The following is a 225,994-nucleotide window of genomic DNA, read 5'->3' on the forward strand; positions in this document are numbered from 1 at the left end:
GCTTGCTATATGAGGGCCGCACGCTCCAAGGCGCTCGCCCCAAACTGGCCGACTTTTGCTCCGCCACAATGGCCGAATTTTACTCCGCCGTTGACAGAAATGATATCAATCAACCCGATCGGCAGGTGCAGAGAGTAGCTTAAATTACGCCAGATCCTGTCCAACAGATAGGGAGTAGCTCAGAGATTGAGCCCGACAGCAACCGGTCAATCAATCAGTAGTTTTTATACCCCCTACAACGGTTCGAGTCCCTTCACCCGCACCATCTCAACTTATTGATAATCATACATAATTCGCGCGCTTCAGCGCCTGCGTTTTGATGTCTGTCTTGGCTGTGAACCATGCGCCGCGCCCGAAGGGTGTTCGGGCGCGGCGGGGCTGCGTGGGTTACGCGGCGGCTTTCAGCGCTTTGTCGGCCTTGTCGGCGACGGGCTCAGCGGCGGATTTGGCCGTTGATGCGGCCTCTGTTGGCGCGTTCGATTTCAGCAGGGCCGACAGGTAGGATTTGCTGGCCTGCTGGGGCGAGCTGCTGACCGGCGCGATCGAGTCGATCAGGCTGCGGGCCTGTGCGGCTTCGATCCGGGCTTCGGCTGCGGCGCGGGCTTGCGCCTCGCTCATGCCGCTGTCTTCGGCCTCCGAGGTGGCAACCGGGGTTGGGGCGACGGGGGCCGGAGCCTCCGCCGCGGGGGCTTGCGCTTTCTGCGCAGGGGCGGCGGCCTGAGACGACTGCGCAGGGGCAGTTTCAGCGGTGGGCTGCGTCTCTTGCGCGGCCGGCTGGTCGTCTTTGGCTTTGGCGGTGTTCTTTTCGGTGTTACCGGTCTCGGACTTATCTTTCTGTTTCTCGGCCCCTTTGGGCTGAGACTGCTGGCTGCCGCCAGAGAAAAGTGAACTTACTAACATAGATGTGCCTTTTCAGTTGGTTACCTACATGACTGAAGCACCTGCCTGACCGGTGTGGCGAAAAAATGGTCCAATTAAGGTTAATGCAAAGCTGAAATACCCGCGCAGATAGTATGCTGCGCGGGTGGGTGTGGTCTGATCACTCCTCGGGCGGACGCAGAGCGATAACATGGATGCCATCGCCGCCCTTGAACTCCTCGTTCTTGCGCATGAATTTGATCTCGCCGCTGGTGGTGATCTGGGCGAGCAACCGCGCCTCGGGGCTTTCGGCGCGCCAGTCTTCCAGCGTGAACTCCTCGGACAGACGCGTGCTGCGGAAGCGCCAGCCTTGGGCGATCAGATCACGCAGTTCCGCATGGGTCGCCTCTAGGCCCAAGGGCCGACCGCCAAGGGTGCGGGGCAGTTGGTGGCGGCTGCTTTCGGATTTCTCGCGCATCACCTGAAACACATTCTCGCGGCCGAATTCCGGTGCCAGGTCGGTGGTGACCAGCGTGTTGTAAGCGTCGTTATCCGTGGCAGCGATCAGCGTGGCATAGCTGACGAGTTCCACGCGCTGCTCTGCCGCCTCTGACAGAATATCGCCCGAGAATGTATCGATCCCCGCCGCACGCGCCTTGCGCAGGCGGATGAAGTTGGGGTCGGTCATCAGTACCGGAATCTTCGCTTTCTTCAGCACTTCGGCCAACTGCGTTGTCCAGTCCGAGCCGCCGATGATCACCACGCCGGGCGTGTCCGCACCGGTCAGCCCCAAAAGCCGTGCAAGGGGGGCGAGGGTGAAGCCGTTGACCACCACGGTTACCGCCACAAGCGCAAAGGCAAGCGGTGCGATCAGGGCCGCGTCCTCGAACCCGAGGCTGAGCAGGCGTTCGCCAAACAGACCCGCGACCGCGACCAGCACGACGCCGCGCGGTCCGGTCAGGGCCACCAGTAGTTTTTCGCGGAACGGGATGCCCGACCCGACGAGCGAGATAAACACCGTCACAGGCCGTGCGACCAGCACGACCACAGCGACAAAGGCCGCCGCGCGCCAGTCAAGGTTGCCAAGCGCCTCGACATCCAGCCCTGCGGCCAGCAGGATGAACACGCCCGACACCAGCAGCACGGTGGCATGTTCCTTGAAGCGGCGCATTTCCTCGTAGCTGGGCAGTTTGGAGTTCGCAATCACGATCCCCATGATGGTCACCGCCAGCAGCCCGCTTTCATGCAGCACGGCATCGGACGCGGCAAAGACCCCCAGCAGCAGGGCAAAGAGCACGGGCACCTTCATATACTCGGGCACCCAGCCGCGTTTGAAGGCGCGCGATAGGCCGATCCCCGCAGCGACACCGGCGGCAGTGGCGACGGCGGCACCGATAAACAGCTCCAGCATCGCCTCGGACGCTGTTGTGGCGGTGTTCAGGGCGATGACGACCTCGAAGGCCAGCACAGCGGCCAAGGCGCCAATGGGGTCGTTCAGGATCGCCTCCCATTGCAGCAGGGTGGCAGGGCGGCGCGACAGCCGCGCGGTGCGCAGCAGCGGCGCGATGACCGTGGGGCCGGTCACGATCATGATCCCGCCAAAGACGGCAGAACTGGACCAGCTGAGCCCCGCCACATAATGCAGCGACAGCGCCGACATCAGCCAGCCAAGGGGCGCGCCGATATAGACCAGCCGCCGGACACCGCCGACCGCGTCCTGCAGCGTGTGAAAGTTCAGCGACAGACCGCCCTCGAACAGGATAATCGCCACGGCGATAGAGATCATCGGCCCCATCAACGGCCCGATATCCCGTGCGGGGTCGAAGATGCCCAGAACCGGCCCGATCAGGATGCCGGCCACCAGCATCAGCACGATGGCGGGCATGCGCAGCCGCCATGCGATCCATTGAGACCCCACCCCGATCGCGCCGACCAATGCGATCGCAGTTACAGGATTTAGCGCGCCGAGTGTTTCTGTTGCCACAATGTGAACCCTTTATAATCAAAGCGATGACGTAACGCGGACCATCCCGCTGACAATGGCCGGTGTGAAATTTTAGGGGGTTTCCCTGTGGCAAGCCAGCGATCTGTCGTGCTGAACGACAAAAGGCCCCGACGTCAGGAGCCTTTTGCGCGAAGGTATGGGGCAGGGCGCGTGGCCCCGCGAGGTCAATCGTCGACGCGGCTGTCGGCCAGCGTGCTAAAGGCGAGGTTCTTGAAGATCAGCCGCAGCGGCCCCCGATTGGCAGGTGACTGGATCATCAGCAGCGCGATCATATCTTCGGCAGGGTCCGCGTGATAGCCGGTGCCCGCGGCACCTCCCCAGTTGTATTCACCGGCGGAGCCCATTGACGGGGCGTTGCCGGTTTCAAGTCGCACAGCGTACCCCAGACCAAAGCCGTAGCCGGGGCCGGGCAGGTAGTATTTGCCGGGTTTGATGCCCTCAAGGTGGTTCGAGGTCATCAGCTGCACCGACTTAGGCGACAGCAGCCGTGTGCCGTTCAACTCTCCGCCATTCAGCATCATCTGCGCGAATTTGGCATAGTCATGCACCGTGGACATCAGCCCGCCGCCGCCCGACTGGTTCGGCTTGCGCACGCGCGGGTCAAAAACATCGCGGCTGCCCAGTTTGGCCTGATCGGCGAAGGGTTCGGCGATCCGCGGGAAATCCGCAGCGTCATCGATGTAGAAGGCCGTATCCTCCATCCCCAGCGGGTCGAAAATACGCGCCTTCATGAATTCTTCAAGCGTCTGGCCTGACGCGACCTCTACCACCGCGCCCAGAACATCCGTCGCGCGGGAGTATTCCCATGTGGTGCCGGGGTCATGCTCCAACGGCAGGGACGCCAGCAGATTGGCCTGTTCGATTGCCGTGTTCTCGGGCGAGGCGACCCCGGCCGCGATATAGGCCTCGCGCGCGGGACCGGCTCCGAAGAAGCCATAGGTCAGCCCCGAGGTATGGCGCATCAGGTCGCGCACCGTCATCACGCCTTTGGCGGGGCGAGTCACGGGCTTGCCCTCGGCGTCTTTCTCACCGGTGACCACGGTCAGGGTTTTATAGGCGGGCAGATAGGTTGAAACGGGCGCGTTGAGCAGCAGTTTGCCTTCTTCGACCAGCATCATTGCGGCGACGGATGTGATGGGTTTGGTCATGGAGTAGATGCGGAACAGCGTGTCTTCGGTCATCGGCTCCCCGTCGGGGGTGCGTTTGCCCATGGTGGACAGATGCGCGATCTGACCGTCGCGGATCAGCATCAGCACGGCCCCCGGCGTCATCCCCTTGTCGACCAGCGCGCCAAAGGTGGCATCCATCCGCGCCAGCCGGTCAGGGTCGAACCCCAAAGCGGTCGCATCGCCGCGGGGCAGCTCTTGGGCCCATGCGGGGGTTAGGGTGGCAAAGGCGGTGCCAAGGGCCAGCGCCCCGGCGACCAGACCTGATCTGAAATGTTTCATTATATCTCCTCCCGGTTGTTGTGATCCGGTGGGACCACGACCCGAGGTTAGGAGCGTGTACGCTGCTGTGGCAACCGGCCTGACGGCTGTCAGGGCGGCGGCGCGGCTTTGTGACGTAGGGTAACTTGTGCCGCAATGCAGCGTACGCGGGGGCGGGGCGAAGGGTTTTTCGGCCTAGGCAGGAAAGACCGTAGGCGCGTCGCCCTCTGCCCATTGCGGGTATTTATCCATCACGGCGGTAAAGGCCTGCGCGGTCAGGAACCGGTCCAACCACGCCTGCAGGCGCGGCCAGGGCTGCGCGTCGAACCAGGGTTTGTCGATGAAGGCGAACTGCCGCACGAAGGGGGCAATCGCCATGTCGGCAAGGCTGGGGGTGTCGAAAATATAGGTGCGAATTTGCGCGTCCAGCGCCGCCAGATGGGCGGCGGCTTTGGCCCGCTCTGCCTCCGGATCGGCGTCGGGGTAGCGGGTGGCGTATTTCGTGCGGTCCAGCGCCTGTTTGAACGGCCCGTCGCAGCGGTTGATCCAGTCCCATCCCGCGTCAGGCATGTTCAGCAGCCCTTCGGGATCGTGTCGGCGCAGAGCCCAGATCATGATGTCGAGGCTTTCGTCAATGACCTCGCCCCTATCCAGCGCCAGACAGGGCACCGTCCCACTAGGCGAGGTCGCCAGAAAGGCGGCGGGCTTGTCGCGCAGCACGACCTCGCGCAGCTGCACCTGCTGGCGGGCCGACCGAAGCGCCAGCCGCGCGCGCATGGCATAGGGGCAGCGCCGAAAGGAATAGAGCACGGGCATCATGGCAGCACGCTGAGCCAGAGCCACGCGGTCAGCACCGACCCCACCGTCGCCACCAGCACCGAACTTGCCGCGACCCGCCGCGCGCGGCCATACATATTGGCGAAGATATAGGCGTTGAACCCCGGTGCCATCGCTGCCGTCAGCACGCCCGAGCGGAACAGATCCTGCGGCAGGCCAAAGCCGCTGCCCATGAACCAGACAATCGCGGGATGGACGATCAGTGCCAAAAGGCAGACCATGGCGATGGTCTTGCTGTCGCCCTCGGGGCGGTACTGGATCAACACGCCGCCCAAGGCGAACAAGGCCGCGGGCAGGGCAGCGCGTACGATCAGCGACAGCGCGTCGTCGATCACACCGGGGATCGCCAGCCCGCTAAAGTTTACGGCAAAGCCCGCGAGGATGCCCAGAACCAGCGGATTGTGGAACATCGCCCGCGCCACATTGCGCGCAAAGGCCGGACCGGATTGGCCCCGGTTGCGCACGAACTCCATCACCGTGATCCCCAGCCCGTAGCAAAACGGCGAGTGGATGGCGATGATCGCAAAGTTCCCGATCAGCGCCTCGGGCCCATAGGCGCGTTCGGTGATCGGCAGCCCCAGCAGGACCGAGTTGGAAAAGAGACTGCAGAACCCGATGGCCACACAGTCTTCCCAGTCGCGTTTGAACAGGATGCGCGCGCCGAACAGACCCAGCGTGAAGCAGACGGCCGCGCCGGTGTAGAAGCTGAACAGCAGTCGCGGGTCGAAAGAGGCCGAGAGATCCAGATGCGCGATCGATTGGAACAGCAGGCAGGGGATCGCGAAGCTTTGCGCGAACCGCATGACCCCGTCGATGCCCGAGACCGGAAAATACCCTCGCCAGACAGAGACATAGCCAAAGCCGATGACAAGGAAGACGGGCAGGATGACTTCGAGAAGCGTTTGCACGAGAGATATGGCCTTGGGTGCGGGTGGCGCTGTCGGAGTGGGGGTTTCACACCCCCACGCCCCCGTGGAGTTTATAGGGCAAAATGAAGTCCGGACCCCGCGGGCGGGGGCTAGACCGGAAAGCTCAGGGTCATGCCATCAAAGGCGGGTTCGATATGGTCGGGGGTTTCCGCGGCCAGCGTGTCATAGTCGAGGTCGTTGTGCATATTGGTCAGCACAGCGGTTTGCGGTGCCATCTGGTCGATCCAGCCCAAGGTCTGGGCCAGATGGCTGTGGGTCGGATGCGGGTCACGGCGCAGCGCGTCGACAATCCAGCAGCGCAGGCCCTTGAGGTGGGGCCAGATGTCATCGGGGATCTGCGCCACATCGGGCAGATAGGCGACATCATTGACGCGGAAGCCAAGCGCATCCATTCCGCCGTGGTTCACCAGAAAGGGCGTGAAGCAGAGCGTGCCACCGGGCCCGTCGATCGTCACGTCGCCGTCAATATGGTTCATCTCGAGGATGGGCGGGTAGGACGATCCGGGGGGCTGGATGAAGACGTAGCCGAAACGGTCCAGCAGCGCCTCCCGCGTGGGCGTGTCGGCCCAGACCGGCAGACGTTGGCGCATGTTGATCACAATCATCCGCAGGTCATCCAGCCCGTGCACATGATCGGCGTGGGAGTGGGTATAAAGCACCGCGTCCAGCCGTCCGACGCCCGCATCCAGCAGTTGGCTGCGCATATCGGGGGAGGTGTCGATCAGCACCGATGTCGTGCCCACATCCGTGATCCGCTCTACCAGGATGGAGCATCTGCGTCTTGCGTTCTTGGGGTTGGCCGGATCGCAGGCCCCCCAGTGCCCGCCAAGACGCGGCACCCCGCCGGACGAGCCGCAGCCCAGGATGGTGATCTTCATCTCGGCCATCAGGCGGCGTCCTGATATTGGGCGGCCTTGGTAAACAGCCGGTCGAAATTCGCCTGCGTCTGCGCGGCAAAGCTGGCATAATCGATGCCGAAGGTTTCGGCTCCACGCCGCGCCGTATGGGCGGTAAAGGCCGGTTCGTTGCGTTTGCCGCGATGGGGCGGCGGGGCCAGATAGGGGCTGTCGGTTTCGACCAATATCCGGTCCAGGGGGGCGTCGGCAAAGATGTCGCGCAGGTCCTGGGATTTGGGGAAGGCGGTGATGCCCGACATCGACAGGTAGAACCCCAGATCCAGCGCCGCACGGCCAAGCGCCTGCGTCGAGGAGAAGCAGTGCATCACGCAAGGGTAGGCCCCGTTGGCATGTTCCTCTCTGAGGATACGGGCCATATCGTCATCGGCGTCGCGGGCGTGGATGATCAGGGGCAGGCCGCTGTCACGGGAGGCGGCGATATGGGTGCGCAGGCTGGCTTGCTGCGCCTCGGCGCTGTCGGCAGTGTAGTGGTAATCCAGCCCCGTTTCGCCGATGCCCACCATCTTGGGGTGTTTGGTCAGCGCCATAAGATCGTCATAGCTGGCCATCGGCTCTGTCGCGACGCTCATCGGGTGGGTGCCGGCGGCATAGAAGACCGGGGCATGCGCCTCGGCAATGGCACGCACGGCGGGTTCGTTCTTGAGCTTGGTGCAGATGGTGACCATACGTGTCACCCCTGCGGCTTGGGCGCGGGCGATCACATCGGGCAGTTCACCGTCGAAATCGGGAAAGTCCAGGTGGCAGTGACTGTCGGTGATCGGGTGAATGTCGCGGGTGCTGTCTGTCATGCCTGGGGTCCTGCCTGTTCGTCTTGCGTGGGCTATCGCGGTGCGGCGTCGCCCATCTTGAACAGGGTATCTAGGACCAGTGCGGCAGGGTCAAGGTTGACTGCCATCCCGTGGCGCGCGCGGGTGCCGATGTCTTGCGCGGTCTCGGCCCAGACCCGTCCTTGGGCGGGAGTAGGCGACAGACGGGTCAGCACTGCGGCCTCGTTCTGGGCGGCGGCGGTTTCGGGTGGGCGGCCAAGGGCACCGGTGCGGGCCAATCGCAGCATCAGCAGATCCACCAGCGTGAACAGCAGCGACAGTTTTTCTTCGGCCCCGCGGGCGGCGGCGGCCTCTGCCAGTTTGAGCGCGCGGGCGCGGTCCAGCCGCGGCATCGTATCTAGAAGGGCGACCAGTTCGCCATACATCGCGAGCCCGCCCATCAGCGACAGGGACAGCGCGCCGCCGACAGACCCGCCGGAAAGCGCCGCGAGCGCTGCGGGATCGCCCTGAATATCCACCTCGGACTGGCCGAGCGCCTGCGCCATATCATCCGGCGTCAGGGTGCCAAGCCGCAGGGTCCGGCAGCGCGAGCGGATGGTGGGCAGCAGGCCGGAGGGGCGGTGGCTGATCAGCAGCATGATTGCGCGGGCGGGCGGCTCTTCCAGCATCTTGAGCAGCGCGTTCGCGGCATTGGGGTTCATCAGGTCGGCGTCGTCGACGATCACGACACGGCGCCCGCCGTCGGCAGCGGACATCTGGAAAAACCCGTTCAGCTTGCGGATGTCATCCACGACGATCTGCTTGCGCAGCCGTTTGGTTTTCTCGTCAACAGAGCGCGTGATCGCCTTCAGCGCACCTTCGCCCCCGGCCGCAATGCGGCGGGCGACGGGGTGGTCGGGATCGATATCAAGGCTGGTGGGGGTGGGGGGGGCGAACATGCCGCCGTCCTCCGCATCGGGGGTGGCCAGCAGGAACCGCGCAATACGCCACGCCAAGGTGGCCTTGCCCACCCCACGCGGGCCGGTCAGCAGCCAGCCGTGGTGCAGCTTGCCCGAGTTGAAAGCATCGAGGAAGGCGGCCTCTGCCGCCGACTGGCCGAAAAGCTGCGGCGTGTCGCGCGGGTGGCGCGCGCCGTCGATACGGTCGGGCTGGGGGGCGTCATCACTCATGTCAGGTGGTCTAGCAGATTGCGACGGCAGGAAAAGGGGTCAGCGCGCATCAAGACGCGGGCGCACCTGCGCAATCACATCCGCCGCGACCGCATCGATGGATTGAGCGCCGTTGATGGTGACGAAACGGTCGGGGAATTCAGCGGCAAGCGACAGGAAGCCGGCGCGCATGGCGACCTGCAGGCTTTCGCCGAAATCCTCGAACCGTTCCTCGACCGTGTTGCGCGACAAGGCCCGGCTGAGCCCTTCGCCGGGGTCCATATCGATCAGCACAGTCACATCGGGCTCGACGCCGATCATCAGGCTGTGCAGCTGGTCCACGGCACCGCGCAGGTCACCACGGCTGAGCCCCTGATACATCCGGGTGGAATCGGCAAAGCGGTCGCAGATCACGATCTTGCCCGCCTCGAGCGCAGGCAGGATCGTGCGTTCCAGGTGATCACGACGGGCGGCGGTGAACAGCAGGATCTCGGTTCGGGCGGACCAACGGTCGGGATCGCCCTGCAAGACCAATGCGCGAATTTCCTCGGCCCCGGGGGAGCCGCCGGGCTCGCGGGTCAGCACGACCTGATGCCCGTCGGCCTCAAGTCGGTCTTTCAGTAATTTGGTCTGGGTCGATTTGCCCGAGCCGTCGATGCCTTCGAAGCTGATGAACAGGCCCTTGGCCGCGGTGCTCACGAAGCGGCCTCTGGCCCTTCGTTCAACCGGGTCAGCAGATGGCGGGCGGCGGCTTCAAGTTTGACCATGAACCCCCCTGCGGCAACGCTGTCGCGGGCAACCAGCGGGGCACGTACCTCTGGCAGGTCACCGCGGGTCAGCACCAGTTCGCCGATGTTCTGGCCCTTGGTGATGGGCGCGCGCAGCGGGCCGGTATATACCACCTCGGCCGAGACATCGCTGCCGCCGGACACAGGCACCAGCACCGACAGATCGCTTTCCAGTTCAAGGCCAACGGCACCCTGCGCCCCAAGCGCCACGGGGGCTTCGGCAATCATGGTGCCGGCTTTGCCCATGGACCGTTGCGAGAATTGGCGGAAGGCCCAGTTCACAATCGATTCCGATTCCTGCGCGCGGGCCGCGGCGCTTTCGAGACCGGACAGAACAAACACAACGCGGCGGTCGCCCTGTTTGGCAGAGCCGACAAGCCCGTAGCCTGCTTCTTCGGTGTGGCCGGTTTTCAGCCCGTCCGCGCCGATGCCAAGCCCCAGCAGCGGGTTGCGGTTGGTCTTGTTTTGCGGTGCGCGCCCGTCAAACAGGAATTCGCGCTGCGAGAACATTGGGTAGTACTGCGGGTAATCCTCGATCAGGCGGGTGGCCAGCAGCCCCAGATCGCGCAGCGACATGCGGTGACCGGCAGCAGGCCAGCCGTTGGAGTTCGCGAAGGTCGAGTTGGTCATGCCCATCTGCTGCGCCCGCTGGGTCATCAGGCGGGCAAAACCGGCCTCTGACCCATCGGGGCTCAGCGCTTCGGCGATCACGGCGCAGGCGTCATTGCCAGACAGCACGATGATGCCGCGCAGCAGGTCTTCGACCTTTACGCGGTCGGTGGTGTCCAGAAACATGGTCGATCCGCCGTAGGACATGGCGTGCTGTGACACGGGCAGTTCCTCTGTCAGGTCCAGCCCGCCATTGCTTTTGCCCCGCTCGATTGCCTCGAACGCCATATACAGCGTCATCAGTTTCGACATGGAGGCCGGCGGCAGCGGTTCATCCGCGTTCTTGGTCAGCAGCACGGTGCCGGTGGTCTGGTCGACCACATAGGCCGCGCGGGCCTGTGTCTCGAACGCCTGCGCGGGCAGGGCCAACAGAAGGGTGGCAATCGTGGCTGCAAAAATACGGATCATGGCAGTTTCCTTTGGCGGTGGGTCAGTTCGACACGGCGTAGGCGTCAGAGAACCCTTCGGTCTTGATGGATTTCAGCAAATTGGTCAGTTCGGATTTCGTAGCCGCCGGGCCGACCACCACGCGCCAGAACGGCTTGTCGTTGATCTCGCTCCGTTTGACGGTGGGCAACATGCCCGCGCTGCGCATCTGGTTGGCCGCGCGTTCGGCATTTGCCTCTACGCTGAAAATGCCGATCTGGACAAAGGGCTTTGCCAGCGAAGACGCAGGTTTGGGTGCCGCGGGTTTCGGGGCCGTAGGGGCAGCGGGTTTGGCCGCAGCGGGGGCTGCATCAATCGCGGCACCAGCCGTGACAGCGACCGGATCAAGCGTGGTTTCTGTCACTTCCGACGGGGTTTCGATCGTGCCTTCGGGGGCTGCGTCGGGGGCAGGGGTGTCGTCGACCTCCTGACGGCGCAGGGCAGTGACGTTCAATGGCGCAGGGGCACCGGCCAGAATACCAAGGGCCGCCGCCGCATCCGAAGACATCTGCAGCTTGGGCCCGGGCAGATCGCGTTCACGGCGGAACAACGCGCCGATGACGAATTTGCCATTGGCCTCGTTGCGGATGATCACCCGTTCGGGATCTGTGACATCGGGATGCGCGACCCAGACGCCGCCAAGGCTGGGGCGTCCGTCCCAAAGCCCCTGATCACTGACCGAAAAAACCTCGGGCGCTTCGACGTCACGCTCCACCAGCTTGGTCGAGCTGGATGGTGCCGCAGCAGAGCCTTTCTGACCGCCGGTCAGATTACCGACCGCATCGCAGCCCGCCAAAGTCGTCATCATCAGCAAAACCCCTACCGTGCACCGCAGCGGCCGGTTGCCAGAAAAAGGGTGTAGCCTGAGGCTGTTCATGTCCGTCGTCCTTGCCTGCTGGCGCGGCGTTGTCCGCCGCCGCCTGATCGCGCCGTCAATACGGCATGTTTGATGCCCCATTGCCGGGGTCTTTGCGCTACACTAACGCGGGTACAGGGGTTTTGGAAAGGCTGACAGGACGGCATCGGCAAATTTCCCCACCCGGCCGGAACCCGCCCAACACGGGCTGCCGCTGTCTTGCGTTACGGTGCCACAGTGCGCGTCATTTCCAGGTTTGCAGAATCGCTGACACCCCTCTATGCGGTGCTTGCTGCGGAGGAGTGGCAGAGTGGTCGAATGCACTGGTCTTGAAAACCAGCGTGCGTGAGAGCGTACCGTGGGTTCGAATCCCACCTCCTCCGCCAATATCCCACCTTTCCATCACGTCTCTCCCCAATTCCGCGCCTGTCGTGGAACCGTCACCTTTGCGTTACGCGGCTGTTACCAGAATCGCGCATCAGGGGCCGTCTTTAACGGAGAGCCCTTATGAAACACCCTATTTTTCCCCTTGCCCTGTCCCTTCTTGCCGTCCCCGCTGTCGCGCAAGAGACGTTTGATGCCACGCTTGCGGGCCATGCCTACCTGCCTGCGCTGAGCCTTGTCGCGCCGCCTGCGGATGCGCCGAAGGATGCGTGGATCAGTGGTAAATTCACTGGTGGCGCGCGCAATGGTGTGCCGATGTCGGTGCCGGGCGATACGGGCGGGCTGCATGGCAAACGGCTGACGGGGCTGAACCTGCCCTTCATTGGCCAGCCGTTGCAGGGGTTTTCCGGTTTCGCGATGAACCGTGCCGAGGACGGGTCGGTCTATGTGCTGACGGACAACGGCTTTGGCTCCAAGGCGAACAGCCCCGATACGCTGTTGTTCTTCAGCCGGATGGACGCTGATTTCGACACAGGCGAGGTCGAGATCAAGGAAACCGTTTTTCTGCATGATCCCGATTTCAAAGTGCCCTTCCGCATTTCCTATGGCGGGACAGACAGCCGCTATCTGACCGGCGCGGATTTCGATCTGGAGAGCATCCAGCGCGTCGGCGACAGCATCTGGATCGGCGAGGAGTTCGGCCCCTATCTGATCGAGGCCACATTGGACGGGCGGATCAAGGGCGTCTATCCGACGATGGTGGATGGTGTTCAACTGAAAGGGCCGGACACGCCCGGTATCTCGGCCACATCGGTGAAGGGGACGGATTGGACCGTGCCACGCTCGGGCGGGTACGAGGGCATGGCGCTGCAGCCTGAAACGGGTTTGCTGTGGGCCATGCTCGAGAAACCTCTGCTGGCTGCGAGCGGCGAGAACGAAGGTGATTTCCTGCGCGTCATGGCCTTTGACCCCGAGGCACGCGACTGGACGGGCGAGGGCTTCAAGTTCAAGCTGGCCGAAGGGGCCACGGCGATCGGTGACTTCAACTTTATCGACGAGACCCGCGCGCTGGTGATCGAGCGTGACAATGGCGAGGGCGAGCCTTCGTTGAAATGCGCCGGTGACCCGCAGGCAGATTGTTTCCCGAACCCCGCGATGGTCAAACATGTGGTGCTGATCGATACCGCCGATGTGGATGCCGAGGGCTATGTGCGCCGCATCGGCCAGATCGACCTGATGAACATCGCCGACCCTGAGGGTAAGGCCCGCATCGAAACCGATGGCGGCGAGGCAGGGCGGTTCAGCCTGCCGTTCTTCACCATCGAGGACGTGATGCGGGTGGACGAGACGCACATCATGGTCGCCGTGGACAACAACCTGCCGTTCTCATCCGGGCGCAAGCTGGATGCCGCTGCAGATAACGAAGTGGTGCTGCTGAGCGTGCCCGAACTGCTGGCCGCGCAGTAACCTGACGCGCCCCTTCGGCAAAGGATGCCGAGGGGGCGTTTCACACCCTAGACACACCCCAGGCCCCGCCATTGCCCGCGCATCCCCAACCTTTGGGAGGATGCCGGTTGATGTGCGGGGCTTTGCCGTGTCAGAAAAAGCGAACGCCCGCCTGATGGTATCGCCGTTCCCTGACCCCCGCGCCTTGGGTTAGGGCACAGGGGTGGTACGGTGGGCCTTGGTAAAAGGATCTCCCCCATGACGTTTCAGATCGGCATTGGCCCGAATAATCGCAAATCCGCCTATTTCGATGCGACCGTCGCAGACGGCGTGGCTTGTTTCTCGGTCTATAATCACATGTTCATACCAGCGCATTACGGCGACCCCGAGGGGGAATATGACGCGCTGATGAACGGTGTGGCTATGTGGGATGTCGCGGCGCAACGGCAGGTCGAACTGTCGGGACCGGATGCGGCGCGGCTGATCCAGTATCTGACCACGCGCGATATGTCGAAAACCCGGATCGGGCAGGGACGCTATGTGCCCATGTGCGACCATCGGGGGCGGCTTATCAACGACCCCGTGCTGCTCATGCTGGCGCAGGATCGCTATTGGCTGTCGATTGCGGACAGTGACATCGCCCTATGGGCCAGCGCCATCGCGGCAGAGCGCGGGTGGGACGTGACCGTGGCCGAGCCAGACGTATCCCCGCTGGCGGTTCAGGGCCCCAAGGCCGAGGCGGTGATCACCGCGTTGTTCGGCGACTGGGTGCGCGATCTGAGGTATTTCGGCTTCAAGCAAACGCAGTTGGGGGATATCCCGCTGGTGCTGGCGCGGTCGGGCTGGTCGAAACAGGGCGGCTTCGAGATGTATCTCCAGGACAGCAGCCGCGGGGGCGAGCTGTGGGCGATGGTAAAGGCCGCAGGCGCGCCCTTTGGTATCCGCCCCGGTGCGCCCAATGACGTTGAACGGATCGAAAGCGGGCTGGTGTCCTATGGGGCGGATGGTCGTCTTCAGACCAACCCCAGCACACCGTATGACATCGGCCTGGGCAAGCTGGTCGATCTTGAGACCCCCGAGGATTTTATCGGCAAAGAGGCGCTGCGCCGTATTGCGGATGAAGGAGCGCAACGGGAAAGGTCAGGCTTTGTCATCGCGGGTGCGCCACTGACGGCGGCGGGACATTCGATTCCCGTGCTGGACGACAAAGGCCAGCCGCGCGGTGTGCTTAGCGACTACGTCTATTCCAAACGTTTCAAGGCCAATATCGGCGTCGGGATGATCGCATCGGATGCAAAGCAAGCGTCGCTCCACGTCGTCATCGGGGACGAGGCCCGCAACGTAACCCTGCGCAGCCTGCCATTTGACAGCTGACCTTAGGCGGTGATCCCGCCGCTATGGCAGGATGACCCGCACGCCGGGAATTTCCTGAATGCGCGCAACGTCTTCGTCGTAAACCTCGGTCATCTCTTCGACCAGCTCTTCGGTCCAGCTGGGCATGTCCAGCTCTTCCTCAAGCGCGTCGTCGATCACGTATTTGTCCAGAAACGCCGCGATCACACGCGGGTGCTCTGCCGTTGTCATCTCGGGATGGGAGGCCAGATAGGATTTGAACCGTTTCATGCCTTCGGGGCGCATGATCGTTTCCAGCAGGTCGAATTCCCCGTCCAGTGGCGCCATCGCGGGCAGGCCCGCCATCTCGCGCATGATCTGCCCCCAGATCAGGGGGGCGTCTTCGTTGCACCATACGGTCACGGGAATCTCGGGCGCAGAATCACGTAGCAGCGCCAGCGTGTCGGACCAGCGCACATCCAGAGGATCCTTGTCGCCCCAGAACTGCGGCGGAGATTTATCGGCCGACACATCATACAGCACCGGCAGCAGGGTCGCGGGATTGCGAATGCCCATGAAAATCTGCAGTTCATCCTCGGGGAAAAGCTGCGCCATGCGCATCATCCGCACAGGGGCGGCGGGATAAAGCATCCCTTCAACAACCGCCGTTGCAGGGGTGCGAAAGAAGTTCGCGTCGGAAAAGATCACCCGATCCGCGTCAGAATCTCCCATGACCGCGTCCAGCAAGACATCCCGCGCCCCATCCGAGGCGGATGTTTTATACATCGCATTCAACGTATCGCGAAACAGACCACGATAGGTTGCGGGGCTCGGCACATGCGTGCCCGCCTGCGTCAAAAGATCGTGGTTCGACTGGAGGCTTTTCAGCAGCCTGTCTTCTTCGGTGTAATGGGCACCTGTGTGCAAAATCAACTGCATGAACGTCTTCTCACCCTTACTGATACCGGCTTTCCAATAGCCTTTCCTGCGACTTGTGTAAAACTGCAAAAAATTGACATTTCCCCTCTTGCACGGCCCGCAGCAATCTCTTAAACGCTCCCTCAGTGCCCCTATAGCTCAGCTGGTAGAGCAACTGATTTGTAATCAGTAGGTCCGCGGTTCGAGTCCGTGTGGGGGCACCACTTTTTCCCTGATTTCAATACATTGACAGCTTTAGGCGTCGCCGCATCCGCGATGTTTTTCCCACTTTTGTGCGCGCCTCACTGCTTGGTGCGGGGTAGGGGGATGATGTTTGATTTTCGTTTCATCCGCGCAAACTCCACCTGTGCGGCGTCTTTGCAGGTGGGGCAGATGGAATAGCTTTTGGCGAAGTTATCCGCATCTGGCGGGGTGCGCAGATCGATCCATTTGTCGCCGATCTGGAATGCGCAGCAGACCGAACATCGCGTGGTATCGTAGTATTCCTCGAAGGCGCTGACCGTAGGGTGAGGGGGGCTGGTGATCGCATGGACAAGCATACTGCCGATGGTCAGGCTATCGTCGGGGGAGGGCCAGATCGTCAGTCGGTACAACCGCCGCACATCCGGCCCGTCACAGCGGTAAAGGATACTGAACAGTTGCTGTTCGATCCGGCAGGCCTGAAACACGCCGAACAGATAGGTACGCGTGTTGGCCCCTTCGACGAAATCCCAAATCTCCCGCCCCAGCACATGGGTGGAGGTCGCCCCCGGCGCGTCATTCTCTATGGCGAAGGCGTCCCATTCGGACCCGACAGAGATGATCCGATTCTTGTTGTCCACGACATAGCTGTTTGTTTTGAGGTCCAATGAAAATGCCCTTGGAAAAAATTTCAGGTCATAAACAAGATCATCGTTACGCTAGGGCATCATAAGCGCGAAACCGGCGCTTGCCCAAATATTTATCGTTAGAATTTAAAGTACCGCGCCCCTCTGCGCTTCAAGCCGTCTTCTGGATATCGGTCGCGCCGGTGCAGGGCAGCGTCAGGCTAAAGGTGCTACCGACGCCCAGTTTGCTTTCCAGTGACAGCGATCCGCCGTGGAGCTCTGCCAGCTGCTCGGAGATGGCCAGCCCCAGCCCCAAACCGCCGTTTTGCCGTGTCATGGACCCGTCAACCTGTTGGAAACGCTGGAACACGCGGCTGGCGTCCTCCTCTGCGATGCCGTTGCCGGTGTCGGTGACGCTGAACACGATCTCGTCGGTGGAATGTAGCATCGACAGGTGGATTTTGCCTTCGCTGGTGAATTTGATCGCATTTGTAATCAGATTGTACAGGATTTGTTTGACGCGCACCTTATCCGCTACGGTGGCAGCAGGGCCGTCGCCGGCATAGGTGAGGGTCAGCCCTTTTGCCTCTGCTGCGGGTTGCAGTTCTTGGGTGACGGTCCGGGCGATCTCGTCCAGCTGGGTTGGGGCCATGTCCAGCTCTAGCTGGCCGCGGGACACTTTGGTCCAGTCCAGCAGATCTTCGACAAGGCGGATCATATGCTGCGATGATTCCGCGATTCCGGCACCCTGATCGGTGATGAACTTCTGATACTCTATCGCGGCGGCAGCCGATTTCGGACAGCCGCTGCCATCGGCGGTCAGCGCCGACATCAACCGCTGCGCCTGAGGCATCTTATCACTGTGCCGCATGAATGATGAGCGGCCAAAGATCACGGTCAGCGGGGTGCGCAGCTCGTGCGAAACGTTGTTCAGGAACTCGGTCTTCTCGCGGTCGGCGGCTTCAGCGGCTTCTTGCGCGCGCTTCTCGGCGGTCACATCCGTCCAGATGCCGACGGTATAGCCGTGGGGGGTCTTTGCCTCTGTCACCTTGAGCCAATTGTCGTTGCCGATGTCTTGCAAGAACGCCTGACCCGGATTGCGGAAACGTTGCAGCCGCTCCCGTACCCAGGCCTGTTTGCTTTTCGATCCGCTGAGGCTTTCGGTCCGGTTGGCCCAGTTGACCACAAGCTCTCCCATGGTGACACCGGGGACGATCAGATCGGCGATCTGGGGGTGATAGTCGCGGTACTTCTGGTTCACCACCATCACCCGTTCCTTGTCGTCAAACGCGATAAAGCCTTCGTCGATCGCGTCGATGGCCTCGGCCAGCAGGGCGTGGGCGTTGGTCTGGTTCAACGCCAACCGGCGGAACGCCAGCAGCACGCCCAGCAGGAATATGGCGGAAATGAGGGCGAAACCCACCAGATTCCGGCTTTGTGGTGAATAAGCCGGCCATCCGGCGGCGGGGCGCACGGCGGCTTCCCATGTGGTGCCCAGAACGTTGAACGTGGTCACGACGGGCTTGTCTTTCAGCGCGCTCAACCGGTGATCGGGCAGGGCCTCTACCAGTCCAGAGGCTTTGAGCGGGTGCAGCTCGAAACTATATTGCGCGGGGTCCGAGAAATCATGTTGCGGGGCTTGCAGCAGACCTTCCTGATCCATCACGACAGAGATGACGCCCCAGAATTGATCGGTGTTCAGCTCGGCGTTCGGCAGGAACACAGGGTAGTGCATGATATAGCCGGTGCCGCCCTGCACAAGGTTTACGCGGTCATCCACCACAGGCGCGCGGGTGCGGTAAGCTTGGGCCACACTCGCCATCTGGGCGGGCAGTTGCCAGTATTTGACACCGATCGTCTCGCGGTTATCCGTTTGTGGGAAACTGTGTGTAATCGACAGGTTAGGGGCCAAAGCGACAGCAATCACGTCGGGGTTGTGTCGCTGCAGGTCGCTCACGGTGCGCGCGATCTGGCGCTCGTCGATCTCACCCGCCACGGCAAGCGTATTCTCGATGTTCTTGGCCACCAGCACGGCTTCGAAGAAACGCAGCTGAATCTGGTCGGCCACCGAATGCAGGGCCTGCTCCACCTCAAGGCGCAGCGCGGCGAGGTGATTGTCGCGGTCGAGCTTCACAATAGAATAGGCAATCCCGCCGATACTTGCGAGCAGGACAATCGTCAAAACGACGAATACCTTAGAGGCTAAATACCCCGTGAACTTGTTGAGCAAAGTGCCACCCTCTTCCGTCCAGGTAGGCCGCCGCACGACTTTCTGTCGTTGCTGGTTTGCCTGCCTTTGTCCCCTTTATTGACTGCATCATTGTTTATCGAACGGACAAAATACGGGCGCAATCGAGGCATTTTGTAGACTTTTGCGCAAAGCGGTCATGCCGGTTACTGTCAGGCGTTTTCGGGGGTGATCACGGGGGTGCGATGCTGTCGAAGCGCTAGGGCAAGCCCGTCCTTGGGGGCTGCATCGGTGATCAGATGGCCCAGATGCTCAAGCGGGGTAACCTGCGTCAGGTGACGTTTGCCGAACTTGCTGGCGTCGATCAGGAAATGCGCGGCGCGGCTTTGGTCCAGCATGGCGCGTTTCACCTCGGCAAAGCCTGCGATGGCCTCGCTCACGCCGGTTTCATCCAGCGCGGAGGCCCCAAGAAAACACGCGTCGACATTGAAACCACGCAGAAAGTCGCAGGTGGCAGTGCCGGTCAGCGCGGCCTCTGCATTCATATAGTCGCCGGGGGTCATGATCACCCGCACCCTGTCGGAGGCCCCCAAGATCATCGCGACCTGCAGGCTGTTGGTTAATACCGTCGCCGTCACGCCGGAAAGGGTCAGCGCCCGCGCGAATTCCATCATCGTGGCGCCTGCGTCGATCATCAGGGTTTGCCCGTCTGTCACCCGTTTTGCGGCAAGCTGCGCCATCTGGCGACGTTCGTCCACATGTTCGCGCTGGCGTTCATCCAGCACGCTTTGCGCCCCCGGCGCGCGGGGGGAGGCCCCGCCGTAGGATTTCTGCAAAAGCCCCTGCGCGCTGAGCTCGGCAATATCGCGGCGGACGGTTTCGGTGGTCACATCAAAGCTGGCCGCAAGGTCCGAAACCCGCACATGCGGGGCAAGGCGCAGTTCCAGCAATATTTGCGCATGGCGCTCTGCTTTGCGTAGGTTTCGGCGTTCCGTTCCGGTATCCATTCTGCGGTTCCTTTCGGCGGTCGGGGCGATGCAACCGACCGTCAATATTTGGCACTTGCCAAATTACTAGGCGGAAAATGTTGCGAATCGAAAGCTTCAATGCTCGTATCGCGTAATTAATCGTGCAGCACACTCTGCGCGGGTATTCTCGGGGAGGAGAAACAAGATGATCAAACGCAGCTTTATCACGGCAGGCCTGATGGCCGCTTTTGCCATGACCGGCACCACCGCACTGGCCGAAGAATGCGCCGAGCGCGGCGCGCTGGACGCGATGTTCTGTGACGCCAACGGCGATCTGGTGGCCGACGCGCCCACGGACGAAAGCATGCTCAAAGACCCGTCGACGCTGGTCTTTGCCTATACACCGGTCGAAGATCCCGCGATCTACGAAGACATCTGGACGCCCTTCATTGACCACCTGTCCGAGGTGACGGGCAAGAAGGTGCAGTTCTTTGCTGTGCAATCCAACTCTGCCGAGGTAGAGGCGATGCGCTCGGGCCGTCTGCATATCGCGGGCTTCTCGACCGGCCCCACACCCTTTGCCGTGAACCTTGCGGGCGTTGAACCCTTCGCGATCATGGGTTCCGAAGACGGGCAATTCGGCTACAAGCTGCAGGTCTACACCCAAGCCGACAGCGATATCAAAGAGATGGCCGACCTTGCTGGCAAACGCGTCGCGCATACATCGCCCACGTCGAACTCCGGCAATCAGGCACCGCGCGCGCTGTTCCCTGATCTGGGCGTCGTGCCGGATCAGGACTACGAAGTGACGTACTCGGGCAGCCACGACCAATCCATGCTGGGTGTGGTTGCGGGCGACTATGATGCGGCACCGGTTGCGTCTGAAGTGGTGGACCGCATGGCGGAACGCGGGCTTTATGATCCTGCCGAGGTGCGCATTGTCTGGGAAAGCGATCCGTTCCCCACGACATCCTATGGCGTGGCCCACGACCTGACGCCCGAGCTGAAGGACAAGATCAAGGAAGCCTTCTTTAGCTACGATTTCACCGGCACCGCATTGGGCGAAGAGTTTTCGGGCGTGAGCAAATTCGTCCCGATCACCTATAAAGACCAATGGGCCGTCATTCGCCAGATCCAGTCTGCCAACGGTGTTGAGTACACGCCACAAGGCCTTGCTGCTGAATGATTTTCCCGTCGAGGCCGGTCCCAATGGGCCGGCCTCACGCATAAGGTATCCTACATGTTGAAAATTACTGACCTCGTCAAACGCTACGGCTCTGGCGATCCGGTCCTCAAGAATCTTGACCTCACCATCGAGGGCGAAAGCGTCGTGTCGATCATCGGGTCTTCCGGTGCGGGCAAAAGCACGTTGCTGCGTTGCATCAACCGTTTGGTTGAACCCACCTCCGGCACGATCGAGCTGAACGGCACCGACCTGACCCGCCTGCGGGGCAAGAACCTGCGGGCCGCACGGCGCAAGATCGGGATGGTGTTTCAGGGGTTCAACCTCGTGGATCGTCTCACCGTGATGGAGAACGTCCAGTCGGGCCGTCTGGGGTATATTTCAACATGGTCCGCCATCACGCGGCGCTATCCCAAGCAAGACATCCGCCGCGCTTACGAGTTGATGGAACGGGTCGGCATCGCCCATTACGCCGACACTCGCGCCGATCAGCTGTCGGGCGGTGAACGTCAGCGTGTCGGCGTGGTCCGCGCCCTGATGCAAGAGCCCGATATCCTGCTGGCGGATGAACCCACCGCATCGCTTGACCCCAAGACATCGGAACAGATCATGGGCCTGCTGCGCGACCTGTCGCGCGAGCTCAAGCTGCCGGTGCTGATCAACATCCACAATGTGAACGAGGCCAAGGAATACACCGACCGCATCGTCGGCATGCGCTATGGCCGGATCATCTTTGACGACAAGCCCGATATGCTGGACCCCTCCGCGATGGAGGCGATCTATGCGGGCAGCCCCCATGCCGACCGCAGCGGCGGGCCGGATGACAAGGCAGCCGCATCATGACCGCGCCGCGCGACACTTGGGTCAAGCCGCCATTTATTGCCAATCCCGTGCTGCGGTGGGCCGTGTATTTGGGCGTTATCGCCTATTTCGGTTGGGTCGGGCTGACCATGCCCATCGACTGGGACCGCGTCGCCGAAGGTATCGGCCGCGCGGGCAAGATCTTTGGCGGGGCCTTCCCCCCGAGCTTTGAACGCAGCGGGCTGTTGATTGACGGCTTTCTCGAAAGCCTCAAGATCGCGGTGCTGGCCACGGCGCTTGGCGTGCTTCTGTCAATCCCCATCGCCTTTATGTCCGCGCGCAATGTGGCCCCCAAGCCGGTGTTCTATCTGGGCCGCGCCATTATCATCATCGCGCGCAGCTTCCATCCGGTCATTGTCGCGATCCTCTTCGTCAAGGCCGTTGGCTTCGGGCCGTTCGCCGGTGTGCTGACCCTGACCGTCTATTCCATCGGCTTTGTCGCCAAGATGCTGGCCGAGCGGATCGAGGAGATCGACTTTGGGCAGGTCGAGGCTATGCGCGCCGCCGGTGCGCCGTATTTCTCGACGCTGTCTTACGCGATCTTCCCGCAGATCATGCCGCGCCAGATCGGTCTGACCATCTACCAGCTTGATTCCAACCTGCGGGCCTCTGCCGTGGTGGGGATTGTGGGGGCTGGGGGCATCGGTGCGACGCTCGCCAATGCCTTCGGCCGCTATGACTATGATTTTGCCCTTGCCATCACCATCGTCATCGTCGGGGTGATCCTTTTCTCCGAGGCCGTCAGCGGCGTCATCCGAAAGCGTATCCAATGACCTCACTTTCTACGCAGTTCGGGCGCGACGACTGGTCCCGCTTTACGTTCAAGCAACGTATGACGCGCTATGCCATCTTTCTGGGCTGTGCACTGGCCATCGCCTGGGCGCTCACCTCGATTGAAGTGATCTGGCCGTGGGTCTGGGGCGCCCCTGAACAGATCGCCGATCTGTTTGGCCGGATGTACCCGCCGGACCCCAGTAATCTGGAGACCATCCTCAAGGTGCTGTGGGACACGGTGAACATCGCGACATTCGCCACCACCTTCGCGGTGCTGCTGTCGCTGCCGGTCGCCTATATCTCGGCGCAGAACACCACACCCAACCGAGTGACCCTGTGGCTCGGGCGGCTGATCCTTGTGACCTCGCGGTCGGTGAACACGATCATCTGGGCGCTGCTGTTTGTGGCGATCTTCGGACCGGGGGTGGTGGCCGGTATCGTGGCGATCATGTTCCGCTCTATCGGGTTCATCGGTAAACTGCTGGGCGAGGCAATCGAGGAGATCGACACACGCTCCGTCGAAGCGCTTGAGGCGACGGGCGCGTCGCGCTTCAAGGTGATCGTCTATGCGATCGTGCCGCAGGTCATGCCGACCTTCTGGGCGGTGGCCATTCTGCGGTGGGATATCAACCTGCGCGAATCCACCGTGCTGGGTCTGGTGGGCGCAGGCGGCATCGGGATCATCCTGCAAGGTGCCATCGACACGTTCAACTGGCCCGAGGTGGCGACCATCCTGCTGGCGATCATCGCGCTGGTGGTGGTGGGGGAAGTCATCTCTGCCTATCTGCGCCGCCGTATCCTGTGACCCAGAGCATCGGCGTCGACCCGCAAAGCGCCTTCGCGCGCTATCTGCAAATTGCCGACCGTCTGCCGCGCACTGCTGCGGGCGGTCTGGCGGAAACGGGCGTGTTCATCGACCTTGCGGCGCGCTTCGATCTGATCCTGTTTGACGCCTATGGCGTACTGAACGTCGGCGAAACCGCGATCCCCGGCGCGACCGATACCATCGCGGCGCTGCGCGCGGCGGGCAAGGCGGTTGGCGTGGTGTCAAACTCCGCCGCCTATCCCAAGGCGCATATGATGGCGCGCTACGCTCGTCTGGGGTTCGATTTCTCCGCCCCCGAGGTCACCACCAGCCGCGAGGCGCTGACCGCGCATATCGCGGGGCTGCCGCCGTGCCGATGGGGCGTGATGATCAACCCCGCCGTCGATCTGGGGGAACTGGCGACGCTGAACACGACTGTGCTGGGGGATGACGCCGAAAGCTACGATGCGCAGGACGGGTTCTTGCTGGTGGGCGCAGACGGCTGGACCGACCGTCGGCAGACATTGCTGGAGGCGTCGCTGAAACGCGCGCCCCGTCCGGTGCTGGTGGGCAACCCCGATCTGGTGGCACCGCGTGAAACGGGCCTCTCGCGGGAACCGGGCTGGTTTGCGCACCGGCTGGCCGATCGCACCGGTGTGAGGCCTGTGTTTCTGGGCAAGCCGTTCGGGCAGGTCTTTGACATCGCCCTCGGCCGGTTCAATCGCGCCCTGCGTCCCGAACGGGTGCTGATGGTCGGCGATACGCTGCATACCGATATTCTGGGCGGTGCGCAGGCGGGCTTTGCCACGGCGCTGGTCACGGGCTATGGCTCGCTCACGGGGCTGGATGTGACGGATGCCATCGCGCAGGCCGGTCTGTCGCCCGATTTCATCGTCCCCAACATCTGACGCCCGCGCATCGGCGGATCGGCGGATGATGACCCCTTGCGCGATATCACGGTTTATTTTGTGGCCCCCACAGGCTACCACCGAACCCGAGGCTATCAGAACAAGGGCAAGAAAAATGCGCAAAGCAGTGACCGCCGCCGTATCGGCAATCGTGATCGCGACCACCTTGGGGGCCACCCCCGCCACCGCAGGATCGTTGGGCCGTTTCGAGGTAACGGGCGTGGGTGAGGATGACATGCTCAAGATGCGGGCAGGGCCGGGGACAGGGTTCATCGTGTTGCTTGGCCTGCCCAACGGCACCATTTTGCAGGTGCACGATTGTCAGCAAACCGGCGGCACGCGCTGGTGCGACGTCTCGCTTGATCAGGCCCGCCGCGTGCGCGGTCACGTGTCTTGGGCCTATCTGCGCAAGCTTCGGTAACGTGGGCGGCGCAGGGGCTACCTTTGCGGTTTGTCGCTGGCGCGTGCATTCCTGAATAGTTGATTGTTAAAGTCAGGATTGCGCCTTGTCGTGATCTTTGCTAGGCACGGCGCAATTGCGCTGTGCCAAAAGGGCTGTTTGCCCGCTGCGCCGCGCCAGAGCCAAAGGTGCCCATAGCGCCTTAGCCAAAAATCTCATCGTTTCATCCCACGGTCAGGAGGTCCCATGTCCCGTTTCCGTACCGCTATTCTGTCGCTGCCCTTTGTGATCGCAGCCCCGCTGGTCGCCGCGCAAGAGACCGATATCAAGGATCAAATCTCGGTCGAGCTGAACGCGGCAGAGACCACAGAAGATGCGTGCAAGCTGACCTTCATGATCACCAATGGCTTGGAAACACCGGTCGACAAGATCATCTACGAGGCGGTGCTGTTTGACACCGAAGGGCAGGTGGACCGGCTGACGCTGTTTGATTTCGGCACCCTGCCACCGGCCCGCCCGCGCGTGCGCCAGTTCGTCGTGCCGCAAACCACCTGCGAAGGCCTGGGCCGCATCCTGTTCAACGGGGCCAACGCCTGCGAGACCGGCGGTAGCGCCAGCGGCGTCTGTGACACCGGCCTGCTGCCCACATCGCGCACGTCAATCGAGGTTCTGGGCTGATGGATATGTTCTCTGCATTGATCGCGTCGTTTCGCCAGATCGCCGAGACCGGCGGGCCGGTTGTTGTTGTCCTGATGGGCGTCGCCGTGCTGACGTTGGCGGTGGCGATCTATAAGGTCTGGCAGTTCTGGCGCTCGGCCGTGGGGCGGCACAAGGCGCTGACCGAAGCGGTAGAGGCATGGGACCGGGGCGACAGACCCGTCGCCCGCGAGGCTTTGGGCCGGTCGAAAAGCTACCTCGCCCCCGTGATCAAGCTGGCGATGGTGTCGAACGGCAAGGGCAGCGGCGCAGGCGTAGAGCGTTTGCAAGCCGAGGCAGAGACGCGTTTTGCCAAGCTCGAAACCGGTTTCCGCCTGCTCGATTCCGTGGCGCAGCTGGCCCCCTTGTTGGGCTTGTTCGGTACGGTTCTGGGCATGATCGAGGCGTTCCGGTCGCTGCAAGCCGCCGGATCGCAGGTCGATCCGTCGGTCCTTGCGGGCGGTATCTGGGTGGCGCTGCTGACAACGGCTGTTGGTCTGGTGGTGGCGATGCCCACGGCACTGATCCTCAGCTGGCTGGAACAGCGGATGGAGGCAGAGCGGGTGATCGCGGATAAGGCGATCCTGACGGTGCTGAACCCGTCCAACGACATGCCAGCCCCTGCCGCCGCCACGACATCGCCGACACCAGAAATGGTCGCCGCGCATGGCTAGGCCGCGCACGCGCAGACGGCGGCTGTCGATGACCTCCCTGATTGATGTCATCTTTCTGCTGCTGCTGTTCTTTATGCTGACCTCGACGTTCTCGAAGTTCTCCGAGGTGCCGCTGGCCGCTGCCGGTTCGGGCGCGGTCGCGCAGGCCAGCGATGCCAAGCCGGTGTTCTTGCAGCTTGGCCCCGATACCCTGCGTCTGAATGGCGACGAAATCGCATTGGACGCGCTGGCCGGATCATCCTTGGCCGAGGCCGAGAAGGGCACCGTGCTGCTGGTCTCGCTCGGGGCGGATGTGGACGCGCAGCGGTTAACGGATGTGCTGGTCAAACTGCGCGAGATGCCTGCCTTGCAGGTGTCGGTATTGGGGGGCTGACAGATGCGCCGATTTGCCAAATCCAAACCGCAGCGTGAGCCGACCATCGCGTTGATCAATATCGTCTTTCTGATGCTCGTCTTCTTCATGGTCGCGGGCACGCTGGCGCAGCCGCTGGACCCCGATCTGAAGCTGGTCGAGACCCGCGCGCTTGAGGGGCAGGCCCCGCCGGACGCTTTGGTGATCTACCCCGACGGGCGGTTGACTTACCAAGGCGCGGCGCAGCCAGATGCCGCGTCCTATGTCGCCAGCCTGTCCGACGAAGACCGCGAGATCATACGCCTTGTGCCGGATCGCGCCTTGCCTGCCGAGACGCTGGTCACGCTGACCCGCGACTTGCGCGCGGCGGGGGCGCAAAAGGTGATGCTCGTCACGCAAAGGGCACTGCAATGATATCGCATTCTCCTACAGCCAAAGGGATCTCTTTCGCCTTGGCGGTCGGGATCGTCGCGGGGGCGGTCACCATCGGACTGCCGCAAGAAGAGATCGCGATCGAAGGGGGCGGTGCGCCTGTCGAGGCGATGATGGGCAGCAGTTTCGAGGATATGGCCGTCGGCACGCTCACGCCGGAACCGGCAGAACCGGCAGAGACGCCCGTGGCCGAGGCCCCCACCGCCGCAGAACCCCTGCGCCCCACCACAGCAGAACAAACCCCGCCCGAGCAGGCCGAGCCGGTTACCCCGCCGGAGCAGGCGCAGCCCGTGACCCCGCCCGATGTGGCAGCGGTGACGCCTGCGGCCCCCGCAGCACCCGCCGCCTTGGCACCTACACCGCTGGCCGTGCCCCCCTCCGAGAGCGCGCAAGTCGCACCGCCGCCCGAAACCCTGCAGGCGCAAGACCCCGATAGCGACGCCCCCGTCCTGTCGCGCCGCCCCATGCGCAAGAACCCTGAAACCGCTGCCAAGATCGCCGAGGCACGCGCCAAGCAAGAGCAGGCGGAGCGTGAACGCCGTCAGGCAGAGCAGCAAGCCGCCGCACGTGGCAATGCGCAGCGCAATGCGACCAAAGGGTCTTCGTCGGGCCAAAGCACATCGGCCAAATCCACGAGCACCGGCAAACGCCAAGCCGCGGCATCGGCGCAAGGCAATGCCGCCGCCAGCAACTACCCCGGTCAGGTCATGCGCCGCATCTCGCGGGCGGGCAAGCCGCGGGTCCGGACCACGGGCACCGCGACGATCGCTTTTGCCATCGCCAGCAATGGCGGGTTGGCTTCTGTGTCAGTCGCACGGGGGTCCGGCTCTGCCGCGCTGGACCGGGCGGCGGTATCGGTGATCCGTAAGGCCGCCCCTTTCCCGCGTCCCCCCGCTGGCGCGCGGCGGCAGTATTCTATCAAGATCAAAGGGCAATAGGAGGGGCGTTCAGCCCCCTGCGCTTTGCTTGAAGTGCAGCCGTCGCGGCGGCATCAGCCCTTATATACTGGCCGTTTCCGCCGGATTGGCACCCTGCAAGCTGTTGTTTCCCATGGCAAAAAAGACCGGAAATTTTTCTTGGTTACCACCAGTATAACGTAAACACGCCTCAAATCTGCCGTTTTCTCCGCCGATTAACTGTCCGGTAATCAACAGGTAGAGTGCGCCGACATGTTCAAAGTAGCCCATACGATCCATCATGATCACGACCTTGGTCTCGTGCTTCTGGCCGGGCTGCTTTGCGCCTTTGGCTGCTGGGTGGTGTCGCGTTTGTATCAGCACGCCTTGGGGCGCCCGCGCAGACAGGCGCTGATCTGGTACTTCCTCACGGCGATCACGGCGGGCGTTGCGGTCTGGTGTACGCATTTTATCGCAATCCTCGCGTATCAGCCTTCGGCACCGGTAACCTTTAACCTACAACTGACCTTTGTCTCGCTATTGATCGCGATTGCAGGGTCGACTGTGGGCATCATGGTGGCGGGCATGTTCCGGTCGCTCGCGAGCACGATCATCGGCGGTACGATCTTTGGCGTTGCGGTATCGGCGATGCATTACACCGGCATGGTGGCCTACCGCGTTGAAGGCGTGGTGACATGGGACCGTGGCTACCTCATCGGGTCTGTTATTCTGGCGGTGGTCCTGTCGACTGCCGCGCTGTATCTGGGCAGCCGCAGCGCACGGTGGAGCGGGCTGCAAATGACGGGCGTCCTGACGCTGGCCATCATCGGGCTGCATTTCACCGGCATGGCCGCGTTCAGCGTGGACTGCATCGGGCTGAAACCCGGCTATACCAACCCCGAAGAATACAAGCTGCTGGCACTGGTGATCGCGGGCACGGCGACGACAATCACCCTTGGCGGCCTGTTCACCTATTTCATCGAAAACCGGACCCGCATGGAAAGCATCGAGGAGTTGCGCAAGGCCCGCGACGCTGCCGAAGGGGCGAGCCGCGCGAAATCCGAATTCATGAGCGTTCTCAGCCACGAACTGCGCACGCCGCTGACCATCGTGATCGGCTATGCGGGCTTCCTGACCAAGCTCAAGACCACGACCACGGCCAAACTGTCGCCAGGTGAGCCGATCACCGAAAAACACTATAATATCATCGGGGATCAGGCAGAGCTTTACGGCCAGCGCGTCAAATTCGCGGGCAACCACCTGCTGACGATCATCAACGATATTCTCGACTATACCAGCATCGAGCTGAACGACATCAAACTGGCCAAGACGACATTCCCCACACGGGCGCTGCTGGCGCAGGTCGAGGACCAGTTTCAGGGCATGGCGCAGGGCAAGGATGTGACCCTGCATATCCCCGACGGCAGCCTTGACGTGATCGCCGACCGTGGCCGCTGCTTGCAGATCCTGATCAATCTGGTGGGCAATGCGCTCAAGTTTTCCAAGGGCAAGGATATCTTCCTGCGGGCCGAAGTGGACGGCGGCGGCTTCCGCTTCGAGGTCGAAGACAATGGTGTCGGGATGGAACAGAAGGATCTGGAATCGATCTTCCAGGCCTTTACCCAGATCGAAAGCGCCGACAACCGGTCAGAAGGCGGTACAGGGCTCGGGCTGGCGATCTGCAAGAAGCTGGCGCTGGCGCATGGGGGCGATATCTCGGTCTCCAGCACGGTGGGCAAGGGCACCAAATTCTCGGTCTTCTTCCCGCATAGTCTGGTGAGCACCGGCCGCCCGTCGCAGTCTTTCGCGGCAGCCGCCTGATCGAAGCAGGGACACACCCCGAAACAGCAAGGGCCGCAGCGTGATGCTGCGGCCCTTGCTGTATGTGCAGATCAGCGCCTAGCGTTTCAGCAACGGGGCCACGCCAGACGACAGCACGAACAGCACCGCCGCGACGCTGACGATGCTGGGCCCCGTCGGCGTGTCGAGCGTGAAGGACGCGGCCAGCCCGCCCAAGGCGGCGATCATCCCGATGATGCAGGCCGTCATGGCCATGACTTCGGGCGTGCGGGCAAAGGGGCGGGCGGCGGCGGCGGGGATGATCAGCATCGCCGCGATCAGCAGCGCGCCGACCACCTTGATCGCGACCGCGACCGTCACTGCCAGCGCCAGCGTCAAAATCAGCTGTTCACGGCGCGGATTGACCCCGCTGGCCGTCGCCAGATCGGGGTTCAGCGTGGACGACAGCAATGCCTGCCAGCGCCAGACCAGCAGCGCGATCGACAGGACGGCCCCGCTCCAGATGATCGCAAGGTCGGTCTTGGTCACGGCCAGGATCTCTCCGAACAGATAGGCGCTGAGGTCGACACGCTGGTTCGGCAGCAGCGACACCGCCACAAGGCCGATGGCCAGCGCCCCGTGGGCCAGCACCCCCAGCAGCGTATCCGTGCCGAGGCTGCGCCCGTTCAGCGCCGTCACAATCAGCGCCATCGACAGGGCCACCAACAGCACCCCCGCGAAAATCGGCAGCTCGAACGCCAAGGCCAGCGCGACCCCCAGCAACGCCGCGTGCGAGGTCGCATCCCCGAAATAGGCCATGCGCCGCCAGACGACGAAACAGCCCAAAGGCGCGGCCGCAAAGGCCACACCGATACCGGCAAGCCCGGCACGTATCAAAAAGTCATCAAGCATCTTGGTCCCCGTGGGCGTGGTTGCAGCCGGCACCATGGGTATGGCCCTGCGCATGGTCGTGGGTGTGGTCGTGGGTATGGCTAGGATCATGTGCATGATCATGCGAGTGCGAATGTTCGTGCCGGTAAAGCGCCAGCGCCCCTTGGGTGCCAGTGCCGAACAACGCGCGGTATTCCGGCGCATCGGCGACGATCTCGGGGGTGCCTTCGCAGCAGACATGACCGTTCAGGCACAGCACCCGATCCGAAGCCGCCATCACCACATGCAGATCATGGCTGACCATCAAGACGGCGCAGCCCATGTCGCGGCGGACCTCTTCGATCTGGCGGTAAAACGCGGCAGAACCGGGTTGATCCAGCCCCTGCGTCGCCTCGTCGAGGATCAGGATATGGGGTTTGTTCAGCAGGGCCCGTGCCAGCAACACGCGCTGGAACTGGCCGCCCGACAGGTCGGTCATCTGCTTTTTCGCCAGATCCGTGACCCCCGTCTGTAGCAGCGCCTGCGCGATGGTCTCGCGGGGCTGGCGGCGGGGCAGGTTCAAAAAGCCATGCACCGTCAACGGCAGCGTCGCGTCGATCTGCAGCTTCTGCGGGACATAGCCGATGCGCAGATCCGCGGCACGGGTGATCGTGCCCGACGCCGGTTTCAGCGCGCCGATCAACGCCCGCAGCAAGCTCGACTTGCCCGACCCGTTGGGGCCGACGATGGTCACGATCTCACCGCGCTCCACGGCGATATCGACATCGCGCAGCACCGTTTGCCCGCCAATGCGCAGTGTCAGGTTCCGGGTGGCGATCAGGCTCATGCGGTGGCTCCGTCCTGACAGGAGGGGCAGAGGCCCTGCGCCTCGATCACCGTGCGTTCAATCTGGAACCCCGCCGCGCGGGCCGCATCGCCCAAGCGCCCTTGGGTCAGCGTCGTGTCGCTTTCGGCGACCGATTGGCAGCTGCGGCAGATCAGGAAGGCCGGCGTGTGATCGGCACCGACGTGGCTGCAGGCGATATAGGCGTTCAACGCCTCGATCCGGTGGGCAAGCCCCGCTTTCACCAGAAAGTCCAGCGCGCGATAGGCGACGGGCGGCTGCGCCCCGAGCCCTTCGGCAGAGAGATGCCCCAGAATATCATAGGCCCCCAAGGCGCGGTGTTCGGCCAGCAGCAGTTCCAGCACGCGGCGACGTATCGGTGTCAGCCGAAGGTCCGAGGCCGCGCAACGCGCCTCTGCGGCGGCCATTGCGTCGTCGACGCAGGCCCCGTGATCATGCGTTTCAAATCCAATGGTCGACATATTTCGCCTCCGTAGCAGGGTTCGGTGTTGATATGTTATAACGTGTGATCCATCAAGGTTATAGTATAACATTATTTGGAGCCCGCCAATGCGCCGCCTGCTTTGCACAACCCTTCTTTTCTCTGCCGGTCTGGCCCATGCAGAGGTGCCCCGTGTCGCCACCGATATCGCGCCGGTACATTCGTTGGTTTCTATGGTCATGCAGGGTGCAGGCAGCCCCGATCTGATCATCCCGCCCGGCGCGTCGCCCCACAGCTATGCCATGCGCCCCAGCGAGGCGCGCGCTGTGGCCAAGGCCGATCTGGTGGTCTGGGTCGGTCCGTCGCTGGCTCCGTGGCTTGAAGAGCCGATGAGCAGTCTGGCGCAGGGGGCCGAACGTCTGACCTTGCAAGACGTAGAGGGTATCCGCCTGCTGACCAACCGCAGCGGCGTTGCGTTCGAAGCCCATGATCACGGGGATCATGAAGGGCACGATGACCACGACGGTCATGATGATCACGCGGGGCACGAGGATCATGGGGATCACGAAGGGCACGACCATGCCGAGCACGACGATCACGGCGACCACGAAGGCCATGATGACCACAAAGGTCACGATGACCACGACCATGACGACCACGACCATGACGCACATGAAGAGGCAGACGCTCACGAAGGACACAATCATGCACCCGGCGCGCTGGACCCGCATATCTGGCTAGATCCGCAGAACGCAGTCGTCTGGCTGGATGCCATCGCTGCAAGCTTGTCCGCGCAAGACCCTGAAAACGCAGCGCTTTACGCAGATAACGCTGCGCAGGCCCAAGCGCAGCTGGTAGATCTTCAAGCCGGTATCCAGGCCGAGCTGACGCCGCTTCGGGGGCAGAAGTTTGTCGTCTTTCACGACGCCTATCACTATTTCGAAGCCCGCTTTGATGTCGAGGCAAGTGCTGCGATCTCTCTTAGCGATGGGGCCGCCCCCAGTGCCGCGCGTCTGGCAGAGGTGCGCGATGTGGTGAAGGACACGCAGGCCGCCTGCGTCTTTACGGAGCCCCAGTTCAACGCCGGTCTGATTGAGGCACTCCAAGACGGCACGGCGCTGAAATCCGCCTCGCTTGATCCGATTGGCGCCGCACTTGAGCCGGGGGTGGACATGTACCCCGCTTTGCTGCGCGATCTGGCCGCAGCTTTTACCAGTTGTCTGGCAGAATAAGCCCCGCTTTGGGCGTCACAGCGACGCCCAAAGTTGAAACAGCAGCCCCGAGGCAAACGACCCTGTCAGTGCGATCCCGATATACAGCGCGAAGACAGGGCGTTTGACCAAGGCCCAGACGGCGATGGCCGCGGGCAGGGAGGTCACCCCGCCCGCGACCAGAAACGACAGACCCGCACCGGGGGCCATGCCCTGTCCAATCAGCCCGCCCACCAGCGGCAGCGCGGCATAGCCGTTCAGATAGGCCGGCACCCCCACCAAGGTCGCGATCCCGATCGGGGCCAGCCCGCTGCCGCCAAGGGCGCGGGTCACCGTCTCTGCGGGAATCCACGCCAGCATGAGGCTTTCAAGCAGGAAGGCCAGCGTCAGCCATTTGATCAGGAAGATCGTGGTCTTGGCGGCCTCGCGCAGGAATTTGGCGGATCGCGTCTTGTCGTGCCAGAAGGCCCAGACCACTGGGTGCGATGCGCGCACCTTCGACGCGCCGCAGCCGCCATTGCCCACGCCGTCGCGCAGCGGGTCGGTCAAGCCACCCGCGCGGGACAGCAGATGCACGATGATCCCGCCAAATACCCCGAGCCCGACGGCCGCGATGGTCTTGGCCACCGCGAACTCCACCCCCAGAACGCCGGTGGTCAGCACGAACATCGACGGGTCCATGACGGGCGAGGCCAGCCAGAAGGCCATGACGGCGGACAGGGGCACCCCCATCGCCAGCAGCGCCGCGATCAAGGGGATCACTCCGCATGAACAAAAGGGAGACACCCCGCCGGCGAGTGCCGCGATGGCGATCATCACGGCGGGTGATCCGGTAAAGGCCCGCGCGATCAGCCCGTCGGCCCCCGTGGCACCGGCATAGGCCGCAACCGCGATGGACAGGATCAGAAACGGCGCGACATCCTGCAGGTTGGTCGCGGTAAATTGCACGCTGGTCACGGCAAGCGGCGCATCAAGGGCTGCGACAGCGGCCAGCACCGCGATACAGACCAGCCACACGCGTTCTTGCGTCCAGATGTGATGGGCCAGCGACCTGAGCGGGCTGCGCGCGGGGTGGGGCAGGTCGGTCATGCGGCGGTCTCCTTCAAAAGCGAAACGCCGGTGCAGCATTCCGAGGTGAGAAACGAAAGCGTCGCCCGCATCACGTCGAAATCGACGCGGTTGACGATGTTGCGCCCGTCGCGGCGCTGGATGATCAACCCCGCATCGACCAATGCCCCAAGGTGATGGGCCAGGGTGGAGGGGGCCGCATTGAGATGGGCACCGATCTCTCCCACGGTCAGCGCGTCTTCACCGGCGCGGACAAGCAGGCGAAAGATCGCGAGGCGGGTATCATGGCCAAGGGCGGCGAGGGCGCGGGCAGTTGTTTGATGTTCTGTCATAGCACCAAATAAAACTATAAAACTAGTTTTGTAAAGATGATTCGCATTTGCCGGAGCGACAAAGAAATTGCGCCCAAGGGGGGGAACCCTTGGGCGCAGCGATTTTGAAATGAATTTGGTTGGAATAGGGTCGGGGCGTCAGACGGCGATCTTGCCGCCGCCCTGTTTGGTGACCACAACCACCGCAGGGCGCGGGGGCATCTTGGGGTCAAAATCGGGCCAGCGGGTGGCGGGATCTTCAAAGGTGCTTTCACGCTCGAACCCGGGGATGTTCTTGGTCCCGTCCGTGCCGGGGTGTTGCACGGCGACAAACAGCGTCTCGCCGTCGTCGGTAAAGTAGGGGCCGCACATCTCTCCGCCGACGGGGCAGCGGAAGAACAGCTTGGACGTGCCGCGCGCCTCGCCTTCGGTTTCGACCGCATACAGCCCGTCAGATTTGCCCGTCTTGGCCCAGTTGCTGCCCTGATCCGTGCTGACCCACAGGCGGCCATCGGCGTCGATAGCGCAGTTGTCGGGGCTGCCGAACCACCCGTTTTCAGAGGTTTCGGGGTTCCATTGTGCGCCCACGTCCGACACCGACGGATCGCCGCATTTCACAAGGATCGACCAGCGCCCCTGCGTTGCCGCGTGGTTGCCGCCGTCTTCCTTGATCTCGATGATGTGGCCAAAGCTGCTGTCGGCACGCGGGTTGGCGGCGTTCACCTCATCCTCTGTGCGTTTTGTGTTGTTTGTCAGCATGATATAGGCCGTGCCGTCACCACGGGGCTGCGCGTCTTCGGGGCGGTCCATCGGGGTCGCGCCCAACAGATCGGCCGCGATCCGCGTGTCGATCATCACGTCGCCTTGGTCATTGAAGCCGTTTTCAGCCGTCAGCGGGCCTGTGCCGTGGGTCAGCGGCAGCCAGGTCACCGTGCCATCTTCGTCAAAGCGCGCGACATAAAGCGTGCCGTCGCTCAGCAGTTTGGCGTTGGCCGCCCGGTCGTCCGAGACCTTGCCCCCCGAGACGTATTTATACTGGTAATCAAAGCGGTTGTCGTCGCCCATATAGATCACCAGACGCCCGTCACTGCTGACCGTGGTTTCCGCACCTTCGTGGCGGAAGCGGCCCAAAGCGGTGTGTTTGACGGGGGTAGAGGTCGGGTCCATCGGGTCCACCTCGACCACCCAGCCGAATTTATTGGGGGCGAGGGGTTCTTTATCGATGTTGAAACGGTCGTATTGCGCGCCCCAGGCGTACCACATGCCCGGCACGCCATAGCGTTTGTAGGACGCGGCTTCGGGGTGGTCATCGGCGATCACGGGTTTGCCGTCAGCGTCCAGTTGGTCGCTCCAGAAATAGCCGTGGAAGTTCTCCTCGGCCATGAGCCACGTCCCCCAAGGGGTCAGCCCGCCGGCGCAGTTGTTCAGCGTGCCGATCACATTCACCCCGTCGGGGTCGTCGTCGGTCTTCATCCGCGCATGGCCCGCGGCGGGGCCGTCGATGGTCATCGCGGTGTCCAGCGGGGTGATGCGGCGGTTCATCTTGCCGTCGCGCACCACCTGCCAGACCCCGGCGTCGTCCTTGGCGATCTCGACCACCGAACCACCGTGGGCGGCCATTTCAATGTCGATCAGCGCGGGCGTCATGCCGGAAAACTGCGCGCGGTCCTGACGGCCAAGCCCGGGGAACATCACCTCTTCGTTGGTGTATTCGTGGTTCACACAAAGCAACCCGCGGCTGCCCTCATCATTCAGCGGGACAAAGCCCACGTAGTCATTGTTATAACCGAACTGCTTGAGCTGCGCCGCCGCGGTCTGGTTCATCACGTCGAATTCGGGCGCGTCGGCGGTGATCGGATCACCCCACCGCAGCAGCACATTGGCGTCATAGCCATCGGCCACATGATGGGTCTCGTCATTGCCCCATGCCAGTTCGTCAAAGACATAGCGGCTGTCGGCGGTGGCGGCACTTGCTTGACGCGGCGCGACCATCGCCGAGGTGCCGAACAATGCGGTTGTCGCCGTGACCCCCAGCATGCCGCGCAAGATGTCGCGGCGTCCGTAGCGCGCGTTGATCACATCGCCGATGGTGCGCTGCAGATTGGGGTTGGTGGGGATGTCGTCGAAGGCTTCGAAGGCTTCGGCCTTGTTGCCGATTTCGGGATCATCGAGGATTTGGCGACGTGTCATGGCTATTCCTTTATTGTGTCGGGCAGTGCGTTTGGCATTGCGTTTGGCGAGGTGACTCGCGGTTGCGCCTTGTGTCGTCGCGATGTGCTACAAATGTGTTCCGCTTTCATGACAGTTCTGTGACAGGGCGCGCGGCGGTGGGCTGTGTTGCGCGCCACCCTAGCGCAGGAACCGGCAGGATGTGGGCGAAAATCGGCTGCCGGTATCCGCAGCACAGATCAGCGGGGCAGGGCGGTGGCGCAGGGCCAAATCCAAAGCCAAGGGGATGATCGGTCCTGCCCCCCTTGAACCCCCTAGGTGGCGCGATTAATCTTAAGCCAAGGTTTCGCGGGTATGGTCCGGCGAACGGCAATATCAGGCAGGCTTTATGAACGATCCACATGATACATATATGAACACGCTGGTCCCTATGGTGGTTGAACAAACCAGCCGGGGCGAACGTGCGTACGACATCTTCTCGCGTCTGCTGAAAGAGCGGATCATTTTCCTCAACGGGCCTGTGCATGACGGCATGTCGTCGCTGATCGTGGCGCAGCTTCTGCACCTCGAGGCAGAGAACCCCTCCAAGGAAATTTCCATGTATATCAACAGCCCCGGCGGCGTTGTGACCTCTGGCCTGTCGATCTACGACACCATGCAGTACATCAAACCGAAGGTGTCCACGCTGGTCATCGGGCAGGCGGCATCCATGGGGTCGCTGTTGCTGCAAGCGGGCGAAAAGGGCATGCGATTCTCGCTGCCCAACAGCCGCGTTATGGTCCACCAGCCCTCCGGCGGGTATCAGGGTCAGGCGACGGACATCATGATTCACGCGCAGGAAACGCAAAAGCTGAAAACGCGCCTGAACGAGATCTATGTCAAACACACCGGCCAGCCGCTGGAAAAAGTCGAAGCAGCGCTTGAGCGTGACAACTTCATGTCGCCCGAAGAAGCCAAAGACTGGGGCCTGATCGACGAGATCGTCGAGAACCGCGGCAAGATGGATGATCCTGATGCGCCAAAAGATGGCGACAAAAAAGGCAAGTAAATAAGGCGTGCGTGGCCCGTTATTTTGCGATTGTGGACCACGCACCGCTGGCCTAAGCTGGCACCGAGCAAAAAAATATATAGATGGCTGCCCTATGGCGGACACGATCAAACGACAGACCTGAAAGGGTTGAAATGGCTAATACTTCGAGCGGCGACAGCAAGAACACACTTTATTGCAGCTTTTGTGGCAAAAGTCAGCATGAGGTGCGCAAGCTGATTGCAGGTCCGACTGTCTTCATTTGTGACGAATGTGTCGAACTTTGCATGGATATCATCCGCGAGGAAACCAAAGCCTCGGGGCTGAAAGCCACCGATGGTGTGCCGACCCCGAAAGACATCTGTGATGTTCTGGACGATTACGTGATCGGGCAGGCGATGGCCAAACGGGTGCTGTCGGTTGCCGTGCACAACCACTATAAACGTCTGAACCACGCCCAGAAGGGTGGGGACATCGAACTGGCGAAATCCAACATCCTGCTGATCGGCCCCACCGGTTGCGGTAAGACGCTGCTGGCGCAAACGCTGGCGCGTATTCTGGATGTGCCCTTTACCATGGCCGATGCGACGACACTGACCGAAGCGGGCTATGTCGGGGAAGATGTTGAAAACATTATCCTCAAGCTGTTGCAGGCGTCCGAATACAATGTCGAGCGCGCACAGCGCGGCATCGTCTATATCGACGAAGTTGATAAAATCACGCGCAAATCCGAAAACCCCAGCATCACCCGTGATGTGAGCGGCGAAGGCGTGCAGCAAGCCTTGCTGAAACTGATGGAAGGCACCGTGGCCTCTGTCCCTCCACAGGGCGGGCGCAAGCATCCGCAGCAGGAATTCCTGCAGGTGGATACCACGAACATCCTGTTCATCTGCGGCGGTGCTTTCGCCGGTCTGGACCGGATCATTGCCGCGCGCGGTAAAGGGTCCGCCATGGGCTTTGGTGCCGATGTGCGCGATCAGGATGCCCGCGGCATTGGCGAGATTTTCACCGACCTTGAACCGGAAGATCTGCTGAAGTTCGGCCTGATCCCTGAATTCGTGGGCCGTCTGCCGGTTCTGGCGACGCTCGAGGATCTGGACGAGGACGCGCTGGTCACCATCCTGACCGAACCGAAAAACGCATTGGTCAAACAGTACCAGCGCTTGTTCGAGATCGAGGATACACAGCTGACCTTTACCGATGACGCGCTGTTGGCGATCGCGAAACGCGCCATCGAACGCAAAACCGGTGCCCGTGGTCTGCGCTCTATCCTCGAAGACATCTTGCTGAACACGATGTTCGATCTGCCCGGCATGGACAGCGTCACCGAGGTGGTCGTGAACGAAGAGGCGGTGACCTCTGACGCGGCACCGCTGATGATCCACGCCGACGCCGAGAAAGAGCCTGCAACCGCCGGCTAGGCATCGCATGCATGTTATCTGATCAAGGCGCGCCAGCGATGGTGCGCCTTTTTCGTATCTGGCAGGGGGCCGCCGCTTTGTCGCTTGACCTTAGCAAGGGCAGGCGCTTTGACAGGGGCAGGCATGACAGACAAGAGGCGCATCATGACAAGACGTATTTTTTCCGGCGGTGAGTTCGAAGCCAAGATCGGCTACTGCCGCGCCGTTGTGGCGGGGGGCTTTGTCCATGTGGCGGGCACCGTGGGGCAGGGCGATACCGTGACCGACCAGTGCCGCGCCGCCCTTGCGACCATCGAAGGCGCCCTGCGCGAGGCAGGCTGCACCATGGCGGATGTGGTACGCGTGAACTATTATCTGCCCGACCGCGCAGAGTTCGAACCCTGCTGGCCGATCCTGTCCGAGGTCTTTGGCGACGCACCACCCGCCGCGACAATGATCGAATGCGGGCTGATCGACGACAAATACCGCATCGAAATCGAAGTCACCGCCTGCCTACCCGGCTGAAAACCGCGGCTATGTGCCCCGAAGCCCGCTAGACCTTTGCGCGGCCTTGGTGCATATATCCATCAAAGCTTCAGGAGACCTCTATGGGCATTCTCAACTCTCTTTTGCGCGGCGTGACATGGTGGAACGGCCAGACGCTGAACACGCAACTGTTCACATGGCGCAAGGGCATCAAGGTCGGCGAAGACGCCGAGGGCAATGTGTACTACCGCAACGCGGACAGCAGCAAACGCTGGGTGATCTTCAACGGCGAGATCGAGGCGACGCGCGTCAACGCGGATTGGCACGGCTGGCTGCACCATTCGTGGGATGAAACCCCCGAGGCGCGTCCGCTGGCGCATAAGACCTGGGAAAAGCCCCACCAAGAGAACCTGACCGGCACCGCCCTGGCCTATGCGCCCGCCGGATCGATCCGCCGCGAGAAGCCTGCGGACCGCGGTGACTACGAGGCGTGGCAGCCCGAATAAACGCCACACGCGCGCCCCGTGATCGGGCGCGCGCTGCTGCGCTGCCCGGCTCTGCTGGCGACGCCCTTTGACGTTCAAGGAACCCATGTGATGCGCAAGATATTGATGATGCTCGCCATAATGGCCGCACCGGTGCAGGCACAGCAGGTCGCCAGCGCTGAAGGCGGTATTTTGCGCGCGCTCGACAAGGTATCGGGTGTGTCGCGTGACGTTGAAATGCGCCGTGGCGAAACCGCGCGCGTGGGCAATCTGAATGTGACGATGAACGAATGTCGCTATCCGTCGGGCAACCCTGCGGGCGACGCCTATGCCGAGCTCGAGATCGTCGAGACGGGCGACGAGAACCGGCTTTTTGCAGGCTGGATGATCGCCTCTGCCCCCGCGTTGTCGGCGCTGGAGCATCCGCGCTATGACATCTGGGTCATCCGCTGCACCACCTCTTGAGCGCTGGCCGCAGCGGGCGCTGTGAAGTCTGCGGTTTTCATCAACGCCATCTCTAGCCGTGCGTGATAAGCCGCGCGGGTGATCTCTTGCGCGCCAAGGGACGCCAGATGCGGGGTCAGGAACTGCGTGTCAAACAGGGTGAACCCGCCGCGGTTCAGCCGGTCTACCAGACAGGCCAGCGCGATCTTGGACGCGTTGTCGCGCCTTGAGAACATGCTTTCTCCAAAGAACGCACGCCCCAGCGTGACGCCATAGACCCCGCCCACCAGCATGTCATCCTCCCAGACCTCAAGGGCGTGGGCATGACCAAGCCTATGTAGCTGGGCATAAAGGCTGAAAATCTCGGCGTTGATCCAAGTGTCGGCGCGGTCGGCGCAGCCGGTGACAACGTCGTTGAACGCGGTGTTGGTGGTGATGGTAAAGCGCGTGCGCCGCATCGCGCGCGCCAGTGACCGCGAGATATGGAACCCGTCGAGGGGAAAGACACCCCGACGCCGCGGATCGACCCAGAAAATCTCTGGGTCGTCGCGGTGTTCGGCCATGGGGAAAATCCCGATGGAATAGCCGTGTAATAACAGCTCGGGCGTGAGGTCAGGCATTGCCCAGGTTGGTTTCAAGCCAATGCTCTAGCCAGTGGATGTTATAGTCCCCTGTCAGCACGTCCTGTTCGTCCAGCAGCGCATGGAACAGCGGCACCGTGGTGTCGACCCCATCCACGATCAGCTCGCCCAAGGCGCGACGCAGACGCGCCAGCGCTTCGGGACGGTCGCGCCCGTGGACGATCAGCTTGCCGATCAGGCTGTCGTAATAGGGCGGGATTTTATAGCCGTCATACAGCGCGCTATCCATCCGCACACCAAGCCCGCCGGGGGCGTGATACTGCGTGATCTTGCCCGGGCAGGGCGAGAAGTTCGGCAGTTTCTCGGCGTTGATCCGGACCTCGATCGCGTGGCCGTTGATCTGCAGGTCTTCTTGGGTAAAGGACATATCCATACCAGCAGCAACACGGATTTGTTCCCGCACCAGATCGACCCCGAAGATGCCTTCGGTCACAGGGTGTTCCACCTGCAAACGCGTGTTCATCTCGATGAAATAGAATTCGCCGTTTTCATAAAGGAATTCGATGGTGCCGGCACCGATGTAGTTGATGTTGGCCATCGCATCGGCACAGACCTTACCGATCCGCGCGCGTTCTTCGGCGGTGATCGACGGGCCGGGGGCCTCTTCGAAAACCTTCTGGTGACGGCGTTGCAGCGAACAGTCACGCTCGCCCAGGTGGACAGCACGGCCCTTGCCGTCGCCAAAGACCTGAATCTCGATGTGGCGGGGCGTGGTCAGATACTTCTCGATATAGACTTCGTCGTTGCCGAAGTTCGATTTACCCTCGGCGCGGGCGGTCATGAAGGCACGTTCCATTTCAGCGGCGGATTGCGCCACTTTCATGCCCTTGCCACCCCCACCGGCGGTCGCCTTGATGATCACCGGATAGCCGATTTCCTCGCCGATACGCTTGGCGTCGGCCAATGTGGGCACGCCGCCGTCAGAACCGGGAACGCAAGGCACGCCAAGCTCTTTCATGGTGTCCTTGGCGGTGATCTTGTCGCCCATGATGCGGATGTGTTCCGCTGTGGGGCCGATAAAGGTCAGGTCGTGGTCTTCGACGATCTGCACAAAGCCCGCGTTTTCCGACAAGAAACCGTATCCGGGGTGGATCGCTTCGGCACCGGTGATCTCGCAGGCGGCGATGATCGACGGGATCGACAGATAGGATTGCTGCGAAGAGGGCGGGCCGATGCAGACAGATTCGTCTGCCATGCGCACATGCATCGCATCGCTGTCAGCCGTCGAATGGACGGCGACAGACCCGATGCCCATCTCGCGGGCCGCACGGATCACGCGCAACGCGATCTCGCCGCGGTTTGCGACTAGGATTTTTTTGAACATGGGTTTCGCCTTATTCCAGGATCACCAAAGGCGCGCCGAATTCAACGGCGGCGCCGTCTTCTACCAGGATCCGCTTGACCGTGCCCGAGCGTGGCGCAGGAATGTGGTTCATGGTTTTCATCGCTTCGACGATCAACAGCGTGTCGCCTTCGGAAACGCTTGTCCCGACAGAGATAAACGCGGGCGCGCCGGGTTCGGCTTGCATATAGACAGTGCCCACCATCGGAGAGACGACTGCGCCGGGGTGATCCGCCGGGTCGCTGTTGTCTGCGGCAGGGGCTGCTGCCGCTGCTGGGGCCGCGGGGGCGGGGGCTGCATATTGTGCAGGGGCCGACTGCGCCTGTTGCGGCGCGACGATTTGTTGTGGGGGTTTACGGCTGACGCGCACATTCAGGCTGTCATCCTCGGCGTAATCCCGCTTGACCTGCAATTCGGTCAGATCGTTTTCATTCAGCAACTCGGCGAGCGCCTGGATAAAAGCCACATCGGCGTCATGGGTGTTTTTTGTCATATTTTCCTCAGCCAGTCTAAGTCGATCGGGCGCTGCCTGTGCCCTTGAATTGCTGCCTTATAGGGCATGGGCGCAGCCATGAAAAGCAAGCAGTTGCCTAACGTAAGCTTGGCCGCGCAAAGCGCGGGATCGGGCAGCGGATCGGGGCGAGGGATATGGGGGATGTGACAGGGGGACGCGGGCGCGGGAAAATGCCGGTGTGAAACATATGTTTCGTCTAGTTTTCCCGCGCGCGTCGAGGCTTGGCCGTCAGATTGCCAGATATTCGGCACGCAGTTCGGCGTTGTTCAGCACCTCTTCGGCGGTGCCGTCAAACACCACGCCGCCGGTATCAAGGATCACCGCACGATCCGCGAGTTTAAGCGCACGCACCGCGTTTTGTTCGACGAGAATGGTGGTGATGCCTTGGGATTTGATCAGCGACAGGGTCTTTTCGATCTCGTCCACGATGACGGGGGCAAGCCCTTCATAGGGTTCATCCAGCAGCAGCACCTTGATGTCACGGGCCAGCGCGCGGGCAATCGCCAGCATCTGTTGCTCGCCGCCCGATAGGGTCACGCCCTCTTGCTTGCGGCGTTCCTTGAGGCGGGGGAATAATTCGTAGATGCGGTCAAGCGACCAGCCGATGGGCGGGGCGATCTGCGCCAGTTGCAGGTTTTCCTCGACCGTGAGACCCGCGATGATGCGGCGGTCTTCGGGGACCAGCGCCAGACCGTTTGCGGCGGCCTCGTGGCTGGCCATCTTGTGTAGTGGCTGGTGGTCAAGCCAGACCTCCCCTTTGCGCAATTCGGGGTCGCCGATCTGCGCGATGGCCCGCAGGGTAGAGGTTTTCCCCGCCCCGTTGCGGCCCAGAAGCGCCAGGATCTCGCCTTCGTGCACGTTAAAACTGACGCCCTGCACGATGTAGCTTTCGCCGTAATAGGCGTGGATGTCCCAGACCGAAAGATAGGCGGGGGCGGTGGCGGCGTGGTTGGCGCTGTTCGAGAAATCGGGTTTCGTGTTCATAGTCTTGTCCTTGCAAAGCCTCTGGTGCGGTGCGACGCGGGATGGGCGGAGCCCCCGCGCGTCAGGCGGCGTCCTGGGATTCGCCCAAATACGCCTCGCGCACCTTGGGGTGGCCTTTGATGTTGTCAGGGGTGTCTTCGACCAGCGGGGTGCCTTGCGCCAACACGGTGATCCGTTCCGCCAGCGAGAACACCACATGCATGTCGTGTTCGATGATGGCGATGGTGATGTCGCGTTCGTCCTTGATCTGCTTCAGCAGGTCGATGGTATTGTTGGTATCGGCCCGCGCCATGCCCGCTGTGGGTTCATCCAGCAGCAGCAGGCGCGGATCTTGCGACAGGCACATCGCGATTTCCAACCGACGTTTGTCGCCGCGCGACATAGAGGCCGCGTGCATATGTCGCTTGTCGGCGAGCTTCATCTCGACCAGCATCTCCTCGGCTTTTTCGATCACGTCACGCTGGCTCGACATGGCGGTGAGCGCGTTCATCTGGAACGCCCCGTCACGTTTGGCAAAACAGGGGATCATCATGTTCTCCTGCACGCTGAGATCACCAAAGATCTCGGGCGTCTGGAAAACGCGGGAAATCCCCATCTGGTTGATCTCGTAGGGTTTGCGCCCCAGCACCGACTGCCCGTCGAACATGACCGATCCGGTATCGGGGATCAGCTTGCCCACCAGACAGTTCAGCAGCGTGGATTTACCCGCCCCGTTCGGCCCGATGATCGCATGGACCGAGTTTTCCGCGACGCTGAGGTTCACGTCACTCAGCGCTTGCAACCCGCCGAAACGTTTGCCGACATTTTTGACTTCGAGAATGGCCATCTGTTCAGCTCCTTCTTATTCGGCTGGGGGTGTGTTGCGTTGTGCGGCGGCGTCTGCCTCGACCGATCCGGCGTTCCGGTCCTTGCGGCGGAACACGCGACCGATACGTTGACCGCCTTCGACCAGACCACCGGGCAGGAAGATCACGACCAGCATGAACAGCAGGCCCAGCGTCAGGTGCCAGCCCTTGCCCACAAAGGGGTGGATCAACATGATCAGCGTGTCTTCCAGCCCGTCGGGCATAAAGGCGAACCAACCGTGCAGCACGTTATCGTTGATCTTGGAAAAGATGTTTTCAAAGTACTTGATAAAGCCCGCGCCCAGAACCGGCCCCAGAAGGGTGCCCGCACCCCCAAGGATGGTCATCAGAACAACCTCGCCCGAGGCGGTCCACTGCATCCGTTCAGCACCGGCAAGCGGGTCCATCGCGGCCAGCAGGCCACCGGCCAGACCGGCATACATGCCAGAGATGACAAAGGCCGCCAGCGTGTAGGGTTTGGTGTTCAGGCCGGTGTAGTTCATCCGTTGCTGGTTCGATTTCACCGCCCGCAGCATCATGCCGAAAGGCGACCGGAAGACGCGGATCGAGATATAGAACGCCAGCAGCATGATCACGGCACACAGGTAATACCCGACCGAGAAGGTGAAGGACCACGCCCCGAAATCCAGCGTCGTCGCCGCATTCATTTGCGCCCCGAACAGATTGGGGTAGCTGGGTGCATTCGCGCCATCAAGGATACGCGGATCGCTCAGCGCGATTTGCAGGCCGGTTTCCCCGTTGGTGATCGGCGTCAGCACCGAATAGGCAAGGTTGAACGACATCTGCGCGAAGGCCAGCGTCAGGATCGAAAAGTAGATCCCCGACCGGCGCAGCGAGACAAAGCCGATCACGACAGAGAAAAGCCCCGCCACGATCACCGACAAAAGGATCGCGGGGATCACGTTCATCGACAAAAGCTTCATCATCCACACGGCAGAGTAGGAACCGACCCCCAGAAAGGCCGCGTGACCAAAAGAGAGGTATCCGGTCAACCCGAACAGAATGTTGAAACCGATGGCAAAGATGCCAAAGATCACAAAGCGTTGCATCAGGTCAGGGTAGCCCGCGTTGAACTGCGCCAGCCCTGATCCGGCGGGGAAGGGGTTGAGGATGATAGGGGCTGCCATGGTCAGGAATGCCACCACCAACAGCAGGAGAAAGTCTTTTTTCGTGAGTGAGTGCATGGGTTATTCCTCCATCACGCCTTTGCGGCCCATCAGGCCACGGGGGCGTGTCAGCAAGATGAGTATCGCGACAACGTAAATGATGATCTGGTCAATGCCGGGCAGGATGTTCTTGACCTCGTTCATAGAGGCAAAGCTTTCCAGAATACCCAGCAAGAACCCCGCCAGAACGGCACCAGGCAGCGACCCCATGCCGCCGACCACGACGACCACAAAGCTCAGCACCAGAAAATCCATACCCATATGATAGTTGGGCGAATTGATCGGCGCGTACATGACACCGGCCAGACCGGCGACAGCGGCGGCGATGCCGAACATGATGGTGAAACGTTTGTCGATGTTGATGCCCAGCAGACCGACGGTCTCGCGGTCGGCCATACCGGCGCGCACGACCATCCCGAAGGTGGTGAACTGCAAGAAGGCAAAAACGCCGCCGATGATCACGGCCGAGAAAGCAAAATAGATCAGGCGCCAGTAGGGGTAGATGATCGCATTGGGATCAAAGCCCAGCATCACGCCAAAGTCGAACGACCCGCGAAACGCCTCCGGGGCGGAGGTGGGGATCGGGTTCGCGCCGTAGAAATACTTGATCACCTCTTGCAGCACGATCGCCAGACCGAAGGTCACGAGGATCTGGTCGGCATGGGGGCGCTTGTAGAAATGTTTGATCAACCCGCGCTCCATGACAAAGCCGATGGCCAGCATGATCGGCACGGCAAAGAGGATCGACAGGGGAACGGACCAATCCAGCATCCAAGCACCGGCGGTCTCTCCGAACCAGTCCTTGATATAGAGAATGTCCTCGTATTTCGGCTTGCCCAGAAAATCGACGCCGGAGGGTTCCGATGCCTTATGGCTGAGCGTGAAAATCTTGCTTAGCGTGACGGCGCAGAAGGCACCGATCATGAACAGCGCCCCATGGGCAAAGTTCACGACACCCAGCGTGCCGAAAATCAACGTCAGACCAAGCGCGATGAGCGCATAGGCTGAACCTTTGTCCAACCCGTTAAGAAGTTGCAAAAGAATGGCGTCCATCGCGGTGCCCTCGAATTTTTAAGAAGTGAAAGGCGGAAAAGCCCGCCGGCAAGGTAAGGCAGGGGTCGCCCCCTGCCTTAGACTTGGTTTACGCGCCGGGGTTGCAGTCGCCCAACTCGCCGCCCGCAAACATCGGGTGGTCAGGTGCATAGGTGACCTGATCGGCTGGGGTGACTTCGACGATTTCCACGAGATCGAATTCATTCTCGGGGTTCTCTTTGCCGCGCACGACCACAACGTCCTTAAAGCACTGGTGGTCATCGGCGCGGTACAGCGTCGGGCCGTTGCCCAGACCGTCGAATTCGAACCCGGCAAGGGCTTCGCCGACGGCGCAGGGGTTGAACGACCCGGCACGGGCCACCGCATCCGCGTACAGCAGCGTCTGCGCATAGCAGGTCTGAGCCGCCTGGCTGGGGGGGAAGCCGTATTTTTCGCCGAAGGACTGAACGAAAGCGTTGGTGCCTTTGTAGCGGTCGCCCATCTGGTTCTCGAGCTTCCAGTCCCAGTTCTGCGAGCCGACGATACCGGTGATATTCTCACCCGCACCACGGGCCATCAGCTCTGAATAGAGCGGCACGACGATCTCGAAGTTCTTGCCGTTCACCTGCTTTTCACGCAGGCCGAACTGCACGGCGTTGGTCAGCGAGTTGACCATGTTTCCGCCGTAGTGGTTGAGCACCAGAACATCCGCACCGGAGTTCAGGACAGGGGCGATATAGGACGAGAAATCGGTCGCGGCGAGCGGCGTGCGCACGTCGTTGATGGTTTCCCAACCCATGGCTTCGGTCGCGGCCTGAATGGATTCCTGCTGCGTCCAGCCCCATGTGTAGTCGGCTGTCAGGCTGTAGACCTTGCGATCATCGCCATAGAGATTTTTCAGCACCGGTGCCAAAGCCGCAGCGGACATATAGGCGTTAAAGAAGTGACGGAAGCCATTGGCTTTCTTGTCTTTACCCGTGGTGTCGTTCGAATGGGTCAGACCCGCCATAAAGATCACGCCGGCCTCTTGGCACAGGCCCTGCACAGCAACCGCCACGCCCGAGCTTGAGCCGCCCGAGATCATGATCGCGCCGTCTTTCTGGATCATCGACTGCGCCGATGCGCGGGCCGCGTCCGATTTGGTCTGCGTGTCGCCGGTCACGAACTGGACTTTCTTGCCCATGATCCCGTTACCTTCCAGCGCCTTCGAGCTGAAGGTGTTCAGCATACCGCCGTCGCCCTGACCGTTCAGGTGCTCGACCGCCAGCTCGAACGCGCGCAGCTCATCTGCGCCTTCGTCCGCATAGGGGCCCGATTGGGGTACGTTAAAGCCAAGCGTCACCGTGTTGCCCGTTGGCGCGTTGGTAAAGCCGGAATGCGCGGCCGCGCTTAGATACGTCGGCAGCGCCAGACCGGCCCCGGCAGCAGCGCCGGTTTTGATCACGCCACGACGCGTCAAGTTAGAAAATGACATGTATTTCCTCCCAAATGTTGAAATCACGGCCCGATTATTTTTCCGGGTCCATGATGCACAGAGGTGCAAATATGATATGAGAGGAAAACTGAAAACCGATCAACAAGCCCCTTGATAAAAACAACTATTCTGTAAATATATTCGCACGGGTTGTGAGGGAGTTGTAAATTTAATGATATTGCAGCGCAGAAAGCCGTTGATAACGCGATATAATTCGCGCGGGGGTGCCGCGTGACCCGCGATGCGCTGACCGGCAGCCGTATCCGTGAACGTCGGGTGATGGCGGGGCAGAAACAGGCGGATCTTGCCAAGCGGATCGGCATCTCGGCCAGCTATCTGAATCTTATCGAACACAACCGTCGCAGAATCGGCGGGAAGCTGCTGCTTAACATCGCGGCTGCCCTTGGGGTGGAGCCGACGGCCTTGACCGAAGGGGCGGAGGCTGCGCTGATCGCCACCCTGCGCGAGGCGGCGGATGATGCGCGGCTCAGCGGGCCGGAGGCGACCCGCGCCGATGAATTTGCCGGGCGGTTCCCGGGCTGGGCCGATGTGCTGGCCAACGCACAGCGCCGGATCGCCACGTTGGAGCGTACGGTCGAAACCCTGACCGACCGGCTGGCCCATGACCCGCATCTGGCGGCCTCTATGCACGAACTGCTGACGACCGCTGCCGCGATCCGGTCCACCGCGTCGATTTTGGCCGATACCAAAACGCTTGAACCCGAATGGCGCGACCGGTTTCACATCAACATCGATCAGGACAGCCGTCGCCTTGCCGATAGCGCGCAGGCGCTTGTGGGCTATCTTGAGGCCGACCCCGAAATCACCCCCGCCGCCGATTCCCCGCAAGAGGAGGTAGAGGCGTTTCTGGCCGCGCATCGCTATCGTTTTGCCACGCTCGAGGTCACCGAAGGGGATGCGGATGCCATCGACAAGCTGATCCAGACCGCCCCCGAACTGCAAAGCGTGGCCGCGCATCACATCGCGCGCGATGTGTTGCAGCAGATCGCCATCGACGCCGAAGCCCTGCCGATCACGCGGCTGACACAGGCGCTTGACCGGCTTGGACCCGACCCCGTCGCGCTTGGTGCAGAGCTGCGCCAGCCCGTGGCCCGCGTCTTGCGGCGCATGGCAACGGTGCCGGAACTGGGGGCAGGGCTGGTGATCTGCGACCGGTCGGGCACGTTGATCTTTCGCAAATCCATCGACGGTTTCGTTGTGCCGCGCTTTGGGGCCTGTTGCCCGCTCTGGCCGCTGTTCGCTGTTCTGGGCAGCCCGGGCATGGTACAGAAACAACGGGTTGCGCAATTGGGGCGGGGCCATTCCGCCTTTGACTGCTTTGCCACCTGCGAAACGCAGAATGTGCGCGATTACAACGCGGTACCCTTGCTTCATTCGGTGATGTTGATCCTGCCCGCGGGGCCGGACAGCGCGCCCGCGCTTGATGTTGGGGCCACCTGTCGCGTCTGCCCGCGCGCGGCCTGTCCGGCGCGGCGCGAACCGTCGATCCTGAATGACGGGGTATAGCGCGGGGCAACAGGCTTTTGACAGGGCAGGGTTTTCCGTGCATCTTGCCGCTCGGCCTACCGAGATCGCGGCACAAGCGACCAGGGCCACAGGGAGGGATTTTGCCAATGGGCAAGCATGTGGTGCTCGTGGAAGACGAGACGAACATCGCCGAGGCGATACGATTTTTACTCGGCCGTGAGGGCTGGCGCGTCGAAACGCTGGCCAATGGCGCGACAGCCGTGGAGGTGATCCGCAACGCCAGCCCCGATCTGGTGATGCTGGATGTGATGCTGCCGGGCAAAAGCGGTTTCGAAATCCTGAAGGAACTGCGTGCGGATGCGGCGCTGGCCGATCTGCCGATCCTGATGTTGACCGCCCGTGGCCAGACCCGCGACCGCGAAATCGCACTAGAGGCCGGGGTCAGCCGGTTTATGACCAAACCGTTTTCCAACGCCGATATGCTGGCAGCCGTGCGCGATCTGACCGCCGCAGGCACCGCAAAAGCATGAGCAAGCCCCCCGGCTCGCCGCTGTTTCTGGAACGGCGCAGCTACCGGTTTCGCCGCATGATGGATGCCGTCCGGCTGCTACCCTTGCTGGTGCTGGCCTTCTGGATGGTGCCGCTGCTCTGGCCCGTGCAGGATGCCCCCGTGGGCGCGGCCGTGCCCATGTCGCACGCGCTGCGCTATGTCTTTGGCGTCTGGCTGGCGGGAATCGTCTTGTGCTTTCTGCTTTGGCGGCGCACGGCGCGGCAGATTGCTCAGGAAGCGCAAGACTGATGGTGTCGCTGAACCAGTTGGTCGCGGTCTGTCTGCTGTATGTGGTCGGGCTCTTTGCCGTGGCCTTCGCGGCAGAGCGTGCGGCGGCACGGGGGCGGGGCGACTGGCTGTTGCGCTCTCCGCTGGTCTATACGCTGTCGCTTTCGATCTATTGCACCGCCTGGACCTTTTACGGCGCCGTTGGCTATGCCGCGCGGTCGGGGTTGGAGTTTGTGACGATCTACCTTGGCCCGTCGCTGGTGATGATCGGCTGGTGGTGGGTGCTGCGGCGGTTGGTGCGCATCGGGCGGTCGCATCGGGTGACCTCTGTCGCGGATCTGATTTCCTCGCGCTACGGCAAATCGAACCTGCTGGCGATCTTGGTCACCATCATGGCGGTGATCGGGGTGACGCCCTATATCGCGCTGCAACTTCAATCGGTTACCCTGTCCCTGTCGATCTTTGCCAGCGCCGAGCCGGGGGTGACACCGGGCAGCGATCCGCTGAATTCCGCACAGGCCGCCTTTTGGGTCGCGGTGGGGCTGGCGCTATTCACCGTGCTCTTCGGCACCCGCAATCTCAACGTGAACGAACGCCACCACGGCGTGGTCATCGCCATCGCTGTCGAGGCGGTGGTCAAGCTGCTGGCCCTGCTGGCCGTCGGCGTTTTCGTGGTCTGGGGGCTGGCGGGCGGCGTCGATCAGGCGCTGGCGCAGATCGACCGATCGGCCCTTGGTCAATGGCAGGTCGAGGGCGGCCGTTGGGCCGCGCTGACGCTGCTGGCTGCTGCCGCCTTCATCTGCCTGCCGCGGATGTTTCAGGTGCTGGTGGTGGAGAATGACGACGAACGTCACCTGCAAACCGCCAGCTGGGCCTTCCCGCTGTATCTCATGCTGATGAGCCTGTTTGTCGTGCCGATTGCCGTGGTCGGGCTGGACCTGCTGCCCGAAGGGTCGAACCCCGATCTGTTCGTGCTGAGCCTGCCGCTCAGCCAAGGGCAGAACAGCCTTGCGATGTTTGCCTTTCTGGGGGGCTTTTCCTCGGCCACGTCGATGGTGATCGTGGCGACGCTGGCGCTGTCGACAATGGTGAGCAACCATATCGTCATGCCGATCTGGCTGACCTACGGGCAGAACACGGTGCAGCAATCGGGCGACGTGCGTCATGTGGTGATCCTGTCGCGTCGGCTGTCGATCCTGCTGATCATCTCGCTGGGGTATTTCTATTACCGGCTGTCGGGCGGCGGCGGTGCGTTGGCGGCGATCGGGACGATCTCTTTCGGGGGGGTCGCGCAGTTCCTGCCGGTGTTGTTGGGCGGTATCTTCTGGCGCGGGGCCACGCGCACGGGGGCCGTCTGCGGGCTAAGCGTGGGCTTCGCGATCTGGGTCTATACGATGCTCTTGCCCAGCTTTGGCGCAGGCGCGGCGCTGTCGGTCGCGACCTTTCAGGACGGGCTGTTCGGCATGACCTGGCTGCGCCCCGAAGCCTTGTTTGGAATCAACGGCTTGGACCCCACTGTTCACGCAGTGATCTGGAGCCTTTCGCTCAATGCGCTGGTCTTTGTCGCCGTGTCCCTGTTCAGCTTTCCGGCCCCTGTCGAGCGGCTGCAAGGCGCGCAATTTGTCAATATCTTCGACCATTCCACCGCCGCCCGCGGGTGGAGCGCGTCCGTCGCGGCCAGCGAGGATCTGATGATCATGGCGCAGCGGATTTTGGGCCCCGCCGAGGCGCAGGGATTTTTCCGCGCGCAAGCCCAGTTGCAGGAAAAATCGGATGGTTTGCCAGAGCCCACGCCGCGTTTTGTTCAGGCGCTGGAGCGTGAATTGGCGGCCTCGGTCGGGGCGGCGACGGCCCATGCGATGGTGTCGCAGCTGGTCGGCGGTGCTTCTGTCTCGGTGCAGGATCTGCTGGCGGTGGCGGACGAATCGGCGCAGATGCTGGAGTATTCAAGCCAGCTTGAAATCAAATCGCGCGAGCTGACCGATACCGCCGCGAAGCTGCGCCGCGCCAATGACAAGCTGACGCAACTGTCGCATCAGAAAGACAGTTTTCTGAGCCAGATCAGCCATGAACTGCGCACGCCCATGACCTCTATCCGGTCGTTCTCCGAGATTCTGCGCGACGCCCAAGGGCTCGGGCCCGAGGAAAAGACGCGCTATGCCTCGATCATCCACTCCGAAACCATCCGGCTGACGCGGTTGCTGGACGATCTGCTGGACCTGTCTGTGCTGGAAAACGGCGAGGTGTCGTTGAACCGTCAGCGCGGGTCGCTGCGCGATGTGCTGGATCAGGCCGTGACCACAGCGCGCGCCGCCAATACCCGCGCGATCACCATCGACCGCGATCTGCCGGGCGAGGAGGTGATGCTGGAGACGGATCTGGACCGGCTCGTGCAGGTTTTCATCAACCTTATCACAAATGCGCAGAAGTATTGTGTTGCCGACGACCCGCAGCTGTCGATCCGCGCCCACCAGCAGGGGCCCCGCATCATTGTGGACCTGATCGACAATGGCGCGGGGATCGATGCTGCCTCGCAGGAATTGATTTTCGAAAAGTTTAGCCGTTTGCCCGGGCAGGGCGGCGAAGGGGCCGGTCTGGGACTGGCGATATGCCGCGAGATTATCAAACGTTTGCAGGGGGATATCTCGTATCTTACCGAGGTGTCGGGCACCGGTTTTCGGGTTGAACTGCCGTTGGCGCAGAACGGGGCCTAGGGCGATTTTTTCTGTTCTCTAAAGGGAATCGTAACCTCTCTGCGTCATTTCATAGGGGTGAAATGGCAGTGATGGAGGCGTGCGATGGTGTAAGGGATGTGAGTTTCGTCAAATGATGCCGGGGACATCAGTCGCAGGGTGACAGCGCCGTCTTGGCGCTATCCGTTGGTATGGCTTCGGCAACGGCGCGGCTGGCCTGATCCTTGGCGGATCGACCCGTGGCGCGTTGACCGGTGGCGCGTTGACCCGTGGCGCGATGATCCGTGGCGCGTTGCGGTTACGCGTAGGGGGCGCTGAGCACGCCGCGCATGTGGCTTAGGTCGTAGCCACCGGCCCGTGCGGCCTCAATCAGCGCGTCTGCCGGTTGTTCGCCTGCCTGACCCAAGGCCCAAGCGATGGTCGACCGTGTGCCCGAGGCGCAATAGGCCAGAACAACCTCGTCCTGCGCCACGCCGATCTCGCGGTTACGGGCAATGACATCAGGGGTCATCGTTTGGTGCGTTAGCTCTTGCACCGCAAAGCGCAGGCCAGCCGCCTCTGCCGCGGCCTGGATGGCGGCATGCTGGTGGCTGGGGGGCACTTCCGCGTCGGGACGGTTGCACAGGATCAAGGTAACGCCAGCCTCTTTGATCGCCTCCATATCGGAGGGGTCGATCTGAGGGGCAGCAAAGAAGCGGGGGGTGATTTGACGAATATCCATAGTTTGACTTATCCAGCCGCCCGCGTTGTGTCTAGTATCCGCCGCGCTTTGGGGGCGATCATCATACCCGCCAGCATGGTGATCAGAAAAATCAGGCCCCCCAAGCCGCCAAACCCAAGCGACGCCAGCGCAGGCCCCGGGCACAGCCCGACCAGCCCCCAGCCCGCGCCAAAGAGCACGGCGCCCACGATCAGCTTGCGGTCCAGCCGCGGGTCGGGGCGATCGGGGAAGTCACCGCCCACCACGGGCCGCCGCCCACGGGTGAACGCCCAAGCGACTGCCATCGGCAAAATGGCCCCGCCCATGACAAAGGCGAGCGTCGGATCCCACTCCCCGAAGAAATCCAGAAACCCCTGGACCTTTTGGGTATCGGTCATGCCCGACAGATATAGCCCGGTGCCAAACAAGGCCCCGGCGAGGGCGGCAAGCATATTGCGCATCTCAGACCCCTCCGACCAGGGCGCGCAGGGCAACAACCATCAGCGCGCCTGCCGCGATATAAACGAGCGTGGCAACGATACCGCGTGGGCTCAGCCGCGAAATGCCGCAGACCCCGTGACCCGAGGTGCAGCCATTGCCGATGCGCGTGCCCAGCCCGACCAGAAGACCGGCCGCACCGACCAGCCACAGGTTCTCTGTCAGGTTGGTGGTCGCAGGGACGGGGGCAAAGAATGCGATCACCGCAGGAAAGATGATCAGCGCCGCCAGAAAGCTGCCGCGTTCGGCCCAAGCGCCGCGCGCCGATCCGTCCACCAGCCCGCCAATAATGCCGCTGGCTCCCATGATGCGGCCGTTCCCCAACAGGTAGACCGCAGCGCCGCTGCCAATCATCAGCCCGCCAATCAGGCCCCAAATCCAATCTGCTTCAATCATATGCTATATCGCCCTTTCGTACCGCCGTAAGCGGCGGGTGTCGGGAAAACATATAATGAATGCTGAATGTGTGGCAAGCCGCAAGCGCGAGGTTGACGCTGTGTCGGTCTCTGGGCGTTTGTTATTTATAAAGACAGGGGCGGAAAGTGGCCGTCACCTGCCTTAGCCGAGGATGATACCGACCACGACCATCATCAGCCCGATCACCGACAGCAGCAATGCGCCAAGGTTCATCGGCAGCACTTTTTGCAGGACGATCCGCATCTCTTCTTCGGGCAGGGCGGCGCGTTTGGCACGGGCCACGCGCAGGATACACCAGACAAGCCCGACCAACCCTACAAAGGAGATCGCCGCGCCCGCCCAGATCAGGACGTCAAAGATTGAAAGAGATGCATTTTCCATAGGCCGCGAGCTATCCGAATTCCGCCCAATGGGCAAGAGTGGCTTGCGGCAGCGCAGGCACGCGGGTAGTCAATGCGCTGACCCATTCAAGACATAGGACGCCCCAGATGAGCGACAGTGCCACCAATCCCGAATCCCAAGACGCCATCGGTGATGCCACATATCGCGTGACCGCGAATGAGCTGCGCCAGTTCGTAGAGCGGATCGAACGGCTGGATGCCGAGAAGAAAGACCTCGCCGAACAGCAAAAAGAGGTCATGGCCGAAGCGAAATCCCGCGGTTACGACACAAAGGTGCTGCGCAAGATAATCGCTCTGCGCAAGCGCGAAGCCGATGATATCGCCGAAGAAGAAGCCGTGCTTGAGATGTACAAAGAAGCGCTTGGTATGTCCTGAGCCGGATGCGGTGCCTCGGGGGCTGATTATGCGCCCACTGGACGCCGCGCGAGACGTTAAATGCCATCGGTACGCGGGGGCAGGGGGCAATTCGCCCCGTCCCACGGGACCCCGCCGCCAAATCCGCTTGCGCCCAAGCGCAGGCCCCAATAGAAGAGCGGAAATTTTTCCGCCCGCGCCCCGCAATGCGCGGCCTTACCCTATGGAGCAAACATGCAGGTCAACGAGACGCTGAACGAAGGTCTGAAACGCGGCTATGCCATCACTGTGACAGCAGCTGAGCTGGAGGCCAAGGTCAACGAAAAGCTGGCCGAAGCGCAGCCCGAAGTCGAGATGAAGGGTTTCCGCAAAGGTAAAGTCCCAATGGCGCTGCTGAAAAAGCAGTTCGGCCAAAAGGTTATGGGCGAAGCAATGCAGGAAAGCATTGATGGCGCCATGCAAGAGCATTTTGAAAAGTCCGGCGATCGCCCTGCGATGCAGCCCGACGTCAAAATGGCGAATGAAGACTGGAAAGAAGGCGACGACGTCGAGGTCACCATGACCTACGAAGCACTGCCCGATATCCCAGAAGTAGACCTGTCGTCCATCACGCTGGAAAAAATGGTTGTCAAAGCCGATGACGCCGCCGTTGAAGAAGCGCTGGCCAACCTGGCAGAGACCGCACAGGACTTTGAAGCCCGCGAAGAGGGTGCCAAGGCAGAAGACGGCGACCAGATCACATTCGATTTCCTCGGCAAAGTAGACGGCGAAGCCTTTGAAGGCGGCGCGGCGGAAGATTACCCGCTGGTCCTGGGCTCCAACTCCTTCATCCCCGGTTTCGAAGAGCAGCTGGTCGGTGTTGTAGCAGGCGACGAGAAAGACGTAACGGTTTCCTTCCCGGAAGATTACCAAGCGCCTCACCTCGCCGGCAAAGAAGCCGTGTTCGAGTGCAAGGTTAAAGAAGTGAAAAAGCCTGTTGCCGCGAAAGTGGACGACGAGCTGGCCAAGAAATTCGGTGCCGAAGATCTGGCTGCGCTGAAATCCCAGATCGCAGAGCGTCTGGAAGCGGAATATGCCGGTGCGTCGCGCGCTGTCATGAAACGCGGTCTGCTGGACGAGCTGGACAAGCTGGTCAGCTTTGACCTGCCGCCGTCGCTGGTCGAAGCCGAAGCAGGCCAGATCGCGCACCAGCTGTGGCACGAAGACAACCCTGACGTTCAGGGCCATGACCACCCGGAAATCGAAACCACAGACGAGCACAAGAAGCTCGCCGAGCGCCGCGTGCGTCTTGGCCTGCTGCTGGCCGAGCTGGGTCAGAAAGCCGAAGTTCAGGTCACCGACGCGGAAATGACGCAAGCGATCATGAACCAGGCACGTCAGTACCCCGGTCAGGAACGTCAGTTCTTTGAATTCGTTCAGCAAAACCAGCAGATGCAACAGCAGATGCGCGCTCCTTTGTTCGAAGACAAAGTCGTTGATCACGTGTTTGAACAGGCGACATTGAACGAGAAAGAAGTGTCGAAAGAAGACCTGCAGAAAGCCGTGGAAGAGCTGGAAGACGAATAAGTCTTTCCCCTTTTTCGGTATCACAAAGATCAAAGCCGTCCCGTTCGGGGCGGCTTTTTTCGTTAGACGGCTGGGGAGTTATCCGTTTTAGTGCAGCAAAATGCGGCAGTTCCGGTCAAGGGGAGGGTGGTAGACACATGTCAGATCAAGCCAGCAACAGGGCGCGCCGCGCCGCGAGAGCAAAGACACCCTTGACCGAGGAGGAGCGCAAAGCCCGCCGGCGTGCAAAGCGGAACCTGCGTCAGGCCGAGGCGATGGGTTTTCTCAAGGGGGTGACGGCGATGCTGAAGCCTGGCGATCTGGCGATGGACTGCGGGGCCAATGTGGGTGTCGTGACCCGTTTGTTGGCCGACACAGGCGCCGAGGTGATCAGCTATGAACCCGACCCTTATGCGTTTGAACAGCTCTCAGCGGCTGTGAAAGACCGCGCGAACGTGCGTCTTGTCAACGCGGCGGTTGGGGTTAGCTCGGGCACTGTGCGGCTGATGCGGGCTGCGAACTTTGACGACAATATGAAGGGGGCATCGGTCAAAAGCACAATCGTCGACGGCGGGCGTACGATTGACGCAGACAATTATGTCGATGTCGCATTGCTCAATTTTCTGGAAATCATCAGGGCTGAAATCGATAAACGCGGCGAGATCGCTTTTGTGAAGATGGACATCGAAGGCGCGGAGCTTGATCTGCTTGAGGCGATGGATGCAGCGGATTTGATCAAGGGGATCAGGTGCTTGGTCGTGGAAACCCATGAGCGCAAGTTCGCGGATCTCAGACCGAGGTTCCGCGCGCTGCGCGAAACCTTTGCGGCGAAATACCCTGCGCGACAGGTGAACCTCGACTGGATCTGAGAGACGCACGCCTGCGCCTATGGGGCAGCGCGGCGCGCCTTAGGGGGGCTCAGCCTTTGCGCAGGCCGGTTTCAACCAGCATACCGCGCCGTTTGGCCTCGTAGTAATAGCCGCGGGCGTACCATTTGATTGCGGTGGCGTGATCGCCATCAGACAGCAGCCAAGCGCCGCGCAGGTATTTGACGCCGTATTTCAAGTTTACATCAGGATCGAGAAGATCGCCGGCATCGCCGCGAAACCCCATGCCGCGTGCGGTGGCGGGCAGGATTTGCAGCAGGCCGAAGTAGGGCCCATTGCGGGCCTCCGGACGGTGGGTGCTTTCACGGATGGCAAGACGGTGGACCAACGGGCGGGGCACGTCGTAGTGGTCGGCCCATTTGTTGATCAGTCCGCGTAGCTCGGGCGTCTCGTTGGGATAGAGCGGCAGCTTGCGGGGCGCGGGGGCGGGCTCTGGCGCGGTACTGGCGCAGGCAGAGAGGGCAGGTGTGCAAAGCAACATCTGGCAAAGGGAACGACGTGTGAGGGCGATCATGCGGGTGACTCGCATCGTTGACGGGAGCCAAATGCTTACAACGCCGGGGGCACCGCGCAACAAGGGCAGCGCCGGATGGGCAGAGGGTCGCTTAGCACAGGGCGGCATATTGCCGATCGCGCAATGAAAAACGCCGCCGCTGAGAGGTCAGCGGCGGCGTTTCATTTGGAATCAGATCGGAAGGCTTAGGCTTGCGCTTCGTCTTCGTCTGTTTTCTCGACAGCTTCTGCCAGATCGTCGTCGTCGGATGCGGCGGAGCCGATATCGTCGAACAGTTCAGAGATCTCGAATTCGGCTGCAGCTTCTTCTTCTGCGGCCAGTTCCTGGATCGACTTGCCTGCGGCCTGAAGCTCGGCCTCTTCAGGGGAACGTGCAACGTTCAGCTGAATTGTGGCTTCGACTTCGGGGTGCAGGATGACGGTGACGTCATGCAGGCCCAGGTCTTTGATCGGGCTGCCCAGAACGATCTGTTTGCGGTCGATGGTGAAGCCTTCGGCTGTGGCAACGTCTGCCGCGTCACGGGTCGTAACCGAACCGTAAAGCGCACCCGAATCGGAGGCGGAGCGGATGACGATGAACTGCTGACCGTTAAGCTTGTCAGCCAGTGCTTCGGCTTCTTTTTTGGTCTCGAGGTTTTGTGCCTCAAGCTGGGCTTTCTGACCTTCAAAGGCTTCGATGTTGGCTTTGGAAGCCGACAGCGCTTTGCCTTGGGGCAGCAGGAAGTTGCGTGCGTAGCCGGGCTTTACGTCCACGACTTCGCCCATTTGGCCCAGTTTGGCCACACGTTCCAGAAGGATAACTTGCATGTGCTTTCTCCTTACTTAACGGCGTAGGGCAGCAGGGCGAGGAAGCGGGCGCGTTTGATGGCACGGGCCAATTCACGCTGCTTTTTCGCGGAGACTGCGGTGATGCGGGAAGGAACGATTTTGCCGCGCTCAGAGATGTAGCGCTGCAGAAGACGTGTGTCTTTGTAATCGATTGCCGGTGCGTTGTCGCCCGAGAAGGGGCAGACCTTACGACGGCGGAAAAATGGTTTAGCGGCCATGGTTTATGTCCTTTATTGCAAGCTGATGATCAACGACGTTCGCGGCGTTCGCCACGCTCGGGGCGCTCGTCACGTTTCTGCATCTGAACCGATGGCAGCTCTTTGTGCTCATCAACTTTGATGGTCAGAACGCGCATCACGTCATCATGCAAACGCATCAGGCGTTCCATTTCCTGTACGGCGGTCGCTGGTGCGTCCGAACGCAGGAAGGCATAGTGGCCCTTGCGGTTTTTGTTGATCTTGTAGGCCATCGTTTTGACGCCCCAGTATTCGCTGTCGACGAGCTTGCCGTCGTTGTCAGCCAAAACTGTGCCAAAATGTTCGATAAGGCCTTCTGCTTGCGTGTTGGACAAGTCCTGACGCGCAATCATAACATGCTCATAAAGCGGCATGTGCACTCCTATTTATATCAAGGCGCATTTCATAGGCAGGGCATTTGCGTTTTGCGGCCCCACCACGAGAGTCTGCGCGGTTCAAAAGATGATGCAAAACGAAGGGCCGATATACACGGTTTTGCAGGCAGGGCAAGGGTGCGTTGGCGCTATGGCACGGGCGTCTATCAATTTGGGGCGGGTGATCCTTTGAAAAGTACCACTTCGATCACGGTCGCGCCTCTTTTTCGTCATGAACCCATACGAGAACTGAAGGGGAGATCACACGGTTAAGCAAGGTTTATCAGAGCAATGGGCGCAGTTACGAATTTCTCGGCGGATAGTCTTCAGTTTTCGGCACAGGCCGGAATGGTAGATGGCTCTCGGGCGGTGGTGCGCAGCGTCCAGCGGTTGCTGGGGGCGGCCTTGGTGCTGGCGGCGTCGGGGTTGTGGCTGACGCCGGGGTCGAACTTTGGGTCAGATGTGATGCTGTTCAAGGTCGGGCTGTCGGCGGTGTCTGTGATGTTGGGGGCAAGCCTGATGCTCTCGGGGCAAAAGCCCGCGCTGCCCGAGATCCAGATCGACACGCTGCGGCGCGAGCTGCGTCTGGTGCGTCCGCGCACGGTGGGGGCGCAACGGGTGCTGCAACGCTGCAGTTTTGGCGATCTGGGACGGGTGGAGCGTGTTGGCCGCAACTTTCACTTCTGGGACGGGCGCGGCAATTTCATCGTTGATGTCCATATTGCAGAGCGCCGCGTGGTCGATAACCTGACCTTTAGCCTGCGCGACTCGGGTCAGGCGATCTGATCGCAGCTTGATCGATATGTGCGTGTTTAGCGCATGTCCGACGCGCGACTGTTCGCCAATGCGCATTAACTGTTGAACGCTGCTGGGTTGCTGAAACGCTGAAATGCTTCATGTATGGTGCAGACAAACGCCAACAGGAGTATTCCAATGACCATGAAGTCTGTCCTTCTTGCCACCGCCCTGACACTGGGTGCCACCTCTGCTTTCGCTGCCGAAAAATATGTGCTGGACGCAAGCCACAGCCAGATCGTCTTCACCTATAACCACCTTGGGTTCTCGACCACCACGTCGATGTTCAGCGGTTTTGACGGTGAAATCATGCTGGACGAGGCAGAGCCCGCGAACTCCTCTGTGTCCGTATCTTTCCCGGTCAAAGACATGATCACCGGCTGGGAGCCTCGCACCGAACACTTCATGACCGCTGATTTCTTTGGCGCTGAAGACGGCGACATGGTGACGTTTGAATCGACCGGTATCGAGGTCACAGGCGAAAAGACCGCGCTGATCACCGGCGATCTGACCATGAACGACGTGACCAAATCCGTTGTACTGGATGCCAAGCTGAACCAGATGGGCGAGCATCCGATGGCCAAGAAGCCTTGGGCCGGTTTCGACGCGACGACCACGGTCACACGCACCGATTTCAACCTTGGTCAGTTCGCGCCTTTCGTCAGCGACGAAGTGCAAGTGAACATCTCTATCGAAGCGATGAAGGCTGAATAAGCTTTCCACTGTTTATTAAGAAACGAAAACGCCGGGGCAGAACCCCGGCGTTTTTGCATTTGTGGGGGGCGGGATTACTGCCCGCGTGTGGCGGTGAGGTCGATATTCACCGTGACGCTAAAGGCCAGCGAGCTTTCATCCGTCACGGTGTCCCCGATGCCGAAGTTGCGGCGGTCCAGCGTGGTGGAGCCTGTCATCCGGGCAGTGTCGCCCTGCAATGTCAGGGTGAAAGGCAGGTCGACAGGCATCGTCTGATCCTTGATCGTCAGGCTGCCCGCCGCGACATAGCCGTCGGCGGTGGCATTGATATCGGCCTGAAAAGTCGCGGTGGGGAAGGCCTCGCTGTTGAAGAAATCGGCCCCCATCGCCTGATCCGTCACCGACCCGAGGCTCAGCGACGGGATCGCGACCGTGGTCGTCACGTCGCCCGCTTTGCCGGATTGTACGGTGTCGTCAAATGTGATCGCGGATGTCCAATCGGCAAAGCTGCCAGCCACGACGGACCCGAACTGCGTGACCTCTATCGCGATGGTCCCATCCTGCACCTGCCAGTCAGAGGCGACATCCTCTAGCGCGGCAGTTTCGGTCGGGGCGGGTTGTTCGGTTCGCTGGCCCAAGCCAAGGCCCAGCCCCAGCCCGACGGCAATCGCGGCGACCCAGACCACAGTGGCGGTGATCACCGGCGCGGCAGAGTGGTGCTGCGCAGGCAGCGGGCCGACGACGGCTTCGCCCGGCAACATCCGCCGCAGGGTCGAATCGCGGTCCACAACGTGGTGCTTCACCGCGCCGGCGATATGCAGGATCAACGCGCCGATCAGCAGTTTGCCCGAGATGACGTGCAGCGCGCCGAAGGCGTGTTCTACTGTTGTGTTCTTGGGGATAAACGGCAGCGACTGCCCCAGTGGCCACCAGATCGGCGCGAAGCCAGAGGCGGCGGCGTGGTTGATCCAGCCGGCCAGCGGGACGATCACCAGCGACCCGTAGAGCACCCAATGCACCGTTTCCGCCAGCCAGCTTTCAAGACGGTGATCCGCGTTCAGCAGCCCCGGTTTGGGTTGGGTAAAGGCCCAGACGATGCGGGCAAGGGCGACAAAGAAGACCGTTACGCCCAGTGTTTTGTGCAGCGAGAAGAGCCACGCTTTGCGGGTCAGCGCCGCTTGCGTATCGTGGGGCAGATCGCTGGCATAAAGGCCAAGGGCGATCAGGGTAAGGATCAGCAGGGCGGTGAGCCAGTGAAAGAACTTGGTCACCCCGCCGTAGCGGATTGAGGTATTGGTTAAGGCCATCTGGGTGCTCCGTCGCGAAATGGGGTGGTTTCTCCATACTGCAACGGGGCTTGGGGACCAATGCGGATCAGCGCACAGTCGCCGTGCAGGCTTGTTTGACGGCCACCCACGCGCTAAAGCGCTGGAAACGCAAATTCGGGGGACTTTATGACCATTGCATTCGTATATCCGGGCCAAGGCGCGCAAACCATCGGTATGGGCCGCGATCTGGCCGACGCCTATCCGGCGGCAAAGGCCGTGTTTGACGAGGTGGACGAAGCCTTGGGCGAAAAGCTGTCGCAGTTGATCTGGGAAGGCGATGCGGAGGAGCTGACGCTGACACAGAACGCGCAGCCTGCGCTGATGGCGACCTCGATGGCGGCGATGGCGGCGTTGAAGGCCGAAGGCGTTACCGTCGATAAGGCGGCCTATGTCGCGGGTCATTCGCTGGGTGAATATGCGGCCCTGTGCGCGGCGGGGACATTCTCGCTTGCCGATACGGCGCGGTTGCTGCGCATCCGTGGGCGCGCGATGCAGGCGGCTGTGCCCGTGGGGCAGGGCGCTATGGCCGCCCTTCTGGGGCTGAGCTTTGAGCAGGCCGAGGCCGTCGCCGCAGAGGCCGCACAGGGCGAGGTCTGTCAGGTCGCCAACCAGAACGATCCGGCGCAGAATGTCGTTTCGGGCAGCAAGGCTGCCGTGGAACGCGCGATTGATCTGGCGAAAGCGGCTGGCGCCAAGCGTGCGCTGCTTTTGCCTGTCTCTGCTCCGTTCCACTGTGCCCTGATGGCCCCCGCCGCAGAAGAGATGGCCGGTGCGTTGGCGGATGTGGCAATGAACGCCCCCGCCGTGCCTGTGGTGGCGAATGTGGTCGCCGAGGCGGTCACCGATCCCGAACAGATCCGCAAGCTGCTGATCGAACAGGTCACCGGTCAGGTGCGCTGGATGTCGTCGGTTGAATGGATGGGCGCGCAGGGCGTGACCGAGGTCTGGGAAATCGGCGCGGGCAAGGCGCTGTCCGGCATGATCCGCCGCATCAACAAGGAAATCACCTGCGTGAACATCGGCACCGCTGCCGATGCCGCTGCCGTGAAAACGGCCTGAGACAGGCTGCGAAAGGAATTACATATGTTTGATCTTACTGGAAAAAATGCGCTGGTCACCGGGGCTTCGGGTGGTATCGGCGCGGAAATCGCGCGCAGCCTGCATGCCCGTGGCGCGACCGTGGGCCTGTCCGGCACCCGCACCGAACCTCTTGAGGCGCTGGCCGCCGAACTGGGCGAGCGCGCCCATGTGCTGCCCTGTAACCTGAGCGATATGGAGGCCGTTGACGCGCTGCCCAAACAGGCGGCCGAAGCGATGGGATCGGTTGATATTCTGGTCAATAACGCCGGCATCACCCGCGACAACCTGTTCATGCGCATGTCGGATGATGAATGGAATTCGGTCCTGAACGTCAACCTGACCGCGACGTTCAAGCTGTGCAAAGGCGTGATGCGCGGGATGATGAAGGCGCGTTGGGGCCGGATCGTGAATATCTCGAGCGTGGTCGGGGCCACCGGTAATCCCGGTCAGGCGAATTATGCCGCGTCCAAGGCCGGTATGGTGGGCATGTCCAAATCACTTGCCTATGAGGTTGCCAGCCGCGGGATCACCGTGAACGCGGTCGCCCCCGGTTTCATTACCACGGCAATGACGGACAAGCTGACCGACGACCAAAAGGCGGGAATCATGGGGCAAATCCCTGCGGGCCGTATGGGCGAAGCATCCGAAATCGCGTCGGCTGTTGTCTATCTGGCAAGTGCGGAAGCCGCCTATGTTACCGGAACCACCTTGCATGTGAACGGCGGCATGGCCATGTTGTGACCCTGCGCTGCAAAGCGTTTGCCAAATCTGCGTCTTGTGCTAAATGGGGCGCAGAATCCATCATAGGGAGGCTTGATTGCCCCCCTTACCTTGTGACAACAAGGGCCATAGCCGCCCCTCGGGGCACGATCCATACGGACCACATAAGGTTCTGACGGAAACAGAAGAGGGCAGGGTTGCCCGAATGAATGAGGACTGAATATGAGCGACGTCGCAGACCGCGTAAAGAAGATCGTTGTAGAGCACCTGGGTGTTGAAGAAGACAAAGTTGTTGAGAACGCATCGTTCATCGACGATCTTGGCGCAGACAGCCTCGACACTGTTGAGCTGGTTATGGCGTTCGAAGAAGAGTTCGGCATCGAGATCCCCGATGACGCAGCCGAGAACATCCAGACCTTCGGCGACGCGGTCAAGTTCATCAAAGAAGCGTCCTAAGACGTTTTCGCCAGCCGCAGCCCCATAGGCGTCGCGGCGGCACGAGATTTAGAGAACGGCGTTCTTCCTAGCGGAAGGGCGCCGTTTTTGCTTGGGGGGACCGCACGTCACTTGTCTTGCGCGGGCTCCGGCGTGACACTGACGGTGACAGAAATTCAAGCGTGAAGGTAATTCACCACATGTCGCGATCAGTACCGACCATCAATACCGCCCGTCTCACCCTGCGCGCCATGCGGGCCGAAGACTTCCCCCGTTATGCTGACATCTGGGCGACGCCCGCCGTGGTGACCCATATTACCGGCAAGCCCAAACCCAAGGCCGAAAGCTGGGATGCGTTTCTGCGCAATGCGGGCCATTGGCAGATTGTCGGGTTTGGTCAATGGGCGATCCAGTCGCGCGGCACCCGCGAGATGGAAGGTCAGGTCGGGTTTTTCTTTGGTTCCCGCGGGTTTGGCGACGATTTCGATCCCTTTCCCGAGGCCGGTTGGGTACTGGCCCCCGAAGCGCAGGGCACGGGGCTGGGGCTGGAAGCCGCGCGCGCGGCGCATGACTGGTTCGACCGCGTGGTGACGGGGCGCACGGTGTGCATGATCGCCGTGGCGAATGCATCGTCGCTGCGTCTGGCCGAGACCTTGGGATATACCGCGCTGCGCGACATAGAGCTTGACGGCGACAAGATACGTCTGATGACGCGCAAAGGCCCGCCGGTCTGACCGTGGCTTGGGCGCTTCGCGTCTTGAAATTTACGGTCTCGGCAAGGTATAGCCGGTCAACGCAAAGAAACACCAAGGGGCTTGGATATGCGCAGAGTAGTAGTGACAGGTTTGGGATTGGTAACTCCGTTGGCCGATGGCGTGGAGGCCAGCTGGTCCAGAATTTTGGATGGTCAGTCCGGGGCGGGCAAGATCACGGGCTTCGATCCCAGCAAGCTGGTCACTCAATACGCCTGCGAAGTGCCGCTTGGCGACGGTACGGATGGTACCTTTAACGGCGACAAGTATATGGAGCCGAAAGAACAGCGCAAAGTGGATACCTTTATCCTGTTCGGCATGGCCGCAGCACAGCAAGCGGTCGAGGATTCCGGCTGGATGCCCACGGACCGCGAAGATCTGGAACGCACCGGCGTCTTGATCGGGTCGGGCATCGGGGGGCTGAACTCTATCGCGAACACGGCCGTGATGATGCACGAGAAAGGCCCGCGCCGCGTGAGCCCGTTCTTTGTGCCCGGCGCGCTGATCAACCTGATCTCGGGTCAGGTATCGATTCGCTATGGATTCCGCGGCCCGAACCATTCGGTTGTGACCGCCTGTTCCACCGGTGCCCATGCGATCGGCGATGCAAGCCGTCTGATCCAGCATGGCGACGCGGATGTGATGATTGCCGGCGGGGCCGAGGCCGCGATTTGCGAGATCGGCATGGCGGGCTTCAACGCCTGTAAAGCGCTGTCCACCAAGCGGGGCGATGACCCCACCAAGGCAAGCCGCCCCTATGACGCGGATCGTGACGGTTTCGTCATGGGCGAGGGCGCGGGTATTGTCGTGCTGGAAGAATACGAACACGCCAAGGCGCGTGGGGCCAAGATCTATGCCGAGGTGCTGGGTTATGGTCTGTCGGGCGATGCCTATCACATCACCGCCCCTGCCGAGGATGGCGACGGGGCCGAACGGTCCATGCGCAACGCCCTGCGTGGTGCCGGGCTGGAGCCAAAAGACATCGACTATATCAACGCGCATGGCACATCGACCATGGCTGATGTGATCGAACTGGGCGCGGTCGAGCGGATGCTGGGCGACGCGGTTGAGACGGTCACCATGTCGTCGACGAAATCCGCGACCGGTCACCTGTTGGGGGCTGCTGGCGCGATCGAGGCGATCTTCTCTATCCTCGCGATCCGCGATCAGGTGGCCCCACCGACCATCAACCTCGACAATCCTGCGGTTGAAACCAAGATCGATCTGGCTCCGAACAAGAAGGTCGAGCGCAAGATTGATGTCGCGCTGAGCAACTCTTTCGGCTTTGGTGGCACCAACGCGAGCGTGATCTTCGGGAAAGCATCCTAATGTGGCGTCATATCGCGTCTAACGCTGTTACGTTTCTGATTTTAGGCTTGTTTTTGTTAGGCGGGATCATCCTGTGGGGGCGGGGGCAGTATGATGCCCCCGGTCCGCTGTCGCAGGCGATCTGCCTGCAGGTGGAGCGCGGGTCGAACATGCGTGCCGTGGGCGATGATCTTGCTACGCAAGAGGCCGTAAGCTCGGCTGCGATCTTCCGTCTTGGGGCGGAGTATGAGGAAAAGACCCGCGACCTGAAGGCGGGGAGCTTTCTGATCCAGCCCGAAGCCTCGATGAAAGAGATCGTGGACACGGTGACACGCGGCGGGGCAAGCACCTGCGGTACCGAAGTTGTCTACCGCATCGGTGTGAACCGCATCAGCACACAGGTGCGTGAGCTGGACCCCGTAACAAGCCGTTTCGTCGAGCGTGCCGAATTCACCCCCGGTGAGGATGAGGTGCCAGAGGTCTATACCCAGACCAAGGCGAAGGCCGACACGCGGTTCCGCATCGCGATGGCAGAGGGCGTGACAAGCTGGCAGGTGGCCGAGGCGTTGAAAGCCATTGACCTGCTGTCAGGCGAGATCGCGGCGGTGCCTGCGGAGGGATCCTTGGCCCCCGACAGCTATGAGGTGTCCGAAGGGGACGACCGCGCCGAAATCCTGACACGTATGGCCGCGGCACAAGAACAGCGTTTGGCCGAAGCCTGGGAGGCTCGCGATCCGGGGCTGCCCGTCGAGACGCCTGAGGAGCTGTTGATCCTTGCCTCTATCGTCGAGAAGGAAACCGGCGTACCGGAAGAGCGCGAACAGGTGGCGAGCGTTTTCGTCAACCGGTTGAATCAGGGCATGCGTCTGCAGACGGACCCGACCGTGATCTACGGGATCACCAACGGGCAGGGCGTCTTGGGGCGTGGTCTGCGCCGCAGCGAGCTGCGCAAGGAGACTCCGTTCAACACCTACGTCATCGACGCGTTGCCACCGACGCCGATTGCGAACCCCGGACGTGCGAGCCTGATGGCTGCGGCACAACCGGCCAGCGAGGACTATGTTTTCTTTGTTGCCGATGGCACCGGCGGTCACGCTTTTGCCGAGACATTGGAAGAGCATAACGCCAATGTCGCACGCTGGCGCAAGATCGAGGCGGAGCGTGGCGCGGAAGCGGCGGGCAATGCGTCGACGGGCGGAAACTAAGCTTCAGAGCGGGCGCGGATTTGGGTTTAAGTTAGGAATTTGTTAACCATCGTAAGGGCTTGGAAGGTTTCGGTAACCTTGTTTTCCTTGACTTTGCGTCCGCTCTGACATAGAAATACGTCCATGCTAGAAGACATGGGCAAACGGCCCCGGATTAAGTTCCGGTGGCCGTTTTTTCGTGTCTGCTCGGGTTGGAGGTCCAAAACGAGAGGTAAGAGCAAGATGACGATGAATACCCCGGAACAGGAAATTGCTGCCAGTGAAGAGCAGCTTCAGGCGTTGCAGGTCGCGATCCGCGATTTGCGCCGCGAGATAGAGAGCCTGCGAGAACAGGCCCGATCCGGGGAGGAAGTAAACGAAACAGCAGCGTCGAAGGCATTGGGTAAGGCCAGTGGCATGGTGGCGACTTGCGTCAAGGTGGAGACCTATCTGAATGAGTGCAGAAACAGACAAGCGGGCATTGCCCGAGGGGGATACACGCTGGACATGGAAAGGGCGCGGGCTGACATCGGGTGCAAGCTGGATCGGCTCCGCCGATGTTGCGGTGCAAGACCGGTTCCTGAATGATCTGGAGGAGGGAGAGCTTTTGGCTCTCCCTTTTTTGTTCGAGTTCTGGGCCATGCCGCATCAACTGCCCCCTGAAGGCGACTGGCGGTCCTGGGTGATCATGGGCGGGCGCGGTGCGGGCAAGACGCGCGCGGGGGCGGAATGGGTGCGCGCGCAGGTCGAAGGGTCGCGGCCCTTGGATGCGGGGCGCTGTCGCCGCGTGGCGCTGGTGGGAGAGACGATCGAGCAGGTGCGCGAGGTGATGATCTTTGGCGATAGCGGGATATTGGCGTGCTCGCCCGCGGATCGGCGACCGGATTGGGAGGCGACGCGCAAGCGGTTGGTCTGGCCAAACGGGGCGGTGGCGACGGTGCATACGGCGCATGACCCAGAGGGGCTGCGCGGGCCGCAGTTTGACGCGGCCTGGGTGGACGAGCTGGCCAAGTGGAAGAAGGCCGAAGAGACGTGGGACCAGTTGCAGTTCGCTTTGCGGTTGGGGGAGGATCCGCGGGCCTGTGTGACCACGACTCCGCGCAATGTCGGCGTGTTGAAAAACCTGCTGGCGTCGCCGTCGACCGTGACCACCCATGCCCCGACAGAGGCGAATGCCGCGAACCTTGCGGGCTCTTTCCTGGAGGAGGTGCGGGCGCGCTATCGCGGGACGCGATTGGGCCGACAGGAACTGGACGGTGTGTTGCTGGCCGATGCCGAAGGGGCGCTGTGGACGTCCGAGCGGATCGAGGCGGGGCGGGTGCGGGATGTGCCGCTGCTGGACCGGATCGTCGTGGGGCTGGACCCTGCCACCACCGCCGGCGCGGGAGCGGATGAATGCGGGATCGTGGTGGTGGGCGCGCAGACCCAAGGCCCGCCGCAGGATTGGCGCGCCGTGGTGCTGGCCGATTGTACGGTGCAAGGGGCGACCCCGTCGGGATGGGCACGCGCGGCGATCAGCGCGATGGAGCAGTACGGCGCAGACCGGTTGGTCGCCGAGGTTAACCAAGGTGGGCAAATGGTGGCGGAAGTCTTGCGTCAGGTCGACCCATTGGTGCCGGTCAAATCGGTTCATGCCAGCCGTGGCAAGGTGGCGCGGGCGGAGCCTGTGGCGGCACTTTATGAGCAGGGGCGCGTGGGGCATGTGGTGGGGTTGGACGCGCTGGAGGACCAGATGTGCCGGATGACAGCGCGGGGCTATGAGGGCGGCGGATCGCCGGACCGCGTCGATGCGCTGGTCTGGGCGCTGCATGAGCTGATGATCGAGCCTGCGGCACAGTGGCGGATGCCCGGGGTGCGTGGATTGTGAGCGCGTTGCGGAGGAGAACGGCCCTTCGGGGAGAGTTTAACGGGCAAAATGAAGCGCTGTTGCCGGCGGGGCGTTCGCTCTGGTCGGGCGGCGTTAAGGGGTTGGTGAGATCTTCATGGGGCGGTCAATGAGCAGGGAGAGCAGCGGTATGGTTTTTGATTTTCTCAAACGGGGGGCGGTTGAGGTGGTTGCGGAGAAGAAAGCCTCTGCCACGGGGCCTGTCGTTGCGGTTCAGACCAGCGGGCGCGTGGCCTGGAGCCCGCGCGATGTGGTCAGCCTGACGCGCAGCGGGTTCTGCGGCAACCCTGTGGGATTTCGGTCGGTGAAGCTGATTGCGGAGGCCGCGGCGGCCTTGCCGCTGGTGTTGCAGGATGCCGCGCAACGGTTCGAGGCGCATCCGCTGCTGGATCTGGTGGCACGGCCCAATGGGGCGCAGGGGCGTGCGGAGCTGCTGGAGGCGCTTTATGCGCAGCTGCTGTTGACGGGCAACGGCTATATCGAGGCGGTTGGCGCGGGGCCTGTGCCGGTGGAGCTGCATGTCTTGCGCTCGGATCGCATGTCGGTGGTGCCGGGGGCGGATGGCTGGCCGGTGGCCTATGAATATGCCGTCGGCGGGCGCAAGCATCGGTTTGACGTGGCCGGGGATACGGCCGCGATCTGTCATATCAAGAATTTCCACCCACAGGATGACCACTATGGGTTCAGCCCGTTGCAGGCGGCAGCGATGGCCTTGGATGTGCATGGCGCGGCCTCGCGCTGGAGCAAGGCCTTGCTGGACAATGCGGCGCGGCCATCGGGGGCGATTGTGTATCGCGGTGCGGAGGGGCAGGGCAAGCTGAGCGACGATCAATATGACCGTCTTGTGACCGAAATGGAGAGCCATCATCAAGGCGCGCGCAATGCGGGGCGGCCGATGCTGCTGGAAGGCGGGTTGGATTGGAAGCCGATGGGGTTTTCGCCCTCGGACATGGAGTTTCACCGCACCAAGGAGGCGGCGGCGCGGGAAGTCGCGCTGGCCTTTGGGGTGCCGCCGATGCTGCTGGGGATCGCGGGGGATGCGACCTATGCCAATTACCAGGAGGCGCATCAGGCGTTCTACCGGCTGACGGTCCTGCCTTTGGCCACGCGGGTTGCCGTGGCGCTTGGCGCATGGCTGGCGGGGTTCACGCATGAGGCAGTGACGTTGAAGCCCGATCTGGATCAGGTGCCCGCCCTGGCGCAGGAGCGTGACGCGCAATGGGCGCGGGTGGCGGGCGCGGATTTCCTGACGCAGGCGGAAAAGCGGTCCTTGTTGGGGCTGCCAGCGGTGGCGGCGGATGGTTGAGGAGATGGGATATGACCGGTTTGAATGTGCGCCGGGGTTGCGGTTGCAGGCGCATGAGAGAGTGAGTGCGATCCACCACGAGAATCTTTTGCAGCGGCTCGACCGGCTGGAGGAGATGATGGAGCGGCTGGAGCGGCGGTTGTGGTTGACCGTCTATGGTGTGGTCGCGGTGATTTTGGCGCAGGCGGTACAGTCGTTTCTGGTGGTCGCGCCGTAGCAATTTGAACGCAAGGGAGGGTGTCATGGAAGATGGCATGCGCTTCGGCCTCGGGTCGGAGAACGGGAGAGGTTTGCCCCATATGGGCGCTGGGTTGGAGCATAAGTTCGCGCGTTTCGACGAGGGGCTTGTGGTGGAGGGCGGCACCGAGATCAGCGGCTATGCCAGCCTGTTCGGGCGGGTCGATCAGGGCGGTGATCTGGTGGCACGGGGGGCCTATGGCGCGTCGCTGGCGGCGGCGGAGGCCGCGGGGCGTCGGATCAAGATGCTGTGGCAGCATGATCCGGCACAGCCGATCGGCGTGTGGGACGAGCTGCGCGAGGACGCGCGGGGGCTTTGGGTCAAGGGGCGGCTGCTGGACAGTGTGGCGCGGGGACGCGAGGCGGCGGCCTTGGTCGAGGCCGGGGCGATTGATGGCCTTAGCATCGGCTATCGCACGCAGCGCGCGGCCAAGAATGACGCGGGCCAACGGGTGCTGCAGACCCTGGACCTGTGGGAGGTGTCGCTGGTGACCTTTCCCATGCTCCCCACGGCGCGGATCGCGGCCAAGGGGGATTTTATCGCCATCGGAGACGTCTTGCGCGGCATGGCTGGTGTCTTTGACGAGGCGCGGCGGAATTTGAAACGGAACGGAGGGTAAGCGGATGGAACGACTTGATGATGACATGGGCACCGAGCCCCGAGGCGCGGTCGAGGAGATGCGCCGCGCTGTGGGTGGATTTGTGCAGGATTTCAAAGGGTTTCAGGACGAGATGACGACCAAGTTGCAACAAACAGAAGAGCGAATGACTATGTTGGATCGAAAGATGACTTTGCCGGCGCGCACACCATTGGCGGGGGCTGTAGAGACGGGCGCGCCGCATCAGAAGGCGCTGCATGCCTATATCCGCAACGGCGACGACGACGGGTTGCGCGGGCTTGAGCTGGAGAGCAAGGCGCTGTCGGCGGCGGTGAATTCGGATGGTGGCTATCTGGTGGACCCGCAGACCTCGGATCGGGTGAAGTCGGTGTTGAACGCAACGGCCTCTATCCGGGCGATTGCGTCGGTGGTGCAGGTCGAGGCGACCTCTTACGACGTGCTGGTGGATCATGCGGATGTGGGTGCCGGTTGGGCGACCGAAACGGGGGCCGTGTCCGAGACCGACACGCCGCAGATCGACCGGATCACCATCCCGCTGCATGAGCTGAGCGCGCTGCCCAAAGCCTCGCAGCGGTTGCTGGATGATAGTGCCTTTGACATCGAAGCGTGGTTGGCGGGGCGGATCGCCGACAAATTCTCGCGGGCCGAGGCCGCGGCCTTTATCCACGGGGACGGGATCGACAAGCCCAAGGGGTTTCTGGCCCATGCCACGGTCGACAATGTGATCTGGGAGTGGGGTAATCTGGGCTATGTGCCCACCGGCGTCGCAGGCGAGATCACGGCGGATGCGGTGGTTGATCTGGTCTATGCGCTTGGGGCGCAGTACCGCGCGCAGGCCAGTTTTGTGATGAGCTCGAAGACCGCGGGCATTGTGCGCAAGCTCAAGGATCTGGACGGGCGGTTCCTGTGGTCTGACGGGATGACGCAGGGCCAGCCCGCGCGGCTGATGGGCTATCCGGTGCTGGTGGCCGAGGATATGCCCGATGTGGCGGCGGATTCATTCTCGGTCGCCTTTGGGGACTTTGCCGCCGGTTACACCGTAGCAGAGCGGCCCGACCTGCGGATCCTGCGCGATCCCTTCAGCGCCAAGCCGCATGTGCTGTTCTATGCGACCAAACGGGTGGGCGGCGACGTGAGCGACTTTGCCGCGATCAAGCTGCTGAAATTCGGCACCGCCTAAGGCGCGGGGTCGAACAGGGGGCTGGCGGTGGCTGGCCCCATCCCCCGGGCGCGCCGTAATGCGCCGGGTGCATTGCCTAGCTGCTGCCTCCGACCGAGCGATGCAGCCGGGGTGCGCGTCCGGGGGGCTTTGGCGGGCTAGATTTGGAGCGATGAGATGTTGATCGAAGAGACAGGGGTGGCGGAGGCCGATCTGCCGCTGGAGCCGTTCAAGGCGCATTTGCGGATGGGTAGCGGTTTTGGCACCGAAACCGTACAAGAGCCCGTTTTGGCGAGCTTTTTGCGTGCCGCCATTGCCGCGATTGAGGCGCGCACAGGTAAGGCGCTGATCTCGCGGTTGTTTACCATGACCGTGCAAGAGTGGGCGGACCCGCAGGCGCAGGCTTTGCCCGTGGGGCCGGTCCGGCAGATCGTGCGTGTCACCGTGGTGGCGCGGGATGCGATGGAGACGGTGATCGAGCCGCAGCGCTATTGGCTGGTACGCGATATGCAGGCACCGTTGTTGAAACCATCAGGGGCGATGCTGCCGTTCATTCCGCCGCAAGGGTCCGTGCAGGTCGTGTTCGAGGCGGGGCTTGGTGAAAGCTGGGGCGCTGTGCCCGCGGATTTGCAGCAGGCCGTGCTGATGCTGGCGGCGCATTACTATGAATACCGCCACGAGACCCGCCTTGGGGACGGCTGCATGCCCTTTGGGGTGAGCAGCCTGATCGAGCGCTACCGCCCGCTGCGGATCGGCTTGGGGGCACGCGCATGAGCCGGCTGTCGTTGAGCCGCCGCTTGGTGTTGGAGGCGCAGGTGCCTCAGCCTGATGGCGCGGGCGGAGTGAGCCGGAGCTGGGTGCGTGTGGGGGATCTCTGGGCGGATGTTACGGCGCGGCGGGGCCGGCGTTTGGGGCGTGGCGGCATTGCGGTGAGCCGCGGGGTTTATGTGGTGACGGTACGCGGTGCGCCAGTGGGCGATCCCGCGCGCCCCTTGCCGCAGCAGCGCTTTCGCGAGGGCACACGGGTTTATCAGATCCAGTCGGTGGCCGAGCAGGACGCACAGGGGCGGTATCTGGCCTGCCTGACCCATGAGGAGGTGGCGGTATGAGCTATGGCATGGGGTGTGCACTGCAACAGGCGGTCTTTGGCGTGTTGAGCACGGATCAGGAGATCACGGCGCTGGTGGGGGATGCGGTTTTTGATGCGGCTCCTGCCGGGGAGGTGCCAGCGCTGTATGTGCAGTTGGGGTCCGAAGCGGTGCACGATGCCTCTGACGGGACGGGCGGCGGGGCGGAGCATCGGTTCACGGTTCTTGTCGTCACGCATTATGCGGGGTTCGCCCCTGCGAAACAGGTGGCCGCTGCGGTGAGTGATGCGCTGGTCGGTGGGCAGTTTGGCCTGAGCCGCGGGCGGCTGGTGAGCCTGCGGTTCGAGCGGGCCATCGCGCGACAGGTCGCGGCGGATGCGCGCCGCCAGATAGAGATGCGGTTCAGGGCGCGGGTTCAGGACGGCTGAGCCGAGGTTTCAGGAAATTAACAGGAGAGTGGATATGGCTGTTCAAGCGGGCAAAGATCTTTTGGTCAAGGTGGACATGACGAGCGATGGTCAGTTCGAAACGATCGCGGGGCTGCGGGCCACGCGGGTGAGCTTTAACGCGGAGCCGGTTGAGGTGACCTCGCTTGACAGTGAGGGGGGCTGGCGGGAGCTGCTGGCGGGCGCGGGCGTGCGATCTGCCGCGATCAGCGGGTCGGGGGTGTTTCGCGATGCGGGCACCGATGAACGCGCACGGCAGTTGTTTTTTGACGGGCTGACGCCGGATTTTCAGATCGTGATCCCCAGCTTCGGCATTATCGAGGGGCCGTTCCAGGTGGCGGCCATTGAATATGGCGGGTCGCTGAATGGCGAGGCGACCTATGAGCTGAGCCTGCAATCCGCGGGGCAGCTGAGCTTTACCGCGGATACGACAGACGCACCCGAGGGCGGGGTCTGATCATGGTGAACCGGTGGCGAGGGGATGTGGCGCTGGTGGTGAATGGTCAGCGACGCGTGGCACGGCTTACTCTGGGGGCTTTGGCCGAGCTGGAGGACGCGCTGGAGGAGCCGTCGCTGGTGGCTTTGGTCGAGCGGTTCGAGGGGCATCGGTTCAGCAGTCGGGATGTGCTGTTGCTGCTGGCCGCGGGGCTGCGTGCAGGGGGGACTGAGGTAAGTGCCGAGACGCTCGCGCAGGCCGAGATCGAGGGTGGGCCGGTGGCAGCCTCTCAGGCCGCCGCAGAGCTTTTGGCGCGTGCCTTTGTCGTGCCGGTATGAGCGTGCCGCCCAAGAGGACCACGACAGAGACCGCGCCGGGTATGGACTGGGCCGCGCTACTGCGGGCGGGGCTGAGGGGGTTGACGCTGACGCCCGACGCATTCTGGGCGCTCACGCCGGCAGAGCTGCAACTGATGCTGGGGAGCGAGGCGGGGCGGGCTCCGCTGTTGGGGGAGGGATTGGCGGCCTTGATGGCGGCTTATCCCGATAGGCAGAGAGAGGAAGACTGATGGCACAGGATGATACATTCGAGGGGCTAGAGGATGGCGCAGAGCGGCTGAATGAGACGCTTGGCGCGACGGCCACGCTGGTGGCCGGTTTCGATGCCGAACTGCGCCGTATGCGCAGCGCATTGGCCGCGACAGGCAAAGATGTCGCGACGTTGGAGAAGGGGCTGAGCCGTGGATTACGCAGGGCCTTTGATGGTGTCGCGTTTGACGGGATGAAACTGTCGGATGCCCTGTCCACCGTGGCGCGGTCGATGGTGAACACGACCTACAACGCGGCGATGAAGCCGGTGTCCGATCACGTCGGCGGGCTGATCAGTCAAGGTGTGGGATCACTGGTGCAGGGAATACTCCCCTTTGCCGATGGGGCACCGTTCTCTCAGGGACGTGTGATGCCTTTTGCCCAAGGGGGGATTGTCAGCACCGCCACAGGCTTTGGCATGCGCGGGGGCATGGGGCTGATGGGCGAGGCTGGACCGGAGGCGATCATGCCCTTGGCACGGGGGCCGGACGGTAAGCTGGGTGTCAAAGGGGGCGCGAGCGGCGGGACGACCGTGGTCATGAACATCACCACCCCTGATGTGCGGGGGTTCCAACGTAGCCAAAGCCAGATCGCCACTCAGATGAGCCGCGCGCTGAACGCTGGCAACCGTAACCGCTAGGGGAGCAAGCCGATGAATTTTCACGATGTCAGATTTCCACCTAGCCTGAGCTTTGGATCCCTCGGAGGGCCGCAACGCCGTACCGATGTGGTGACGCTCGCCAACGGGTATGAGGAGCGCAACACCCCCTGGGCCCATTCACGCCGTGTGTATGATGCGGGGCTGGGGATGCGCTCTATCGACGATGTCCAAGCGCTCACGGGGTTCTTCGAGGCACGTATGGGGCAGATGTACGGGTTTCGCTGGAAGGATTGGGCGGATTTCAAGTCCTGCGCCTCTTCGGTGGGGGTCACGTTCGAGGATCAGAGCCTTGGCTTCGGGGATGGTGTGCGGACGGACTATCAACTGGTCAAGACCTATAGCTCGGGCGGGCATAGCTACGTCAGGCCGATCACCAAGCCGGTTGCCGGAACCGTGCGCGTGGGGATAGAGCAGGACGCCCTGCAAGAGGGGAGCGATTATGAGGTTGATCTGAGCACGGGCATCATCCGTTTCGCCCATGCGCCGGACCCCGAGATGCAGGTGTTGGCGGGGTTCGAATTCGATGTGCCTGTCCGCTTTGACACGGATCGCATTCTGGTCAGCGTTGCCAGCTTTCAGGCGGGGCAGGTGCCGGATGTGCCTGTGATCGAGGTGCGGGTATGAACGGGGCGGGCAAGGACGCGGTGTTGGCGCATGCGCGCACTGGGCTGACGACGCTGTGCACGGCCTGGGCAATCCGGCGGCGGGACGGGGTGACGCTGGCGTTTACCGACCATGATCAGCCGCTCGGCTTCGACGGGTTGGCGTTTCGTGCGGATAGCGGGCTGAGTGCGCGGGCCTTGGCGCAGAGCACGGGTTTGTCGGTGGATAACACAGAGGCGCTGGGCGCGCTGAGCGATGACGCGATCCGCGAGGACGAGATCGAGCAGGGGCGCTTTGACGGGGCGGAGGTGTGCTGCTGGCGGGTGAACTGGGCCGATGTGACCGCCCGCTGCATGATCTTTCGCGGCACGATTGGCGAGATGCAGCGCGCGGGCGGTGCCTTTCGCGCAGAACTGCGCGGGCTGACCGAGACGTTGAACCGGCCCTTGGGACGGGTGTTTCAGAAGCCCTGCACCGCGGTGCTGGGGGATGCGGCCTGCGGGTTTGATCTGGCGACGGCGGGCTATGCCGTGACACTCGCCGCGCAGAAGCACGAAGACGGGCGGGTGTTCCGTTGGGAGGGGATCAACGGGTTTGACGACGCATGGTTCGCGCGGGGGCGGCTTGAGGTGCTGGACGGCCCTGCGGCGGGGCTTTGGGGTGTGATCAAACACGACCGGGTGCTGGAGGGGGGGCGCGAGGTCGAGCTGTGGGAGCCGATCCGCGGTACAATCACCGTCGGGCAACGGCTGAGACTGGTGGCAGGCTGCGACAAACGCCACACCACCTGTCGGCTGAAGTTCAACAACCTGCTGAACTTTCAGGGCTTTCCTGATGTGCCGAGCGCGGATTGGATGATGGCGGTGCCGAAATCCTCGGGTAGCAATACGGGCGGGTCGCTGAGATGAGCGCGCGCGGGACCGCCGTGGTGGCTGCGGCGCGGGGATGGATCGGTACGCCCTACGTGCATCAGGCGGCGCGCAAGGGGGCGGGCTGTGACTGCCTTGGCCTGTTGCGCGGTATCTGGCGCGAGGTGGTGGGGGAGGAGCCCGAGACGATCCCTTCCTATTCAATGGACTGGTCAGAACCACAGGGGGACGAGCAGCTTTGGCGCGCCGCACTGCGTTACCTCTCGCCCAAAGTCCTGATCGATGAGGCCCCCGGTGACGTGCTGTTGTTCCGGATGCGCAGCGGGGCGGTGGCGAAACATCTGGGCGTGGCGGCAGAGGTCGGCGCGCAGGCGAGCTTTATCCACGGCTACAGCGGGCATGGGGTGACGGAAAGCCCGCTGAGCCTGCCGTGGCGCAGGCGCATTGTGGCGCGTTTTGAATTCCCGGCGGAGGCGATCTGATGGCGACGATACTTCTTTCAACCGCAGGTGCGGCGATTGGCGGCTCTGTCGGGGGCACATTGGCGGGCTTGTCTTCGGTCGCCATTGGGCGTGCCGTGGGGGCGACCCTTGGCCGTGTGATCGACCAGCGGCTGCTGGGGCAAGGGGCGCAGGCGGTCGAGACCGGCAAGGTCGATCGCTTTCGTCTGACCCAGGCGGGCGAGGGCGCGGCGATTGCGCAGGTCTATGGCCGGATGCGTGTCGGGGGACAGGTGATCTGGGCCTCGGACTTCGCCGAGACGACGACGGGCGGCGGCGGTGGCAAGGGCGCGCCCTCGACCCCGCAGACGACGGAATACAGCTATAGCGTCAGCCTCGCCATCGCCCTGTGCGAAGGGGAGATCACCAGCATTGGCCGGATCTGGGCGGATGGGGAGGAAATCTCGGCCCACGCGCTGAATATGGCGGTCTATCGCGGGACGCGCGATCAACTGCCCGACCCGACGATTGCCGCGATCGAGGGGGCGGACGCGGTGCCGGCCTATCGTGGCACGGCCTATGTGGTGATGGAGAACCTCGGGCTGGGGCCCTTTGGCAACCGCGTGCCGCAGTTTTCCTTCGAGGTGCTGCGCGCAGAGGAACCGGATGCGCCTGCCGCCGACATCAGTGTGACCCATGGGGTCCAAGGTGTCGCGCTGATTCCCGGCACAGGGGAATACGCGTTAGCGACGACTCCGGTGCATTATACCGACGGGCAGGGTGGCCGGTGGAGCGCCAATGTCTCTACCCCCGACGGGCGCAGTGATTTCGCCGCCGCGCTGGAGGATGCCACGCAGGACCTGCCGCAGCTGGCTGCCGCGTCGCTGGTCGTCTCGTGGTTTGGCGATGATCTGCGGTGCGGCGAATGCCGCCTGCGCCCCAAGGTGGAAAGCGCAGAGGTCGAGGGCGAAAACATGCCGTGGCAGGTGGCCGGTCTGACCCGCGGCACCGCCGAGGTGATCGCCCGCGAGGACGACCGTCCGGTCTATGGTGGCACCCCCGCAGATGCCGCGGTGATCGAGGCGATCCATGCCATTCAGGCGGCGGGCAAGGCGGTGATGTTCTACCCGTTCATCCTGATGGACCAGCTTGATGGGAATACCTTGCCCGATCCCTATAGCGATGCGGGCACCCAGCCCAAGCTGCCTTGGCGGGGGCGGATCACACTGGCGAAAGCGCCGGGTCGGGCTGGCAGCTCTGACGGGACGCTGAGCGCGCATAATGAGGTAGCGGCGTTCTTCGGCACGGTCACGGCGGCGGATTTTACCATTGCGGGCGGGCAGGTCATTTATACCGGCCCGCAGGAATGGTCGATGTCGCGGTTCATCCTGCATTATGCCGCCCTGTGCAAAGCCGCAGGCGGGGTAGAGGCCTTTTGCATCGGCACCGAGATGCGCGGGCTGACGCAGATCCGCGGGGCGGGGAACAGCTTTGTCGCGGTGCAGGCGTTTCGCGCGCTGGCCGCAGACGCGCGGCTGCTTTTGGGCGCGGCCACCAAGATCAGCTATGCCGCGGATTGGTCCGAATATTTCGGCTATCACCCGCAGGATGGCAGCGGTGATGTGTTCTTTCACCTTGATCCGCTGTGGGCCGACGACACTATCGATTTCATCGGCATCGACAATTATATGCCGCTGTCCGATTGGCGCGACGGGGCGGATCATCTGGACGCGCAGCATAGCGACAGCATCTATGCGCTCGACTATCTGGCGGGTAATGTTGCGGGGGGCGAAGGGTTTGACTGGTGTTACCATTCGCCCGAGGCGCGCGCGGCGCAACGCCGTACGCCGATCACCGATGGCGCCCATGGGGAGCCTTGGGTTTACCGTTACAAGGATCTGCGCGGCTGGTGGGAGAACCTGCACCACAATCGTATCGGCGGTGTGCGCGCAGCAGAGCCGACGGGCTGGCAGCCCGGGGCCAAACCCATCTGGTTCACAGAATACGGCTGCGCGGCGGTGGACAAGGGGACCAACCAGCCGAACAAGTTTCTTGACCTCAAAAGCTCTGAAAGCAGTTTGCCGCGCTATTCATCGCGCGCGCGGGATGAGTTGATGCAAATGCAATATCTGCGTGCCGTGGCGGATCATTGGCGGGATCCGGCGCATAATCCGATCTCGGCGGCCTATGGCGGGCCGATGGTGGATATGACCCGCGCCTTTGTTTGGGCATGGGACACGCGGCCCTATCCTTTCTTTCCCAATAATCGCGCGCTGTGGAGCGATGGTCGAAATTACGCCCGTGGGCATTGGCTGAATGGCCGCAGTGCGGCGCTGCCGTTGTCAGAGCTCGTGGCGGCGATTTGCCGTCGTGCTGGCGTTAGCGATTTCGATACCTCTGGGCTGTATGGCTATGTCCGCGGCTATGTGGTGGACGAGGTGGCCGATGCGCGCGCGGCGTTGCAGCCGTTGATGCTGCGCTATGGCTTTGATGCGGTGGAACGCGACGGGGTGTTGCGTTTCATCATGCGGGACGGATTGGACGCCGTGCCGCTGAACAGAGAGACGTTGGCTGTTTCGGGTGATCTGGAGGCACCGGTTGAACAGTCCCGTGAGGCAGAGGCGGAGCTTTCGGGGCGTCTGCGTTTGCGGTTTGTGCAGGCGGATGGGGATTACGAGGTGGTCGCGGAAGAGGCGATCTTGCCTGACGACGCGACCCATGCCGTGGCGATGTCAGAGTTCAATATGGCGCTCACCCGGGCGGAGGGGCACCAGACAGCTGAACGCTGGCTGACAGAGGCGCGTGTGGCACGCGAAGGGGTGCGTCTGGCGTTGCCGCCGTCGATGATGGATGTCGGCGCGGGTGATGTGATTGCCTTGCCGCCAGACGATGGCGAGGGGGAGGCGCTGTACCGCGTGGATCGGGTCGAGATGGGGGAGATGTCCTTGATCGACGCCGTGCGGATTGAGCCCGAAGTCTATGAGCCTGCGCCCTTCGATGACGAATTGGTCGCGTTGAAACCCTTTGTCGCGCCCGTACCGGTGAACGCGCTGTTTCTGGACCTGCCGCTGCTGCGCGGTGACGAGGTACCCCATGCGCCGCATATTGCGGCCAGCGCACGGCAATGGCCGGGCAATGTCGCGGTCTATGCCTCTGGCGGGGAAACGAATTTCAGGTTGAACACTCTAATGCCCCTGCGCGCGACAATGGGGGTCACGCAAAACGACATGGCCCATGCGTGCCCCGGTGTGGTGGATCGCGGGCAGGCGCTGCAGGTCACGCTGACCAGCGGCGTGTTAGAGAGGGTTGATGAGGCCGATCTGCTGGGCGGGGCCAATCTGGCGGCGATCGGCGACGGCTCTGCCGACCGCTGGGAGGTGTTCCAGTTCGCGCGGGCCGAGCTGATCGCCCCGCAAACCTATCTTCTGCGCGACCGGCTCCGCGGGCAAGCGGGGTCGGATGGGGTGATGCCGGATGTCTGGCCGGCGGGATCGCAGTTTGTGCTGCTCGACTCTGTCCCTCGCCAGATCGCGCTGAGCCCGAACCTGTTGCGGATCGCGCAGACCTATCGCATCGGGCCTGCGGGTCGTCCGCTGAACGACCCAAGCTACGTTCAAAAAAACGAGAGCTTTGACGGCAACGGGCTGCGCCCCTATCGGCCCTGCCACCTGCGAATAGAAGAAGAGGCGGGGGCGTTGCGGTTTGGCTGGATACGCCGGACGCGGATCAATGGCGACGGGTGGACGGAGTTCGATGTGCCGCTGGCCGAAGAAAGCGAGCAATATCAGCTGCGTATCCTGCAAAACGGTGTTGTCCTGCGCGAAGAGATCGTGGACCGCGCAAGCTGGACCTATACCACCCAAATGCGCGCAGATGACGGGGCGGCGGGGCCTGCGTTGATCAGTGTTGCGCAGGTTTCTGCGCTATACGGGGCGGGGCCCGCGCTGTTTGGCGAGATCAATTTGTGATAAACTGCGCGTGTAAACCCTTGGCTTTGCGTTTGGCACTTGGGCGGAACCTGCTATATCGTGGGGACAAAGAAGGATGGTCTTATGGCAAATGCACGCACGAATATCGCCACGGTGGATCCGGTTTGGGATCAGATCCATACGGAAGCACAGAATGCTGTCCGCGATGAGCCGCTGATTGGCGGTTTTGTCCACGCCACGATTCTGCACCATAAATCCATCGAGAAAGCGCTATCCTACCGTATCGCGGCGAAGCTGGCCTCGAATGAAATGTCGATGATGGTGGTCCATGAGATGGTGGAGGAGGCCTTTGCCAGTGATCCCGACCTGATCAAGGCGGCACGTGCCGATCTGGTGGCGATTTACGAGCGTGACCCCGCCTGCCACCGGCTGTTGCAACCGATCCTGTATTTCAAAGGCTATCAGGCCGTGCAGGCCTACCGTGTGGGTCATCACCTGTGGAAACAAGGTAAACGGGATCTGGCCTATTTCGTGCAGATGCGCGTGAGCGAGATTTTTGGCGTCGATATCCACCCCGCCGCGACGATCGGCAAGGGAATCATGATCGACCACGCCCATTCCGTCGTGATTGGCGAAACCGCGGTCGTGGGCGACAACGTGTCGATGCTGCACTCGGTCACTTTGGGCGGGACGGGCAAGGAAGAGCAGGACCGTCACCCGAAAATTGGCAACGGCGTGCTGATCGGCGCGGGGGCGAAAGTGTTGGGTAATATCTCTATCGGGCATTGCTCGCGCATTGCGGCGGGGTCTGTCGTGCTGGAATCCGTGCCGCCCTGCAAGACCGTCGCGGGCATTCCTGCGCGGGTCGTGGGTGAGGCGGGTTGCGATCAGCCATCGGTCCTCATGGATCACATGCTGGGGCCGCAGGGCGATATTAATATGTAATGCTAGGGGATTGAGGGCGCGCGCCTTCGTCGAGATGTGAAAAGGCCGGACCCGTCATTGGGGCCGGCCTTTTTTTTGTGAGGCCGGGGGCTGTCTGCCCACGGACCCCCGAGGATTTGGATCCATTTGGAAGAGGGGTTACGCCAGCATCATCATGGGGTTTTCGAGATTGTCCTTGATGGCGCTGAGCAGCTGAGCGCCCAAGGCACCGTCGATGACGCGGTGATCGACAGAGAGGGTGACGGACATGACCGTGGCGACGGCGAGTTCCCCGTCCTTGCCGACGATGGGTTTCTTGACCCCTGCGCCGACGGCCAAAATCGCGCCATGGGGTGGGTTAATGACCGCATCGAAGTTGTCGATCCCGAACATGCCGAGGTTCGAGATGGCGAAGCTGCCGCCCTGATATTCATGCGGCGCAAGCTTGCGGTCGCGTGCACGGGTGGCGAGGTCTTTCATCTCTGCCGAGAGGGTCGAGAGCGATTTCATCTCGGCGTCTTTCAGCACTGGCGTGAACAGGCCGCCCTCGATGGCCACGGCGACGGCCACATCCGAGGGCTTGAGCTTGAGGATGCGGTCACCGGCCCAGACGGCATTGGCGTCAGACACGGTTTGCAGCGCCAGCGCGCAGGCTTTGATGATGAAGTCATTGACCGACAGCTTCACGTCGCGGGCTTCGAGTTGTTTGTTCAGCTCACCACGGAACTTCAGCAGCGCGTCGAGCTCGATGTCGCGGCGCAGGTAGAAATGCGGGATCGACTGTTTGGCTTCGGTCAGGCGCGCGGCGATGGTCTTGCGCATGCCGTTGAGGGAGATTTCCTCGAACGCGCGGCCTTCGTAGATTTTCATCACGGCGTCGGCGGAAGGGCCCGCAGCAGGGGCCGCCATGGCTGCGGGGGCGCTGGCGGTTTGCGTGCTTTCGGCCGGTTTGGCTTTGGCACCACCGGCGGAGGCTGCCTCCACATCTGCTTTGATGATGCGACCATGCGGGCCAGAGCCGGAGAGTTCGGTCAGGTCCACGCCTTTGTCTGCCGCGATGCGACGGGCCAGCGGTGTTACAAACAGCCGTTTTCCGTCACTGCCCTTGGGCGCGGCGGGGGCGGATTTGCCTGTGTCGTTGGCGTCGCTTTCGCCGCGGCCGTAGCCTTTTTCAGGGGCCGCGTCCTGGTCGGGGGCATCTTCCTTGGCGCTGTCCTTGGCGGCCGGGGCAGGGGCGCTGTCAATGTCTGACGCCTCTTCGCCCTCTTCCAGCAGCACGGCGATGGGGGTGTTCACCTTGACGCCTTCGCTGCCGTCACCGATCAGGATCTTGCCGATGGTGCCTTCGTCGACGGCTTCGAATTCCATCGTCGCCTTGTCGGTTTCAATCTCGCACAGGATATCACCGGAGGAGACGCTATCCCCTTCGGAAACAAGCCATTTCGCCAGCGTGCCTTCTTCCATCGTGGGGCTGAGGGCGGGCATGAGGATTTCTATGGGCATGTGGACCGCTCCTTACTTGTAGGTGACTTTTTTGACCGCCGCGATGACCTCGTCCGTGGTGACAAGCGCCAGTTTTTCGAGGTTTGCGGCATAGGGCATGGGCACATCTTTGCCGGTGCAGTTGATCACCGGCGCGTCCAGATAGTCAAAGGCTTCCTGCATGATCACGCTTGAGATGTAGTTCCCGACGGAGCCTTGCGGCCAGCCCTCTTCGACGGTGACGAGGCGGTTGGTCTTCATCACCGACTTGATGATGCTGGCGGTGTCCATCGGACGCAGGGTGCGCAGGTCGATGACTTCGGCGTCGATGCCTTCTTCGGCCAGCTTTTCAGCGGCTTCCAGCGCATAGGTCATGCCGATGCCAAAGCTGACAATCGTGACATCCGTGCCCTCGCGCCAGATGCGGGCCTTGCCGAAGGGGACGGTATAATCCTCGACATCGGGCACATCGAAGGATTTGCCGTACATGATTTCATTTTCAAGGAAAACGACGGGGTTGGGGTCGCGGATCGCGGTTTTCATCAAACCTTTGGCATCGGAGGCAGAATAGGGCATGACCACCTTGAGGCCGGGGATCTGCATGTACCACGCGGCGTAATCCTGGCTGTGCTGCGCGCCGACGCGGGCAGCGGCCCCGTTTGGTCCGCGGAAGACCATCGGTGCGCCCATCTGCCCACCGGACATATAGAGCGTTTTCGCGGCGGAGTTCAGGATGTGGTCGATCGCCTGCATGGCAAAGTTCCAGGTCATGAATTCGACGATGGGGCGCAGCCCGCCAAAGGCGGCACCCACACCGATACCGGCAAACCCGTGTTCGGTAATCGGCGTGTCGATGATCCGCTTGGCCCCGAATTCGTCCAGCAAGCCTTGGGAAATTTTATAGGCACCTTCGTATTCGGCGACTTCCTCGCCCATCAGGAACACATCTTCGTCGCGGCGCATTTCTTCGGCCATGGCGTCGCGCAGGGCCTCGCGTACAGTCTGCTGTTTCAGCTTGGTACCTTCGGGCCAGTCGGGGGTGGTGTCCGTTTCCGGTGCTTTCGGGGCCTCGGCGTCGGGCTTGGCGGCGGCGGGCGCCTTGTCGGATTTGGCGTGGTCGCTATCGTCGGCCTTGGCCTGTGTCGCCGGTGCGGCGCTGGAGGCGCTGTCGATGTCAGAGGCGTCTTCGCCTTCTTCCAGCAGCACGGCAATGGGGGTGTTGACCTTGACGCCTTCGGTGCCGGCGTCGATCAGGATCTTGCCGATGGTACCTTCGTCGACGGCTTCGAATTCCATCGTGGCCTTGTCGGTTTCGATCTCGGCCATGATGTCACCCGAGGATACGGTGTCGCCCTCTTTGACCAGCCATTTGGCAAGCGTGCCTTCTTCCATTGTGGGGCTCAGTGCGGGCATGAGAATTTCGATTGCCATGGTTCAAGCCTCCTGTGGGACTTCGGTTGCGTAGATATCTGTCCAAAGCTCTTCCGCCGCGGGTTCGGGGCTTTCTTTGGCAAACTCCGCGCTTGCGTTAACGATTTCCTTAATCTCTTTGTCGATCGCTTTCAGATCGTCCTCGCTGGCGTGTTTATGTTCCAGCAGAATGTTGCGCACCTGTTCGATGGGGTCGCGTTCGTCGCGCATTTTCTGCACTTCTTCGCGGGTCCGGTATTTGGCCGGGTCCGACATCGAATGCCCGCGGTAGCGGTATGTCTTGATTTCCAGAATATAGGGGCCGTCGCCCGAGCGGCAGTGTTTCACCGCGCGTTCGCCCGCGTCCTTGACCGCCAGCACATCCATGCCATCCACCGCTTCGCCGGGGATGCCGAAAGCCTTGCCGCGTTCCCAGATTTCAGCGCTGGAGGTAGAGCGCTGCTGCGAGGTGCCCATGGCGTATTGGTTGTTCTCGATGATGAAAATCACCGGCAGTTTCCACAGGGCGGCCATGTTGAACGTCTCGTAGACCTGACCCTGGTTCGCGGCACCGTCCCCGAAATAGGTAAAGGTAACGTTGTCGTTGCCCTTATACTTGTCCGCAAAGGCGATGCCCGCGCCAAGGGGCACGTTCGCGCCCACGATACCGTGGCCGCCGTAGAATTTCTTTTCCTTAGAGAACATATGCATGGACCCGCCCTTGCCGCGGGAATAGCCGCCTTCGCGGCCGGTGAGTTCGGCCATCACCCCGTCGGGGTTCATGCCGCAGGCCAGCATATGCCCGTGGTCGCGGTAGGTGGTGATGCGGCTGTCGCCGTCCTTGGTCGTGGCTTCAAGCCCGACAACCACCGCTTCTTGTCCGATATACAGGTGGCAAAAACCACCGATCAAACCCATGCCGTAAAGCTGGCCCGCTTTTTCCTCGAACCGCCGGATCAGCAGCATATCGCGGTAATAGGCCTTGAGCTCTTCAGCGCTGGCGTTTGTCTTTTTCGTCGGTTTCTGGGCAGCCATGGGGCAATTCCTCCGTAGTTTGTCCCGCGCACGCGCAAAATAGTTTAGCGTTAAACTATCTCTTATCGGATTCGAGCAATGATGGCGAGAGGCATTTACAAGTCACGCAATACCCTGCTGGCGGGGCGTGAATTTTTTATGACGCTGCGGGGGATTATGCCGGATGATGCGCGGGTATCAGCGGATCACGATTTCGTCGGCGCGGATCATCCCCAGCACCTTGCGGGTCTGTTCGTCCAGCAGGTCGAGATCAAGATATTCGTCAGACAGACGATGGGTCAGGTTCTCCATCCGCGCCACATCGATCTGCACCTGTGCAAGCTGTACCCGCAGATCCTGCGCTTCGGCCACAATCTCGGCGCGGCGGAACAGGCCGTAGTTCCCCTGAATCGCCGCAAAGGCGAAATAGAGGCTCAGCGCGAAGGCGATCGCGAAAAACAAGAGAGTGCCAAAAGCGGGTTTGCTGCTGCGGTTCATGTATCTGCCTTTAATCGTCTCTTAGTGGACGTTCCCCCAGTATGACACAGGTGATTCGCGAAGGGAATCCCCCGTCTTCCGATTGGCAAGAAAATGTTCATATTTTTAGGGGGTTGGGCAAGGATGTCGCATATCTTTCCCGCCAGTCGCATCGCTGTGCCACGACTGGCGGGGGATAAGGTCAGGCGTCCAGGGCGGCGACGCCGGGGAGGGTCTTGCCTTCCATCCATTCAAGGAAGGCCCCGCCCGCGGTGGAGATATAGGTGAAATCCTCCGCCGCACCTGCCTGGTTCAACGCGGCCACGGTGTCGCCACCGCCCGCCACCGAGATCAGCGCGCCGTTGCGTGTCAGCGCAGCCGCTGCCTTGGCCGCGGCAACGGTTGCGGTGTCGAAGGGGGTGATCTCGAACGCGCCCATGGGGCCGTTCCAGATCAGGGTTTTCAGGCCGTCAAACGCGTCTTTGACCAGTTCAACCGTCTTTGGGCCTGCGTCCAGTACCATCTGGTCCGCAGCCAGCACGGTATCGGCCCCAAGGGCTGCGACCTCATGCGCGGCATGGGCGGCGAATTCCCGCGCGACAAGCCCATCTACGGGCAGCAAAACGCGGCAGCCGGCCTTTTCGGCCTGTGCCAGAATATCCTTGGCGGTGTCGTAAAAATCGGGCTCAGACAGGGACTTGCCCAGATCAGCGCCCTGCGCGCCCAGAAACGTATTGGCCATGCCGCCCCCGATCACCAACAGATCCAGCCGGTTCACGAGGTTTTCCAACAGCTCGATCTTGGTCGATACTTTGGCACCGCCCACCACCGCGCCCACGGGGCGTTTCGGAGTGGCCAGCGCGGCCTCAAGCGCCGAAAGTTCGGCCTGCATCAAACGACCCGCACAAGAGGGCAAGAGCCGCGCGACCCCTTCGGTCGACGCATGGGCGCGGTGCGCGGCAGAGAAGGCATCGTTGCAATAGATATCGCCCAAACCGGCCAGACGTTTGGCAAAATCGGGGTCGTTCTCGGTCTCGCCCGGATAGAAACGGATGTTCTCAAGCAGCAATACATCGGCGGCGTTGATCTCTTCGGTGCCCGCCTCGGCGGCCTCGAGCGTTTCGGCCAGCACGACTTTGCGGCCCAAGGCATCCTCCAGCGCGGGGAGGACGACACGCAGGCTCAGATCCTGCACGCGTTTGCCCTTGGGGCGGCCAAAATGCGCCAGCAACACAGGGGTGCCACCTTGTTCCAGAATGTCGCGCAGGGTGGGGATGATCCGCTGGATGCGGGTGTCGTCCGTTACCTTGCCGTTTTCAACCGGCACGTTGATATCCACGCGCACCAGAACCCGCTTGCCGCGCAGGTCCATGTCATCCAATGCTTTCCAGCCCATCTTGTCCCTCGTGTAAAACCACAATTCCCGTCGTGTTTTGCCGTTATTGCCGTCAGGGTCAATGGACCCGCTTGGCAATTGCGCTTGCACGTCCTAGGTAATTGCCAACGAAATTCTTAAAGGAGACCGGCATGGCCGAGATCAAAGACCCCGAAAACACGATCCTGATGGAACTGAAGGGCGGCACTGTCACCATCCAGCTGTTGCCTGATGTGGCCCCCAAACATGTAGAGCGTATGAAAGAACTGGCCCGCGCCGGTAAATACGACAACGTGGCCTTTCACCGCGTGATCGAAGGGTTCATGGCGCAGACAGGCGACGTGGCCAACGGCAACATGGAAGACAATTTCAACCTGCGCGCCGCGGGGACCGGTGGGTCTGACATGCCGAACCTGCCAGCCGAATTCTCCAAAGTGCCACACGCCCGTGGCAGCATCGGTGCCGCGCGTTCCGCCAACCCCGATAGCGCAAACAGCCAGTTCTTCATCAACTTCAAAGACAACGACTTCCTGAACGGTCAGTACACCGTTTACGGTCAGGTCATCTCGGGGATGGAGCATGTCGACGCGATTACCCGTGGCGAGCCGCCAGCGAACCCTGATCGCATGATCAGCGTCAAGGTTGCCGCTGATGCGTAATCTGATTGCAGCAGGCGTTGCTTCTGCCGTGATGGCAGGGGCGGCTTTCGCGGATGGTCTGGCGATCACCGTGGATGGCGAAGCGCAAGGCACCATCAAGATCGATCTGGCCGAAGACGTGGCCCCCGCGCATGTGGCTCGGCTGAAAGAGCTGGCCGAAGCAGGGGCATACGATGGCGTGGTGTTTCACCGCGTGATCGACGGTTTCATGGCGCAAACCGGTGACGTCGAATTTGGCAAGGCCGGTGGGGACACAGGCCGCGCGGGCATGGGCGGTTCCGACCTGCCTGACCTGCCTGCCGAATTCTCGGACATCCCCTTTGACCGCGGTGTCGTCGGGATGGCTCGCAGCCAAAGCCCGGATTCCGCGAACTCGCAGTTCTTTATCATGTTTGACCAGGGGCACTTCCTGAACGGGCAATACACCGTTGTGGGCAAAGTGACCGAAGGGCTGGACGTGCTGGACGCGATCAAGCGCGGGACCGGCGGCAACGGCGCTGTCACCGGCACACCCGACCGTATGGTCGAGGTCAAGGTGACCAAATAATCATCGCGTAGGGCAGGGGCGCTTGCGCCTTTGCCCCGCTTTGGTCGCGCAGCACTTCGCAGCCGACGATTTTGATATCTCAACGAAAAAGGGCGTCGCAACAGTGCGACGCCCTTTCACATTCATCACCCTTGTCCGATCAGGACGCGGGGTTCGGCTTTTGCGCAGGGGCGGATTTCGCGCCGGGGTTCAGCGGGTCGTCCTGACGCTGAACGGAGCCTTCGAAATGCGCACCGGATTCGATGGCGATGGTCTTGTGGATGATGTCGCCTTCGACGCGGGCGGTCGATGTCAGGCGGACTTTCAGACCGCGCACGCGGCCCACAATACGACCGTTGATCACAACGTCATCGGCGATCACTTCGCCTTTGATGGTCGCGGTTTCGCCGATGGTCAGCAGGTGGGCGCGAATGTCGCCTTCCACGGTGCCTTCAACCTGGATGTCGCCGGTTGTTTTCAGGTTGCCGGTGATGTGCAGATCGGAGGACAGCACGGAGGCAGGTGGTTTTGCCTTGGGCGCGCTGGCCTTGAATTCGCTTTGCTTGGGCGCGGCCGGTGCAGAGGATGACGGTGCAGCGGTGCTGGACGTGTCTGCGTCGGACTTAGGAGCGGGATCATTGATTTTGCTTTTAGAAAACATCGTTTGCAGCCTTGATAAAGATCATTGGATTTACAGCCTTGCCACCGACACGGACTTCGTAATGCAGGTGGACGCCAGTAGACCGTCCTGATGTTCCCATATCACCTATCCGCTGTCCGCGCGATACCCTTTGGCCGACTTTTACGCGCAATTTAGACATGTGTGCGTAACGTGTCTCGACCCCGAATTCATGTTGGATTTTAACCAGTCGCCCGTAGCCAGAGCTCCAGCCCGCGTGGGTCACAACCCCTTCGGCGGTGGAGTGGATGGGCGTGCCCATACCGGCGGCGAAATCTGTCCCGCTGTGCATCCGGCGGCCCCCCGTCTTGGGATCGCGGCGGTAGCCGAACGGGCTGCTGAAGCGGAAGGAGGATTTCAGAGGGTTCGCAAAGGGCGCTTTTTGCGCGGCAATGCGGTACATGTTCAGCTTGTCCATCTGGCCAAGCAGACGGTTGGCACGCAGGGTGTCGGGGGAAGGAGCCTCCCCCCGTGTGGAAAAGCTTAACGGCATCAGCGGGCCACCCTGACCGGAATAACCGCGGCGCACGGTGGCCAGCATCCGGTCGGTCGGCATGCCCGCGCTGCGGAACATTTTATCAAGCGGCGCAACAGAGACGGTCATCGCCTCTTCAAGCTGGCGGAAAATCGCGTCGTTCTGTTCGCGCATCAAGGCCAGCTTCTGGTTCAGTTCATCCGCCTGGATTAGCGCGTCTTGCGCATCAATCACCACCTGATCGCGTTCGGCGGCGGTACGCTCAAGCGCCTCTGCCAGCAGGGAAATCGGGGCGGAGGATCCGTTGGCGGCGCGTGTCGCTTTCCCTTCACCGGCGGCGGCCCCTTCCAGTTCGGCGACCTGGGTGCGCGCAGCTTCGCGGTCTTTCATCGTGTCGCGCAGGGTGCTTTGAATGACTTCGATGCCGGTCTCAAGCTCGCGGCGGCGCGTCTCGGATTGCAGCAGCTCGGACTGCATGACCGAAATCTGCTTCAGCGCGGCGTTAAACCGTTCCTGCGCGGCGACGGCCTCTTCCGCGCGCCCATTGCGCTGCGCTGAAAGATCGCTCAACCGCGCCTGATAGGTGCGTTGGTCGCGTTTTGCTTGTTCGCGAAAATTGCCCGACCCGATGCTGTCCATCAGGATCACGGCGGTGGCGACGATCGACCAGGCCACAAACAGTGACGCCCCGGTGAAAACGAAAAGCTGGGTAACGGGGCGCAGGCGGATAAAGCGTGTGTCGGTATCGGATTTCAGAAAAACGCGGCGTTCGGGAAAAAACCGTTCAAGCGCCGAATGAATTTTGATTGCAAACCTTGTCCGCACGCGTGGTATCCTTGTTCCGTCCCTGTCACAGCACGCAAGGCCCCCACCGCGCGCTGATTGTCACCCGCCGTGCTTAGCCAGTGGGGGTCCGTCGGGCAACCCTTCAGACTTTCCCACCGGCGGTTAATGAAAGTTTAACGACAAATTTGGCAATAAATCGCCGATTCAACGGTTTGGAGGGCGAATATTTTAAACACTCTCGGTCAACGGCCAGTAAAAATCCGGTGGAATCCCGGCCTCTGCCCGCTTCTCTTCGTTGAACGGGGGCTTGAGAACACCGTGGAAATAGGTGCGCACCAGATCGTGGAACGCCTCTTTCGGGTCAAGCTCGTGACGCCCGCACAAGAAGTGAAACCACTTTGACCCATAGGCCACATGCGAGACCTCTTCGGCGTAAATCACCTCAAGCGCGTCGACGGCCTGCGTGGCTTTGGCACTTTTGAACACCTGAATCATATTGGGCGTCACATCCAGCCCGCGCGCCTCAAGCACCATAGGCACAACGGCGAGACGCCCCATGAAATCATCCACCGTATCCTCGGCTGCGCGCCACATACCGGCATGGGCGGGCAAGGCCCCGTAGTGGCTGCCCAAAGCTTCAAGGCAATCGCACATCAGATTGAAATGTTTGGATTCATCGTCGGCGGCGCTGACCCAATCATCGTAAAATCCCATGGGCATTTTGATATCGGTAAAGCGCGCGATAATGTCCCAGTGCAGATCAACCGCGTTCAATTCGATATGGGCCACGGCGTGCAGCAAGGCGATGCGCCCTTCAGGCGATCCGGGCTTGCGGTGGGGCACATCGCGGGGCGACAAGAGTTCTGGCTTGTCGGGGCGGGCCGGGCGCAACGGCGGGTTGGACGTGCCGATTTCCGGTGCCTCGCCTGCGGCGCGGGCAGCCCGCCACTCGGCCGCGTACTTGTGAGAAAGCGCGGTTTTCTCACGGCCATCCGCAGTGCGCAGCACGTTTTCCGCCATTTGGGCCAGCGCGATCATAGGGCGCGCACCGCGTCCAGTACCTCTTCCACGTGACCGGCGACTTTCACCTTGCGCCAGATGCGGGCGATATTGCCGCTCGCATCGATCAGATAGGTGGCGCGTTCGATCCCCATGGACTTTTTGCCGTACATATTCTTTTCGACCCAGACGCCATAGGCTTCGGTCACGGCCCCATCGATATCAGCCAGCAGGGGGACCGTCAGGGCATGTTTGGCCGCAAAACGGTCGTGTTTTGCCATCGTGTCACGGGATACGCCAAAAACCACGGCACCGGCGTCGGCAAATGCTTCAAGATGTTCGGAGAAGCCTACGGCCTCCTTGGTGCAGCCCGGCGTGTCGTCACGGGGGTAGAAATACAAAACCACAGCCTTGCCCCGCAGATCGGAGAGCGAAATTTCGCCACCCCCCGTCACAGGAAGCGTAAAGTCTGGTGCAGGTTGGGAAATCTCTGGCATGGGTCACTTTCTTATGTATTGGAAGCCGTTGTCTGCACTGTCATACTAGTCGGGCTTGGCGAAACTTAAACCCCAAGCCGCCCTAAAAACCGGACGCCCATGCCCAACACCAGCGCAGCCCCCCGTACCCCCAAGCGGAGACGACTTTGGCAAGCCACCAAATGGTCGCTGCTGGTTATTTCGCTGATTGTTGCCACCATCGCAGGGGCTGCCATCTATATGATCCGCAGCCCCATTGTCGTGCCGGAATGGCTTGAGACGCGCATCGAAGAGCGGTTTGCCAAAGATATGCCGCTTGCGCGGATCGGCTTTGGAGAGATGGTGCTGATCGTGGACGAAGGGTGGCGGCCGCGCGTTCGGCTGCGCGACGTGAATATCACCAACCCCCAAGGGGTTAGCTTTGCCGCCTTCCGTGAAGTGCGGGCCAGTTTTTCCATTCAGGGCCTGCTGGCGGGCGATGTGCAGCCGCGCGATATTGCGATGTCCGGGGTTGTGGCCAACCTGCGGCGCGACAAGGATGGCCGCGTCGCGCTGAGCGCGGCGAGCGGGACTGCCCCGGCAGAGCGGCGGGCGGCCACGATGCCGCAGTTGATCGGCCAGCTTGATACGGTGTTCGAGACGAAGGCGCTGTCGCGGCTGCGGTCGATAGAGCTGCGCGCCCTGACCTTGCGCTACACCGATCTGCAGTCCGGCAGGATGTGGACGGTGGATGGCGGGCGGCTGTTGCTGGACCGTGAAGGCGATAACCTGCGGATGACGGCCGAGCTCGCCGTTTTGGGTGGCGGGGCGGATGCGGCCACGCTTTCTGCCAACTACAGCAGCAAAATCGGCGATACCGCGTCGCAGTTCGGCGTGAATTTCGATGGCGTGAGCGCGGGTGACATCGCGGTGCAGAACCCGGCTTTCGCTTGGTTGAAAGTGCTGCGCGCGTCTATCTCCGGTTCGGTGCGCAGCAGCCTTGACGAGGACGGCACCTTCGAGCCGCTGAACGCGACTCTGCAAATCGGGGCCGGGGTGGTTCAGCCTAATGAACGTGCTACGCCGATCCCCTTTGACGGGGCCCGCAGCTATTTCAGCTATGACCCAGATCAGCGTCTGCTGCGTTTTGACGAGCTTTCGGTCGAAAGCAAATGGGTGTCGGGCCGGATCGAGGGGGCCGCAAGTCTGGGTATTGATGACAGCGGTAAACTGGGCGAGCTGGTCGCACAGGTCCGTCTGCGCGACCTGGTGGCTGACCCTGCCGATATTTATGACACCCCTGTGTCGATTGAGGGTGCCGACCTGGATGCCAAAATCACTTTCAACCCGTTTCACATGTCCGTCGGCCGTATGGATATCGTCGACGGGGGGACGACGTTGAACCTGTCGGGGGATTTGCGGGCGGGGCCGCAGGGGTGGCAAGTTGCGCTGGATGCGGGGTTGAACGCGTTGAAACCAGCGCGCCTGCTTGAGCTTTGGCCAGAAAACGTCAAACCAAAGACCCGCAAGTGGGTGGACGAAAATATCTACGCCGGCGCGTTGAGCGACGTTGACCTTGCCTTTCGCTTGAAGCCAGGCGAGGCACCGCAAGCATACCTCGACTTTGATTTTCAGGGTGCCGAGGTTCGATTTTTGCGCACCATGCCGAATATCACCGACGGCAGCGGTCATGCGAGCCTTTCGCGCAATCGCTTTGTTGTCAGCGTGGATACCGGGGTGATCACACCGCCCAACGAGACGCCTGTGTCGGTGAACGGCTCTTCGTTCATCATGCCGGATGTCACGGTCAAGGACGGCCCTCCCGGCATCGTTCGGTTGCGCGCCGATGCGGACATCACATCGGTCCTGGCGCTGTTGAACCGGCCCCCGTTGCAGGCGATGGACAAGGCGAACCTGCCGGTTGACGTCGTCGATGCACGGGCCCAGTTGGCGGGCACTTTGTCCTTTCCGATGAAAAAAGGCTCTGACCCGAAGCTGACGATCTTCGACATCAACGGAACGCTGGCGGAATTCCAAAGCGACCGTCTGGTCAAAGATCGCGCGCTGCGTGCCGACCAGCTGACATTGAACGCGTCCAATAGCGGCCTGACGATCAAGGGCGAGGGCGAGCTGGACGGCGTTCCCTTTGACGGCGAATGGTCCCAACCCTTCGGCAAGCCGGGTGCTGCGAGCAGTGTCAGGGCGGATATTGCGCTGAACGCCAAAACGCTCGAGACTTTCAAGATCGCGTTGCCCCCTGATACGATCGCAGGTGAAGGGCGGGCGTGGTTCGCGATGGATCTGGTCAAAGGTCAACCCCCTGATTTTTCCGTCACATCGGATCTGCGGGGTTTGCGCATCACCGTTCCACAGATCGGCTGGACCAAAGCGCGATCCCAGACGGGCACGTTGGAAATATCGGGGCGGCTTGGGCCGGTTCCAGACGTCGATACCTTGAAAATCAGCGCCGCGGGGTTGTCGGCGCACGGAGATGTCACATTGCACCCAAGTGGTGCGTTGGACAGATTGCAATTTCACCGATTGCAGGTCGGGAACTGGCTGGATGTGCCTGTGGATCTGATCGGGCAGGGGGCAGGTCGCCCGGTGCAGCTGGTGGTTAAAGGCGGGCGTCTTGATTTGCGCACGGCGGAGCTCGGAAAAAGCAAGCCCAGCGGGGTCGCGAGCCCGCCGATGTTGTTGTCGCTGGATCGATTGCAAGTCACGGATAAAATTGCCCTGACAGGAATGCAGGGCGAATTTAACGTCGCGCGTGGCCTTGATGGACGGTTCACGGCAGCCTTGAACGGGGGCGCGCCGGTTTCTGGTCGCGTCGTACCCAAGGATGGCCGTAGCGCGGTGCAATTGACGGCAACCGATGCTGGTGGCGTTTTGAGGTCTGCCAACATTGCACAACAAGTCCACGGCGGCGCGCTTTCGTTGACCCTGGTACCCGCCGGATCGGGCGGTGCTTTCGACGGTCATGCAGAGATTAAAGACGTTCGTATCAAGGACGCCCCGACGATTGCAGCGCTGGTGAACGCAGTTTCCGTGGTCGGGCTGATCAACGAGTTGAACGGGGACGGGATATATTTTGACACGGTCGAAGCTGATTTTCGCCTGTCTTCCAATCGCGTCAACCTGACCCAAGCCAGCGCGACGGGGGCGTCGCTTGGGATTTCTATGGATGGGGTTTTTGCCACTGACACCGGCCAGATGGCGCTGCAGGGTGTGATCTCTCCTGTATATATGTTGAACGGAATAGCCAGTTTTCTGACCCGCAAGGGCGAGGGGCTTTTGGGTTTCAACTACTCTATCGGCGGGACGGTGCAGAGCCCGTCTGTCTCGGTGAACCCGCTGTCGGGGTTTGTGCCCGGTGCGATGCGGGATATTTTTCGCAGCGCCCCACGCACGACGCCCGCTCAGGATGGGGGGGCTGCCACCCCCGCGCCGCAAAAACCTGTTGCTCAACGCTTTGAGGGGCGCTAACGGGCGCGTATGAAACTCAGTGACTTCGATTTTGAACTGCCCGAGCGTTTGATCGCGACGCGCCCTGCGGTCCCCCGTACGTCGGCTAAGATGCTCGTTGCGCAGGGGGATCATATGACTGACACGACTGTCGCCAATATGAGCGATTGGTTGCGTCCCGGGGATCGGCTGGTGCTGAATGACACAAGGGTCATTCCGGCGCGGTTGTCGGGGCTTCGCCACCGGAACAGCGTACAGGGGCCGGTACAGGCGCGTATCGAAGTAACCTTGCTGGAGCCACGGGGCGATGCGGATTGGACTGCACTGATCAAGCCGTTGAAAAAGCTCAAGATTGACGAGACTGTCGTCTTCAGCGCCGATCTTTCTGCCCGTTTGGTTGGCGTCGAGGATGGCCAGGGTCGACTGCGGTTCAACTGCAGCGGCGACGATTTTGACGCCGCGCTGAATGATGCCGGTGCGATGCCATTGCCGCCCTATATTGCGGGCAAGCGTCCGGCAGACGCGCAGGACATGACGGATTACCAAACCGTTTTTGCCAAGAATGCGGGCGCAGTGGCCGCGCCTACGGCGTCGCTCCACTTTGATCAGTTGCTGCTGGATCAGCTCGCCGAGATGGGGGTGCGCTTTAGCCACGTCACCTTGCATGTGGGCGCGGGGACGTTTCTGCCCGTGAAGGTCGATGACATTGCTGACCATAAAATGCACAGCGAGTGGGGGCAGGTGAGCGCGCAGGCTGCTGCCGAAATCTCCGCCACCAAGGCTGCTGGCGGGCGGGTCATACCCGTTGGGACCACTGCCTTGCGGCTGGTCGAGACCGCTGCGCGGTCCGGGAATATCCAACCCTGGGAAGGGGATACCGATATTTTCATTACCCCTGGTTTTGAATTCAATGTCGCAGACGCGTTGATGACGAATTTCCATCTTCCGAAGTCGACCCTTATGATGCTGGTTTCGGCATTGATGGGGCAGAAAACTATACAAAAGATTTACAATCACGCGATTGAATCGAATTATCGGTTTTTCTCCTATGGCGATGCGTCGCTGCTCTTTCCAAAGACGCAAATAAACGTCTGAATGTCGTTCGGGGGGGTGACACCTCTAGGGATCGCCGTCAGGGAGGGGGCTGATCGCGTTAAAGGATTCGTAAGATGTTTCAGGTACTGAGCAGCGCATGGGCGCTTTTGTTGGGCATGTGTTTGCTGATGGTGGGCAACGGCATGCAAGGTACGCTCTTGGGGATTCGCGGCGGGATCGAGGCATTTTCGACCTTCGAAATGTCGATCGTGATGTCGGCATATTTCGTGGGCTTTTTGGGCGGCTCGCGTATGGCACCGGGTATGATCCGGCGCGTCGGTCACGTGCGGGTCTTTGCGGCGCTGGCGTCGATGATCTCGGCTGTCATGATTCTGTATCCGACCTTCCCGAACGTCGCTGTCTGGTCGGTGGGCCGCGTGTTGATCGGCTTTTGTTTTTCTGCGGTTTACGTGACGGCGGAAAGCTGGCTCAACAACGCTGCGACGAACGAAAACCGGGGGCAGGCGCTGTCATTGTATATGATCGTGCAAACCTTTGGCATCGTTATTGCGCAAGCGCTTTTGCTCACCGCGGACCCTTCAGGCTTTGTCCTGTTCGTTATTCCGTCGGTGCTGGTCAGCGTGGCGGTGACGCCAATTTTGCTGTCCATCAGCCCGACGCCCGCGTTTGACACCACCAAACCGATGAGCTTGCGCGAACTGGCCGGCTTCTCGCCCTTGGGGTGTGTGGGTATGTTCCTGTTGGGCGGGGTCTTTTCGGCGCAGTTCGGGATGGCCTCGGTTTACGGTGCCGAAGCCGGGCTGACCGTGGCGCAAATTTCGATCTTCGTTGCGACGTTTTTTGTGGGTTCGGTGGTTTTGCAATATCCAATCGGCTGGGTTTCGGACCGGATGGACCGTCGTCTTTTGATCGTTATCACGTCCATCATTGGGGGTATCGGGTCTGTCATCGGTATGCTGCTGGGGCATAACTTTAGCGTGTTGTTGCTGACCGCATTTGTCGTAGGTGGCATGTCTAACCCATTGTATTCGCTTCTTATTGCGCACACGAACGACTTCCTCGAGCCCGAGGATATGGCCGCGGCCTCCGGCGGCATGATCTTTATTAACGGGTTGGGCGCTATTCTGGGTCCGGTGATCACCGGCTGGATGATGGGCACCGCGCTTGGGCCGGGCGGGTTCTACCTGTTCACGGCGGTTCTGTTCTTTGCTTTGGCGGTCTATGCGTCCTACCGCGCGACGGTACGTCCGGCCATTCCTGCGGATGAAACGGGTAACTACATCCCGATTTACCCCGCTGCGACGACCGTCGCGGTCGAATTGGCGCAGGAATACGCGATCGAGAGCGAACAAACCGCGGAAGCGGAGCCGACCTAGACGTTTTGCTAATTCGTTACATCTTGTGTCTAATGAAATTAGAAAAGTTTGATCTTTTCTGTGGTCAAAGGAGGCAAGGCTATGAAAACGCCTGAGGACGTACGTCGGTTCTGGCTGGAGGAAACTGGGCCTGCGGGATGGTATGCGGTGGATGATGACCTCGATTCCGCGATCCGGTCACAGTTTCTGGACACCTGGTCGCTCATCGGGACCCATCGGTTGGACCATTGGCTGACCGATGCGAAAGGCACTTTGGCCTATCTCATTCTAGCGGATCAGTTTCCGCGCAATATGTTTCGCGGGCAGGGGAAGGCGTTTTCGACCGATCTGCGGGCCTTGCGGGCGGCTCAAACCGCTGTGCGCACCGAATGGGATAGGCTCATTGCGCCGCCTGAACGGCAATTTTTTTACCTTCCGTTCATGCATTCAGAAAGTCTGACCGATCAGGATCACTGCGTTCGGCTGGTCTGTGACCGTATGCCCGAGGCCGAGGAGACGCTGCGGCATGCGCGCGCGCATCGAAAGGTGATCCGGCAATTCGGCAGATTTCCGTATCGCAACAACGCCTTGGGTCGGCGAAGCACCGCCGCTGAAACCGAATATCTTGACGACGGGGGGTATGCCTATACGCTGCGGACACTCACGTAAGTGCGGGTCAGGCAGTTTGATCCTAGATCGGAATTCTCCGAGTTGCTGACGCTCGCGAGATAGTTTACCACTAAACTAAATTACAATACGTGCTGCGAGGTTGCATAATGGCTGCGAAATCCTTTGATCTGATCGTGATTGGTGCGGGGCCGGGGGGCTATGTTGCGGCCATCCGGGGCGCGCAACTGGGGCTTTCGGTCGCCATTGTAGAGCGTGAGCATCTAGGCGGCATTTGTCTTAACTGGGGCTGTATCCCGACGAAAGCGCTTTTGCGGTCGTCGGAAGTATTCCACCTGATGCAGCGCGCAAGCGAGTTTGGCCTGAAGGCAGACAATATCGGCTATGATCTGGAGGCAGTTGTCAAACGGTCGCGCAAAGTTGCGGGGCAGCTGTCCGGCGGTATCGGGCATTTGATGAAAAAGAACAAAGTCTCGGTCTTCATGGGCGCGGCGACATTAGCAGGCAAAGGTAAAGTGTCGGTTAAGTCGAAAGACGGGGAAGAGACGCTGACCGCCAAGAATATCGTACTGGCGACCGGTGCGCGGGCACGCAACCTGCCTGGGCTGGAAGCAGACGGAAAACGCGTGTGGATGTACAAGGATGCCTTGCAGCCGCCCCATATGCCGAAAAAGCTGCTGGTGATCGGGTCTGGCGCGATCGGTATCGAATTCGCAAGCTTTTACAATACCTTGGGCGCAGACACGACTGTTGTCGAGGTGATGGATCGAATCCTTCCCGTCGAGGATGAAGAGATCAGCAAATTCGCGAAAAAGCAGTTCGAAAAACAGGGCATGAAGATCATGCAGAAGGCCGTTGTCAAACAACTGGACCGCGCTGATGACAAGGTGACTGCGCATATCGAAACGGGCGGCAAGGTGACCAAGCATGAGTTTGACACGGTGATCTCCGCCGTGGGTATCGTTGGCAATGTCGAGGATCTTGGGCTGGAGGATCTAGGCGTGAAAATTGATCGGACCCATGTCGTGACCGATGAATATTGCCGGACCGGCGTCGAGGGGCTGTATGCCATCGGTGACATCGCCGGTGCCCCTTGGTTGGCGCATAAAGCCTCGCACGAAGGGGTGATGGTCGCCGAACTGATCGCGGGTCAACACGCGCACCCGGTCAAACCGGAATCCATCGCCGGCTGCACCTATTGTCACCCGCAGGTCGCGTCCGTCGGGTATACCGAAGCCAAGGCGAAAGAGCTTGGCTTTGACGTTAAGGTGGGTCGCTTCCCCTTCATCGGGAATGGCAAGGCGATTGCCCTTGGCGAGCCCGAGGGGATGATCAAAACCGTCTTTGACGCTAAAACAGGCGAATTGCTTGGCGCGCATATGGTGGGTGCCGAGGTGACCGAGCTGATCCAGGGCTATGTCGTGGGGCGTCAGCTTGAGACCACCGAAGAAGACCTGATGAACACCGTCTTCCCGCACCCGACCTTGTCAGAAATGATGCATGAATCCGTGCTGGATGCTTACGGACGCGTTATCCATATGTAGCCTTTGCCCGCGCATAGCGGGGTCCTGATCTTTGCAACGCCCGGTGACATATTCAATGTTGCCGGGCGTTTGCCGTCGTAATGGTAGCCCAAAATGCGTCGCGACAATGGCGTTCCCCTTGTGTTCTTATTTTTTCGTTGGAGAATCCGTAGCACGCACCTATGTACTAAGCGTTAACGGGGGTCCGATATGGCTGAGCTAAAGAACATCGAAGTGCGCGGCGCGCGCGAACACAATCTAAAGAACATCGACGTGGACATTCCGCGCGATAAGCTGGTTGTGATTACCGGGCTTTCCGGGTCGGGTAAATCGAGCCTCGCGTTCGACACGATCTATGCCGAAGGGCAGCGACGCTATGTGGAATCGCTCAGCGCCTATGCGCGGCAATTCCTTGATATGATGCAGAAACCCGATGTGGATCACATCAGCGGCCTGTCGCCAGCGATTTCGATTGAACAGAAGACCACGTCGAAAAACCCCCGCTCTACCGTGGGGACGGTTACCGAGATTTATGACTATATGCGCCTGCTTTTTGCGCGCGTCGGCACGCCCTATTCCCCCGCGACTGGCAAGCCGATCGAGGCGCAGCAGGTGCAGGATATGGTTGATCGCGTGATGACCATGCCCGAAGGCACACGCGCCTACCTGTTGGCCCCGATCATTCGGGACCGGAAGGGCGAGTACCGCAAAGAGTTCCTTGAGCTGCGTAAGCAGGGCTTTCAGCGGGTAAAAGTGAACGGCGACTTCTACGAATTGGACGAGCCGCCCACGCTGGACAAGAAGTTCCGCCATGACATCGACGTGGTTGTCGACCGTATCGTGGTCCGCGAGGGGCTAGAGACGCGCTTGGCGGATTCCCTGCGCACAGCGCTTGATCTGGCCGATGGGATCGCCGTGCTGGAAACCGCCCCGACCGAGGGCGAGCCCGAGCGCCATACCTTCAGCGAAAAATTCGCCTGTCCTGTCAGCGGCTTCACGATCCCCGAGATCGAGCCGCGTCTGTTTTCATTCAACGCTCCTTTCGGTGCCTGTCCGTCCTGTGATGGTCTGGGCAAAGAGTTGTTTTTTGATGAACGCCTTGTGGTGCCCGATCAGAACCTCAAGGTCTATGACGGTGCGCTGGCCCCGTGGCGCAAGGGTAAGTCCCCGTATTTCAAGCAAACGATTGAAGCCATCGCAAAACACTATCAATTTAGTGAAAATACGCGATGGAAAGACCTGCCCGAGAAGGTGCAGCAGGTGTTCCTGTATGGCTCCGGCAAGGAAGAGATCAAGTTCCGCTATGACGAAGGCGGCCGTGTGTACGAGGTCAGCCGCGTGTTCGAAGGGGTGATCCCCAATATGGAGCGCCGCTACCGCGAGACGGATAGCAACTGGATCCGCGAAGAATTCGAACGTTACCAGAACAACCGCCCCTGTGGCACTTGCAACGGCTACCGCCTGCGGCCCGAAGCGCTTGCTGTCAAGATCGGCCCGTCGGATGGCGATAGCGATACGCTGCTGCATGCCGGACAAGTCGTTGAAATGTCGATCCGCGAAGCTTTTGACTGGTGCACCAAAGTGCCCGATTATCTGACCGTTCAGAAGAACGAAATTGCGCGCGCGATCCTCAAGGAAATTCGCGAACGTCTGGGATTCCTCAACAATGTCGGGTTGGAATATCTGACGCTGGCCCGCTCTAGCGGGACGCTCAGCGGGGGGGAAAGCCAACGTATTCGGCTTGCGTCGCAGATCGGGTCAGGGCTGACAGGGGTGCTTTACGTGCTTGACGAACCATCGATCGGGTTGCACCAGCGCGACAATGACCGCTTGCTCCAGACGCTGAAAAACCTGCGGGATCAGGGCAATACGGTGATCGTCGTTGAACACGACGAAGAGGCGATCCGCGAGGCGGATTATGTGTTTGATATCGGGCCGGGGGCCGGTGTGCACGGCGGGCAGGTGGTCAGCCACGGGACATCGCAAGAGGTCGCCAATGATCCGAATTCGCTGACAGGCCAATACCTTACCGGCAAACGCGAGATCGCGGTGCCCGCCAAACGGCGCAAGGGCAACAAAAAGAAAATCCGCGTGGTCAAGGCGACGGGGAACAACCTCCAGAATGTCACGGTCGACTATCCTTTGGGCAAATTCGTCTGCGTGACGGGTGTGTCAGGCGGTGGCAAATCGACCCTGACGATCGAGACCTTGTTCAAGACCGCGTCGATGAACCTGAACGGGGCGCGCCAGACGCCTGCGCCGTGCGAGACCATCAAGGGGTTGGAGCATCTGGACAAGGTGATCGACATTGACCAGCGCGCCATCGGGCGCACGCCGCGGTCGAACCCGGCGACCTATACCGGTGCCTTCACCCCGATCCGCGACTGGTTCGCCGGTCTGCCCGAAGCCAAGGCGCGCGGGTACAAGCCCGGACGTTTCAGCTTTAACGTCAAGGGCGGACGCTGCGAGGCCTGTCAGGGCGACGGTGTGATCAAGATCGAGATGCACTTCCTGCCGGATGTCTATGTCGAATGTGAAACCTGCAAAGGCCAGCGCTATAACCGCGAAACGCTTGAGGTGAAGTTCAAGGGCAAGTCCATCGCTGACGTGCTGGATATGACTGTCGAGGACGCGCAGAGCTTCTTCCAGGCGGTCCCCAGCATCCGGGAAAAAATGGATGCGCTGATGCGTGTGGGCCTGGGCTACATCAAGGTGGGTCAGCAGGCGACAACGCTTTCTGGCGGGGAGGCGCAGCGCGTCAAACTGTCGAAAGAGCTCAGCAAACGCTCTACGGGGCGGACGCTGTATATCCTGGATGAACCGACCACGGGTCTGCACTTTGAAGACGTGCGCAAACTGCTAGAGGTGCTGCACGAACTGGTGGATCAGGGCAATACTGTGGTCGTCATTGAACACAACCTCGATGTCATCAAGACCGCGGACCATATCATCGACATTGGACCAGAAGGCGGCGATGGCGGCGGGCAGGTGGTCGCGACCGGCACGCCTGAACAGGTTGCCGAGGTCGAGGGAAGCTATACCGGCCATTATCTCAAGCCGATGCTCGCCCCGCGTAAGGTTGCTGCCAAATAGCATTGCCAACACTGCGGTAGACATAAAAATGCCCCGTCCTACTTAGGCGGGGCATTTTTCATGAAATCTTAGGGTTTCGCGGCGCAGTTTAGTTTAGAAGGCGCGATGCCAGACCGATCAGCGCCAGAACATCATTGGTTTGCGGGTCCACGGCATAGACATAGCCGTCGTCCTGAACATAGCGGTTATAGCGGGTCAGCCCATGCCGGTGGGGCTGTTCGATCACGACGTAGCGGGTCAGCTTGTCGCCTTTGGCGTGGCGGTGCTTGTCATGCCCTTTGGCAAGATGACGCCCGTTGTCGCTGTGCTGCTTCTCGTGTTTCTTGATCGCCTTTTTGTATTCTTTAACAGCTTTTTTGTGCTGCTTTTGATGCTTTTTGTCATCGTGCTTATCATGCTTGGCCAAGATCACCTGTGGTGCCGCGACATCGTAATGCCCCGACGCGCCATAGGAGGCAGAGGCCGCCTGTACGGCTGGGCTGAAGGCCAGCACGGCGAAGGCGCTTGCGGCGAGGGTAAGGGTTTTCATGCTCGTTCTCCGTTACAGTGTCGATACAGTAACAAACGAACGGCGCGCGGGTTTCCGTCGCTGGGACGAGACGGCGGGAACCCGCTTGCTTTTCCCTGTCAGCCGTTGCGGCCGCGGGTTTCGAAACGGGGCAGCATGGCAGAGAAATCCTTGCCGTTTCCGTCTTCGTTCTCGACGAATTGCGTATAGAGCGCGCGGGCCAGCTCTCCCATCGGGGTGTCTGCATCTGCCATCTCTGCTGCCTGCTGCGACAGCCCAAGATCCTTGAGCATCAGCTCCGCCGCGAAGCCCGGTGTGTAGCCATTGTCTGCGGGCGAGGTGGGGCCAACACCGGGGGCAGGGCAATAGGCGTTCATCGACCAGCTGTAGCCCGATGAGGTGCTGACCACGTCGAACATCTTCTGCCGGTCCAGCCCCAGTTTATCGGCCAGCGCAAATGCCTCGCAGGTGGCGATCATGGTGACGCCGAGGATCATGTTGTTGCAAATCTTCGCCGCTTGCCCCGCACCGGCATCGCCGCAATGCACCGCCTTTTGCCCCATGATGTCGAACAGGGGCTTGGCCTTGGCAAAGGCTTGCGTCGACCCGCCGGCCATAAAGGTCAGCGTGCCGCCAGATGCCCCGCCGATACCGCCAGACACGGGGGCGTCAACGGCCATTATGCCTGCATCTTCAGCAGCTTGCGCGGTGTTCTTCGCGCTTTCCACATCTACGGTGGAACAGTCGATGAACAGCGTGCCCTGCGCCATATGTGGGATCGCCTGCGCCGCCACTTGCCGCAGGATCGACCCGTTGGGCAGCATTGTGATCACCGCGTCCATGCCCGCCACGGCGGCTTCAAGGCTGTCTGCAACGCGCACGCCCTCTGCCGTGGTGCCCGCCACGTCAAAGCCCGCCACGTCGTGGCCTGCTTTGGCCAGGTTGGTCGCCATAGGCGCGCCCATGTTGCCCAGTCCGATAAATCCGATCTTCATGCTCATGTGGTTCTCTCCAGTGTCAGGGCGTCCTCGGCCAGCGGGCGCAGCATCTTCGCTGTCGCGGCAAGGGGGACGTTCATATCGGCATATTGCCAGTTGGGGCTGCGGTCCTTGTCGATGATCGCCGCGCGGATCCCTTCAAGGAAGTCGCCATGCTCCATCGCGCGGAAGGTAAAGCGGTATTCCATATCCAACGCCTTCTCGATGCTCAGCGAGGGGCCGCGCAGACGGTGGATGATCTCGACCGTGCAGGCCATCGCCAACGGGCTGCTGCGCTGCATCTTCTTGAGCGTGTCTGCGGCAAATTCGCTGTCGGAGGCGCGCAGGGCGTTGAGGATATCCGCCAGCGTTTCGCCGCCAAAGAAGCTGTCGATCTCGGCCGCCTGCGCCTCGAGCGCTGACGCGGGCGGCGTGGTGCTTGCGGTTTCCAGAATGGCCACATCGCCTGAATTCTCAAGCGCGGCGATTACGTCGGGCCAGTTTAGCTCTGCGATGTAAGTGTCTGCGAAGCCGGCATAAATCGCATCTTCACCCTTCATCCGTGACGCGGTTGTGCCCAGATATTCGCCCACCCGACCGGGGGCCAGCGCCAGCATCAGGCTGCCGCCGACATCGGGCACCAGACCGATGCCACATTCCGGCATCGCGATCTGGCTGCTTTCCCCCACCACGCGGTGCGAGCCGTGACAGCCGATGCCAACACCGCCGCCCATGGTGAACCCCTGCAAGAAGGAGACGACGGGCTTGGTATAGGCGAAGATCTTGGCGTTCAGCCGGTATTCATCCGCCCAGAACTTGCGCCCGTAGGCGTAGTTGCCCTTGGTGCCTGTGGCGTAAAGTTCGGCGATGTCACCGCCCGAGCAAAAGGCACGATCCCCTTCGGCGTCAATGATGATCAGATCGACCTTCGGGTCATGCTGCCAAGCGTCAAAGGCGTCTTCGATGGCCAGACACATGTCATAGGTCATGGCGTTCAGCGCTTGGGGGCGGGTGAGGGTGATCCGTCCGGCGCGCCCTGAAATACGGATGGAGATATCGGTCATCGGTTCTTCAGCATATCCCGCGCCACGATGACGCGCATGATTTCATTGGTGCCTTCAAGGATCTGGTGGACGCGCAGGTCACGCACCAGCTTTTCGATACCGTAATCCGCCAGATAGCCATAGCCGCCGTGCAGTTGCAGACATTGATCGACGACCTTGCTGCCTGCCTCTGTCACGAACTTCTTGGCCATGGCGCAGAACTTGGTGGCATCCGGCGCGCCCGTGTCCAGCTTCCATGCGGCTTGGCGCAGGAAGACGCGGGCGGCTTGCAGTTCGATCTCCATCTCGGCTAGGCGGAATTGCAGACCCTGAAACTGGTCGATGGGTTTGCCGAATGCTTTACGCTCGCCCATATAGGTGAGCGTGGCGTTCAGCGCGGTCTGTGCAGCACCCAAGGAACAGGCGGCGATGTTCAAACGGCCGCCATCCAGCCCCATCATCGCATATTTGAAACCTTTTCCCTCTTCACCCACCAGATTTCCGGCAGGAATGTTGCAATCGTCAAACTGCACTTGGGACGTGGGTTGGCTGCGCCAGCCCATTTTATCCTCTAGCCCGCCAAAGGAAAGCCCCGCGGTCCCGTCTTCGACATAGACGGTGGACACGCCCGCGGCCCCATCATCCGAGGTGCGCACCATCGCGACATAGGCGTCTGAATAGCCGCCGCCCGAGATGAACGCCTTGGTACCGTTCAAAGTATAGCCTTCGTTCGTGCGGGTGCATTTCGTCTTGAGCGCCGCCGCGTCAGAGCCCGATCCGGGCTCCGTCAGGCAATAGCTGAGCACGGTGTTCATGCTCAGGATGTCGGGCATGATCCGCGACTTGAGGTCGTCACTGGCAAAGCTGTCCAGCATCTTGGCGCACATGTTATGGATCGACAGAAAGGCCGCGACCGACGGGCAAGCCATGCTGAGCGCTTCGAACACCAGCGTCGCATCAAGCCGCGTCAGGCCGGATCCGCCTGCATCCTCGGACACGTAAAGCCCGCCAAAGCCCAGCTCTGCAATCTTGGGCCAAAGGTCTTTGGGGATTGTTTCGTCTTTCTCCCACTTCTGGGCGAAAGGGGCGATATGTTCCTGGCCAAAGCCATAGGCCATGTCGAAAATCGCGGTTTGCTCTTCTGAAAGTGCGAAATCCATAAACGGTGATCCCTCCCAAGACCGATCGAATTGAACGTGTGTTTAATTGTAAGCATGCACGTGGGCGTCGTGCAAGCACCCTCCGGCGGGGGAGCCGCCGAAGGGCGAGGATGGGGCTTATTCCATCGGCTTGAAGTTGAACTCGCCGCCTTCTTTGATGCCCGAGGGCCAGCGCGAGGTCACGGTTTTGGTGCGTGTGTAGAACTTGAACGCATCCGGCCCGTGCTGATTCAGGTCGCCAAAGACCGATTTTTTCCAGCCGCCAAAGGTGTGATAGGCAAGCGGCACGGGGATCGGCACGTTGATCCCGATCATGCCGACGTTGACGCGCGCCGCAAAGTCACGCGCCGCGTCGCCGTCACGGGTAAAGATCGCGGTGCCGTTGCCCATTTCGTGATCCATCGCAAGACCAAGCGCCTCTTCATAGGTTTTGGCGCGGACGGTAGACAGAACCGGCCCGAAGATCTCGTGCTTGTAGATGTCCATATCGGGGGTGACGTTGTCAAAGAGGTGCGGGCCGACAAAGAAGCCTTCCTCGTAGCCTTGCAGCTTAAAGTCGCGCCCATCGACAACCAGCGTGGCCCCCTGATCGACGCCAGTTTGTACCAGCCGTTCGATGTTTGCCTTCGCGGCTGCGGTGACCACGGGGCCGTAATCGACATCATTGCCCGAAGTATAGGGCCCGACTTTCAGCTTCTCGATGCGCGGCACCAGCTTTTCGATCAAACGGTCGGCGGTTTCCTCGCCCACAGGCACAGCGACCGAGATCGCCATGCAGCGTTCGCCCGCCGCGCCATAGCCCGCGCCGATCAGCGCGTCCGCGGCCTGGTCCAGATCGGCGTCCGGCATGATGATCATGTGGTTCTTGGCACCGCCAAAGCATTGAACGCGTTTGCCATTCGCGCAGCCCGTGCCGTAGATATATTCGGCGATGGGGGTTGAGCCGACAAAGCCCACCGATTGAATGACAGGGTGATGCAGGATCGCGTCAACCGCTTCCTTGTCGCCATTGACGACCTGAATGATACCTTTGGGCAGGCCCGCTTCTTCCAGCAGTTCGGCCAGCATCAGGGGTACGGATGGATCACGCTCGGATGGTTTGAGGATGAAGGCGTTGCCGCAGACGATGGCGGGGGCGAACATCCACATGGGGATCATGGCGGGGAAGTTGAACGGCGTGACGCCTGCGGACACGCCAAGGGGCTGGCGCATGGAGTACATGTCGATGCCGGGGCCCGCGCTGTCGGTGAAATCGCCTTTCAGCAACTCGGGCGCGCCGATGCAGTATTCCACCACTTCCAGACCGCGCTGCACGTCACCGGCGGCGTCGGGCAGGGTCTTTCCGTGTTCGCGGCTCAGCGCTTCGGCGAGCTTGTCCATATCGCGGTTCAGCAGGTCCACGAACTTCATCATCACCCGCGCCCGACGCTGGGGGTTCACCGCGGCCCATGCGGGTTGCGCGGCCATGGCGTATTTCACGGCTTGATCCATTTCGGACTCGTTGGCCAGCGGCACCTTGGCCTGCACTTCGCCGGTTGCGGGGTTGTACACGTCGGCAAAGCGGCCTGACGTGCCTTTGACGTGGGCGCCGTTCAGGTAATGGGTCAACTCTTGCATGGAATGCTCCTTCTGTGCGTTTGGCGGCAGGTTAGGCTTGCAAAAAACAAAGCAAAAGAGGCATGGCGTCAAAATCGTTTTGCATTATTGCAAAGCCTAGCGCGGGCTGAAAGGGTAGGATGGGGCGCTGCCCCCGTCCTTCGGACGCCCCCGGAGTTTAGGGGCAAAATGAAGTCTGTGCAGAAAACGAAGCGTGAAAGGAGCCGTGGCCGATGATGGGAAACTGGGACGACCTGCGGCTGTTTCTGGCCGTCGCACGCGAGCAGAGCCTATCGGGGGCGGGGAAGCTGTTGCGGTTGGATCCGGCGACCTTGGGGCGACGCATGGCGCGGCTGGAAAAGACCATGCAAGCGGTATTATTCGTGAAATCGCCCTCGGGCTACGCGCTGACCGAGGCGGGCGTGCAGTTGCTGTCGCGCGCCGAAGCCGCAGAGCAGGCGATGCGGCAGGCCACGGCGGATGTGGTCGTGCCGTCGGACCAACTGGCAGGGCAGATCAGGATCGGGGCACCGGACGGCTGCGCCAATTATCTGCTGCCGCAGGTCTGCGCCCGTTTGGTGGCGGATAATCCGGGGCTCGATATCCAGATTGTCGCCCTGCCGCGGGTGTTCAACCTGTCGCGGCGCGAGGCGGATATGGCGATCGGGGTCAGCGCGCCCACGGCGGGGCGGCTGGTTGTGCAGAAAATCGCCGACTACCAGCTGCATCTTGCCGCCGCCGACAGCTATCTTGCCGCGCGTCCCGCGATCCGGACCGTTGCAGACCTGCAGGGGCACCGGTTGGTGGGGTATATCCCCGACATGATCTTTGATCGCGAGCTTGATTATCTGGCGGAGCTTGGCATGACGCGGGTGCCTCTGGCCTCTAATTCCGTGTCCGTTCAGGTGAATATGATCCGGCAAGGGGGCGGCGTCGGGATTGTGCATGATTTCTCGCTTCCTGCGACGCCGGGGGTGACGCGCATCCTGACCGGCGACGTGCATCTGAGCCGCGCCTTTTATTTGATTCGCCACGAAGACGACCGGCGCAATCTGCGTCTGAGCCGCTTTGCGGAAGCTCTGGCGCAGGGCGTCCGCGCCGAAGTGGCGAAACTGGAGGCAATTGCTTGACACGCAACAGTATTAAAGGGAACCTGACCTATAGGTAATATTCTTGCGAAGGGGCCGACCATGCTAGTTTCCCAAATCCTGAAAACCAAAGCGGATGACAGTGTCACGACGGTAAAACCGGGCACGCGTATCTCGCAGGCGGCGGCGATGTTGTCGGAAAAGCGGATCGGGACCCTGGTCGTGTCAGCGGACGGCAAAACGCCCGATGGTATCCTGTCGGAGCGTGACATCGTGCGCACCCTAGGCCGCGAGGGCGGCGGCTGTCTGGACGACACCGTAGAGGCGCTGATGACGCGCGATCTGATCACCTGCGCCAAGGATGAAACCGCTGATGATATCCTTGCCAAGATGACCCAGGGCCGCTTTCGCCACATGCCTGTTTTGCAGGATGGGGTTCTGATCGGCCTCATCTCTTTGGGGGATGTGGTCAAGGCCCGCCTGATGGAACTTTCGATGGAGAAAGACGCACTCGAGGGGATGATCAGGGGCCACTAGCCCACCGAAATTGGCGTTGCATCTTCGCGGTGTAAATGCTTGCTTGCACTTCGAATAACGACTTGAAATGACTGGACTCTCCCATGCGCGTAGGCCTTTACCCCGGCACCTTCGACCCTATCACTTTGGGTCACATCGACATCATCCGGCGGGCGGCGACGCTTGTTGATAAACTGGTGATCGGGGTCGCTATCAACCGCGACAAGGGGCCATTGTTCGAGCTGGAAGAACGTGTCGCCCAGATCGAAGAGGAATGCGGCAAGCTGAACCAGGAGACCGGGACAGAGATCGTGGTGCATCCCTTCGAGAACCTGCTGATCGATTGCGCCCATGATGTGGGGGCACAGATGATCATCCGCGGGCTGCGGGCCGTGGCGGATTTCGAGTACGAGTATCAGATGGTGGGGATGAACCGTAAACTAGATGACAGCGTCGAGACGGTCTTCTTGATGGCAGAGGCCGAGCATCAGGCGATTGCCAGCCGTTTGGTCAAGGAAATCGCCCGGCTTGGCGGGGACGTCAGCAAATTTGTGACGCCCGCCGTCAATGCCGAGCTGTTAAAGCGTTTCTCGCAATAACGATCAGAGGGTTTTCGCAACCTCGCGTGAGGTGTCGAGCATACGGTTCGAGAACCCCCACTCGTTGTCATACCAGCCCAGAACCCGCAGCTGTGTCCCGCTTTGGACAGAGGTCTGATCAAGGGCCACGACACAGGAATGTGAATCGTGGTTCAGGTCGATCGACACCAGAGGACGGTCAACCAGACCAAGGATGCCTTTCAGCGGGCCTTCGGCGGCGGTGCGCAGGGTGGCGTTGACCTCCTCCACCGTGGCTTCTTTCGACAGTTCGACCACCAGATCGACACAGGATACGTTCGGTGTGGGCACGCGGATCGCGGTGCCGCCGATCAGCCCGTCAAGCTCGGGCAGCACTTTACCCAGTGTCTTGGCCGCACCGGTGGTGGTGGGGATCATCGACAGCGCCGCGGCGCGGGCACGGTACAGGTCGCTGTGCGCGGTGTCATGCACCGGCTGGTCGCCGGTGTAGCTGTGGATTGTGGTCATATGGCCGTGCTTGATGCCGAAGGCGTCATGCAGGGTCTTGGCCAGCGGTGCCATGCAGTTGGTGGTGCAGGAGGCGTTGCTCAGCACCGTGTCTTCGGCGGTGATCAGATCGTGGTTCACACCGTAGACGATTGTTTTCATGGCGTCTTTACCGGGGGCAGAGATGACGACCCGTTTCGATCCATTCGTCAGATGTTTGGCCGCGGCATCGCGGGTGGTGAAGATGCCGGTGCATTCCAGCACGATGTCCACATCGCCCCAGGGCAGGGCAGCGGGGTCGCGTTCTGCGGTCACGCGGATCGGGCCTTGGCCCACATCCATCGTGTTGTCGCCCAGGGTGACCGGACGGCCAAAGCGCCCGTGGACCGAGTCGAATTCGAACAGATGTGCGTTGGTTTCCAGCGGGGCGAGATCGTTGATCGCCACCACCTGCAAATCATCGTCGCCACGCTCCATCAGCGCGCGCAAAACGTTACGACCGATACGGCCAAAGCCATTGATTGCCAATTTGGTAGCCATGGGGCGTCCTCCTGAATGTGATAGCGCTAACATCGACATTTATGACCAAGAGTCAACCTGTGCAGGGCAATATTGCGCCGGAAGCGATTGGAGGGAAGGGGCCGACTGTCGGATCAGCGCCAGAACGCCACCCATTCGATCAGGTCGACAAATTTCTTGGTCAGGAAAATCAGATGTTCGCTGCCATAGATCAACGCATCAATCCCCAGTGCGGTCAGCAATACAGCAGCGAGAGAGACAGCGATGGGGGTGTCCATGGGGGCGGTGGTCCTTGCCTGCGGGTGGCCCAGATATGACAGGGCAACCCGCGCGTCGCAAGTCTTAGCCCAGTTTGCCCATGGCAACGGCGACATCGGCCATACGGACAGAGAAGGCCCACTCGTTGTCATACCACGCCAGGACACGCACCAGACGGTTGCCAACGACCTTGGTCTGGTCGGGCGCGAAGATCGACGAATGTTCGGTGTGGTTGAAATCAACCGATACTTTCTGTTCCGCGTCATAGGCAAAGACCCGCGACATCGGGCCGTTTGCAGCAGCGCGCATGGCCTCGTTGACCTCTTCTACCGTGACATCACGGCCTGCCATAAAGGTCAGGTCAACCGCGCTGACGTTTGGTGTTGGAACGCGCATGGCGGTGCCATCCAGCTTGCCTTTGAGCGCGGGCAGCACTTCGCCCAAGGCTTTCGCCGCACCGGTAGAGGTCGGGATGATCGCCATCGCAGCGGCGCGCGCGCGGTAAAGGTCTTCGTGGCGGCGGTCCAGCGTCGGCTGGTCGCCGGTATAGCTGTGCACGGTGGTCATGATGCCGCTTTCGATGCCGAACGCATCATGCAGCGCCTTGGCCATCGGGGCCAGACAGTTGGTGGTGCACGACCCGTTCGATACCATCGTGTCCGAGGCCTGCAATTCGCCGTCGTTCACGCCGTAGACCACAGTACGGTCGACGTTCTTGCCCGGTGCCGACAGCAACACGCGTTTTGCGCCCTGATCCAGATGGACCTTTGCCAGCAGCCCGTCGTTGAACTTGCCCGTGCATTCCAGCACGACGTCGCACCCTTCCCAGTTCAGCTCGTTCATCTGGTAGGTCGACATGACCTCCATCTCTCCGCGCCCCAGATCCAGCGTGCCGTTGCCGACCTTGACTTCATTGGGAAAACGCCCGTGGACGGAATCGTATTTGATCAGATGTGCCGCAGTCTCCAGCGGGCCGGTCGCGTTGATGCGCACCACCTCGATGTCGTCCCGGCCCGACGCCGCGATATGAGACAGGGTGCAGCGGCCGATGCGGCCAAATCCGTTGATACCGACTTTGATGGTCATGGGGGCGTCCTTTGGCAAAGATCTGGAACTTTGCCGGTTCTATATCTGGTGGTCGTGAACAGGGGAAAGGGCTAAAACCCCCTAATTTCCGTATGTTAGCGATAAATATTCGTGTTAGCGATAACCCTCAGATCGGCTTTGCCTTCTGCCTGCGCTGCGCTACCCTTACCCCAACAATTATGGAGAGACTGAATGAGCGGCCTATTAGCCCTGTTGGATGATGTAGCAGCGATTGCAAAAGTGGCCGCGGCCAGCGTGGATGATGTGTTCGGCCAGGCCGCCAAGGCCAGTGCCAAAGCCGCGGGTGCCGTCATTGACGACGCCGCCGTGACCCCGAAATACGTCAGCGGCTTCGAGGCCAACCGCGAACTGCCGATCATCTGGCGCATCACCAAAGGGTCGCTGAAGAACAAGCTGGTCTTCTTGTTGCCCGCCGGTTTGCTGCTGTCGAATTTCGCGCCATGGCTGATCGCGCCCTTGTTGATGTTGGGTGGGGCCTACTTATGTTTTGAAGGCGCTGAGAAGATCGCCCATGCGCTTGGGGTAGGGGGAAAAGGACACGAGGATCATCCCCCCGGTGCCGATGAAAAGGTGATCAAGGACCCCGCCAAGTTGGAAGAGCAAAAGGCCAAAGGTGCGATCAAGACCGACTTTATCCTCTCGGCCGAGATTATGACCATCGTGCTGTCAAACCTCGAGGTGTCAAATTTCTGGATGGAAGCAGGCGCTTTGGCCGCCGCCGCCGTAATCATCACGCTCGCAGTTTATGGCTCTGTCGCGCTGATCGTAAAGATGGATGATGTGGGGCTTTATATGGCCAAGAACGGCAATCTCGGCCTGACCCGTGGTCTGGGCCGCGGGATCGTGCGCGGCATGCCGTGGTTCCTCAAGGCGCTGACCATTATCGGGACGGCGGCCATGCTCTGGGTCGGCGGATCGATCATCGTGCACGGTATGGAAGAGCTTGGCTTCGGCGCGCTTGGCCACCTGATCCACGACTATGCCGTCGCTTTCGGCCATATGGTGCCGGTCGCGTATGAAGGTGCCGCCGAATGGGTCGCCAAAGCCGCGATGGACGGTGTGTTTGGTCTGGCCCTTGGGCTGGTGCTGATCCCCGTCGGTGAAAAGATCATCACCCCGCTGTGGCGCGCGGTCTTCAACCGCAAGGATGCCGGCGCACACGCGTAAACGGGGCGGATATGAGGGAGAGGAAGGGGGCGCAGGTTGCGCCCCTTTTTTGTGGCTGGCCGGGGTTAATCGTTGGCGCACCTATGAACCCTGCCTACGAAGACAATCCCTAGGTTCGAATGCGGGCTGCGGAAGGAAAAGCCCTTGAGGCTGTCATGCGGTGGAACATTTGCCGCGCCTTGTCGGTTGAGCGGTAAGGCATGGGACGCCATAACGTTCACCCCGACATGTCCATTTTTGAAACTCGGTGCTGGATGCTTGATCCGCCACTTTGATATGGAGGTCTTTTCGTGAAATTCACCCCCCTTGCATGCGCAACCATTCTGGCTTGCGCCGTAGCGCCCGTTCTAAACGCAGGGGTCGCGTTGCCCAGTGCGACAATGTCTTCCCTGACCGTGCCTATGGGGCAGGACTCCCAGATCGTGAAGATCAAAAACGACAAGGAAAAAGGCCCCAAGAAGGCGAAGAAGGAAAAGCATAAGAAGGACAAGCACGGGAAGAAAGAGAAGAAACACAAGAAGAAACACGAGAAACAGGCCAAGAAGCTAGAGAAGAAGCTTGAAAAGCACGAAAAGGTAAAAGTGAAAGTCAAACGGTCGAAGGAGGATCGTTCGCGTATTTCAAACGAGGTTCTCGAAGTGCGCGCACCTGAAGGTCGTGACATGAGCGTGCTACTTGGTGCCGTGCCACTCGCGCTCTTGGGCTCTCAAATCGCCTTTGCTGATGTCCCCGAAGATAAACGGCTGACCTATCGCAACTGCCCACCTGGTCTTGCAAAGATGGACCCACCGTGCGTGCCCCCTGGACTTGCCAAAAAAGGCGTGACCTATGAGGAATGGGTGGCATACGACGATAAGCAGCTTGACGCCATCTACCTTGATCAGCGTACGGAATTCTTGGATCGGGACATTGTCATTGGTGACGAAAGGGTGCCGGATCGGGACGTGGTTGTCGAAGAAGATGCAAATCAAGACGTCGTCCTTGACGACGATACCCTGTTGCTCAGTTCCGAACAGATTGCATCGCTTTACGATCTTCGCCCCGCACCGGCAGGCAAGCGCTATGCTTTGATCGATGGCCAGCCTGTGTTGCTCACCCAAAAAGATTACACATCGCTGCTGCGGATCAATGAATTGGCGCGGGTTGAAAACCTACCAGACGGCGTGCGCATAGCACCTACAGCGGCGTTGACGCAGAACGAATTGCGCCAAACCTACAAATTGCCACAGCTTGAGACCGGCAATAACTATGCTGTTGTGAATGGTGAACTGGTGACGTTGCAGGACAGCGCATTCGAAACATTGCAACTTATCCGGATCGCGCGCGCCATTTTTTGAGGCCACGCTGAAGTTAGACCGAGGGGCATGCGCCACGCCTCTCGCAGCTTTTGCCAGCGTCAGACGGCCCGCAACATTGTGGTACAAAAATAGAAAGGGGGAGCAAAATGCTCCCCCTTTTTCGTTGTGACTGTATCCGTTCAGATCACAGCAGCGCTTTGGCCTTGTCGGCGACGTTCTGCGGGGTGATGTCGAACTTTTCGAACAGCTCTTCCGCGGGGGCGGAGGCACCGAAGCGGTCCATGCCGACGAAATCGGCCTTGTTCCACTTGCCACGCTCGCCGGTGAGCCAGCGATCCCAGCCTTGGCGTACGGCGGCTTCGACGCCGACGCGGACGGGGCCGGCGGGGAGGACGCGGCGGCGGTAGGCTTCGTCTTGGGCGGCGAAGAGCTCCATGCAGGGCATGGACACGACGCGGGTGCCGATGCCTTCGGCTTGCAGCAGGTCACGGGCTTTCAGCGCGATCTCGACTTCAGAGCCGGTGGCGATCAGGATAACCTGACGTTTGCCTTCGGCGTCCGCAAGAACATAGGCACCCTGTTCGGTGAGGTTCTTGTTCTTGTGCTCAAGGCGCACGGTGGGCAGGCCCTGACGGGTCAGCGACAGCACCGACGGCGTCTTTTTGCTGCTCAGCGCGATTTCCCAGGCCTCTGCGGTTTCAACCGTGTCAGCGGGGCGGAACACATAGGTGTTGGGTGTCGCGCGGCTGATCGCCAGATGCTCGACGGGTTGGTGCGTCGGGCCGTCTTCGCCCAGACCGATGCTGTCGTGGGTCATTACAAACACGCTTGGCACCTGCATCAGCGCGGCAAGGCGCATGGCGGGGCGGGCGTAGTCGGTGAAACACATGAACGTGCCGCCGTAGGGGCGGATACCGCCGTGCAGCGCCATGCCGTTCATCGCGGCGGCCATGCCGTGTTCACGGATCCCCCAGTAGACGTAGCGCCCACCACGGTTGTCCACATCAAACACGCCCAGATCAGCGGTCTTTGTGTTATTCGAACCGGTCAGGTCAGCCGAGCCGCCCACGGTTTCGCTATAGAGCGGGTTCAACACCTCAAGCGTCTTTTCGCTGCTGGCGCGGGTGGCCAGTTTCGGCGCGTTTTCCGACGTCTGCTTTTTGAACGCCTTGATCGTCGCGCTCAGCTTCTTGGGGGCGTCACCGGCCAGCGCGCGGTTGAACTCTTCACGCTTTGTGCGCGACATGGCGTCGAAACGCTCTTCCCAGGCGCGGCGGTCGTCTGCGCCGCGTTTGCCGATCTCTTCCCAGGCGGATTTCACGTCGGCGGGGACTTCGAACGGGCCGGTTGTCCAGCCATAGGCGGCTTTGGCGGCGGCCATCTGGTCCGCATCGGTCAGCGCGCCGTGACCTTTGGACGTATCCTGCGCGGCGTGACCAAGCGCGATATGCGTTTTGCAAGCGATCATCGTGGGAAGATGGGATTTGCGCGCCTCGGTCAAGGCGGCGTCGATTTCATCGGGGTTGTGGCCGTCGATTTCAATGACGTGCCAGTCAGCAGCTTTGAAACGCGCGACCTGATCCACTTTGTCGGAAAGCGATACCGGCCCGTCGATGGTGATGTCGTTGTTGTCCCACATCACGATCAGCTTGCTCAGCTTGTGGCGGCCCGCAAGGGCAATCGCCTCGTGGCTGATACCTTCCATCAGGCAGCCGTCGCCCGCGATCACATAGGTGAAGTGGTCGACGATCTTTTTGCCGTATTGCGCGCGCTGGATTTCCTCGGCCATTGCAAACCCGACCGAATTCGCGATCCCCTGACCCAGCGGGCCGGTGGTGGTTTCAATCGCATCGGCCAGGAAGTTTTCAGGGTGGCCCGCGGTGCGTGCGCCCATCTGGCGGAAGTTCTTGATCTCTTCGAGGGGGAATTGCTCGTAGCCGGTCAGGTGCAGCAGCGAATAGATCAGCATGGACCCGTGGCCGGCCGACAGGATAAACCGGTCGCGGTCAGGCCACAGCGGGTTGGACGCGTCGAACTTCAGGTGCTTTTCAAACAAGACAGTGGCGACATCCGCCATGCCCATCGGCATGCCCGAGTGGCCGGAATTGGCGGCGGCGACAGCGTCCAGCGTCAGGGCGCGAATGGCGGTCGCTTTGGACCAATGGGCGGGATGGGCTTTGGCGAGGGCGTTCAGATCCACGGTGCAAGCTTCCTTATAAGGGGGAAAAGGGATTGCGCGGATCAATACCAGCCACCCCGCAAAGATCAAGGCCCAGAGGACACCCCGCGCAGCAGAGCTTTTCCGCCGGGCCAAGGCATTGTTCTTAAAGGGGCAGTATTCCGCCTTTGGTTTCGGTAGGATCAGCCGAAACCACGTTGACCAGCGATTCGATGGTTGGCAAACTGCATTTTACGACTGACATACGACGTTTTACGAGGAACCCTGCGATGAGCGACATAGAACACTTGCAAGGCCGTATTCTGGCGGCGCTTGAAAGGGCATCGCGCGGAGCTGACAAACTGGCCGTCGCCAAGGCGGAGGTCCCCGATCTTTCGGAAGAACTGGCGCAGGAACGCGCTGTCAACGCAGAGCTTTCTGAACAGGTCACTGCCCTGAAAAAGCGGCTAGAGGATGAAACCGCGCATCTGCGGGCTGAACTGGCCACAGCACAGGCGCGCAACAACAGTGCGGCCGCGGCACAGGCCCAGACCGAAAAGCTTGATCTGGAAATCCAGCGGGTGCGCCGCGCCAATGCGCAGCTGGCCGATGCCTGCGCTGCGCTGCGCGAAGCCAATGCCGAAGGGGTGGGGGACGCCGATCTGATCAATGCCGCCTTGCAGGCAGAGCTTGACGCGCTGCATGCCGCCCGGCGCGCCGATGTGGCAGAGGCGGACGCGATCCTCTCTGTTCTTACCCCGCTTGTTCCCACTGCCGAGGAGTCTGCCTGATGCCCGAAGTTTCCATCTCTATCGGCGGTCGCCAATTCGAAGTTTCCTGCCAGGAGGGCGAGGAAGACTACCTGCACGCCGCAGCCAAGATGCTCGACGATGAAGCGCAGGTGTTGTCGGATCAGGTGGGCCGGATGCCCGAAGCGCGGATGTTGTTGATGGCGGGCCTGCTGCTTGCCGATAAAACCGCCAGCGTCGAGGATAAGATCAAGGAAGCCCGCGCCGAACTGGCAGAGCGTGACGCAGAGCTTGCAAGCCTGCGCAATGTCGTGGTGGAGCCCGAGCGGATCGAGGTGCCTGTCATCCCGCAAAGCGTCACCGACAGCCTTGCCGAAATGGCCGCCCGCGCCGAAGCCTTGGCGAGCGAGATCGAAGACAAGGCTCAAGACGGGGTCCGAGACAAGGCCCAAGACGGGGCCCAGTGACCCCGCCGCGCGCAATCGCATTCGGGGCCGCGGCCGCGTGGTGGCTCGGGGTAGGGGGCGGCGCTTTGGCGCAGGCCATGCCGGTCACCACCACCTATATCTGCGAGCGCGGGGTCGAGGTGCCGGCTTCCTATACCACCCCCGAACAGGGGGAGGCGACGGCTGTGCTTTATGTGGAAAACCGCATGGTCACGCTGGTCCGGACCCGCGCGGCATCAGGGGCGCGCTATGCATGGCCCTCGGACGGTTCTGGCTATGTCTGGTGGACCAAGGGGGACGGCGCGACGCTATTCTGGCATGATGCGGCGGCGGGTGAGGATGTCACGCTCTACGCGGCGTGTCAGGCACAGTAACACGATCTATGCAGGGCGTGCGCCGGTGTGCGTGGCGCGGTTCGGGTGCCCCTTGATCCAAGGCGCACCCGTTTCTTATCAGCCGATCGTTAGCCGTTGGCTTCGCGGATCTTGTCAGCGGCTTCTTTGTCGAAGGCGACGCCGTTGTCTTCCAGCAGCGTGTCCAGCTCGCCCGACAGCATCATTTCGGTGATGATGTCACAGCCGCCGACGAATTCGCCTTTGACGTAAAGCTGCGGGATGGTGGGCCAGTCAGAGAAATCCTTGATCCCCTGACGCAGCTCTTCGTCGGCCAATACGTTCACGTCGGTGTAGTCGACATTCATATAGTTCAACACGCCCGCCACACGGGACGAGAACCCGCACTGCGGCATCGTCTTGTTGCCCTTCATGAACAGCACAACGTGGTTGGCGGTGATGGTTTCCTGAATTTGCGTCTTTGCGTCGGTCATTTCGATTTGTCCTTTGGTATAAAGCGTTTCGCGTATTCTTGAGGGTCGCGGGGGATGCGGTAGTTGGTCTGATGTCCGCCGCCGCCGCCACCCGAATGATAGGTCGCGTCAATTTCGTGATAGCCCTTGCCCGGCTTTGATCCGCGTTCGGTGTCGCGTGTGTGTTTCAGCGCCTGTAGGCCGCGCAGAACCGCCACGATCAGCACCAAAACGCTGAGGATCAGGACCAGGATCGGGTCCACCGGATCAATCCGGTGCTTTGGTTGTCAGCGCCAGCGCGTGCAAATCGCCGTTCGATCCATCCATCCGGCCCTTGAGCGCGGCATAGACGGCACGTTGCTGTTGCACACGGTTCTGGCCACGGAAACTTTCGTCGATGATCATCGCGGCCATATGCACGCCGTCATTGCCTTCGACGGTGATCTTGGCGTTTGGAAAGGTCTCGCGCAGCAGGTCTTCGATTTCGCGGGCTTGCATGGGCATGTGTGGGGCGCTCCGTCTGGCATGTCATTGCCCAAGATGTAGTAGTGTGCAGGGCGGCGTGCAAGTTATCTCCCCGTTATCTGATTGAGCGGGGGCATGGGACGCCCTACATATGAACAGTCGCCGCCGCGACAAGGTAAGGAGACCACCCGCCATGGAGATTTTCGAGAACGCACCGGAACGCGCCTATGCTTGGGCACAAGCGGGTCGAGGGGCCGCGCTGGCCACGGTGGTGGAGACATGGGGCTCTGCCCCGCGACGGGTGGGTGCGCAGCTGGCCATCGCCGCGGATGGCGAGATGCAGGGCTCTGTCTCGGGCGGTTGTGTCGAGGGGGCCGTGGTGGTCGAGGCGCTTGAGGCGATCGAGGACGGCACGCCGCGTTTGCTGGAATATGGCGTCAGTGATGGCGACGCCTTTGCCGTGGGGCTGGCCTGCGGCGGAAAGATTCGCGTGTTGGTCGAACCTGTGGGTGAAAAGGCGATGCCGTTTGACGTTCTGGGCGACCTCGTCCGCGCCCGCGCCGCGCGCCAGCCCGTGGCTTATCAGGTGCCGCTGTCGGGCGGGGTGGGGCGCTTGGTCACGGGCGGCTATGCTGACCGCTTTCGCATGGACCGTTCCGGCGTTGAAGAGGATGGCGATACATTTGTCGCGATCCACAACCCGCCGCTGCGGCTGGTTATCGTCGGGGCGGTCCACATCGCGCAAGCCTTGGTGCCCATGGCGCAGGTCGCGGGCTTTGACGCCGTGGTCATCGATCCGCGCGAGGCCTTTGGCTCGCAAGCGCGTTTTCCCGATGCACAGGTGATCAACGACTGGCCGGACGCGGCGATGAACACCGTCGGCGTTGATACCCGCAGTGCCGTTGTGCTGCTGACCCATGACCCCAAACTGGACGACCCCGCGCTGCATATCGCACTCCGGTCCGACGCCTTCTATGTCGGGGCGCTCGGATCGAAACGCACCCATGCCTCCCGCGTGGCACGGCTGGAAGAGGCGGGCTTTACCGCCGCCGACATCGCGCGCATCAAGGGCCCTGTCGGGCTGGACATCGGGGCCGCCAGCCCGCCCGAGATCGCGGTGTCAATCCTGTCGCAGATGATCCAAGCCCTGAGAAAACCGTGAAGTTCGGCCCCATCGACACGGCGCAGGCCGAGGGTGCCGTGCTGGCCCATTCCATCGCACTGCCCTCGGGCCGTTTGCGCAAGGGGTTACGGCTAGAGCCCGCCCATCTGGCCGAGCTTCGGGCAGAGGGCATCGATAGCATCATCGTGGCGCAGCTCGCGTCAGGGGATGTGGATGAAAACACCGCCGCGGCACAGGTGGCGCAGGCCGTGCTGGCGGCGCATCCCCATCTGACAATGTCTCGCGCCTTTACCGGTCGCGTGAACCTGCTGGCCGATGGGCCGGGGGTGGCGCAGCTGGATGTGAGCGCGCTTGAAGCGTTGAACGCCGTGCACCCGATGATCACGCTGGCCACGGTCCCGCCGTTCCAGCAGATGGCCGCGGGGGGCATGGTGGCGACGATCAAGATTATCTCTTACGCCGTTGCGCAAAGCGATCTTACCGCCGCCTGTGATGCCGGACGCGGCGCGATCCGGCTGGTGCCGCCGCAAATCAAGGACGCGACGCTGATCATCACAGAGATTGACGGCGGCGCGGGCGACAAGGGGAAAAAGGCCATCGCAGACCGGCTTTCTGCGCTGGATGTGGATCTGAAAAAAGTCGTCATGGTCCCGCATGAGGTCACCGCCCTGCGCGATGCCATTGCCGTGGCGGATACGGCGCTGACGCTGATCCTCACCGGCTCTGCCACCTCTGACATTGATGACGTGGCCCCGCAGGCCCTGCGCGCCGCGGGCGGAGAGGTCTCGCACTTTGGCATGCCGGTTGACCCGGGTAATCTGCTGTTTCTGGGGCAGATGGGCGATACGCCGGTGATCGGCCTGCCGGGCTGCGCGCGCTCTCCTGCGTTGAATGGGGCGGATTGGGTGCTGTCGCGGGTGATCTGCGGCATAGAGGTATCCCCGCGCGATATCGCCCGCATGGGGGTGGGCGGCTTGCTGAAAGAGATCGCCACCCGTCCGCAACCAAGACGCGGTTGACCGACCCTGACGCAAGGCCCGTCGCCGCGCCGCACCCGCGAAGTTCAACCCCTGCGAAAAATTTCTGTTCTCAACGCCGCTTTGGCGTGCTTAACTCGACCCAACACATGACATAAAACGGGAGGAACATCATGACCGAGGTCAAAATGACCGTGAACGGCAAACCTGCATCCGGTGCCGTCGAAGGGCGCACGTTGCTGGCGTCATTCCTGCGCGAAAACCTGAGCCTGACCGGCACGCATATCGGCTGCGACACCAGCCAGTGCGGGGCCTGCGTGGTTCATGTCAACGGAGAGGCGGTCAAGGCCTGCACCATGCTCGCGGTCGAAGCGGACGGGGCCGAGGTCAAGACGATCGAATCCATGGCCAACCCCGATGGATCGCTGACAGTGATCCAACAGGCGTTTCAGGACCACCACGGGCTGCAATGCGGCTTTTGTACACCGGGCATGATCATGTCCGCCTCGGCGCTGCTGAAAGACAACCCTAAGCCGACCGAGGCAGAGGTCCGGCACTATCTGGACGGCAATATCTGCCGCTGCACCGGTTACCATAACATCGTCAAGGCGATCATGGCCGCATCCGGTCAGGACGTCAGCGCGCTGGCTGCCGAATAACCACCGTGCGACGTGCGGCCCTGTTGATGCAGGGGCGGGAGGACACGGCGCACCCATCCTGAAAACCGCGCTTTCCCACGCAAACGGGGAACCGCAGCAACCCATAGATTGACGACATAAGAATAAAGCCAAACGCAAGAGCCACATACGACGGTACGGACCCGATCCGTGCCCCATAGGGAGGAATTGACCATGCCAAAGGACGGCGGAATTGGTGCCAGCAGCAAGCGGCGCGAGGATATCCGGTTTTTAACCGGTGAGGGGAATTATACCGACGATATCAACCTGCACGGACAGGCGCATGTGTTCTTTCTGCGCTCGGATATCGCCCATGGGGTGCTGAATTCGGTCGATACCTCCGCGGCAGAGGGGATGCCGGGGGTCGTGAAGATCTTTACCGGTGCCGATTTCGCCGAGGTCGGGTCGATCCCCTGCGGCTGGCAGGTCACGGATAAGCATGGCGAGCCCATGCAAGAGCCGCGTCACCCCGTGCTGGCCGAAGGCAAGGTCCGACATGTGGGCGAACCGATTGCGGCTGTCGTGGCGGAAACCCTGTCGCAGGCCCGCGATGCGGCAGAGGCGATCGTCGTCGATATCACCGATCTGCCCGCCGTCGTCGATATGAAGCAGGCCGTGCAGGAAGGCGCGCCCAAGGTTCATGACGATCTGACCTCGAACCTCTGCTACGATTGGGGCTTTGTCGAAGAGAATAAGGCAGCCGTGGACAAGGCCTTTGACGACGCGGCCCATGTCACGACGCTGGAACTGGTCAACAACCGTCTGGTCGCCAATCCGATGGAGCCGCGCGTCGCCGTCGGCGACTATGCACGCGGGACAGGCGATCATACGCTTTACACCACCAGCCAGAACCCCCATGTGATCCGCCTGCTGATGGGGGCCTTTGTTCTGGGCATCCCCGAACACAAGCTGCGCGTCGTGGCCCCCGATGTGGGCGGCGGTTTCGGCACCAAGATTTTCCACTATCAGGAAGAGGCGTTCTGCACCTTTGCCGCCAAAGCCTGTAACCGTCCGGTGAAATGGACCTCCAGCCGGTCCGAGGCCTTTATGTCCGACGCCCACGGGCGCGACCATGTGACCAAGATCCAGATGGCGCTGGACGCAGAGAATAACTTTACCGCGCTGCGCACGGACACTTACGCGAATATGGGGGCTTATCTGTCGACCTTCGCGCCGTCGGTGCCCACATGGCTGCACGGCACCTTGATGGCGGGCAACTACAAGACGCCGCTGATCTATGTGAACGTAAAGGCCGTGTTTACCAATACCGTGCCCGTCGATGCCTATCGCGGCGCGGGCCGGCCGGAGGCAACCTATCAGCTGGAACGGCTGGTGGATAAATGCGCCCATGAGCTTGGGGTCGACCCGATTGCGCTGCGGCGGCAGAATTTCATCACCGAATTCCCCTATGCCACGCCGGTCGCGGTGGAATATGACACGGGCGATTATGTGGCCACGATGGACAAGCTTGAAGAGATCGCCGATTTCGCCGGTTTCGACGCGCGCCGCAAGGAAAGCGAGGCCAAGGGCAAGCTGCGTGGGTTCGGCGTGAACTGCTATATCGAGGCGTGCGGCATCGCGCCCTCGAACCTTGTGGGGCAGCTTGGCGCGCGGGCGGGTCTGTATGAATCCGCCACCGTGCGGGTCAATGCCACGGGCGGTCTGGTCGTGATGACCGGCAGTCACAGCCACGGGCAGGGGCATGAAACCGCCTTCCCGCAGGTGATCGCCGAGATGATCGGTATCCCCGAAGAGATGGTCGAGATCGTGCATGGCGACACGGCCAACACCCCGATGGGGATGGGCACCTACGGGTCACGCTCCCTCGCGGTTGGCGGGTCGGCCATGGTCCGCGCAACAGAAAAGATCATCGCCAAGGCGACCAAGATCGCGTCGCACCTGCTGGAAGCCTCGGAAGGGGATATCGAGCTGAAAGACGGGGCCTTTACCGTGGCAGGAACGGATAAATCCGTTGCTTGGGGGGATGTGACCCTGGCTGCCTATGTGCCGCACAACTATCCGCTTGAGGATATCGAACCGGGTCTGGAAGAGACGGCTTTCTACGATCCGTCGAACTTTACCTATCCGTCCGGTGCCTATGCCTGCGAGGTCGAGTTGGACCCCGAAACCGGCCATGTCACCATTGACCGTTTTGCGGCGGCGGATGACTTTGGCAATATCGTCAACCCGATGATCGTGAGCGGTCAGGTCCACGGCGGGATTGCACAGGGCATCGGGCAAGCGCTGATGGAGAATTGCGCCTATGACAGCGACGGTCAGTTGCTCAGCGCGTCCTACATGGATTACGCGATGCCACGGGCCAGCGATCTGCCGTTCTATACCGTTGACCATTCGTGCCAGACGCCCTGCACGCACAACCCCTTGGGCGTGAAAGGCTGCGGTGAGGCAGGGGCCATTGGGTCGCCGCCTGCGGTGGTGAATGCGGTGTTGGACGCCATGCGATCGGGCGGTAAGGATGTCGGGCATATCGACATGCCTGTCACACCGGCGCGGGTTTGGGCGGCGATGAACGGATAAGACGGTTGGGGCAGGTGCAGGGTTCAGCCCCCTATGTGCCTCTGGCGCAGAAAATAAGGGAAAGCGGGGGCCAGCCCCCGCGCCCCCGGAGTTTATTGGCAAAATGAAGAGAGGCGTTTGGGGCCGCGGCCCGCTCTCTGACTGGAAGGACGCAAGATGTATGATTTTGATGTAGTGAAACCCGCGACAGTGGCCGAGGCGGTCTCGGCATTGGGTCAGGACGAGGCGCAACCGCTAAGTGGCGGGCAAACGCTGATCCCCACACTGAAGGCGCGCTTGGCGATGCCGTCGGTTCTGGTGTCGCTGAGCGGGATCGAGGACATGCGCGGTGTGCGTATGGGCGATGACGGTCGTCTGTGTATCGGTGGGGGCACCGTACATGCGACCGTCGCCAAAGAGGCAGAGGCGCATTACCCCGGGTTGGCAAGTCTGGCCGCGCGGATCGGAGATCCGGCCGTGCGCAACCGTGGCACCATCGGCGGATCGGTCGCGAATAACGACCCCTCGGCCTGTTATCCGGCAGGGGTGCTTGCCAGCGGTGCGACGATTGTGACCAACGCGCGCGAGATCGCGGCGGATGATTTCTTTGAGGGGATGTTCGCCACCGCGCTGGACGAGGGCGAGATCATCACCGAAGTGCGTTTCCCGATCCCCGAGAAGGCGCATTACGAGAAATTCATCCAACCTGCCTCGCGCTTCCCGCTGGTGGCCGTGTTTGTGGCAAAATTCGCGGACGGTGTGCGGGTCGCGGTGACGGGGGCGTCGGAGGATGGCGTCTTCCGGTGGAGCGATGCAGAAGCCGCGCTGAGCGGGAGTTTTGCCGTGGATGCCCTGTCGGGGTTGAGCCTGCCCGGTGACGGCATGATCAGCGATCTGCACGGCAGTGGTGACTACCGTGCGCATCTGGTTGCTGTGATGACAAAACGGGCAGTTGCCGCGCTGGCCTAAGCCACTCGATACTTTAATGAAAACCGCCCTTTGGGAAACCCTGGGGCGGTTTTTTGCTGTCTGGATGATTATCACTTGCGCAGGGTTGGGAACGATTTTGCAGCACCGGTGTTGTGCCGTAACGCTGCCCGAACGGCGTCCATAACCCCGTGAGGATTAGGAATGTATAAACTTTTGAAATCGACGACCTCTTTGACCATGTGTTTGGCGCTGGCCTTGCCCACAGGTGGTTTTGCCCAGACAACAGAAAGCTGCGTGGCCGAAGGGGAGCAAACCGTGTTCCCATGTGTGCTGCCTGACGGCAGTGTCGTGGCGGATGCGGATCAGATGATGACTTTGCGTGCCGACGGTGATCTGGCGCAGGCCCTTGGTCTTGAGGCGGAAGCCCAAACCGAAGCGCAAGCCGCGCCCAATGCAGAAGCCGCCGCTGAAACCGTAGACGCCGCGGAAGAGCAGGCTGCCGCCGCCGCCGAGGCCGAAGCCGCTGCCACCGCGCAAGCCCAAGCCGCCGCGGAAGAGCAAGCCGCCGCCGACGCAGAGGCCGCTGCCGCCGCAGCTGAAGCAGAAGCTGCTGAGGCGCAAGCTGCAGCCGATGCAGAAGCCGCCGCCGCCGCGCAGGCCGCTGAACAAGAGGCCGCCGAAGCTCAGGCCGCTGCAGACGCACAAGCCGCCGAGGCCGAGCAAGCTGCTGCCGCCGAAGCGCAGGCCGAAGCAGAGCGTGAGGATGCGGTCGCTGCACAGATCGCCGCAGACGCTGAAGCCAAGGCTGCAGCCGAGGCAGAGGCAGAGCAAGACGCCACTGCGGCTGCCGAAACCTCGGAAAGCCCTGAAGCGCAGTCTGCCGAGACACAGGCAGATGCCCCTGCCGCTGAAAGCGATGCTGGCGTAGAAGCAGAGGCGCAAGCTCAGGCCGAGCCGGCAGAGGCTGAAACGACCGAAGAAACCCAAGCCCAGACCGATGTGCCGGCAGACAGCTCTTCCGACACTGAAACGCAGGCAGAGGCCGAAACCCAGCAGCAAACGGAAGAGCAGATCGCCGCTGATCTGGCTGCCGAACAGGCTGCGGAAGAAGCCCGTCAGGAACAGCGCGCCGCTGATGCAGCCGCTGCTGCCGAAGCCGCCGCCGCTGCTGACAGCGGTGAAGCCAAGGCCGACGTTGTGGTAGAAGAAATCACCGAAGAAGACACGCGCGCCTCGAGCGAAGAATTTTCGACGGCCGTCACCGGTGACACCTCTGCCGAAGCAAAAACCGAAGCCAAAAAGGATGACGACGACGGGCTGAGCAAGTTCGAGAAAGCCCTGCTTGTCGGCATCGGCGCAGTGGCTGTCGGGTCGATCCTGAATAACGGCTCGAAGGTCGTGAGCAACTCGGGTGACCGTCTGGTTGTTGAAGATCCGAATGGGGATCTGCGCGTTTTGAAAGACGATGATGCGCTTGTGCGTCAGGCCGGTGACGAAGTCCGCCGCGAGACGTTCAACGACGGTTCTTCGCGCACCACTGTGATCAAGCCTAACGGCAGCAAGATCGTGACCATTCTGGGTCGGGACGGCACCGTATTGCGCCGGATCAACGTCGATCCACAGGGCAATGAATATGTGCTGTTCGATGACACCCAAGTCGAAGAACGTATCGTGGTGAACGAGCTGCCTCAGGTCCGTCCGCAGGCCAATACGCTGGCCAGCCAGCAAAACGAGGAAGCGCTGCGTGCTGCGTTGCAAACACAGTTGCGTGGCGATCAGGCCCAGCGGTATTCGCTGCGTCAGGTGCGTGATGTCCGTCAGGTCCGTGCCCTAGCACCAGAGATCGAGCTGGACGCTGTGCGCTTTGCCACAGGGTCGGCTGCAATCCAGCCTGAACAGGCCCGTGCGCTGTCCAAGATCGGGACCGCGATCAGCAATGCCATCAAGGATGATCCACGCACTGTGATCCTTGTGGAAGGGCACACCGATGCGGTTGGCAATGCGGGCTACAACCTTGCGCTGTCTGACCGTCGTGCCGAGACCGTTGCATTGGCCCTGACCGAGTATTTTGACGTGCCGCCAGCCAACCTGATCACCCAAGGCTACGGTGAAAGCGCGTTGAAAGTACCGACCGAGACCGCCGAACCCGCCAACCGTCGTGCGGTTGTGCGCAACATCACAGGTCTGCTGCGTCAGTAACCGCGACCTTCATGACATAGAAAAGCCCCCGCAGGAAACTGCGGGGGCTTTTTGCGTCTCGGGGCTGTAAGACCCGGAATTATTTGCTTGGCAGCGGCCCGATGAGCATGACCATCTGGCGGCCTTCCATCTTCGGGAAGTTTTCAACGCGGCCAACTTCTTTGGTGTCTTCGGCAACACGTTCAAGCAGCTCGCGGCCAAGGTTCTGGTGGGCCATCTCACGGCCGCGGAACCGCAGCGTGATCTTTACCTTGTCCCCATTGTCGAGGAACTTGAACACGTTACGCATCTTGACGTCATAGTCATTGGTATCGGTGTTCGGGCGGAACTTGACCTCTTTGATCTCGATGATCTTTTGCTTCTTGCGCGCTTCGGCTTCACGCTTTTGCGTCTCATACTTGAATTTGCCAAAGTCCATGATCTTGCACACGGGCGGGTTGGCATTGGGCGAAATCTCGACCAGATCAAGTCCGGCATCAACAGCCATTTCCATGGCGCGATCCGGTGTCACGACGCCGACGTTTTCCCCATCCGCACCGATCAGGCGGATTTCGTTGGCGCGGATGTTTTCGTTGATGCGCGGGCCGGTGTCTCTTTGCGGCGGCGCGTTATGCGGTCTGCGAGCGATGATGGTCGTCCTTTGATTGTTGTACTGATGTCGAGCACGGAAGGTAAACCTGCTCATGGTCTTCTTCAAGTCGCAAAATGGCGCATATACAGGGTAAAACCGCGTATTTTTGGGGGATTTACCCAAGGGGAAGCAGCGTATCGCGCATTTGACGCCATGTGTTGGCATATAGTATGTGCAGCAGGGGATTAACAAAGTTCAAAGGAACCACAGCATCATGAAAAACCTCATCTGGATTGTCATCGCAGGGGTGATCGCGCTTGGCGCGTACATGTTGTATTCAGGCCGTTCGGTCCAGGAGATTGCGACCGATGCGTCGGATGCCGTCAATGCTCCCGCCGCGCTGGAAAGTGCGACCGAAGCTGTGGGCGACGCTGTCGAGGCGACAGAGGGAGCAGTGACCGAGGCGGTAGAAGCCACCACAGAGGCCGCGAATACCGCAGCCGACGCGCTGTCGGAAGCGGCCGAGGATGTGGCCGACGCCGCGGCAGAGGCGGGCGAGGATGCCATGAACGCGGGCAAGCAGATCGCCGAGGATGCAACGCAAGCGGCGAATGATACCGCAGAAGGCAACGCGGAAGTTTCCACCAGCGCAGAGGCCGATGCCATGGCTGCCAGCGTTTCAGAGGCAAGCGATGCCGCCAGCACCACACAAGCGGGCACGGCACCCGCCGCTGACCCGCAAGCCGAGGCAAACGCCGCAGCGGTTCAAGCGGAAGAAGCCGCCGCCGTCGCCGCGATTGACTCACGGGCCAGCACAGATGCGGGGGCTGCAGCCGATACAGAAGTTCAGGCCGACGTCACCGCCGATGCCAATACGCCAGAGCAGTTGACCACCGTCGATGGCTTTGATCTGGAGAAGGTGCAAACCATGATCGACACTTCTGATCTGCCCGCCACGCAAAAAGCGCTGCTGAAGCAAGGGCTGGTCACCGCCGGTGAAAATCCCGATGCCCTGCGCGCGATCCTCGCACGGATCCGCGAGGCGCTGGCGCTTTAAGCGCGGCCCACGCAAAACCGATCCGCCAGACATGAAAAAGCCGCGCCTCGAAAGAGAGCGCGGCTTTTGTTTTATTTGTGGTGCCCCTTGCAAGGGCACCGCTGCGTCGGATCAGCCGACAAAGGCCTTTTCAACGACGTAGTGTTTCGGGTCGGAGTTCGCCCCTTCCTCGAGCCCGAAACCTTCAAGCACGTCCTTGATGTCCTTGTTGAATTCAAGGCTCCCACAGACCATGCCGCGATCGGTGTCGGCGCTGATACCGTCGATGCCGAGGTCTTTGAACACCGTTCCGTCCTGCAGCAGATTGGTGATGCGTCCCATCTTGGGGCTTTGTTCACGGGTGGTGGTGGGGTAGTAGACCAGCTTGTCGCCGATCATCTCGCCGATCAGCGGATCATCGGCAAGGCTCTCGACCAGCGTGCGGCCATAGTCCAGCTCGGCCACATCGCGGGTGGTGTGGGTCATGATGATCTGGTCGAATTTCTCGTAGGTCTCCGGTTCGCGCAGCAGCGAGGCAAAGGGCGCAAAGCCCGTGCCGGTGGCGAAAAGCCACAGACGTTTGCCGGGCAGCAGCGCGTCATGCACCAGCGTGCCGACGGGCTTGGGCCGCAGGATGATCTGGTCGCCGGGCTGGATATGTTGCAGCTTCGAGGTCAGCGGGCCGTCCTGCACCTTGATCGAATAGAATTCCAGCTCTTCGTCCCATGAGGGGGAGGCGATGGAATAGGCGCGCAGAAGCGGTTTTTGCTTGCCGGTCTCAGGGTGCGGGTCGCCCATCAGGCCGATCATCACAAACTCGCCCGAGCGAAAGCGCAAGGACGCAGGGCGGGTCACGCGGAAGGAAAACAGCCGGTCCGTCCAGTGTTTGACAGAAGTCACGGTCTGCGCGTCAGGCAACGTGGGTACGGGTTTGGCGTCGGTTTGGGTCACTACATTCTGCTCGGTCATAATTTCATCTACGCGCGGATCGCGGCACGCAGCCTTTCTCTAGGGGAAGGGAGGGGGCAGGGAAAGCATCTTGGGGCGAAAACCCCGATCAGCCGCGCAGACGCGCCTGATAATTATGCTCTTGCCAGTTTGCGCGGGCCAGCCATTGGTCCTGCGGTTGACGCGCGGCCAGATCATCGGGGATCTCGACCTCGTCAAAGCCCGACCGGCGCGCCATGGCGTATTGGTCTGCAATCACATGCCCATGTGCGCGCAGCCGCCCGGTGTAGCCACGCAGACGCAGTTGGCGCGCGATGGTAAAGCCACGCCCGTCGGCCGAACTGGGGAAGGCCACGCGGATCATCGAGATCGCACCATCAACAGGGATCGTTTCCGGTTGCACGTCAGAGGGGACGTCAAGGGCGGTCGCACCCGCCTCTACGCCTTCAGCAGCATCGAAGGGGGCGTAGGGCGTGGCGAAATCATCCGCCACAAACCCCTGATCATTGATCAACTGTGTCATGTCTTTGCTCCTGTGCGGACCATCTTGCCATCGACAAAATGGATGCCGCATTCTTCTTTTTCAATGTTTCTCCAGCGACCGGCGCGGGGGTCTTCGCCCGGTTTCACCTTGGTGGTGCAGGGGGCGCACCCGATGCTGGGGTAGCCTTGGGCCACCAGCGGGTGACGGGGCAGGCGGTTTTCGTCGATATAATCCGACACGTCTGAGGCCTGCCAATGGGCCAGCGGGTTCACCTTGATCCGCGCGGGCGCATCGGCGGGGGTTTCGACCTCGAAGAAGGGCAGGCTGGCGCGGGTGCCGGACTGGAACCGCTTGCGCCCCGTGATCCAACCGTCGAACCCCTCTAGCGCGTGCTGCAGGGGCACGGTCTTGCGGAAGGCACAGCAGGCGTCCGGGTCGCGCAGATGCAGCGTCCCGTCGGGGTCTTTCTCTGCCACGTCCTGCGCCCGGATCGTCTGCACATTGCGCAGCCCCAACCGTTCGCTCAGCTCTTGCTGATAGACCAGCGTTTCGGCAAAGAGCATCTCTGTGTCGATGAACAACACCGGCAGATCACGTTTCACCATAGAGGCAAGGTGCAACAGGGCGACGGATTCCGCCCCGAAGCTTGAGACAAGCGCCAGATTGGGCACATTGTCGATCGCGGCACGCAGCACGTCGGTGGCGCTGTGATGGCGTAGGCCATCGTTCAGCTTTTCCACCTGACGGGTCAGCGCTGCGACGCGATCCGGCCCTTCGGGGAGGATTTTCTCCCCATTTGGAAGTGTCAGTTGATCACGCGGCATTGGCTTGTGCTTCCGGGTAGAGGACGGCCTTGAACGGGGCAAGACCAAGGCGGCGGTACGTTTGCAAAAACGTCTCGGACGCATCAGACCGCAGATCCAGGTAGCCCAGAACCAGCCGTTCTATGGCCGGAATGATGTCGTCGGCGGAAAAGCCCGGACCGGCGCGCTCTCCGATGGCGGCGTTTTCGGTGCCGTCACCGCCCAGAGTGATCTGGTAGTTTTCGACACCGGCGCGGTCGAGCCCGAGAATCCCGATGTGGCCCACGTGGTGGTGGCCGCAGGCATTGATGCAGCCCGAGATCTTGATCTTGAGCGGACCGACGTCATGCTCCAGCTTCAGCTCGTCAAAGCGGGTCGCGATTTCCTGGGCAATCGGGATCGAGCGGGCTGTCGCCAGCGCGCAGTAGTCCATGCCGGGGCAGGCGATGATATCGCTGATCAGGCCGATATTGGCCGTGGCAAGGCCGACCTCTTTCAACGCCGCGTGCAAGGCGGGCAGGTCGCCGCGGTGCACATGGGGCAGGATCACATTCTGCTCGTGGCTGATGCGCAGTTCGTCATGGCCGTATTCGGCCGCCAGCTCGGCCATACGGTGCATCTGTTCGGCGGTGGCGTCGCCCGGGGTCTTGCCATGGGCCTTGAGGCTGATCGACACGATCGCGTAGGACGGATCGCGGTGGTCGGTCAGGTTGGTGTCGGCCCAGCTTTTGAACACGGGATCGCTGTTATAGGACGCAGTATAGGCGTCGGTCGGGGCGGTCTTGAACGTCGGGCTGGCGAAATCCGCCTCGATCCGCGACAGCATTTGCTGATCGACGCCGGTGAACAGCGGACGGATCAGCGCATAGCGGGCGTCCACACGTGCGCGGATGTCGTCGATGCCGTTCTCATGCACGGTGATCTTGATCCGCGCTTTGTACTTATTATCGCGGCGGCCCAACAGGTTATAGACCGAGACAATGGCCTCGAGCGTGGGCAGCAGGTCTTCGGAGCTGACGAAGTCATACAGCACCTTGCCGATCATCGGGGTCCGGCCAAGGCCGCCGCCTACGATCACCTGATAGCCGATCTCGCCGTCTTTCTCGACGATTTGCAGGCCGATATCATGGGCCTTGATCACCGCACGGTCATGGGGCGCGCCAGAGACAGCGACCTTGAATTTGCGCGGCAGGAACTGGAATTCGGGGTGGTCGGTGGACCACTGCCGGATCAGTTCGGCGACGGGGCGCGGATCGGCGATTTCATCCGCGGCGGCACCGGCGAAATGGTCGGCGGTCACGTTGCGGATGGTGTTACCGCTCGTTTGGATGGCGTGCATGTTCACTTCGGCCAGCGCGTCAAGCATATCGGGGACATCACGCAGCTGGGGCCAGTTGTACTGGATGTTCTGGCGCGTGGTAAAATGGCCGTAGCCCTTATCCCATTTGGCAGCGATATCGGCCAGCTTGTGCATCTGGCGGCTGCTGAGCGTGCCATAGGGGATCGCGACCCGCAGCATATAGGCGTGCAGCTGCAGATATAGCCCGTTCATCAGGCGCAGGGGCTTGAATTCATCCTCGGTCAGGGAGCCGTCGATGCGGCGTTCGACCTGCGCGCGGAACTGTGCGTTGCGTTCGGCGATGAAGGCATCGTCAAATTCGGTGTAGCTGTACATTATTGAACCTCCTGCTTGCCGTGGGTGTAGTTGCTGGGCCCCTTGGCGCGGAATGCTTCGCGGAAATGCGAAGGCTTGGGTGTGTCTGTGCTGGTGTCGACATCGGCCAGATAGGCCCCGACGGTCAGGTCGGCTTGCTGGATCGCATCGATCAGACGCACATCGGCGACGGCCTCGTCGGTCAGGACTTCGGCCTCTTCCAGTTTGCGGGTCCAGCCGGTGACGGTCTGGTAGATCACGTCGCCTTCCAGCAAGGCATTGGCGGTGACGACTTTGGGGGTGAAGGGCTTGGCCATTCTGCCATCTCCTCTTGAAACAATTCGGTGGTGGCGCGGGCGGCGGCACGGGGTGCCAGGCCATAGAAGGTCAGGGCGGGGCCGGTCAGATTGGCCGCGCCCAGGTCGGTGGGCAGACGGTCCAGCGTGGTCTCGACAATCCGCTGATCCGCGCGCGAGGCGTTTTCGACCAGCGTGACGGGCGTGCTGCGATCGGCCCCGTGCATCAGCAGGCGACCTTGGATAAAGCGTGCGGATTTCTTGCCCATATAGATCGCGGCGACCTCGCCCGGGCGGGCCAAAGCGGCCCAGTCATGATCGGCGAACCCTTTCATGTCATGGCCGGTCAGGAACCGGACCGAGGCGTTGCGCCCGCGTTTCGTCAGGCTTTGCCCGATGGTTGCGACGGCGGCAGAGGCAGAGGTGATCCCCGGCACGATGTGCCAGCCGATGCCATGGGCGTCCACGGCGTCGATCTCTTCGTCCAGGCGGCCAAAGACGGTGGCATCGCCGGATTTCAGACGCACCACTTGGGCACCCGCTTGCGCGTGTTCGACGAGCAGATCGTTGATGGTTTCTTGCGCGGTGGAGGGGCCGAAACCTTCCTTGCCCACGTCGATCATCAGCGCCTCGCGGCGGGCGAGTTCGAGGATCTCGGGGCTGATCAGCCGGTCGTAAATCACCACATCGGCCTCGTCCAGCGCGCGACGCGCCTTGAGGGTCAGCAGTTCGGGGTCACCGGGGCCGCCGCCGACAAAGGCGATGTGACCGGCACGCGCGGCGCGGGTCTGGTGGTCGGCCAGCAGCGTGTTCAGCGCGTTTTCGACGGCGGCCTTGCCATCCGCTACGGCGCGGGGGCCGGCGGCAAAGTAATAGTCACGCCAGAAATCGCGGCGCGGGCGGCCAAAGGGCAGGGCGTCGGCCATCTTGCGGAACCCCTTGCCGATCCGCGCCAGTGTTCCCAGCGTTGTGGGCAGGCGTTCTTCCAGATCGGCCTTGATCGCGCGGGCCAGCACAGGGGCGGCGCCTTCGGTGCCGATGGCGATGGTCATGGGGTCACGGTCCACGATGGCGGGGGTGATAAAGGCGCTGTCGTGCAGATTGTCGACGATATTGACCAAGGCCCCTTCGGCACGCGCAATCGCGGCGGTGCGGGCGTCTTCGGTCTCGTCTTCATCGGCAGCGTAGAAGAGTTTCGCACACAGCACATCGCCGTGGCGCAGGGCGCGGGTGTGCAGCGTGAGGCGGCCCGCATCGGCCCATGCCGCGATCTCGGGCGCGGGGGTCGGGGCGAAGACGCTGATCTTGGCTTCGGTCTTGAGCAACAGGCGCAGCTTGGCCAAAGCCGCTTCGCCACCGCCTGACAAAACGATGCGCTGGCCCTTGGTGGACAGGTAGATTGGGAAATGATCCATGTTGTTCGGTCCTTGCGCTTAGCTTGAGCTCTATATAGGAAATAATTCCGATAAGGCGCTAGGTGTCTGGGGATATAAGGACGTACGTTCCATTCAGTCGCGCAAACAGAACAACAGACCACAGAGTGAAGGAAAAGCAGAATGGACGTTCGGATCGATGACGTGGACCGGAAAATTCTAGCGCAGTTACAACGCGATGCCAGCCAGTCATTGGACGATATCGCGCGCGAGGTCGGCAGTTCCAAGACCCCTGTGTGGAACCGGATTCGTAAACTGCGCGAGGCCGGGGTGATCGGGCAGCATACGGTTGTGCTGGATGCAGAGGCGCTTGGCTTCGAGGCGTGCTTCTTCGTGTTGATCCGCACGTCGTCCCACGAGGCCGACTGGCAGGCGGCGTTCCTCAAGGCGTTGAAAAACCGTCCCGAAGTGCAAGAGGCGCACCGGCTGGCGGGGGACATCGACTATATCCTGAAGGTCCGCGTCAAGAACGCCCGCGCCTATGATGCCTTTTATCAGGCGCTGATTTCAGAGGTCCGCGTGCACAACGTCACAGCGCTGCTGTCGATGGAAGAGATCAAATCCACCACGATGCTGCCGCTGTAACGCCGTGGCGCGGGGAGGCGCGAATTATACCGTCACCATCAACCGTTCCAGCTTGTGGAAATGGTAGGTATTGGCAAAGCGCGGTGGCGCGGCCAGTTGCAGGTTCGGCGCATGGTCAAAAAGCGCACGCAACGCGATCTGCATTTCCAGCCGAGCCAGCGGCGCGCCGACGCAGAAATGCAGACCACCACCAAAGGCCGCGTGGGCCTTGGCCGGACGGGTCGGGTCGAACACATCGGGCTGGTCGTAAAGTGCGGGATCACGGCCCGCGGCCCCCAGCACCAGTGCAATCTTGCGGCCCTTTTCCAGCGTGACATCGCCCAGTTCGATATCCTCGTAGGCGAAACGTTCGAAGACATGCAGGGGCGGGTCGTAGCGCAGGATCTCTTCAACCGTGGCGTTGATCGCATCGGGGGCGAGGGCGCTGGCGGGGGGGCTATTTTCGAGCAAGCAGGCGATCCCGTTGCCAAGCGCGTGTACCGTCGCCTCGTGGCCTGCGTTCAGCAGCAGGATACAGGTGCCGATCAGCGCATCCGTGCTCAGTTTTTCGCCGTCCTCTTCGGCAGCGATCAACTGGGTGATCAGGTCGTCACGCGGGTCTTGGCGACGCTCATTGACATAGCGGCGCAGGAAGCCGGTGAAATCGGCGGCGGCGGTATTGGCGGCCTCTTCGGTCGCGCGGGTCCGGCCGATCTGGTAGACGGCGACCATATCATTGGACCAGCGCAGCAGGTCGGGCCACATATCCTCTGGCACGCCAAGCAGCCGTGCGATGATGCGCACGGGCAGTTGGGTGCAAAAAGCGGGGATCAGGTCAAAGGCTTCGCCCTTGGGCAGGTCGGCCAGCAGGGCTTGGGCGATCTCTTCGATCTCGGGGGCGAGACCGGCAATCCGGCGCGAGGTAAAGGCACGCAGCACCAACCCGCGCAGACGGGTGTGGGTTGGCGGCTCAAGCTCGAGCATCGACTGGTCTTCCACCGCATAGAAGTCGCGCATGTGATCGGGCGTGGGCTTGCGCTGGTCGGCAGGGGGCTCGCGGCCCAAACGGCGGTCACGCAGCAAGGCCTGCACCGTCGCCGCATCAAAAGCGGCCATCATCCCGTAGTCTTGCCAGAACAGCACGGGGCCCTGCGCACGTGCGCGCGTGTAGGCGGCATAGGGGTTTTGGACGAATTCGGGATCAAGCGGGGAAAGGTTCAGTGTTTTCATGGGGCCTAGCAATAGCTGCGGCTCTGGTCTTTGCAAGCGGGTCTGTGCCAAATAACGCCATGACCTCCGGAATGCGCCGCCGCGTCGCAACCTTTGTGCTGTTTCTGATCACCGTGTCTGTCCTCTCCGGCGGGGTGTGGCGCTATGCCTATCTGCAAGGGCTGGACCAGCTGCGCGCGCGGGGGCAGGCGGATCTGTCGCTGGTCAGCGACCGTCTGGTCGGGCAGTTGCAGCGGTACCGTGATCTGGCGGTGTTTCTGGCGGATCACCCGCAGGTGGCGCAGGTGCTGGACCGGCGTCCGGCGGTCGAGGCACAGGCATTTTTGCAAGAGGTCGCGGATAAGACCACGGCGCTGGATGTGCAGGTGCTTGACCGATCCGGCGATGTGATCGTCGCGGCACTTGGCGCGGAAGCGGTGCGGGTGCCGCGCGCGGATCAACGCTTTGTCCAGCGGGCATTGCGCGGTGCACTTGGCTGGGGGCATGGCCCCGCCGCGCCCTTGACCGACCGTGCCTATTTCCACGCCGCCCCGGTCTTCGCGCCCGATGGGCAGGTGCGCGGTGCCGTTGTCGTGTCGACTGATCTGAACGGCATCGATTATGACTGGCGCGGCAGCAATCCGGCGGCGTTCTTCACCGACACCGACGGGGTCGTCCAGATCGCCAACCGGTCAGAGCTGCTGTTCTGGGCGCGTCCCAATGCGGCGCAGGGGCTGGTGCCGCCGGATGGTGCGGCGCTGGATTTCGCGGTGTCTGACGTGCGCGGCCACGAGATCTGGCATATGGGCTGGGGGCCGTATCTGCCGGACGCCGCCTTGCATCTGACCCGCGCCTTGCCGGTGGTGGGGATGACGGGCGAGGTGCTGCTGGATATCGAGGGCGCGCAACGTTTGGCACGGGCACAGGCGGCGGCGGTGGCTGCGCTTTGCCTTGCCTTTGGCGCGCTGCTGTTTCTCGCGACCGAGCGCCGCCGCGCCCTGTCAGAGGCGAATGCGGCGCTTGAGCGGCAGGTCGCCAAACGCACCGCCGCCCTGAACGCCAGCAACACCGAATTGCGCCGCGAAGCGACCGAGCGGGAAGAGGCGCAGGCCGCCCTGCGCCGCGCGCAGGCGGATCTGGTGCAGGCGGGCAAGCTGTCGGCGCTAGGCCAGATGTCGGCGGGCATCAGCCACGAGCTGAACCAGCCGCTGATGGCGATCCGGTCCTTTGCGGAAAACGCGGTGCAGTTCCTTGAGCGCGACCGCCCCGACAGGACGGCTGAAAACCTGACCCGCATCTCGCAGATGGCTGACCGGATGGCGCGGATCATCCAGAATCTGCGGGCCTTTGCGCGGCAAGAAAGCGTGCCGCAGACCCGTGTCGATGTGACGCGCGTGGTCGCCAGCGCGGTGGAGCTGACCCAAAGCTACCTGCGCGACGCAGGCGTGACCCTTGACTACCAGCCCGCGAATGCCCCCGTCTGGGTGCGTGGTGGCGAGGTGCGCTTGGGGCAGGTCTTTGTAAACCTCATCACCAACGCCGTCGATGCCATGAGCAGCAGCGACACCAAACGGCTGAGCATCACGATTGACCCCGCCGACCCCGTGCGGGTGCAGTTCCGCGACACCGGTCCGGGGATCGAGATGCCGGACAAGGTGTTCGACCCGTTCTACACGACTAAATCCGTGGGCGGCGGTGCCGAGGGTGCGATGGGGGGCATGGGGCTGGGGCTTTCGATCAGTTACGGGATTGTGCAAAGCTTCGGCGGGGGGATCCGTGGCACCAACCTTGACGCGGGCGGTGCGATGTTCTCTGTCACGCTGGAACGCGCCGATACGGGCGAGGAGGGGCAGGCATGAGCAGAACCGTTCTTTTGGTCGATGACGATGCCTCTGTCCGCGAGGCGCTGGCGCAGACGCTGGAGCTTGCCGATATTGATGTTGTCGCCGCGGGGTCGTTCGTCGCCGCCAAGGATAGGATCACCGAACGGTTCGATGGCATCATCCTGTCGGACATGCGCATGCCCGGGCGCGACGGGTTTCACCTGCTGGCCTATGCCCATGAACAGGACCCCGATCTGCCGGTGATCCTGCTGACAGGCGAAGGCGACATCCCCATGGCCGTGCGCGCGATGGAGGCAGGGGCCTTTGATTTCCTTGAAAAACCCTGCGCCCCCGCCGCGCTGGTCACCGTGATCGAACGCGCGCTGAAGACCCGCGCGCTGGTGTTGGAAAACCGTCGGCTGCTGCATATCGTGGAAACCGGCGATCCGGCGGCGCGGATGATTTTCGGGTCGTCGGACCTGTCAGAACGGCTGCGCGACAAGGTGCGGCGCGTGGCGCAGGCCAATGCCGAGGTGCTGGTCACCGGCCCGTCGGGCTCTGGTATTTCGAAGGTGGCAGAGGTGATCCACCTGTCCTCGCGCCGCTCCAAAGGGCCCTTCGTCAAACGTGCTGCCGCGGGGCTTAGTCCTGATGATGTGAGCGATGCGCTGCACGCCGCCTCGGGCGGGTGCCTGTTTCTGGACGAGGTCGCGCAGCTTCCCGCGCAGACCCAACTGAGCCTGATCGAAGCGCCTGAGCAGGTGCCCGATGTGCGTCTCATTGCGGGCAGTGCGCGGGAGCTACAGTCTTTGGTGGCCGAGGGGCAGTTCCACGCGGATCTCTATTACCGGCTCGAGGTCATGACCGTGCGCATCCCGTCGCTCGCTGAACGCCCCGAGGATATTGCCACGATGTTTCGCCGCTACGTCGATCAGGCGGCAGAGCAGTCGGGCGTGCAGCCGCCCGAAGTGACGCCGCAAATGATCGCGGGGCTGATGGCGCGGGACTGGCCCGGCAACGCGCGCGCGCTGATGTCAGAGGCGATGCGCTTTGTCATGGGGGTCTCGGACGAGGTGACGCCGGATGCGAACCTCGGGCTGGCGGACCAGATGGCGCAGGTGGAACAATCCCTGCTGCGCGCGGCCTTGCGCCGTGCCGAGGGGCAGGCGAGTGCGGCGGCGCAGGCGCTGAAACTGCCGCGCAAGACCTTCTATGACAAGCTGGCCCGCTACGGGATTCGGCCCGAGGACTTTCGCAGCTAGCCTGTGCGGATTTTCGCACAACTGCGCTGCGTGCTGTGCGGTTATCCGCACAGGTAGCGTGTGTCGGGTTGGTTTGTAACCTTAACTAAATACATCAACGATTTGATAAATAACATATTTAACGCGATCCTTATCTTTCAACCTCTCTTCCTTGTGAGGTCGGCGAAATAACGCTCTAGTAACGCCACCGCATTTGGAACGACCGGATGCCGAGACTTGAAAAACAGTTCTCTGGGAGGAGACATCACATGAAATTCCTGACAACCACTCTGGTGGCTATGACCCTTTCCGTAAGCGCCGGTGCTGTTGCCGCGGCGTGTGACGATGGCGAAGTCGTCATCAAGCTGAGCCACGTGACCAACACAGACCGTCACCCCAAAGGCATCGCCGCTTCCTTGCTGGAACAGCGCGTCAATGACGAGATGAACGGCAAAGCCTGCATGGAAGTGTTCCCGAACTCCACGCTGTACAACGATGACCAGGTTCTTGAGGCGCTGCTGCAAGGCGACGTTCAGATGGCCGCGCCGTCGCTGTCGAAGTTCGAGCAGTTCACCAAGCAATTCCGCATCTTCGATCTGCCCTTCATGTTCAAGGACATCAACGCTGTAGACGAGTTCCAGAACTCCGAAACCGGTGTTGCGATGAAGGAATCCATGACGCGCCGTGGCCTGCTGGGTCTGGCGTTCTGGCACAATGGCATGAAGCAGATGTCGGCGAACAAGCCGCTGAACGTGCCGTCGGATGCCAATGGTCTGAAATTCCGCGTCCAGAACTCTGACGTGCTGAAGGCCCAGATGGCGGCAATGGGCGCATCGCCCCAGCCGATGGCCTTCTCGGAAGTTTACGGCGCGCTGCAAACCGGCGTTGTCGACGGTCAGGAAAACACCTGGTCCAACATTTATGGCCAGAAGTTCTTTGAGGTGCAGGACGGGACAACCGAAACCAACCACGGTGTTCTGGACTACATGCTCGTGACCTCCACCGACTGGTGGGACAGCCTGGACGCCGATGTGCGTGACCAGCTGGCGACCATCGTTCAGGAAGTGACCGACACCCGCAACGCGGAATCGTCCAAAGTGAACGCCGAAGCCAAACAGGCGATCATCGATGCCGGTGGTGTGGTCCGTGAACTGGACGACGCGCAGCGCGAAGCCTGGGTCACCGCGATGAAGCCCGTCTGGGAAGAGTTCACCGCCGACGTCGGTCAGGAAAACATCGACGAAGCTCAAGCGATCAACGCCAAGCACTAAACCTGTTCTGCCCCGTCTGGCAACGGACGGGGCATATCACTTGCGTCAGGCCCCGACATGCCCCGCGGCGTGCGGGCCTGATCCACTCTCCTCTCACAGCGGAGCATTCCCATGTCACATGGTGTTCAATCTCATTCTGCGCTCGGGCGCATTGTCAACGAGCTTGAGGAAACGGCGATTGCCATCATCCTTGGTCTGATGACGCTTATCACCTTTATCAACGTCGTCCTGCGCTATGGTTTCAACACCGGCATCATCTGGGGGCTCGAAGCGGTGACCTTCCTCTTCGCCTGGCTGGCGCTGTTTGGCATGAGCTATGCGGTCAAGGTCACGGCGCATCTGGGGGTGGACGCGGTCGTGAACCTGTTTTCGCTGCCCAAACGCCGTGTGCTCGCGCTGGTTGCGGCAGCGATCTGCGTGGTCTACGGGGCCTTGCTGATGAAAGGCGCGTGGGATTACTGGGCCCCCTTCGCGGGGCTGGACGCCACCACGGGCCGCTGGTTCCCCACAGGCTTTGCCGATAGCCGCGATCAGGCGTGGTATGAAACCGTCGATATCCCCATGCCGGATTGGCTGCGCTTTATCGAGCCGATCATGAACGAGGGCGAGAGCTATGGCAAATTGCCACGGTTCATCCCGTATTTCATGCTGCCCTTCGGCATGGCGCTGCTGTTGTTCCGTTTCATCCAGGCCGGTGTGCGTGTCTTTACCGGACAGGCCACAGCACTGATCGTCAGTCACGAGGCCGAAGATGATATCGAAGCCGTCAAACACATGAACGCGGAGTCCTGAGCGCATGGAAGTCCTTATCCTATTTACCATGATCGTCGGGCTGATGTTGCTGGGCGTTCCGATTGCCGTCAGCCTTGGCTTCTCGTCAATCGTCTTTCTGCTGGTGCTGTCCGACAGCTCGCTTGCGTCCATCGCGCAGACCTTCTTTCAGGCGATGGCGGGGCACTATACGCTGCTGGCGATCCCGTTCTTTGTTCTGGCGTCGTCCTTCATGTCGACGGGCGGTGTGGCCAAGCGGATCATCCGTTTCTCTATCGCGCTGGTCGGGCATTTTCCGGGCGGTCTTGCGATTGCGGGTGTTTTTGCCTGTATGCTGTTCGCCGCCCTGTCGGGATCATCGCCTGCGACAGTGGTTGCCATCGGGTCCATCGTGATCGCGGGGATGCGGGAGACCGGCTACACCAAGGAATTCGCCGCCGGTGTCATCGCCAACGCGGGCACCCTGGGCATCCTGATTCCGCCGTCCATCGTGATGGTCGTCTATGCCTCTGCCACGGATGTCTCTGTGGGCCGGATGTTCCTTGCGGGCGTTATCCCCGGTCTGATGGCGGGCACCATGCTGATGCTGACCATCTACATCATGGCGCGGGTCAAGAAGCTGCCACAGGGCGAATGGCGCGGCTGGGGCGAGGTCTTTGCCTCGGGGCGTGAAGCGGGCTGGGGGCTGATGCTGATCGTGATCATTCTTGGCGGTATCTATGGCGGTATCTTTACCCCGACCGAAGCCGCTGCCGTGGCCGCTGTCTATGCCTTCTTCATTGCGGCCTTTGTCTATCGCGATATGGGCCCGCTGCACGTCGAAGGCGAGGGGCGCAACCTGTCGCTGATGCGCAAGCCCTTGGCGCTGGTCACTGTCTTCTTCCACCGCGATACCCGCGATACGCTGTTCGAGGCCGGCAAGCTGACCGTCACCTTGATGTTCATCATCGCCAACGCGCTGATCCTCAAGCACGTGCTGACCGACGAGCAGATCCCGCAGCAGATCTCTGCCGCGATGCTGAGCGCCGGTTTCGGGCCGATCATGTTCCTGGTTATCGTCAACGTGATCTTGCTGATTGGCGGGCAGTTCATGGAGCCGTCGGGCCTGTTGATCATCGTCGCCCCGCTGGTCTTCCCCATCGCGATTGAACTGGGCATCGACCCGATCCATCTGGGGATCATCATGGTGGTGAACATGGAAATCGGGATGATCACCCCGCCGGTGGGTCTGAACCTCTTTGTGACCTCGGGCGTGGCGAATATGCCGATGATGAATGTGGTCAAGGCTGCGCTGCCCTTCACCGTGGTGCTGTTCATCTTCCTGCTGATGGTGACCTATATCCCGGTTATTTCGACCTGGCTGCCGACCCTGATGATGGGGCCGGAGATCATCACCCGCTAGGGCGAGACATTACGAGAAAAACAAAAAAGGCGGCGCACCCCATCGGATGCGCCGCCTTTTATGTGTGTCATGACATGAGTTTATTTGGCAAAATGAAGATCAGGCGGCAGAGAGCGCCTGAAGGATCGGGACGAAGTCAGCGGCCTTGAGGCTCGCCCCGCCAATTAGGGCACCGTCCACGTTATCGACCTTGAAGATCTCTGCCGCGTTGTCCGGTTTGACCGAGCCGCCATACAGCAGCCGCAGCGCGTCGCTGACATCCGTGCCAAAGCGTTCGGCCAGTGTTGCGCGGATGAAGTCATGCACCTCGACGATCTGGTCAAGCGTCGGGATTTTGCCGGTGCCAATCGCCCAGATAGGCTCGTATGCGAGGACGGTATTCTCGCCGGTGCAGCCATCGGGCAGGGAGCCTGCAAGCTGTTCGGCGATGACATCCAGCGTGGTGCCGGAGCTGCGATCCGCCTCGCTTTCGCCGATGCAGATGATGGCCGTCAGCCCCGCGTCCCAAGCGGCCTGCGCCTTGGCCGCAACATCAGCATCCGTTTCGCCATAGGCATCGCGGCGCTCGGAATGGCCGAGGATCACATAGGTCGCGCCGACCTCCTTGATCATCGAGGCAGAGATATCGCCAGTGAAGGCACCTTTCGGCTCTGCGTGGCAATCCTGCGCGCCGATGCCAACGGAGGTGCCTTGGGCCTTGGTGACCGCTGGCAGGAGGTAGGGGGCGGGCGGGCATATCACCGCCTCTGCACGGGTGCTGTCCATCGCGGCGGCGACCTCGGCCAACATGTCCAGACCGGCCAGCGTGCCGTTCATCTTCCAGTTTCCAGCGGCAAGCTTGCGGCGCATATGCATATCCTTCATGTGGTTTTTCAAAGGGATACCAGCGCCACCCCGACAGGGCAACGGCAAGCTGCGGTCACGCCCCGCCAGCGCGGCGCGATACCGTTAGCCGAATTTGATGGATTCGCCGCAGCCGCAGGCTTCGGAAACATTGGGGTTGCGGAACTTGAAGCCGGATTCCAGCAGAGAGGTTTCATAGTCGATCTCGGTACCGAAAAGGAACATCTGCGCCATCGGCGCGATCATCACGCGCGCGCCGTCCTGTTCGACGACCTCGTCATTGGCGTCGGCCTCGTTCACATACTCCATCGTATATTCCATGCCGGCGCAGCCACCCTTCTTGATGCCGATGCGCAGACCGGCGTGGCCGGCGGACGTCATCAGCTTGGTGATCTGATTGGCGGCTTTGGGGGTGATGGTGACGGCTTGCTTGCCTGGGATTGCGAACATGCTGAATACTCCTGTTACCGACAAGATAAGGGCTTTGGCAGGGTTTCTCAAGCGGGGGGATGCACAATAGCAAAAGGCCGCCCCCGAAGGGACGGCCCATGTCTTCACGCGCGATTGCGCCGGATCAGACCCCGTAGGTTACAGACCCATGCAGTTGGCATAGTAGGTGACGGTTGCGGGCCAGTCAGAGAAGACCCCCTTGACGCCAGCGTCCTGTGCCAGCACGTCCAGCGCGACCAGATAGTCGCTGTCGTCGGTGATGATGTCGCCAACGGATTGGAAATACCAGCCACCGCCCGTGGACAGCGGACCGGAGCGTTCGAGCGTCCAGGCGATCAGGTTCAAACCGGCTTCGCTGGCTTTCTTGGCATAGTCAGAGGCGGCCAGAGCGCCTTCTTTGTTGGTCAGCAGCATGTTCAGCGACGGGGCCAGATACTGCACGCCTTGCTCTTTCAGCTGGGCGAAATCCTGTGTCCAGGTGCTGGGGTCCTGTTCGTCGAAACCTTCGCTCCATTCCACGAGATAGACGGCCTGTTTGCCGAACTCGGGCTCTGCCTTGATCCAGTACAGCACGTCATCCAGGTTGAACGACTGCGCCCAAACGTCCGAGGCAGGGATGCCCGCGGCTTTGTATTCGTCGATCATTTTTTGCGCATAGTCTTCCTGGCTGAAGCCGTCGTGGGGCATCTCGACCGAAGGGGACTTGAGCTCGGGGGTGAATTTCGCGCCGAGGGATTTGAACAGCTCGATCGATTCCGCGTTGGTCATCAGATCGGCACCGTCGCTGTACAGTTGGGTGCGGAAGCTGGCCACGCCGCCCTGATAGTCTTCGGCGGTGGTGGCGGTGGCGTCGGCGCTGTCCATCTTGGGCGTCAGGGTGCGGAACTCTGCCAAGGTGATGTCCGAGGTGCGGCATTCCGCGCTGGCACCTTCTTCGCCCGCAGCCGCGGTGAAGCCGGTGGTGCATTTCTCGGCCAGATCGGAGACGAGGATATTGGTGGTGGTGTGCAGATCGTTCTGCGCGTGACGGCAGACCAGTTCGTGATCGGCGGTGAAGGTCACGTCGCATTCCAGAATGCCTGCACCCTGACGGGCGGCGGCAACGTTGGACTGTACGGTGTGCTCGGGGAACATCAGCGGCGCGCCGCGGTGCCCGATGGAGAAATCGGATTTGGACGCGGTCTGGCCCATGCAGGACGCCAGCTTGTCCTTGAGGTCGCCATCGGGAAGCTTGTCCACCAGATAGGCAGGACGGACACCGTATTCGACAGGGACGGGGGTGCTGTGGGCGTCGGCCAGCAGCGCGGTGGGGGCCAAAGCCAAAGCTGTAAGGGCAGTAGTTAGTCGCATGATCGCTCCAAATAAAATCATCTGGCAGCGGTGTGGCTACCCTATGTTACAATGATGCGACCATTGCGTGAAACTCATGTAAAATCAACCGGGACGTGAAATGCGTCCCGGTTTCAGCCTATCGGCTTACATGAAGCCCAGTTCAAGACGGGCTTCGTCAGACATCATATCCATGCCCCATGGTGGCTCCCAGACCAGTTCCACGTCGACGGTTTTCACGCCGGGCAGGGGTTCGACCGCATCGGCGACCCAGCCGGGCATCTCGCCTGCGACGGGGCAGCCGGGCGCGGTGAGGGACATCTTGATGTTGACCTCGTTTTCCGCGTTGATGTCGATCGTGTAGATCAACCCCAGCTCATAGATATTGACTGGAATTTCAGGGTCATAGACAGTGCGGCAGGCTTCGGTGATCTGCTCGTACAGCGGATGATCCGTTGACGAGGGCGCAATCAGAGGGGTGCCTTCAAGAGGTTGTGTGCTGTCGGTCATCAGGGCCTCGCTCCTTTTTCTTATCGTTTATATAGGGATTGCAGCGGGCACCGTCCAGAGGGCGGACCCGCGATCCAATGCGGAACTTAAGCTTTGCGCTTGCGCACCGGCTGCGGCTTTACCCGCGCTTCGATCATATCATAGACCATGCCGACGATATCCTTACCGGTGGCTTTCTCGATCCCTTCGAACCCGGGAGAGCTGTTGACCTCAAGCACCTTTGGCCCGCTGTCCGACCGCAGCAGATCCACACCGGCAGTGCCCAGACCAAAGGCCCGTGCCGCACGCAGGGCGGTGTCGCGTTCAACCTTGGTGATGCGCACGACCTGAGCGGTGCCGCCACGGTGCAGGTTGGAGCGGAAATCGCCATCCGCGCCGGTGCGCTTCATCGCGGCCACGACCTTGCCATCCACCACGAGACAGCGCAGATCCTCGCCCGCGGCTTCCTTGACGAAATCCTGCACAAGAAAGTTTGCCTTGAGCCCGCGGAAGGCATCAATCACGGATTCCGCGGCCTTCTTGGTCTCGGCCAGCACCACACCTTTGCCTTGGGTGGATTCCAGCAGTTTCACGATCAGCGGCGCGGTGCCCACCAGCGCCATGAGGTTCGACGTGTCCTTGGGCGAGGCGGCAAAAGCGGTGGTCGGCATGCCGATTTTCCTCGACGCCAAGACCTGATGCGCATGCAGCTTGTCGCGGCTCGACAGGATACCGGCAGAGCCGTTGACGCAGTAGGTCCCGATGGTTTCGAACTGCCGGATCACTGCGCAGCCATAGGGCGTTACCGAGGCGCCGATCCGCGGGATCACCGCGTCATAGCGCGGCAGACGTTTGCCATCGTAATGCACTTCGGGAGCCATGGCATTGATCGCCATATAGCAACGGGTGGTATCGATCACTTCGACAGTGTGGCCACGGGCCTCGCCGACCTCGACCAACCGCGAGGTGGAATAGTTGCTGGCCTCACGGCTCAGCACGGCGACCCGCAATGCGCGTTTGGGCGCGCGGTGACGCACAGCGGCGGTATGGTAGACGTCATAGCTCAGATCCGGTTGCAACCGTTTCTCGGTGGGCGAGATGGTGATGTGATCTGTCAGCGCCTGACGGCCCAGCAACATGCGGCTGGTCATGCCCGCACGGTTGGTCAGGGTCACGTCAATGGGCCAACTTTGCCCTGCGACATCCATCTTGGTCGAGATGACATAGCGCAGCTCTGCCTCGCCATTCGACGAGGTGACCTCGCGCCGGTCAATGATGGGCGCGGAGCAGGTGATGGTGATGTCTTCGTTGCCGGCCACAGGGTGCACGTTGAACCGGACCTTGGGCTTGGAGGCGGGGCCGAAGACTTCGATGTCATGGGCATGCAGCGCCGATGTGCGCGCGCCGGTGTCGATCTTTGCCTTGATCGCGGGAAGCCCCAATTCGGGAAGGGCGACCCATTCTTCCCAGCCAAACGTCAATTCTTGCATGTCACGCACTCCGGCACAGCTAAATCATCCCGCCGCCTAGCAGGTCGCCTGCGTCTACTCAAGCCACGACACGGGCTTCCAAATGGCATAAATCCCGGGGTCCGGGGCAGCGCCCCGGCGGTTCCGGCTGGACATAGCGTAGATTTACGGTGCTTCCATGACAGCCTTGTGGAACGCACGGCTCAACTGCGCGATTGCGCCTATGCGGGGGACATTCTATAGCCGCAGTCATGAAAAAATTCTCGTTCGATCTTCAGGCCCGCGATGGTGCGGCGCGTACCGGTGTCATCTCTACCCCGCGGGGCGATATTCGCACGCCGGCCTTCATGCCTGTGGGCACGGCTGCCACGGTCAAGGCGATGATGCCCGAAAGCGTCGCCGCGACCGGTGCGGATATCCTGCTGGGCAATACCTATCATCTGATGCTGCGCCCCACTGCCGAACGGATCGACCGTTTGGGCGGGCTGCACAAGTTCATGAACTGGGACAAGCCGATCCTCACCGATTCCGGCGGGTTTCAGGTGATGAGCCTGTCGGGGCTGCGCAAACTGACGGAAAAGGGCGTGACCTTCAAAAGCCATGTGGACGGGTCGAAACACGAACTGACCCCCGAACGGTCGATGGAGATTCAAAAGCTGCTCGGCTCCGATATCGTCATGTGCTTTGACGAATGTCCCGCGCTGCCTGCGGATCGCGCGCGTATCGCGGAGTCGATGCGGATGTCGATGCGGTGGGCCAAGCGCAGCCGCGAAGCCTTTGGCGACCGTCCGGGCCATGCTCTTTTTGGTATCCAGCAGGGCGGGCTGGAACGTGACTTTCGCGAGGAAAGTGCCAAGGCGCTGATCGACGTAGGCTTTGACGGCTACGCTGTGGGCGGCCTTGCCGTGGGCGAGGGGCAAGAGGCGATGTTCGGCTGTCTCGATTTTGCCACCGATATGCTGCCCGTGGACCGGCCACGCTATCTGATGGGCGTGGGCAAGCCGGATGATATCGTCGGGGCCGTGGCCCGCGGGATCGATATGATGGACTGCGTACTGCCCTCACGCTCTGGCCGGACGGGGCAGGTGTTCACGCGTCACGGCGTTGTGAACATCAAGAACGCACGCCACGCCGATGACCCGCGTCCGCTGGACGAAGCCTGCACATGCCCTGCGTGCTCGAACTACAGCCGCGCCTATCTGCACCATGTGTTCCGTAGTCAGGAAATGATCTCGGGGATGCTGCTGACATGGCATAACCTGCATTATTTCCAGGAAATCATGGCGGGTATGCGCGACGCGATTGCGGCGGGGACATTTGACGCCTGGCAGGCTGATTTTCATAGCCAGCGTGCCCAAGGCGACATCGACCCGCTTTAGGAAAACCCTGCGGTGAATGGAATAAACCTTCGGCCCCGTCCTTGCGATGACGGGGCGGAAGGTTAGGTGCTGTAGCAAGAAACAACACCGCAAAGGAGTTTTCCATGACCGAGGCATTATTCACCCCCCTGAAGGTTGGTGGCATCGAGGCCGCGAACCGCATCGTGATGGCCCCGCTGACCCGCAGCCGCGCCAATGACGACACTGGCGAAGTCGGCGACATGCACGTCGAATACTACGCGCAGCGCGCCGGTGCCGGGATCATCATCACCGAAGCGTCCCAGATCAGCGCCGAAGGCAAAGGCTACATCAAAACCCCCGGCATCTACACCGAAGGGCAGGTTGCTGCCTGGAAAAAGGTGACGGACGCGGTGCACGCCAAGGGCGGCAAGATCGTGATCCAGTTGTGGCACGTGGGCCGGATCAGCCATGTGGATATCCAGCCTGACGGACAAAAGCCCGTCGCCCCCTCGGCCATCGCGGCAGAGGTGAAGACCTTTACCAAAGACGGAATGACCCCGACATCCGAACCGCGCGCGTTGGAGTTGGACGAGATGCCACGCATTGTCGCCGATTATGTCCACGCAACCAAGATGGCACGCAAGGCGGGCTTTGACGGGGTCGAGGTCCACGGGGCGAACGGCTATCTGCTGGACCAATTCCTCAAGACCTCAAGCAACAAACGCGATGACGCCTATGGCGGGTCGGTCGAGAACCGCGCGCGGCTGCTGTTCGAAGTGCTAGACGGTGTCGTAAACGCATGGGACGGTGATCACGTCGGCCTGCGCCTGTCGCCTTTCTCGCCTGCGAACGGCATCGCGGATGATGACCCGCAAGAGACGTTCACCTACGTCGTGGATGCGCTGAACAAATACAATCTGGCCTATCTGCACATGGTCGAAGGCTCGACCGGCCAGTCGCGCGATCTGGATAGTGACGAAGACCTTGGCAAGCTGCGGTCGCTGTTCAACGGCGTCTACATGGCGAACAACCTTTATGACCGCGACATGGCGATCGATGCCGTGGCCAGCGGCAAAGCCGATCTGGTTGCCTTTGGCAGGCCGTATATCGCCAACCCCGATCTGGCAAAACGGCTGGAACTTAACGCACCGCTGAACGAGGGGGATACGAAAACCTTCTATGCCGGTGGCGAAGAGGGCTATACCGATTATCCCTTCCTCGAAGAGGTCGCGGCAGAGTAAGCTCGTTAAACGCGAAAAAGCACATTTCCGGCCCGTTTTTTGTCATCCGGGCCGGTTAACCATGGTTCTTGGCGGTTTTCGCGGATAATCATACGATCCGCGCTTGTCTGTCCGCCGGTGGCGGTTCATTCTAGGGCGACCCTTACGCCAGATGGCCCGCATACGAACGGATCACAGCATCATGGGGATTGAAACAGGCGGGTAGGGTCCCCAGATATCCTACTCAGAACAGGAGATGAACGAACGGTCGCCTAAGATAGGGGCCAGTGTCATCTTGCAGTATAAGGAAAAGAGCATGTTAGAGCCTCTGAACGCGTCCTACCCGGTATTGCCTTTGCGCGATATTGTGGTGTTCCCCCACATGATTGTACCGCTTTTCGTGGGCCGCGATAAATCTGTTCGCGCCCTCGAAGAAGTCATGGCCGATGACAAGCAGATCCTGCTGTCGAGCCAGATTGACCCCGGCGTGGATGACCCCGATTCCGATGGTATTTTCAACACCGGCGTCTTGGCGAATGTGTTGCAACTGTTGAAGCTGCCCGACGGCACCGTGAAGGTGTTGGTCGAGGGTCAGGCGCGGGTGCGCATCACGGAATACCTTGAAAACGATAGCTTCTTTGAAGCCTCTGCCGAATATCTGACGGAAGAGCCCGGTGACGAGACCACCACGCAGGCGCTGCTGAAGTCCGTCGCCGAAGAGTTTGAGCGCTATTCCAAGGTCAAGAAGAACGTCCCCGAGGAAGCACTGTCGGCGGTGACCGAAGCGTCCGAGCCTGCACGTCTGGCCGATCTGGTCGCCGGGCATCTCGGCATTGAGGTCGAGCAGAAACAAGACCTGCTTGAAACCCTGTCCGTCTCCGAGCGGCTGGAAAAAGTATACGGGCTGATGCAGGGCGAAATGTCCGTTCTGCAGGTCGAGAAAAAGATCAAGACCCGCGTCAAATCCCAGATGGAGAAGACGCAGCGCGAGTACTATCTGAACGAGCAGATGAAGGCCATTCAGAACGAGCTTGGCGATGGTGAAGACGGCAAGAATGAAGTCGCCGAACTGGAAGCCCGCATCGCGGACACCAAGCTGAGCAAAGAGGCCAAGGAAAAGGTCGACGCCGAGCTGAAGAAGCTCAAGAACATGTCGCCGATGTCTGCCGAGGCCACCGTGGTCCGCAACTACCTCGACTGGATCCTGTCGATCCCGTGGGGCGTGAAATCGCGCACCAAAAAAGACCTCGCCAAGGCACAGCAGGTGCTGGATGATGATCACTATGGCCTTGAAAAGGTTAAAGAACGCATCGTCGAATATCTTGCCGTGCAGCAACGCTCCAGCAAGCTGAAAGGCCCGATCATGTGCCTTGTCGGCCCTCCCGGTGTGGGTAAAACCTCGCTTGGGAAGTCTGTTGCCAAGGCGACGGGGCGCGAATTTATTCGCATCTCGTTGGGCGGTGTGCGTGACGAATCCGAGATCCGCGGTCACCGCCGGACCTACATCGGCTCCATGCCCGGCAAGATCATTCAGGCGCTGAAAAAGGCGAAAACCACGAACCCGCTTATCTTGCTCGACGAAATCGACAAGATGGGTCAGGATTTCCGTGGCGACCCCGCGTCGGCCATGCTCGAGGTGCTTGATCCGGAACAGAACGGCACATTCGTCGACCACTACTTGGAGGTGGAATACGATCTGTCGAATGTCATGTTCCTGACCACGTCGAACAGCTACAACATGCCCGGGCCTTTGCTTGACCGGATGGAGATTATCCCCCTGTCGGGCTATACCGAGGATGAGAAGCGCGAGATCGCGAAACAGCACCTTGTGGCCAAGCAGGTCAAGAACCACGGTCTGAAGGCAAAGGAATTTGCCATTGAAGACAGTGCGTTGACCAGCATGATCCGCTACTACACCCGCGAGGCCGGCGTGCGGAACCTTGAGCGCGAGATTGCCAAGGTTGCGCGGAAATCGCTGACCAAGATCGTCAAGAAGGAAGCCGACGAGATCACCGTGACGGGCGACAACATCGAGGATTTCCTCGGCGTGAAAAAGCACCGCTACGGCTTGGCCGAGCTTGAGGATCAGATCGGTGTCGTAACCGGATTGGCCTATACCTCGGTTGGCGGCGAATTGCTGCAGATCGAAGCCCTGCGCCTGCCGGGTAAAGGTCGGATGAAAACCACCGGTAAGCTTGGCGATGTGATGAAGGAATCCATCGACGCGGCCAGCAGCTATGTGCGGTCGATCAGCCCCAAGATCGGGGTGAAGCCGCCCAAGTTCGACACGCTGGATATCCACGTCCACGTGCCCGATGGTGCGACGCCGAAAGATGGCCCCTCTGCCGGTCTGGCGATGGTGACATCAATCGTGTCGGTGCTGACCCAGATCCCCGTGCGCCGCGATATCGCGATGACGGGGGAGGTGTCCTTGCGCGGGAATGCGATGCCAATCGGCGGCTTGAAGGAAAAGCTGTTGGCGGCGCTGCGTGGTGGGATCACAACGGTTCTCATCCCGACCGAGAACGAAAAGGACCTGCCGGATATCCCGGATAACGTGAAAGAAGGGTTGACCATCATTCCCGTCAAACACGTGTCCGAAGTGCTGAAACATGCGTTGGTCCGCGAGCCCGAAGCGATCGAATGGGATCAGGAGGCAGAAGATGCCGCCGCAGCCGCCGCACTGGCCCGTCGCAACGCTGCAGGCGATAGCGCCACAGCGCATTAAGCAACGATCAAACCGACATCAGGCCGCCCTTCGGGGCGGCCTTTTTCGTGGGCACGTCCCCGATTTTCGCACACGGTTACGTCATCCCCAAGCATCGCTGGATTTTCCCCGGTGGCCCCGCTAGGGTTTGATGAAACCTCCCCAACGGACGAGACGTCAAATGGCCACGCCCAAGAAAACCACCACGCCTAAACCAGCCGCACCCGACACCGCCGCAGCACCCGCTGTGGTCGAAGCACCGCGCCCTGTGATCCTCGGCCCCGTGATGCGCAAGAAAGAGCTGATCGACACAGTTGTCGAAAGGTCGGGCGTGAAAAAGCGCGATGCGAAACCCGTCGTTGATGCCATGCTCGCCGTATTGGGCGAAGCATTGTCGGACAGCCGCGAGCTGAACCTGCTGCCATTCGGCAAGCTGAAAGTGATCAACGAGAAAGAGCTGAAAAACGGCAAGATGATCCGCGTCAAAGTGCGGCAGGTGACACAGGGGCAGGGCGGCGGCGATACCGCTGATCAACCCGAGGACTGAGGGCGAAAATCGCTTAAAATCTCCGGCGCAAAGTTACGACGCCCGCAGCAGCCCTTCACCTTGGTGAGGGGCTTTGTCGTATCGAGGGTTTCACGTTGCTGATGCCACATGCTGCGCAGGCAATCCCTTGACATCAAACGCATAAATCCCTGTCGCCGTCGGCGTAGGTTGCGTTGGTAGAACTGAATTGTGGTGGTGGAATGGTGGGTCGTGAGAGGCTCGAACTCCCGACATCTTCGGTGTAAACGAAGCGCTCTACCAACTGAGCTAACGACCCGGTAGCGCTCTACTACCCCAAGGTTCAGCCGGGGTTCAACCCCATTTTTGCCGCCCCGGTGATTATTTTCGATTTTTTTCTGACGCCGCCCCGGATCAGGGGGGATTTACACGGTAACAGTGCGTTTTCAAACGGTTTTGCCGCCTCCGGCAGATTACGACGGGGCGAATCCCTGCGGGTCCGTTACCCTTGGGGAAGTTACCGCGCTGAAATCGGCGGATGACCGATAGACGGGCTGTGTTTGGCGCGCTACTCAATGCACAGTCACGTAAAAGGTGGGAGAGCCTTTTGCATATATTCAGCAAGCCCTTGCAGCAGCAAGGCACCGGGGCCGACCACAATTGCCGGCCCCATAGGAGGAGGAATTCATATGGCCGTTCAGATTGATCCGACCAGCTACCGTAACCTGGACATCAAGGCGCATGACGATGGCGTCTGGGTGGTGACCCTGAACCGTCCCACCAAACGCAATGCCTTGGACATCGACACGATCGAAGAGCTGGTCACCTTCTTTTCCGCCGCACCGCGCGCGGGTGTGCGTGCAGTGGTACTGGCGGGCGCGGGGGATCACTTTTGTGCCGGGCTTGATCTGATCGAACACCATGACGAAGACCGCAGCCCTGCCGATTTCATGCACGTCTGTTTGCGCTGGCACGAGGCATTCAACAAGATGGAATACGGCGGCGTGCCCGTGATCGCAGCATTGCAAGGGGCCGTTGTCGGCGGCGGGCTAGAGCTTGCCAGCTCTGCCCATGTGCGGGTGATGGACCAAAGCGCGTATTTCGCGCTTCCCGAAGGCCAGCGCGGGCTGTTCACCGGCGGGGGGGCTACGATCCGTGTGACCGATCTGGTCGGTAAGGCGCGGATGATCGACATGATGCTCACCGGGCGCGTCTATCAGGGGCAAGAGGCCGTCGATCTGGGCCTTGCGCAGTATATCGTCGAAGGGTCCAGCATGGACAAGGCGATGGAACTGGCGCGCAAGGCGGCGCAGAACCTGCCGCTGTCGAACTTCGCGATCTGTAGCGCGGTGAGCCATATGCAGAACATGTCGGCAATGGATGCCGCCTATGCCGAAGCTGTGGTCGCCGGTGTGGTCAATACGCAGCCTGACGCGCGCGCGCGCCTTGCGGCCTTTGCCGACAAAAGCGGCGCGCGGGTGCGACCGAACGCGGAATAGCAAGTCGTATGGGTCACGCGCGAGTGCTGCGCGTGATCCCGCTTTCGCTGCGGCCTTCGGCATAGCGGGTCAGGCGTTGCGCCAGCAGCCCGACAGAGAGATGCAACAGCACCGTCAAACAGGCGAGCACGATCAACGCGGCGAACATCAGGTCGATCTTGGCGCGGCCATTGGCCAGCAGCATCAGATAGCCCAGCCCCTTTGACGCGCCGACCCATTCGCCAATCACCGCCCCGATCGGCGCATAGACCGCCGCCAGCCGCAGCCCCGTCGCAAGGCTTGGTAGCGCGTGGGGGATTTGCACGTAGCGCATGAACCGCAACGGCCGCGCGCCCATCGATTGCGCCAGATCGCGGTAGCCATCAGGCACGCGGGTCAGCCCGTCGTGAAAGGCCGATGTCACTGGAAAATAGATGATCAACACCGCCATCACGATCTTGGACCCCATGCCATAGCCGAACCACAGCGTCAGCAACGGGGCCAGCGCGAAAACCGGCACGGCTTGAGTAAAGACCAGCAGCGGCAGCAGCAAACGCTCTGCCGTTTTGGACAGCGCCAGATGGATCGCGGTGACAGCCCCCAGGGCGGTGCCGATCAGCAGCCCCAGTAGTACCTCGACGGTGGTGACCCAGGCGTTCTCGATCAGCGTCTCACGGGCGCGATATGCCGCCTGCGCCACGCGCCACGGCGAGGGCAGGATATAGTGCGGCGCGTCGGTCAGCAGCACCGCTCCCTGCCAAAGGCCGAGCCCCAGCAGGATTGCCAGCGGTATGTCGTATCGCCTCATGCAGGCACCCCCCGCAGATGGGACAGCAGCGCGCTTTGGCAGGCCCAAACCTCGGGGGCGGTGACGGGGCGCGGCGCGGGAAGCGCGGGGACGGGCCAGCTTTGCACGCCGGTGGCAGAGAGGATCAGGATGTGGTCGGCGAGCCGTGCCGCTTCTGCCGGATCATGGGTGACCAGCAGCACGGTCCGCCCGTGCAACAGCTCTGCCGCGAGCTCTTGCATCGCGGCACGGGTGCCCGCATCAAGTGCCGAGAATGGCTCGTCCAGAAAGACCAGCGCGCGACCCTCCAGCAAGGTCCGCGCCAGCGCTGCCCGCTGCCGCATGCCGCCCGACAACGCGGCGGGTTTCTTATGGGCATGATCCTGCAGACCGACCCGTGCAAGCATGGCGGAGGCACGGTCCCTGTCAGGCGTGGTCCCACGCAGCCGGTCGCCGATCATGATGTTGTCGATCACCGTAAGCCACGGTAACAGCAGGTCGGATTGCGCCATATAGCTGATCCGCCCCGCCAGTGGTTGCCCGTCAGAGGCGGTGATCGTGCCGTCAAACGCGCCGCCTGTCTCTAGCCCCAGCAATAGGCGCAGCACCGTGGATTTGCCCACCCCCGACGGGCCGAGCAAGCACGTCCACGCCTCAGCGGCGAGGGCCATGTCCACGTCAAACAGGGGGCGCGCGTCAATCCGGTGTTGTCCCGCCAGACGCAGCGCGGGCGGCGGGGTCATGGCAGGTCCAGCCCCATCTGCCAAAAGCCGACCTCTAGCCGTGTGGCCGTGGAAAAGCGGTTTTGCAGTGCCGCGCGGCGGGGGGCGGTTTCAAGGTCACCGATCCGCCGCGCAACCGCCGCGTCGACCATCGCGCCCACCGTCTGGCACAGCGCCTGATAGTCGGGGTCGGCGTAGGTCTCGATCCACTCGGCATAGGGCGTGTCGGCGCTGCGGGTGTGGGTCAGGCGCTGCCCGATCTCCCCATAGCCCATGACGCAAGGCAACAGCGCCGCCATCAGATCAAGGAAATCCCCCTGCATCCCGGCATCCAGCACATAGCGCGTATAGGCGAGGTTGGCGGGGGCTTCCGTCGCGGTGAACAGCGCCGCTTCGTCGATACCCGCCGCAGCACAGGTGCGGATATGCAGCGCCATCTCGTGATTGACCAGTGCATCGACCGTGGCAGCGCAGGTCTTCATCTCTTCCATCGTTTCCGATTTGACCACCGCCATCGACCAAGCGCGCGAGAAATGCACAAGGAAAACATAATCTTGGATCAGATAGTTCACAAAGCAACGGCGCGGTAGGCTGCCGTCGCGCAGCCCTTCGACAAAGGCATGGTGGGTATAGTCCTGCCAATCCTGCGCCGCAGCAGCGCGCCACATCGCGAAGCTTCGGCCATAGTCCGGCGCGGTCATCGGGCGGTCACATCAATGGCGATGGTCGACACGGGCGAGATGTCGGGGATCAGGCCCGCGTCATGCAAGAACGTCTCGAATGTGGCGTAGCGTCCGGCATCCATCGCCGTGGGGCGCAGGGCGAAACGGGGCAGCGTGTCTTTCCACGCGCGGGCGTTCAGCTCGTCCTGCAGATCGGCAGAGGTGGCGGCGAACACCTCCCAGCTTTCCTCGGGGTGGTTGACGATATATTGCGTCGCTTTCTCGGTCGCGGCCAGAAACCGCGCGATCATGTCCTTGTCCATCGTGTCGCGGTTGGCGACGTAAATCAGCTCGTCATAGGGCGGCAGGCCCTCTTCCTCGACGTAGAAACAGGTGCCATCGACGCCTTCGATATCCATCTGGTTCAGCTCGAAATTGCGGAAGGCCCCGATGACCGCATCCACCTGACCGGACATCAACGACGGTGAAAGCGACCAGTTGACGTTTACCAGCTCCACATCATCCAGCGACAGCCCGTGATGGGTCAGGATCGCGCCGAGCACGGCCTCTTCGACACCGCCGACCGAGAATCCGACCTTTTTGCCCGCCAGATCCGCAGGAGAGGCGATGGGTCCATCGGTCAGCGCCAGCAGGCAGTTCAGCGGCGTGGCCACCAGCGTGCCGACCCGTTGCAGGGGCAGACCTTCGTGGATTTGCAGGTGCAACTGCGGCTGATAGGAGATCGCAAGATCCGCCTTGCCCGCGGCGACCAGCTTGGGCGGATCGGAGGGATCGGCGGGGGCGATGACCTCTACGCTCAGATCCTGTTCGGCGAAATACCCTTTTTCCTGCGCCACGATGATCGGCCCGTGGTCGGGGTTCACGAACCAGTCCAGCAGCAAGACCATCTCGTCCTGCGCCAGCGCCGGGCCAGAGGTCAGCGCCAGTGCGGCCAGAATGTTACGAAGTTTCATCGGTTTGTCCTTTCAACGGGGAAGGCTCGCCCATGGCGAGCAGGGTAATGGGGCCATGCCAGTAGCTGGCCAGATGGGTCGCCGCCTGCCACGCGCGCAGGCCCGAACGGCAGGCGATCACCGCGCGGGGTTGATGTGTCGGGCGGGGAGCGTTGCGGAGGAAATCGGGCAGGGTGATGCGCTGCGCTGTGGGTGTCGCGGCTGTGGGGGCCTCATCCGGCCCACGCAGATCGACGACCCAATCGCTTGCGCGGATCTGCGAGGGCGCGACAAATCCGAAACCGTGGTCAGGCTCCGGCGCGGTATCAAAGCGGAAGCCGCCAAAACGATAGGTGGCAAGATCAAAGCTGATCAATTGCCCCAAAGGGGACGGCGACAGTCCAAGGAGGCAGGCCAGCGCCATCTGTGCTTGGGCGGCACCGATCGTGGCGACGACCGGCCCCATCACCCCCGCCGTGTCGCAGCTGGCCGCGCGGTCCGGCAGATCGGGGAAGACCGCCCGCAGCGACGGCGCGCCGCCGCAGAACCCGCCGACATAGCCGCCAAACCCAAGGGCCGAGGCGCTGATCAACGGCAGACCCGCGTTCAGGCAATGATCCGACAGCACATAGCTTGCTGCGAAGCTGTCGGCGCAATCCAGCACGAGCGTCGCATCATGGCACAGCTTTGCCACGGTATCCGGCCCAAGGGTCACGGGGTGGGCGACCACGGTGCACGCGCTGTTGCGCGCACTCAGGGCGCGGGCGGCGGCGGTGGCCTTGGGCGTGCCGATATCGGCTTCGGTAAAGAGGGTCTGGCGGTGCAGGTTTGACAGGGCCACCTCATCAGCATCCACCAGCGTGATATGCCCCACACCGGCACCCGCCAGCAGCGGCAGTACCGGTGCCGCCAGCCCGCCCGCGCCGACGACCACCACCCGTGCCGCCGCCAGCGCCTCTTGGCCCGATGGGCCGACCTGCGGCAGGATCATCTGGCGGGCATAGCGGGTCATCGGGTTGCCACCAGCCATGCAGTGACGCGATCCTCGGGCGAGGGGTTCAGCGTGATGTCGGTCACCGCCGCGACGCAATCGGCACCGGCATCAAAGGCTCCCGCCGCGCGGTCGACCGACATGCCACCGATGGCCACAAGCGGGGTCTGCCCCACCCGTTCACGCCAGTCGCGCAGACGGTCCAGCCCCTGCGCGTGCCACTTCATCTGCTTCAGGATCGTCGGGTAGATCGGGCCGAGGGCGATATAATCGGGGCGCAGGTCTAGGGCGCGGATCAGTTCGGCCTTGTCGTGGGTGCTGATGCCCAGACGTACGCCCGCATCGCGGATGGCGGTCAGGTCGGCGCTGTCCAGATCCTCTTGTCCCAGATGGATAAAATCACACCCCTCGTCGAGCGCGATCTGCCAGTGATCGTTGATCACGAGGGTACTGTCGTGTTTGGCGCAGATCGCCTTGGCCTGCCGGATGTCGCGCCGCAGGGCAGGGGCGGGCGTGTCCTTGATCCGCAGTTGCACCAGTTTGATGCCAAGGGGCACCAGCCGCTCCAACCAGGCGGCGCTGTCGAAAATCGGGTAGAAACGGTCCAGGGTCATTCCAGAAACGCCTTTCCTATCAAGGGGGTAGAGGGCGCGGCCATATCGCGGGGCGGCATCGGGTCCGCATCGGCGGCAAGCTGTCCGGCGCGGATCGCGGTGGCAAAGGCCTCGGCCATGGCGGCGGGGTCACCGGCTTTGGCGACAGCGGTGTTCAGCAGCACCGCGTCAAACCCCAGCTCCATCGCCTGTGCGGCGTGGGACGGCAGGCCGATGCCGGCGTCGATCACCAGCGGCACGTCCGGAAAATGCGCCCGCATGGCGCGCAGCCCGAAAAGGTTGTTCAGTCCCATCCCCGACCCGATGGGCGCGCCCCAGGGCATCAGCACCTCGCAGCCCGCCCGCAGCAATCTATCCGCCACCACAAGGTCTTCGGTGGTGTAGGGAAAGACCTGAAACCCGTCCTCGCTCAGGATGCGGGCGGCCTCGACCAGACCGAAGACATCGGGCTGCAACGTGTCCTCCTCGCCGATGACCTCGAGCTTGATCCAGCGTGTGTCGAACACCTCGCGGGCCATATGGGCGGTGGTGACGGCCTCTTTCACGCTGTGACATCCGGCGGTGTTGGGCAGCACATGGACGTCAAGCGCGCGGATCAGTTCCCAGAAATCCTGACCGGCGCGATCCCGTCCGCTTTCGCGCCGCAGCGAGACCGTCGCCACCGCCGCCCCGCTGCGCGCAAAGGCGTCTGACAGCACCTTGGGCGAGGGGTATTGCGCGGTGCCCAGCATCAGACCATTGGCAAGGGTTTCTCCGTAAAAGGGGCGCATCTTAGCCTCCCTGCATGGGGGCGAGCACTTCGATGCTGTCGCCGGAGGACAGGGGGTGGCTGGCCCGCAGGCTGGCGGGGATAAAGCTGCCATTGACGGCGGTAGCGACTTTCGCGCCGCCAAATCCTTCGGCCTCTAGCAGGGCGGCGAGCGTGGGCGCGTCGCTGTCGAGCGGGGCACCGTTAAGCTGTAGTTTCATGGAAAATCTCCGGTGTTTTGGCGTCAAGGATCAGGTCCGCCACCATGGTCGCCAGCGCGGGGGCGAGCAGGAAACCGTGGCGATACAGACCGTTGGCGCGGATCAGATTGCCCTGCCGTTCGATGCGCGGCAGGTTGTCGGGGAAGGCGGGGCGGCTGTCGACGCCGATCTCTAGGATCTCGGCCTCGCCAAAGGCGGGGGACAGTGCGTAGGCCGCGCTCAGCAGTTCAAGCACGGACCGCACGCTGGCATGGGCACCGGCGCGGCCTTCGACCATCGTGGCCCCGAGCATGTAGATCCCGTCACCGCGCGGCACGAGGTAGATCGGCACACGTGGGTGCAGCACGCGGATAGGGCGGGTGATCGCGATATCGGGGCAGGACAGCAGCGCCATTTCCCCCTTCACGCCGCGCAAATCGGGCAGATCGGCGCGCGCGTGATAGCCGCGGCAATCAACGACGATGCCGTCTTGCGCCAGCGCTTCGGGGGCGGCCTCGCCCTGTTCGAAACTGGCCCCATCGGCCACCAGCCCGCGCCATAGCTCTGCCAGCGCAATGCGGGGCGACAGGTGGGCCTCGGTCTGGAAATAGAGCGCTTTGGCAAAGCGGTCGCCCAAGTCGGGTTCAAGCGTCGCGATCTCTGCGCCGGTCAGGGTTTGGTGGCTTGTCGTGCGGCGGGCAAAGCGGGTCAGATCGCTGCTGTCCCGCGCCGGAGAGATTACAAGCGACCCGCGTCGGCGCAGCGATGTGGTGTGTTGGCCCCACCAATCCGCGGCGCTTTGGCCCAGCCGGATCACCGGTTCCTCGGCGCTTTCACCTTCGCAAAACGGGGCGAGCATGCCGCCAGCCCACCAAGAACACCCTTGCGGGCCGGGCTGGCGGGCGCGGTCGATCAGATGCACGCGCATCCCGCGATCCAGCAAGACACGCGCGGTACACAGCCCCGCGACGCCCGCGCCGATGATGGTGACCTGCGTCATGACCAGACCGCGTGGAAGTGATGCACCGGCCCGTGGCCCGTGCCGATATCAAGTTGATCCGCGGCGATGATGGCGCGGTGCAGATAGTCATGGGCGGCCTGTACCGCCGCGCCAAGGGGGTTGCCGTGGGCCAGCCCCGCGGCGATGGCCGCGGCGTAGGTGCATCCCGTCCCGTGGGTATTGCGCGTGTCGATGCGCGGCGCGCTGAGCCATGTGACACGCTCTGCGGTGACCAGCGCGTCGCTACAGATATTGCCCGCGCTATGGCCGCCCTTCATCAGCACCGCCTTCGGGCCCATCTTTAGCAGCGCACGGGCCTGCGTGACCATCTGGTCGGCGCTGTCGGCCTCGGGCTGGTTCAACAGGCGGGCGGCTTCGGGCAGGTTGGGGGTCAGCAGATCGGCGCGCGGCAGGATATCCGCGATCAACGCTGCGACGGCGTCTTCTTGCAACAGGGCATCGCCGGATTTTGCGATCATCACCGGATCAACCACGACGGCCCCCCGAAACGCGGACAGTGCAGCGGCCACCGCCTGAATAATCTGCGGAGAAAACAACATGCCCAGTTTGATCGACTGCACCGAAAGATCGGACAGCACCGCATCGATCTGGGCCGCGACGATGGGGGCGGGGATCTCGTGTACCGCGCTGACGCTGCGCGTGTTCTGCGCGGTCACGGCGGTGATCACGCTGGCAGCATAGACACCATTGGCCGACATCGCCTTGATATCGGCCTGAATACCGGCACCGCCGCCGCTGTCGGATCCCGCGATGGTCAGGGAAATGGGGGTCGTCTTGGTCACATGCTCGCCTTTCGGTGGTGGGCAAGCAGACGCAAGAATGAGCTTTGTGGCGTGGACCCAGGGCCGTTGCACAAAGATACCCGTTCCCTACGCCGGTATTGCCCGGATCAGGTTCGACGGGTCGGTGCACGCACCTCTCAGCCCCCTAGGGCACCCCGACGGATAGATGTTGGAACTGCGCCCCCCGTGGGGACGTGCAGCGTCGTTACCTTAGGCGTAGCCAAGTTCGACAAACGGTGCAAGCCGCAAAATATTCAACCAAAGGTGGCGATATTTTGGGCAAATCGGGCGCGGTTTGGACAGCCCTCCTGACGATTGTCAGCCGAAACAACGCCTCGTAACCCAAAGCAACGTAACGTCACATTTCCCATATTCTGCGGTGTTAACCCTTTGGCATCAGCAAACTAGGGGTGATCGCGCAAAGACCCCGCGCGGCTGCGGTATCAAGTTCTGTTCTGCGGTATTGGCATCGAAATATCTTGCCCCTAGGCTGATTGACAGATTGAGTCGGATACCCTCGGGAGGAGGGGGCCGACACTCGGGGGGATGCGTTTTCTGGCCCGTTTTTACGGGTCGTACCGGACGCGTCGCGACAAGCATTGGGAGGTGCTGCGTGACATCTGCAAAGATCACATCTGCGTCCGGCGCATGGGCATCCGCAGCTTTTGCGGTGCCTGTGATTCTGCGATCCCGAACAATCCAAAGATGTACAACAGGGAGAGAGACCACATGAAGAATATGACACGTTTTGCCAAGGCCGCTGTCGGGTCCTTTGCGGTATCCATGGCGCTTTCGGGCGTCGCGATGGCGCAGGAGTATGAGTGGCCGCGCATGCTCGTGATTGCCACGCCGGGCACGTCGACAGGCAGCTTTGCCTCGACCAACGGTTGGGGGCCTGCGTTGCAAAAGGAAACCGGCACCACCGTGCGGATCGTTCCCGAAGACAGCGAGCCCATGCGCTACAAACGTTTGACCGACCGCGAAGACGTGTCGATCGCGTCGGTTGCAGCGTCGGAAATGGCGTTGCAAGCGGAAGGGGTCGGCGGCTACGCCTCGGCGAAACCCATGCCGCAGCGGATCTTGTGGCACCACAACGACACGCCTTGGGGCTTTGTTGTGGCTGGCGATTCCGAGCTGCAAAGCCTTGAAGATATCGGCAAAGGCGGCGTGCGGGTCACCTCGGGTGTGTTCTCGCCCGCAATCGTCGCGGCAATCACCCAAGCCCTGCCGGCCTTTATCGGCATGACGCCCGAGGAAGCACAGGAAAAGATCGAATTCGTCCCGGCCTCCAGCTACGGTGAAAACTGTCGTTCCGTCGTCGAGGGGAAGTCCGACGTGGCCTATTGCTCGCCGATCTCTTCCGTCCTGTCCGAAATGGAAGGCGCACCGGGTGGCATTCGCTGGCTGCCGATGGACCCCGCCAACAAAGAAGGCTGGGACGGCTACCTGAGCTACCGCCCCATGACCATCCCCTCGACCATCTCTATGGGGGTGAGCACCGCCAAGGGTGTCGAGTCCATGACGTCGAACTTCGTCTATGCCGTGCCGGTCACCGCAGAAGAGGATTTCGTCTATAACATGGCGAAGTGGATCAATGAATCCCACGACAACTACAAAGGATCGCACGCGCTGGCGACCCGCATGTCGCTGGAGCATTTCCGCAACTTCCTGGATGCCAACCCGATCCCGGTGCACGAAGGCACGGTGAAATACCTGCGTGAAATCGGGGCGTGGACCGAAGAAGACGATGCCTGGAACAACGAGGCCATCGAGAAGATGGACGCGTGGATCGCGGCACGCAACGCCGGCATGAAAGAAGCGATGGAGCAGGGCGTCGAGATGAATTTCGAGAACCAGGAGTATCTCGACATTCTGGCCAAGCACACCGACGGGCTGGAGCCGTTCCGCTCGCGCTTGTAACGCCGCGCCGGACCGTCATCGACGGCATAAGACAGGGCGGAGCACAGCGTGCTCCGTCCTCCTAAGACACTGCCACAGCGCCTTTATTTTCAGGATCTTCCATGTCAGCAACACAACACCCTCCGGCGGCTGAAACGGCTGTCGAACCCTCGTCCGAGACGACGCGACTGGGGGGATTATTCTCGTTCACCAGCATCGCTTTCGTGCTGCTGTGTACCTTTGGCCTCGGGATGGGGCTGGCCTATGTATTCGGCGTGCCCATCGGCGGGCGGCGTCTGCTTGAAGGGCAATACTACTGGGTCTTTATCGGCACCTTCCTTGCGGCGGCGTTCATCGCGCTGCCAGCGGTGAAATCGCACACCCATGTGCCGATCTATGACATCGTTGCGGCCGCCGTGGGCTTTGGCATCTGTATGTGGTTCTCCATGTATGCATGGGAGATCGTGCAGGCGGGCTGGACGAATTTCTACGCGGGCGTCGTGCTTTGGCTGCTGATGCTTGAAGTCGCGCGCCGGTCGGGGGGCATCCCCTTCTTGCTCGTGGTGCTGGTGCTGGGGCTTTACCCGCTGGTGGCCGATTACTTCCCCGGTTTGCTGATGGGCATCCCCTATACGTTTGAACGCATGATCGAGGCGCATGTCTTCCGCACCGAAGGGTTGATGGGCATCACCACCAAGATCGTGGCCGAGATCGTGCTGGGCTTTCTGGTCTTTGCAGGCGTGCTGATCGCCACGGGGGCGGGGCAGTTCTTTATCGATCTGGCCAATGCGGGCTTTGGCAAGTACCGCGGCGGTCCTGCGAAAGTATCGATCGTGGCCAGCGCCTTTTTCGGGTCGCTGTCGGGGTCGATTTTCTCGAACATCGCGGGCACCGGGTCGATCACCATTCCAACCATGAAAAAGGTCGGCTACCCGCCCCATTACGCTGGCGCGATCGAGGCCTGTGCCTCGACCGGCGGGGTAGTGATGCCGCCGGTGATGGGGGCGATTGCCTTTGTCATGGCGATCACCATCGGTGTGGACTACGCGACCGTGATGGTGGCTGCGATCCTGCCGTCGGTGTTGTTCTACTTTGGCCTGATCCTGCAAGTCGACGCCTATGCCGCGCGCAAGGGGCTGGTGGGCATGAAACCCGAAAACCTGCCCTCGGCCCGCGAGGTGATGAAGCGCGGCTGGCCCTTCCTGCTGGTCATGATCTTTCTGGTCTGGGGCCTGCTCTATATGCGGTGGGAGTATTACGCCCCGTGGTATGCCAGTGCGCTGATGATCGCGCTGAGCTTCCTGCAACGCGAGACCATGATGACACCTGCGCGCATCTTTGAAACCCTGCGTCAGGTGGGCACGCTGGTCACACAGACCGCAGCGATCATCCTGCCGATTGCATTCGTGGTCAGCGCCTTGACCATCACCGGTGTGACAGGGTCGATGACCTCGGGGCTGGTCGCTTTGGGCGGGGATAACGTCTATCTCGTGATCGCGCTTGGGGTTTTGGCCTGCTTTATCATGGGGATGGCGGGGCTTGCGATTGTGGCCTACATCTTCCTTGCGGTGACGCTGGCGCCCGCGATCATCGAAATCGGCGGGTTGAACACGGTCGCGGTGCACTTTTTCATCGTCTACTACGCGATGCTATCGGTGATCACGCCTCCGGTGGGGGCTGCGGCGTTTCTGGCGGCGACGATTGCGGGGGCCAAGCCGATGCTGACCTCTTTCACCGCGATGCGGTTGGGGGTGGTGATCTACTTTGTGCCGCTGTTCTTCCTGTTCCAGCCTGCGCTGGTGCTGCAGGGCGATCTGACGCCGCTGATCTATGTGCTGCCGTCGATCATCATCGGCATCACGCTGCTGTCCGGCGGGCTTGAGGGCTATCTGCTGGGCGTCGGTATGGTGCGGCCCTGGCTACGCCTGCCGCTGGGGATCGCGGGCTTTGCCTTCAGCTTTCCGGGGCTGACGACGACGCTGATCGCGGGGGTCGCCTCGGCGGCGCTTGTCGCGTTGATCTGGCGGGACAACCGCAACGGCGTGGTTGCGGTCCCTTGAGATTGGGCGCGCGGGGACATCCCCGCGCGCCGCAGTTCATGACGTTTGCGAGGGGCGCAGCTGTGCCGTCCCCAAGGCGCTTAGCGCCAGCATCAGCGCCGCGGTGCCAAGGCAAAGCGCCAGCCCCCCCAGTTGATAGGTGAAGCCTGACAAAAGCGTGCCTACCAACCGACCGGCCGCGTTGGACATATAGTAGAACCCCACATCCATCGTGACCCGCTTTGCATCGGTAAAGCTGAGGATCAGATAGGAATGAAGCGCCGAATTCACCGCGAAAATCGCACCGAACACCAGCAAACCGAGGACAATCGTGACCGTCAACGCGGGGGATGGCGCAGGCGTGATCCAGACCAGCGCGGCCAGCAGGGCAGGCACGACGACCAGCGCAAGGTTCCAGTGGCGGGCCTGCGCGAGCGTGTCGCCCTCGGTCCGGCCTGTGGCCCGCAGTATCTTCGGGGCCCAGCTTTGCACGGCCCCATAGAGGATCGTCCACACCGCCATAAAGCTGCCGATCATAAAGAAAGCCTCCCGCTTGCTTTCCACGCTGCCATCGGAGAGCACGGCGTAGAAATAGATCGGGATGCCCACGACAAACCAAACGTCGCGCGCCCCGAAAAGGAACAGCCGCGCGGCGCTGAGCCAGTTGATATTGCGGTTTTTGGACAGGACTTCGGTGAACTTGGCATCCTTGCGCCCCACCGGCAGGCCCGCGGGCATGCCGATGACGACGCCGATCAGGATCACAAACAGGATCGCCGCCATCACCAACGTCGACGGCACAAACCCCAGCAGCGCCAGCATCCCCGCTCCCAGCAGAAAGCCAGCGCCCTTGACCGCGTTTTTTGATCCGGTCAGCAGTGCGACCCAGCGGAACAAGCCGCCCCCCGTGGTGGGGGCCAGCAGCTTGACCGCGGATTTAGAGCTCATCTTGGCCAAATCCTTGGCCACGCCCGACAGCCCTTGCACCAGCATGACAAAGACGACCGAGGCGGCGACGCTCCATGCCGGATCAAGCTGTGTCAACGCCAGCAGCGCGACCACTTGCAACGACAGCCCCGCATAGAGCGTCGAGGTCAGCCCGAAGCGCGCCGCGATCCAGCCCGCCGACAGGTTGGTGACCACGCCCGCGATCTCGTAGAGCACGAACAGATAGGCCAGCTGTACCGGAGAGAAGCCGAGCGTATGAAAATGCAGCAGCACCAGCATCCGCAACGCGCCATCGGTCAGCATAAAGGCCCAATAGGCGGCGGTGACAGTGATATAGGCGGTAAAACCGGCAGGGCGTGTCACAGCTTGCCGCCCACCATCAGCGCCACATCCACCAGACGGTGCGCATAGCCCATTTCATTGTCATACCACGCATAGACTTTGACCTGCGTGCCATTCACCACCATCGTCGATGGCGCATCCACGATCCCGCTGCGGGTGTCATTGGTGTAATCCGACGACACAAGCGGGCGTTCCTCAAAGCCCAGAATGCCCTTTAACGGCCCCTCGGCGGCGGTTTTGAATAGGGCGTTGACCTCTTCCACACTCGTCTCACGCTCCACCTCGAACACACAATCGGTGATCGACGCATTCAGCAGGGGCACCCGCACGGCGTGGCCGTTCAGCTTGCCGGTCAGTTCCGGATAGATCAACGTGATCGCCGTGGCGGACCCTGTGGTGGTGGGGATCAGGTTGGTCAGCGCCGATCGGGCGCGGCGCATGTCCTTGGCGGGGCGGTCCACGATGGTTTGCGTGTTGGTCACGTCATGGATCGTGGTGATCGACCCGTGTTTGATCCCGATCCCTTCCAGCAGGACTTTGACGACGGGGGCGAGGCAGTTGGTGGTGCAGCTCGCCGCGGTGACGATGCTGTGCGCGGCTGGATCATAGCTGTCGTCGTTCACGCCATAGACGATATTCGCCGTCGGCCCGTCCTTGACGGGGGCAGAGACAACAACCTTTTTCACGCCCGCCTCGAAATAGGGGGCAAGCTTGGCCTCTGTCTTGAACGCACCGGTGCAGTCGATCACCACATCCACCCCCTCCAGCGGCAGATCTGTGATCGATTTGGTGCTGGTCACGGGGATACGCGTGCCGTCGATGGTGATCGCATGTTCCTCTGCGCTGAAGGTCGCAGGCCAGCGCCCGTGGACGGAATCAAATTCGAGCAGATGGGCGTGCATCTCGGGGTCGCCAACGGCATCGTTGATAAAGGCGATCTTGGCCCCCTGTTCCAGCAAGGGCCGCAGGGCGAGTTTTCCGATGCGGCCAAGGCCGTTCAAAGCATAGGTTGTCATGGTGGTTTATCCTGTGGTCACTGGGTCGGCCCCGATGGCATCGACCCGTTTTTGCAAGGCAGCGCGGTCCAGCGCGTCGAAAGGCAGGGCGGTAAAGGCCAGCAGCCGGTTGTGCAGCGCGCCATATGTCTGTTGGAAGGCCAGCCGGCGTTCCGCTTCTGTCCCTTCGGCTTTGACGGGATCGGGCATGCCCCAATGCCCCGACACGGGCTGGCCGGGCCAGGTGGGACATTCCTCGTTTGCGGCGTGGTCACAGACGGTAAAGACGAAATCCATCTGCGGCGCATCGGCGGTTTGGAATTCAGAGATATGTTTGGACCGCAGCGCATCGATGCTGTGGCCCTTGGCTTGCAGCATCTCGACCGCAAGGGGGTTAAGCTCGGACCGCGGCAGGGTGCCCGCGGAATAGGCGGTGAACCGGTCGCCCGCCATGTCACGCAGGATCGTCTCTGCAAAGATGGAGCGGGCGGAGTTGCCGGTACACACGAAAAGCACGTTGAATTTTGTCTGGGTCATCATCTGCGTCCTGTTAATGAGGTCAGAGAACGGGGGCGGGCAGAGATCAGCGCGCCCCCGACAACAATCCACGAACAACCCCGATACGACCTCGCCCGCCGCATCAAGGTTGATGGTGTACAAGAGCCGCGTCCCGTCGCGCCGCTGCGAGATCAGCCCGACTTGCGTCAGCGCCGACAGATATACCGACGCCGTGCTGGATTTCAGCGCCAGCACCTGCGTGATTTCCCCCGCAGGCAAGGCATCCGGATAGCGCCGCATCAGCAGGCGAAACACGGCCAGCCGCTGCGGGTGGCTAAGGGTGGCGAGTCGATCTGTGAGTAGTGATTTCATATTTCATGAATATGTGAAATACAAATTAGACGTCAACACCTCTATTCGATCCCGCCAAAGGTTTTTTGCCGCGGGGGTGCGTTTTGGGTGACGTGGCGTTTCAGGGGCAGGGTGTCTTGCGCGCCCTTGGCTTTGCGGGCATCGATTGGGCTACAGCGCGCCCGCGCGCGGTGACAGACGTATAAAGGACCCGACATGACAGATGTGACCCTAGCCGAGGTATTGGCCACAGCAGAGCAGGACGGCACCGCGCCGCGCTATCAGGTGCCAGAGAACTGGGCGCAGGGGCGTACGGCCTTTGGCGGATTTACCGGCGCCTTGCTGGTCAACGCGGCCCGTCGGGACCGCCCCGATCTGCCCGCGCTGCGGTCGGCGCTGATCAACTTTACCGCGCCCGTGTCGCAGCCGCCCACGATCCATGCAGAGGTGCTGCGCGAAGGGCGCAATATCACCACCATCGCCACCCGCGCTGAAATCGACGGCAAGGTCGCGGCAACGGGCACGTTTTCTTTCGGTCATGCGCAGGAAAGCCAGTTGAGCGTCGGCCATACCGCGCCCGCCGCCCCCCAAGGGCCGGACGACACGCCCTCTTATTTCCCGCCTGCGCTGAAACACCCGCCGGTGCGGTTCTTTGTCAACTTCGAGGTCAAGCTGATCGAGGGCAGCCTGCCGTTCTCCGGTGCGGATCGCGGCTATGTCCGGATTTGGGCGCGGCACCGTGATCCGGCGATGTGGGGGACGCTTGAGGGGCTGATAGCCATTGGCGACGTGCTGCCCCCTGCGGCCTTCCCGATGATGACGCGACCGGGGCCGAATTCATCAATGAACTGGATCATCAACCTGCTGTCCGATCACGCCAATACCCGCGACGGCTGGTATATGATGGAGACGCAGCTGACCGCCGGCAACGGCGGTTACAGCTCTCAGGTGATGCGGGTCTGGAATACGGATGGGGATATGGTCGCAGACGGCATGCAGTCGGTGATTATCTTCGCCTGACGCCACGCTGTCGTCCGATACGATAAGCCCGGCCCGAGGATATCAGGCCGGGCTTTTGCACGTGTAAGGGGCGGATCTACTGCGCCGCGATCTTGGCCGATCTGGACGCGGGCTTGGCCGGTGCCACATGCATGCCGAGCCGTTGCAGAAGGTCGTTGTCCTTCCACGTGGCGGGGTTTTCGGTGGTCAGCAACTGGTTACCCACAAAGATCGAATTCGCACCCGCCAGAAAGCACAGCGATTGCAGCTCGTCGCTCATCCCCGTGCGGCCTGCGGAGAGACGCACGACCGAGGCGGGCATCAGGATACGCGCCAAGGCCACCAGCCGGACCAGCGCAAAAGGGTCGACCTTTTCGGATTTCCCCTGCACCGGCACCCCTTTGACCGCGTTCCACAGGTTCACCGGCACACTGTCTGGGTGGCTGGGCAGCGTGGCGAGGGTGACCAGCATGCTGATCCGGTCCGCTTCTGCCTCGCCCATCCCAAGGATACCGCCGCAGCAGACCTTGATCCCGCCCTTGCGCACATGTTCCACCGTTTCAAGGCGGTCTTCCATCGTGCGGGTCGAGGCGATCTCGGCGTAATACTCGGGCGAGGTATCGATGTTGTGGTTGTAGAAATCGAGCCCGGCCTCCTTGAGCTTGGTCACCTGCTCGGGCGACAGCATCCCCAGCGTCATGCAGGTTTCGAGCCCCAGATCGGCCACGCCGCGCACCATATCGGTCAGCTTGTCCATGTCGCGGTCCTTGGGGCTGCGCCATGCAGCCCCCATGCAGAACCGCTGCGCGCCCGCATCCTTGGCACGTTTGGCGGCGGCGATGACCTCCTGCGCGCCCATCAGTTTGGTCGCTTTGACGCCGGTGTCGTAATGCGCCGATTGCGAACAATAGCCGCAATCCTCGGGGCAGCCGCCGGTTTTGATGCTCAGCAAGCTGGCGGTTTCGATCGCCGTGGGGTCGAAATGCGCACGGTGCAGCGTTTGCGCCTGATGGATCAGATCGGGGAAGGGCAGCGCGTGGATCGCTGCCGCTTCGTCAAGGGTCCAGTCTGTACGGATCATTGATCACGCCCTTTCAGCCGCGACAGGCCCGACAATAGTGTTGCCACCAGCAGCACCTTGACCACATCGCCCAGCAAGAAGGGGGTCAGCCCTGCGGCCAGCAGCTTGGGTGCGGGCACGAACAGCGCCAGCCACGCCAGACCACCGGCATAGACCACGGTCAGCCCCGCCAGCATCGCCAGCACGCGCCCGATCCAGCCGCGCCCCATCGCCAGCCAGCCGGTCAGACCCGCCGCCACAAGATAGCCCAGCAGATAGCCGCCCGTCGGCCCGACCATATAGCTGAGCCCGATGCCGCGTTCAGGCGTGCCGGAGAACACCGGAAGCCCCGCTGCACCGGCCCCAAGATAGGCCGCCATCGCCGCCAGCCCCAGACGCGGGCCAAGGGTGAGGGCGACAAGAAAGACCGACAGCGTGTGCAGGGTCATGGGCACGGGCCAGAACGGGATCTGGACCTTGGCCCCCAGCGTGATCAGCGCGGCACCGGCCAGCGCGAGGCCAAGCCCCTGCGCGAAGGACGGGTTACGGGGTAAGGATGTAATCGCAAGTGCCATCTGGTTTCCTCCGAGTGATAGCTTTCAAGGTCTATCCCAGTAGGACGAAGGATGCGGCGTCTGGCAATTCAGATTATAGATAATTATCTGAAAAACTCGGAAGTGCCTGAACCGCTTTGGTTTTTAAGGGTGCGACTGCGCTTGCCGATCCACCCCACGTGGCGCGAGAGCGTGGTGCAGGCCAGATCCATCTGACCTTTACGCAGCGCGTCGAGGATCAGGCGGTGGTCGTGATCGGTGCGGGCTTCCCAATTTGTCCGCCATGCCCGCAGAATGAACCGCGCGCTTGCCGCTTGCAGGTCGTCAATCGACCGCATCAGCCGCGGCATCTGGCAGGGTTCAAGAATTAATCTGTGAAAACAGCGGTTTGCCTCTTCCCATTCATGTACATTCTGGGCGCTGTCGCCTTGCAGGTTGGCCTTGTGGGCTTTGGCCAGGATATCGGGCGTCAGGTTTGGGGCGGCGTGCCGCAGGGCGAGCGCTTCGAGGCTGGCGCGCATTTCCGCGACTTCCCGCAGCTCTGCCATATCGAAGAAAGTGACGCGAAATCCGCGTCTTGGCAGGCTTTCTGCAAGTGATTGTGTCTCTAGCAGGCGGAAGGCTTCGCGCACAGGCACATGGCTTGCGCCAAACTCCTGCGCGATGTGGTCTTGCCGCAACCGTGCGCCCGGTGCCAACTGCCCCGAGATGATGCGGTCGGCCAATATGCGCGCAATCCGGGCAGAGTGGGTCTCTGATCTAGGTTGGGTCATGGATTATAGATAGTTTTGACCGTCTCGCTTGTCGAGCGGGTAAACTCAGATCGCCCGCAGCAGCAATCCGCCCGCCAACAGGGCCACACCAAGCCCCGAGGCAAGCTCGATCAGGGCGGCGATCTGGGCTGCACGGGGGGTGCTCGCCCATCCGGCGAGCACGCCGCCGCGCAACGCGCCGGCCCCCAGACCCACGGCGATGGTGATGGTCGCGGTGCCAAAGGCCATCGCGAAAGCACCGGCAATCCCGACGCCTGCGATCCCCATCTGAAGCGTGATGATCAACACGAACAACGCCCCCGTACAGGGCCGCACCGCGATAGATCCGATCAGCAGCAGCGTCTCGCGCAGGGTGGTTGCCTGTCGAACCTGTTCAGCGGTGGGGCCATGCGCATGGCCACAGGTGGCGCAGATACCTTCATGGTCGTGATGATGGTCATGGTGGTGATGGTGGTGATGATCTTGCGGCGCGGGAAGCGTCGCGCGGAAATGGCGCAGGCCCCGCCAGAACAGCCACAGCCCGACACAGGCAATCGCGCCATAGCTCACCGGAGCCATAATCGCCTCTGACAGCGAAATCATACGCTCGCGCCCCAAGTGAAACAGGCTCACGCCGGTATAGACCAGAGCCACCGCCGTCACGGCCTGACCCAGCGACGACAGCAGCGCAATCACCGACAGGCGCAGCATCGGCACAGCCTTGGCCGCGCCATAGCCGCCGATCAACACCTTGCCGTGACCGGGGCCTGCGGCATGCACCACGCCATAGGCGAAACAGGCGGAAAGCAGGGCGGTTACCGCCTCTGGCTGGCCTGCACGCACGGCGCGCAGCGAGAGGGCGATGCTGTTTTGAAACGCGCGTTGATGCGCCGCAGCCCATTGCGCCAGCCGGTCAAAGCCGCCGGTCCACCACAGCGCGGCAAGGGCGATGACCACGCTCAAGGCAATCACGGTCAGGGCGCGGCGCAAGATACATTCACCGTCGGGGCCATTTGCGCGCCGATATCCGGCAGACCCGCGTCGGAAGGATCGGTCTGGGCATCAAGCTGGGCGAGCTGTTGTTGCAGCGCCTCCATCGTGGCGGTGACATCGGGCATGGCGACACGGGCGCGACAGGTCGGCGCGTGCGTGGTGTCTATTGCGGTCGTGATATCATAGGCGGTGTAATAGGTCGCATCATAGGGTTTGATCGTGATCGCTGTCCCCGCGGGCACTGCGGTTTCCAGCGCACGGGTATGCATTGTGGTGATCTGTCCGTTGTCGAACTGCGTCGCAATCTCGGTCGGGCCGGACAGCGCGATGGTGTTCGCCTCGGCGCTGAGGACCAGATCGCCGTTGAACCCGTCGACCCACTGCATGTCAAAGCCGTTCAGCGTCGCAAGCTCCGTTTCCGTGAGCGCCCCATCGCCGTCGGCATCAAGGCCCATATCCTCGGTCACCAGCAAGGAATAGAGCGCGTCATACTGCCAGGTCACCCGCACATGGGTCAGTTGCCCTTGATCGTCGGCGACAAGCGAGAGCTGCGTGTCGATAAACACATGGGGGTGCGCGGCCAGCGGCGCGGCCCAGAGGGTGAGGACAAAGGGGGCAAGCTGTCGGATCATAGGGGTGTGATACAAGTCTTGGACAGGGGGCGCAATTGCGGGGGCGGCGGATCGGCGCGCTTCCACTCGGCGCGGTTTACCCCCCCATGCGTCGGCTCAGGTAACGTTCAAGCTGGGCCATCGCGTCATAGATCAGCACCGCAAAAAGGCCCACGATCAACCCGCCTTGCAGCACATAGGCGGTATTGTTGGTCAGCAGCCCGGCGATGATGACTTCGCCCAGGGTGCGTGCGGCAACGGTGGAGCCGATGGTGGCGGTGCCAAGGGCGATGACGACGGACAGGCGGATGCCGGTCAGGATCACGGGCAGGGCGAGGGGAAGCTCCACCCGCCACAGGCGTTGCCAGCGGTTCAGCCCCATGCCGCGTGCGGCCTCCATCGTGGCGGGGGGCAGGGTCGACAGGGCGGTGATCGCGTTCTCGAAGATCGGGAGCAGCCCATAGAGAAACAGCGCCACCAGCGTCGGCCCCGCCCCGAACCCCAAGGCAGGCACGGCAAGCGCCAGCACCGCGACGGGGGGAAAGGTCTGGCCGATGTTGGTGATCGTGCGCGACAGCGGCAGGAAGGACGCGCCCACAGGACGGGTGACAAAGATCGCCAACGTCACCGCCACCAGCGTCGCCGCGACAGAGGCAAGGGCCACCAGCCCCAAATGGCTGAGCGAGAGCGAGAGCAAAGAGCTGCGCGCGTAAATGACCGGTCCGCCCGCCGGGGCCAGCGGCGCAAAGAGCGGCGCGAACCAATCGGGCTGTAGGACCAGAGCGAGCAGCAGCGCCAGCAAACCGGCGCGTAGCAGGTTGCCCGCTGTCATGCGTGCACCTCGGCGCGGGTGCGGATCGCGTCCAGCGTCACGCGGCCGATGATCTTGCCCTTATCGGTGATCGGCACGGCGCTGCGCCCTGTCCACAGGCAGGCCGACAGCGCGTCGCGCAGATTTGCCTCGCGGGGCAGGGGCGTACCGCTGGCAGGACCGTCCTCCATCACCTCAGCCAGTGGCGTCAGGGAAAGCAGCCGCAGCGGGCGTTCGACATCGCCCACCATATCGGCCACAAAATCTGTTGCGGGGTGGGTGATGATCTCTGCCGGGGTGGCATGTTGCACCAGCTTGCCGCCATCCATCACCGCCACGCGGTCGCCCAGACGAATGGCTTCCTCCATATCATGGGTCACGAGGATGATGGTGGAGCCGAGCGCCTGCTGGATGCGGCGCAGATCTTCTTGCGCGCGGGTGCGGATGATCGGGTCAAGCGCGCCAAAGGGTTCATCCATCAGGATCAGATCAGGGCGCGAGGCGAGGGCCCGTGCTACGCCGACCCGTTGTTGTTGCCCGCCCGACAGTTCAGAGGGGTAGCGGTGGCGGAACTCTGGCGGTGCCATCGAGAAGAGATCAAGCAGTTCGTCCACGCGGGCGTCGATCTTGTCGCGGGTCCAGCCCAGCAATTGCGGCACCGCGCCGATATTGCGCGCGACCGTGTGATGCGGGAACAGCCCGTGCCCCTGAATGGCATATCCGATCCGCCGCCGCAGGATATGCGGTTTGACGTCGAGGGTTGATTGCCCGTTGATCCGCACCTCTCCCGAGGTGGGCTCTTCCAGCCGGTTGATCAGCCGCAAAAGCGTTGTCTTGCCCGAGCCGGAGGTGCCCACGATAACGGTGATCGTGCCGGTATCAATGGTCATCGACACGCCATCGACGGCGCGGGCGCTGTCGTAGATCTTGGTGATATTGTCGATCTCTATCATGGGGTCTCCTTGGGGAGGCGGCGGGTCAGGTCGACCAGAATATCCATCACGATAGCCGCCGTCAGGGCCAGCGCGACCGTGGGCAGCGCGCCCAGCAGGATCAGGTCTGTCGCGGTCTGGTTCAGCCCTTGGAACACGAATGTGCCAAAGCCGCCGCCGCCGATCAGCCCCGCGATGACCGCCAGACCGATGTTCTGGACCAGCACGATGCGCAGGCCGGTCAGGATCACGGGGAGGCCGATGGGCAGTTCCACGCGCCACAGGCGTTGCGCCGCTGTCATGCCTATTCCGCGCGCGGCGTTCAGGGCTTGCGGCGGAGTGGCGGCTAGACCGGCCACGGTGTTCCCCACGACGGGCAGCAGCGAATAGAGCACCAGTGCGACAAAGGCCGGTGCAAATCCGATGCCCGCGATGCCAATGCTGCGCGCACCGGGCACGGTGGCACCGACCCAGCCCAGCAGGGGGATCATCAGCCCGAACATGGCGAGCGAGGGGATGGTTTGCAGAAAGCTCAGCACCGGCAGGATCGCGCTGCGCAGCGCGGGTTTGCGGTGGCTCAGAACGCCGATGGGAAAGCCGATCAGCCCCGCCATGCCAAGCGACCCGAAGGCCAGCCACAGGTGACGCGTCGTCTCGGACGCGAAGGCGTCACGGCGCGCGGCAAATTCCTGCATCACCGACAGCGGTGCCAGCGCGCCAGAGCCGAGCACGACGGTCATGGCACCCACCACCGCTGCCAGCAACAGTGCGCGCTGAAAGGGCCCCGGTTTCATCACGGTGATCGCATCGGCCATGAGCAAGGCAAAGATCACCAGCAAGCACCAGAACCCCGCCGCCGGAGAGACCCTTGCGTAATCGCCCGCGCCCTCCAGCAGCGCTGGCGCGCCTTGGACGAGCAGCCACAGCAACCCCGCCAGCCCCACAAGCGGCCCCGCCAGACGCAGTCCCACGTGTCTTGCAGGCAGGCCTAACGCCAGCCCCGCCACGATCGCTGCCAATCCGGGGATCGTCTGCGATACGGGGACCACCGCCCAGATCGGCACCGCGTCCCCCGCCACGATACGGTTTGCGGCCAGCGTCATAAAGGGGGCCAGCATCGCTGCGGCCCCCAGAACGGCAAACAGAACCCCCGGCGCGGATAGCCGCGCCCGAGAGGTCTGCAAGGACATCGTGCCCCGGATCAGTCCAGCACCCCGGCTTGGGTGAGGTAATCACGGGCCACGGCCTCTGCCGGTTCACCGCCGACCTGAATCCGCCCGTTGAGCTTTTGCAGCGTCGCCATATCCAACCCCTCGAAAATGGGGTTCAGCACCTCGGGGATCGACGGGTATTCGGCCAGCACCTCGGCGCGGACGATGGGGGCGGGCTCGTAGACGGGCTGCACGCCCTTGTCATCCTCCATCACCACCAGACCTGTGGCACCGACACCGCCGTCGGTGCCATAGACCATCGCGGCGTTCACACCCGATGTGCCGCGTGCGGCGGCCTGGATCGTGGCCGCTGTATCGCCGCCGGACAGGATCACCGTCTGGTCCGCGTTCAGTTCAAACCCGTAGGTGTCCTGCATCGCGGGCAGCACCGCGGGGGAGGACACAAACTCGGTCGAGGCCGCGAGCTTGACCGTGCCGCCCTGCGCGACCCATGCGCCGAAATCGGACATGGTGGTCAGGTTGTTGTCTTGCGCCACGGGGCCGGTCACCGCGATGGCCCATGTGTTATTGGCAGGGGCTGAGGTCAGCCATGTGACATCGTTTTGCGCGGCGTCCAGCTCGGCCGCGCGGGCGTGTGCGGCTTCGGCGTCTTTCCACACGTCGCTGTCTGCTTCGTTAAAGAAGAAGGCCGCGTTGCCGGTGTATTCGGGGTAAATGTCGATCTGGCCGGACAGCAGCGCCTCGCGGACAACCTGCGTGCCGCCCAGTTGCAGGCGGCGTTCGACGGGCAGGCCCGCGTCCTCGAGCGCAAGGGCGATGACGTTGCCCAACAGCCCGCCTTCTGTGTCGATCTTGGACGAGACAGTGATGTCGGCGGCCGCGGCCGAGGCGAGTGCTACGGTAAGGGTCGCGGCGGATACGGTGATACGAAGGGAATTTTTCATGAGATGCAGGCTCCTTGGCGTAAAAAGTGACTGGTTTGCACAACTTGGGGATCAAGGTAGCGGGCAAAGCCGGGAAGCCAAGGGAAATTACTGTGAAAGCGGCAAGCGGCGGGGCACGCATCGGTCCCTCCGCGCATTTTCGCATTTGTGCGTTGAAGGCGTGCCGCTTAATGACGTCGGCAACACCCATGAATAGGTCGAAGCAGATATGAAATCCCCCAACCTCGCGCTGGCAGTCGTGCTGTCGGTCCCCTTCGCTCTTCCCGCGTCGCTGTTCGCACAAAGCGCCACGAGCGAGCAGATTGTCGAGATCGCAGGTGCCAGCTTTGCGCCGGTAATCGAGCAGTATCGAATCCCCGGATTGGTCGTGGGCATCACCTGGCAGGGGCAGCACAGCTTCTATGCGACGGGTGTGGCGGCGCGCAAAGGCAATCTCGCGGCGACGCCGGATACGATCTTTGAGCTCGGGTCGATCAGCAAGATTTTCACCGCGACGTTGGCCGCATTGGCAGAAGACCGCGGTATGCTTGATCTGAATGCGCCGGTGTCGGACAGCATACCCCAGCTTGAGGGGGCCGCTTTCGGCGCGATAAGGCTGGTTGATCTATCCACCCATGTCACCGGTGGCTTGCCGCTTCAGGTTCCCGGCGAGGTGGGCAATGTGCCCGAGCTGATCCGCTGGCTAGAGAGCTGGCAACCGCCGCAACCGGGGACACGCAGCTATTCCAACGTCAGCATCGGCTTGCTGGGGCATATCACGGCACAGACCATGGGTATGTCCTTTGCCCAAGCGGCTGAGGATGTGCTGTTTCCCGCGATGGGGCTTGGCAGCACCTATGTCGACGTGCCGGATGACGCGATGGATCGCTATGCCTTTGGCTATGACCGCAAGACGGATGCGCCCATTCGCGTTAACCCCGGCGTGTTGGCAGATGAAGCCTATGGGGTGAAATCGACCGCCCGTGATATGCTGCGCCTGCTGGATCTGGAGCTGGGCCGCGGCGGGGCAGATCCCGCGCTGACCGCAGCGCTTGAACGCACACGGCAGGGGCAGGCAGAGACGGCCTATTACACCCAAGACATGATATGGGAACAGTACCCTTGGCCTGTCGATGTCGCCAGGATGGAGGCGGGCAACGGTTATGACTTTATCCTGTCGCCCCAGCCCGCGACCCGCCTGACCCCACCGTTGCCGCCGCAGCGCGATGTGATCCTGAACAAGACCGGCGCGACCAACGGGTTCGGCGGCTATGTCGCGCTACTGCCGGGGCAAGACCTTGGGATCGTTGTGCTTGCCAATCGCAACTACCCGAACGAGGCGCGGGTCCGTGCGACCTATGCGCTGATCACCGATTTGCTGGCGACGCAGGACTAGCGGGCTTGGGCGGCGCGTTCAGAAGGGGGCGGGTTACGCCGTCCCCAGAAGATCTCGGGCGATGCGGTCAAAGATCCCGCTGCCGATGGGGATAAGGTCATCGGGGAAGTCATAGTCGGGGTTGTGCAAGGCCGCGTGATCCTCCCCCGGCCCGAGACACAGCATCGCGGCTTTGGCCCCCCAGCCGAATACGCCGAAATCCTCAGAGGCGCGCATGGGAACGTTTTCCTCGCCAAAGGGCACGCCGATCGCCTCCATCGCTTTGGTCGCTACGGCATAGGCGTCTGCGTCGTTGATCGAAGCGGCGAAATGGTCATGCACCTCGAAAGAGACGCCAAGACCGTAGTCAGCTGCAATCGTTGATGCGAGATCGCGCGCGGCGGCCTCAAGGCTTTCCAGCCCCGCATCGCCGGCGGTGCGCAGGGTGGCAAACACCTCTGCCGCGCCGGGCGCGATGCCGAAAGTCGGCTCTCCTATAGTGGCGTGGGTGACGGTGACCAGCCGGAAGTCGTCGTTGCGCGGGCCGCCGTCGCCGTGGCCCAGATCATCCAGCGCGGGGATAAGCCGTGCCACCGCGAGCGCGGGCGATACCCCGTCTTGCGGGTCGGCGGCATGGGCCGTTTTCCCGCTGAGCTTGACCTTGAGCCCCATCGACGCGCAGTTGATCAGCCCCATGCGGGTGGAGACATAGCCGAATGGGCTGCCCGGTTCATTGTGGATCGCAAAGGCCCAATCCGGTTTGATCGCATCGAAAGCGGGATCGCTGACCACCGCTTTGGCCCCGCTGCCGTCCTCTTCTGCGGGTTGGAACATCAGCACCACGCGCCCCGTGGCTACCGGTTTGCGCGCGATCATGCGCCCCAAAGCCAGCAGCATCGTCATATGACCATCGTGGCCGCACACGTGGCTTTTGCCCGCGACCTCGGACAGCCAGTCGATATCGCTGTTGCGTTCTTCTATCGGCAGGGCGTCAAGCTCGGCGCGGAACAGGACCGTCGGGCCAGCCGTGCCGCTGTCAAACACCGCCGCGACGCCGTGCCCCCCAAGACCTGTCAGGATGCGGGTGGGCGACAGTGGCTTTAGCGCAATAGCGATGGTCTTTGCGGTCTCTACCTCTTCGCCAGAGACTTCGGGATGGCGGTGCAGCGCGCGGCGAAATTCGGTCAGTTCCACAAGATCACTATTGGTCAACATAAAACGCGACACCTTCTGCTTCGGGGTTTTTTGGTATGCTATGTCAAAGCCCTAGCAAACGCGACAGGTGCAGGGTAGCCGCGTTTGTGCAGAGGGTTCAGGAAACCGCGCGTAGGGGGCGGGGCTAGGCGGCAGCCCCGAACCTTTCGCGATACCGGATCGGAGGAACGCCCATCAGTTTGCGGAAATCGCGGCGAAAACTCTCGGCCGAGCCGAAGCCGCAGACGTCTGATATATCGGCCAGCGGGATGGCGCTGTTTTCCAGCAGTTCAGCGGCGCGGGACACCCGTTCAAGCTTGAGCCAGTTGAGAGGGGTGTCGCCTGTCTCTTCGCGGAACCGGCGGGCAAGCGTGCGCCCGCTGGTCGCGGCGGTTTGTGCCATACGCGCCATCGGCCAGTCCTCGTCAAGTGTGGCGCGGATCATATCCTGTAGCGCCGCAAGATCAGACCCCATCCGCGCCTTGGGCTCGGGGCGGGGCACGAACTGACGCTGCCCGCCATCGCGTTGTGCGGGAAGGACAAGCCGTCGGGCAACAGACGCAGCGACCTGCGCGCCGTGATCCTGACGAATGATATGCAGCCCCAGATCCAGCCCCGCCGCCGATCCGGCGGAGGTGAAAACCCTGTCGTCTTCCACGAATAACACATCAGGGTCCACGGATATGTCAGGGTAGCGCGCGGCCAGCTTATCGGTGTAGCGCCAATGGGTTGTGGCGCTTTTGCCTGTCAGCAGCCCCGCCGCGGCCAAGACAAAGACACCTGAACAGATCGACGCGATCCGCGCGCCTTGGGCATAGGCGTCTTGCAGGGCGGCGCATAGCGCGGGCGGGACAGGGGCATCGGCACCGCGCCAGCCGGGCACGATGATCAGACTGGCTTGCCGCAGCAGATCAAGATCGTCTTGCGCCTCGATCGTGATGCCGCCTGTGGCGCGGATCGGACCGGGTTCGGCCTTAACTGTCGCATAGCGGTACCAATCCGCGAACTCGGGTCGGGGCAGGGCGAAAAGCTCTACCGCGATGCCGAATTCGAAGGTGCACAGCCCGTCATAGGCAAGCGCACAGACCAAGGGGGCGTTTCGGGGCGCAATTTGGGACATTTTGGCAGAATCCGACCGAAGCTTGTCAATATAGCCAGTATCGCGGGTTTCGCACAAATGGCAATCTTGGATCAGCAACACATACCGGAGGTTTGACATGACCCTGCACCCTGACCTGCTGAGCGCGATAGAGACCTATTTTGACGCGATACACGAGTGTGACACCGACAAGCTGAATGCCGTGTTCCACCCGGACTCGAGCCTGTTTGACGGCGACAATGGGACGGTCTTTGTAGAGCCGATCGACAGTTTCAGCCGTGATGTCGGGGCCCGCGTCTCTCCTGCCAGCACCGGGCAACCGCGCGAGGCAGAGGTGTTGATGATCGACATGCTGTCGCCACTGAGTGCAACGGTGAAAATCCGCATCCGCGCCCATGACAATGTCTTCGTCGATCACCTTGGTTTCGTGAAGGGCGCGCAGGGGTGGCAGATTGTATCGAAGATCTGGCATCTTGAGCGGCGCATTGACGCGTCCAATGCGGTCTGAGCGGCGGGGCAATTCGATTTTACGACAACACCAAACATCTGAAAGGGATAGGAAATGACCAAGATGAATGCCGTAGGATGGTTCGATATCTATGTGGACGATCTTGATCGGGCGGTCGGGTTCTACGAAGCCATGCTCGACAACAAGCTGGAGCCGATGCCAGACCCGAGCGGTGAGATGCAGATGATGAGTTTCCCGACCGAGATGACAGCCTATGGCGCGGGGGGCGCGCTGACCAAAGCGCCTTATGCGGGGCCAGGGGTCGGGGGCACGATTGTCTATTTCATGGTCGAGGATTGCGCCACCCAAGAGAAACGCGCGACCAGCGCGGGCGGCAGTGTCGCGCAGCCGAAAACATCCATCGGTGAGTTTGGCTGGATCCTCGTGTGTCAGGATACAGAGGGCAATATGGTCGGCTTCCACTCCATGCAGTAACGGAACAACTATCGCTTAAATGCGCGCTGGCGAGGGGTCACCCCCTAAGCCAGTGGCGCGTCAGCCCGCGTCTTTCCACGTCTGGGGCGTCAGGTAGACGACGCTGTCATCGACGCTGACCATCACGTCACCGTCCTGAATATGCACGCCAAGCTTCATCGCGCGGCTGGCCAGCTTTGCCAGCGCCGCGGTGTCATGCTCTGCCAGATTGACGACCTCGAGCTTGTCGAAACGGGCGGTGCCGCTGCGGACCTTGTCCCACCAGACCTCTGCGGTTTTGCCGCCATAAGGATAGATCACGACCCGCGCGGATTTGTTGCAGGACTGCCGGATGATCTTTTCACTTGGCAGGCCGAGAGCCACCCAAACGTCGATCTCGTCGCTCAGGCTTTTTTGCCAGATATCGGGTTCATCATCGGTCGACAGGCCCTTTGTCATCTCAAGATGCTCATGCGCGTTCAGGGCAAAGGCCAGTAGGCGAACCATCAGACGTTCATCGGTTTCCGACGGGTGTTTGGCCACGGTCAGCTTGTGCGTCTCGTAGTAGTGGCGATCCATGTCCGAGACCGAAAGCTCGACTTTGTAGATCAGAGAATTTTGCGCCATGACGTTGCCGGACCCTTGATGACCGGACTGTCCTGTACAGTCTGGTGATGGGGGGCAGTACCTGCCGGCGACTGGATAAACAAGGCGAGACTGCGCTGTGGAAAATCATGCGTGTGTGAGGGGTGGCGAAATATTCTTTCGCCAAGCGTGCCTTCCGTGTAAGATCGTCAAACGCGTATCGCGCACGGACGTCTGACAATCCCGTGATCATCTTGGTCCAGACCTGTCAAAGGGTGCCATGAAACCTATGTTGACCAGTTCGAAACCACGCTGTTATACGCGCCCTCCGCCCTAGGCAAAAATTACCCAAGGACAACGACTTAATGATTGAATTCGAATTGAACGGACGGCAGGTCTCTGTCGACGCTGAGCCGGATACGCCCCTGCTGTGGGCGATCCGTGACGAGATCGGACTGACCGGCACCAAGTTCGGCTGTGGCATCGGTGCCTGTGGCGCATGTACCGTGCATATCGACGGGACGGCCACACGGTCCTGCATCACCTATCTTTCGGATGTCGAAGGTATGAAGGTCACCACCATCGAAGGGCTGGACGAAAACGGCAACCACCCTGTGCAAGAAGCGTGGCGGAACCTGCGCGTGCCCCAGTGCGGCTATTGCCAGTCGGGACAGATCATGCAGGCAGCGTCGCTGCTGAAAGACACGCCCAACCCCAGCGATGACGACATCGACGCGGTGATGACCGGCAACCTGTGCCGCTGCATGACCTATTCCCGAATCCGTCAAGCCGTGCGCGACGCCGCCACCGCTATGGGAGGCTCCGACAATGGCTAATTTGATTTCCCGCCTCACAGGCGCAGAGACGCAACCCCAGATGACCCGCCGTGGATTCCTTGTCTCTATGACGGCCGTTGGCGTTGCATTCGGCTTCCCGCAGGCATCGAACGCCGCAATGAACCCTGCGGTGCCGGATGGCACGCCGGTCACGCCCAATGGCGACACGTTCGAGCCGTCGATGTGGTACTGGATCGACGCCGACGGTCAGGTCAACGTCAACATCATCCGCGCCGAGATGGGCCAACACGTCGGCACCGCCATCGCGCGTATTCTGGCGGACGAGCTGGAAGTCGCATGGGAAAACGTACACATCACCCATGTCGATACAGCCGAGAAATGGGGCCTGATGGTCACCGGCGGCAGCTGGTCAATCTGGCAAAGCTGGCCTGTCTACCGTCAAGCGGGGGCCGCTGGCCGAACCGCCTTGATCGAAGCCGCAGCGGCCAAATGGGGTGTTGATGCCTCGGGTCTGACCGCACGCGACGGTGCGGTGACCGATGGCACGCAAACCATCAGCTATGGTGATCTGGTGGCCGAGGGTCTTGACCGCAGCTTCACCGAAGAAGAACTGGCAGCCCTGCCGCTGAAACCTCACGCTGACCTGCGCCTTGTGGGGCAGGACGTGCATCCGCTTGATCTGGATACGAAAACCACCGGTCAGGCGATCTATGGTCTGGATGCCAAGGTCGACGGGATGGTCTACGGCGTGCCGATGCTGCCCCCGACGCGCTATGGCTCCAAGGTGAATGCCGTGGACGATAGCGGTGCCAAGGACATCAAGGGTTACCTTGAAACCGTGGTGATCGACGACCCGTCGGGCACCGTGCCGGGTTGGGTTGTGGTGCTGGGCAAAACGCTGCACGCCGCGCGCACGGCGACCTACGAGATCAGCGTCGACTGGACCTCGGGCGAGACGGCGAATGTCTCGGAAGAGGATATTCAGGCGCGCTCGCGCGAGCTGATCCAGGGCGAGGAAGGGTCGATCCTGCACACAGAGCAGCCCGACACGACCGCTGCCTTTGATGCCGCCGCCGACATGCTCGAAGCCGAATACACCACGCAATCCGTGCTGCACTTCCAGATGGAGCCGGTGAACGCAACGGTCTTCCAGAACGCCGATGGTGTTTGGGAAACCCACGCGGGCAACCAGTGGCAATCGCTGATCCTACCCACGCTGGCCGCCGCATTGGAAGTGCCCGCCGATAAGATCGTGATGCGCAGCTATATGCTGGGTGGGGGCTTTGGCCGTCGCCTGAACGGTGACTATATCGTGCCCGCAGCGCTTGCCTCGAAAGCTGTCGGCAAGCCGGTCAAGCTGGTGTTCTCGCGCGAGGAAGACGCGCAGTTCGACAGCATCCGGTCGCCGTCCGTGCAAAAACTGCGCATGGCGTTCGATGATGCCAAATCGGTCACAGGTATGGAACACCACGCCGCAGCCGGTTGGCCGACGCAGGTGATGGCACCGGGTTTCATGCCTAAAGGTGTCAACGAAGAACCCTATGACCCCTTTGCCATCGATGGTGCCGATCACTGGTACACGGTGGGTGCGCATCAGGTGCGGGCGATCTCGAACGATTTGGCGAATGCGACCTTCCGTCCCGGTTGGCTGCGGTCTGTCGGACCGGGCTGGACCAACTTTGCTGTGGAAAGCTTCATGGATGAAGCGGCGCATAAAGTCGGTGCGGATCCGTTGCAGTTCCGTCTGGATCACCTGAAGGCCGAAGGTATCAACGCGGGCTCTGCGCCCAATGCGGTTGGTGGGGCATCGCGTCAGGCCGCTGTTTTGCAGCGCGTGGCAGAGATGTCGGGCTATGGCAGTGCAGAGCTGCCCGAGGGCACCGCAATCGGTATTGCCACCACCTATGGCCAGTCGCGCAGCATGCCGACCTGGACAGCGGCGGCGGTCAAGCTGGCGGTTGATCCTGATACGGGCGAGGTCGATGTCCAGAAGATGTGGCTGGCGTTTGACTGCGGCACTGTGGTGGACCCCGACGGGGCGCGCGCGCAATGCGAAGGTGCGGCGCTTTGGGGGCTGTCGATGGCGCTGCATGAAGGTACAAGGATCGAGAATGGCAACGTTATCGACCTGAACCTCGGGGCCTATACGCCGCTGCGTCTGGCCGATGTGCCCGAGCTTGAAATCGACTTTGTCGAAAGCACTGAAGTACCCGTTGGTCTGGGCGAGCCCGGCACCACCGTGATCGCACCGGCGATTGCGAATGCGATCTTCAACGCGACTGGCGCGCGCGTGCGTCACCTGCCGATCACCGGCGATGCTGTGCTTGCCGCGATGAAGTCCTAAAAACAGATCGGGCGGGCGCAGTCATCGCGCCCGCCCGTTCCGACAAACCAGGTGCCCGCGGCTGAACCCCATCCGTCCGGCACCGTTGCCCATATTTCCCGAAATTTGTTCGTTTTCCACCGCGCAGCGCCCCTGCGCATCGCGCCGTTCTGCGCAGCGTTTCGCGTGGGATTGGCACCCCATCAGCTAAAACGCAAAGGATGAACCAAGCAGCCCCCAGAACGCGAAAAGCGCCCCCGAAGGAGCGCTTTTTCGTTTGCCGCCAACCACCTAAGGGGAAGTTGGCTCCGACGGTAGGGACGGAAGCCAGCCAGTGAAATCAAAGACTTAGGGAGCGACTTCCCTGCGAATAACGGAAAGGTGCCACAGACGAGGCACACGTGCAAGTGCCTATATGTGTTAACTATTTGCTTGCGAATGCTGAGACCAGTTTTGCTGTCCAGGGCGACGCATGACTGGATTCCGGTAAATTCTTAAGAAGAATATCGCGCCTTAAATCAGACATCAGTAGGTGACCTCGAAGTAAGGTAGGGCCGTTTGCGGTTTCCGGATCTTGCGCGGACCTGTTCGTAAGGCCGCGCAGAACCGGGAACCTCAGACAGGCCAGTAGTAAACCAAATAGAAACTGTGCCGGACCGATGGATCGTGCTGCTGCTACAGCCAGTACGGTCTGGCCACTACGCCCCATTTGAAGGGAGGGAAGCGGGCATCTTGAAGGTGCCGAATTGGCGCAGCGCCACCACGGGACGAACCCCATGACCTATCACCAAGCCATCCGAGCCAACCACTGCCCAACACTGGACTACGTACGTAGCTTTTTGCGAGATAACGGCGTCAAGTTAGCTAAATCCATAGAACAGCTTGGCGGCCCAGGGGCACGCACAAAGGTAGTTCTATTATGTGAGGCCGTGAACCACTGCCGCCACCTCACTCGGGCGCAGTCTGCAGATCTGATGGAATTCCATCGGATCCTGACCCTCTTTTATGTCGGCGATCCGGACCGGATTGAGTCCGCGTTGTTCGCGACCATCGATCTGGAGTCACCTTTTGTCGATGACTGTTGCCTGCTTTCGGATGGTCTCTGGTCGCTTCTGCGCCTCATCGCAGAAAATGATCCGTTCACGCAGGCGCTGTGCCAAGAAGATGATGTCCTCTGCGATTTCGCATGACCTCCTCCCAGGATCGGCCCCGATTGGGCCGGCCCTCTTGAAGGAGCCCCGAGGTGGCGGCTCCGAAATAGCATCGAGCTATGGAGTACCGAAGAAATGCAGACCAACACGAGCATGAAAAACCTGGATGATATGACAGCAGAGGTCATAGGACTGGGTCGTCAGGCGGCAGATCGCGCCCTCGCCTGTCAACGGCGGAGTAAAATTCGGCCATTGTGGCGGAGCAAAAGTCGGCCAGTTTGGGGCGAGCGCCTTGGAGCGTGCGGCCCTCATATAGCAAGCCCGGTCCAAGGCGCATTGGCCGTCAGGCCAATTCTGTGAGGTTCATTTGTTAGCGGCGGCGAGGCGGGCGCGGCTTTGATTGAGGCGGTAGCTTTCGCCGTTCATCTCGAGGATGTTGACGTGGTGTGTCAGCCGGTCCAGCAGCGCGCCGGTCAGGCGTTCGGTGCTGAAGGTTTCGGTCCACTCCTCGAAGGGCAGGTTGCTTGTGATCAGGGTCGACCCTCGCTCGTAGCGCTGTGAGATCAGCTCGAACAGAAGCTCGGCGCCGGTTTTGCTCAAGGGGACGAATCCCAGCTCGTCGATGATCAGCAGTTTGACCTTGGCGAGTTTGCGCTGGAGTTGCAGGAGGCGTTTTTCGTCGCGGGCCTCCATCATCTCGTGCACGAGGGCTGCGGCGGTCACGAAGGCGACAGGCAATCCTTTCTGGCAGGCAGCCAGTCCCAGCCCGAGGGCGACATGGGTCTTGCCGGTGCCGGAGGGACCGAGCGCGATCACATTCTCCTTGCGTTCGATCCATTCGCAGCGCGCCAGCTCCAGCACCATCATCTTGTTGAGCGACGGGATCGCCTTGAAGTCGAAGCTGTCCAGGCTTTTGATGGTCGGGAACTTTGCGGCCTTGATCCGGCGTTCCACCATGCGCCGTTCCCGGTCGATCAGTTCCAGCTCGGTCAGCCGGGCCAGGTAACGCACGTGATCTACGCCTTCAGCGGCGCAGATACGGGCCTGCTTGTCATGTTCACGCAAGAACGTGGGCAGCCGAAGCGTTTTGAGATGGTGGGCCAGCAGCAGTTCGGGTGCATCCGTCATGCCCCACCTCCTGCCAGCAGGCTCATGTAGGATGCGGCGGAGGTGGTGGTGATGTTGGTTCTGGGCAGGAAGGGATAGACATCCAGATCCAGCCTCGGAGGCCTTTGCTCGACCCTGCACAAGATCAGGTGCTTGATTGCATCGAAGCTGACCGCTCCCATTCGCAGGGCATCTTTGACGGCAAGATGCAGCACGTCAATCTCGAAGCGCTCCAGAAGGCGCAGGACCTGCACATACTCGCGCTTGCCGGCCTTTCCCTGCCGGGCTTCCAGCAGTCGGCGCAGGGTTTTGAACGCTTCGGGCAACTCCCAGCCCTGCAGAGGCGCGGCCTGATCGAAGGACATGATCTTGCGTTCGATCAGCGCCAGGTAATGCAGTGGATCAAACACCATGTCGCCGGTGTCATAGGAGCGCGAATGCTCAGCGATCACCTCGGCGCCGCAGCCGATAACAACCCGGGTCACGAAGCCCTTGATCCAGACCGCACGGTGGCCGTAGGCAACCGGCACCGAGTAATCATTGCCGCGATAACGCACCACCGATGTCGATGTGACCTGGCCACTTTGCAACTCACAAGCCTCAAAGGGGGTGCCGGGCAAATCCCGCATCGCCGCGAGATCGGCCTTCAGCCGTTCCCTGATGCTGACCTTGTGGCCACGCAGAACATCACCCTGGCGCTTGCGGCACTGCTCTTCCAGGTGAGCGTTGAACGCGTGCCAGTCCGGAAAGGACGGGATCGGCACCATGAAGTTGCGACGTCCGTAGCCGACCAGCCCCTCCACGGCCCCTTTGTCATTGCCCTTGCCGGGACGGCCATAGCGGTCCCGAATCACGTAATGCGACAACATCGCGCTGAACCGCTGGGTTCTTTGCCGGGAGCCATCCGGCAGAATCCGGGCTACCAGGCAGCGGTCATTGTCATAAAGAACCGACTGGGGAACCGCGCCGAAGAACGCAAAGGCATGGACATGGCCGTCAAGCCACGCCTCGGTATTGGCCGCAGGATAGGCCCGGATGTAGCATGCGTCGCTGTGCGGCAGATCGAGGGCAAAGAAGTGTGCCTTCTGCTCGACGCCGCCGATCACGACAAGCGCTTCACCAAAATCGGCCTGTGCATGACCGGGCGGATGGCTCAGCGGCACGAACATCTCCTTGCCGGTCCGCTTACGGTCTCGAACGTAATCCTTGACGATGGTGTAGCTGCCATCAAAACCGCACTCGTCCCGCAACCGCTCGAAAATACGCTTGGCGGTGTGACGCTGCTTGCGAGGGCGGCTCCTGTCTTCAGCAAGCCATTGGTCCATCTGGCTGGTGAACGCATCCAGCTTCGGGCGCCTGATCGGCGCTGTCCGCCGATATCCCGGCGGTTCCGAATAGGCCAACATCTTCGCAACACTGTCCCGGCTGATCCCAAAATCCCGGGCAATCTGACGCCCGCTCAATCCATCCTGGAAATGAGCGTGACGCACCTTCAAATACAAGTCCACGGTGTATATCCCCAAGCCCTCCCGAAATCCGAAAGGGCAAAAGTGGACGACTTTTACGCCGCCCGCGACAACACTATGCCGTCGCTACCGTGGCCGAGTATTGCTCCGCCGTTCACAAGTTGCGAATTCATTTCGAGAGCTCGTTGGTATAGACCTGACGAGCTCGAAACGTGAGTTCCAAGTAGGCTGGTTGCCAAATAGCAGAGTCAACATCTCGGTATGGCGCCAGAACCTCATCCCTGAGTTGATGAGCAGACTTGAGGGCTCGGCCCAGCGCACCTCCGAACTTGAGGAGTATCATCCTGCAGAGCATCGGTTTCGGTATGCAGCGTGGTGCGCGGCGACTGCATCACGAAGTAGCCGCCGTGTCTGCACTTTTTCAGTTGAACGGGGCGCAAACTTGTTGAGGGGGAGTTCCATTCGGTACCTGAGTCTCGGAGCGCACTGGCTCCCTCCGGCAGATCAATTCGATACCGTTCATGACCGGTGGTGCACTGAAATCTTGGAACGCGGCAGGCGCGACATTTCGCCAGAAGGGTTTTCTTACGGCATTGCCGCGAAAATGGTAAACTGCTTTACCAAAACATTGTTCCTGAATGACATGATTAGCAGCACTTCACTCTGCAATCAGTCGCTCGAAGACGACCGGAAAAACAGAGCTACTTGGTTGCACCCGCCAGTGGACCGCCTGCTGTTGGAGCAGCTTCAAAAAAAGAACATCGGAGAGGCCCGTAACGAATGGCGAGCCTTGAAGAGTAAAGGGTGGTCAAGGTTCGACAGGGAAACCTATCAACGGGCGATTGCGCTGATGAAACAGGCTTCGGGCGGAAGACCTGCTCAGCTTGAGGCTTTCTGGATTGGACACCAATCGCCTGGAAAAAAATCGACAATATAAGCTTAAGCTTAGGCCTCAGGTTCGGAAGGTCTTGATGTTCTCCGCCTTCAAGTCCGCTTCTCCACGCCATCTGTAGGCGCAGGGCGTTGATGGATAATCCAAACACGCCGCCCTTTCAGCTTCGATGCAGGGCGAACCAGTCATCTTGTAATGCCCGACCAAAACCGGCGGTGCTGAACGAGGGTATAGGGCGATAGCGCGATCCTCCGGAAGTCTCCTGAAGGAAGTTCATCAGAATCGGCCACCGAGAGAGCTGCCTCTTTCCAAGAGGTAGCATCTGCGCGCCACCAAGCAATCCGAACATGATCTCGCTGGTGTCCTTGCGAGTCGTGGAAGTGGGAGCCCTGAGGAAGCTCAAGTTCTGGTCCTGTAACAAGCCTTTTTACAGCCTTGGCGAAATCGGTTCGCTCTGCTGCGATCTCTGCAAAATCACTTGCTTCCAATCGTCCTTCGGGGTGACGCTGAGCAACGAGGTCAATGTCTGGCTGGTTCCAGCAGGCATGAACCAAGCGTAGACCGTCACGTTCTTCCCAAAGGGGCAGTGTGCTGAACCAGTCGATCCAAATTGCTGCCTGTGAGGTGGACACACCGAAGCGCTCGATGAAGCTGCGATGTTGAGCTGTGTTCTTTTCGCTTCTCTCTCGCAGCGCAACACCATCAACTCCGAGCGTGTGGTAGAGGATCGCATTCAATTCATGGTTTCCCATGACTGCAATTGCTTCCTGAGCTTCAACAAGCTCTCGCACACGTGTCAAAACAGCAGCGTCGTCGATCGAAGACTGATTTTTTCCAGCGTCAATGAAGTCACCCAGGAATGTAAAGCGGGCCTCACCGCCAACCCCTTTCATGGTTGTTTCCAGACGCGTCATGTCCGCATGAATGTCTGGAATGATGTCCCACGCCTGTTTCATTTCTTGCCTATCCACATCTTATCGTTCTCTAAAATTAAAGTTCTACGGGTATGCTTGTTTCTACCTAAGATTGAATGGCGGCAATATTTATGGAAGCCTTAAATTATTTCTCAAGGGGTTGCGAACGGATGCGTCAAGCACCCGGATACCCCCCATCAATAAGGTTCCTCTCCCCAATTGGTTACTCAAACTGACACGGTGGTGGGTCGCAGAGACGAGCCGCTACGCGAAGAGTGGGAAATCGTCCTGCAGCGTAGGGTGTCGTTGAAGATTAGCTTCGTGGCGCGAAGGCAACGACTTTCTCATTGAGACCACGCGGGTTGCGATTGCCATACGGGCTGCAAACATTCGAGATGTCGATATCGATGCTGTGTAAGCGGTGCACCGATCACACGGGACTGACGTAATTCCAAGGTAGCAGCTTGTTGATGTCGGTTTGTTTGTGTCCTGCGGCGATTGCCGTCAGGATACCAGACAGGTAGCCATGCGGTTCGATTTTGTTGAGTTTGCATGTCTCGATAAGTGACGCGATGACGGCCCAGTTTTGTGCGCCTGCGTCATGGCCCGCGAAGAGCGCGTTTTTTCGGTTGAGGGCGATGGGGCGGATCGTCCGCTCCACGGGGTTGTTGTCGAGTTCGATACGACCGTCGTCGAGGAACCGGCATAACCCGTCCCAGTATTTGGCAATATATTTCAGGGCTTCTCCGGTTGGGGATTTGGCCGAGACGCGGGCACGGCTTTGGGCCAGCCAAAGCGCGAAGGCGTCGATGATGGGTTTCGAGCGTGCCTGCCGTGCGGCGTGGCGTTGGTCGGCGCTCAGGCCGCGCAGGTCTTTTTCAATGCGATAGAGTGCTTGGATTTGAGCCAAGCCTTCCTGTCCAATCGGGGCCGCGCCGGATTGGGTAACGTCATGCAGCTTGCGACGGGCATGCGCCCAGCAGTATGCCAGTGTCACGTCTTGTGCTGGACGTTTGAGCAGACGGTTATAGCCTGCATATCCATCGACCTGCAGGGTGCCGCTGAAGCCTTTCAAGATAGTGACTGCATGCTGACCGGAGCGCCCCGGCGCATAGGTAAAGGCAACACCGGGTGGATCATCGCCGTCCCAAGGCCGGTCATCGCGGGCCAGGGCCCAGAAGTACCCGGTCTTTGTGCGTTTCCGCCCCGGTGCGAGAACCGGCGCGGGTGTTTCATCCATGAAGAGCTTGGTTGAGCGCTTGATATCCGCCATCAGCGCCTCATAGACCGGGGTCAATTCGAACGCCGATTTTCCGACCCATGCGGCCAGGGTCGAGCGATCCAGATCGATCCCCTGACGCCTGTAGATTTGCGCCTGCCGATAGAGCGGCAGGTGATCGGCGTATTTGGACACCAAAACATGGGCCAGCGTGGCCTCGGTTGGCATGCCGCCAGCAATGATGTGGGCGGGTGCCGGGGCTTGGGTGATCCCGCCCTCGCAGGACCGGCAAGCATACTTGGGCCGCCGGGTGACGATCACGCGGAACTGGGCGGGAATGATATCCAGCCGTTCGCTGACATCCTCGCCAATGACATGACGTTCTGCCCCGCAGGCGCAGGAGAGGTCATGTTCGATAACCACTTCAACCCGTTCCAGATGCTTGGGCAGTGACCCACGATTGGTCTGGCGTGGCTTTGTTGGCCGTGCGGGCGCGGTGCGCGCGTCGGCGTCAATCTCGGCTTCCACCTGCGCGATGGCCGTCTCGATATCCTCAAGTTCCAGCTCATACTGGGCTGGATCAATCTTCTCGGATTTGCTCCCGAAGAGGGCTTTCTTGAAGGAAGCGACCAGCGCCTCAAGTCGCGCATTCTGATCTTGTTGCGCGCGGATGATCGCCTTCAATTCGGCAATGTCATTGGGCAATTCGTCAGGCACACTCATGCCCGAGACCGTAACAAAACAAGGGCGGAATGACCCGCCCAAACGACCCTATGAGTCACTCCGCCGCAGCGGGGGCCGCTGTCTCCAAAGGTCGCACGCGCCGCCAATCCAAACCCGCAAACAGCGCCTCAAACTGGGCCGGTTCCAGCCGCATCACACCGTTCTTGATCGCAGGCCAGGTGAAGCTGCTATCTTCGAGCCGTTTGTACGCCATTACCAATCCGCTCCCGTCCCAATAGATCAGCTTCAGCCGATCCGCACGCTTGGCGCGGAAGACATAGACAGCCCCATCAAACGGCTTCTGGCGCAACTGGCTTTGCACCAAGGCGGCCAAACCATCATGGCCCTTGCGGAAGTCGACCGGATCGCTGGCCACAAAGATCCGCACCTTATGGGATGGCGTGATCATGGGGCCAGAGCCTTGGCGATCGCAGCAATCCGCGCGGCTGGCGTCGCAGCATCAAGACGAATGGTGACATCGCATTTGATCACATCAATCGTGCTGGCGGAAGCGGCAGGCAGAGGTTCGGCTAAAGGTGCAGGTGCCTCGATCTCAATAGGCACAAAATCCATGCCGTCCAAATTGGGCAGAACCAACTTACCCTGCCGCGCCATCCGACGCCAGTCAGACACCGTGCTGGGGATCAGCTCGTATCTCTGCGCCACAGCCTTGACCGTCTCGCCCTCAATCAGCGTCTCCGCAACAATCCGTGCCTTCAACTCAGGCGGCCAATTCCGCTTGCCGTCAGAACGGCGAGGCACCATTGCAAGAAACTCGCTTGTAGCTCCCATCGAGAAACTCCCTTGAAACAAAAGAGCCTCTGAATCGCAGATCAGGCGATATGCCGTAAGTGTGGGGTCGGCGCACCGCTTACGATGCTGTCGACCCATTCCTTGTATTCTTCGATTGGTGAGCCCTCGGGATCGTAGTGTTCCTCGGTGATGTCGCGGAGCTTGTGGCCAAGGAGCCGCTTGCGGATTTCTAAGGGGCACTTCGCTCGTTTCAGCTCGACATTGAAATGGGTACGCAGTGAATGGAAATCCCGGCGAGGGTCATAGACACCTTCCTGGATACGGTAGTGGCCGAAGGACTTGGTAAAAGTCCCTGATAGACGGCCCTTCGCCGCACATCTGTCGATGTTGGGGAACAACCAGTCTTGGCCTTTGCTACGGCATTCCTGCACATACGTCAGGAGCCCGAGCTCGATCAAGTTCTTATGGACCGGAACAATCCGATATTTTGTACCGCCCTTAATATGCTGACCTTCACCCGACTGAACCCGGATAATGGGTATCCCCTTCATCGTGTCGAAATCCTCGGTGCGCAATTGTAACGCCTCTTCTTCGCGCATGCCTGAATGAGGCGCGATCAGCGTAGGCCAGAATACCGCGTGGGGATCGCGACCGGGACCGGTGGGAGTGGTGAACGCGCAAGTGCGCAGAAGATCGACAAGTTTGTCTCCCCACGGTAGGCGTCTCATGTCCTTTTCCTCAGCCTTAAGCCTGTCCAATTGCTTTGTTGTCCAGATGACCCCTTTCATTGCGTTCGCGGGCGCTGCACCGTGATCCGCAGCGTGACGAAAGACATACTGGATGGCTTGCATATGCCGGTAAACCGTCGCGCTGCGAACGCGTACAACTCTTGCTCTGGCGCGCCGCTGTTCGGCGTCGCCGCGGCTAAGTTTGTGCTCGACGATCTCGTTTTCGGCTATGATCAAGTTGCCGGCTTCCTCCGCCTCGGCTCGGTCAATGATCGTGTAGAACCCGGGCGAGTCACTACTTTTATGGTGATTTTTGGGCATCGCGCAAAGCAGAGCGCGAAATTCGAGCAACTTGTCTTTGCTATAGAAAGACATCGCGCGATCCCCATGGGCTTCAATGAAAAGTTTTTTGGTTGACCGCCAATTTCCGAGGTTGTTCGTGTCCCAACCTGGGTTCTCTTCTCGCTTTCGATCAACCGCCGCATCGAACCAGGCGCTGAACAGACTTTCACCGGTCAATATCTCTTCTGAGTCTGCGGCTACGGTGACTTCTCTGAGACCCTGCGGGCAGGCATACGTCGGATTAGTAGCATGAGACTTATGCAGTCTATCTGCGATGACGCCGTCAGACTGTTTCTCCTGGTACTGTGTCGGTTCAATGGGCGCGGAATTGGCTACGTGAGGAATGCGGCACGGTAAAGCACTACCATGATCAGTACTGGCGACCGGCTGACGGTCGTGCTGCGGCGATTGGTCAAGATCTTTCGCATAGCCAGGCCGGGGTGGGAGCTGGAGGGCCATGGGGGCTGGCGCGTTCTGCGATATGCTATCCGGGGTCGCGCTCATCGAAGACAGGAGACGGGTGTCGGTACGGTAGATCCCCTGTTCACGGCAAATGTTCTCGTCGGCAACTTCGATCAGGGCCCGGGCGGCGTGACTTGCGGCGCGCAGCCAATCCTTGCTGCCAGGCTCAACAACAACCCCAAGACGGCCGAGTGTTCGATCAAGCGGGGATGAGACAGCTTCGTAGTCGTTGTACACGAGCGCGGCGCGCATTGTTTCCCGGGTTGCCTCGTGCAATCGTACTGCGGCCGACACGGCTTCAGGGCCGCGTGGACCGCAGGTCTCACGAAGTGCTTCCGAAGCTGCCACTTCGAAACGCATCAGGTCGTCGACCATGCAATCCAATTGTTTTTCGTCGAGCATGTCAGCTCCGCACATCTCTATCAAACCGATGAGATCGTCGGTGAAGCGAGCTGCTATCGCAGCCCGCCGCCGCGCCTCGGAAAAGAGATGCGTTCGGAGCGAAAAGGAAAAAAAATTTTTTCGATAAAATCTTTGCGCGAGACACGGCACTCTGCGCCGAAAGACGAGAGTCATGTCTCTGCGAATGATGTAAGTCGGGGATGCGGCCATGTGTGCGACTCCATTGCGTCCAATGTGTCGCAGGAAGTGTCGCATAAGCGAATCCGCCCCAAAACTGGGCGGTAACCACTGATTTCACTCAATTTAGGGGAAGTTGGCTCCGACGGTAGGGATGTAGGGCAATAAGCTACCAAGTAAAATCAAAAACTTAGCGGCGAAATTCTGAATTTTGTGTACCGTATCTTTCTTGTTCTGTGTACCGTATTGGGCGAATGAAACCCGAGAAGAATTGTATCGAAAGCGATATTCTAAAGCCATGCAGTAGGTATTGCAGGGAGGGTATGTGGACATTGCATTTGCAGGCTCGACCTCAATCAAAAAAGTACTGCCAGTACTCGCACTTGATTTGACCCACAACGGGATGGCCCTGGCAAGTGGTACTAATGCGATGCAATCTTGGAAGAGGCTGATTGTCCTGGCAGACAGCGAAGAGAAGGACAATCTGCGCTCCGCCATGCTGGCATACTGTAAGTTCAACACCTATGCGATGGTCAGAATTTATAAAGTGATGGAACGATTTTGACTCTGTTTTGAATTTTCAACATGGTGGGAGCGGTGTCAGGTACAATTTTTTTTATATCATGCGAGCGCAGACAGAAAGTGGGGGGAACTTGAATAAAAGTACAAATGAAATCAAAGAATTTTTAGTAGCCGACTACACCAAGCGTGGATACCTACACGCAATTAGGGATTTAGACGTATCACCGTTTTTATCAAATTGGGAACGGGAGTTGATTGAGAGGAAGTTTGAAAGCCGAACCGATGTTTGGAAGGACTATAACAGAAATTGTATGAACCTTCTAAAGTCAGAAATGGCTATCGAAGAAATTCCTTTAACGTCACACTTTCAAGGAACACTTGCTTCTGGACGAGTAAAGCCGGACCTCTGGTCGACAAAGGCAACTTCTCGGCCGTCAAAGGTTGAACAGGCAGCTGCAGAATATTATTCAGAAAACGGTTTCTATGTAGCGAATGTAGACGATTTCATCTCTAAGACAATCGCTGTCAGCGTCTATCTATCTAAATATGGACAAGAGAAAGGTGAAAACCTTATTGCTGGTATTTTTCCTACCAATGGTCAAATACATGAACTAGATAACATACAAGACTTGTCGCTTGTCAGCATTGAAGAGTGGCTGCGACCTACTATAATTGGGGCTATTGATTACTTTTCGAGACATGCTGCTTCACACTTCAACAAAGACACGATGGCTCGCATGCGAAAGATGAAAGAAGAAGAAAAGAGATCATTCTTGACGCCTCTTTTTTGTCAGCGTGCAATTTTCAATGCTAAAAATGTCGACGATTTAGTTGCGGCTTGTCTGCATGCGGCAAATCATGTTCCCGTAAGAACTATGCTAGACATATACATCAGAGAAAATGTTTTTAGCATACGCTCGGGAATCCCTGACCTATTCATTTGGAACGAGAAAAGCTTTAGGTTTATTGAGGTGAAATCACCAAGGGACAGGCCTCAACTAAATCAAGCATATTTCTATCGGTATATTCTAAGACCCTTAGGTCTACCTTTTACAATAGGAAAAGTCGTTGAGAATTAGGCTCCAGCTCCATAGATGTCTTTGGTTGCAGAGCGTAGAGGTGAAGTACTTCCTGTTTCCATGTGTCCCATGGCAATAATGGTTTTTCTGAAAATTTGGTCCCGAGTGAAGAGGCCATAACCAACGCAGGCAAATTCAAAGGCTGTTTTTCAAGGGGGGCCCCATTTGCCCTTCCTAAGGCTCCCAAGCGATAACCTGCCAAATCTATACGGCTTCAGTGTTAAGTATCCGGTGAACTGACATTCTGCTAATGCCCATCTCTTCGGCTATCTTGTAGGTGCTGTGACCCTCAGACTTCATCTGGTGAACCTTGTCACGGTCGATACGCTTCTTGGTGCCCTTATAGACCCCCTTGGCCTTGGCCTTAGCAATTCCCTCAGCTTGGCGCTTCTTGATGATGTTCCGCTCAAACTCAGCAAAGGCACCCATCATCTGAAGCTGTAGCTTAGCAAAAGCATCATCAGCATCAGCGGAGAAGGTCAGACGCTCAGACAGGAATCTTATGGCCACACCCTTGTCGTTAAGTGTCTGAATAATGTCCTGAAGGTCTCTGAGGTCACGTGCGAGGCGATCAATGGAATACACCACCACAGAGTCACCCTCACGAGCATACTCAATCATCGCCTGAAGTGCTGGCCTGTCCTTGGCGCTCTTGCCTGACAGCTTCTCCTCAAAGGTCTTATCGACCTGTCCGAGGTCCTGACGATCAAGATTCTGACCTTCACTAGAAACACGCTTGTATCCGATAACTGACATAACAGTCTCCTATAGTAACATTTGAATTTAGACTACATTGATTCTAGTCACGTCAGCAAGAATAATGACCCTAATGTTGCCCTCAAAGTAGTAACGCGGTAACAGCACCAATACCCTACACCCTATGTTACTCTTGCCAACCCTGCAATGAAGTGAGAGGTTTCTACTTAAAGACGAACGGGCAACGCTTACCGATAGGAAAACCCATGGACATACTACTCACTATTGGGATCGTACTAGCATTGGCGGGCGGTGTTCTCTCCGGTGTTGTGGCAGCAGCTAAAAACCGCGATCCTGTTGGCTGGGGTATCGTAGGCGCAATTTTCCCACTGCTTGGTCTGATAGCCATTGCTGGTATGCCAACCGCAAGACGGACAAAGGGAACCAAGACAGTTCCTACGGATGTAGAGAAACCAACAGAGACTGCGGCAAGAACTGAAGCTAGTTCGAGTGAGGACACTACAACAGGAAATGTCATTATCCTGATCATTTTTGGAGTAATAACCGTGATGGTAGTGATCATAGCGGCATTTAGCATCGGGTAGCGACGAATGAACAGTTTCAACTAAACGATTGGAAATCCTATGGCCTTCATGCCTGATAAATCACCCCACGAGCCCCAAAACAGTAAGGTTCAGAACTTGGAAGGCCTAGTTTATACCAAGCTTGCGCGGCTTATAGCAGCTATCGGAATACTCGGTGGTATCGTTGCCTTGGTTGCAGGGTTTGCTGATGAAAACCCCGCCATAGTCGCTTTGGGCATCTCAGCCTTACTGGCCTCCCTGACCATCGGGGTTCTAACTGACATTTCAATGTCTATAGCTAAAGCTGGTGGTTCGGGCTGAAGGCCACCGAGTAAAAAGTTAAGGCAACAGAGAGAAGAGAGGGCAGGAAACTGGGGCGTTGTTTCAGCTTGAGGTAGGGTATCTGATCGTTTGTGGCTAACTAACCAAATCGCAATTAACTACAACAAAACATGCAATATATTGAATATAATTGACATTCATTAGGAAACGTGAGATTTAAGTGTAATTCGGCTGGAAAGCATTGGGAATTTCCCAAGTATGCTCCAACGTATTATGGCGACATGCCAACCCGAACCCGCCCCGTAAGGTCGCGGGATTTTTTGTGTCCAAAATTGTTATCGAAAGGAATGCCCATGGGCAAACAACATCACTTCACTAAATTTCCGGGACAAATCAATGCGTCATATTTTGTTCAGTCCCACATATGCGCAGCGGATGACTTTACTCAGGCGAGGGTCAGTGAAATCTGCAAAATCATTAAACTACCGCTTAAGAAAAGCAATCTAAGTGCGGTCGCGTCTTTCTTGCAAGCCTGCCAATCCCTTGAAAATCGCGAACCGTACTTCTCGTGGCTTTATCGGAATGGAGGGCCGTTAGCCTCTCAAGCAACGGTTAGAAAGCGACTTGAAGCTGAGGGCTACTTTAATTTGGCCTTCAAGGGGTTCAGCAATTGCTTTGACGGTCAAGCGGCTATCTTCGAGCTATCGGAAAAATCGGTAAGCTTGGCAGATGGCTGTACGTTCTTTTGCAGTAGCCCCAAAGCCCCAGTTAGCGTGTCCGACATTAAGGATGATGACAGCCTTGCTAAAGAGATCAAGCAAAGCGAAGCCTACCTGTTAATCTTGGAAGAAACAAAAGAGCTTAATGACTTTCTGGAGCAGCATCCGTTCTCAATCCACGGCACTATTTACAACGGTGGGCTACGCAGAAAGTTTAACCATGGCAGTCTTAAATCTGGGGGTAGATTTTATCCGGGCTATGCAAACCTACCAAAGCAGATAGTGCGTAGTGATAAAGCATTTCTAATTTAACCTGAGGCATATCCGGCAGCCTGAAAGTAGTTTGAACACTCCTGCGGGGAGTACATTGCGCAGATATCGCCAAGGGCTTCGAACACCGAGGTGAATGATCGCGCACTGATGCGTCTAAGGTGGGACTTCAATTTGGAGAAAGCCAACTCAATCGGGTTCAGATCTGGCGAATATGGCGGCAGATAGAGGAACCAGCATCCGTGAGCCTTGAGCGCCGCAGCGGCTTCTTTGTTGTGATGGGTCGCGAGATTGTCGAGAACGACTGCCGTGCCTGGCGCGATCTCAGGGATCAGGACCTTCTGCACATAGGCCGCGAAGGCAGGACCATCCATCGCGCCATTGATCACCCAAGGTGCGATCAGAGCCTCATGTGTCAGCCCCGCAATCAGGGTTTGGGTTCCCCAACTGCCGAAGGGCGCATCCATCGTCAGGCGTTCGCCACGCGGAGCCCAACCGCGCAGCCGGGTGAGGTTCGTTTTGACCGCTGTTTCATCAAGAAAGACAACGCTTTCCGGCATCCGCGCAATGGCTGGCAAACGGTGTGTGAACCAGTCCTCACGTCGTCGCCTCACCTTGGCACGGTGACGTTCGGTAGCGACCAGTGACTTTTTTTGTGTGTAAATCCGAGGCGCTTTAGCAGATGCCCGATAGCAGAGTGCTGGACTTGCAATCCGGTTGCATCAGCAAGCGCATCACGCAACTCAAATAGTGTGATATCAGGGTCTTGGGTGATCAACTCTTCGAAAAAACTAACATGGGGTGCCAATTTCCCTGACCCTTTTGGACGACCCTGTACGGCAGGATCAGCCCGGCCCGTCGTTTGGATCTGATGCCGCCATCGGGCGCCCGTTGCTGGCGATAGCTTCAAGCGCGCTGCCGCCGCTCGCCCGCTTAGCCCTTCCTCAATATATTTCTGAAACCGCGCCCGAAGCGCTGATGGCAAAGGTGCTGACATAGTTCATCCTCCCAAACAGGATGAATCACAATCAGACCAGTTTGGGAATCCCCAGCGATTCAGGTTTTCTTCGAAACGCTTTAGGAGCATGGTTAAACCCAGACGGCTGGCCACAATTGACGGCGAAAGCATCGCAGAGGTGGACCTGAGCGCGGCGTTCCTTAGCATCCTTGCAGCCCAATCTGGCCAATGGTGGCCTGAAGATGTTGACGACCCCTACCAACTGATCCCGTTTGTAGCTGCTGGCAAAGGTGATGAGAGAGATTTTGCTAAAGTCCTAGTTTCCTCAATCGTAATGAAAAACGGCAAGCTGACAAAGGTACCTACCTCACTTCGACTATACGAACCTAAAAAAGGTGAGGAATATAAAAGATTTCGTGAGATTGCGTCAACGCAGACAGACAAAGAGCTTATTGGTCAAATTCACGGAGCCTACCCATTCCTATCCCAGCCATTCAATGGCCAGAATGTTGTCTTTTGGGAAAGCGAAGTAATTGCAAAAACCATGTGGAACGCGGCTCAAATAGGCATTCCAGCCTACCCACTACATGATGCTTTGTTTGTGAGGAGAAGAGACGCAAAACAGGTCCAAGGGCTAATGGAGGGGATTTTCAGAGACCTTCTAGGCTATAAACCTAACACCTCTATTAAGTAGAAATATATATAAATATACAATATCCTACAGGAGATACTTTATGAGTAAGAGTCCGATTTTCCCACCTGAAGAGCCGTGTGAGTACTTCAGTGAGGAAACGGTTAGACCTTCAGGTCGTCGAGGTCGAATGCCAACACCGATAAGGCACTATGCGATTTGTACACTCCATTCCGAGGGGCACAGAACGTTATCCAGTCATAAGCCGAAATGTGGAGGGTGTAAAACAAAATGTGATTTCGACGCCTTCGGCTTAGTTGGGAGCTAATGTATTACTCGAGGGAGGCTCTTGGGCCTTCCTCTTCCACTTACCCATATAGACAGCCCGCCCAATAAGCAGCCCATGTGATGATCTATCGAAGTTAAACCTCCATTGAATGAGGCCGTGGAGGCACTGTCCTCACCGCTGAGGGCACCTTGGCGCACTGGCTAGGGTTGGCGACATAAGAGGTCCAACGAGCGCCCAGCGCGGGCATCAGCGCAACCCTCGCTTTAAGGCCCTTTGGTAGTTGTCAGGTAGGGTAGGCTGCTAAGGGGGAAGGTGTCCCGTAATCGGGCTCTTTGGACTATGCTGTGCTCTCTTTAAGCTGCCGAATGAGGTAACTTGCTGCCCGCCTTCAATCAGCACAGTCGATTGCAAGCGCACACATCGCTCTCAAGTCTAGATGCTGCCCGAAACAACCAGTTACTACACATCGGCCTCCTGAAGGTGAGAGTAGAGGTCTAGGTGCTAATTGCTGTCTCCCCATTCCCTAGTTTTCAATATTTTGTTCAGGTCTTCTAGGTAAACACTTGGAGGCACACCCGTACCATATCTTTGGGCTATAGCGGAAGAAGACTTGGTGACGTGACCTTGCAAATAGTCCACAACTTCGGGGCGTACCCTTGCTGCTCTCCCTCTGTCTTTAAATGTATGGCGAGTTGAGTATGAGACTAAACTGGGGTCTGAAACTTCAAGTTTATCTCTTATCACGTTGTTTAGCTGTGTGCTGACATTGCCGTAGGATGAAGCTTCAGAGTATTTGCCGAAGGCCCCAGCTTTTCCATTGTTCGATAGCTTGAGGGCCTTCAGATGTTTAAGCAGGGGGGCAGCTATGGGAACTGATCTTTCAAGGCGTCCTTTGTCGAGCCTTCTGTGGCTGTTAGGTCCAAACCTTATATGAGGAACTTCGCAATCAAGGCGGATATCAGCAACCTCTAAGCCAGCAGCTTCTGACGTGGCACACCCTGAAAAGAGCATAATTAATCCAATCAAACCAATAGGTGAAAGGCTTTCTGTTAGCTTGTCTACGAGGGCCTTCTCATAAGCTGCAAGCTCAAGAGGATTGAAAGAGCGCCTGTCGTTAGCCGTTTCTCTTTCTAAGCCCATATTTCTCAGGCCTTCGAAGGGATTTTTTATCGTCCCGTCTTGGTACTCTTTTCGAGCGAAATTAAAGACTGCGCCAAGCTGCGAAGAATAACGGCCTATGGTAGCCTCAGAGGCTGGCCTATCACCCTGTCTGTAGCTGTTCAGGTAGGAACGGGCTGTTGGTCGGGAAATATCTTCCAGCGGAGTATCTTGACCGCCAACGAAAGCAGAAAACTTATGGTACAAAGCGCGTGTCTTTGCTTCAAAAGTCTTTTGCTTATGCGGATTCCTGCGCTTTTCTTGTTTGTTTACCTCTAGATAATCATCACAAGTGTTTCCCCATGTCCGTTTGGTCGGGGCTTCAAGGTCACCTGTGGCTATTAGGTAGGCTGCTTGAAACACGTCCGAAGGGTCTGAGGGCTTGTAAAGGGTTTTCCAAGTCTTGGGGTCAGTGCCTATCTCTTGGCTGTCGTAGAAGTCGGATAAAAACCTATCAAATTGATCCTTCCATTCTATTCGCCGCTCATCGAACTTTAACCGTTCCTCTCTTGAAGCGTTGGCTTTGAGTGTTGGTAGATTGTCAGGATGAAGGCCCACACGCTGAAGGAACCTTGAGGCTACTTCCCGAACCTCAGCAGGGGTAAGAGCTCTCCCCAATGCGATTTGTTTTTCAGCCAAGGCAATTTGCCTCTCTACGCCTTGATTGAACGCACCAAGCTTCAAGAGGGCAACCGTTTCGTCTTTAGTGTTGAAGGCTTCTTTCATCTCAGTCTTGCCGAGAATCTTTTGAAGTCGAGTGGGAACTCTACGACGGTATGAATACCAGCCGGTTACGCTGCGCTTGAGATATTTACTGCTCATGGTGTACCGTCTGTGTACTGAATTTGTGTACTACATTTCTTGCCAAACACCCCATAAGTCAACAAAATAAGGTTGTCTTAAGGTTTAAATGGCTCCGACGGTAGGGATCGAACCTACGACCAATTGATTAACAGTCAACTGCTCTACCGCTGAGCTACGTCGGAACGGTCTGCACCGTATAGCTATGGTAATTTCCGGCGTCCAGAGGGTTTCGCCACTTTTTTCCAGATTTTTTCAAAAGATTTTCAGACCCGGCGAAAGGTGGCTGTCGCAGAGAGGGATTCAACGGGGGCGACGCGGTTTTTGCCTGTAAGGTCAATCAGATGTGCAAGGACGTTGCGGGTCGCGGCACCCAGTAGCGCAGGCGGGGTTTCGGTGTAGATCGCGGCGGCAAGTTGCGCGGCGGTGGCGGGGGCTTGGTCGAGGGCACGCAGGATATCAGCCTCGCGCGAGAGGCGGTGCGACACCAGCCAGTCGAGCCTTGCCGCGGGGTCGGTTACCGCCGCGCCATGTCCCGGATAGAACACCCGCCAGTCGTTTTTTTGCAGCTCGGCACAGGAGGCCATGAAATCGGTCAGATCCCCATCCGGCGGCGACACCAGCGAGCTGGCCCAGCCCATGACGTGATCCGCGGTGAAACAGGCGTCATTCCAGCCAAGGCTGATGTGGTTACCAATATGGCCGGGGGTGTGAATCACGCTCAGCGTCCAGTCGTCGCCGGCGATGGTCTCTCCGTGAGTTAGGGGGCGATCGGGGATGAACTCTGCATCAATGCCTTCGCCGCCGCCAATATCGGACACGGCGGCCAGTTGTTGCATCACCGCAGAGCGGCCAGAAAACGAGTCGCCAAAGGCCAGTATCGGTGCGCCGCAGGCACGGGCAAGATCGCGCGCGAGGGGCGAATGGTCCAGATGCGTATGGGTTACGATGATGTGGCTGATGTGCTGTTCGGGTCCGATGGCATCGCGTATCGCTTGCAGGTGCCGCGGCGATGCGGGGCCGGGGTCGATCACGGCGATGCCGCGCGTGCCCAGCAGATAGGTATTCGTGCCACGGTAGGTCATGGGCGAGGGGTTGTCGGCCACGATGCGGCGCAAGCCCGGTTCCAAGATCTCGGCAATACCGATGGCGGGGTCGAAGTCGTCAGGGGGCAGCATGGTTTGGCCTTTCGCTGGGGCAGGGGGCTGGCTAAGGTCTATCCCATGTTCTTCGTCTGGCTCAAACGATATATGCCCCGCGGCATCTATGGGCGCGCTGCCCTGATCCTGCTTTTGCCGGTGGTGATCTTGCAGCTCGTGATGACTGTGATCTTTGCACAGCGGAACTATGAGGGGGTCACCAACCAGATGACCGACACGGTCCTGCGTGAGGTCGAACTGGTCATGCAGGTGGTCGATGACGCCCCCTCCGCCGCTGCCGTTCCCGCCACGGTGCAAGATCGGCTGGCCGCGCTGGACATGGGGGTGACGCCTGTGTCAGCCAGCGAGGTGCCCACGCGCAACCGGATGTCGTGGTATGATTATTCCGGTCGGGTGATGGTGGCGCGGTTCGATGAGTATCTGCCGTCCTTCCTGAGCCTTGATCTGACGCGGCCGTCGGGGGTGCATCTTTATGTGCAGTCGCGCTTTGGCCCACTTGATCTCCAGTTCGAGAGGCGCAGGATTTCGGCGCAGAACCCGCATCAGCTGTTCGTGTATACGTTCAGCTTCGGCTTTGTCATGACGTTGATATCCTTCGTTTACCTGCGCAACCAGCTGCGCCCGATCAAGCGGCTTGCGCGCGCGGCCGAAGCCTTTGGGCGCGGGCGTCATGTGCCATATACCCCGACAGGCGCTGTCGAGGTGCGTGCGGCGGGGGCGGCCTTTGTCGATATGCGCGCACGGATCGAGCGGCAGATTGAACAGCGCACCTTGATGTTGTCGGGGGTCAGCCATGACCTGCGCACGCCCCTGACGCGGATGCGGCTTGGCCTGTCGATGATCGACGAAGACGATGCGGAGCCGCTGTTGCAGGACGTCGATGATATGCAGGGCATGTTGGATGCCTTCCTTGATTTCGCCAAAGGCACCGCAGAGGGGGAGGCCGAACCCCTGGACCCGCACGCTCTGATGCAGACCGCGGTCGAGGATGCGCAACGCGCTGGTCGCAATGTGACCTTGCTCCCACCCGAAGGCGATGGCACCGGCACCGTCCGGCTGCGCCGCATGGCGATTTTGCGCGCGGTGGATAACCTGATTTCGAACGGGGTGCGCTATGGGGCGCGGGCCGAGGTATCTGTGCTGCTGACGGATAAAACCCTGCGGATCAGGGTAGAGGACGACGGCCCCGGCATCCCCGAGGATCGCCGCATCGAGGCCGTGCGCCCGTTCTCGCGACTTGACCCCGCGCGCAATCAGAACAGTGGCAACGGTGGCGTGGGTCTTGGCCTTGCTATCGCGACCGATATCGCCCGCGCCCATGGCGGCGTGCTGCGGTTGGGCAGTTCGGACACTCTGGGCGGTCTGCGCGCCGATATCGTCATCGCACGGTAACGCGCCAAAGGGTCGGTGGCGTCAGCGTGCGGTGGCGTAGTCTTGCAACTGCTCGATGCGCGATCGCGTCAGGTCAATTCGACAGCCAAGCGTCACATTGATCGCTGCCGTTCCCCCCAACATCAAACGCTCGGGAAACGCGCAGTGATATTTGCGGTATTCTTCAAATGCGATCTGAGAGCTTTGAAGCAAGGCGCTCGCCGAGGCATCGGCCTTTCGCGAGAACGCCTGATCAAACGCAGCCAGCGCCGCTTGGGCATCGAGATAGGCGCGCACCATGTCACGCTCCACCTGATCGCCCATTGCAAACAAACATCGATGCACGGCGTTCGGATCTGTCTGCGGCGCGGTGCATTCCGGCAGAAGCTCTGATGCAGGGCCTACTTTTTCAGCGGTGGCCATTGCCGGGATCAACAGCAGCCAAAAGAACACGTATTTCAACATCTGGCGTATCCCTTCGGGCGACATCACAAAGCTACGAAAGAGATACTGCCGCAAAGCACGGCGGAATGCTACCGGTCGGGACAAGGGGGGATGATCGACAAACGGCCCTTGGCGGCGAGACATGCCGCGATCCCCGAAAAGGATTGAGATGAATTTTAGGGAATGTTGGAGCGGGTAACGAGAATCGAACTCGTAACTAAAGCTTGGGAAGCTGCCGTGATACCTTTTCACCATACCCGCGCGCCGTGAGGTGACTTAATCCGATGTGGCGGGTGCGTCAAGCGGGGTTTTTGCCTGACGCGCCCTTTGCCGGTGGTTCCGGGCGGCCCTTAGCGGCGGCGACGTCTGCGGGTGCCGCCGGAGCTGTCGCCGCCGGTGTTGAAGGTCTCGGTCGGGAGGGTGACGATGCTGTTGAGGATCGGGAAGGGCTCTACCGCGTTGGGGATGGCAGAGGCGTTGACGAAATGCTCTTGGAAGCGGGGTTCGATGGCGGTCTCGATCTTGTGGATGTTGCGGACCGTCTCTTCGATCTCGGCACGGCTGGAGGTGTTGAGCAGGGCGATGCGCGCGCCGGTGCCTGCGGCGTTCCCGGCGGATGTCACCTTGTCGAGCGGGGCGTCGGGGATCATACCGAGGATCATTGCATGCTTGGGGCTGATATGGGCGCCAAAGGCACCGGCCAGCACTACGCGGTCCACGTGATCGACCCCGAATTTATCCATCAGCAACCGTGCGCCGGAATAAAGTGCTGCCTTGGCCATCTGGATTTCGCGGATGTCGCGGTTGGTCACGGTGATGCGCGGGCCACCATCGGCGGTGCCATCATAGACCAGATAGGAATTGGTGCGCCCGTCGGCAAAGACATTGGCCGATCCGGTTTGTTCAGCCGTGCCGATCAGGCCGGGGGCGTCGACGATCCCGTGGATGCGCATTTCAGCGACCATTTCAATGATGCCCGAGCCGCAGATACCGGTCACGCCGCTTGCACCGATCTCGGAAAGGAAAGCGGGATCGTCGGACCACAGGTCGCTGCCGATCACCTTGAACCGGGCGATCTTGGTAACGGGGTCAATCTCTACCCGTTCGATCGCGCCAGGGGCGGCGCGCTGGCCGCTGCTGATCTGCGCCCCCTCGAAGGCGGGACCGGTGGGGGACGAACAGGCGAGCACTTTATCGCGGTTGCCCAGCAGGATTTCGGCGTTGGTGCCGACATCTACCACCAGCACCAGATCGTCGGATTTATCGGGGGCTTCCGACAGGGCGACAGCGGCGGCATCCGCGCCCACATGGCCCGCAATGCAGGGCAGCAGATAGACGCGGGCAGAGGGGTGGATGTACAGGTCCAGGTCCATGGCGCGCAGACGCAGCGCGTTTGACGTGGCCAGCGCAAAGGGCGCTTGTCCCAGCTCGAACGGGTCGATGCCCAGAAACAGGTGGTGCATGACCGGATTGCAGACAAACACCGCATCCACGATCATGCCCTTGTCGATGCCGCCCTCGGTGCTGATTTCATCGAACAATGTGTTCATGCCGGCACGGACCGCGCGGGTCATCTCTGCCGCGCCGCCTTCGTTCATCATCGAATAGCTGACGCGGCTCATCAGGTCTTCGCCAAAGCGGATCTGCGGGTTCATCACGCCGGAAGAGGCCACGACCTCTCCGGTTTGCAGGTCGCACAGATGCGCCGCGATGGTGGTGGAGCCCAGATCGACCGCCAGCCCGTAAAGTGAGCCTTCGTAGAAGCCGGGCCAAAGATGCATGATGCGGGCCGGGTTCTCATCATCGCCCAAATGCACGGCGACGGTGACTTTCCATGCGCCCTTGCGCAGGGCAGGTTGCAGCGTTTGCAGGATTTGCAGATCGGCGGTGACATTTTCAAGCTGCCACTGATCGCGCAGGGCGTCGCAGAGCCTCTCCAGATCGCCCGAGGGGTCGTGCATGTCGGGTTCCTGCACCTCGACGTAAAAGAGCTTGGTCGACGGGTTGAGCACGATATCGCGCGCCTCGGCGCGTTTGCGGACCACCTGTTTGTGCACCTGGCTTTCGGCGGGCACATCGATCACCACGTCGCCCATGATCTGCGCCTGACAGCCCAGACGGCGGCCATCGATCAGACCGCGCTTGTCCTTGTAGCGTTGTTCGACGCTGTTCCATTCGGACAGCGCATCCTGCGCCACGGTGACCCCGTGCTTAGAGAATTGCCCATATCCGGGCGAGACCTGACATTTCGAACAGATGCCACGCCCGCCGCAGACGGAATCCAGATCGACGCCCAACTGCCGCGCCGCCGTGAGCACCGGCGTGCCCTTGGCAAAGTGACCGCGTTTGCCCGAAGGCGTGAATACCACAAGGGGATCGTTGCTCATCTATCTTTATCCTCAACACTTTGGCGCACCATAGCGTAGCAGGCGGCAGGTGAAAGCCGCGATGCGGCATAATTCCGGCCATCTGCGCCTGTCTGTGCCCCTGTACCCCCATGACGGCGGCTGCGCGGATCACGTATGCGCGTCAAGCAATGCAGTTAGCGTGCAAATGGGTCTTTCCAATCAAGGCCATCCATGAAATATGAAACCGCCAAATGAACCCATGCAAGCCGAGGTGCAAAATGGAGATTCGTGAGGCTCTGACCTTTGATGATGTACTACTGGTGCCTGCGGCATCCAACGTGTTGCCGTCTACGGCTGACACGCGGACCCGCGTTACCAAATCGATCGCGCTGAACATTCCGCTACTCAGCTCTGCGATGGATACGGTCACCGAAAGCCGCATGGCGATTGCCATGGCGCAGGCGGGGGGCATGGGGGTCATTCACCGCAACCTCACGATCGACGAACAGTCCAAGGAAGTGCGCCGCGTCAAACGGTTTGAATCCGGCATCGTCTACAACCCGATCACCCTGCGCCCTGACCAGACGCTGGCCGACGCCAAAGCGCTACAGGAACGCTACCGTGTCACGGGCTTCCCCGTTGTTGATGAAGCAGGCCGCGTTGTGGGCATTGTGACGAACCGCGATATGCGCTTTGCCTCTGATGATGCCACGCCGGTACGCCTGATGATGTCCTCCGACAATCTGGCGCTGCTGCAAGAGCCCGCCGACCGCGACGAGGCGATCAGCCTGATGAAGGCGCGCCGGATCGAGAAGCTGTTGGTCACCGACGCCAAGGGCAAGCTGACTGGCCTGCTGACGTTGAAAGACACCGAACAGGCCGTGCTGAACCCCACCGCGTGCAAGGATGATCTTGGTCGGCTGCGGGTTGCTGCAGCGACGACCGTTGGCGACGCGGGCTATGAACGCTCGCAGGCGTTGGTCGAGGCCGGCGTTGATATGATCGTGATCGATACCGCGCATGGCCATTCCGCCGGCGTGGCAGAGGCGGTGCGCCGTGCCCGTGAATTGTCGAGCGACGTGCAGATTGTGGCCGGCAACGTCGCGACAGGGGACGCGACCCGTGCGTTGATCGATGCGGGGGCGGATGCCGTTAAGGTTGGCATCGGGCCTGGGTCGATCTGCACCACCCGCATGGTGGCTGGCGTCGGCGTGCCTCAGCTGACGGCGATCATGGATTGCGCCAAAGCCGCGGGCGATGTGCCTATCATCGCTGACGGCGGGATCAAGTTCTCGGGTGATTTCGCCAAGGCAATTGCGGCAGGCGCGTCCTGCGCGATGGTCGGCAGCATGATTGCGGGCACCGATGAATCCCCCGGCGAGGTGATCCTGTACCAGGGCCGCAGCTTCAAAAGCTACCGTGGCATGGGCAGCCTTGGCGCCATGGCGCGCGGCTCTGCCGACCGGTATTTCCAGAAAGACGCCGCATCGGACAAGCTGGTGCCAGAGGGGATCGAAGGTCAGGTGCCGTATAAAGGCTCTGCCAATGCCGTTGTGCACCAATTGGTCGGCGGGCTTCGTGCGGCCATGGGCTATACCGGCTGCGCCACGGTCGAAGAGATGCGCAAGAACTGCACTTTCGTCAAGATCACCAATGCGGGTCTGTCTGAAAGCCACGTGCATGACGTGCAGATCACCCGCGAAAGCCCGAACTACCGGATCGGGTAAGTCCCTTAAATCAAAGGCGTAATCTACGTGACCCAAGCATGACCCCCGGCGCGCGCATCTCTGCCGCCATCGAGATTTTGAACACAATGGCGGACGGTGTCCCGGCGGAGCAAGCCTTGACCCGTTGGGCCCGTGGCAGCCGCTATGCAGGGTCCAAGGACCGTGCTGCGGTGCGCGATCATGTGTTCGATGTCTTGCGGCAGCGGCGGCTGGCCGCGCACCTTGGGGGGGGTGACACGGGGCGGGCGCTGATGATTGGCGTTTTGCGGGCGCAGGGCATCGACCTTGCGCCGCTGTTCAACGGGCAAGGTCACGCGCCACTGCCGTTGTCGGACGCAGAGGCCACGACCCCCGACGCGCCAAGTGATATGGCGACCCTGTGGAACCTGCCGGACTGGATCATACCGCTGTTTCAGGCGTCGCTTGGGGCAGACGCCGAAGCTGTCGCGCAGGCTCTGCAATCGCGGGCACCGATCTCGGTCCGGGTGAATACGGCGCAGGCAACGGTCGCGGATGTGGCAGAGGCACTGGCCGAAGCGGGTATCGAAACACGGACGAATGACCTTTGCGCGACCGCCCTGACGGTGACAGAGGGGGAGCGGAAACTTCGCAATTCTGACAGCTACTTACACGGTGATGTTGAACTTCAGGATGCGGCTAGCCAAGCGGTTGTGGCGGCGCTTCCCGAAGCTGAGCGGATGCTTGATTATTGCGCAGGTGGCGGCGGCAAGGCGCTGGCGATGGCCGCGCGGCGCGATGCGACGGTCTTTGCCCATGACATCGATCCGCGCCGCATGGTGGACCTGCCCGCGCGCGCAGATCGCGCGGGTGCAACCGTCAGACAGGTGACGACCGATGAACTGGACGGGGCCGGCCCCTTTGACGTCGTCTTATGTGATGCTCCCTGTTCGGGGAGCGGGTCGTGGCGCCGGTCGCCCGAAGGCAAGTGGACGTTTACAGCCGGTCGTCTGGAAGAATTGACACAAATTCAGGATAAAATCCTGGATCACGCCGCCACGTTAACCGCCGAAAGCGGGACGCTGGCCTATGCGACATGCTCGGTTCTGCAATATGAAAACGAAGATCGGGCTGCGGCGTTTCTGGCGCGGAACCCGGACTGGACGCAGGTATTTGCCAAGCGTTTCCATGTAGATGCGCAGGGTGACGGATTTTTTACGGCACATTTTAGACGTCGTTGAAGGATCTTTTGAAACAACTTAAAGATGTTATTTCCTTTGACCTGAGACGAAATTAACAGCACATTAACCCTTCTAAGTCTAAATGAACTCGGTTTCATGATTTAGGGGGAAAGTGTTGGCTCAAGAAAGTGCGGCTCGTCAGATCGTCTTTGGTAAGCGTTGGCTGGTGCTATCAGCCTTTGTTATCTTCGCCGCCATCCTTGGTTCAATTGCTCCAGCGCGCTCTTTGGCCATCGTTCTACAGGCCGCCAGCGCCACTGTCGGCCTTGCTGTCTTGGTTAACTTTGTGGTCGCGCTGCGCCGCCAGCGGGTGCAACGCGCGCGGCGTGCGGCGGCAAAAACCACGATGGCTGATGATCCGAACCCCTGTGTGCTTACCACCAAGGAAGGCGATATCGTTGCGCAGAACAACGTCGCGTTAACCACCTTTCTGCGTCCGGCACAGCCCACCATCGCCGACCTGCTCGCGCCGCTTTTCGCGGACCCAGAGGCGCTGTCGTCTCGGCTCGCGGCCAAGGCGACGGAAGGGGGCGCTGCGAAAGAAGACATCAACACCCGCGACGGCACCATGCGCCTGTCCGCGCACCGCGTGGGGGAAGATCTATTTTGGCGGCTCGAAACCTTGTGGGACGCGGCGGAAAACGGCGCTGGCACGAGCGACCACGGGTTGCCAATGGTCATGGCCAGCAACTCGAACGTCATTTTGTTCATGAACGCTGCGGCCCGCAGCCTAGTCGGCAGACGCGTGACGGCGTTGAACCAGATCATCGGCGATATCCCCATCGCTTCGGGGGAATTGGTCACCGTGCAGACTGCCAAAGGCCCCATATGCATGACCGTCGCCGAGATCGGAGCCTCGGCGAACCGCCGCGCACTATATTTTCTGCCCCATGCAAACGACCGGTTTCAGGACGCAGGATGGTCCGCGCTTCAAAACCTGCCGATCCCGCTCATCAAAGTCGCCCCGAGCGGCGAGGTTTTGTCCTTCAACGCGCCGGCAGAGCAGTTGGTGGGCGCGGAATTGACGGAAGGCGTGTCGCTTGCCGACGTGATGGAGGGGCTGGGACGATCAATCTCGGACTGGTTGCAAGATACGCTGGAAGGGAGATTGCTGCAAAAGCCCGAGTTCCTCAGGCTCAAACGCAGCGATCGGGAAGTGTTTGTTCAGATAAGGTTAAGCCTGATTTCCGAAGGCGGCACGCCCACGCTGATCGCCGTGCTACATGACGCGACCGAGCTTAAATCGCTGGAGGCGCAGTTTACCCAAAGTCAAAAAATGCAGGCTATCGGGCAGCTTGCTGGGGGCGTTGCCCATGATTTTAACAATCTGCTCACCGCTATTTCCGGCCACTGTGACCTGCTCCTTCTGCGCCATGACCCGGGCGATCGTGATTACAGCGATCTGGTACAGATCGACCAGAATGCCAACCGCGCTGCGGCTTTGGTGGGGCAGTTGCTTGCCTTTTCACGCAAGCAGACGCTCCGCCCCGAGACGGTCAATATGCGCGACACGCTTGCCGACCTGACCCATTTGCTTAATCGTCTGGTTGGTGAAACGGTGACTCTGACGCTCAGCCATGACCCGATCCTGCAACCCATCCGTGCAGATAAACGGCAGCTGGAACAGGTGTTGATGAACCTGATCGTGAACGCGCGCGATGCGATGCCCATGGGCGGGGAAATCAAGGTCACGACAGAAAATACCCAGCTGGCTGAACCGCTTACACGTGATCGGGTGACCGTGCCCGTCGGGAAATATGTAACTGTTCAGGTCGCTGACGAGGGCGAAGGCATCCCGCAGGATCGTTTGCAAAAAGTGTTTGAACCCTTCTACACCACCAAACGGACCGGCGAGGGGACGGGGCTGGGGCTGTCCACCGCCTACGGTATCGTGAAACAGTCGGGGGGCTATATTTTCGTCGATAGCACGATCGGGGAAGGCACCACCTTCACCCTGTATTTCCCGTGCCATAGCAAGGGCGCGGAGGCATCAGCACCGATGAAACTAACCGCTTCCCGGACCGGATCGAAAAGAGAGGACGGGACAGTTTTGCTGGTCGAAGACGAGGCACCGGTGCGTGCATTTGCCAGCCGCGCGCTGCGCATGCGCGGCTATACCGTTCTAGAAGCAGATTCGGCCGAGATGGCACTAAAAACCCTTGAGGACCAAGCGCTTAATATTGATGTCTTTGTGACCGACGTGATCATGCCGGGGATGGATGGCCCCACTTGGGTACGCGAGGCGCTGAAAGCACGCCCGGGGGTGCCTGTGGTCTTTGTCTCGGGCTATGCCGAGGATAGTTTCGGGGATGCCCAGATGACGATTCCCAATTCTGTTTTCCTGCCTAAACCGTTTTCGCTGACGGAGCTGACGAACACTGTGAACAGTCAGATCCAATAGGCTGGCTGCCCGCTACTCGATCGAGTCGTAAAGCGCGAATTCATCTGCGAATTTGCGTTTGAAACGTTGCTCTATCTCCGGGGAAAGATGCAGGTCCATTTGGGGGGACACGTTTTCTTGTTTCAGATCAAGCGTCACGTCGAGCCTTTGTTCAAGAAAACCTTTTAACCGATCCTGATTCTCGTATCGAAAATAATGGGTTATGCCCGTTCCGTTCGGTTGCGCTGCCATAAAGTTCAGCTGGCTGCCCACATCGGCAAATCCCGGTTTTTTCCCCTTCATATAGGCAAGAATGAATTCATCAAAACTCACATCAAAGGTGGCATTGGGCTTGCCCTGCATAAAGGGCCGCTGGCGATAACGATACCAACTGCCCAGCCAACTGATCGGCTCGCGCATGACGGCCATCAATTCAAGCTCTGTATCACAGACTTTCAGAAACATCGGGCGAATAAACCGGTTGTAGCGATAGACCGGCGCATGTTTCAGCATGGGCGGTTCGGAAATGACCATATCTGCCCGGGGGGCCAAAGCGGTTTCATAGGCGGTGGTGCCGGTTTTTGGAACCGACAAAAACGCAAGGCGTTCCTTAAAAAAAACAAGCACTTGAAAGAAAACCTTTCGTCAGTCGAATAGTAATTTTCGCGTATCAACCGAATGTTAATCAGTTCAATAAATAGATGAAAGGGCAAACAAATACATTGTAATGTTCTCATTTTGATCTCATATGGAACATAGAAAGAACATCAAGATGGTCGGGGTATGATGATTGCGGCTTGCAGACCACTGTGACAGTAAGAGGATAACCTATCATGGCAACGGCAGATCTTTTGACTATGGACAACAAGAAACAAGCTGAAAAGCAAAAGGCCCTGGACAGCGCGCTGGCACAGATTGAACGCCAGTTCGGTAAAGGGTCGATCATGAAGCTGGGGGCCGAAGGCGCCATTCAGGACATCAAGGCCAGCTCGACCGGTTCGTTGGGGCTGGATATCGCGCTTGGTATCGGCGGTCTGCCCATGGGGCGGATCATCGAGATTTACGGCCCGGAATCCTCGGGTAAGACCACATTGACCCTGCATTGTGTTGCGGAGCAGCAGAAAAACGGCGGCGTTTGTGCCTTTGTTGACGCGGAACACGCGCTTGATCCGCAATACGCGCGAAAACTGGGCGTTGATATCGACGAGCTGCTGATTTCCCAGCCTGACACCGGCGAACAAGCGCTTGAAATTACGGATACGTTGGTCCGCTCCGGTGCGGTGAATATGGTGGTGGTCGACTCCGTCGCGGCGCTGACGCCCAAATCCGAGCTGGAAGGCGATATGGGCGACAGCTCTGTCGGGGTGCAGGCCCGTCTGATGAGCCAGGCCATGCGTAAGCTGACAGGCTCGATCTCGCGGTCGAACTGCATGGTGATTTTCATCAACCAGATCCGGATGAAAATCGGCGTTATGTTCGGGTCGCCCGAAACGACGACCGGCGGGAATGCGCTGAAATTCTATTCTTCCGTCCGTCTGGACATCCGCCGCATTGGCGCGCTCAAGGATCGTGACGAGGTGGTCGGCAACGCCACACGGGTCAAGATCGTCAAGAACAAGGTGGCCGCACCGTTCAAGCAGGTCGAATTCGACATCATGTATGGGGAAGGGATCTCCAAGATGGGCGAACTGCTGGATCTTGGGGTCAAGGCTGGCGTGGTTGATAAATCGGGATCGTGGTTTAGCTATGGCGATGAACGGATCGGGCAGGGGCGTGAAAACGCCAAGACCTTCCTGAAAGAGAACACCGCCATGGCAAACGATATCGAAGACAAGATCCGCGCGGCCCATGGGCTGGACTTCGACGGCTCCGACAGCGACGACGCGGATATCCTCGAAGCGTAAAGGCTTGCACCGCAAATGGTTGGAAAAGGCGTGCCCCCTACGGCGCGCCTTTTTTCATGGGGGCTGCCTGTGGACAGTGCTCTTTCGCGAGGGTATTCGAAGGTAATTGTTTTTGCCCCTCGAAAGGCCCCGCATATGAAGACGCTCAACGATATCCGATCAACCTTCCTTGGTTATTTTGAAAAGCAGGGTCACTCGATCCAGCCGTCCAGCCCGCTGGTGCCGCGAAACGACCCCACGCTGATGTTCGCGAACTCCGGCATGGTGCAGTTCAAGAACCTGTTTACCGGCGTTGAAACCCGCGATTATTCGCGTGCGACAACAGCGCAGAAATGCGTGCGCGCCGGGGGCAAACACAACGACCTCGACAATGTGGGCTATACAGCGCGCCACCATACCTTCTTTGAAATGCTGGGTAATTTCAGCTTTGGCGATTACTTCAAAGCCGAAGCCATCGCCTTTTCATGGGAGCTGATTACCAAAGAACTGGGCATTGATCCCAACCGTCTTTACGTGACCGTTTACCATACCGACGACGAGGCTGCGGAGATCTGGAAGAAAGTCGCCGGGCTGCCGGACGACCGGATCATTCGCATCGCGACAGATGACAACTTCTGGATGATGGGGCCGACCGGCCCTTGCGGCCCATGTTCCGAGATTTTTTACGATCACGGGGATCACATCTGGGGCGGCCCTCCCGGATCGCCAGAGGAAGACGGCGACCGGTTTGTCGAGATCTGGAACCTCGTTTTCATGCAATATGAACAGTTCGAGGATGGCAGCCGCACCGCACTGCCGAACCAATCGATCGACACTGGCATGGGGATCGAGCGGGTCGCGGCGCTGCTGCAGGGCACGAACGACAACTATGCCACCGACCTGATGCGCAACCTCATCGAAGCGAGCGCCCATGCCTCCAGCACCGATCCGGATGGCCCGGGCAAGACGCACCACCGCGTGATCGCCGACCACCTGCGGTCGACCTCCTTCCTGATCGCGGATGGGGTGATGCCCTCGAACGACGGGCGGGGCTATGTGTTGCGGCGGATCATGCGCCGGGCGATGCGTCACGCGCATTTGCTGGGGCTGAAAGACCCGTTGATGCACCGCCTTGTGCCCGAACTGGTGCGTCAGATGGGCGGGGCCTACCCCGAACTGGGGCAGGCGCAGTCACTGATTACAGAGACACTGCTGCTGGAAGAAACGCGCTTCAAACAAACGTTGGACCGTGGCCTGAAGCTGCTGGATGACGAACTCAAGGGCCTGCCCGCCGGTGCCGATCTGCCGGGCGAGGCCGCGTTCAAACTCTATGACACCTACGGCTTCCCGGTCGATCTGACTCAGGATGCCCTGCGCGAACAGGACCGCAAGGTTGATCTTGAAGGCTTCAACGCCGCGATGGATGCGCAAAAGGCCAAGGCGCGTGCCGCATGGTCCGGTTCGGGCGAAGCGGCGGATGCGACCGTTTGGTTCGATGTGGCCGAAAAGTCCGGCACCACCGATTTTCTGGGCTATGACACCGAAACCGCCGAGGGGCAGATCGTTGCGCTGATCCAGGACGGTGCCCAGGTGGCCGAGGTGAAACAGGGCGACGCCGTTCAGATCGCGCTGAACCAGACACCGTTTTATGCCGAAAGCGGCGGTCAGGTCGGCGACACCGGCACGATCAAGACCGACAGCGGCGTGGTCACGGTGACCGACACGCGCAAGACCGCGGGCGTTTTCATCCATATCGGCGAGGTGACAGAGGGCACAGTCAAGACCTCTCAGGCCGCGGTCTTGGATGTGGACCACGCGCGGCGGACCTCGATCCGTGCGAACCACTCTGCCACACACCTGCTGAACGAGGCGCTGCGCAAGACCTTGGGGGATCACGTGATGCAGCGTGGCTCTTTGAATGCGGCGGATCGTTTGCGGTTTGATTATAGCCACAACCACGCCATGACGACCGACCAACTGGCCGCGGTCGAGGAAGAGGTGAACAGCTACATCCGCCAGAACACCGCCGTGGAAACCCGGATCATGACCCCGGATGACGCGCGCGAGATGGGGGCGCAGGCGCTCTTTGGCGAGAAGTATGGCGACGAGGTGCGGGTTGTTTCTATGGGCCGCGAGGCCGGTTCGGGCAAGGGCGCGGACAAGCAGACCTATTCGCTGGAACTCTGCGGTGGTACCCACGTGCGCCAGACCGGTGACATCGGGGCCTTTGTGTTGTTGGGCGACAGCTCCAGCAGCTCGGGCATCCGCCGGATCGAGGCGCTGACCGGCACCGAAGCCCTCAAGTGGCTGCGCACGCAGGAAACCGCGCTGACCCGCGTCGCGGCAGAGCTCAAGACCTCGACCGCGGATGTGCCCGATCGCGTCCGTGCCTTGCTGGATGAACGCCGCGCCTTGGCCAACGAGGTCGCTCAGCTGCGCCGCGAGCTGGCCATGTCGGGCGGTGGCGATGCCGGTGCCGCGGCCCCGCGCGAGGTGAACGGGATCAAGTTCATCGCGCAGGTGGTCAACGGTGTGACCGGCAAGGATCTTCCCGCGCTGATCGACGAACATAAGGCCAAGCTCGGGTCCGGCGCGGTGCTGCTGATTGCTGATGCAGACGGCAAAGCAGCGGTCGCGGCGGGTGTCACCGCCGATCTGGCTGCCACGATCTCGGCGGTTGATATCGTCAAGACCGTCGTTGCCGAACTGGGCGGCAAGGGGGGCGGTGGCCGTCCTGAAATGGCCCAGGGTGGTGCCAAAGATGTCGCAAATGCCGAGGCCGCGATTGCCGCAGCCGAAAATGTTCTGAAAGGATAAACGATGCCCGCTTTGTGGATTGCCCATGTCACGGTTACTGACGAGGACGCCTACGGTAAATATGCCAAGCTCGCTGGCCCCGCCATCGCGGCGCATGGGGGCAGCTTTCTGGCCCGTGGTGGCCGCTTCGTGCAGCTTGAAGGCAAGGAACGTCCGCGCAATGTTGTGGCCCGTTTCGCCTCTGTCGAGGATGCGGTCGATTGCTACAACTCCGACGCCTACCAAGAGGCGCTGAGCCACGCCAAAGACGCGTCAGAACGCGAGCTGATGGTCGTAGAAATCGACGGCTAAGCCCAGCTGGCCAAGGCCGCACCCAAGCTCTTGTCAGCGGCCAAGCAAGGCCGCTGACCCCACCAAACCTCCCCCCCACACTTCGCCAGACATAAAAAAAAGCAGGGCAAACCAGCCCCGCTTTCCAAATGGTATAAAATCCTGGGGTCCGGGGCTAAGCCCCGGTCCAGCATCGCTTTGTTTACGCCGACTTTGCCATCCGTTTCCGCTCGTGCGGGTCCAGATAGCGCTTGCGCAGACGGACTGCGTTTGGCGTCACTTCAACCAGCTCGTCGTCATCAATATAGGCGATGGCTTCTTCCAGGCTCAGGGTCATGGGTGTGGTCAGACGGACGGCCTCGTCGGTGCCCGAGGCGCGGACGTTGGTCAGCTTTTTGCCCTTCAGCGGGTTCACCTCAAGATCGTTTTCACGGCTGTGTTCGCCGATGATCATGCCGGTATAGACGTCAGCCTGTGCACCGATCATCATCTTGCCGCGTTCTTCAAGGTTCCACAGGGCGAAGGCCACGGAGGTGCCGTTCTCCATCGAGATCAGGACGCCCGCGCGACGGCCGGGAATCGTGCCTTTGTGCGGTGCCCAGGAATGGAACACGCGGTTAATGACGCCTGTGCCGCGGGTATCGGTCAGGAATTCACCGTGGTATCCGATCAGCCCGCGCGACGGGACATGGGCGATGATGCGGGTTTTGCCGGCACCGGCGGGTTTCATTTCGACCAACTCGCCCTTACGGGTGCCTGTGATCTTTTCGATGACCGCGCCGGAGTATTCGTCATCCACGTCGATGGTGGCTTCTTCGATGGGCTCGTGACGCACACCGTCGATCTCCTGGAACAGAACCTGCGGGCGCGAGATCGAAAGCTCGAACCCTTCGCGGCGCATGTTCTCGATCAGAACGCCCATCTGCAATTCGCCACGACCGGCAACCTCGAAGGCGTCGCCGCCGGGGGTGTCGGAGATTTTGATCGCGACGTTGGATTCGGCTTCCTTCATCAGGCGCTCGCGGATCACGCGGGACTGGACTTTCTTGCCGTCACGACCGGCCAGCGGGCTGTCGTTGATGCCGAAAGTCACGGTGATGGTGGGCGGATCGATCGGCTGGGCAGGGATGGCTTCGTTCACCGATGTATCGGCCAGCGTGTCGGCCACGGTTGCCTTGGACATACCGGCGATGGAAACGATGTCACCTGCTTCGGCCATGTCGATGGCTGTCTGCTCTAGCCCGCGGAAGGCGAGGATCTTGGTGCAGCGGAAGTTTTCAATCAGTTTGCCGTCGCGCGACATCGCCTTGATGCTTTGGCCGGCTTTCAGCGTGCCTGTTTCCACGCGACCGGTCAGCAGACGGCCCAGGAAGGGGTCACCGCCCAATGTGGTTGCCAGCATGGTGAAGGGCTTCTCGGCATTTTCGATCTGCTTGGGCGCGGGGACGTGATCGAGGATCAGGTCGAACAGCGCGCTAAGGTCTTTGCGCGGGCCGTCCAGCTCTGCATCGGCCCAGCCGGAGCGGCCGGAGGCGTACATATGCGGGAATTCAAGCTGTTCGTCTGTCGCATCAAGGCTGGCGAAAAGGTCGAAACATTCGTCCAGTGCGCGGTCAGGCTCGGCGTCGGTCTTGTCGACCTTGTTCAGTACGACGATCGGGCGCAGGCCCAGTTTCAGCGCCTTGGAGGTCACGAATTTGGTCTGTGGCATCGGGCCTTCAGCCGCGTCGACCAGCAGGACAACACCGTCGACCATCGACAGGATGCGTTCAACTTCACCGCCAAAGTCGGCGTGGCCGGGCGTGTCGACGATGTTGATGCGTGTGTTGTTCCAGACGACCGAGGTCGGTTTGGCAAAGATCGTGATGCCGCGCTCGCGCTCCAGATCGTTGCTGTCCATCGCGCGTTCGGTTGTGGCCTGGTTTTCGCGGTAGGTGCCGGATTGTTTCAGAAGCTCGTCAACCAGCGTCGTTTTGCCGTGGTCAACGTGAGCGATGATTGCGATGTTACGCATGTCCATTGGGGTATGCCTTTGATACGGGAGGGGGCCGCGCACGCTCTCGCACCGCAGCATTTGCGCAGCGCTTACCGTGCCCGGCATCAGAAAGCTAGCCCTAAAGGCGATTAGCCGCCGGTGCCTGTGTCTTCTGTGCTGTCGCGCTGGTCGCGGATGGGCAGCGGTTCATTAAAGGTCAGCGTGCGATAGGGGAAGGGGATCTCGATGCCCGCATCATCCAGCGCGCGTTTGACGGCGGCCACGACTTTGTCACGGCTGCTGCGGATGTCGATGGGGCGCGAGCCGGTCCACCATGTGACCTCGAAGTTGATCGCGCTATCCGCGAACTCCTGCGCAAAGATCTCGACGTCGCGCACGTCATCGCGTACAGCATCCACGCCGCGCACCGCATTGGCGATCACTTCGCGCGCGGCATCCACGTCCTCGCCGTAGGCCACGCCGCAGATCACCGTGGTCCGGCGCACATCGCGGGCGGTACGGATGGTGACGGGGTTCTTGAAGAACATCGCGTTCGGGGCGACCACAAGCTGCCCGTCGGTCTGGCGCACATGGGTATCGCGGATCGTGATCTCTTCGACCTGACCCTCAAATCCTTCGCATTCGATGTAATCCTCCACCGCGAAGGGCTCGCGGATCAGAAGCAAGATACCGGCGAGGAAGTTTTCGAACACATCCTTGAAGGCGAAACCGATGGCGACACCGCCCACACCCAAGGCGGTCAGTGCCTTGCCGGGGGTGATGGTGGGAAAGGCGATGGTCACCGCGATCAGCACCCCGAAGAGCCACATGCCCACCACGATCAGCATCATGATCACGTCGACAAGCGACCGCCGCATA

At 61.0% G+C, this 225,994-nt stretch carries 224 protein-coding genes, 5 tRNA genes and 1 riboswitch (1 of these 230 running past the window's edge); of the genes, 111 read left to right on the forward strand and 118 right to left on the reverse strand.

Going from position 1 to position 225,994, the window contains the following annotated elements:
- Positions 1-387: 387 nt before the first annotated feature.
- From C1J04_RS07825 to C1J04_RS07875, 11 genes are all read right to left on the reverse strand, one after another.
- Positions 388-900, reverse strand: a complete 513-nt coding sequence (locus C1J04_RS07825) for a hypothetical protein (protein WP_009826682.1) — start codon at positions 898-900, stop codon at positions 388-390.
- 139 nt (positions 901-1,039) lie between these two features.
- A complete protein-coding gene (locus tag C1J04_RS07830) occupies positions 1,040-2,842 on the reverse strand; it encodes a cation:proton antiporter (RefSeq protein WP_037954333.1) in 1,803 nt (600 codons plus the stop codon).
- 185 nt (positions 2,843-3,027) lie between these two features.
- Positions 3,028-4,311 (reverse strand): serine hydrolase domain-containing protein, encoded by a 1,284-nt coding sequence (locus C1J04_RS07835; protein WP_009826684.1) that lies wholly within the window; start codon positions 4,309-4,311, stop codon positions 3,028-3,030.
- 174 nt (positions 4,312-4,485) lie between these two features.
- The gene (locus tag C1J04_RS07840; protein ID WP_009826685.1) at positions 4,486-5,109 is read right to left on the reverse strand and encodes a glutathione S-transferase; all 624 of its coding nucleotides are present in this window, start codon (positions 5,107-5,109) and stop codon (positions 4,486-4,488) included.
- A complete protein-coding gene (locus C1J04_RS07845; protein WP_005852681.1) occupies positions 5,106-6,035 on the reverse strand; it encodes an AEC family transporter in 930 nt (309 codons plus the stop codon). Before C1J04_RS07845 ends, C1J04_RS07840 begins: the two co-directional genes overlap by 4 nt.
- Positions 6,036-6,145: 110 nt before the next feature.
- The gene (locus tag C1J04_RS07850) at positions 6,146-6,943 is read right to left on the reverse strand and encodes an MBL fold metallo-hydrolase (RefSeq protein WP_009826686.1); all 798 of its coding nucleotides are present in this window, start codon (positions 6,941-6,943) and stop codon (positions 6,146-6,148) included.
- The gene (locus tag C1J04_RS07855; RefSeq protein ID WP_009826687.1) at positions 6,943-7,761 is read right to left on the reverse strand and encodes a TatD family hydrolase; all 819 of its coding nucleotides are present in this window, start codon (positions 7,759-7,761) and stop codon (positions 6,943-6,945) included. Before C1J04_RS07855 ends, C1J04_RS07850 begins: the two co-directional genes overlap by 1 nt.
- Positions 7,762-7,793: 32 nt before the next feature.
- The gene (locus C1J04_RS07860) at positions 7,794-8,909 is read right to left on the reverse strand and encodes a DNA polymerase III subunit delta' (protein ID WP_009826688.1); all 1,116 of its coding nucleotides are present in this window, start codon (positions 8,907-8,909) and stop codon (positions 7,794-7,796) included.
- Between the two features lie 39 nt (positions 8,910-8,948).
- Complete coding sequence (gene tmk, locus C1J04_RS07865) at positions 8,949-9,587, reverse strand: dTMP kinase (protein ID WP_009826689.1); 639 nt, start codon at positions 9,585-9,587, stop codon at positions 8,949-8,951.
- Positions 9,584-10,753 carry a D-alanyl-D-alanine carboxypeptidase family protein gene (locus C1J04_RS07870; RefSeq protein WP_005852693.1) on the reverse strand — a complete coding sequence of 390 codons (1,170 nt, stop codon included), beginning with the start codon at positions 10,751-10,753 and terminating at the stop codon, positions 9,584-9,586. Before C1J04_RS07870 ends, tmk begins: the two co-directional genes overlap by 4 nt.
- 22 nt (positions 10,754-10,775) lie before the next feature.
- Positions 10,776-11,579, reverse strand: a complete 804-nt coding sequence (locus tag C1J04_RS07875; protein WP_009826690.1) for an SPOR domain-containing protein — start codon at positions 11,577-11,579, stop codon at positions 10,776-10,778.
- A gap of 344 nt (positions 11,580-11,923) precedes the next feature.
- Here C1J04_RS07875 and C1J04_RS07880 point away from each other — a divergent pair.
- The 3 genes from C1J04_RS07880 to C1J04_RS07890 all read left to right on the forward strand — a co-directional run bounded on the left by C1J04_RS07880 (position 11,924) and on the right by C1J04_RS07890 (position 14,831).
- A tRNA-Ser gene (locus C1J04_RS07880) sits at positions 11,924-12,013 on the forward strand.
- Positions 12,014-12,134: 121 nt separating this feature from the next.
- A complete protein-coding gene (locus tag C1J04_RS07885) occupies positions 12,135-13,478 on the forward strand; it encodes an esterase-like activity of phytase family protein (RefSeq protein WP_009826691.1) in 1,344 nt (447 codons plus the stop codon).
- A gap of 237 nt (positions 13,479-13,715) precedes the next feature.
- On the forward strand, positions 13,716-14,831 hold the full coding sequence (locus tag C1J04_RS07890; protein WP_009826693.1) for a glycine cleavage system protein T: 1,116 nt from the start codon (positions 13,716-13,718) through the stop codon (positions 14,829-14,831).
- A gap of 21 nt (positions 14,832-14,852) precedes the next feature.
- Here the strand turns inward: C1J04_RS07890 and C1J04_RS07895 are convergent, their stop codons facing one another.
- Positions 14,853-15,728: a hypothetical protein gene (locus tag C1J04_RS07895; RefSeq protein WP_009826694.1), complete on the reverse strand. Its 876-nt coding sequence runs from the start codon at positions 15,726-15,728 to the stop codon at positions 14,853-14,855.
- 127 nt (positions 15,729-15,855) lie between these two features.
- Between C1J04_RS07895 and C1J04_RS07900 the strand changes: the two genes are divergently transcribed.
- Positions 15,856-15,931 (forward strand) — tRNA-Thr (locus C1J04_RS07900).
- 78 nt (positions 15,932-16,009) lie between these two features.
- Here C1J04_RS07900 and C1J04_RS07905 read toward each other — a convergent pair.
- The 3 genes from C1J04_RS07905 to C1J04_RS07915 form a co-directional block, all read right to left on the reverse strand.
- Positions 16,010-16,576, reverse strand: coding sequence for a hypothetical protein (locus C1J04_RS07905; protein WP_009826695.1), 567 nt, complete (start codon positions 16,574-16,576; stop codon positions 16,010-16,012).
- 130 nt (positions 16,577-16,706) lie between these two features.
- On the reverse strand, positions 16,707-18,716 hold the full coding sequence (locus C1J04_RS07910; protein WP_009826696.1) for an ATP-binding protein: 2,010 nt from the start codon (positions 18,714-18,716) through the stop codon (positions 16,707-16,709).
- A 218-nt stretch (positions 18,717-18,934) separates the two neighbouring features.
- On the reverse strand, positions 18,935-19,729 hold the full coding sequence (locus C1J04_RS07915) for a DeoR/GlpR family DNA-binding transcription regulator (RefSeq protein ID WP_009826697.1): 795 nt from the start codon (positions 19,727-19,729) through the stop codon (positions 18,935-18,937).
- Between the two features lie 166 nt (positions 19,730-19,895).
- Between C1J04_RS07915 and phnD the strand changes: the two genes are divergently transcribed.
- The 11 genes from phnD (at position 19,896) to C1J04_RS07970 (ending at position 27,713) form a co-directional block, all read left to right on the forward strand.
- Complete coding sequence (gene phnD / locus C1J04_RS07920) at positions 19,896-20,876, forward strand: phosphate/phosphite/phosphonate ABC transporter substrate-binding protein (RefSeq protein WP_005852758.1); 981 nt, start codon at positions 19,896-19,898, stop codon at positions 20,874-20,876.
- Positions 20,877-20,930: 54 nt separating this feature from the next.
- Positions 20,931-21,716: a phosphonate ABC transporter ATP-binding protein gene (phnC, locus tag C1J04_RS07925; RefSeq protein WP_009826698.1), complete on the forward strand. Its 786-nt coding sequence runs from the start codon at positions 20,931-20,933 to the stop codon at positions 21,714-21,716.
- On the forward strand, positions 21,713-22,507 hold the full coding sequence (phnE, locus tag C1J04_RS07930) for a phosphonate ABC transporter, permease protein PhnE (protein ID WP_009826699.1): 795 nt from the start codon (positions 21,713-21,715) through the stop codon (positions 22,505-22,507). The genes phnC and phnE (C1J04_RS07930) overlap by 4 nt, the downstream gene beginning before the upstream one ends.
- A complete protein-coding gene (gene phnE / locus C1J04_RS07935; protein WP_009826700.1) occupies positions 22,504-23,313 on the forward strand; it encodes a phosphonate ABC transporter, permease protein PhnE in 810 nt (269 codons plus the stop codon). Before phnE (C1J04_RS07930) ends, phnE (C1J04_RS07935) begins: the two co-directional genes overlap by 4 nt.
- On the forward strand, positions 23,310-24,221 hold the full coding sequence (locus tag C1J04_RS07940; RefSeq protein WP_009826701.1) for an HAD-IIA family hydrolase: 912 nt from the start codon (positions 23,310-23,312) through the stop codon (positions 24,219-24,221). Before phnE (C1J04_RS07935) ends, C1J04_RS07940 begins: the two co-directional genes overlap by 4 nt.
- A 115-nt stretch (positions 24,222-24,336) precedes the next feature.
- The gene (locus tag C1J04_RS07945) at positions 24,337-24,642 is read left to right on the forward strand and encodes an SH3 domain-containing protein (RefSeq protein WP_009826702.1); all 306 of its coding nucleotides are present in this window, start codon (positions 24,337-24,339) and stop codon (positions 24,640-24,642) included.
- A gap of 225 nt (positions 24,643-24,867) precedes the next feature.
- Positions 24,868-25,299 carry a hypothetical protein gene (locus C1J04_RS07950; RefSeq protein ID WP_009826703.1) on the forward strand — a complete coding sequence of 144 codons (432 nt, stop codon included), beginning with the start codon at positions 24,868-24,870 and terminating at the stop codon, positions 25,297-25,299.
- Entirely contained in the window at positions 25,299-25,991 is a 693-nt protein-coding gene (locus C1J04_RS07955; protein WP_114865327.1) for a MotA/TolQ/ExbB proton channel family protein, read from the forward strand. The genes C1J04_RS07950 and C1J04_RS07955 overlap by 1 nt, the downstream gene beginning before the upstream one ends.
- 28 nt (positions 25,992-26,019) lie before the next feature.
- Positions 26,020-26,364, forward strand: coding sequence for an ExbD/TolR family protein (locus C1J04_RS07960; RefSeq protein ID WP_009826705.1), 345 nt, complete (start codon positions 26,020-26,022; stop codon positions 26,362-26,364).
- Positions 26,365-26,367: 3 nt separating this feature from the next.
- A complete protein-coding gene (locus C1J04_RS07965) occupies positions 26,368-26,757 on the forward strand; it encodes an ExbD/TolR family protein (protein ID WP_009826706.1) in 390 nt (129 codons plus the stop codon).
- Positions 26,754-27,713 carry a cell envelope integrity protein TolA gene (locus C1J04_RS07970; protein ID WP_037954346.1) on the forward strand — a complete coding sequence of 320 codons (960 nt, stop codon included), beginning with the start codon at positions 26,754-26,756 and terminating at the stop codon, positions 27,711-27,713. The genes C1J04_RS07965 and C1J04_RS07970 overlap by 4 nt, the downstream gene beginning before the upstream one ends.
- Positions 27,714-27,773: 60 nt before the next feature.
- Here C1J04_RS07970 and C1J04_RS19325 read toward each other — a convergent pair whose 3' ends face one another.
- A complete protein-coding gene (locus C1J04_RS19325; protein ID WP_156775802.1) occupies positions 27,774-27,974 on the reverse strand; it encodes a hypothetical protein in 201 nt (66 codons plus the stop codon).
- On the opposite strand from C1J04_RS19325, the gene C1J04_RS07975 reads away from it, so the two are divergent.
- A complete protein-coding gene (locus tag C1J04_RS07975) occupies positions 27,945-29,492 on the forward strand; it encodes an MHYT domain-containing protein (protein ID WP_009826708.1) in 1,548 nt (515 codons plus the stop codon). The two genes, C1J04_RS19325 and C1J04_RS07975, sit on opposite strands and share 30 nt — an antisense overlap.
- Before the next feature lie 78 nt (positions 29,493-29,570).
- Here the strand turns inward: C1J04_RS07975 and C1J04_RS07980 are convergent, their stop codons facing one another.
- From C1J04_RS07980 to C1J04_RS07990, 3 genes are read right to left on the reverse strand one after another with little or no spacing between them, the layout of a single operon-like run.
- Positions 29,571-30,362, reverse strand: coding sequence for an iron chelate uptake ABC transporter family permease subunit (locus C1J04_RS07980; RefSeq protein ID WP_216825228.1), 792 nt, complete (start codon positions 30,360-30,362; stop codon positions 29,571-29,573).
- Positions 30,355-31,167 carry a metal ABC transporter ATP-binding protein gene (locus C1J04_RS07985; RefSeq protein ID WP_009826710.1) on the reverse strand — a complete coding sequence of 271 codons (813 nt, stop codon included), beginning with the start codon at positions 31,165-31,167 and terminating at the stop codon, positions 30,355-30,357. Before C1J04_RS07985 ends, C1J04_RS07980 begins: the two co-directional genes overlap by 8 nt.
- Positions 31,164-31,646 carry a Fur family transcriptional regulator gene (locus C1J04_RS07990; RefSeq protein WP_005852777.1) on the reverse strand — a complete coding sequence of 161 codons (483 nt, stop codon included), beginning with the start codon at positions 31,644-31,646 and terminating at the stop codon, positions 31,164-31,166. Before C1J04_RS07990 ends, C1J04_RS07985 begins: the two co-directional genes overlap by 4 nt.
- Positions 31,647-31,734: 88 nt before the next feature.
- On the opposite strand from C1J04_RS07990, the gene C1J04_RS07995 reads away from it, so the two are divergent.
- Positions 31,735-32,838, forward strand: coding sequence for a zinc ABC transporter substrate-binding protein (locus C1J04_RS07995; protein ID WP_009826711.1), 1,104 nt, complete (start codon positions 31,735-31,737; stop codon positions 32,836-32,838).
- Between the two features lie 15 nt (positions 32,839-32,853).
- On the opposite strand, the gene C1J04_RS08000 is transcribed toward C1J04_RS07995, so the two are convergent.
- From C1J04_RS08000 to C1J04_RS08010, 3 genes are all read right to left on the reverse strand, one after another.
- Entirely contained in the window at positions 32,854-33,906 is a 1,053-nt protein-coding gene (locus C1J04_RS08000; protein ID WP_009826712.1) for a permease, read from the reverse strand.
- The gene (locus C1J04_RS08005; protein WP_005852780.1) at positions 33,903-34,217 is read right to left on the reverse strand and encodes an ArsR/SmtB family transcription factor; all 315 of its coding nucleotides are present in this window, start codon (positions 34,215-34,217) and stop codon (positions 33,903-33,905) included. Before C1J04_RS08005 ends, C1J04_RS08000 begins: the two co-directional genes overlap by 4 nt.
- A 138-nt stretch (positions 34,218-34,355) precedes the next feature.
- Complete coding sequence (locus tag C1J04_RS08010) at positions 34,356-36,386, reverse strand: PhoX family protein (protein ID WP_009826713.1); 2,031 nt, start codon at positions 36,384-36,386, stop codon at positions 34,356-34,358.
- 367 nt (positions 36,387-36,753) lie between these two features.
- On the opposite strand from C1J04_RS08010, the gene C1J04_RS08015 reads away from it, so the two are divergent.
- The 5 genes from C1J04_RS08015 to C1J04_RS08035 all read left to right on the forward strand — a co-directional run bounded on the left by C1J04_RS08015 (position 36,754) and on the right by C1J04_RS08035 (position 40,228).
- Positions 36,754-37,413, forward strand: coding sequence for an ATP-dependent Clp protease proteolytic subunit (locus tag C1J04_RS08015; RefSeq protein ID WP_009826714.1), 660 nt, complete (start codon positions 36,754-36,756; stop codon positions 37,411-37,413).
- Positions 37,414-37,547: 134 nt separating this feature from the next.
- On the forward strand, positions 37,548-38,813 hold the full coding sequence (gene clpX, locus C1J04_RS08020; protein WP_005852783.1) for an ATP-dependent Clp protease ATP-binding subunit ClpX: 1,266 nt from the start codon (positions 37,548-37,550) through the stop codon (positions 38,811-38,813).
- 144 nt (positions 38,814-38,957) lie between these two features.
- Positions 38,958-39,317 carry a RidA family protein gene (locus tag C1J04_RS08025; RefSeq protein ID WP_005852785.1) on the forward strand — a complete coding sequence of 120 codons (360 nt, stop codon included), beginning with the start codon at positions 38,958-38,960 and terminating at the stop codon, positions 39,315-39,317.
- An 83-nt stretch (positions 39,318-39,400) separates the two neighbouring features.
- Positions 39,401-39,784, forward strand: coding sequence for an NADH:ubiquinone oxidoreductase subunit NDUFA12 (locus tag C1J04_RS08030; protein WP_005852787.1), 384 nt, complete (start codon positions 39,401-39,403; stop codon positions 39,782-39,784).
- 90 nt (positions 39,785-39,874) lie between these two features.
- Positions 39,875-40,228, forward strand: coding sequence for a DUF2155 domain-containing protein (locus C1J04_RS08035; RefSeq protein ID WP_037954682.1), 354 nt, complete (start codon positions 39,875-39,877; stop codon positions 40,226-40,228).
- Here C1J04_RS08035 and aat read toward each other — a convergent pair.
- From aat to C1J04_RS08075, 8 genes are all read right to left on the reverse strand, one after another.
- Complete coding sequence (aat, locus tag C1J04_RS08040) at positions 40,192-40,827, reverse strand: leucyl/phenylalanyl-tRNA--protein transferase (protein ID WP_037954349.1); 636 nt, start codon at positions 40,825-40,827, stop codon at positions 40,192-40,194. The two genes, C1J04_RS08035 and aat, sit on opposite strands and share 37 nt — an antisense overlap.
- Positions 40,820-42,172 (reverse strand): acetyl-CoA carboxylase biotin carboxylase subunit, encoded by a 1,353-nt coding sequence (accC, locus tag C1J04_RS08045; RefSeq protein ID WP_037962751.1) that lies wholly within the window; start codon positions 42,170-42,172, stop codon positions 40,820-40,822. The genes aat and accC overlap by 8 nt, the downstream gene beginning before the upstream one ends.
- Before the next feature lie 10 nt (positions 42,173-42,182).
- Positions 42,183-42,683 (reverse strand): acetyl-CoA carboxylase biotin carboxyl carrier protein, encoded by a 501-nt coding sequence (accB, locus tag C1J04_RS08050; protein WP_009826719.1) that lies wholly within the window; start codon positions 42,681-42,683, stop codon positions 42,183-42,185.
- Between the two features lie 249 nt (positions 42,684-42,932).
- Positions 42,933-43,688, reverse strand: coding sequence for an ABC transporter ATP-binding protein (locus tag C1J04_RS08055; protein ID WP_005852792.1), 756 nt, complete (start codon positions 43,686-43,688; stop codon positions 42,933-42,935).
- Between the two features lie 61 nt (positions 43,689-43,749).
- Complete coding sequence (locus C1J04_RS08060; RefSeq protein WP_005852793.1) at positions 43,750-44,514, reverse strand: ABC transporter ATP-binding protein; 765 nt, start codon at positions 44,512-44,514, stop codon at positions 43,750-43,752.
- Between the two features lie 15 nt (positions 44,515-44,529).
- A complete protein-coding gene (locus C1J04_RS08065) occupies positions 44,530-45,738 on the reverse strand; it encodes a branched-chain amino acid ABC transporter permease (protein WP_009826720.1) in 1,209 nt (402 codons plus the stop codon).
- 3 nt (positions 45,739-45,741) lie between these two features.
- Positions 45,742-46,773, reverse strand: a complete 1,032-nt coding sequence (locus C1J04_RS08070) for a branched-chain amino acid ABC transporter permease (protein WP_009826721.1) — start codon at positions 46,771-46,773, stop codon at positions 45,742-45,744.
- 88 nt (positions 46,774-46,861) lie between these two features.
- Positions 46,862-48,226, reverse strand: a complete 1,365-nt coding sequence (locus tag C1J04_RS08075; RefSeq protein ID WP_009826722.1) for a substrate-binding protein — start codon at positions 48,224-48,226, stop codon at positions 46,862-46,864.
- A gap of 231 nt (positions 48,227-48,457) precedes the next feature.
- Here C1J04_RS08075 and C1J04_RS08080 point away from each other — a divergent pair, with 231 nt between their 5' ends.
- The 4 genes from C1J04_RS08080 to C1J04_RS08095 all read left to right on the forward strand — a co-directional run bounded on the left by C1J04_RS08080 (position 48,458) and on the right by C1J04_RS08095 (position 53,206).
- The gene (locus C1J04_RS08080; protein ID WP_009826723.1) at positions 48,458-49,753 is read left to right on the forward strand and encodes a short-chain fatty acyl-CoA regulator family protein; all 1,296 of its coding nucleotides are present in this window, start codon (positions 48,458-48,460) and stop codon (positions 49,751-49,753) included.
- Positions 49,754-49,860: 107 nt separating this feature from the next.
- Positions 49,861-50,244, forward strand: coding sequence for a response regulator transcription factor (locus tag C1J04_RS08085; RefSeq protein WP_005852799.1), 384 nt, complete (start codon positions 49,861-49,863; stop codon positions 50,242-50,244).
- The gene (locus C1J04_RS08090; protein WP_009826724.1) at positions 50,241-50,513 is read left to right on the forward strand and encodes a hypothetical protein; all 273 of its coding nucleotides are present in this window, start codon (positions 50,241-50,243) and stop codon (positions 50,511-50,513) included. The genes C1J04_RS08085 and C1J04_RS08090 overlap by 4 nt, the downstream gene beginning before the upstream one ends.
- On the forward strand, positions 50,513-53,206 hold the full coding sequence (locus C1J04_RS08095) for a sensor histidine kinase (RefSeq protein WP_009826725.1): 2,694 nt from the start codon (positions 50,513-50,515) through the stop codon (positions 53,204-53,206). Before C1J04_RS08090 ends, C1J04_RS08095 begins: the two co-directional genes overlap by 1 nt.
- Before the next feature lie 277 nt (positions 53,207-53,483).
- Here C1J04_RS08095 and C1J04_RS08100 read toward each other — a convergent pair whose 3' ends face one another.
- From C1J04_RS08100 to C1J04_RS08115, 4 genes are all read right to left on the reverse strand, one after another.
- On the reverse strand, positions 53,484-53,906 hold the full coding sequence (locus C1J04_RS08100) for a TIGR01244 family sulfur transferase (RefSeq protein ID WP_005852802.1): 423 nt from the start codon (positions 53,904-53,906) through the stop codon (positions 53,484-53,486).
- Positions 53,907-53,914: 8 nt separating this feature from the next.
- On the reverse strand, positions 53,915-54,346 hold the full coding sequence (locus C1J04_RS08105; RefSeq protein WP_009826726.1) for a DUF6691 family protein: 432 nt from the start codon (positions 54,344-54,346) through the stop codon (positions 53,915-53,917).
- Between the two features lies 1 nt (position 54,347).
- Complete coding sequence (locus tag C1J04_RS08110; protein ID WP_009826727.1) at positions 54,348-54,779, reverse strand: YeeE/YedE family protein; 432 nt, start codon at positions 54,777-54,779, stop codon at positions 54,348-54,350.
- A gap of 162 nt (positions 54,780-54,941) precedes the next feature.
- Entirely contained in the window at positions 54,942-55,181 is a 240-nt protein-coding gene (locus tag C1J04_RS08115; protein WP_009826728.1) for a hypothetical protein, read from the reverse strand.
- Between the two features lie 107 nt (positions 55,182-55,288).
- Here C1J04_RS08115 and C1J04_RS08120 point away from each other — a divergent pair, with 107 nt between their 5' ends.
- The 3 genes from C1J04_RS08120 to C1J04_RS08130 all read left to right on the forward strand — a co-directional run bounded on the left by C1J04_RS08120 (position 55,289) and on the right by C1J04_RS08130 (position 57,969).
- Positions 55,289-55,576 carry a DUF2312 domain-containing protein gene (locus tag C1J04_RS08120; protein WP_009826729.1) on the forward strand — a complete coding sequence of 96 codons (288 nt, stop codon included), beginning with the start codon at positions 55,289-55,291 and terminating at the stop codon, positions 55,574-55,576.
- Positions 55,577-55,789: 213 nt separating this feature from the next.
- Positions 55,790-57,121, forward strand: a complete 1,332-nt coding sequence (gene tig / locus C1J04_RS08125) for a trigger factor (RefSeq protein WP_005852852.1) — start codon at positions 55,790-55,792, stop codon at positions 57,119-57,121.
- A 137-nt stretch (positions 57,122-57,258) separates the two neighbouring features.
- Entirely contained in the window at positions 57,259-57,969 is a 711-nt protein-coding gene (locus C1J04_RS08130) for an FkbM family methyltransferase (protein ID WP_114865328.1), read from the forward strand.
- A gap of 49 nt (positions 57,970-58,018) precedes the next feature.
- On the opposite strand, the gene C1J04_RS08135 is transcribed toward C1J04_RS08130, so the two are convergent.
- From C1J04_RS08135 to rpsF, 4 genes are all read right to left on the reverse strand, one after another.
- Positions 58,019-58,468, reverse strand: a complete 450-nt coding sequence (locus C1J04_RS08135) for a lytic transglycosylase domain-containing protein (protein WP_009826731.1) — start codon at positions 58,466-58,468, stop codon at positions 58,019-58,021.
- 218 nt (positions 58,469-58,686) lie between these two features.
- On the reverse strand, positions 58,687-59,307 hold the full coding sequence (gene rplI / locus C1J04_RS08140; RefSeq protein ID WP_009826732.1) for a 50S ribosomal protein L9: 621 nt from the start codon (positions 59,305-59,307) through the stop codon (positions 58,687-58,689).
- Positions 59,308-59,318: 11 nt separating this feature from the next.
- Complete coding sequence (gene rpsR / locus C1J04_RS08145; protein WP_005852865.1) at positions 59,319-59,546, reverse strand: 30S ribosomal protein S18; 228 nt, start codon at positions 59,544-59,546, stop codon at positions 59,319-59,321.
- A gap of 29 nt (positions 59,547-59,575) precedes the next feature.
- The gene (gene rpsF / locus C1J04_RS08150) at positions 59,576-59,938 is read right to left on the reverse strand and encodes a 30S ribosomal protein S6 (protein ID WP_005852867.1); all 363 of its coding nucleotides are present in this window, start codon (positions 59,936-59,938) and stop codon (positions 59,576-59,578) included.
- 291 nt (positions 59,939-60,229) lie between these two features.
- Here rpsF and C1J04_RS08155 point away from each other — a divergent pair, with 291 nt between their 5' ends.
- Positions 60,230-60,724, forward strand: a complete 495-nt coding sequence (locus tag C1J04_RS08155) for a hypothetical protein (RefSeq protein WP_254655170.1) — start codon at positions 60,230-60,232, stop codon at positions 60,722-60,724.
- A gap of 153 nt (positions 60,725-60,877) precedes the next feature.
- Positions 60,878-61,447 (forward strand): YceI family protein, encoded by a 570-nt coding sequence (locus C1J04_RS08160; RefSeq protein ID WP_174226624.1) that lies wholly within the window; start codon positions 60,878-60,880, stop codon positions 61,445-61,447.
- 74 nt (positions 61,448-61,521) lie between these two features.
- On the opposite strand, the gene C1J04_RS08165 is transcribed toward C1J04_RS08160, so the two are convergent.
- Positions 61,522-62,733, reverse strand: a complete 1,212-nt coding sequence (locus C1J04_RS08165) for a cytochrome b/b6 domain-containing protein (protein WP_009826735.1) — start codon at positions 62,731-62,733, stop codon at positions 61,522-61,524.
- A 147-nt stretch (positions 62,734-62,880) separates the two neighbouring features.
- Between C1J04_RS08165 and fabD the strand changes: the two genes are divergently transcribed.
- The 23 genes from fabD to cysE all read left to right on the forward strand — a co-directional run bounded on the left by fabD (position 62,881) and on the right by cysE (position 83,444).
- Positions 62,881-63,813: an ACP S-malonyltransferase gene (fabD, locus tag C1J04_RS08170; RefSeq protein WP_009826736.1), complete on the forward strand. Its 933-nt coding sequence runs from the start codon at positions 62,881-62,883 to the stop codon at positions 63,811-63,813.
- Positions 63,814-63,837: 24 nt separating this feature from the next.
- Complete coding sequence (gene fabG, locus C1J04_RS08175; RefSeq protein ID WP_009826737.1) at positions 63,838-64,575, forward strand: 3-oxoacyl-[acyl-carrier-protein] reductase; 738 nt, start codon at positions 63,838-63,840, stop codon at positions 64,573-64,575.
- A 201-nt stretch (positions 64,576-64,776) separates the two neighbouring features.
- On the forward strand, positions 64,777-65,010 hold the full coding sequence (locus tag C1J04_RS08180) for an acyl carrier protein (protein WP_005852881.1): 234 nt from the start codon (positions 64,777-64,779) through the stop codon (positions 65,008-65,010).
- 179 nt (positions 65,011-65,189) lie between these two features.
- Positions 65,190-65,723 carry a GNAT family N-acetyltransferase gene (locus C1J04_RS08185; RefSeq protein WP_005852883.1) on the forward strand — a complete coding sequence of 178 codons (534 nt, stop codon included), beginning with the start codon at positions 65,190-65,192 and terminating at the stop codon, positions 65,721-65,723.
- 87 nt (positions 65,724-65,810) lie between these two features.
- Complete coding sequence (gene fabF, locus C1J04_RS08190; protein ID WP_074635104.1) at positions 65,811-67,070, forward strand: beta-ketoacyl-ACP synthase II; 1,260 nt, start codon at positions 65,811-65,813, stop codon at positions 67,068-67,070.
- Positions 67,070-68,254: an endolytic transglycosylase MltG gene (gene mltG / locus C1J04_RS08195; protein WP_009826738.1), complete on the forward strand. Its 1,185-nt coding sequence runs from the start codon at positions 67,070-67,072 to the stop codon at positions 68,252-68,254. Before fabF ends, mltG begins: the two co-directional genes overlap by 1 nt.
- Positions 68,255-68,756: 502 nt before the next feature.
- Positions 68,757-70,100 carry a DNA-packaging protein gene (locus tag C1J04_RS08205; protein WP_441351080.1) on the forward strand — a complete coding sequence of 448 codons (1,344 nt, stop codon included), beginning with the start codon at positions 68,757-68,759 and terminating at the stop codon, positions 70,098-70,100.
- Positions 70,101-70,248: 148 nt separating this feature from the next.
- Positions 70,249-71,424, forward strand: coding sequence for a phage portal protein (locus C1J04_RS08210; RefSeq protein ID WP_009826742.1), 1,176 nt, complete (start codon positions 70,249-70,251; stop codon positions 71,422-71,424).
- Positions 71,417-71,641, forward strand: coding sequence for a GTA head formation protein, RCAP_rcc01685 family (locus tag C1J04_RS08215; protein ID WP_005852894.1), 225 nt, complete (start codon positions 71,417-71,419; stop codon positions 71,639-71,641). The genes C1J04_RS08210 and C1J04_RS08215 overlap by 8 nt, the downstream gene beginning before the upstream one ends.
- A 25-nt stretch (positions 71,642-71,666) precedes the next feature.
- Entirely contained in the window at positions 71,667-72,281 is a 615-nt protein-coding gene (locus C1J04_RS08220) for an HK97 family phage prohead protease (protein WP_009826743.1), read from the forward strand.
- 4 nt (positions 72,282-72,285) lie between these two features.
- On the forward strand, positions 72,286-73,461 hold the full coding sequence (locus C1J04_RS08225; protein ID WP_009826744.1) for a phage major capsid protein: 1,176 nt from the start codon (positions 72,286-72,288) through the stop codon (positions 73,459-73,461).
- Between the two features lie 156 nt (positions 73,462-73,617).
- The gene (locus C1J04_RS08230; protein ID WP_009826745.1) at positions 73,618-74,214 is read left to right on the forward strand and encodes a head-tail connector protein; all 597 of its coding nucleotides are present in this window, start codon (positions 73,618-73,620) and stop codon (positions 74,212-74,214) included.
- A complete protein-coding gene (locus tag C1J04_RS08235) occupies positions 74,211-74,549 on the forward strand; it encodes a head-tail adaptor protein (RefSeq protein WP_009826746.1) in 339 nt (112 codons plus the stop codon). Before C1J04_RS08230 ends, C1J04_RS08235 begins: the two co-directional genes overlap by 4 nt.
- Positions 74,546-74,956, forward strand: coding sequence for a DUF3168 domain-containing protein (locus C1J04_RS08240; RefSeq protein WP_009826747.1), 411 nt, complete (start codon positions 74,546-74,548; stop codon positions 74,954-74,956). The genes C1J04_RS08235 and C1J04_RS08240 overlap by 4 nt, the downstream gene beginning before the upstream one ends.
- A 34-nt stretch (positions 74,957-74,990) precedes the next feature.
- Entirely contained in the window at positions 74,991-75,431 is a 441-nt protein-coding gene (locus tag C1J04_RS08245; protein ID WP_009826748.1) for a phage major tail protein, TP901-1 family, read from the forward strand.
- Between the two features lie 2 nt (positions 75,432-75,433).
- Positions 75,434-75,748, forward strand: a complete 315-nt coding sequence (locus C1J04_RS08250) for a gene transfer agent family protein (RefSeq protein ID WP_009826749.1) — start codon at positions 75,434-75,436, stop codon at positions 75,746-75,748.
- Complete coding sequence (locus C1J04_RS08255) at positions 75,745-75,978, forward strand: rcc01693 family protein (protein ID WP_009826750.1); 234 nt, start codon at positions 75,745-75,747, stop codon at positions 75,976-75,978. Before C1J04_RS08250 ends, C1J04_RS08255 begins: the two co-directional genes overlap by 4 nt.
- Positions 75,978-76,637, forward strand: coding sequence for a phage tail tape measure protein (locus tag C1J04_RS08260; RefSeq protein WP_009826751.1), 660 nt, complete (start codon positions 75,978-75,980; stop codon positions 76,635-76,637). The genes C1J04_RS08255 and C1J04_RS08260 overlap by 1 nt, the downstream gene beginning before the upstream one ends.
- 12 nt (positions 76,638-76,649) lie before the next feature.
- Complete coding sequence (locus C1J04_RS08265) at positions 76,650-77,282, forward strand: DUF2460 domain-containing protein (RefSeq protein WP_037954357.1); 633 nt, start codon at positions 76,650-76,652, stop codon at positions 77,280-77,282.
- Positions 77,279-78,169 carry a DUF2163 domain-containing protein gene (locus C1J04_RS08270; protein WP_009826753.1) on the forward strand — a complete coding sequence of 297 codons (891 nt, stop codon included), beginning with the start codon at positions 77,279-77,281 and terminating at the stop codon, positions 78,167-78,169. Before C1J04_RS08265 ends, C1J04_RS08270 begins: the two co-directional genes overlap by 4 nt.
- Positions 78,166-78,612: a peptidase gene (locus C1J04_RS08275; RefSeq protein ID WP_009826754.1), complete on the forward strand. Its 447-nt coding sequence runs from the start codon at positions 78,166-78,168 to the stop codon at positions 78,610-78,612. Before C1J04_RS08270 ends, C1J04_RS08275 begins: the two co-directional genes overlap by 4 nt.
- Entirely contained in the window at positions 78,612-82,538 is a 3,927-nt protein-coding gene (locus C1J04_RS08280) for a baseplate multidomain protein megatron (RefSeq protein ID WP_009826755.1), read from the forward strand. Before C1J04_RS08275 ends, C1J04_RS08280 begins: the two co-directional genes overlap by 1 nt.
- 84 nt (positions 82,539-82,622) lie before the next feature.
- Positions 82,623-83,444 (forward strand): serine O-acetyltransferase, encoded by an 822-nt coding sequence (cysE, locus tag C1J04_RS08285; RefSeq protein ID WP_037954365.1) that lies wholly within the window; start codon positions 82,623-82,625, stop codon positions 83,442-83,444.
- A gap of 138 nt (positions 83,445-83,582) precedes the next feature.
- Here the strand turns inward: cysE and C1J04_RS08290 are convergent, their stop codons facing one another.
- The 5 genes from C1J04_RS08290 to C1J04_RS08310 form a co-directional block, all read right to left on the reverse strand.
- Complete coding sequence (locus C1J04_RS08290; protein WP_037954368.1) at positions 83,583-84,926, reverse strand: pyruvate dehydrogenase complex dihydrolipoamide acetyltransferase; 1,344 nt, start codon at positions 84,924-84,926, stop codon at positions 83,583-83,585.
- A gap of 12 nt (positions 84,927-84,938) precedes the next feature.
- Positions 84,939-86,336 (reverse strand): pyruvate dehydrogenase complex E1 component subunit beta, encoded by a 1,398-nt coding sequence (locus tag C1J04_RS08295; protein ID WP_009826758.1) that lies wholly within the window; start codon positions 86,334-86,336, stop codon positions 84,939-84,941.
- 3 nt (positions 86,337-86,339) lie between these two features.
- Complete coding sequence (gene pdhA, locus C1J04_RS08300) at positions 86,340-87,350, reverse strand: pyruvate dehydrogenase (acetyl-transferring) E1 component subunit alpha (RefSeq protein ID WP_009826759.1); 1,011 nt, start codon at positions 87,348-87,350, stop codon at positions 86,340-86,342.
- Between the two features lie 177 nt (positions 87,351-87,527).
- Complete coding sequence (locus C1J04_RS08305) at positions 87,528-87,827, reverse strand: FtsB family cell division protein (RefSeq protein WP_005852941.1); 300 nt, start codon at positions 87,825-87,827, stop codon at positions 87,528-87,530.
- Between the two features lie 181 nt (positions 87,828-88,008).
- The gene (locus tag C1J04_RS08310; RefSeq protein ID WP_009826760.1) at positions 88,009-89,202 is read right to left on the reverse strand and encodes a phosphoglycerate kinase; all 1,194 of its coding nucleotides are present in this window, start codon (positions 89,200-89,202) and stop codon (positions 88,009-88,011) included.
- Positions 89,203-89,333: 131 nt separating this feature from the next.
- On the opposite strand from C1J04_RS08310, the gene C1J04_RS08315 reads away from it, so the two are divergent.
- Together C1J04_RS08315 and C1J04_RS08320 are read left to right on the forward strand one after the other, a co-directional pair.
- Complete coding sequence (locus tag C1J04_RS08315; RefSeq protein ID WP_009826761.1) at positions 89,334-89,840, forward strand: peptidylprolyl isomerase; 507 nt, start codon at positions 89,334-89,336, stop codon at positions 89,838-89,840.
- Positions 89,833-90,387, forward strand: coding sequence for a peptidylprolyl isomerase (locus C1J04_RS08320; RefSeq protein WP_009826762.1), 555 nt, complete (start codon positions 89,833-89,835; stop codon positions 90,385-90,387). Before C1J04_RS08315 ends, C1J04_RS08320 begins: the two co-directional genes overlap by 8 nt.
- A 139-nt stretch (positions 90,388-90,526) precedes the next feature.
- On the opposite strand, the gene C1J04_RS08325 is transcribed toward C1J04_RS08320, so the two are convergent.
- The 4 genes from C1J04_RS08325 to C1J04_RS08340 form a co-directional block, all read right to left on the reverse strand.
- Positions 90,527-91,027: a bactofilin family protein gene (locus C1J04_RS08325; RefSeq protein ID WP_005852949.1), complete on the reverse strand. Its 501-nt coding sequence runs from the start codon at positions 91,025-91,027 to the stop codon at positions 90,527-90,529.
- The gene (locus C1J04_RS08330) at positions 91,017-92,345 is read right to left on the reverse strand and encodes a M23 family metallopeptidase (protein ID WP_005852951.1); all 1,329 of its coding nucleotides are present in this window, start codon (positions 92,343-92,345) and stop codon (positions 91,017-91,019) included. Before C1J04_RS08330 ends, C1J04_RS08325 begins: the two co-directional genes overlap by 11 nt.
- A 189-nt stretch (positions 92,346-92,534) precedes the next feature.
- Positions 92,535-93,344, reverse strand: coding sequence for a ferritin-like domain-containing protein (locus C1J04_RS08335; protein WP_009826763.1), 810 nt, complete (start codon positions 93,342-93,344; stop codon positions 92,535-92,537).
- Positions 93,341-93,802 (reverse strand): peroxiredoxin, encoded by a 462-nt coding sequence (locus C1J04_RS08340; protein ID WP_005852954.1) that lies wholly within the window; start codon positions 93,800-93,802, stop codon positions 93,341-93,343. Before C1J04_RS08340 ends, C1J04_RS08335 begins: the two co-directional genes overlap by 4 nt.
- 99 nt (positions 93,803-93,901) lie before the next feature.
- Here C1J04_RS08340 and C1J04_RS08345 point away from each other — a divergent pair, with 99 nt between their 5' ends.
- From C1J04_RS08345 to uvrA, 6 genes are all read left to right on the forward strand, one after another.
- Positions 93,902-97,246, forward strand: coding sequence for a YhdP family protein (locus tag C1J04_RS08345; protein ID WP_009826765.1), 3,345 nt, complete (start codon positions 93,902-93,904; stop codon positions 97,244-97,246).
- A gap of 9 nt (positions 97,247-97,255) precedes the next feature.
- Positions 97,256-98,320: a tRNA preQ1(34) S-adenosylmethionine ribosyltransferase-isomerase QueA gene (queA, locus tag C1J04_RS08350; protein ID WP_009826766.1), complete on the forward strand. Its 1,065-nt coding sequence runs from the start codon at positions 97,256-97,258 to the stop codon at positions 98,318-98,320.
- A gap of 74 nt (positions 98,321-98,394) precedes the next feature.
- Positions 98,395-99,657, forward strand: a complete 1,263-nt coding sequence (locus C1J04_RS08355; protein WP_005852959.1) for an MFS transporter — start codon at positions 98,395-98,397, stop codon at positions 99,655-99,657.
- A gap of 81 nt (positions 99,658-99,738) precedes the next feature.
- A complete protein-coding gene (locus C1J04_RS08360) occupies positions 99,739-100,305 on the forward strand; it encodes a DUF924 family protein (RefSeq protein WP_037954370.1) in 567 nt (188 codons plus the stop codon).
- 107 nt (positions 100,306-100,412) lie between these two features.
- Positions 100,413-101,807 (forward strand): dihydrolipoyl dehydrogenase, encoded by a 1,395-nt coding sequence (lpdA, locus tag C1J04_RS08365; protein ID WP_009826768.1) that lies wholly within the window; start codon positions 100,413-100,415, stop codon positions 101,805-101,807.
- Positions 101,808-101,996: 189 nt separating this feature from the next.
- Positions 101,997-104,879, forward strand: a complete 2,883-nt coding sequence (gene uvrA / locus C1J04_RS08370) for an excinuclease ABC subunit UvrA (protein WP_009826769.1) — start codon at positions 101,997-101,999, stop codon at positions 104,877-104,879.
- Between the two features lie 88 nt (positions 104,880-104,967).
- Here the strand turns inward: uvrA and C1J04_RS08375 are convergent, their stop codons facing one another.
- The 5 genes from C1J04_RS08375 to C1J04_RS08395 all read right to left on the reverse strand — a co-directional run bounded on the left by C1J04_RS08375 (position 104,968) and on the right by C1J04_RS08395 (position 110,184).
- Entirely contained in the window at positions 104,968-105,408 is a 441-nt protein-coding gene (locus C1J04_RS08375; protein WP_009826770.1) for a hypothetical protein, read from the reverse strand.
- Between the two features lie 98 nt (positions 105,409-105,506).
- Positions 105,507-106,382 (reverse strand): 3-hydroxyisobutyrate dehydrogenase, encoded by an 876-nt coding sequence (gene mmsB, locus C1J04_RS08380; RefSeq protein ID WP_037954687.1) that lies wholly within the window; start codon positions 106,380-106,382, stop codon positions 105,507-105,509.
- A 2-nt stretch (positions 106,383-106,384) separates the two neighbouring features.
- Positions 106,385-107,428: an enoyl-CoA hydratase/isomerase family protein gene (locus C1J04_RS08385; protein ID WP_009826772.1), complete on the reverse strand. Its 1,044-nt coding sequence runs from the start codon at positions 107,426-107,428 to the stop codon at positions 106,385-106,387.
- Positions 107,425-108,567: an acyl-CoA dehydrogenase family protein gene (locus tag C1J04_RS08390; RefSeq protein ID WP_009826773.1), complete on the reverse strand. Its 1,143-nt coding sequence runs from the start codon at positions 108,565-108,567 to the stop codon at positions 107,425-107,427. The genes C1J04_RS08385 and C1J04_RS08390 overlap by 4 nt, the downstream gene beginning before the upstream one ends.
- A gap of 117 nt (positions 108,568-108,684) precedes the next feature.
- Positions 108,685-110,184 (reverse strand): CoA-acylating methylmalonate-semialdehyde dehydrogenase, encoded by a 1,500-nt coding sequence (locus C1J04_RS08395; protein WP_009826774.1) that lies wholly within the window; start codon positions 110,182-110,184, stop codon positions 108,685-108,687.
- Positions 110,185-110,396: 212 nt separating this feature from the next.
- Here C1J04_RS08395 and C1J04_RS08400 point away from each other — a divergent pair, with 212 nt between their 5' ends.
- The 3 genes from C1J04_RS08400 to coaD all read left to right on the forward strand — a co-directional run bounded on the left by C1J04_RS08400 (position 110,397) and on the right by coaD (position 112,366).
- Positions 110,397-111,293, forward strand: coding sequence for a LysR family transcriptional regulator (locus tag C1J04_RS08400; protein ID WP_009826775.1), 897 nt, complete (start codon positions 110,397-110,399; stop codon positions 111,291-111,293).
- Between the two features lie 60 nt (positions 111,294-111,353).
- On the forward strand, positions 111,354-111,788 hold the full coding sequence (locus C1J04_RS08405; protein WP_009826776.1) for a CBS domain-containing protein: 435 nt from the start codon (positions 111,354-111,356) through the stop codon (positions 111,786-111,788).
- Between the two features lie 83 nt (positions 111,789-111,871).
- Positions 111,872-112,366, forward strand: a complete 495-nt coding sequence (coaD, locus tag C1J04_RS08410; RefSeq protein ID WP_009826777.1) for a pantetheine-phosphate adenylyltransferase — start codon at positions 111,872-111,874, stop codon at positions 112,364-112,366.
- A gap of 3 nt (positions 112,367-112,369) precedes the next feature.
- Here coaD and gap (C1J04_RS08415) read toward each other — a convergent pair whose 3' ends face one another.
- The 3 genes from gap (C1J04_RS08415) to gap (C1J04_RS08420) form a co-directional block, all read right to left on the reverse strand.
- Positions 112,370-113,371 carry a type I glyceraldehyde-3-phosphate dehydrogenase gene (gene gap / locus C1J04_RS08415; RefSeq protein WP_009826778.1) on the reverse strand — a complete coding sequence of 334 codons (1,002 nt, stop codon included), beginning with the start codon at positions 113,369-113,371 and terminating at the stop codon, positions 112,370-112,372.
- Positions 113,372-113,484: 113 nt separating this feature from the next.
- A complete protein-coding gene (locus C1J04_RS19445) occupies positions 113,485-113,628 on the reverse strand; it encodes a hypothetical protein (RefSeq protein ID WP_005852981.1) in 144 nt (47 codons plus the stop codon).
- 64 nt (positions 113,629-113,692) lie between these two features.
- The gene (gap, locus tag C1J04_RS08420; protein ID WP_009826779.1) at positions 113,693-114,694 is read right to left on the reverse strand and encodes a type I glyceraldehyde-3-phosphate dehydrogenase; all 1,002 of its coding nucleotides are present in this window, start codon (positions 114,692-114,694) and stop codon (positions 113,693-113,695) included.
- 192 nt (positions 114,695-114,886) lie between these two features.
- Between gap (C1J04_RS08420) and C1J04_RS08425 the strand changes: the two genes are divergently transcribed.
- Positions 114,887-115,882, forward strand: coding sequence for a DUF808 domain-containing protein (locus C1J04_RS08425; protein ID WP_037954371.1), 996 nt, complete (start codon positions 114,887-114,889; stop codon positions 115,880-115,882).
- 290 nt (positions 115,883-116,172) lie between these two features.
- Positions 116,173-117,219 (forward strand): transketolase, encoded by a 1,047-nt coding sequence (locus tag C1J04_RS08430; RefSeq protein ID WP_254655171.1) that lies wholly within the window; start codon positions 116,173-116,175, stop codon positions 117,217-117,219.
- 145 nt (positions 117,220-117,364) lie between these two features.
- Here the strand turns inward: C1J04_RS08430 and tkt are convergent, their stop codons facing one another.
- Entirely contained in the window at positions 117,365-119,380 is a 2,016-nt protein-coding gene (tkt, locus tag C1J04_RS08435; RefSeq protein WP_037954689.1) for a transketolase, read from the reverse strand.
- A 248-nt stretch (positions 119,381-119,628) separates the two neighbouring features.
- On the opposite strand from tkt, the gene C1J04_RS08440 reads away from it, so the two are divergent.
- Genes C1J04_RS08440 through C1J04_RS08450 form a run of 3 tightly spaced genes read left to right on the forward strand, consistent with a single transcriptional unit; the run spans position 119,629 to position 120,907 of the window.
- Entirely contained in the window at positions 119,629-120,129 is a 501-nt protein-coding gene (locus C1J04_RS08440; RefSeq protein WP_009826783.1) for a hypothetical protein, read from the forward strand.
- Positions 120,129-120,554 carry a cell division protein ZapA gene (locus tag C1J04_RS08445; RefSeq protein ID WP_009826784.1) on the forward strand — a complete coding sequence of 142 codons (426 nt, stop codon included), beginning with the start codon at positions 120,129-120,131 and terminating at the stop codon, positions 120,552-120,554. Before C1J04_RS08440 ends, C1J04_RS08445 begins: the two co-directional genes overlap by 1 nt.
- Positions 120,551-120,907, forward strand: coding sequence for an MliC family protein (locus C1J04_RS08450; protein WP_037954373.1), 357 nt, complete (start codon positions 120,551-120,553; stop codon positions 120,905-120,907). The genes C1J04_RS08445 and C1J04_RS08450 overlap by 4 nt, the downstream gene beginning before the upstream one ends.
- 89 nt (positions 120,908-120,996) lie before the next feature.
- Here the strand turns inward: C1J04_RS08450 and grxD are convergent, their stop codons facing one another.
- The 3 genes from grxD to C1J04_RS08465 are packed head-to-tail and all read right to left on the reverse strand — an operon-like array spanning position 120,997 to position 121,842.
- A complete protein-coding gene (grxD, locus tag C1J04_RS08455; RefSeq protein ID WP_009826786.1) occupies positions 120,997-121,359 on the reverse strand; it encodes a Grx4 family monothiol glutaredoxin in 363 nt (120 codons plus the stop codon).
- Positions 121,356-121,601, reverse strand: a complete 246-nt coding sequence (locus tag C1J04_RS08460) for a hypothetical protein (protein WP_009826787.1) — start codon at positions 121,599-121,601, stop codon at positions 121,356-121,358. Before C1J04_RS08460 ends, grxD begins: the two co-directional genes overlap by 4 nt.
- 4 nt (positions 121,602-121,605) lie before the next feature.
- Entirely contained in the window at positions 121,606-121,842 is a 237-nt protein-coding gene (locus C1J04_RS08465) for a BolA/IbaG family iron-sulfur metabolism protein (RefSeq protein WP_005853000.1), read from the reverse strand.
- A gap of 154 nt (positions 121,843-121,996) precedes the next feature.
- Here C1J04_RS08465 and C1J04_RS08470 point away from each other — a divergent pair, with 154 nt between their 5' ends.
- The 6 genes from C1J04_RS08470 to C1J04_RS08495 all read left to right on the forward strand — a co-directional run bounded on the left by C1J04_RS08470 (position 121,997) and on the right by C1J04_RS08495 (position 130,226).
- Entirely contained in the window at positions 121,997-122,965 is a 969-nt protein-coding gene (locus C1J04_RS08470) for an XdhC family protein (protein WP_009826788.1), read from the forward strand.
- Positions 122,962-123,945, forward strand: a complete 984-nt coding sequence (locus C1J04_RS08475; protein ID WP_009826789.1) for a molybdopterin-binding protein — start codon at positions 122,962-122,964, stop codon at positions 123,943-123,945. The genes C1J04_RS08470 and C1J04_RS08475 overlap by 4 nt, the downstream gene beginning before the upstream one ends.
- A 131-nt stretch (positions 123,946-124,076) precedes the next feature.
- Complete coding sequence (locus C1J04_RS08480) at positions 124,077-124,562, forward strand: (2Fe-2S)-binding protein (protein ID WP_005853005.1); 486 nt, start codon at positions 124,077-124,079, stop codon at positions 124,560-124,562.
- Between the two features lie 192 nt (positions 124,563-124,754).
- The gene (locus tag C1J04_RS08485; protein WP_114865329.1) at positions 124,755-127,118 is read left to right on the forward strand and encodes a xanthine dehydrogenase family protein molybdopterin-binding subunit; all 2,364 of its coding nucleotides are present in this window, start codon (positions 124,755-124,757) and stop codon (positions 127,116-127,118) included.
- A 156-nt stretch (positions 127,119-127,274) separates the two neighbouring features.
- On the forward strand, positions 127,275-128,066 hold the full coding sequence (locus tag C1J04_RS08490; protein WP_009826791.1) for an FAD binding domain-containing protein: 792 nt from the start codon (positions 127,275-127,277) through the stop codon (positions 128,064-128,066).
- Between the two features lie 162 nt (positions 128,067-128,228).
- Positions 128,229-130,226 (forward strand): OmpA family protein, encoded by a 1,998-nt coding sequence (locus C1J04_RS08495; protein ID WP_009826792.1) that lies wholly within the window; start codon positions 128,229-128,231, stop codon positions 130,224-130,226.
- A gap of 79 nt (positions 130,227-130,305) precedes the next feature.
- On the opposite strand, the gene infC is transcribed toward C1J04_RS08495, so the two are convergent.
- Entirely contained in the window at positions 130,306-130,911 is a 606-nt protein-coding gene (gene infC, locus C1J04_RS08500; RefSeq protein WP_005853012.1) for a translation initiation factor IF-3, read from the reverse strand.
- A gap of 160 nt (positions 130,912-131,071) precedes the next feature.
- On the opposite strand from infC, the gene C1J04_RS08505 reads away from it, so the two are divergent.
- On the forward strand, positions 131,072-131,854 hold the full coding sequence (locus C1J04_RS08505; protein ID WP_009826793.1) for a hypothetical protein: 783 nt from the start codon (positions 131,072-131,074) through the stop codon (positions 131,852-131,854).
- A 111-nt stretch (positions 131,855-131,965) separates the two neighbouring features.
- Here C1J04_RS08505 and C1J04_RS08510 read toward each other — a convergent pair whose 3' ends face one another.
- From C1J04_RS08510 to cysG, 6 genes are all read right to left on the reverse strand, one after another.
- A complete protein-coding gene (locus C1J04_RS08510) occupies positions 131,966-132,802 on the reverse strand; it encodes a ferredoxin--NADP reductase (RefSeq protein ID WP_005853016.1) in 837 nt (278 codons plus the stop codon).
- 88 nt (positions 132,803-132,890) lie between these two features.
- Complete coding sequence (locus C1J04_RS08515) at positions 132,891-133,304, reverse strand: DUF934 domain-containing protein (protein ID WP_005853018.1); 414 nt, start codon at positions 133,302-133,304, stop codon at positions 132,891-132,893.
- Positions 133,301-134,089, reverse strand: a complete 789-nt coding sequence (locus tag C1J04_RS08520; RefSeq protein ID WP_005853020.1) for a phosphoadenylyl-sulfate reductase — start codon at positions 134,087-134,089, stop codon at positions 133,301-133,303. Before C1J04_RS08520 ends, C1J04_RS08515 begins: the two co-directional genes overlap by 4 nt.
- Positions 134,079-135,743: a nitrite/sulfite reductase gene (locus C1J04_RS08525; protein ID WP_009826794.1), complete on the reverse strand. Its 1,665-nt coding sequence runs from the start codon at positions 135,741-135,743 to the stop codon at positions 134,079-134,081. Before C1J04_RS08525 ends, C1J04_RS08520 begins: the two co-directional genes overlap by 11 nt.
- On the reverse strand, positions 135,743-136,039 hold the full coding sequence (locus C1J04_RS08530; protein ID WP_009826795.1) for a DUF2849 domain-containing protein: 297 nt from the start codon (positions 136,037-136,039) through the stop codon (positions 135,743-135,745). Before C1J04_RS08530 ends, C1J04_RS08525 begins: the two co-directional genes overlap by 1 nt.
- Complete coding sequence (cysG, locus tag C1J04_RS08535) at positions 135,979-137,433, reverse strand: siroheme synthase CysG (protein ID WP_009826796.1); 1,455 nt, start codon at positions 137,431-137,433, stop codon at positions 135,979-135,981. The genes C1J04_RS08530 and cysG overlap by 61 nt, the downstream gene beginning before the upstream one ends.
- Before the next feature lie 141 nt (positions 137,434-137,574).
- Between cysG and C1J04_RS08540 the strand changes: the two genes are divergently transcribed.
- Positions 137,575-138,036, forward strand: a complete 462-nt coding sequence (locus C1J04_RS08540) for an Lrp/AsnC family transcriptional regulator (RefSeq protein WP_005853026.1) — start codon at positions 137,575-137,577, stop codon at positions 138,034-138,036.
- 24 nt (positions 138,037-138,060) lie between these two features.
- Here C1J04_RS08540 and C1J04_RS08545 read toward each other — a convergent pair whose 3' ends face one another.
- Positions 138,061-139,245, reverse strand: a complete 1,185-nt coding sequence (locus C1J04_RS08545) for a cytochrome P450 (protein WP_009826797.1) — start codon at positions 139,243-139,245, stop codon at positions 138,061-138,063.
- Positions 139,246-139,316: 71 nt separating this feature from the next.
- Here C1J04_RS08545 and C1J04_RS08550 point away from each other — a divergent pair, with 71 nt between their 5' ends.
- From C1J04_RS08550 to C1J04_RS08570, 5 genes are all read left to right on the forward strand, one after another.
- Positions 139,317-141,083, forward strand: coding sequence for an ATP-binding protein (locus C1J04_RS08550; protein WP_009826798.1), 1,767 nt, complete (start codon positions 139,317-139,319; stop codon positions 141,081-141,083).
- Positions 141,080-142,309, forward strand: coding sequence for a sigma-54-dependent transcriptional regulator (locus tag C1J04_RS08555; RefSeq protein WP_009826799.1), 1,230 nt, complete (start codon positions 141,080-141,082; stop codon positions 142,307-142,309). Before C1J04_RS08550 ends, C1J04_RS08555 begins: the two co-directional genes overlap by 4 nt.
- A gap of 248 nt (positions 142,310-142,557) precedes the next feature.
- A complete protein-coding gene (locus C1J04_RS08560) occupies positions 142,558-143,559 on the forward strand; it encodes a DctP family TRAP transporter solute-binding subunit (protein WP_005853033.1) in 1,002 nt (333 codons plus the stop codon).
- Positions 143,560-143,670: 111 nt separating this feature from the next.
- Positions 143,671-144,351: a TRAP transporter small permease gene (locus C1J04_RS08565; protein WP_114865330.1), complete on the forward strand. Its 681-nt coding sequence runs from the start codon at positions 143,671-143,673 to the stop codon at positions 144,349-144,351.
- 4 nt (positions 144,352-144,355) lie between these two features.
- Complete coding sequence (locus C1J04_RS08570) at positions 144,356-145,732, forward strand: TRAP transporter large permease (RefSeq protein WP_009826801.1); 1,377 nt, start codon at positions 144,356-144,358, stop codon at positions 145,730-145,732.
- Positions 145,733-145,831: 99 nt separating this feature from the next.
- Here the strand turns inward: C1J04_RS08570 and tpiA are convergent, their stop codons facing one another.
- The 5 genes from tpiA to rimK form a co-directional block, all read right to left on the reverse strand.
- Entirely contained in the window at positions 145,832-146,581 is a 750-nt protein-coding gene (gene tpiA / locus C1J04_RS08575; RefSeq protein ID WP_037954374.1) for a triose-phosphate isomerase, read from the reverse strand.
- A 99-nt stretch (positions 146,582-146,680) separates the two neighbouring features.
- Entirely contained in the window at positions 146,681-147,025 is a 345-nt protein-coding gene (locus tag C1J04_RS08580; protein WP_009826803.1) for a HesB/IscA family protein, read from the reverse strand.
- 138 nt (positions 147,026-147,163) lie between these two features.
- Entirely contained in the window at positions 147,164-148,375 is a 1,212-nt protein-coding gene (locus C1J04_RS08585; RefSeq protein WP_174226605.1) for a glycerophosphodiester phosphodiesterase family protein, read from the reverse strand.
- Between the two features lie 126 nt (positions 148,376-148,501).
- The gene (locus C1J04_RS08590; RefSeq protein ID WP_005853043.1) at positions 148,502-148,864 is read right to left on the reverse strand and encodes an SUF system Fe-S cluster assembly protein; all 363 of its coding nucleotides are present in this window, start codon (positions 148,862-148,864) and stop codon (positions 148,502-148,504) included.
- Positions 148,865-148,950: 86 nt separating this feature from the next.
- Complete coding sequence (rimK, locus tag C1J04_RS08595) at positions 148,951-150,333, reverse strand: 30S ribosomal protein S6--L-glutamate ligase (RefSeq protein WP_009826805.1); 1,383 nt, start codon at positions 150,331-150,333, stop codon at positions 148,951-148,953.
- 230 nt (positions 150,334-150,563) lie between these two features.
- Between rimK and tgt the strand changes: the two genes are divergently transcribed.
- From tgt to C1J04_RS08615, 4 genes are all read left to right on the forward strand, one after another.
- Positions 150,564-151,691: a tRNA guanosine(34) transglycosylase Tgt gene (gene tgt / locus C1J04_RS08600; RefSeq protein ID WP_009826806.1), complete on the forward strand. Its 1,128-nt coding sequence runs from the start codon at positions 150,564-150,566 to the stop codon at positions 151,689-151,691.
- Between the two features lie 104 nt (positions 151,692-151,795).
- Positions 151,796-152,893 carry an alkene reductase gene (locus C1J04_RS08605; RefSeq protein ID WP_009826807.1) on the forward strand — a complete coding sequence of 366 codons (1,098 nt, stop codon included), beginning with the start codon at positions 151,796-151,798 and terminating at the stop codon, positions 152,891-152,893.
- A 295-nt stretch (positions 152,894-153,188) separates the two neighbouring features.
- Complete coding sequence (lon, locus tag C1J04_RS08610) at positions 153,189-155,600, forward strand: endopeptidase La (RefSeq protein WP_005853049.1); 2,412 nt, start codon at positions 153,189-153,191, stop codon at positions 155,598-155,600.
- 160 nt (positions 155,601-155,760) lie between these two features.
- Positions 155,761-156,126 (forward strand): HU family DNA-binding protein, encoded by a 366-nt coding sequence (locus C1J04_RS08615; RefSeq protein ID WP_009826809.1) that lies wholly within the window; start codon positions 155,761-155,763, stop codon positions 156,124-156,126.
- Between the two features lie 201 nt (positions 156,127-156,327).
- On the opposite strand, the gene C1J04_RS08620 is transcribed toward C1J04_RS08615, so the two are convergent.
- A tRNA-Val gene (locus C1J04_RS08620) sits at positions 156,328-156,403 on the reverse strand.
- A gap of 370 nt (positions 156,404-156,773) precedes the next feature.
- On the opposite strand from C1J04_RS08620, the gene C1J04_RS08625 reads away from it, so the two are divergent.
- Positions 156,774-157,583, forward strand: a complete 810-nt coding sequence (locus tag C1J04_RS08625; protein WP_009826810.1) for a crotonase/enoyl-CoA hydratase family protein — start codon at positions 156,774-156,776, stop codon at positions 157,581-157,583.
- Between the two features lie 13 nt (positions 157,584-157,596).
- Here the strand turns inward: C1J04_RS08625 and C1J04_RS08630 are convergent, their stop codons facing one another.
- From C1J04_RS08630 to thiD, 10 genes are read right to left on the reverse strand one after another with little or no spacing between them, the layout of a single operon-like run.
- The gene (locus C1J04_RS08630; protein WP_009826811.1) at positions 157,597-158,370 is read right to left on the reverse strand and encodes an ABC transporter permease; all 774 of its coding nucleotides are present in this window, start codon (positions 158,368-158,370) and stop codon (positions 157,597-157,599) included.
- Entirely contained in the window at positions 158,367-159,092 is a 726-nt protein-coding gene (locus C1J04_RS08635; protein WP_114865331.1) for an ABC transporter ATP-binding protein, read from the reverse strand. Before C1J04_RS08635 ends, C1J04_RS08630 begins: the two co-directional genes overlap by 4 nt.
- Complete coding sequence (gene tenA, locus C1J04_RS08640; RefSeq protein WP_114865332.1) at positions 159,089-159,772, reverse strand: thiaminase II; 684 nt, start codon at positions 159,770-159,772, stop codon at positions 159,089-159,091. The genes C1J04_RS08635 and tenA overlap by 4 nt, the downstream gene beginning before the upstream one ends.
- A complete protein-coding gene (locus tag C1J04_RS08645; RefSeq protein ID WP_005853063.1) occupies positions 159,769-160,707 on the reverse strand; it encodes an ABC transporter substrate-binding protein in 939 nt (312 codons plus the stop codon). Before C1J04_RS08645 ends, tenA begins: the two co-directional genes overlap by 4 nt.
- Positions 160,694-161,716: a ThiF family adenylyltransferase gene (locus C1J04_RS08650; protein ID WP_009826814.1), complete on the reverse strand. Its 1,023-nt coding sequence runs from the start codon at positions 161,714-161,716 to the stop codon at positions 160,694-160,696. The genes C1J04_RS08645 and C1J04_RS08650 overlap by 14 nt, the downstream gene beginning before the upstream one ends.
- A complete protein-coding gene (locus C1J04_RS08655; RefSeq protein ID WP_114865333.1) occupies positions 161,695-162,291 on the reverse strand; it encodes a thiamine phosphate synthase in 597 nt (198 codons plus the stop codon). The genes C1J04_RS08650 and C1J04_RS08655 overlap by 22 nt, the downstream gene beginning before the upstream one ends.
- Positions 162,288-163,061: a thiazole synthase gene (locus tag C1J04_RS08660; RefSeq protein ID WP_009826816.1), complete on the reverse strand. Its 774-nt coding sequence runs from the start codon at positions 163,059-163,061 to the stop codon at positions 162,288-162,290. The genes C1J04_RS08655 and C1J04_RS08660 overlap by 4 nt, the downstream gene beginning before the upstream one ends.
- Before the next feature lies 1 nt (position 163,062).
- The gene (thiS, locus tag C1J04_RS08665) at positions 163,063-163,260 is read right to left on the reverse strand and encodes a sulfur carrier protein ThiS (protein WP_005853074.1); all 198 of its coding nucleotides are present in this window, start codon (positions 163,258-163,260) and stop codon (positions 163,063-163,065) included.
- On the reverse strand, positions 163,244-164,239 hold the full coding sequence (locus tag C1J04_RS08670) for an FAD-dependent oxidoreductase (RefSeq protein ID WP_009826817.1): 996 nt from the start codon (positions 164,237-164,239) through the stop codon (positions 163,244-163,246). Before C1J04_RS08670 ends, thiS begins: the two co-directional genes overlap by 17 nt.
- The gene (thiD, locus tag C1J04_RS08675; RefSeq protein WP_009826818.1) at positions 164,236-165,042 is read right to left on the reverse strand and encodes a bifunctional hydroxymethylpyrimidine kinase/phosphomethylpyrimidine kinase; all 807 of its coding nucleotides are present in this window, start codon (positions 165,040-165,042) and stop codon (positions 164,236-164,238) included. Before thiD ends, C1J04_RS08670 begins: the two co-directional genes overlap by 4 nt.
- 67 nt (positions 165,043-165,109) lie before the next feature.
- A riboswitch (TPP riboswitch) is annotated at positions 165,110-165,210 on the reverse strand.
- Between the two features lie 561 nt (positions 165,211-165,771).
- Here thiD and C1J04_RS08680 point away from each other — a divergent pair.
- The gene (locus C1J04_RS08680) at positions 165,772-166,962 is read left to right on the forward strand and encodes a TAXI family TRAP transporter solute-binding subunit (protein ID WP_037954698.1); all 1,191 of its coding nucleotides are present in this window, start codon (positions 165,772-165,774) and stop codon (positions 166,960-166,962) included.
- Between the two features lie 101 nt (positions 166,963-167,063).
- Entirely contained in the window at positions 167,064-169,001 is a 1,938-nt protein-coding gene (locus tag C1J04_RS08685; RefSeq protein WP_037954376.1) for a TRAP transporter permease, read from the forward strand.
- Positions 169,002-169,037: 36 nt separating this feature from the next.
- Here C1J04_RS08685 and arsJ read toward each other — a convergent pair whose 3' ends face one another.
- The 3 genes from arsJ to C1J04_RS08700 are packed head-to-tail and all read right to left on the reverse strand — an operon-like array spanning position 169,038 to position 172,135.
- Complete coding sequence (gene arsJ / locus C1J04_RS08690) at positions 169,038-170,291, reverse strand: organoarsenical effux MFS transporter ArsJ (protein WP_009826821.1); 1,254 nt, start codon at positions 170,289-170,291, stop codon at positions 169,038-169,040.
- The gene (locus C1J04_RS08695; RefSeq protein WP_009826822.1) at positions 170,288-171,286 is read right to left on the reverse strand and encodes an ArsJ-associated glyceraldehyde-3-phosphate dehydrogenase; all 999 of its coding nucleotides are present in this window, start codon (positions 171,284-171,286) and stop codon (positions 170,288-170,290) included. Before C1J04_RS08695 ends, arsJ begins: the two co-directional genes overlap by 4 nt.
- 6 nt (positions 171,287-171,292) lie before the next feature.
- The gene (locus tag C1J04_RS08700; RefSeq protein ID WP_009826823.1) at positions 171,293-172,135 is read right to left on the reverse strand and encodes an arsenate reductase/protein-tyrosine-phosphatase family protein; all 843 of its coding nucleotides are present in this window, start codon (positions 172,133-172,135) and stop codon (positions 171,293-171,295) included.
- A 195-nt stretch (positions 172,136-172,330) separates the two neighbouring features.
- Between C1J04_RS08700 and C1J04_RS08705 the strand changes: the two genes are divergently transcribed.
- Positions 172,331-173,134, forward strand: a complete 804-nt coding sequence (locus C1J04_RS08705) for a thioesterase family protein (RefSeq protein ID WP_009826825.1) — start codon at positions 172,331-172,333, stop codon at positions 173,132-173,134.
- Positions 173,135-173,210: 76 nt separating this feature from the next.
- On the opposite strand, the gene bioB is transcribed toward C1J04_RS08705, so the two are convergent.
- The 9 genes from bioB to osmF all read right to left on the reverse strand — a co-directional run bounded on the left by bioB (position 173,211) and on the right by osmF (position 180,942).
- The gene (gene bioB, locus C1J04_RS08710) at positions 173,211-174,194 is read right to left on the reverse strand and encodes a biotin synthase BioB (RefSeq protein WP_009826826.1); all 984 of its coding nucleotides are present in this window, start codon (positions 174,192-174,194) and stop codon (positions 173,211-173,213) included.
- Entirely contained in the window at positions 174,191-174,748 is a 558-nt protein-coding gene (locus C1J04_RS08715; protein WP_005853098.1) for a biotin transporter BioY, read from the reverse strand. The genes bioB and C1J04_RS08715 overlap by 4 nt, the downstream gene beginning before the upstream one ends.
- A gap of 83 nt (positions 174,749-174,831) precedes the next feature.
- Positions 174,832-175,500, reverse strand: coding sequence for a GntR family transcriptional regulator (locus C1J04_RS08720; protein ID WP_083779643.1), 669 nt, complete (start codon positions 175,498-175,500; stop codon positions 174,832-174,834).
- A 45-nt stretch (positions 175,501-175,545) separates the two neighbouring features.
- On the reverse strand, positions 175,546-176,469 hold the full coding sequence (locus C1J04_RS08725; RefSeq protein ID WP_114865334.1) for a nickel/cobalt transporter: 924 nt from the start codon (positions 176,467-176,469) through the stop codon (positions 175,546-175,548).
- A complete protein-coding gene (locus C1J04_RS08730) occupies positions 176,454-177,104 on the reverse strand; it encodes a DUF1007 family protein (protein WP_009826829.1) in 651 nt (216 codons plus the stop codon). The genes C1J04_RS08725 and C1J04_RS08730 overlap by 16 nt, the downstream gene beginning before the upstream one ends.
- Positions 177,105-177,180: 76 nt before the next feature.
- On the reverse strand, positions 177,181-177,915 hold the full coding sequence (locus tag C1J04_RS08735) for an ABC transporter permease (RefSeq protein WP_009826830.1): 735 nt from the start codon (positions 177,913-177,915) through the stop codon (positions 177,181-177,183).
- The gene (locus C1J04_RS08740) at positions 177,912-178,847 is read right to left on the reverse strand and encodes an ABC transporter ATP-binding protein (protein WP_009826831.1); all 936 of its coding nucleotides are present in this window, start codon (positions 178,845-178,847) and stop codon (positions 177,912-177,914) included. Before C1J04_RS08740 ends, C1J04_RS08735 begins: the two co-directional genes overlap by 4 nt.
- On the reverse strand, positions 178,844-180,016 hold the full coding sequence (locus C1J04_RS08745; protein ID WP_009826832.1) for an ABC transporter permease: 1,173 nt from the start codon (positions 180,014-180,016) through the stop codon (positions 178,844-178,846). The genes C1J04_RS08740 and C1J04_RS08745 overlap by 4 nt, the downstream gene beginning before the upstream one ends.
- Before the next feature lie 11 nt (positions 180,017-180,027).
- Positions 180,028-180,942 (reverse strand): glycine betaine ABC transporter substrate-binding protein OsmF, encoded by a 915-nt coding sequence (gene osmF, locus C1J04_RS08750; RefSeq protein ID WP_009826833.1) that lies wholly within the window; start codon positions 180,940-180,942, stop codon positions 180,028-180,030.
- Between the two features lie 208 nt (positions 180,943-181,150).
- Here osmF and ampC point away from each other — a divergent pair, with 208 nt between their 5' ends.
- On the forward strand, positions 181,151-182,317 hold the full coding sequence (ampC, locus tag C1J04_RS08755) for a class C beta-lactamase (protein ID WP_009826834.1): 1,167 nt from the start codon (positions 181,151-181,153) through the stop codon (positions 182,315-182,317).
- Between the two features lie 33 nt (positions 182,318-182,350).
- On the opposite strand, the gene C1J04_RS08760 is transcribed toward ampC, so the two are convergent.
- Positions 182,351-183,511 (reverse strand): amidohydrolase, encoded by a 1,161-nt coding sequence (locus tag C1J04_RS08760; RefSeq protein WP_009826835.1) that lies wholly within the window; start codon positions 183,509-183,511, stop codon positions 182,351-182,353.
- A gap of 124 nt (positions 183,512-183,635) precedes the next feature.
- Complete coding sequence (ftrA, locus tag C1J04_RS08765) at positions 183,636-184,610, reverse strand: transcriptional regulator FtrA (protein WP_254655173.1); 975 nt, start codon at positions 184,608-184,610, stop codon at positions 183,636-183,638.
- Between the two features lie 97 nt (positions 184,611-184,707).
- On the opposite strand from ftrA, the gene C1J04_RS08770 reads away from it, so the two are divergent.
- Positions 184,708-185,097, forward strand: a complete 390-nt coding sequence (locus tag C1J04_RS08770) for a nuclear transport factor 2 family protein (RefSeq protein WP_009826837.1) — start codon at positions 184,708-184,710, stop codon at positions 185,095-185,097.
- A 54-nt stretch (positions 185,098-185,151) separates the two neighbouring features.
- Entirely contained in the window at positions 185,152-185,532 is a 381-nt protein-coding gene (locus C1J04_RS08775; protein WP_009826838.1) for a VOC family protein, read from the forward strand.
- A 60-nt stretch (positions 185,533-185,592) separates the two neighbouring features.
- On the opposite strand, the gene C1J04_RS08780 is transcribed toward C1J04_RS08775, so the two are convergent.
- On the reverse strand, positions 185,593-186,138 hold the full coding sequence (locus tag C1J04_RS08780) for a YaeQ family protein (RefSeq protein ID WP_009826839.1): 546 nt from the start codon (positions 186,136-186,138) through the stop codon (positions 185,593-185,595).
- Between the two features lie 323 nt (positions 186,139-186,461).
- On the opposite strand from C1J04_RS08780, the gene C1J04_RS08785 reads away from it, so the two are divergent.
- The 3 genes from C1J04_RS08785 to C1J04_RS19330 all read left to right on the forward strand — a co-directional run bounded on the left by C1J04_RS08785 (position 186,462) and on the right by C1J04_RS19330 (position 190,406).
- Entirely contained in the window at positions 186,462-186,932 is a 471-nt protein-coding gene (locus C1J04_RS08785) for a (2Fe-2S)-binding protein (protein WP_009826840.1), read from the forward strand.
- Complete coding sequence (locus C1J04_RS08790; RefSeq protein WP_037954379.1) at positions 186,925-189,237, forward strand: xanthine dehydrogenase family protein molybdopterin-binding subunit; 2,313 nt, start codon at positions 186,925-186,927, stop codon at positions 189,235-189,237. The genes C1J04_RS08785 and C1J04_RS08790 overlap by 8 nt, the downstream gene beginning before the upstream one ends.
- A 755-nt stretch (positions 189,238-189,992) precedes the next feature.
- Positions 189,993-190,406: a hypothetical protein gene (locus tag C1J04_RS19330; protein ID WP_156775805.1), complete on the forward strand. Its 414-nt coding sequence runs from the start codon at positions 189,993-189,995 to the stop codon at positions 190,404-190,406.
- 324 nt (positions 190,407-190,730) lie between these two features.
- Here the strand turns inward: C1J04_RS19330 and istB are convergent, their stop codons facing one another.
- Together istB and istA are read right to left on the reverse strand one after the other, a co-directional pair.
- Complete coding sequence (istB, locus tag C1J04_RS08800; protein ID WP_009824782.1) at positions 190,731-191,495, reverse strand: IS21-like element helper ATPase IstB; 765 nt, start codon at positions 191,493-191,495, stop codon at positions 190,731-190,733.
- Complete coding sequence (gene istA / locus C1J04_RS08805; protein WP_114865400.1) at positions 191,492-192,991, reverse strand: IS21 family transposase; 1,500 nt, start codon at positions 192,989-192,991, stop codon at positions 191,492-191,494. Before istA ends, istB begins: the two co-directional genes overlap by 4 nt.
- A gap of 493 nt (positions 192,992-193,484) precedes the next feature.
- On the opposite strand from istA, the gene C1J04_RS08810 reads away from it, so the two are divergent.
- On the forward strand, positions 193,485-193,877 hold the full coding sequence (locus C1J04_RS08810) for a hypothetical protein (protein WP_156775807.1): 393 nt from the start codon (positions 193,485-193,487) through the stop codon (positions 193,875-193,877).
- A gap of 140 nt (positions 193,878-194,017) precedes the next feature.
- Here C1J04_RS08810 and C1J04_RS08815 read toward each other — a convergent pair whose 3' ends face one another.
- From C1J04_RS08815 to C1J04_RS08835, 5 genes are all read right to left on the reverse strand, one after another.
- Positions 194,018-194,788, reverse strand: coding sequence for a metallophosphoesterase (locus C1J04_RS08815; protein WP_009826844.1), 771 nt, complete (start codon positions 194,786-194,788; stop codon positions 194,018-194,020).
- Positions 194,789-195,176: 388 nt separating this feature from the next.
- Entirely contained in the window at positions 195,177-196,688 is a 1,512-nt protein-coding gene (tnpC, locus tag C1J04_RS08820) for an IS66 family transposase (protein WP_009826845.1), read from the reverse strand.
- A 55-nt stretch (positions 196,689-196,743) separates the two neighbouring features.
- Positions 196,744-197,097 carry an IS66 family insertion sequence element accessory protein TnpB gene (gene tnpB / locus C1J04_RS08825; protein ID WP_009826846.1) on the reverse strand — a complete coding sequence of 118 codons (354 nt, stop codon included), beginning with the start codon at positions 197,095-197,097 and terminating at the stop codon, positions 196,744-196,746.
- The gene (locus C1J04_RS08830) at positions 197,094-197,480 is read right to left on the reverse strand and encodes a transposase (RefSeq protein ID WP_240790901.1); all 387 of its coding nucleotides are present in this window, start codon (positions 197,478-197,480) and stop codon (positions 197,094-197,096) included. The genes tnpB and C1J04_RS08830 overlap by 4 nt, the downstream gene beginning before the upstream one ends.
- 41 nt (positions 197,481-197,521) lie before the next feature.
- The gene (locus C1J04_RS08835) at positions 197,522-199,585 is read right to left on the reverse strand and encodes a tyrosine-type recombinase/integrase (RefSeq protein WP_037954382.1); all 2,064 of its coding nucleotides are present in this window, start codon (positions 199,583-199,585) and stop codon (positions 197,522-197,524) included.
- Positions 199,586-199,877: 292 nt separating this feature from the next.
- Between C1J04_RS08835 and C1J04_RS08840 the strand changes: the two genes are divergently transcribed.
- Both C1J04_RS08840 and C1J04_RS08845 read left to right on the forward strand, forming a co-directional pair.
- Positions 199,878-200,117 (forward strand): hypothetical protein, encoded by a 240-nt coding sequence (locus tag C1J04_RS08840; RefSeq protein WP_114865336.1) that lies wholly within the window; start codon positions 199,878-199,880, stop codon positions 200,115-200,117.
- 88 nt (positions 200,118-200,205) lie between these two features.
- Positions 200,206-201,153 carry a VRR-NUC domain-containing protein gene (locus tag C1J04_RS08845; protein WP_162797834.1) on the forward strand — a complete coding sequence of 316 codons (948 nt, stop codon included), beginning with the start codon at positions 200,206-200,208 and terminating at the stop codon, positions 201,151-201,153.
- 204 nt (positions 201,154-201,357) lie between these two features.
- On the opposite strand, the gene C1J04_RS08850 is transcribed toward C1J04_RS08845, so the two are convergent.
- The gene (locus C1J04_RS08850) at positions 201,358-201,909 is read right to left on the reverse strand and encodes a recombinase family protein (RefSeq protein ID WP_114865338.1); all 552 of its coding nucleotides are present in this window, start codon (positions 201,907-201,909) and stop codon (positions 201,358-201,360) included.
- A gap of 206 nt (positions 201,910-202,115) precedes the next feature.
- On the opposite strand from C1J04_RS08850, the gene C1J04_RS08855 reads away from it, so the two are divergent.
- The 3 genes from C1J04_RS08855 to C1J04_RS08865 all read left to right on the forward strand — a co-directional run bounded on the left by C1J04_RS08855 (position 202,116) and on the right by C1J04_RS08865 (position 203,746).
- Positions 202,116-202,454, forward strand: coding sequence for a hypothetical protein (locus C1J04_RS08855; protein WP_114865339.1), 339 nt, complete (start codon positions 202,116-202,118; stop codon positions 202,452-202,454).
- Between the two features lie 48 nt (positions 202,455-202,502).
- Positions 202,503-202,754 carry a hypothetical protein gene (locus tag C1J04_RS08860; RefSeq protein ID WP_162797835.1) on the forward strand — a complete coding sequence of 84 codons (252 nt, stop codon included), beginning with the start codon at positions 202,503-202,505 and terminating at the stop codon, positions 202,752-202,754.
- 314 nt (positions 202,755-203,068) lie between these two features.
- Positions 203,069-203,746, forward strand: a complete 678-nt coding sequence (locus C1J04_RS08865) for a hypothetical protein (RefSeq protein ID WP_114865341.1) — start codon at positions 203,069-203,071, stop codon at positions 203,744-203,746.
- Here C1J04_RS08865 and C1J04_RS08870 read toward each other — a convergent pair.
- Positions 203,743-204,318, reverse strand: a complete 576-nt coding sequence (locus tag C1J04_RS08870; protein WP_162797836.1) for an IS630 family transposase — start codon at positions 204,316-204,318, stop codon at positions 203,743-203,745. The genes C1J04_RS08865 and C1J04_RS08870 overlap by 4 nt on opposite strands.
- Entirely contained in the window at positions 204,315-204,701 is a 387-nt protein-coding gene (locus C1J04_RS19775; protein ID WP_368074075.1) for a helix-turn-helix domain-containing protein, read from the reverse strand. The genes C1J04_RS08870 and C1J04_RS19775 overlap by 4 nt, the downstream gene beginning before the upstream one ends.
- Positions 204,702-204,789: 88 nt before the next feature.
- Between C1J04_RS19775 and C1J04_RS08875 the strand changes: the two genes are divergently transcribed.
- Positions 204,790-205,356 (forward strand): hypothetical protein, encoded by a 567-nt coding sequence (locus C1J04_RS08875; protein ID WP_114865343.1) that lies wholly within the window; start codon positions 204,790-204,792, stop codon positions 205,354-205,356.
- A 727-nt stretch (positions 205,357-206,083) separates the two neighbouring features.
- Here C1J04_RS08875 and C1J04_RS08880 read toward each other — a convergent pair.
- The 3 genes from C1J04_RS08880 to C1J04_RS08890 form a co-directional block, all read right to left on the reverse strand.
- Entirely contained in the window at positions 206,084-207,562 is a 1,479-nt protein-coding gene (locus C1J04_RS08880) for a DUF6538 domain-containing protein (protein WP_162797837.1), read from the reverse strand.
- 89 nt (positions 207,563-207,651) lie between these two features.
- Positions 207,652-207,726: transfer RNA gene (locus tag C1J04_RS08885), tRNA-Asn, on the reverse strand.
- Between the two features lie 81 nt (positions 207,727-207,807).
- On the reverse strand, positions 207,808-208,719 hold the full coding sequence (locus C1J04_RS08890) for an MBL fold metallo-hydrolase (protein WP_009826849.1): 912 nt from the start codon (positions 208,717-208,719) through the stop codon (positions 207,808-207,810).
- Between the two features lie 45 nt (positions 208,720-208,764).
- Between C1J04_RS08890 and C1J04_RS08895 the strand changes: the two genes are divergently transcribed.
- Positions 208,765-210,093, forward strand: a complete 1,329-nt coding sequence (locus C1J04_RS08895; protein WP_009826850.1) for an ATP-binding protein — start codon at positions 208,765-208,767, stop codon at positions 210,091-210,093.
- Between the two features lie 21 nt (positions 210,094-210,114).
- Here C1J04_RS08895 and C1J04_RS08900 read toward each other — a convergent pair whose 3' ends face one another.
- From C1J04_RS08900 to C1J04_RS08910, 3 genes are all read right to left on the reverse strand, one after another.
- Positions 210,115-210,537, reverse strand: a complete 423-nt coding sequence (locus tag C1J04_RS08900; RefSeq protein WP_114865345.1) for a lysozyme inhibitor LprI family protein — start codon at positions 210,535-210,537, stop codon at positions 210,115-210,117.
- Between the two features lie 166 nt (positions 210,538-210,703).
- Positions 210,704-210,777 (reverse strand) — tRNA-Gly (locus C1J04_RS08905).
- Positions 210,778-210,866: 89 nt separating this feature from the next.
- Positions 210,867-212,903 (reverse strand): ASKHA domain-containing protein, encoded by a 2,037-nt coding sequence (locus C1J04_RS08910; RefSeq protein WP_009826900.1) that lies wholly within the window; start codon positions 212,901-212,903, stop codon positions 210,867-210,869.
- Positions 212,904-213,142: 239 nt separating this feature from the next.
- Here C1J04_RS08910 and guaB point away from each other — a divergent pair, with 239 nt between their 5' ends.
- The 3 genes from guaB to C1J04_RS08925 all read left to right on the forward strand — a co-directional run bounded on the left by guaB (position 213,143) and on the right by C1J04_RS08925 (position 218,191).
- Entirely contained in the window at positions 213,143-214,591 is a 1,449-nt protein-coding gene (guaB, locus tag C1J04_RS08915; protein WP_009826901.1) for an IMP dehydrogenase, read from the forward strand.
- A gap of 38 nt (positions 214,592-214,629) precedes the next feature.
- Positions 214,630-215,790 carry an RsmB/NOP family class I SAM-dependent RNA methyltransferase gene (locus tag C1J04_RS08920; RefSeq protein ID WP_009826902.1) on the forward strand — a complete coding sequence of 387 codons (1,161 nt, stop codon included), beginning with the start codon at positions 214,630-214,632 and terminating at the stop codon, positions 215,788-215,790.
- A gap of 115 nt (positions 215,791-215,905) precedes the next feature.
- Entirely contained in the window at positions 215,906-218,191 is a 2,286-nt protein-coding gene (locus C1J04_RS08925; protein WP_009826903.1) for an ATP-binding protein, read from the forward strand.
- A gap of 12 nt (positions 218,192-218,203) precedes the next feature.
- On the opposite strand, the gene C1J04_RS08930 is transcribed toward C1J04_RS08925, so the two are convergent.
- On the reverse strand, positions 218,204-218,797 hold the full coding sequence (locus tag C1J04_RS08930) for a hypothetical protein (RefSeq protein ID WP_009826904.1): 594 nt from the start codon (positions 218,795-218,797) through the stop codon (positions 218,204-218,206).
- A gap of 206 nt (positions 218,798-219,003) precedes the next feature.
- On the opposite strand from C1J04_RS08930, the gene recA reads away from it, so the two are divergent.
- The 3 genes from recA (at position 219,004) to C1J04_RS08945 (ending at position 223,161) form a co-directional block, all read left to right on the forward strand.
- A complete protein-coding gene (gene recA, locus C1J04_RS08935; protein WP_037954402.1) occupies positions 219,004-220,074 on the forward strand; it encodes a recombinase RecA in 1,071 nt (356 codons plus the stop codon).
- A 135-nt stretch (positions 220,075-220,209) separates the two neighbouring features.
- Positions 220,210-222,870: an alanine--tRNA ligase gene (gene alaS, locus C1J04_RS08940; protein WP_009826906.1), complete on the forward strand. Its 2,661-nt coding sequence runs from the start codon at positions 220,210-220,212 to the stop codon at positions 222,868-222,870.
- A gap of 3 nt (positions 222,871-222,873) precedes the next feature.
- Positions 222,874-223,161 (forward strand): DUF1330 domain-containing protein, encoded by a 288-nt coding sequence (locus C1J04_RS08945; RefSeq protein ID WP_009826907.1) that lies wholly within the window; start codon positions 222,874-222,876, stop codon positions 223,159-223,161.
- A gap of 181 nt (positions 223,162-223,342) precedes the next feature.
- Here C1J04_RS08945 and typA read toward each other — a convergent pair whose 3' ends face one another.
- Together typA and C1J04_RS08955 are read right to left on the reverse strand one after the other, a co-directional pair.
- Positions 223,343-225,160: a translational GTPase TypA gene (gene typA / locus C1J04_RS08950; protein ID WP_009826908.1), complete on the reverse strand. Its 1,818-nt coding sequence runs from the start codon at positions 225,158-225,160 to the stop codon at positions 223,343-223,345.
- A 104-nt stretch (positions 225,161-225,264) separates the two neighbouring features.
- Positions 225,265-225,994 carry the 3' portion of a mechanosensitive ion channel family protein gene (locus C1J04_RS08955; RefSeq protein WP_009826909.1) on the reverse strand. The gene runs 143 nt beyond the window's last position, so only the last 730 of its 873 coding nucleotides appear in the window; its start codon lies off the right edge, out of view — the gene reads right to left on this strand; it ends in the stop codon at positions 225,265-225,267.

It is taken from the genome of Sulfitobacter sp. SK025, assembly GCF_003352105.1.
In the GTDB taxonomy this organism is placed as follows: domain Bacteria; phylum Pseudomonadota; class Alphaproteobacteria; order Rhodobacterales; family Rhodobacteraceae; genus Sulfitobacter; species Sulfitobacter pontiacus.

Bases quoted from the DNA above. Each gene is read 5' to 3' on its own strand.
- C1J04_RS08645 (WP_005853063.1), bottom strand. From the start codon at position 160,707: ATGAAACTTCGTAACATTCTGGCCGCACTGGCGCTGACCTCTGGCCCG.
- C1J04_RS08290 (WP_037954368.1), bottom strand. From the start codon at position 84,926: ATGCCCATAGAAATCCTCATGCCCGCCCTCAGCCCCACGATGGAAGAA.
- C1J04_RS08660 (WP_009826816.1), bottom strand. From the start codon at position 163,061: ATGCGCCCCTTTTACGGAGAAACCCTTGCCAATGGTCTGATGCTGGGC.
- C1J04_RS08110 (WP_009826727.1), bottom strand. From the start codon at position 54,779: ATGATTGAAGCAGATTGGATTTGGGGCCTGATTGGCGGGCTGATGATT.
- C1J04_RS08155 (WP_254655170.1), top strand. From the start codon at position 60,230: ATGGGCGCAGTTACGAATTTCTCGGCGGATAGTCTTCAGTTTTCGGCA.
- mltG (WP_009826738.1), top strand. From the start codon at position 67,070: ATGTGGCGTCATATCGCGTCTAACGCTGTTACGTTTCTGATTTTAGGC.
- C1J04_RS08695 (WP_009826822.1), bottom strand. From the start codon at position 171,286: ATGACAACCTATGCTTTGAACGGCCTTGGCCGCATCGGAAAACTCGCC.
- ftrA (WP_254655173.1), bottom strand. From the start codon at position 184,610: ATGTCCCAAATTGCGCCCCGAAACGCCCCCTTGGTCTGTGCGCTTGCC.
- C1J04_RS08345 (WP_009826765.1), top strand. From the start codon at position 93,902: ATGCCCAACACCAGCGCAGCCCCCCGTACCCCCAAGCGGAGACGACTT.
- C1J04_RS08540 (WP_005853026.1), top strand. From the start codon at position 137,575: ATGGACGTTCGGATCGATGACGTGGACCGGAAAATTCTAGCGCAGTTA.
- C1J04_RS08385 (WP_009826772.1), bottom strand. From the start codon at position 107,428: ATGACCGATATCTCCATCCGTATTTCAGGGCGCGCCGGACGGATCACC.
- clpX (WP_005852783.1), top strand. From the start codon at position 37,548: ATGGCTAATACTTCGAGCGGCGACAGCAAGAACACACTTTATTGCAGC.
- C1J04_RS08115 (WP_009826728.1), bottom strand. From the start codon at position 55,181: ATGGAAAATGCATCTCTTTCAATCTTTGACGTCCTGATCTGGGCGGGC.
- C1J04_RS08900 (WP_114865345.1), bottom strand. From the start codon at position 210,537: ATGTTGAAATACGTGTTCTTTTGGCTGCTGTTGATCCCGGCAATGGCC.
- C1J04_RS07965 (WP_009826706.1), top strand. From the start codon at position 26,368: ATGCGCCGATTTGCCAAATCCAAACCGCAGCGTGAGCCGACCATCGCG.
- C1J04_RS08225 (WP_009826744.1), top strand. From the start codon at position 72,286: ATGGAACGACTTGATGATGACATGGGCACCGAGCCCCGAGGCGCGGTC.
- ampC (WP_009826834.1), top strand. From the start codon at position 181,151: ATGAAATCCCCCAACCTCGCGCTGGCAGTCGTGCTGTCGGTCCCCTTC.
- C1J04_RS07970 (WP_037954346.1), top strand. From the start codon at position 26,754: ATGATATCGCATTCTCCTACAGCCAAAGGGATCTCTTTCGCCTTGGCG.
- alaS (WP_009826906.1), top strand. From the start codon at position 220,210: ATGAAGACGCTCAACGATATCCGATCAACCTTCCTTGGTTATTTTGAA.
- C1J04_RS08085 (WP_005852799.1), top strand. From the start codon at position 49,861: ATGGGCAAGCATGTGGTGCTCGTGGAAGACGAGACGAACATCGCCGAG.
- C1J04_RS08655 (WP_114865333.1), bottom strand. From the start codon at position 162,291: ATGACCCTGGACCGTTTCTACCCGATTTTCGACAGCGCCGCCTGGTTG.
- tgt (WP_009826806.1), top strand. From the start codon at position 150,564: ATGAAAAAATTCTCGTTCGATCTTCAGGCCCGCGATGGTGCGGCGCGT.
- C1J04_RS08395 (WP_009826774.1), bottom strand. From the start codon at position 110,184: ATGCAAGAGTTGACCCATTACCTGAACGGCGCCCACGTCAAAGGCACG.
- C1J04_RS07870 (WP_005852693.1), bottom strand. From the start codon at position 10,753: ATGATCCGTATTTTTGCAGCCACGATTGCCACCCTTCTGTTGGCCCTG.
- C1J04_RS08270 (WP_009826753.1), top strand. From the start codon at position 77,279: ATGAACGGGGCGGGCAAGGACGCGGTGTTGGCGCATGCGCGCACTGGG.
- C1J04_RS08025 (WP_005852785.1), top strand. From the start codon at position 38,958: ATGACAAGACGTATTTTTTCCGGCGGTGAGTTCGAAGCCAAGATCGGC.
- C1J04_RS08920 (WP_009826902.1), top strand. From the start codon at position 214,630: ATGACCCCCGGCGCGCGCATCTCTGCCGCCATCGAGATTTTGAACACA.
- lon (WP_005853049.1), top strand. From the start codon at position 153,189: ATGTTAGAGCCTCTGAACGCGTCCTACCCGGTATTGCCTTTGCGCGAT.
- C1J04_RS08215 (WP_005852894.1), top strand. From the start codon at position 71,417: ATGGTTGAGGAGATGGGATATGACCGGTTTGAATGTGCGCCGGGGTTG.
- C1J04_RS08515 (WP_005853018.1), bottom strand. From the start codon at position 133,304: ATGACACAGTTGATCAATGATCAGGGGTTTGTGGCGGATGATTTCGCC.
- C1J04_RS08705 (WP_009826825.1), top strand. From the start codon at position 172,331: ATGACAGATGTGACCCTAGCCGAGGTATTGGCCACAGCAGAGCAGGAC.
- rpsF (WP_005852867.1), bottom strand. From the start codon at position 59,938: ATGCCGCTTTATGAGCATGTTATGATTGCGCGTCAGGACTTGTCCAAC.
- C1J04_RS07840 (WP_009826685.1), bottom strand. From the start codon at position 5,109: ATGATGCCCGTGCTCTATTCCTTTCGGCGCTGCCCCTATGCCATGCGC.
- osmF (WP_009826833.1), bottom strand. From the start codon at position 180,942: ATGAAAAATTCCCTTCGTATCACCGTATCCGCCGCGACCCTTACCGTA.
- C1J04_RS08680 (WP_037954698.1), top strand. From the start codon at position 165,772: ATGAAGAATATGACACGTTTTGCCAAGGCCGCTGTCGGGTCCTTTGCG.
- C1J04_RS08390 (WP_009826773.1), bottom strand. From the start codon at position 108,567: ATGGATTTCGCACTTTCAGAAGAGCAAACCGCGATTTTCGACATGGCC.
- fabD (WP_009826736.1), top strand. From the start codon at position 62,881: ATGACCATTGCATTCGTATATCCGGGCCAAGGCGCGCAAACCATCGGT.
- C1J04_RS07860 (WP_009826688.1), bottom strand. From the start codon at position 8,909: ATGAGTGATGACGCCCCCCAGCCCGACCGTATCGACGGCGCGCGCCAC.
- tig (WP_005852852.1), top strand. From the start codon at position 55,790: ATGCAGGTCAACGAGACGCTGAACGAAGGTCTGAAACGCGGCTATGCC.
- C1J04_RS07855 (WP_009826687.1), bottom strand. From the start codon at position 7,761: ATGACAGACAGCACCCGCGACATTCACCCGATCACCGACAGTCACTGC.
- C1J04_RS08775 (WP_009826838.1), top strand. From the start codon at position 185,152: ATGACCAAGATGAATGCCGTAGGATGGTTCGATATCTATGTGGACGAT.
- phnD (WP_005852758.1), top strand. From the start codon at position 19,896: ATGATCAAACGCAGCTTTATCACGGCAGGCCTGATGGCCGCTTTTGCC.
- gap (WP_009826778.1), bottom strand. From the start codon at position 113,371: ATGGCTACCAAATTGGCAATCAATGGCTTTGGCCGTATCGGTCGTAAC.
- C1J04_RS08780 (WP_009826839.1), bottom strand. From the start codon at position 186,138: ATGGCGCAAAATTCTCTGATCTACAAAGTCGAGCTTTCGGTCTCGGAC.
- typA (WP_009826908.1), bottom strand. From the start codon at position 225,160: ATGGACATGCGTAACATCGCAATCATCGCTCACGTTGACCACGGCAAA.
- C1J04_RS08860 (WP_162797835.1), top strand. From the start codon at position 202,503: ATGCCTGATAAATCACCCCACGAGCCCCAAAACAGTAAGGTTCAGAAC.
- C1J04_RS07835 (WP_009826684.1), bottom strand. From the start codon at position 4,311: ATGAAACATTTCAGATCAGGTCTGGTCGCCGGGGCGCTGGCCCTTGGC.
- C1J04_RS08060 (WP_005852793.1), bottom strand. From the start codon at position 44,514: ATGGCCATTCTCGAAGTCAAAAATGTCGGCAAACGTTTCGGCGGGTTG.
- C1J04_RS07985 (WP_009826710.1), bottom strand. From the start codon at position 31,167: ATGAGCCTGATCGCCACCCGGAACCTGACACTGCGCATTGGCGGGCAA.
- C1J04_RS08375 (WP_009826770.1), bottom strand. From the start codon at position 105,408: ATGAAAACCCTTACCCTCGCCGCAAGCGCCTTCGCCGTGCTGGCCTTC.
- C1J04_RS19330 (WP_156775805.1), top strand. From the start codon at position 189,993: ATGACCTATCACCAAGCCATCCGAGCCAACCACTGCCCAACACTGGAC.
- C1J04_RS08335 (WP_009826763.1), bottom strand. From the start codon at position 93,344: ATGATCGCGCTGGCCCAAATGGCGGAAAACGTGCTGCGCACTGCGGAT.
- C1J04_RS08865 (WP_114865341.1), top strand. From the start codon at position 203,069: ATGGGCAAACAACATCACTTCACTAAATTTCCGGGACAAATCAATGCG.
- C1J04_RS07995 (WP_009826711.1), top strand. From the start codon at position 31,735: ATGCGCCGCCTGCTTTGCACAACCCTTCTTTTCTCTGCCGGTCTGGCC.
- C1J04_RS08185 (WP_005852883.1), top strand. From the start codon at position 65,190: ATGTCGCGATCAGTACCGACCATCAATACCGCCCGTCTCACCCTGCGC.
- C1J04_RS08735 (WP_009826830.1), bottom strand. From the start codon at position 177,915: ATGACAGCGGGCAACCTGCTACGCGCCGGTTTGCTGGCGCTGCTGCTC.
- C1J04_RS07955 (WP_114865327.1), top strand. From the start codon at position 25,299: ATGGATATGTTCTCTGCATTGATCGCGTCGTTTCGCCAGATCGCCGAG.
- rplI (WP_009826732.1), bottom strand. From the start codon at position 59,307: ATGCAAGTTATCCTTCTGGAACGTGTGGCCAAACTGGGCCAAATGGGC.
- cysE (WP_037954365.1), top strand. From the start codon at position 82,623: ATGGCAAATGCACGCACGAATATCGCCACGGTGGATCCGGTTTGGGAT.
- bioB (WP_009826826.1), bottom strand. From the start codon at position 174,194: ATGATCCGTACAGACTGGACCCTTGACGAAGCGGCAGCGATCCACGCG.
- C1J04_RS08210 (WP_009826742.1), top strand. From the start codon at position 70,249: ATGGTTTTTGATTTTCTCAAACGGGGGGCGGTTGAGGTGGTTGCGGAG.
- C1J04_RS08275 (WP_009826754.1), top strand. From the start codon at position 78,166: ATGAGCGCGCGCGGGACCGCCGTGGTGGCTGCGGCGCGGGGATGGATC.
- C1J04_RS07825 (WP_009826682.1), bottom strand. From the start codon at position 900: ATGTTAGTAAGTTCACTTTTCTCTGGCGGCAGCCAGCAGTCTCAGCCC.
- C1J04_RS08590 (WP_005853043.1), bottom strand. From the start codon at position 148,864: ATGACCGACAGCACACAACCTCTTGAAGGCACCCCTCTGATTGCGCCC.
- C1J04_RS08605 (WP_009826807.1), top strand. From the start codon at position 151,796: ATGACCGAGGCATTATTCACCCCCCTGAAGGTTGGTGGCATCGAGGCC.
- C1J04_RS08240 (WP_009826747.1), top strand. From the start codon at position 74,546: ATGAGCTATGGCATGGGGTGTGCACTGCAACAGGCGGTCTTTGGCGTG.
- C1J04_RS08245 (WP_009826748.1), top strand. From the start codon at position 74,991: ATGGCTGTTCAAGCGGGCAAAGATCTTTTGGTCAAGGTGGACATGACG.
- C1J04_RS08230 (WP_009826745.1), top strand. From the start codon at position 73,618: ATGTTGATCGAAGAGACAGGGGTGGCGGAGGCCGATCTGCCGCTGGAG.
- C1J04_RS08425 (WP_037954371.1), top strand. From the start codon at position 114,887: ATGAGCGGCCTATTAGCCCTGTTGGATGATGTAGCAGCGATTGCAAAA.
- C1J04_RS08630 (WP_009826811.1), bottom strand. From the start codon at position 158,370: ATGAGGCGATACGACATACCGCTGGCAATCCTGCTGGGGCTCGGCCTT.
- C1J04_RS08815 (WP_009826844.1), bottom strand. From the start codon at position 194,788: ATGAAACAGGCGTGGGACATCATTCCAGACATTCATGCGGACATGACG.
- rpsR (WP_005852865.1), bottom strand. From the start codon at position 59,546: ATGGCCGCTAAACCATTTTTCCGCCGTCGTAAGGTCTGCCCCTTCTCG.
- C1J04_RS08010 (WP_009826713.1), bottom strand. From the start codon at position 36,386: ATGACACGTCGCCAAATCCTCGATGATCCCGAAATCGGCAACAAGGCC.
- cysG (WP_009826796.1), bottom strand. From the start codon at position 137,433: ATGGATCATTTCCCAATCTACCTGTCCACCAAGGGCCAGCGCATCGTT.
- C1J04_RS07990 (WP_005852777.1), bottom strand. From the start codon at position 31,646: ATGTCGACCATTGGATTTGAAACGCATGATCACGGGGCCTGCGTCGAC.
- C1J04_RS07980 (WP_216825228.1), bottom strand. From the start codon at position 30,362: ATGCTTGATGACTTTTTGATACGTGCCGGGCTTGCCGGTATCGGTGTG.
- C1J04_RS08730 (WP_009826829.1), bottom strand. From the start codon at position 177,104: ATGATCCGACAGCTTGCCCCCTTTGTCCTCACCCTCTGGGCCGCGCCG.
- C1J04_RS08745 (WP_009826832.1), bottom strand. From the start codon at position 180,016: ATGTCCTTGCAGACCTCTCGGGCGCGGCTATCCGCGCCGGGGGTTCTG.
- C1J04_RS08615 (WP_009826809.1), top strand. From the start codon at position 155,761: ATGGCCACGCCCAAGAAAACCACCACGCCTAAACCAGCCGCACCCGAC.
- C1J04_RS08015 (WP_009826714.1), top strand. From the start codon at position 36,754: ATGAACGATCCACATGATACATATATGAACACGCTGGTCCCTATGGTG.
- C1J04_RS08055 (WP_005852792.1), bottom strand. From the start codon at position 43,688: ATGAACACGAAACCCGATTTCTCGAACAGCGCCAACCACGCCGCCACC.
- C1J04_RS07895 (WP_009826694.1), bottom strand. From the start codon at position 15,728: ATGCAGTTGATTTTGCACACAGGTGCCCATTACACCGAAGAAGACAGG.
- C1J04_RS07875 (WP_009826690.1), bottom strand. From the start codon at position 11,579: ATGATGACGACTTTGGCGGGCTGCGATGCGGTCGGTAATCTGACCGGC.
- recA (WP_037954402.1), top strand. From the start codon at position 219,004: ATGGCAACGGCAGATCTTTTGACTATGGACAACAAGAAACAAGCTGAA.
- C1J04_RS08250 (WP_009826749.1), top strand. From the start codon at position 75,434: ATGGTGAACCGGTGGCGAGGGGATGTGGCGCTGGTGGTGAATGGTCAG.
- C1J04_RS08405 (WP_009826776.1), top strand. From the start codon at position 111,354: ATGCTAGTTTCCCAAATCCTGAAAACCAAAGCGGATGACAGTGTCACG.
- C1J04_RS08095 (WP_009826725.1), top strand. From the start codon at position 50,513: ATGGTGTCGCTGAACCAGTTGGTCGCGGTCTGTCTGCTGTATGTGGTC.
- phnE (WP_009826700.1), top strand. From the start codon at position 22,504: ATGACCTCACTTTCTACGCAGTTCGGGCGCGACGACTGGTCCCGCTTT.
- C1J04_RS08255 (WP_009826750.1), top strand. From the start codon at position 75,745: ATGAGCGTGCCGCCCAAGAGGACCACGACAGAGACCGCGCCGGGTATG.
- C1J04_RS08340 (WP_005852954.1), bottom strand. From the start codon at position 93,802: ATGCCAGAGATTTCCCAACCTGCACCAGACTTTACGCTTCCTGTGACG.
- C1J04_RS08490 (WP_009826791.1), top strand. From the start codon at position 127,275: ATGTATGATTTTGATGTAGTGAAACCCGCGACAGTGGCCGAGGCGGTC.
- C1J04_RS08280 (WP_009826755.1), top strand. From the start codon at position 78,612: ATGGCGACGATACTTCTTTCAACCGCAGGTGCGGCGATTGGCGGCTCT.
- C1J04_RS08740 (WP_009826831.1), bottom strand. From the start codon at position 178,847: ATGATAGAGATCGACAATATCACCAAGATCTACGACAGCGCCCGCGCC.
- grxD (WP_009826786.1), bottom strand. From the start codon at position 121,359: ATGACCGACGCAAAGACGCAAATTCAGGAAACCATCACCGCCAACCAC.
- C1J04_RS08830 (WP_240790901.1), bottom strand. From the start codon at position 197,480: ATGGGAGCTACAAGCGAGTTTCTTGCAATGGTGCCTCGCCGTTCTGAC.
- fabF (WP_074635104.1), top strand. From the start codon at position 65,811: ATGCGCAGAGTAGTAGTGACAGGTTTGGGATTGGTAACTCCGTTGGCC.
- mmsB (WP_037954687.1), bottom strand. From the start codon at position 106,382: ATGAAGATCGGATTTATCGGACTGGGCAACATGGGCGCGCCTATGGCG.
- pdhA (WP_009826759.1), bottom strand. From the start codon at position 87,350: ATGGCTGCCCAGAAACCGACGAAAAAGACAAACGCCAGCGCTGAAGAG.
- C1J04_RS08785 (WP_009826840.1), top strand. From the start codon at position 186,462: ATGATTGAATTCGAATTGAACGGACGGCAGGTCTCTGTCGACGCTGAG.
- infC (WP_005853012.1), bottom strand. From the start codon at position 130,911: ATGAGCAGGTTTACCTTCCGTGCTCGACATCAGTACAACAATCAAAGG.
- C1J04_RS19445 (WP_005852981.1), bottom strand. From the start codon at position 113,628: ATGGACACCCCCATCGCTGTCTCTCTCGCTGCTGTATTGCTGACCGCA.
- phnC (WP_009826698.1), top strand. From the start codon at position 20,931: ATGTTGAAAATTACTGACCTCGTCAAACGCTACGGCTCTGGCGATCCG.
- thiS (WP_005853074.1), bottom strand. From the start codon at position 163,260: ATGAAACTACAGCTTAACGGTGCCCCGCTCGACAGCGACGCGCCCACG.
- C1J04_RS08580 (WP_009826803.1), bottom strand. From the start codon at position 147,025: ATGTTCGCAATCCCAGGCAAGCAAGCCGTCACCATCACCCCCAAAGCC.
- C1J04_RS08135 (WP_009826731.1), bottom strand. From the start codon at position 58,468: ATGTTGCTTTGCACACCTGCCCTCTCTGCCTGCGCCAGTACCGCGCCA.
- C1J04_RS08030 (WP_005852787.1), top strand. From the start codon at position 39,401: ATGGGCATTCTCAACTCTCTTTTGCGCGGCGTGACATGGTGGAACGGC.
- C1J04_RS08090 (WP_009826724.1), top strand. From the start codon at position 50,241: ATGAGCAAGCCCCCCGGCTCGCCGCTGTTTCTGGAACGGCGCAGCTAC.
- C1J04_RS08235 (WP_009826746.1), top strand. From the start codon at position 74,211: ATGAGCCGGCTGTCGTTGAGCCGCCGCTTGGTGTTGGAGGCGCAGGTG.
- C1J04_RS08070 (WP_009826721.1), bottom strand. From the start codon at position 46,773: ATGGACGCCATTCTTTTGCAACTTCTTAACGGGTTGGACAAAGGTTCA.
- C1J04_RS08855 (WP_114865339.1), top strand. From the start codon at position 202,116: ATGGACATACTACTCACTATTGGGATCGTACTAGCATTGGCGGGCGGT.
- C1J04_RS07885 (WP_009826691.1), top strand. From the start codon at position 12,135: ATGAAACACCCTATTTTTCCCCTTGCCCTGTCCCTTCTTGCCGTCCCC.
- C1J04_RS08560 (WP_005853033.1), top strand. From the start codon at position 142,558: ATGAAATTCCTGACAACCACTCTGGTGGCTATGACCCTTTCCGTAAGC.
- C1J04_RS08165 (WP_009826735.1), bottom strand. From the start codon at position 62,733: ATGGCCTTAACCAATACCTCAATCCGCTACGGCGGGGTGACCAAGTTC.
- C1J04_RS08315 (WP_009826761.1), top strand. From the start codon at position 89,334: ATGGCCGAGATCAAAGACCCCGAAAACACGATCCTGATGGAACTGAAG.
- C1J04_RS08035 (WP_037954682.1), top strand. From the start codon at position 39,875: ATGCGCAAGATATTGATGATGCTCGCCATAATGGCCGCACCGGTGCAG.
- C1J04_RS08835 (WP_037954382.1), bottom strand. From the start codon at position 199,585: ATGGCCGCATCCCCGACTTACATCATTCGCAGAGACATGACTCTCGTC.
- C1J04_RS08790 (WP_037954379.1), top strand. From the start codon at position 186,925: ATGGCTAATTTGATTTCCCGCCTCACAGGCGCAGAGACGCAACCCCAG.
- C1J04_RS08625 (WP_009826810.1), top strand. From the start codon at position 156,774: ATGGCCGTTCAGATTGATCCGACCAGCTACCGTAACCTGGACATCAAG.
- C1J04_RS08120 (WP_009826729.1), top strand. From the start codon at position 55,289: ATGAGCGACAGTGCCACCAATCCCGAATCCCAAGACGCCATCGGTGAT.
- C1J04_RS08685 (WP_037954376.1), top strand. From the start codon at position 167,064: ATGTCAGCAACACAACACCCTCCGGCGGCTGAAACGGCTGTCGAACCC.
- C1J04_RS08890 (WP_009826849.1), bottom strand. From the start codon at position 208,719: ATGCTGCCCCCTGACGACTTCGACCCCGCCATCGGTATTGCCGAGATC.
- accB (WP_009826719.1), bottom strand. From the start codon at position 42,683: ATGACAAAAAACACCCATGACGCCGATGTGGCTTTTATCCAGGCGCTC.
- C1J04_RS08485 (WP_114865329.1), top strand. From the start codon at position 124,755: ATGCCAAAGGACGGCGGAATTGGTGCCAGCAGCAAGCGGCGCGAGGAT.
- C1J04_RS08305 (WP_005852941.1), bottom strand. From the start codon at position 87,827: ATGAACCGCAGCAGCAAACCCGCTTTTGGCACTCTCTTGTTTTTCGCG.
- C1J04_RS08520 (WP_005853020.1), bottom strand. From the start codon at position 134,089: ATGCCGCGTGATCAACTGACACTTCCAAATGGGGAGAAAATCCTCCCC.
- C1J04_RS08005 (WP_005852780.1), bottom strand. From the start codon at position 34,217: ATGACAGAACATCAAACAACTGCCCGCGCCCTCGCCGCCCTTGGCCAT.
- fabG (WP_009826737.1), top strand. From the start codon at position 63,838: ATGTTTGATCTTACTGGAAAAAATGCGCTGGTCACCGGGGCTTCGGGT.
- C1J04_RS08895 (WP_009826850.1), top strand. From the start codon at position 208,765: ATGTTCTTCGTCTGGCTCAAACGATATATGCCCCGCGGCATCTATGGG.
- C1J04_RS08585 (WP_174226605.1), bottom strand. From the start codon at position 148,375: ATGCGACTAACTACTGCCCTTACAGCTTTGGCTTTGGCCCCCACCGCG.
- C1J04_RS07945 (WP_009826702.1), top strand. From the start codon at position 24,337: ATGCGCAAAGCAGTGACCGCCGCCGTATCGGCAATCGTGATCGCGACC.
- C1J04_RS08105 (WP_009826726.1), bottom strand. From the start codon at position 54,346: ATGCGCAATATGCTTGCCGCCCTCGCCGGGGCCTTGTTTGGCACCGGG.
- C1J04_RS08550 (WP_009826798.1), top strand. From the start codon at position 139,317: ATGCGCCGCCGCGTCGCAACCTTTGTGCTGTTTCTGATCACCGTGTCT.
- C1J04_RS19775 (WP_368074075.1), bottom strand. From the start codon at position 204,701: ATGTCAGCACCTTTGCCATCAGCGCTTCGGGCGCGGTTTCAGAAATAT.
- C1J04_RS08320 (WP_009826762.1), top strand. From the start codon at position 89,833: ATGCGTAATCTGATTGCAGCAGGCGTTGCTTCTGCCGTGATGGCAGGG.
- coaD (WP_009826777.1), top strand. From the start codon at position 111,872: ATGCGCGTAGGCCTTTACCCCGGCACCTTCGACCCTATCACTTTGGGT.
- rimK (WP_009826805.1), bottom strand. From the start codon at position 150,333: ATGCAAGAATTGACGTTTGGCTGGGAAGAATGGGTCGCCCTTCCCGAA.
- C1J04_RS07950 (WP_009826703.1), top strand. From the start codon at position 24,868: ATGTCCCGTTTCCGTACCGCTATTCTGTCGCTGCCCTTTGTGATCGCA.
- C1J04_RS08480 (WP_005853005.1), top strand. From the start codon at position 124,077: ATGACCGAGGTCAAAATGACCGTGAACGGCAAACCTGCATCCGGTGCC.
- C1J04_RS08440 (WP_009826783.1), top strand. From the start codon at position 119,629: ATGAGCGACATAGAACACTTGCAAGGCCGTATTCTGGCGGCGCTTGAA.
- C1J04_RS08565 (WP_114865330.1), top strand. From the start codon at position 143,671: ATGTCACATGGTGTTCAATCTCATTCTGCGCTCGGGCGCATTGTCAAC.
- C1J04_RS08065 (WP_009826720.1), bottom strand. From the start codon at position 45,738: ATGCACTCACTCACGAAAAAAGACTTTCTCCTGCTGTTGGTGGTGGCA.
- lpdA (WP_009826768.1), top strand. From the start codon at position 100,413: ATGGCTGCGAAATCCTTTGATCTGATCGTGATTGGTGCGGGGCCGGGG.
- C1J04_RS08075 (WP_009826722.1), bottom strand. From the start codon at position 48,226: ATGTCATTTTCTAACTTGACGCGTCGTGGCGTGATCAAAACCGGCGCT.
- C1J04_RS08715 (WP_005853098.1), bottom strand. From the start codon at position 174,748: ATGGCACTTGCGATTACATCCTTACCCCGTAACCCGTCCTTCGCGCAG.
- C1J04_RS08670 (WP_009826817.1), bottom strand. From the start codon at position 164,239: ATGACGCAGGTCACCATCATCGGCGCGGGCGTCGCGGGGCTGTGTACC.
- tpiA (WP_037954374.1), bottom strand. From the start codon at position 146,581: ATGCGCCGCAAGCTTGCCGCTGGAAACTGGAAGATGAACGGCACGCTG.
- C1J04_RS08310 (WP_009826760.1), bottom strand. From the start codon at position 89,202: ATGGGCTGGAAAGCATTGGATGACATGGACCTGCGCGGCAAGCGGGTT.
- C1J04_RS08635 (WP_114865331.1), bottom strand. From the start codon at position 159,092: ATGACCCCGCCGCCCGCGCTGCGTCTGGCGGGACAACACCGGATTGAC.
- C1J04_RS08880 (WP_162797837.1), bottom strand. From the start codon at position 207,562: ATGAGCAGTAAATATCTCAAGCGCAGCGTAACCGGCTGGTATTCATAC.
- C1J04_RS08400 (WP_009826775.1), top strand. From the start codon at position 110,397: ATGATGGGAAACTGGGACGACCTGCGGCTGTTTCTGGCCGTCGCACGC.
- C1J04_RS08180 (WP_005852881.1), top strand. From the start codon at position 64,777: ATGAGCGACGTCGCAGACCGCGTAAAGAAGATCGTTGTAGAGCACCTG.
- C1J04_RS07960 (WP_009826705.1), top strand. From the start codon at position 26,020: ATGACCTCCCTGATTGATGTCATCTTTCTGCTGCTGCTGTTCTTTATG.
- C1J04_RS08700 (WP_009826823.1), bottom strand. From the start codon at position 172,135: ATGAAATCACTACTCACAGATCGACTCGCCACCCTTAGCCACCCGCAG.
- C1J04_RS08445 (WP_009826784.1), top strand. From the start codon at position 120,129: ATGCCCGAAGTTTCCATCTCTATCGGCGGTCGCCAATTCGAAGTTTCC.
- C1J04_RS08570 (WP_009826801.1), top strand. From the start codon at position 144,356: ATGGAAGTCCTTATCCTATTTACCATGATCGTCGGGCTGATGTTGCTG.
- C1J04_RS08295 (WP_009826758.1), bottom strand. From the start codon at position 86,336: ATGGCAATCGAAATTCTCATGCCCGCACTGAGCCCCACAATGGAAGAA.
- aat (WP_037954349.1), bottom strand. From the start codon at position 40,827: ATGCCTGACCTCACGCCCGAGCTGTTATTACACGGCTATTCCATCGGG.
- C1J04_RS08760 (WP_009826835.1), bottom strand. From the start codon at position 183,511: ATGTTGACCAATAGTGATCTTGTGGAACTGACCGAATTTCGCCGCGCG.
- C1J04_RS08100 (WP_005852802.1), bottom strand. From the start codon at position 53,906: ATGGATATTCGTCAAATCACCCCCCGCTTCTTTGCTGCCCCTCAGATC.
- C1J04_RS08720 (WP_083779643.1), bottom strand. From the start codon at position 175,500: ATGACCCAACCTAGATCAGAGACCCACTCTGCCCGGATTGCGCGCATA.
- C1J04_RS08260 (WP_009826751.1), top strand. From the start codon at position 75,978: ATGGCACAGGATGATACATTCGAGGGGCTAGAGGATGGCGCAGAGCGG.
- C1J04_RS19325 (WP_156775802.1), bottom strand. From the start codon at position 27,974: ATGATGGATCGTATGGGCTACTTTGAACATGTCGGCGCACTCTACCTG.
- C1J04_RS08910 (WP_009826900.1), bottom strand. From the start codon at position 212,903: ATGAGCAACGATCCCCTTGTGGTATTCACGCCTTCGGGCAAACGCGGT.
- tenA (WP_114865332.1), bottom strand. From the start codon at position 159,772: ATGACCGCGCCGGACTATGGCCGAAGCTTCGCGATGTGGCGCGCTGCT.
- C1J04_RS08495 (WP_009826792.1), top strand. From the start codon at position 128,229: ATGTATAAACTTTTGAAATCGACGACCTCTTTGACCATGTGTTTGGCG.
- C1J04_RS08530 (WP_009826795.1), bottom strand. From the start codon at position 136,039: ATGGCCAAGCCCTTCACCCCCAAAGTCGTCACCGCCAATGCCTTGCTG.
- C1J04_RS08770 (WP_009826837.1), top strand. From the start codon at position 184,708: ATGACCCTGCACCCTGACCTGCTGAGCGCGATAGAGACCTATTTTGAC.
- C1J04_RS08000 (WP_009826712.1), bottom strand. From the start codon at position 33,906: ATGACCGACCTGCCCCACCCCGCGCGCAGCCCGCTCAGGTCGCTGGCC.
- C1J04_RS08325 (WP_005852949.1), bottom strand. From the start codon at position 91,027: ATGTTTTCTAAAAGCAAAATCAATGATCCCGCTCCTAAGTCCGACGCA.
- tnpB (WP_009826846.1), bottom strand. From the start codon at position 197,097: ATGATCACGCCATCCCATAAGGTGCGGATCTTTGTGGCCAGCGATCCG.
- C1J04_RS08555 (WP_009826799.1), top strand. From the start codon at position 141,080: ATGAGCAGAACCGTTCTTTTGGTCGATGACGATGCCTCTGTCCGCGAG.
- guaB (WP_009826901.1), top strand. From the start codon at position 213,143: ATGGAGATTCGTGAGGCTCTGACCTTTGATGATGTACTACTGGTGCCT.
- C1J04_RS07975 (WP_009826708.1), top strand. From the start codon at position 27,945: ATGTTCAAAGTAGCCCATACGATCCATCATGATCACGACCTTGGTCTC.
- C1J04_RS08545 (WP_009826797.1), bottom strand. From the start codon at position 139,245: ATGAAAACACTGAACCTTTCCCCGCTTGATCCCGAATTCGTCCAAAAC.
- C1J04_RS08525 (WP_009826794.1), bottom strand. From the start codon at position 135,743: ATGTACAGCTACACCGAATTTGACGATGCCTTCATCGCCGAACGCAAC.
- queA (WP_009826766.1), top strand. From the start codon at position 97,256: ATGAAACTCAGTGACTTCGATTTTGAACTGCCCGAGCGTTTGATCGCG.
- tnpC (WP_009826845.1), bottom strand. From the start codon at position 196,688: ATGAGTGTGCCTGACGAATTGCCCAATGACATTGCCGAATTGAAGGCG.
- C1J04_RS08465 (WP_005853000.1), bottom strand. From the start codon at position 121,842: ATGCCCATGCAAGCCCGCGAAATCGAAGACCTGCTGCGCGAGACCTTT.
- C1J04_RS08510 (WP_005853016.1), bottom strand. From the start codon at position 132,802: ATGACCGAGCAGAATGTAGTGACCCAAACCGACGCCAAACCCGTACCC.
- C1J04_RS07850 (WP_009826686.1), bottom strand. From the start codon at position 6,943: ATGGCCGAGATGAAGATCACCATCCTGGGCTGCGGCTCGTCCGGCGGG.
- C1J04_RS08850 (WP_114865338.1), bottom strand. From the start codon at position 201,909: ATGTCAGTTATCGGATACAAGCGTGTTTCTAGTGAAGGTCAGAATCTT.
- C1J04_RS07915 (WP_009826697.1), bottom strand. From the start codon at position 19,729: ATGGATACCGGAACGGAACGCCGAAACCTACGCAAAGCAGAGCGCCAT.
- C1J04_RS08130 (WP_114865328.1), top strand. From the start codon at position 57,259: ATGTCAGATCAAGCCAGCAACAGGGCGCGCCGCGCCGCGAGAGCAAAG.
- C1J04_RS08360 (WP_037954370.1), top strand. From the start codon at position 99,739: ATGAAAACGCCTGAGGACGTACGTCGGTTCTGGCTGGAGGAAACTGGG.
- C1J04_RS08650 (WP_009826814.1), bottom strand. From the start codon at position 161,716: ATGGCTGGTGGCAACCCGATGACCCGCTATGCCCGCCAGATGATCCTG.
- C1J04_RS07890 (WP_009826693.1), top strand. From the start codon at position 13,716: ATGACGTTTCAGATCGGCATTGGCCCGAATAATCGCAAATCCGCCTAT.
- C1J04_RS08265 (WP_037954357.1), top strand. From the start codon at position 76,650: ATGAATTTTCACGATGTCAGATTTCCACCTAGCCTGAGCTTTGGATCC.
- C1J04_RS08470 (WP_009826788.1), top strand. From the start codon at position 121,997: ATGGAGATTTTCGAGAACGCACCGGAACGCGCCTATGCTTGGGCACAA.
- istB (WP_009824782.1), bottom strand. From the start codon at position 191,495: ATGACGGATGCACCCGAACTGCTGCTGGCCCACCATCTCAAAACGCTT.
- accC (WP_037962751.1), bottom strand. From the start codon at position 42,172: ATGTTCAAAAAAATCCTAGTCGCAAACCGCGGCGAGATCGCGTTGCGC.
- phnE (WP_009826699.1), top strand. From the start codon at position 21,713: ATGACCGCGCCGCGCGACACTTGGGTCAAGCCGCCATTTATTGCCAAT.
- C1J04_RS08160 (WP_174226624.1), top strand. From the start codon at position 60,878: ATGAAGTCTGTCCTTCTTGCCACCGCCCTGACACTGGGTGCCACCTCT.
- C1J04_RS08505 (WP_009826793.1), top strand. From the start codon at position 131,072: ATGAAAAACCTCATCTGGATTGTCATCGCAGGGGTGATCGCGCTTGGC.
- C1J04_RS08220 (WP_009826743.1), top strand. From the start codon at position 71,667: ATGGAAGATGGCATGCGCTTCGGCCTCGGGTCGGAGAACGGGAGAGGT.
- uvrA (WP_009826769.1), top strand. From the start codon at position 101,997: ATGGCTGAGCTAAAGAACATCGAAGTGCGCGGCGCGCGCGAACACAAT.
- gap (WP_009826779.1), bottom strand. From the start codon at position 114,694: ATGACCATCAAAGTCGGTATCAACGGATTTGGCCGCATCGGCCGCTGC.
- C1J04_RS08875 (WP_114865343.1), top strand. From the start codon at position 204,790: ATGGTTAAACCCAGACGGCTGGCCACAATTGACGGCGAAAGCATCGCA.
- C1J04_RS08945 (WP_009826907.1), top strand. From the start codon at position 222,874: ATGCCCGCTTTGTGGATTGCCCATGTCACGGTTACTGACGAGGACGCC.
- C1J04_RS08355 (WP_005852959.1), top strand. From the start codon at position 98,395: ATGTTTCAGGTACTGAGCAGCGCATGGGCGCTTTTGTTGGGCATGTGT.